The organism is Nitratifractor salsuginis DSM 16511 (genome assembly GCF_000186245.1).
Taxonomy (GTDB): Bacteria; Campylobacterota; Campylobacteria; order Campylobacterales; family Sulfurovaceae; genus Nitratifractor; species Nitratifractor salsuginis.
This window is the reverse complement of sequence record NC_014935.1, coordinates 1-225,090: the sequence shown is the minus strand read 5'-3', so window position 1 is coordinate 225,090 and position 225,090 is coordinate 1. Positions and strand designations below refer to the sequence as shown.

Below are 225,090 nucleotides of genomic sequence, written 5' to 3'. Positions count from 1 at the left end.
GACCATCGAATGGCTCGATCGCCAACTCGTCCCCTTTTCAAGAAAAGAGGTATCACAAAGTGATACCCACCAAAACTCCTCACTCCTCACTCCTCACTCCTCACTCAAAACGATTGCCCAGCGCCGCCTCGGCGGCGCCACCCACCCCAGAGCCTGCTTCGCCCAGGATTTCACCGGGCTCAAGATCCTCCAAACCCTCTACGACCGCTGTCTCGAAGCGGGCGTGAAGTTCATCCCCGATGCCTATCTGCTGGAACTGCTAAAGGAGGGGGATCGGATCACCGGTGCACTGATCCGCCACAACCGCAGCGGGAAGATCCAAGCCCTCCGCGCCCGATCGACCCTCCTAGCGGCCGGAGGCTATGGAGCGATCTATCACGGCTACACCACTGACGCCTATGGAGCCACAGGGGATGCCCTGGCGGCGGTGTTCAGAGCCAGCGGGGTGCTCGAAGATCTGGAGTTCGTGCAGTTTCATCCCACCGCGATGGCCCCCAGCGCCGTGCTCATCAGCGAAAGCGCCCGGGGAGCCGGGGCGATCCTGGTTACAGAAGACGGGAAGCGTTTCACCGACGAACTGGCCTCTAGGGATGTAGTAGCACGGGCAATCTTCGGGCAGATCGCTTCCGGCAAACACGTCTATCTCGACCTGCGACCCATCCCCGAAGCGACCCTGAGGGAGCTAATGCCCCAGGAACTGCGCCTCGCACAGCTCCACGCCGGGATCGATCCGCTCAAAGAGCCCATCCCCGTTATGCCCGCCGTCCACTACACGATGGGCGGGATCGCCGTGGATGAGCGGCTCAAAGTCAGGGGCCTGGAGGGGGTTTACGCCGCCGGGGAATGCGCCAGCGCCCGGGTCCACGGCGCCAATCGCTTGGGGGGCAACTCTCTGCTGGAGATCGTCGCCTTCGGCCGCCTGGCCGCCCGCAACGCCCTCAATGATGCCAAAGAACCCCGAGAAACAGATGCCGGAATTGCTATTGCCTCAGCGCAGAAGCGTATCCGGGAGATCCTGAACCGCCCGGCACGCTACAATCTCTACCAGAAGCAAAAGATCCTGGGCAAACGCCTCTACCACGACCTGGGCGTGGTGCGGGACCGGGAGCTGATGGAGGATGCCCTGGCATATCTGGAACTCCTCAAAGAGCGCCTCCCCGAAACCGGCCCGGGAGACCGCTCTATCGAAAACAATCAGGCCCTGGTGGATCTGCTGGAGTATGAAAACGGCCTCACCCTGGCCAAGGCCCTCACCCTAGCAGCCTTAAAACGCCAGGAGAGCCGGGGCGCCCATTACCGCAGCGACTTTCCGGAAGAGTCGCCGAAGTGGCAACGGCATATTCAGGTGCGGATGAAAGGAGGAGAACTTGATGTTTCATAGAAGCCGCAAGTCGCAAGCACGGGCCTACGGCCCTCAAGTCGCAAGATTTATAGAAAGTGCTGCTTTGCAGCACATACCACAATTCCTCATTCCTCATTCCTCATTCCTCATTTCCTCCACAGGGGGTGCCCGATGAAGCTCACTATTCAGAGATTCCAGGAGGGCCAAAGCCGCGACGAAGTTTTCGATATCGCCTCTTTGAAAGTGACAACCCTCCTCTCCGCCCTTTATGAGATCAAAGCCAAGCTCGACCCCACGCTGACCTTCTTGGCGGGATGCCGCAGCGGGGTCTGCGGCGCATGCGCCGTGCGGGTCAACGGCCGCGAAAAACTCGCCTGCTCCTATATTCCAAAAGACGGCGACCGCATCGAACCTTTGCAATACCACCCGGTTTTGCGGGATCTCAAAGTAGACAAAAGCAAAGCCCAGGAAACCCTCAAACCCATTCTCCCCCATCTCTCCCAACGCTCAACGCTCAACGCTCAGCACTCCGTTTCTCCGGAGGAAGAGGCGAAATACCGCCTCCAGACCGACTGCATCCTCTGTGACAGCTGCTACTCCGCCTGCCCCGTCTACGCCGTCAATCCCGACTTCCTCGGCCCCTTTGCCCTCACCCGCGCCTGGCGCCACCTCAGCGATACGCGCTGGCAGGAAAGCTCAACCTCTCAAATCTCAACGCTCAACGCTCAACGCTCAACGCTTTTGGAAAAAATCCAAAAGAACGGCATCTGGGACTGCACCCTCTGCGGCGAATGCACCGCCGTCTGCCCCCAGCACATCGATCCCAAAGGGGACATTATGCAGCTGCGTGGAGAGAGTCTCAAAGCGGGATACAACGATCCCAACTTCGCGGCGCAGAGCTTCGGCGGCCCCGATTTCGGAGGGGGCTTCGGTTTCGATCCTAACGGAGGGTTCTAAACTATTAATCCACCTTCATTGCCCCAACTTACATATTGAAGCTTTCACTCGATGGCGACAAAGGAGCACTCAACCCCGTAGGGGTACCTTTTAGCCGTCTCCTTTACCTTCGGCAAAAACTGAGCGTCGTGCGGAGCTATCGGGTGAAAGCACTGAACGGCTTTAAATTTAACGGCGAAACTTTTTGAAAAGAAAGTCAAAATCGAAGCTGAGGGGGCAGCGCAAATCGTTGAATTCGAAGCGCTCCGTATCACATTCCCCCATTTTGACAAACCGGAAATTATCATTTTTATAAATTCGTGCCATCAAAGCGTCGGGGTAGACCAGGACATAATATTTGACCCCTTCCTGCTCATAGATGGAGAATTTCAAGCCCTCGTCCCGCTTGGCGGTGGAGGGGCTGAGCACTTCGAAGATCAGCTCGGGAGTTTTGGAGATGAAATCGGGGTTCTCATCACCGCAGACAAGGGCCACATCAGGTTTGAGCACCGTTTGGCTGTCGATTTTCCAATCCGAATCGATCAAAGCTTCACACTCGGAGCATTTTTCCAATGAGGACTCGATTTGTGCGAAAATCATCCCCACCAACTTTTGATGGAGTTTGACAGGAGCGGGAGCCATCGCGTAGGGAACTCCGGCGATTAGTTCCCAATCCCCTTCCCACTTTTTGTAATCATCATAAGTGTAATTGGGGAGATGTTCGTAAAGTTTCAACGCTTCTAGGTTCATCGTTTTCCTCCACTTCTTCTGCCTCTATCTTAGCGAAATCTACCGCCCGACGGCAAAGGCGTAGAGCACCTTCTCTTTAGTCCCCAAAAACTCCTGAACTTCTTGATCATAATAGGCCCCGATCCCACTGGCGCCGATCCCCTGGGCCTCGGCGGCCAGGTAGAGACGCTGGCCGATCAGCCCCGCCTTTTGATAGAGAGGTTGGTAATTTCCCTCTCCTGTAATGAAAAAAGTCACCGCTCTCTCACACCCCAGGGTCTGCTCCAGGCAGAGATAGCCCGCCCTGCCAGAGAGGTCCCCCTCCCGAAGCAGCTTTTCGCCCAGCCAAAGGCCGGGCTTCATCCCCTCAACATTGTTGACCACCATATAAAGATGCAGGCTCTCGTCACAGTCGGAAGGCACCGGGGCCTCGGCCCAGTCAAGGATTCGGTGCAATTCCTCCAGGGTAATAGGCGTCCCCGTAAAAGCACGGATGGAGCGCCGCCGGTAGATCGCCTCAGCCAGGACATCGGGATCAAAAGGAGCCTTTGGTACTCTGCGCTGCTCTTGGCAGCCTTGGAGCCGGTCCGTTTCGCGGTAGCCCTGCTCGATCAGATCGTTGGGTTCAAAGGTCCCCGTGGGGTCCACGCTCCGCAGGGCAAACAAGGGAGCTTCCACCGTTTTCTCCGAAAAAGCAGCTTTGTCGAAGCAGGAGAGCATCCACTCCTCCCGCCCAAAACCGAAAAATTGGTTGAGCCCCTCACGATCGATGCGGTAGCGGATGGAATAATCCGTCCCTTCCACCTGGGCCGCCGCTTCGGCGCTGCCCAGCAGATGGCCCGCATCCAGCAAAACATAGCGGAAGGCCCGGTCGTGATACTTCCACGAAGAGCGCCAGTAAACCCCGCTGACACAGAGCAACAGCCCCTCCCGCCTGTGCCGATCCTCCAGATAGGCATCCAGCCCCTCCTCTTGACCAATCTCCGCTAGCAAGACCGCCGAAGAGCTCGCCACCTCCAGATGATAGATCCCGTCGGGAAAATCCTCCACACCCCGAGCCTGGAAATAGACTTCATTGGGATAGAGAGCTCCAGCGCTTGGGTTGCTGCGCAGGTAATACTCCACCCCGGGATAACTCTTCTTGGCGGTAATCCCGGCAACACGGTAGAGAAAACGTTTGAGCGGATTATCCTCCGTCAAAGAAACGCGAAGCAGCTCCGAAGAATAGCGCTTATAGGGGGAGGGCTGGGTGGACCAGTCCATGCTGTGGCCCGGCTTGCGGACCGAAAGCCAACTGTGCTCGGTCTTCTCGTGATAAACGTCGGCAAAGGGAAAGGGGGTGAAGGAGTGTTCAGGCATTACACGCCTTTGAAAAGAGTCTTTAGCGAATTACCGCCGAAATCGCCGCCAAAAGATCACCGATGTGGCTTTTTGCTCAGGCTCTGGGATCGGTGATATACCCTTCGATGGCACTGGCGGCGGCCACAGCGGAGTTGGCCAGGTAAATTTCGCTGGTGCGCGCACCCATCCGGCCCACAAAGTTGCGGTTGGTGGTGCTCACACACTTCTCTCCGTCACCCAGGATCCCCATATAACCGCCCAGGCAGGCACCGCAGGTGGGGTTGGAAACCACGGCCCCCGCCTCGATGAGGGTGTCGATGAGCCCCTCTTTCTCCGCCTGCATAAAGATCCGCTGGGTCGCAGGGGTGACGATCATCCGGGTATGGCGGGCGACCCGCTTGCCCCTGACGATCTCGGCGGCGATGCGCAGGTCTTCCAGGCGGCCGTTGGTGCAGGAGCCGATCATCACCTGATCGATCTTGATCCTGTCCGCCACCGCCTGCTCGACGGGCTTGCCGTTGCTGGGGAGGAAGGGGTAGGCGATGACGGGAGAGAGCTTCTCCACATCGATAGTGATGCTCTGGCAATACTCGGCGTCGGGATCGGAGGTGTGGATTTTAGGCTCGGCACGCAGGCCGCCATTGACCTTCTTGCGCTCTTCCAGATACTCCAGGGTGATGTCGTCTACGGCGATGATGCCGTTCTTGGCTCCCGCTTCGATGGCCATATTGCAGATGCTGAAGCGGTCGTCCATACTCAGATATTTCAGCGTGTCGCCGGTGAACTCCAGAGCCTTGTATAGCGCGCCGTCGACACCCAGGATGCGGATCACTTCCAGGATGATATCCTTGCCGTAGATATGGGGACCGGGCTTGCCCACCAGCTCCACTTTGATGGTCTCGGGGACTTTGAACCAGTTGCCCCCGGTGATGATGGCGAAGCTGATGTCGGTGCTTCCCATTCCGGTGCTGAAGGCTCCCAGCGCCCCGTGGGTACAGGTGTGGCTGTCGGCACCGATGATCACGTCGCCGGGGACCACCAGCCCTTTTTCGGGCAGCAGGGCATGCTCGATCCCCATATCCTTCTCATCGAAGAAGTATTTGAGGTTATGTTTGAGGGCGAAATCCCGGCTGATCTTCGCCTGGTTGGCACTGGCGATATCCTTGGCGGGGATGTAGTGGTCCATCACGATGGCGAATCCGTCGGGATTGGCCAGCTCTTTGGCGCCGCTCTCTTCGAAGGCGCGGATGGAGATGGGGGTGGTGATGTCGTTTCCGATGACCATATCGATATCGACACGGACGATCTCACCGGCCTTGACCGGCCGGCCGGCGTGTTCGGAAAAGATCTTTTCGCTAATAGTCTGTCCCATAAAATATCCTTGAAATGCCGCGGCTTTTTCTGAAGGCGGCACGAATTATTTTTCCGCGATTATATCGAATCTTTCGAGTGGGTAGTGGGTTGTGGGTTGTTTGACACAAGGTGTCAATCTTGTCAAGTGAAAAAGCTTTTTGACAAATTTGCTGAAAAAAACATTATCAAGTAAACGTGAACCCAAATTTTTTACTCTTCTCTACGCACTACCCACTACACACTACCCACTTTTTCTGTGCTAAAATCCCCCTATGACACACGCCCAACTCAAAGCGATCGCCCAATACCTCAACCGCCATCACCACATCAAAAAAGCCCGGCGCAGCAGTAATAACACCATCGAGCTCAACCTGGGAGAGAAGGAGAGCCTCTTTTTCGATATGACCCGGGGGCGCTCCACCGTCTATCTGGGGCCTTCCCGCCGCCCGGCCCAGGATTACAACGCCCCCTTCGATACCCTGCTCCATCAGCTCCTCTCCCAGAGCCGAATCCTCTCGGCCGATGTGCCAAAAGGGGAGCGGATCTTGCGCATCACCGTTCAGCCCCGCAGCCATTACAAGAGCCGGCAGGTAATCCTGCAGCTGGAATTCACCGGACGGCACAGCAATGCCATCCTCCTCGACGAACACGGAGTGGTCCTGGAAGCCCTCCACCATATCGACGCCGCCCAATCCTACCGGGTGGTCAAACCCGGCGTCGAGCTAGCCCCGCTGCCGCCCCGCCCCACCTCGAAAGAAGAACCTGCCTTCGATGAAGATCTCATCGCCTGGCTGCGGGAGAATTACCGGCGACTCACCGAAGAGCAGCTGAAGGTCCTGCGAAAGCAAAAACGCCAGCAGATCGAAAAGAAACGGAACAAAACCCTCCGACTCCTTCATCAACTCCCCGACGAGGAGAGCCTGAAAAAAGAGGCAGATGAGTTCGAGAAAATGGGCAATATCATCCTGGCCAATCTCCACACCATCCGCCCCTACGACCGGGAATTAAAAACCTACGATTTCGACGGGAATCCCGTCACGATCCCTCTACCCGAAGGGGTCGCCCGCAACCGCCTGGGAGAATACTATTTCAATAAAGCCCGCCGCGCCCGCACCAAAGCGGAACATATCCATCTGGAGCGGGAGAACCTGGAGGGGAAACTGCGCTTCTACGATAATATCCTCCAGGCGATCGATGAAGCCAAAGAACCCTACGAGCTGGAACTGCTGGTCCCCAAACAGGGCCGTGCCCGCCGCAAAAAGGAGAAACTGCGCGACGGAGAACTCTACTGGATCGAAGGCTACAAGGTCTATGTGGGCCGCAACGCCCGGGAGAACCAGAAGCTCCTGGAGCTGGCCCGCTCCAACGACCTCTGGATGCACGTGCGCGACCTGCCCGGCAGCCACGTCATCATCCGCACCGACAAGCAGAACCTCCCCGAATCGGTGCTGCATTCCGCCGCCAAACTCTGCGTGGATTTCACCACCCCCAACCCCGGCAACTACGCTGTGGACTACACTCGCAGAAAATTCGTCAAGATCCAGGAGGGCAGCAGCGTCGAATACGACAAATACAAAACGATCCCCGTCCTCAAAGAGGGCGTAGAGATCCGGGAATAGGGCTCATTTTTCCTGAAAAGTACGATAGAGGGCATAGGCTTCCCACAAAGCCAGAGGCCAAAAGAGAAAAAAAATAAGCAACAGATTGAAGAGATTGAAAAAGAGCCGACTGCGTTTGGGATAATGCTCCAGCTCCTCTGCCGCCAGAAGAGGGACGAAGATCGTCAGAAACCCTAAAAGGAAAAAGGCAAAAAGCCCGCCGAGAATGGCCGAGCCTGTCCCGGAGCCCGGAGCGTCGGTACTCATAACCGCGACAAGAATCGTCCCGAAAAGCGTCGGGAAAACCCCCAGTATCGCCTGCACCCGATAAGTCGTCACCAGCCATCGCAGATACTTATCATTGAGCCGTTTCACGACTTCTTTCCGCTTACAGTCCGCAGATAGAAGTATCCTACGATCCCCGAAAATAGCGACCCCAGCAGGATCCCCAGCCGCTCATCAGCGAGATCGGGACAGGCATCTTTCGAACACTCAAAGGCCAGAGATCCGATGAAAAGGCTCATCGTAAACCCGATCCCTCCCAGGATCGCCACGCCGTAGAGCATTTTCCAATCCACATCCTCGGGCAGCCGCCCCAACCCCAGTCGGATCGCCAGCCAGCTGAAGAGGAAAATTCCGATCTGCTTTCCCAGGAAAAGCCCGCTGATAATCCCCAGAGTGACACTGTCGACAAAATCCCTGAGGGCGATGCCGGCGAAATCGATCCCCGTATTGACAAAGGCGAAGAGAGGCAGGATCACGTGGTTGACCGGAACGTGCAGAGAATGTTCCAGGGCTTCAAAGCTTTTGCGATTGTTCTTGAAAGGGATAAAAAGCCCCAGGATCACTCCGGCCAGGGTCGCGTGAACTCCCGACTTGAGGGTCGCTGTCCACATCACGATCCCGATGAGCACATAGGCGGCGTTGTTGGTCACCCCCCGCCGGTTCATCCACCATAAAATCGCGATGGTAAGCCCCACCACCCCCAGGGCCAGATAGGAGAGTCCCGATGTGTAGAAGAGGGCGATGATGACGATCGCCCCCAAGTCGTCGATGATCGCCAATGTGAGGAGAAAAAGTTTCAGCGTCGCCGGCACCCGCTTGCCCAGGAGCGAGAGGATCCCCAGGGCAAAGGCGATGTCGGTGGCCGAAGGGATCGCCCAGCCCTTCATCGCCGCTTCGTTCCCCCAGTTGAAGAGGGAATAGAAGAGCGCCGGCATCAGCATCCCGCCCACAGCCGCCAGGGCGGGGACCGCCACCTTTCTGGGGTCTTTGAGCTCTCCGTCGAGGAGCTCCCGCTTGATCTCCAATCCCACCATAAAGAAGAAGATTGCCATCAGCCCGTCGTTGATCCAGAGCAGCAGAGGCTTGGCGATGCTCAGATGCCCGATCACCACCGCCACCGGGATATTGAGGAAAGCGTCGTAATAGGATTTGAAGGGGGAGTTGGCCACAGCCATCGCCGCCAGGGTCATCAGCATCAGCAGAATTCCGGTCGAAGACTCTTTGCGGAAAAAGGCCAGCAGATTGTTTTGAATCATCGCTATCACTCCCACGGGCCGAATTATTCTCGGCTTGGATATAATTGCGTCATATTACCCAAAAGCGAGATATCTATGGCTGCACCCGACGAACACTCCCAACGCTGGAAGACCGCCCTCATCCTCCTGGGGCTGATCGCCCTGGTCGGATTCATCGACAATACGTTCCTTACCTGGCTTTTCCTGGGAGTCGTCTATGCTTTGGCCCTCCCCGAGGCGATGCGCCTTTTCCGCACGGCGGAGAGCACCCTCTATCTCTACGCCGGCGGACTCTGGCTCCTGGGCCTTTTCTACCCCCATCCCACTGACCTCATCTTCGGCGCCGCGGCGATCTTCGGCAGCCTTTTAGCCTACAACAAACGGCTGGAGATCCGCGCCTTCTTCCCCCTGCTCTATCCGACGGCGGGGATGCTCTTTCTCTGGATGCTCTACCGTGACTTCGGAATGATCTCTCTGTTCTGGATCCTCATCATCGTCGCCCTGACCGACGTGGGAGCCTACTACACTGGCCGAAAACTGGGCAAAACCCCCTTCTCCCCCACTTCGCCCAAAAAGACTCTGGAGGGGGTCTTCGGCGGCATCGCCGCGGGTACCCTGGGCGGGGCGCTGCTGATGATGGGCCACAAAGGGATCCTCCTCTCCGCGATCCTCATCGCCCTGCTCACCGCCACCGCCTCGGTCTTCGGTGACCTTTTTGAAAGCTACCTCAAACGGGAAGCCAGCGTCAAGGACAGCGGCGATATCCTCCCCGGCCACGGCGGCATCCTCGACCGGATCGACGGCTACCTCTTCGCCTCGATTGCCCTCTATATTCTGCTGAAAATGACGGGAGCGTGAAAATGATGGAGAATGGAGAATGGAGAATGGAGAATTTTTTTAAGTCCGAAAGAGATACCCCCTGTTTATTCTCAATTCTCAATTCTCAATTCTCAATTCTGGGCCATAAAAATTCCAAAGGATTTTTATGGTCCTGCTAGGTTCCACCGGCTCCATCGGCGTCAACACCCTCGAGATCTGCCGCCGTTTCCATCTGCCGGTAGAGGCGCTGGTGGCGGGGAACAATCTGGAGCTGCTGCAAGAGCAGATCGACGAATTTCAGCCCGAGCTGGTGGCCATCGCCGATCCGGCGCGAATCGAAGAGGTCCGCCATCCAAGGGTCTACGGAGGTCAGGAAGGAATCCTGCGTCTGCTCGAAGAGAGCGCTTCACCCAAGGTAGTCAACGCCCTGGTAGGCACCGCGGGTCTGCGCCCCACCCTCAAGGCCCAGGAGCTGGGGCGCGAGTTGGCCCTGGCCAACAAGGAATCCCTGGTCATCGCCGGCGCCTTTCTCGACCGCAGCCGGATCTTCCCCATCGATTCGGAGCACTTCGGCCTCTGGTATCTCCAAAACAGCCGGAGTGTGAGGCGCCTCCTCCTCACCGCCAGCGGGGGCGCCTTTCGCGACTGGGAACCCGAAGCGATCCGCCGGGCCGCCTTCGCCGACGCGCTGAAGCACCCCAACTGGTCCATGGGCGACAAGATCACCATCGACAGCGCCTCGATGGCCAACAAACTCTTCGAACTTCTCGAAGCCCGCTGGCTCTTCGACAACAGCGCCGTCGACGCCCTCATCGAGCGCCGCTCCATCGTTCACGCCCTCGTCGAATTCGCCGACGGCTCCACCACCGCCCACCTGGCCGGTGTGGATATGAAGCTCCCCATCGCTTACGCCCTGGAGTGCCCCATGAAAGAGCCGATTTTGGAGCCGGTAGACCTGCTGGGCATCGGCCCCATCGCCTTCGAAGCGATCGACACTGAACGCTACCCCCTCTGGCAGCTCAAAGAGCCCCTTTTGGCCCAGCCGAAACTCGGCGTCGTCCTCAACGCCGCCAACGAAGCCGCGATGGAAGGCTTCCGCCGGGGGGATTACCCCTTCGGCGTGATGGTGGACCGGATCGTCGACACTTTCCACTGTTTCGAAGAGGAAGAGCCAAAGACTCTGGAAGAGGTCTTCGCGCTGGACCGGAAAGTCAGGGAGTATTGTTATGGTCTTTAAAATTGTTTGTGCTACGTGCCACGTGCTACGTATTACGAAAAAAAGCGTTGCAACGCAACGCCTACCAAAATTTCTCATTTCTATTTTCTATTTTCTCATTCACTTCGGTTCCTCACTCCTCACTCCTCACTCCTCACTAAGTAAGAGGAGCTTCCAATGAAGCTCCTGTTACTCCACGGCTGGGGCGGCTCCGACTGGCCCCATTGGCAAGCCTGGCTCGCTTCGGAGGTGGCCAAAGATTACGGCACCGTCAGCTTCCCTCTCATCCAGCATCCCCATTACCCCCGCCTCAATCGCTGGCGGAAGGAAGTGCTTCATCATCTGGAGGATTTCCGCCCCGATACGGTGGTTTGCCACTCCCTGGCCAATACCCTCTGGTTCCACCTGGCCCACCGCGAAGAGATTCCTTACCCCGTCGAACGGCTCTTCCTCGTGGCGATGCCCAGCCTCAATACCCGGCTGGAGACCATCAGCACCTTCTACCCCTGCCCCCTGCCTGAACAGCTCTACGCCAAAGAGATCCAGCTCATCGTCAGCGACAACGACCCCTACATCACCGTCGAAGAGGCCGAGCAGATCGCCGAGCATTACGCCATCCCCCTGACCGTCCTGCCCGGCGCCGGACACATCAACGCCGAAAGCGGCTACGGCGAATGGGCCTGGATATTAGAACAAATTAAGAATGAGGAATGAGGAATGAGGAATTTAGGGGTCGCCTCCGGCGACGGATTTAAAAAAAGGGCGTTGCAAGGCAACGCAAACCATAACCATTCACTATTCACCATTCACCATTCACCCGATACTCAGGAGCCAATATGCTCCTGAGTATCGAATCGAGCTGCGACGACAGCTCCATCGCCCTGACCGAGATCGAGAGCCGCCGGCTGGTCCTGCACAAAAAGATTTCCCAGGAGGCCGAACACGCCCGATACGGCGGGGTGGTCCCTGAGCTGGCGAGCCGTCTGCACGCCGTGGACCTGCCCCGGCTCCTCGAAAGCGCCCGGCCCTATTTCAATGACATTAAAGCCGTTGCCGTCACCAACGAACCGGGTCTGGCGGTCACACTCAACGAAGGGGTGATGATGGCCAAAGCCTTCGCCGCCTTCCAAAAACTCCCCCTCGTTCCGGTCCATCACCTCAAGGGGCACATCTACTCCCTCTTCATCGAAAAGCCCACCCGGCTCCCGATGATCGTGATCCTCGTCAGCGGCGGACATACGATGATCCTGCGGGTCAAGGGGCTCGAGGATATGGAGATCCTGGCGACGAGCCTGGATGACAGTGTGGGAGAGAGCTACGACAAGGTGGCCAAAATGATGGGCCTGGGCTATCCCGGAGGCCCCATCATCGAAGCGCTGGCGCGTGAGGGCGACGAAAACCGATTCGAGCTCCCCGTACCCCTGCGCAACTCCCCGCTGATCGCCTTCAGCCTCTCGGGACTCAAAAACGCCGTCCGCCTGGTGATCCAGGAGCTCGGAGGTCCCGAAGGGATGAGCGAACAGGACCGTAGGGATTTGGCCGCCTCCTTCCAAAAGGCCCTTATCGCCCACCTCATCCAAAAGAGCCGCAAACTCCTCGCCAAAGAAGCGATCCCCGATGTCGCCCTCGTGGGCGGGGCCAGTGCCAATCTGGCCATCCGGGGAGCCGTAGAAGCCCTCTGCGCCCAATACGGTAAGCGCATTCACACCGCGCCTTTGGAGTTCTGCTCCGACAATGCTGCCATGATCGGCCGCTACGGCCTCGATGCCCTGGCCGCCGGGCTCACCGTCGCCCCCGAGGATCTGCGGGTCAACCCCAGCCGCAAACTCAAAGCGGGAATGAAACTGTGACCGATACGACTGCCTATCTGCACTGGAATACCGATCCGATCCTGCTCCATTTGGGGCCTTTGCAGCTTCATTGGTACGGCCTGCTCTTTGTGGCGGGCCTTCTGCTGGGTTTCCAGGTGATGCAGCGTATCTTCAAGCGTGAGGGGAAAGACCCGGAGCTGCTCGACCCCCTCTTGGTCTATCTGATCGTGGGGATCGTCGTAGGCGCCCGACTCGCCCACTGCCTCATCTACGAGCCCGACTATTACCTGAGTCATCCTCTGGAGATCCTGGCTGTCTGGAAAGGGGGCCTGGCCAGCCACGGCGGGGTATTGGGGGCCATCCTCGCTCTTTGGCTCTACTGCCGCAAATACCGCTTGCCCTTCCTCTGGCTCTTCGCCCGCCTGGCAGTGCCCCTCTTTTTGCTGGCGGGCTTCATCCGCATCGGCAACTTTTTCAACTCCGAGATCCTGGGACGGGCCGCTTCGCTCCCCTGGGCTGTCGTTTTCGAACGCTACGACCAGCACCCCCGTCATCCGGTGATGCTCTATGAGGCTCTGGGCTACTTCGCCATCTTCGGCATCGGCTGCTGGCTCTACCGCCGCTGGGATCCGGAAAAGTTCACCTGGCTCTACCCCGGTATCGCCCTGATTTTGGGCTTCTCCCTCCGCTTCGTGCTGGAGGTCTTCAAAATGCGCCAGGCCGACTATGCCACCGGAGCGCTACTGATGGGCCAGTGGCTCTCACTGCCTTTTATCCTCCTAGGAGTGGCGGTGCTCCTCTGGGGCTACCAAAATTACCGTAAGAGCCGGGAATGATCCTCCAATCCTTTCTCGAAGGTTTCCTCCTCGGCCTGGGCGCCGCCGTACCTCTGGGACCCATCAATGTGCTGATCATGAGCAGCGCCCTGCGCCACTACGGTTCGGCGGTCACCCTGGGGGCGGGGGCGATGAGCGCCGACATCAGCTACCTCGTTTTGATCCTCTTCGGACTCTTCCACTTTATGGAGAATCCCGCTATCACCCTCGCGATGGGGCTCGCCGGATCGGGCTTTTTGCTCTATCTAGCCTGGCTCATTTTCAAAGGGCGCAACGAACCGGTCCATCTCCAGCAAGTGAGGGAGATCTCCCTTTTCAAAAGTTGGCTTAAAGGCTACACGCTGACCCTGCTCAACCCCTACACCGTCATCTTCTGGCTCAGCGTCTCCACCTACATCGCCGCCAAAAAGCTCGACCCTATCGCCACCGTCGCGGGACTTTTCAGCGCCATCGTGCTCTGGATCACCCTCATGCCCCTGGCGATCCACAAGAGCAAACACCTCTTCAGCCAAAAGATCGCCACCCTCTTCTCCATCGCCAGCGCCACCATCCTCACCTTCTTCGCCATCGGAATGCTCGTCAAAATTTTATGATCCGTGCTAAGAAAAAGCGCTGCAAAGCAGCGCATACCAAAATTTCTCATTTCTATCTTCTATATTTCTCATTCCAAATTGCAACCTACCTCCCTTGACAAAAAGAGACGCTCCTGTTATTATCATCGAGGAATGGAAAAGAATTCTCCATTCTCAATTTCCCATTCTCCATTTCTTTATGGGGTTGACTTGGTTTCGACTGGAGCAGTCGGGGCCGTGTGCATGTCGGAGCGGGCTACTCCGTGATCAAGCCCAAACGCGAAATAAACGCAAACAACACAGATTATCGCCCCGCTTACGCTCACGCAGCGTAAGTCATAACCCTTTTTAGGGGCCGTCTCACCGGCGACGTCATCTTAGCCGGGTTCGAGGCGTCGACAACCGATGACTATATCGGCGGCCTGCCTAAGCCGTCGATGAACCTTTTAGGCTGGTCCTGCGCAGCTCTGGGTGTCGAGCGAGGCAGGATGAGATACTATCGACACCGACTAAGCATGTAGAGTCACGGTCTTGGCTGTTTCAGGACAGGGGTTCGATTCCCCTCAACTCCACCAATACCTCATTTATACTAATCCAGGCAAGCCTAATAACCTTCCAATAAACGGGCGTTATCTCCTCATCATAAGTCTACACTGATATAATCCGATATACGCAAATATATAATTTTTAGGGGCTATTTTGGGGGCCTTTATTGAAAGAGCCCCTAAAACCAATCTGAAAAGGCCCCTAAAATTCAGGGGGTAGCGATGGCACGACGTACAGCGCCTTTGACGGCCACAGAGATCAAGGCGGCGAAACCGAGAGAAAAGCCTTACAAGCTCTTTGACGGCGGCGGCCTATACCTGCTGGTAAGTGGCAGTGGCGGAAAACTCTGGTATCAGAAATATCGTTTCAATGGAAAAGAGAAAAAAATAGCATTGGGGGCCTATCCTGCCGTTTCACTCAGATCCGCCAGAGTGAAACGCGAAGAGATCAAAAAGATGATAGCCAATGGAGTGGACCCATCCGAAGAGAGAAAAGCGAAAAAAGCCCGCTCCCGACAAGATGAGGCCAAAAGGGAGAATACCTTTTACAACATCAGTCAGAAATGGCTTGAAGACTACAGACGCCATGTAAGCGAAAACTACCATACCCGCCTGGGCCGGGCCTTGAAAAACTACATTTATCCCACCATCAAAGAGCAGCCAATCGATGAGGTCACCCGGCTTGATGTCATAGCCATATTGGAGGAACTCAAGAATAGAGAGCTATATGAAACGGCCCGACGCACTGCTATGCTGCTTAACAAAGTGTTCAAATACGCCGTCACCCACGAATACACCCCACATAACATCATTACAGACATTGAGATCAAAGAGATATTGGGCAAAAAGGTAAAGCGGCACTATCCTACCATCACCAAAGAGAAGGATATCAGAGGGCTGCTGGCAGCCATCGATGGCTATACCGGTGACTACTTTACCCGGATGGCTCTGAAAGTGCTACCCTATGTGTTTGTACGCAGCTACAACATCCGGCACATGGAATGGTCAGAGATCGATTTTGAGGCCAAAGAGTGGATTATCCCGGCACATAAGATGAAGACAAAAACCTCCTTTGTCCTGCCGCTACCTCATCAGGTTGTTACTCTGCTGGAAGAGGTGAGGGAGAACAGTCTTAGCAACCGATACGTTTTTCCAAGCTTCAGAAGCGATGGCAAACCGCTGAGCGACAATACTCTCATATCAGCACTCAGGCGCATGGGCTACAGTAAAGATGAGTTTGTACCTCATAGTTTCCGGGCGATGTTTTCAACTATAGCCTACGAATATGCAAACAAAAGAGACGGCCACGGCTACACCGGAGAGGTTATCGAGGCGTGCTTAGCGCATAAGGAGCCAAACGCTATCAAAGATTCCTATAACCGGGCGAGCTACAAAGAACCTATGCGGGGATTGATGCAATGGTACGCTGATTATCTGGATGGGGTCAGATATGAAAAATGAACCATTCTACAAAACCATGGAAAAACAGCTCTTCTCAGATCTGTCTTGGTTCCCACCTGAAGAAACCGAGCATCTGGAAGAGCTTATATACTGCTTCTACGTTCACGGTGACTTTATGGATGATATCCCACCAAATGATAGATATGCTGTTATCTCGAAGATATTGATATGGGTTGAAGGCTTGTGGCTAAATGATTTCAAGAGGGAGATGAAGGAGACCAGAAACCCTAAAAGACCCGTTGAAAAAATCGATAGCTACTTAAAGACAATACGACAGATGAAAAAAATTCTTGAAGATGAATATATGACAGGAGATATGATCAACATCAGACCCATGTGTATATCCGGAATTAGACATTCAGCTAAAAATTCTAGAAAAGAATTTTACAATCACCTAAAAGAATTAGAGAAAGACCTTGAAGAGCGAGAATTCAGACACTTCGATGAAGATTCATTTTTTCAGGAGAAGCTGACTACAAAAAAACATCTTGATGATATTCTCAGTTCTATCATCGAAAAATACAGCCTGAAAAAAGCGAAAAGGAAAAAGAAAGATCTCATAGACTGTATCCCGCTGCCATCTTTTTAAAATCCTAACCGCGTCGAAAAATAGAAACATACTCAGTACAAATTTGCCCTATTCCCCTGCCATACTGTCCACATAAAAACATACCAATAAAGGATTAGGGCATGGAAGAACTCCGAAACTCAAAACCTACCGAGAATCTGCAAGACCTCCAAAACTTCAGACCAGCTGAGGCGGCACGCTTTCTCAGAATATCTTTATCGCAACTTTGGAACCTCATCAAAGCCGGAAAGATAAGGACAGTGAAGCTTTCGAAACAGGTAACCATTATCCGAAGAGCGGAGCTTGAGACATTCCTGGACAAAGCGACCCGTACGGTCCAGCCATGAGCCGACAGATGAGCATCGAACTATATGAGCATCAGGGCCGAATCTCTTCCGCTCTACGGGATCGGCTAAGGTCCCGACGGCTGGCAATCCTGCACGCCCCGGAACGGTCTGGGAAGACATTAGCGGTTATTGACGCTATCGAGGGGCTGAATGGGGTCCGGCGCGTGCTCTGGATCACGAAAAAGGCGGCCATAGGCGGGATTGAGGGCGATCTGGAGAAGTATGGAACCCGGAAGGCCTATACCGTTGTCAATTACGAGCGGCTACACAAGGTTGAGGGGGATTTTGACCTCATCGTTATCGATGAATTCCACTATGCGATTAGTAGCTATCCGAAGAGTCCGGCCAAAGCGAAGATCATCCGGGAACGTTGGGGGGAGCTTCCGGCGGTCCTGATTAGTGCCACACCGGCGCCGGAGAGTGCTTCCCAGTGGTTTCACCCGCTCTGGATCTTCGCTGCTCACCCCTTTAGTGCTTTCACAAATTTCTATCAGTGGGCGCGGGTATTTGTATGGAAGAGGCAGCGCCAGATCATGGGACGGATCATCAACGATTACAGCCAGGCGAAGAGTGAAAAGGTTATGGATCAAATCCGCCCCTATTTGCTCCAGATTACTCGGGATGAGCTGGGCTTCCGCTACCGCCCGAAGGTCGTTCCCCACTATGTGACGCTGAGCCCCCGGACTCAGGCGCTCATCGAGATGCTCAAGCGCGACAGGGTGCTCAGGCTGCCGGGTGGTGTCGTATTTGCGGCCGATACCCCCATAGGGTTGGTCAACGGCTGTTATCAGCTTGAATGTGGGTGTCTAAAGGTCGGTTTGGACTACCACGACACGGGGGAACGGGAAATGGCTGAATACATCAAAAAACGATGGGGCGACAGTGAGGATGTAGCGATTATGTGCCGTTGGGTCGGACAGCGTCGGATTTTCGAGCGGGAGTTCAAAAAGGCGATGATCCTCAGCTCCCACGCCCATGCCGAAGGGGTGGAGCTTTCACATATTGAGCACCTCATCGTGGCCAGTCTGGATTATTCGACAGCACGCTTTCAGCAGCGCAACGCACGGCAGGCATCGAAGCAGAGGAAGAGCCCGATAAACGTTCACATTCTTTTAAGCCGGGGGAATGTTTCGGAGGCCGTTTATCAGGCAGTCGCACTCAAGCACATGGATTTCAAAGCCCGGATGTTCACCGGACAGTGGACAGGCTGATGCGATGGAGGAAATACACACAGAGCATTATATCAAAGTCCCCAGTGCGATCCTGGATGATCCGACGCTTACACCGGCAGAATTTCGGATCATTATGCACATAGTGAGGCAGACAATCGGATTTCAAAAACGGAGTGACGGGATCAGTTACAGCCAATTTTCAGAGGCCACGGGGATGAGTCGCCGGACAGTTATAGAGACCATCAAGACCCTCCAAAGGAAAAGGATGATTTCCGTTCATCATCAAAAGAAGTCAAGCGGTGCCGCAACATTCAACCGTTACGCATTGGGAAGCTATTGGAATTTCGCGAAAAACGAAGGGGTTGGGTGTAGTGCAAAATCTGCACGGGGTGGTGCAAAATCTGCACCCACAATATTAGAACTTCAACAAATTGATGATGATGGGGGAGTTTACACGGATTTCGACGATCCGACCTCTCAAGCGATTCGATACGCGAAAGAGAATTTTGAGATGTTCATCGAATTTTTGCTGAATAAGAGGAAGGGAAGCGTAGGAGTCAAACCGGTTGAGGATTTAGGCAGGTATCGGATCTCGGTAAGGAGAGGATTGGATCGTAGGGATGATTTGACTATCGATAATGCCTATCGATTTTTCAGAATGAGAATGGAGCGGGATAAATGACTGAGCAGAAGATCCAGAAACGCATTCTGAGATTCCTGAAAGATATTGGCGCCTATCCGGCAAAGATCGTCACAGGTAACCGGGCGGGAATCCCGGACATCCTGGCTTGTGTGAATGGGCGTTTCGTTGCCATCGAAGTGAAGGTGCCGGGAAAAGAGGCGACAAAGCTCCAGGATCTTCACCTGCAAAGGATCAAAGAGGCGGGCGGGGTTGCCTTCGTAGCTCATGGAGCCGATGAGGTCCGGGAAGCGCTGATGAAAGCCGGGTTGATTTGAGGGCGTCACGGCGCCTTCAGACCCATCCGGCCGGTGGAGAAAATACACAAAGGATCATAATGGAAAATCCAAGACGAATGACAAATGAGGAGTATCACGCGGCAGACGGGATCAGCTCAAGCGATTTCAGGCTGCTGGAGGTTTCGCCGCTGCACTATCTCAACCGGGAGCGCTTTCGACTGGAGGGAAGCCAATTCGATTTCGGAACGCTGCTGCACGCGATGGTTTTGGAGCCCGAGACCCTGGAAGACCAATACGCGGAAGAGGGCTTCGAGGGGTGCCGCCTCAATAAGAACAGCAAGGCCTACAAAGAGGCTAAGGCCGCTTTTGAAGAGGAGTGCCGGGGGAAGAGCATCGTTTCGGCATCCGACTGGGAAACAGCGCAACACATGGCGGAGAACGTCCGAGCCATTGCCGGGGGGATTCTCCAGGGCGGAATGGCGGAAGCCAGCTTTTTTGTCAGAGATGATGAGTTTGGGGTGACGCGCAAATGCCGCCCGGACTACTACCTCCAGGCCGCCGGCGTCGTTGTCGATCTGAAAACGACCCGAAGCACCGACCCCCACGAGTTCGAGCGGGCGATTTATGACTATCGTTATCACCGACAGGCCGCCTGGTATCTGGACGCCCTGGAACTGGCGGGGTTCCCTGCTGAGAGATTCATCATCGTTGCCGTAGAGAAGAACGCCCCGCACCTGGCCAGAGTCTTCGAGATTCAGGCCGACGCCATCGAAGCCGGGCGGGAAAACTATCGACAGCACCTTCAAGCGCTCAAAGAGTTTCGCGAAACCGGCCGCGCCAACGTAGTCGAGCCCATTTCACTCCCGGCGTGGTATTGGAGACAGCAGGAAGCGGCCACAGCATAGCCCAGCATTGCCGTGAAACGCTCAAAAGAGATTTGGGGCTACTCAGGTATCCCCCATAAGAAAAAAACGCTCAGAAACGAAAGGAAGCGATTATGACAAAACAACTACCCGCAAAGGAAAAAGAGCTTCGGAGCCTGCTGGTCCCCCGGGTAAAGATGATCGAAAGCCTGATGGGAGACCCGAACCGGGCCAAAAAGTTCAGCGCCACGCTGCTGGCAGCCGGACTAAATCCCAACCTGGCACGCTGCACGCCCCAAAGTATCATCGAGGCAGGAATAGCCGCCGCTGTGCTGCAACTTCTACCCGATCCGAATTTGGGGCAGGCCTATCTTGTCCCTTACAAAACAAAGACCGGGGCGACAGTCTGCCAGCTTCAAATTGGCTATAGAGGTTTTATCACGATGCTGGAGCGTATCGGCTGGCATCTGAAAGCCTATGCCGTTTACTCTGTCGATGATTTTTCTTTCGAGGTTGACGGTTGGGATGAGCGCCTGCACTTCAAGCCGAACTTTGACGAGCGGCAGACTGATCCCGCCTGGACTTTCGCCAATCTGGTAAAGGTGGTGACCGTGGTCAAGTCACGGGACGGGGAGCTCTTCTACCAGGTTATGCCGAAGCAGGAGATCGAAAAGATCCGCTTGAAGAGCCAGACCCAGAAAGATCCACGCAAACCGTCGGGCATCTGGTGGGAATGGTATGAACAGATGGCCATCAAGAGCGCTATCAAACGTCACATCAAGCGCCTGCCCCTCGGGGATCAGGACGTAACCGTAGCGCTGGGGGTTGACGATGTGGCAGAGAAGGGCGCCGTCCCGGACTATGAGCGCTTCAACAAGGAAGGCGTAGTGATCGAAGCCGACGTGTCTCCCGAACCGAAGCAAGCAGAGCAGCGGGACATCGATGCGCTGCTGATCCAGGGACAGACAGCACCGGACCCTTGGAGCGAGGGGGAAGCATCGAATGAGAGAGAGGAGCCGGAAGAGACGCCGGACCCGAGCGCCCAGCTGGTGGCGGAGCTGATCCGGCGGCGGGTGAAGCGGTCGGCAGCGCTGAAATACGTCAAGGCCAATGAGAACAGTATGGAGGCTTTGCTGGAGGATCCCGGCGCCCTGGACGCAATAGCGGAAGAGCTGAGGGCCGGGTAAGCCTGGGACCCCCAGGCGATGTTTAAGGTTTTGATTTTCTTTTTGTAGAGAATCTACATTATGTTAACCACTCGATCAATTAGAGGGGGTTATTATCAATTAGATAAGCCCTTTTTGGCAGATGTGAATAACTTTCCTTAAATCGATAAAATTTGGGGCTATTTTGGAAGTTTTGTTATCGTTATGTGAATAACTCAACGAGATTCCGGGGGAGTTTGGCGGCTCACCCCCTATTCTTAAACGAGATAATTAAATGCTCAATATAATAATATAAAATAGTGTCGATTATCATATTGATAATAATGACTTGACATTGTAAGCGGAAGGCTGTAAAATGAGGCTGAGGGGTTGAAGGCATCAGCCACGTACCCCATCAGACATTAACGGGAGGTTGATATCACAAAGCCAGACAAGGAAATAGCCGAAGAGATCGGTGTCGGCCCCGTGACGCTCAGCCGGTGGAAGAAAACCCGGCCGCGACTGTATCGACGGATCAAACAAAGTTATCGATGTGAAGCGGTCCTGGAAGAGTTGGGCGTTACGTTTGAAAAGATCAAAGAGGTGATCGAGGCGTACAAAGCCGAAGATTCAGAGTGAAGCAGGCCGGGGACGTGTGGAAGCGGCCCGACCTCATCAAACCAAAGAAGGAATGACAAATGAATAATAGCAAAAACAACGGGAATGAAGTGGCTGTACTGCTGCGTCATGATGTGCTTAATGAGATTGAAAAGGCAGTGTTCTCCATCGATGGGATGGCCAAGGCCATCAGGCGATTGGCCGGCGACGGTGAGGGGCTGGATGATGAAATGAGTTTAGCGCTTCAGCATCTGGCGGAAGCTGTAGAGGAGAAGGCAAAGGTAATACAGTCCCTAACGATCGATGAAAAAGCAGAGTTTGTGAATGTTCCCCAAGTCTAAACAATCACTTTATGTAGGAGTGGGTCCTTCTGGGGATGAAGGAGCGTGCGGGGCTCGCGAACCCCGGAAAATGGACAGTTTTCTATCTGCAAAATTGCTTAAACTTTCTTAGCTATCACGCCACTCACGTAGTGAGTGAAAATTACCGAAATACGGAGGTTTTACTATGCCTGAATACCTAACGGCACGCGAAGTAGTCGGTCGCTTGAAAATGGGCAAGGTCGCCAGCTTCACCGAGAGCTATTTTTCCCAGTTGGTCAGAGACGGAGCAATACCATATCACCGGAAGCCTGGTAAAAAGAGGCGGCTTTTTATCTTCGATGAGGTCAAAGAAGCTTTGGAGGGGATCCGCGATCCTTCCCGTGATCCGCAAAGGAAGGCAAATGCCAAACGACGGGAAAGATCCAGTTTCGACATTCAGCTAAATGAAGTACTCAACCGGATCAATGCGAAGAGCCGGGAGTTACAGCCGGAATGTTTTGACCTCACAAACCTGGAAGACGAGGATCCCGAAGAGTTTCACCGGGAGCTGGAACGCATTAACGGCGCCAATATGACTTTACGTGACGCGACTTATGAGCTATGCCAGGAGTTTGCTGGCAGTCCGGCGGTGGCGCTGGCAGTTGTGGAAAAGCTGGAAGGTTTTGTTATCGACGGTAAAGAGATAGCGGACGCTTTCGGGGTTTGTATGGCGGAAGCGTCAGAAAAGCCCCTTTAGGTTTCGTTGAAGCAAAAGATTTTAGGGGCCTTTTTAGGGGCTTTATTATAATGAGCTGCCAAAAATACCCATAATTAGGTTATGTTCGATTCCCCTCAACCCACCATTTTTTCAAAAACTACACGTCGAAAAACATCGACCATAATTCTTTATAACCCGCAGACATTATGCAACATCCCTATAGCTTCGTTCCGTTTCGATCATTCATATTCCAAAACCGCATTACCCGACTCGATAACACCTGGTGTTCTTGCCTATGGGAGAAAGTCTTTCTCTCCGACTTCGACAATCTCGGGTTTAGAGCATTTCCCGGCTATCCGAGGAATACTTCGAGTAGAAGACGGTAAAGATATTCCGGATCGATGGGGGTGGGGATGATGTAGGGGATGCCGGCTTCACGGGCTTCTGCCTGACGTTTTCTCTCCGTAGGCTCCAGCAGAGTCATCAAGATTTTGTCCGTACACTCTTTGGGGCAGATTTCGAGTACGCTTTTCCAAGGGTCCTCTGACAGGTGGCCGCTGACTATCACCAGATCGACCGAGGGTAAAAAGATCGAAAGATACTCGGTATTTTCAGTCTGGGTCATCTCGATTTCCGTATCTTCCATCATCCCTTTGAGAAGCATCCAGTCACTATCCTTCTCTCCGATGAAAAGAATCTTTTTCCTGCCAACGAGGAAGGAGAGATTCTCTTTGAGGATGCCCAGGCTCTCCTGTGTCTCCTCCAGTCTGACCTCTGCGAAGAGGTCCAGGATCACTTCAAAGATCTTCTCCTGGGTAAACGGTTTGTTGAGGAATGCCTCGATAAAAGGGAGCAGCTCACCGGAGACTTTTTCCTCCCGGGCCTGATCTTCGGAGAGGACAACCAGTTTGGCCTCTTTCTTTGCGGAAATGATCTGCTGAACGAGATCCCTTTCGGGAAAGTCGCCGGGATCGAAAAAGACTACATCGTAATTTTGACGGTCCAACTCCCGTAACACAGCTTCTGCACTTTTCGCTATCGTTAGAGGAAAATGAAAATAACCCAACATGTGGTTCAACGCCTCGGCGACACTGTTATTGCCCACAGCGATGAGAATGCGTTTGTTCATCCATTCAGAGGAAGGGAGGCGATAGCTGCGCCGCTCCTCCTGACGAACGGGGACCGAAAAGCGTAGTAGCATCCCTTCGTTCTCTTGTTCTTTGGGGACTTCGAGATCGCCGCCCATCAATTCGATCCACTGCTCTGCCTGGCGAAAGTCAGTGCCAGATTCCAAATGTTTCCGGAATGAAGCAAAATCAAATGGACCTTCGTGGGCTTTTCCAAAGAACTCGAAATAGAGGATCTTCTCTTTCTCTTTACCGGGAACAGGGGTCAGTGACGCGCGAAGCACGAGTTCTCCTACACCGTCGTCATCGATCATCATCCCCGTTAGACTGTGCAATACTTTCCCCAGCAGGATCGGATCCCCGTAGAGTTGTGCCGGGACGGAATTGTCCACATCGAAGATCAGAGAGAATTTTTCTACAGTATTTTTGCGTTCAAGATAATCCGCCAACTGCTCGAAAAGGTTATTGATGTTGAAATTCCTCGGTCGGCTTTTTTCCTTATCGTTGGTCAACGAAAGTGTCTCGGTATGGTTTTTCATCTCCATAGAGAGACGCTCGAGATACCCCAAAAGCCTCTGCAGCGAAGCTATATATTTTTTTTCTCTTTCACTCAATCCCGTTTGAATCATTTGCGCCGAAAGCGAAGTCAACTTGTCCGAGACCTCTTTGAGCTCTCTGGATTCCCGCGAAAAGAACCCCTGGAGACTTTCACATTGTTCTCTCAGCTCAATACACCCCTCACGCCCAGAGGGTTGCTGTTGCCGGCAAGCCTGCAACTCCTTTTGTAGCCGTTTCTGATCTTTTAGCGCTAGGATACTGCCGATAAGGGGCTTGAGGTGGATCCGCACCGCCTCCCGATCCCAGGGGACCGGCAGAGCATAGTGGATCCCCAGGGGCAGCAAGCTTCCGAGCTCCGCTTCTTTTCCCCGATCATAGAGCCAAAGCAGCGGAGGAGGCGTCGGGCCGGCTGAGATCTTCCCGAGGACCCGGCGCAGAAGCGCGTTATCCGGGCAGGCATGCGCATCGAGGATCAGCAGCACCATCTTATCCTTCCCATTCAGCACTTCCCAAAGCGCCTCTTCGCTCTCAAAACTCTGGAACGACTGAAAAACCCTGCCAAAAAACCCTCGGATATCTTCTGAAATCGGTCCCAGAGACTTGGGCCGATAACAGAGAACGTCAATCTCTATAGCACGAACTTTTTTAGGTATCTTCTTCTCATTATTTTGGTTCATTGGGTTTACTCATACTCAGGGTTTTTCTGATCCTATTTTGGGATAGTATACTGCTTTTACCTCTGCGGGAAGCAACTTTTTTAGACATCGGATGGATCACGGTGCAGAAGGAGCCATTACTTCAGCACTTCCCCGCAGATGATGCTCTCTTCGAGGACGGTGATTTCGCGCACGATCCCGTTTTTATCGGTCCTGAGCGCCAATTCACAATAGTCGGGATAGCTGTCGTCCCTCCCCAGGGCAGCGGCGATCAGGTTCCCGTAGTCGGAGCGCCAATAGTGCATCACCGATCCGTCTGAGAGCCTCACATCCCGGTAGGAGGGGCCGTTGTCCACTTCGAATTTCATATAGCGTTTGTTGAGATAGAGACTCTTGCCGACCCGTCGGGGGGCGGCAGGGCCGGGAGTGCAGGCTGTCAGCAACAGAACCAACGGCAACACACAACCCAAAACTTTTTTCGACATAACAAACCTCCCTTCCATCAATCAACCACCCTGCGAGGGATCGTGGGCATCAGTGCCGTCGTCATCTCATAGCAGATCGTCCCGAAATGGCGGGCGGCACGGCGGGCATCTTCCATGACACAGATTCGATCGGCTTCCCCTTCGACGGAGATAAAATCCATCGACACCCGCCCGAGGATTGCTTTGCCCTCAGCTGTCCGATAGGGCTCCGATGCCCTCCCCCTCGGCCAGCCGTCGCCATACCCCAGGTCGTAGGTCGAGACCGGCATTTCTCTGTCGGCGGTAAATTCGCCGCCGTAGCCGATCCGGGCTCCCTCTTGAAGCCTGCGGGTCGAAGCGCGCCGGGCCCAAAGCGAGAGGACCGGTTTGAGTTCGACCCCTTCGAAGCCCTTTGGGAGGGTATTGTAGCCGTAGATGGCGATCCCGACCCGGGCGATATCCTCGTCGAAGTTTCGGCAGCGCAGGAGCGCCGCGGAGTTGTGGGAGTGGAAACGGGTCTCGGAGAATCCGGCGTCGATGACACGCTTTTTCACCTCGTCGAAGCGTTTTTTCTGCCAAAAATATTCGCTGGTCAGCTCGTCGGCACTGCGGTAATGGGTTATGACGCCGAAGAGTCGGAGCTTGCGCTTGCGGATGATCTCCAAAGCCTCCTCCAAACGCTCCGGTTCGATTCCGTTGCGGTGCATCCCCGTATCGACTTTGAGCTCGATCAAAACCCCGGGCTCGATCCAGCGCAGCAGCCCGATCTCCGAGACGGCGTAGGAGCAGCGTGAAGAGGGGCGCGGGCTATCGCCAAGCACCAGGATATGATCGAAGAGATCTGAAATCTGATCCGCTTCATCGTTGGTGACGACCACCGCTTCCCGAATCCCGTAATCCCGGCTCAGCTCCCCCATCAGGCGCAAACCGTGGCCGTAGGCATTGTCCTTGAGGACGACGGCGAGCCGATCTTTGCTCCCTGCCTTCAGAGCCAATTGGTTAAGATTGTGATAGAAATTCCCTCGATCGATCAGAATATAAGCCATAAGAGATTGTATCCAATTCGAGAAAAAGAGAAGGAGTGAAATATGTTTATGCCCAAGGGCGAGGAAGCGAGCTTCTGGTGGCTCACCCTGGGAAAGGTAGCCGCCGGGATCATCACCCTCTTGGTCCTCTTTTTCCTCATCAAAGAGCTGATCAAAATGGTCAAAGAGAGCAACGAAGGAAAATGCAGTGACAAGTGTGATCTGGACTAGACAACGCCGGTGGCGTTCTTCCTGTGTTGCGTGTTACGTACTGCGTGTTACGACACTCAATGCTCAACACTCAACGCTCAACCCTCTAAGCCTGCGCCGGGAGCCTCGTTATGACTAGACTCAAAGCCGAGTGGGAAGATCAAAAAGTCGTGCTGCTGGCCTTCCCCCACGAAGCAACTGACTGGGCGAGAGAAGGAGACCTGCAGAAGAGTTACGCCCCCTTCGTGCGCATCGCGCAGGCCGTCGCCTACACCCAGACCGTTTACATCCTCTGTAAAGAGCGTCAAGCCGTAAACGATCTCTTCTGCTCCACCAACAATATGGTCTTCATCGAAGCGGATTACAACGACACCTGGATCCGGGATTACGGGCCTTTGAGCGCGGAAGACGCGTCGGGGAATCCTCTGCTGCTCGATTTTATCTTCGACGGTTGGGGCGGCAAATTCGAAGCCGCTCTTGACAATCGTGTCAACCGGTTTTTACACGGCAAAGGCTACTTCGGCACCACGCCTATGAAATCTTTTGATTTTGTCCTGGAGGGGGGCTCCATCGAGACCGACAGCGCAGGGACCATCCTCACCACTTCCCGCTGCCTTTGCAACCCCAACCGCAACGGCGGCCTGAGCAAAGAGGCGGTCGAAAAGCGTTTACGGGAATACCTGGGGGCCCGGAGGGTGCTCTGGCTCGATCATGGTTATCTGGCGGGGGACGATACCGACAGCCATATCGACACCCTGGCCCGTTTCGTCGATCCGGAGACCATCGCCTACGTCCGCTGTGACGACCCCGAAGACGAGCACTTCAAAGCGCTTCGGAAAATGGAAGAACAACTCAGGAGTTTCCGCACGCCCGAGGGCAAACCCTACCGACTGATCCCCCTGCCTATGGCGCCGGTGTGCACCGATGAGGCGGGACGGAGGCTTCCGGCCACCTACGCCAACTTCCTCATCACCAACCGGGCTCTTCTCTACCCGACCTACGAAGCACGCGAGCTCGACCGCCGGGCCGGAGCGATCTTTAAAGAGCTCTTTCCCGGTCGCGAAGTCATACCCATCCCCTGCAAGCGTCTCATCACACAGGGGGGCAGCCTCCACTGCTCCACGATGCAGGTGGCTTTTTGAAGCGGCTAAACACTTTTCGCCAGAGTTTCCGGAAGATCCCGACAGAGCGTACACTAGGGTTGTTTGTCTGCCTCTGTGCCCTTCTATCCGGCCTGCACGCGGAAAGTTCCGAAACCCTCTACACCACGGTCAACCGCCAGCGAACCCTCGCGGAACTACCCGAACTCCACCGCCAACCCATACTTGAGAAGGCGGCACGGGCCCACAGTGCGTATATGGCTCAAAACCGCATCCTCACCATCCGAGAGAGCAGCGATCGGCCCGGCTATACCGGCGAATGGCCTCCCGACCGGGCCGTGGCGGCAGGCTACCGGACGAGGATGCTTTTCGAGAGCGTCTCGGCCTCTTCCCGCTGGACTCCGGAGCAGGACCGTCTCTTCGCCTCCATCTATCGTCGTTTCGGATTTCTAAATATGGAAAAGGATGAGATCGGTATCGGTGTTGAAAAAGGCTATTCCACCTATGATCTGGGAACGAGTACGATCAATCGACTCTGCCAAAGACCTTCCTACACAGGCCCGAAACCTTATGTGACGGGAATCTGTAACAACCCGAATAAGCGAATCAAAAAATCGGATCTTGACCGGGCCCGCAATGACCTTAGACGATCGGCCCCTTCCCTTGTCCTCTGGCCCCCACGCGACAGCCGGGAAACTCCTCCCGCCCTCTACGACGAACTTCCCGACCCCCTCCCCGACGATGCGGTCAGCGGCCTTCCCATCTCTGTAGCGTTCAACAGCCTTGATTTCGATACACCTCCGCAAAAGGTGAAGATGACCCTGAAAGACAGAGAGGGAGAGGCTCTGGAGGCTCTGGGCTCTCTGACGGCGGAGAATGACCCTGCCCACAAACTCACACCCTATCAGTTCGCCCTTATGCCGAAACAACGCCTGGAGTGGGGGCGAAACTACTATGCCGAGCTTCGCTACCACTACCGGGGCAGGGTCTATCATAAAACCTGGTGCTTCTCCACCCGATCCCTCAAAGATGTCGCCGAAAGATACTACCGCTACGAAGAGGGGGATGAGACAGAGTTGAGCCTGCTGCCCGGAAAACGGTATGCCATCTATATCGTGCCTGAGAATACAGAGGATCTTCCCGGCAAAGTGCGATGGGACACCCACGCGAATATCGATCTCAGGATGATCGATCCCCATACATTGCTGGTGACGCTATCGGGGGAGCTCGACGAGCAGGCTCAGCTCATCTTCGCCAACGGTCTGAAGCTCAATCTCATCGTCGCCTCGGGGGACAACGCCCAGGCTCCGGACGACGAGAACTGCTTCGATGACCCGGCTCTCGATCCGGGCATCCTCTCGGTCGGGCTGAGAGCGTATGGCAATAAGCCCCTTGCCGATGAAGCCCCGGATGAATCCAATGCTTCCCGGGAGGGAAACGATACGAGCCGATCCAAACTCCAGAAGTCAGGGGCACTGCAAGAGAATAGAGCCTGGGATATCACAGAGAAGCAGCGCAGGGAAGAAAACAGCGCCAGGGACAGCAACGAGAGCAATAAAACCCTACTGCGACCCAGCGTCCTCCGAGCGGAAGGAGAGAAATCGGGAACCAAAGGCCCTTTCCACCCGTCGGAGTCGGAGGCATACTCTTTCTTCACCTCCCCCCTTTTCCTGGGCACGGTGCTGATGATCCTCTTCTACCCGATCCTGAGGTTTCTGATACGCCGAAGCTCCTAGCACGGGCTCTCGATAATGGTGAAGGGTTTGCCTGGATACATACAAACAGACTGAGACCTACTGACGGGCACCGAAATCCTGGGTCCAGTAGTTGATATAGTGGGTACCGGCCTTTTTCCGGTGGGACATCCCCACCTCTTTGAACTCGGGATTCATCAGATTGGCGCAGTGTCCGGGGCTGTTCAGCCAGGCTTGAACCGCCTTTTCCGCCGTATCCATATTCGTCCCTGCCGCGATGTTTTCCCCCACTCTATGCCAGTCGGAATAGCCGTTGTTTTCGATCCGATCGACGACGGTGCTGTGATCGAGCCCCAAAACCTGGGCCGTATAGTCGCTCTCCGTCCCCGAACCGTCGTGGGAGAAGGTATCGCTTTCGCTCATATCGTAGCTGTGCTCATCCGCCGCCCGATAGAGGGCATCATTCCATTGCAGAGCTGGTGCGGGGTCTTTGACCCCTTCGCTTCCGCAATCCTGTTGCTGAGCCCGCGCGTCATTGATCGCCTTGAGGTAAGCCTTCTTCTGCGAATCACTGATCGGTTGCGCCTCGAAAGAATCGGGGTTATGGACTTCGGAATGCCCATCGTTATCCTTCGTGACAGATACGCCTCCACCTCCGCCGCCGCACCCCGCAAGCAAAAGCCCTGCCGCCAGGAGGCCCATCCATCCCATTCGCCCATACCGCATCAAGACACCCCTTTCCCCTCTCACCCTTACCGGGCTCAGAGAAGATAAAATATAATGATAAAATCATAGCCACTTTGCATTACCCCTCTCGAGGGTGGAAAGGAGAATCGTGCGCTGCTCATTGATCCAGCAAAGCTATACCGGTGACAAAGCCTCGATGCAGGCCAAAACACGCGAAGCGGTCCTGCGTGCCGCCGGGGAAGGAGCCGAGCTCGTGGTGCTCCAGGAGCTCCACCAGAGCGAATACTTCTGCCAGTGCGAAGATCCCCGCTTTTTCGACTATGCCCGATCCTTCGAAGAGGACCTGCGCTACTGGAGCGGTGTGGCCCGGGAGGCCGGGGTGGTCCTGGTGACCTCGCTTTTCGAAGAGCGGGCACCGGGGATCTACCACAACACCGCCGTAGTCTTCGAAAAAGACGGGAGCATCGCCGGCAAATACCGCAAGATGCATATCCCCGACGACCCAGGCTTCTATGAGAAGTTCTACTTTACCCCCGGGGATCTGGGCTTCGAGCCGATTGATACCTCCGTAGGACGCCTGGGCGTACTGGTCTGCTGGGATCAGTGGTACCCCGAAGCGGCGAGGATCATGACCCTCAAAGGGGCCCAGCTGCTCCTCTATCCTACCGCCATCGGCTACCTGGAGTGCCCGAGCGATCGACGGGACGAGCTTTGTGAAAAGGAGAACACCCCCGAGGAGCGCCGCAAAATGCGTGAAGCCTGGATCGCCGTGCAGCGGGGCCACGCCGTGGCCAACGGGGTGCCGGTGCTGGCGGTCAATCGGGTCGGCAAAGAGAAAGACCCCTCGGGAGTCCTGGAGGGGATCCGCTTCTGGGGACACAGCTTCGCCTTCGGCCCCCAGGGGGAGCCCCTGGCTATGGCGGGAGAAGAGGAAGAGACGCTCACTCTCGATCTAGATCTCGACGCGAGCGCGGAGGTGCGAAAGATCTGGCCCTTTCTCAGGGACCGGCGCATCGAGAGCTACGAAGATCTGCTCCAGCGCTACTGCCTCCCTTGATCTGCATCAAGAGGAAAAAACTCAATTAAGATAAAATCAGTCCGAATTAACAAAAGGAGTATGTATGGCACTGGAGATCAGCCCGGTAAAAAAAGGGGAGAAGGTCCGCTTCAAAAACCCCGGCAAACGCTTCTACGACGCCATCGGCGGCGAAGAGGGGATGCGCAAACTGATGTACAACTTCTACGACAAGATCTATGAGAGCGACATCGCCCACTTCTTCCCCCAGGATGAGGAGGAGTTCCAGAAGGTCAAGGAGAAGAACAGCAAATTCTTCATCCAGATCTGCGGCGGCCCGAAGATTTATGAGGATGAAGCCAAGGGAATGAATCTCAACGAATATATGATCCGAATCCACGACGACTTCTCCATTAACGAAAAAGCCCGCATCGAATGGCTCGGGACTATGCGCGAAGCCCTCGACGAGGTCAAAGATGTCGACGAGGAGATTAAAAAGGAGTTTTGGGACTATCTCGACCAGTTCTCCAAGCTCACCGTCAACAGCTTCAGTGACGGCAGCGAATACTACGCCAGCTACACCCAGGCTCAAGAGGAGAAATCGGCGAACTAAGCCTCCGAGCGCCGGGCAAACCACCAACAGAGGGCATAGAGCAGGCCCGGAGTCCGGGCGACACCCTCATCCTCCATCAAGCGGCGCGCCTCCTCAGGACTCAACTCCAACACTTCGATCTGCTCCTCCCCCGGGACTCCGCCGCCGGGGCCGATCCGCATCGACTCCTCCACCTCTACGTAATAGAGGGTCTGCCGGCTGCCGGCGAAGCCCACCGAAGTATAAAAAGAGGTGATCTTCTCCAGCGCTTCGGGACGTACACGAAAACCGCACTCCTCTTCTACCTCTTCGGCTGCTACCGCTTCGGGGGAGTACCCCTCCTTGTCCAGCAGGCCGGCGCAAAGCTCGATCGTCATCCCCTCTTTATTGTGAAGATAGACCGCCGGACGAAATTGACGCACCAGCACGAAACGCCCGTGCTCCCGATGCCAGATCAGGATCGCCACGCTGTCGCCCGCCTCGAGCACTTCCCAGCTTTTCGCTTCACCGTCCTGACGGTAGCGGGCCAGATGGGGATGGATGAACTTCCCCTCTTTCAGGGGCTCCAGATGAAAATCTTCGATGGTATGGGTCATAGTCTCTCTTTCAATTTTCGGCGCTTTTTGCCGCCTGGAAGACTGCGGCGGACTGCAGATCGGATGCGTTTTGATCCGCGGGGCGGCGCAGCATAGCCGGATCGACGGTGATGAAATTCCGCTCATAGTCTTCCCAGCTGAAGGCTCGGGGCGAAGCCTCGAGTGCCGCGAGCAGGCGCTTTTTGAGGGCCTTGGCCCCGGCGATCGGAACCCGTTTCGTCTTGATGACCGTATACTCCTTCATCCGGGTACGGTGGGTCGTGACTTTTCGGATGCGGGTGCTTCGGCCATTTTTACCCAGATATTTGAGGGGATCGACCGCCCGGCCGTTGTGGTAGAGCCCGAAGTGCAGGTGCGGGCCCGTGCTCCGGCCGGTGCTTCCCACCCGTCCGATCACCTGCCCCCGCTTAACGTAGCTGCCCCGATGCACCAGGAGTCGGCTCTGATGGGCATAGAGGGAGACGAATCCTCCAGCATGGGCGATCTTGACCACCTTCCCGTACCCCCGCATCCATCCGGCATAAACCACCCGCCCTTTATCTACGGCATGCAGAGGCGTCCCCCGTCTGGCACCGAAATCGACGCCCAGGTGGGGACGGTAGCGGTGCAGGATCGGGTGCCATCGCTTATAGGTGAATCGGGAAGTGATCCGGACCCTGTTTAGCGGCATTCTGAAGCGCTTCCCCTTCACCCGTTCCCGGACCGTTTTGGTGACAGTGTAGCTCTCCTTTTTACGTCCGGTCTGTTTGTACCGCACCTGCTTCTCCACATCCTGCCAGGCGTTTCCCTCTTCGTCGACGAAGATGAACTCTTTCTTCCCCCGGGTCTTCACGACGGCCCCCAGGATCTCCGGCTGACCCCAGGGTTTGCCCAGCCGGGATTTCTGCCGATAGGAGAAGGCGATGCGGTCCCCCGTCCTGAGGCGGCGAAAATCCACAGCACCCTTGTAGAGATTTTTGAGGAGAAAGCCCAGTCTCGGATTGTGGCTGAGGCGGTCGATGTCGCTGTAACAGTTGCGTTTGATCTCCACCGTGGGAGTGTCCTCGACTTTTCGATAGACGATGGGAATGATGTCGAAACGGTAGCGGCCGTTCTTGAGGTCCCGGCTCAGTTGGATCTGCATCTCTTCCCCGATGGGGATAAGCGCCTGCAGCAGCGTCTCGCCCTCCCGGAGCTCGTAAAAAGGCTCCCCCGCCTGGATCTCCGAAAGGTATTTGCTGTCCTCCGCTCCGATGGTGCTCAGCAGATCCTGGGAAATCCCGTTGCGCTGGAGATATTCGGAGAAGGTTTCCCCCTTTTGCCAAACCGCTTCCCGAACCTCAGCGCCCCAGGCAAGCAAAAACCCCACGAGCATCAACCAGACAAAGCGCAAAGAGACTCCTCGATTTTTCGCGCTATTATAGCCAAGCCTCTCCTATTACCTTAATTTCAATGGGGAGCAAGTATAATCTTTGATAAACTCCCTGAAACGGATACATAAAGGAACCCAGATGAAAAAAACAGTGAAATTGATCTCTCTTTTTCTCTTTCCCCTGATACTCAGTGCCGGCTTTTTCCCACCCACCGTCCATACCACAATCAAATCGGTCGAGGGAAACAAAGTCACCCTCGCCAAACCCCTGCCCGTCAACGGGATGAGCGGGATCGTCATGCACAATTTCGGTAAAGGGCTCAGCGCCATCACCGGAGTGCTGACCCAGGTCTCTCCCGGCGTAGCGACCGTCCGCAAAGGGGACCTGCTCGACCACAAAGGGCTCCCCACCCCCAAAAGCGTCGCCCGACCCGGCGACAAGGTCATCGGCGGCTACCTCTACAGCAATGTCCTGGTCCTGGCCCCCAACGCCCAGACCTACTCCAAGATCACCCGCAGCGGCGGACGTTTCTGGATCCACCCCGATCTCTACGCCGCCTTCCTCGCCCGCGAAGGGGACTCCGCCCCCACGCCCTCCAATCTGGCCAAATTTGCCAGAGAGGCTCAAGTAGGACTGGTCTACGTGGTCCAGAAGAACCGGGCGGTCCTCTTCGACCCCATCAGCGGCCACGTCGTGGGCAGCAAACCCTTCACCCCGGTCGGCACCGAGGCCAAATACCCCTTCTACACCCGCTTCAGCAAAGTCAGCGGCGGCTGGTTCGGCGGCAGCAGCAAAGGGGATTACTACAAAAGTGTAGGAGCCATCCAATGATCGATCCCAAACATATCGAGGCGCTCCGAGACATCGTGGGCGCGGAGAACGTCCACAGCGACAAAGCCCACCTGCGCGCCTACAGCTACGACGCCACGCGCACCCACTATGAGCCCGACGCCGTAATCTTCCCCCGCCACGAGGAAGACGTCAGCCGCATCCTGACCTACTGCAACCACCACAGGATCGCCATCGTCCCGAGGGGTGCGGGCAGCGGATTCACCGGCGGGGCCCTCCCCGTCAACGGCGGCATCGTCCTGGCGATGGAACGGCATATGAACAAGATCCTCGAGATCGATATGGAAAATATGCTGGCCGTCGTCCAGCCCGGCGTCATCAACAAGGAGCTCCAGCGCCACGTCGAGGAGCTGGGCCTCTTCTATCCCCCCGATCCCGCCAGCGAAGAGTACTCCACCCTCGGGGGCAACGTCAGCGAAAACGCCGGAGGGATGCGGGCAGCCAAATACGGTTTGACCAAAGATTACGTGATGGCTCTGCGGGCGGTGCGGGCCAACGGCGACATCATCCGCGCCGGCAAGCGCACCATCAAGGATGTGGCGGGCTACAACGTCGCCGGCATCCTTATCGCCAGCGAAGGGACCCTCGCCGTCATCACCGAAATCACCCTCAAGCTCATCCCCAAGCCCAAATATGTCAAATCCTATATGGGGATCTTCCCCGACGTGGAGGCGGCGATGAACGCCGTCTTCAAATCCCTGGCCGAGGGGGCCAACCCCGTGGCGATGGAGTTCCTCGACGCCCTGGTGGTCAAGGCGGTCAAAGAGAAGCTGGGCATCGAGCTTCCCGAAGAGGCGGGGGCCCTGCTCATCGGTGACGTGGACGGCAATGTCCCCGAAGAGGTCGCCTTCCAGCTGAAGGTCCTCGAAGAGTCCTTCCGCGCCAACGGCGCCCAGGAGTTCCGCGTAGCAGAGGACCCCGCCGAGCGGGAGAAGCTTTGGCAAGCCCGCCGGGGGGCTTCCCAATCCATTACCATCTACGGCAGCAAAAAGCTCAACGAAGATATCTCTGTCCCCCGCAGTATGCTCCCCAAAGCCCTCAAGGAGATCTACGCCATCGGAGAGAAATACGGCCTGGTGGTCCCCTGCTTCGGGCACGCCGGCGACGGAAACATCCACGTCAACGTGATGGTAGACGGCAACGACCCCGACGAGCTGGAGCGGGGCCACAAGGCGATCCGGGAAATCTTCCAACTCGTCGTGGACCTGGGCGGGACCCTCAGCGGCGAGCACGGTATCGGCCTCAGCAAAGCGGAGTTTATGGAGATCGCCTTCAGCCCCGCCGAACTCCAACTCTTCCGCGACATAAAAAAGGCCTTCGACCCCAACGGTATCCTCAACCCGGGGAAAATGGGCTTGTGAAGAGCCTGCTCTTCACAAAATGGAGAATGGAAAATTGAGAATTGAGAATTTTGCAGAAGTCTTCATAATCTTGTCATTTTCCATTTTCCATTCTCCATTCTCAATTCTTCATCAAAGGCGAAGCCTGCGATGAAGATCGGTGTTCTCTCCGACCCCCACCGCCGCAGCGATCTTCAGCAGGCGGCCATCGACACACTGCTGGAGCGGGGAGCGGAGTATCTGCTTCACGCCGGGGATCTCTGTATCGAAGAGAACCTCCGGCAGTTGGAAGCGGCCGGCGTCCCCTACGCCGCCGTCTTCGGTAACAACGACCGGGCCCTTCATTCCCTCTCCGACCGCTACCGCATCAAAGCCGAACCCTGGTATTTCAAGCTCCGAGATCTCAAAGTCAAAATGATGCATCTGCCCTACTACCTCAGCCCCGACACCGATCTGGTGATCTACGGCCACACCCACCGCTTCGCCGCCGAGATGAAAGGCAAAACCCTCTTTCTCAACCCCGGTGAAATCTGCGCCAGGGAAAAGCCCCTCAGCGAATGTGTACTCCTGGAACAGGAAGCGGAGCGCTGGATCGTCCATCGGCTCTACCGTGATCCCGGAGAAAAAGAGTGGCAGGAAGAGAGCATAGAGTTTAATGGAGAATTGGGAATGGAGAATTGAGAATGATTTTTTATTATATAGTGACCCAAAAACCTCTCTTTTCTCAACGCTCAACGCTCAGCGCTTAACACTCATTACACTATAATGTCGCCATGAACTCCAAAGAGATCTTCCTATGCGCCATCAACAATGTCCTCAGCGGCACCTGTAACGAGGATTGCAAATTCTGCACCCAGAGTGTGCGCTACAAGGCCGCCATCGATCGCTACACCTTCAAGGAGGAGGATCAAGTCCTCCAAGAAGCGAAAGAGGCTGCTGCCAACGGGGCCCTGGGCTACTGCCTGGTCACCGCCGGCAAGGGGCTCGATGACCGAAGCACCGAATACATCGCCCGTCTGGCCGACCGACTCAGCCGGGAGCTGCCCACCTTGCGGCTCATCGCCTGCAACGGCACCGCGACTTCCGAACAGCTCAGGCACCTCAAGGCCCACGGCATCTCGAGCTACAACCACAATCTCGAAACGAGCGAAGCCTACTACCCCGAGATATGCACCACCCACGGTTGGCAGGAGCGCTACGCCACCTGTGAAGCGGTCAAAAGTGCGGGGCTCTCTCTGTGCAGCGGCGGGATCTTCGGGATGGGTGAGAGCCAAGAGGACCGGGAGAGTCTCTTGCAAAGCATCCGAAGCCTCGATCCCGACTCGGTCCCCCTGAATTTCTACATCCCCAATCCGGCGCTACCGATCCCCGAGCGGACCATCGACCGGAAGGGCGGGCTGCGGGTGATCCGCCGTGCCCGGCAGCTTATGCCCGAGCTGCCTCTGCTGATGGTCGCCGGAGGACGGGAAGGGCTCTTCGGCGGAGCGGAGGGGGCAATGTTCGACGCCGGAGCCAACGCCATCGTCATCGGCAACTACCTTACCACCCCGGGCGAAGCCCCCGACCGGGACCGGCAAATGATCCGATCTCTGGGCTATCGGGTGGCTACGGAGTGTCATGGCTCCTGATATTCTCCTCCTGCTGGCCCTTTCGGTCCTGATCTGGATCTCCCCCTTCATCGCCAAAGCCCTTCGGATGCCCACCCCTCCCGTGGAGATCATCCTCGGGACCCTCCTGGCTTCGGCGGGACTGCTCTATGAAAACACCTATTTCCACCTTATCGCCGAAGTGGGCTTTCTCTATCTGATGTTCCTCGCCGGGATGGAGGTCAATCTCAAAGAGATCACCGGCAGCCCGCCCATCGTCATCAGGCAGGCGATCCTCTTCGTCGTGACTCTGGGGGTTTTGGCGGTCGCTACGGGGCTCCTCCTGAACTTCGCTCCCATCGTCACCGCCTCCCTGCCCCTGATCTCTATCGGGCTGCTCGCTTCACTGAGCAAAATCTACGGACGCAGCCAACCCTGGCTCAACCTCGCCATCATCGTCGGCGTCCTGGGAGAGATCGCCAGCATCGCCACACTGACCGTCCTGGATGCCGCCAGCACCGTGGGATTCGGCTGGGAACTTCTGCTCAAACTCTCCTATCTGCTCTTTTTCATCGCCGCGATCTATCTGGCCTATCGGTTTCTGCAGCTGCTTTTCTGGTGGTTCCCCGAACTCAAAAAGAAGCTTATGCCCAAAGAGGATACTTCCGATCAGGATATCCGCCTCTCGATGGCCCTCTTTTTCCTGATGATCTCGGTGATGATGATCCTTCATCTGGAGCTGGCCTTGGGCTCCTTCATCGCCGGGGTCGCCATCAGCGCCTTTTTCCATCACGAAAAGAGCCTGGAGGAGAAGATGTCCAGCCTCGGCTTCGGCTTTCTGGTGCCGATCTTTTTCATCCACGTGGGCGTCTCCTTCGACCTGGCCTCCATTCTCCTGCCGGGGGTCTTGAGCGGCGCCCTGCTCATTACCGGCCTGATGATCCTATTGCGCATCCTGGCGGCCTATCATCTGCGCCGGCTTTACGGCCCCCTCAACGCTTTGGGGGTCGCCTTTGCCCTTTCCATGCCCCTGACCCTGCTCATCGCGGTCGCCACCATCGGATTCAACAGCGGCAGCATCGACCGGATCACTTACGATCAGCTGATCCTGGCCAGCCTCTTTGAAGTGATCATCGCTATGTCCGCCGTCAAAATACTCAGCAAATATCGCGAAAAGAAAAAACAGGAAGCGTGGAAAAGAGAACGGAGCGGAGGCGTCACTCCCCCGTGATCTGGAGCAGTTCGAAATACTGTTTCTGAAGCTTTTGGTTCTCACTCTGAAGCCGATGCTTCTGCTGCAAAAGCTCCGCCTTCTCCCGGTAGAGCCCGTTGAGGACATCCAGGGAATTCTCACCGAAGAGCAACACCCCCACATAGAAGCCGAAGAGAAAGATCCCCACAATAATCAGCACCAGGCTGCGGATCGAAAAGCCGAACCATTCGGCCCGCTCCTTCTTCGGGGCGTTTACGGAAGCCATCGGGCTCAGAAGAGCTCTTCACCCAGGTATTCGAATTCGCCCAGCTCCTCTTCGATACGCAGCAGGCGGTTATATTTGGCGATCCGTTCGCTGCGGGCGGTGGAACCGGTCTTGATCTGTCCCGTGTTGAGGGCCACGGCGAAATCGGCGATGAAGGCATCTTCGCTCTCGCCGGAGCGGTGGCTCATAACGCAGCGGTAACCATGGCGCTGGGCCAGACGCACGGTCAGCATAGTTTCGCTGACGGTTCCGATCTGGTTGGGTTTGATGAGGATGGCGTTGGCGATGCCCCGCTTGATCCCTTCGGCCAGGATGTTGGCGTTGGTGACGAAAAGATCGTCGCCGACCAGCTGCACCTTGTCGGCTAGGCGCTCGGTGAGTTCCTTCCATCCTTCCCAGTCATCCTCGCTCAGACCATCCTCGATCGAGACGATGGGGTATTTCGCCAGCAGCGCTTCGTAATAGTCGATCATTTCGCTGCTGCTGAGTTCTCGGTTCTCGGATTTGAGCACATATTTGCCGTTTTCGCCCACCAGTTCGCTGGAGGCGACATCCAGGGCGATGGCGACCTCTTCACCCGGCTTGTAGCCGGCCTGTTCGATCGCCTGCATGATCACTTGGATGGGCTCTTCGTTGTTTTTCAGGTTGGGTGCGAAGCCTCCCTCATCCCCCAGAGAGGTGCTGTGCCCCATCTCGTGAAGGATCTTTTTGAGGGTGTGGTAAATTTCGCTGCTGGCTCTGAGGGCTTCGGAGAACTCTTCGAAGCCTTTGGGAACGATCATATACTCCTGGAAATCCACATCGTTGTCGGCATGCTCTCCACCGTTGATGATGTTGAGCATCGGCACGGGCATGACCACGGCGTTGGCCCCGCCCAGATAGCGGTAGAGGGGCACTTTGAGGGATTCGGCAGCGGCGCGCGCCACGGCCATGGAGACCCCCAACACGGCGTTGGCACCGAGATTGGAGTAGTTTTCCGTCCCGTCGAGCTCTTTCATTACCAGATCCACTTCGGCCTGGTTGAAAGGGCTCATTCCCACCAGAGCTTCGGCGATCTCGTTATTGACATGTTCACAAGCGATGAGCACCCCTTTGCCCAGATAACGCTTGGGATCGCCGTCTCTGAGCTCCAGCGCTTCTCTTTTTCCGGTACTCGCCCCGCTGGGGACGATGGCATCGGCGACGGTGCCGTCGCTCAGGCGGACCGTGGCACGGACGGTGGGATTGCCCCGGCTGTCGAGTACCTCATCGGCGGTGATATCTTCGATAAAGACCATAAAACTTCCTTTCTCGCTAGCAAAATTGGGATGATCTATTTTATCGCATCTAACGTGAAGCGTGGATAAAGTTTTTCGAAAGGGTGCAATGCGGAAAGGAAGGAAAAAGCAGGCGCAGCAACGGAAAAGTTCTCCCGGGAAAAGCGGAGAGGGTCCGGAGATCACTCCTCGGTGGAGGCGATCTCCTTCTCATCCATAGCCAGCCCTTCGCCGAAGCCCAGGGCCTCTTTGATCTTATGCTCGATCTCGGCACGCAGCTCGGGATTCTCTTTGAGGGTCTGCTTGGCGTTTTCTTTGCCCTGGCCGAGCTTCTGGGCTCCATAGCTGAACCAGGCTCCCGATTTGTCGATGATGTCCAGCTTGACGCCGTAGTCGATCAGCTCGCCCTCCTGGCTGATCCCCTCGCCGAACATAATGTCGAACTCCGCCTGGCGGAAGGGAGGGGCCACTTTGTTTTTGACCACCTTGGCCTTGACCCGGTTTCCGATCTGGCTCTCGCCTTGCTTGAGGGTAGCGATCCGGCGCACATCGATACGCACCGAAGCGTAGAACTTCAGCGCGTTTCCTCCCGTGGTCGTCTCGGGCGATCCGTAGCCCATGGTCCCGATCTTCATCCGGATCTGGTTGATGAAGATGACGGTGGTGTTCATCTTGTGGAGGATCCCGGTGAGTTTCCGCAGCGCCTGGCTCATCAGCCGCGCCTGGAGCCCCACGTGGGTATCTCCCATATCCCCTTCGATCTCGCTTTTCGGGGTCAGCGCCGCCACCGAGTCGATCACCACCAGATCGACCGCCCCGCTGCGGGCGATCGTCTCCAGGATATCCAGCGCCTGCTCTCCAAAGTCGGGCTGGCTCACCAGGAGGTTGTCGATATCCACACCCAGATTCTTGGCATAGAGTACATCCAGGGCATGCTCCGCGTCGATGAAGGCGCAAACCTTCCCTTCTTTTTGGGCCGAGGCGATGGTCTGCAGCGCCAGAGTGGTCTTACCCGAAGATTCGGGTCCGTAGATCTCCACGATCCGCCCCTGGGGCACCCCGCCGATCCCCAGGGCCATATCCAGGCCCAGTGAACCGGTACTGATCGCCGCGATCGGTTCGATCTCCTTGTCCCCGAGACGCATCAGGGTCCCTTTGCCGAAGGTCTTGTCGATCTGTTTGATCGCCATATCCAATGCTTTTTGTTTCTGAGGATCGATTGCCATACTCTTGTCCTTTTCTCTAAAAATCTCTCTTTGAATTATCGTGATTCTACCACCATCTCCCTGCGGATGGAATGAAAATGTCACAATGACATTTTTGGATAAAATATCCCAACTCAAGACACGGAGCCTCCATGACCGTCCAACTCGCCCACTCTCCCGATGCCGACGATATCTTTATGTATTACGCCATCCGTTTCGGCTGGGTCGATACCCTCGATTACCGATTCGAGAATGTCGGCCTCGATATCGAAACCCTCAACGAAGAGGCCCTCAAAGGGACCTACGACGTCAGCGCCATCAGCTTCGGGCTCTATCCTCTGATCCGCGCGGACTATGCCCTTTTGCGCACGGCAGTCAGTTTCGGTGAAGGCTACGGCCCCAAGCTCATCAAGCTCAAGGGCAAGCGGCTGAGGAGAAACTTTAAAGTAGCCCTCTCCGGACGCTACACCACCAACGCCATGCTGGTGCGGATCTTCTATCCCGAAGCGCGGCCGGTCTATATGAACTTCCTCGAAATCGAAGAGGCGGTCCTGGAGGGCAAAGTCGACGCCGGGGTACTGATCCACGAATCGATCCTCGATTTCGACCCCCGCCTGGAGGTGGCCAAAGAGGTTTGGGATATTTGGCAGGAGCTCGCAGGTGAAGAGCTGCCCCTGCCCCTGGGGGGAATGGCCCTGCGCCGCAGCCTCCCTCTCAACCGGGCCATCGAGATCGAAAAGATTCTCACCGAGGGGGTGTTGGTGGCCAACCGGCGCAAAGAGGAGCTCTGCCGCCTCCTCGAAGAGAAGAACCTGGTGCGCATCTCCGACGAGCTGCTGGAGCGCTACCTCAATATGTACGCCTCCGAAGAGAGCGCCGAACTCTCGCCCCTGCAGCTTCGTGCCCTCGACCGCCTCTTCGAAATCGGCCACGAGCACGGCCTCTACGACTGCCCCATCAAGGCCGAGGAGTACCTCATCCCCAGAGAGTACACAGAGGACCGAAATCTTTGAGAAGCACCGGCAATGTTCGTTAAATCCATCGACTTCTCCCGCTACTCCAGCATCAAGATCGGCCCGGCAGCAGAGGTATTGATGCTCGAAAAGGGAGAGGCCGTTCCCGCGGGGCGCTTCCTCGTCGGGGGCGCTAATAACCTGCTCATCTCCCCTACCCCGCCGCCCCTGATGATGCTCTCGAAAGATTTCGACTACTGCCGCATCGAGGAGGATTTTCTGGAGATCGGAGCCGCCACCCCCACCGGAAAGATCCTCAGCTTCGCCAAAAAGCACGACCTTGCCGGTTTCGAATTCGTCGCCAAGCTCCCCGGGACCCTGGGAGGGATGTTGGCGATGAATGCGGGGGTGAAAGAGTATGAGATCTTCCCTCTTCTCGATTCCGTGGAGATCGAAGGGCGCTGGATCCCCGCCGGGAAGATCGAGCACGGCTACCGCTACGCCAAACTCCCCGGCATCGCCACCGCCGCCCGTTTCCCTCTGCGGCAGGGTTACGACGAAACTCTACGCCGCTCCCTGCTCCGGCTTCGGGAGAATCAGCCCAAAGAGCCCAGCGCCGGCAGCGCCTTCAAAAACCCCCCGGGAGACTACGCCGGACGGCTTATCGAAGCGGTGGGTTTAAAGGGTTATCGACAGGGAGATATGGCTTGGAGCGAAATACACGCCAACTTTCTGGTCAATCTCGGTGGAGGGACTTTCGACGAAGCGACGGAGCTTATAAATCTGGCCAAGGAGCGGGTACGGGAGCGCTTCGGCATCGAGTTGGAAGAGGAGATAAAAATTCTTGACATTTCGGTCATTGGTCAATAGTCATTGGTCATTGGGAGGATTCAGTCGCAAGCACGGACCTCCGGCCCTCAAGTCCCAAGAATTTCGTGTTCTGTGCTATTGCCAAATTAGCCTTTTCCTCATTCAAAAATTCTCCATTCACCATTCTCAATCACTCGGTTCCTCACTCCTCATTCCTAATTCCTCATTCCCTAGTGGGTGTGCCTTCATATACTCCCGAAGCTTCCGGCTGCTCCCCAGCTGGGTGTAGATCTGGGTCGTCGCCATACTGGCATGCCCCAGCAGTTCGCTCACATCGCTGATCCGTGCTCCGTGATCGAGCAGATGAGTGGCAAAGGAATGGCGCAGCTGGTGGGGGGTGGCTTTGATCCCTCGGGAGCGGAAGAGTTTCTGGACCCGGTAACGTATCTGCGCCGCAGAGAGGGGGGCTTTCCCCTTCTCAAAGAGATAGACCCCCGCCGGATGAAGTGCTAGATAGTGATCCAGCATTTGAAGGACCGCTTGCGGGAGGGGCAATTGACGGGTCTTGCCCCCTTTGCCGTGGATCCGGATCCACTCCCGGTCGATCTGTTCCCTGCGAAGCCCCGCCAATTCCGAGATCCGCAGCCCCATCCCGTAGAGCAGCCCCAAAATGAGCCGTTCTGTCGGATCGGCAGCCTCCAGCACTTCACGGATATAGCGCTCTTCGATCGGTTTGGGAAGGGTCCGGGGGACTTTGACCGATTCATCGCCCTCCAGTAGGATCGATAGATTGCGCTGATCCTGAAGATAACGCACAAAAGATCGGACGGCACTGAGTTTTTTGGCGACGGTTCTTGGAGTGTTGGAAGCGATACGACGGCGCAGGGGCATAATATCCAGGATGAGCTGCTTCCCTTCCCGCTTCAAACGGTGGTACTGAAGCATTTGACGCAGGGGGAGTTCGTAGGTAGCTACCGTCCTCTCGCTGTAACCCCGGATACGAAAGAGGTAATCAAGAAAGTCGTCGACATACTCTTCCATAAGACGCTCCAGGAATCATCTATTAAGTGAAAAGACAAAAAAGTGCGGCAGAAGTTAACGTTACTTAAAAGATCGTCTTTTAGAAAGTAAAAGCCGAAGGCTCCCTCCATCCAAAATCCATCATCCAAAATCCAAAATCATTTACAAAGTTCTCCCTCGAGGGAACGGCGCATAGCCCGGGTGATCCGCACCGGCAGAATCTTCCCCAAAAGCTCTTCGCTCCCCTCCACGCTCACCAGCCGCCCGTCGGCGCTACGCCCGGCGACCCGGTTGCCCGGCCTCAGCTCTTCGAAATAGACTTCGTGAATACGCCCCTCCTGGGCCGCCATGATCTCGTCGGTGATCTCATCCTGCCGAGACTGGAGCCGCTTGAGCCGTTCGGCGGCCACCGTTTCGGGGATCTGGTCCTCATATTCGGCGGCGGCGGTCATAGGACGGGGAGAGTAGCGGAAGCTGAACATTTGATCGAAACGAACCTTCTCCACCACCTCCATCGTCTCGGCGAAATCCTCTTCGCTCTCTCCGGGAAAGCCCACGATGATGTCGGTGGAGATCGCCACCCCCGGCACCATCGCCCGGATCCGCTCACAGCGGTCGAGGAACCACTCCTTGGAATAGCCCCGCTTCATCCGCTTGAGCAGGCGGGTCGAACCGCTCTGCAGGGGGACGTGGATCTGGGGGCAGATCTTGGGGTTGGAGGCGAACTCTTCGAGGAAAGCGTCGTCCATATGGAGCGGATGGGGGGATTGGAAACGGATCCGCTCCAGCCCCTCGACGGCACTCACCCGCTTCAACAGCTCGGTGAAATTCCGTACCTCATCCTCTCCCGCGCTGAAACGCCGGCCGTAGTTGTTAACATTCTGGCCCAGGAGGATCACCTCTTTGGCCCCGGCCTGCACCGCCTTCTTTACTTCCTGAAGGATCAGGGAACTGGGGATGGAAATCTCGTCCCCACGGGTAGCGGGGACGATGCAGAAGGTGCACTTCTTGTCGCAGCCGATGGAGATGTTGACCATCGCTTTGAAGGGGTTGCTGCGGTACTCCCCGAAGGGGTAGGTGCTCTCGTCGTAGTCGGTGGAGACCTCTACGGCGTGCTTCTCGTTCAGGACCTTGGTGATTTTGGAGACGTTGCGGGCCCCGAGGACGAAATCCACATAAGGAGCCCGGCGGATGATCTCTTCACCCAGGTGGCTCGCCGTGCAACCGGCAACTCCGATCTTGGCTCCCTCTTTGCGCTGCTTTCGAAAACGGCCGATCTCCGAAAAGAGCTTGGCGACGGGCTTTTCGCGCACCGAACAGGTGTTGATGATGATCAGATCCGCCTCTTCCAGATTCTCGGTCAGATCATAATCCTCTTTCCGGGAGAGCTCCGCGATCATATGCTCGGTATCCCGGACGTTCATCGCACAGCCCAGGGTTTCGATATAGAGTTTTTTGCTCATTGGGGGAACGTTCACTGCTGAACGATGTGGACCTCGTAGATATACTCGTCCTCGTTGAGGCCGTATTTGACCTCCCGCATATAGACGTTGTATCCCTCCTCCTCGAAATGCTCGATCAGCGCTTTGAGATCTTTGTGGGAATTGTCCCGGTCGAAATAGAAAATCGATTTTTGCGGCAGCATCTCTTCGATTTTGCTCAATTCAACACTTTTCGGCTTGGCTTTGAGTGTCGTTCGTGCCAGTTTCAGTTTCATTGCGATCCCTTTCCCGCCGCATGCGGGGAGTTTTAAGTATTTATTTTGATTATACTTAATTTTGCGTAAAGCAACGGTTAAGACAGGATGGCATTCTTCAAAAAAGTTGGATATAATAACAATCTTCAAAGAATGAAAAACCTGCACGATCCGCAACTCTCAGCCGTCAATTTACCGATAGTCTCGTCAGTGCCGGAAGCAGAAGAATGACAGTAACAAAGGAAAAAAACCATGCAAAAGATTCTCTCCATTATCGAATCGATGGCCCACGAGAAGAACCTCTCGGTCGAAAGCGCCCTCGAAGCCTTCAAAGAGGCCCTGATCAACACCGCCAAACGCCTCGAAGGTGAAGAGGGTGAATATGAGGTCGAGATCGACCACGATACCCAGAGCTACCATATTTACAAAGTCCTCACCGTCGTCAACAACGACGATCCCCGCGCCCAGGAAGAGCCCGAAAAATATATCACCGTCGACGAGGCCAAAAGCTACGACGAAGAGATCGAACCCGGGGACAAGATCCGCAGCGAAATCCACCTGGAGGAGTACGGCCGGACCGCGGCGGCCAACCTCTTCCAGGAGCTGGAGTACCATATCCAGCGCCGGATCGAACAGGACCTCTTCGATAAATACAAAGCGAAGGTAGGCTCCATCATCATCGGGACCGTCAGCCGGGTCGACGATGCCGGCAACACCTACGTCGAGATCGGCGAACTCAAGGGGATCCTCTCCCAGCGCAACCGGATCAAGGGAGAGAGCTTCAAGACCGGAGATACCCTCAAAGCCCTCCTGCGCTTCGTCTCCATCGACCCCAAATACGGGATGCACCTGGAGCTCACCCGCACCGCTCCCAAATTCCTCGAAGAGCTGATGAAGCGGGAAGTCCCCGAGATCCAGGACGGGGCTGTAGAGATCATCTCCTCCGCACGGATCCCCGGTGAGCGGGCCAAGGTAGCGCTCAAAAGCGACCGCCCCGACATCGACCCCATCGGAGCAGCCGTAGGCCAACGGGGGGTTCGGATCAACGCCGTGAGCGAAGAGCTCTGCGGGGAAAACATCGACTGCATCGAGTACTCTCCCATCCCCGAGATTTATGTCACCCGCGCCCTCTCCCCCGCCATCGTCCAAAACGTGCGCATCGAGAACAACAACACCGCCGAGCAGAAGGCGATCGTCGACATCACCAGCGATCAGAAGGCCAAGGCGATCGGCAAAAGCGGGATCAATATCCGCCTCGCGTCTATGCTGACCAAGTACCAGATCGAGCTCAACGAGGTCGAAGGGATCGTCGAGCGGGCCCCCTCCGGCACCGAAGAGAAGACCAAGGACCTCTCGGCCCTGGAAAACCTCTTCAAATAGGCCCCCAGGCCCACCCTTGCCGATGAACGAAGCGACCCTCCTCAAAACCCTCCGCCTCCGCCGGGATACCTTCGAAGCCCTCGCGGCAATCGCCGAGGAGCAGAATCGGAACTTCGATTCCCTCTGCCAGGAAGCCCTGGATGCCTGGCTCCAGGCCTACACCGAAGCGCAGCTGCGCAAAGAGATGGAGGAGGAAGCCCAGGAGAGCACCCTGGGATACGATGAATTCTGGGACGGAGTGGAGCTGGATTGAGCCGCTTTCAGCGACGACGGTGGGGGTCGATAGCCAGCAGGACCAGATCAGCGATCATATTCCCCAGCAGGGTCAAAAAAGCCCCCACGACCAAAATCCCCATAATCACCGGATAATCCCTCGCCAGAGCGCTCTGATAAAAGAGCATCCCCATTCCGTCGATGGAGAAGATCTGCTCCAGGATGACACTCCCTCCCAACAGCCCCGGCAGCGAAAGCCCCAGGATCGTCACGATGAAGGGCATCAGATTGGGGTAAATGTAGCGGCGGACGATGATCCGATCCTCCAGGCCCCTCGCCCGGGCGAAAAAGATATAGTCGCTCTTGAGGATCTCCCGGGTCAGAGAGCGGATATAGAGCATCAACGAACCGAATCCCGTAAAGACGATCACCCCCACGGGTAAGACCAAGTGCCAGGCGATATCGAGCCAACGCTCCAGACCTTTTTTCGGCTCCAACCCTTCCAGCCCCGCCATAGGAAACCATCCCAGCTTGAGCCCGAAAATCAGGATCAGCAGCAGGGCCAGATAAAAGGAAGGGGTCGCATAGCTGAGCAACGCCAACTGCTTCATCCCCTTTTCATAATTGCCCCCTTTGAGCGCGGCACGAATTCCGTAGCGAAAGGCCAGGGCGAAAATGAAGAGCATCGCCGCCAGGTTGATCCCCAGCGTGATCCAGACCCTTGCTTTGATCTCGTCGATGACCCGGTTGCCGCTGGCGAAGGAGACCCCGAAGTCGAGATGGAGCATCGACCTCATCCAATCGAGATACTGGGTCAGCAGAGGTTTGTCCAGGCCGTAGACCGCCTTGAGATGGGCGATCGCTTCAGGGGTCATATTGGGGTTGAGTCCTCCGGCGGCGAAGAAGCTGTTGGGCGCCATATGGATCGCCCCGAAGGTGATCAGAGAGATCAGCCAGAGCATCCCCGCAAGGTAGAGGAGTTTTTTGAAAAAAAGAAGGAGAAACTTGCGGCTCATACCTGGGGCGGAGCCACGGGGATCATCAGGGCGTGAAACTTCTCGGGATCAAGGGAAGCGCTCCCGACCAGGACACCGTCTACATCAGGGATCTCGGCGATCCGGGCGATATTGGTGGGATTGACACTGCCGCCGTAGAGGATGGGGCGTTTGATCCGGCGGCGCAGCTCGGCGTGGGTCGCGGCGATCGCTTCCGGCTCGGCCGCCTGGCCCGTCCCGATAGCCCAGACCGGTTCATAGGCGACGATAAGCCGCTCATAGTCGATGTCGATATCGTCGAACTGTTCCCAGAGATATTCGGCCACCGCCTCGAAGCCCTGTTCCCGAACCTCTAGGGGCTCGCCCACGCAGTAGATGATCTGAAAACCGTGCTCCCGGTAAAAGGCGAACTTTTTGGCGATGAACTCCTGGTCCTCCCCCAGGATCTGCCGCCGCTCGCTGTGGCCGATCAGCACCGTATCAATCTCAAACTCATGCAGCTGACTCAGCCCGATCTCTCCGGTGTAGGCCCCCTCTTCGGCGGGATAGGCGTTCTGCGCGCCCACGGTGATCCACTCCCGGGAAGGCTGCAGGGCCGTCGCCGGAGGGAAAACCATCACTTTGAAGGGGTACTCCGCCCGCTCCAATAGAGCCTCCAGACGATCCAGATACTCTGTGGTACTTTGACGGGTATGGTGCATTTTGAAATTGGCTGCGAAAATCATTTTTTCTCCTTTAGGATTGCAGAGCGACGATACCGGGGAGCTCCTCCCCTTCGATGAGCTTCAGACTCGCTCCTCCTCCGGTGCTCACGAAGGTCATCTCGTCCACATCTCCGGCACGCGCCGCCACATCGGCGGTATCCCCTCCGCCGACGATGGTCGTGGCGTGGCTCTCGGCGATGTAGTGGGACATTTTGATGGACCCTTTGGCGAAGCGCTCCATCTCATAGACCCCCATCGGCCCGTTCCACATAATGGTGTGGGCATCGTTGAGCGCTTCCCGGAAGAGCCGGGTGCTTGCCGGCCCGATATCCAATCCCATCCACTCCGCCGGGATCTCCTGAGTCGGAAGGTATTTGACCGTAGCGGTTTCACTCATCTCCGGCGCCACGACCACATCGACGGGGAGGTAGAACTTCACACCGTTCTTCTTGGCCTTGTACATAATGGTCCGCGCTTCGTCTATCAGATCCTCCTCTACCAGGGATTTACCCACTTCATACCCCTGAGCCTTGAGGAAAGTAAAAGCCATCCCTCCGCCGACGACAAGTTTGTCGACTTTGCTGATGAGGCGGTTGAGGGCTTCGAGCTTTCCGGAGACCTTGCTTCCCCCGACCACGGCGACGAAGGGGCGGGAGGGGTTCTCCAGGACCTTGGCGAAGAAGTTGACCTCCTTGGCCAGGAGGAAGCCGGCCGCCTTGTGCTCTTTGTCGTAGAGAGAGGCGATGGCGTGGATCGACGCGTGTTTGCGGTGACAGGCTCCAAAGGCGTCGTTGACATAGAACTCCCCAAACTCCGAGAGCTTTTTGGCGAACTCGATGTCATCCTTCGTTTCACCGGGATCGAAGCGGAGGTTCTCCAGCAGCAGCACATCGCCCCCTTCCATTTGCCCAAAAAGCTCTTTGGCCCGGGGCGTGATGACCGCTCCGGCTTTGGAGTCGTCGAAATAGAGATGGTTTTTGATCTTCAAAAGAGCGTCGAGGCGCTTGTAGACAGGGAAGAGGGAAAAGCGCTCTTCGAATTTTCCGGGTTCCGGACGTTCGAAGTGGGACCCCAGGACCACCTTGCAATCCCGGTCCAGACAGTAGCGGATCGTCGGGAGCGCCGCGCGGATCCTCCGGTCGTCGGTAATGTTGCCGAACTCGTCGATGGGTACATTGAAATCACAACGAATAAAAACGGTGGATCCGTCGATCTCCAGGTCCTTGATGGTCTTGAGCATCGCCCCTCCCTCCTATAATGTTCAATTATGGTAAACTTCGGATTATTTTACTCTATCAGAGGTTATCTCTTGATTAACGGACCCCAAGAGGCGGCCCTCTTCGGGGGGAGCTTCGATCCCCCTCATCTCGGGCATCGCAAGATCATCGAAGACCTGATCTATGAGTTGAAAATCCCTCAGGTCATCGTCGTCCCCGCCTGGCTCAATCCCTTCAAGGAACATTCCCACGCCAGCCCTGAGCAGCGCCTGGAGTGGTGCCGACAGGTCTTCGATCTGCCGGGGGTCGTCGTCAGCGATTTCGAGATCCGACAGGGACGCCCCGTCTACACCGTCGAGACCTGGACCGCTCTGAAACGATCCTACCCTCTGAAGTATCTGGTGATCGGCAGCGACAATCTGCCGACACTCCGGGAGTGGAAAGATTTCGAAACCCTCGACAAAGAGGCGGTCTGGATCGTCGCCACCCGCGCGGGGAACACCCCCGATCTCTCCTTCCTCCGCCGGGCGATCCTCCTGCCGGTCGAAGTCCCGGTCAGCTCGACCCGGATCCGCCGGGGAGAGGGGCTGGAGTATGTAGACCCCAGGATCCGGGAAGAAGTGATCCAAACCTATCAACTCAAAAAGGAAAGAATGTGACCCTACAGGAACGTGTCGATCGTATCGTCAATCTACTTGACAGTAAAAAAGCGGAAGAGATCGAAGTTTTCGATCTGGGAAATGTGGATTATATCGCCAAGCAGGTGATCCTTGCCAACTCCCTGGGGGGCAAGCACACCCAGGCCCTCTTCGACAATATGAAAGAAGAGCTCAAGCCCCAGGGAGAGACCTTTTACGGCTCCGACGAGAGTGACGAATGGATCGTCGCCGACCTGGGGGAGATCATCGTCCATATCATGACCCCCAACTACCGCCAGCGCTACAGCCTCGAAGAGTTCCTCGACGAGCTCAAGAGCGGGAAACTGGGGGGCAAATAATCAAACCTTGGCCTAACGAAGGTCGAAACGATCCAGCTCCATTACTTTTTGCCACGCTTTGGCAAAATCTCGCACAAATTTACGGCCGTTGTCCCTCTGAGCGTAAAATTCCGACTGGGCACGTAGTTGTGAATTGGAGCCGAAGACCAGATCGACGCGGCTTGCGCGCCATCTGATCTCTTCGCTGCCCCGCTCCCGTCCTTCGAAGTGCTGTGCCTTCTCATCGATCGGCGTCCATTCGATGCCCATATCGAGCAGGTTGACGAAGAAGTCATTGCTTAGTACGCCGGGTCGGTCCGTCAGGATCCCCGTGTTCTCTTCGCCGTGACTGACTCCCAACGCACGCAAACCACCCACGAGTACCGTCATTTCGGGCACACTGAGAGTGAGCAACTGCGCTTTGTCGATCAGAAGCTCTTCGGTAGGCAGTTCACATCCACTGCGTATATAATTGCGGAAACCGTCGGCGACGGGTTCGAGATATCCGAAGGACTCCACATCGGTCTGTTCCTGCGTCGCGTCCCCTCGTCCGGGCGTAAATCCGACGGCAAGTTCCACGCCGCCAGCTCGGGCCGCCTCTTCTACGGCCGCCGTGCCACCAAGCACGATCATATCCGCCATCGAGATCGCTTTTTCGCCATGCTGCGCTTCATTGAATCGGTCAACAATCTCTTGCAGGACCTCCAACACCCGGCCCATTCTTTCAGGCTCGTTGACTTCCCACTGACTTTGTGGAAGCAGACGGATTCTCGCCCCGTTGGCACCTCCTCGCTTGTCCGAATTCCGATAGGTCGACGCCGAAGCCCAGGCCGTCGAAATCAGTTCGGAGATCCTCAGGCCCGAAGCAAGAATTTCGTTCTTGAGTTTCGCAATATCCGCATTGTCCACCAGCGCACATTTCGGCTTTGGAATGGGATCCTGCCAAATCAGATCCTCTTCGGGTACTTCCGGGCCCAGATAGCGGCTTTTTGGCCCCATATCCCGATGGATCAGCTTGAACCAGGCCCGGGCAAAGGCATCAGCGAAGGCTTTGGGATCTTCGTAGAAGCGTCTTGCAATCGGTCCATAGTCGGGATCCATCCGTAGGGCCAGATCGGTCGTCAGCATAATCGGTTTGTGCCGTTTGGCAGGGTCATGGGCATCGGGTACAAGCTCGACCGTGGCGGGATCGGTAGGCACCCACTGCCAGGCCCCTGCCGGGCTCTTCTCCAGATTCCAGTCGTAGGAGAAGAGCATCTCGAAAAAGCTGTTGTCCCATTGGGTAGGCGTCGGCGTCCAAGCCCCTTCCAGGCCGCTGGTGATCGTATCGGCCCCCTTTCCGCTCCGGTAACTGTTCTTCCATCCCAGCCCCTGCTCCTGCAGCGAAGCGGCTTCGGGTTCGGGTCCCAGATACTTTTCGGGATCGGCAGCGCCGTGGTTTTTGCCGAAGGTATGCCCACCGGCGATCAAGGCGACCGTCTCTTCGTCGTTCATCCCCATCCGCTTGAAGCTCTCCCGTATATCTTTGGCTGCTTCAAGGACGTTGGGTTCTCCGTTTGGTCCCTCGGGATTGACGTAGATGAGCCCCATCTGCACCGCTGCCAGAGGGTTTTCGAGCTTTCGTCCCTCTTTATGGCGTTCATCCCCCAACCATTGGGACTCAGGACCCCAGTAGATATCCTCTTCGGGTTCCCAGATATCCTCACGTCCGCCGCCGAAACCGAAGGTCTTGAATCCCATCGACTCCATCGCCACATTGCCTGCCAGCAGCATCAGATCGGCCCAGGAGATGGCGTTGCCGTATTTCTCTTTGATCGGCCAGAGTAGACGGCGTGCTTTGTCGAGATTGACATTGTCAGGCCAACTGTCGAGGGGTGCGAAGCGCTGGTTCCCCGTCGCACCGCCACCGCGCCCATCCATCACACGATAGGTTCCCGCGCTGTGCCACGCCATACGGATAAAAAGGGGACCGTAGTGCCCATAGTCAGCTGGCCACCACTTCTGGGAATCACGCATCAGTGTTTTGAGATCCTCTTTGAGGGCATCATAGTCCAGGGCATTGAACGCTTTGGCATAGTTGAAATCCTCGTCGATTGGTTTCAATGCCGGAGGGTTTTGCTGCAATATTTTCAGGTTGAGCTGATTGGGCCACCATTTGCGTATCATATTACCGCCCAGGGTAGTGTGCCTGAAATCTTCAGCCTCCACGGGGCATTGTTTTTCACGATTCATTTTTTCTCCTTTATCTCTTCTCGATTCTGGCTCCGGGAGAATCCCAGAGCCTTGTAATTATGAGCGCTTCTTGTGGCAGAACCACTAATCGAAGCACTCGAACTCTCCACCCTTCTTGCGACGTTCTGCCTCCTAGATATCGGTGGCAGGCGGGATAATCACTTCATCACCGATCCACTCATTTTCAGACCATCCTGCCGGGATCGCACCCGATCGCTCAGCCCGCGGTGATGTCGGGGCAACGCTTCTTGAAATACTCTTTGTCCGCCTTGCAGAGGGGGCATTGTGCGGGCGGGCGCTTGCCCCGATGCACGTGGCCGCAGACTTCGCAGATCCACTCTTCGTTCTTCTCACTGTCGAAGAAACCTTCCGCTTCCAGGGCCGCCTTGAGCTCCAGGTACTCCTTTTCGTGCTCCACTTCTACCTTGCCGATGGCCCGGAAAAGCCTTGCGATGGCTTCCAGCCCCTCCTCTTTGGCGATGGCGGCGAAGTTGGGATACATCTCTTCGTGCTCGTAGCGCTCCCCGTCTGCGGCATACTGGAGATTCTTCCGGGTCGTATCCAGCTCCACATCGTTCACCAGACGGTTGTAGGCTTTGAACTCCGCCATAGCATGGTACTTCTCATTGTCCGCCGCCTCCTGGAAGAAACGGGCGATCCGGTGGAGCCCCTCCTGCATCGCCACTTCGGCGAAAAACTCATATTTGTTCCGCGCCTGGGACTCTCCGGCGAAAGCTTTCATCAGATTGACCGCCGTCAGATTCTTGGTGGTACACTCCATCTCCTGCCCGCAGCAGACCAGTGTACCGCCGCCTACCTGCTGTACCTCGACCTCATTGCCGCATACCTCACATTTGTAACTCTCATACTGTCTCATTTTGTTTGGTTCCTTTTCTGTTTTTTGTATAAAGTGGGGCCGTCCCCACCTCAGGCCAATGTTCCCCGGATCTCTCGGACGAATTCGGTGATATCGTCATGGAGCGCCTGGAGATCCTCTTCATGCTCGACCTCATCGGCCAGAATCCGGCTGACGATGTCGTAGGTGACGATATCTTTCCCACGTGTCAATTCCGCCAGCTCGGAGTAGGTGCTGATGGCGCACTGCTCTCCCTTGATGGCATCCTCCAGGATCGCCACCACATCGAAATTACTCGGCTCTTCGTAGCCGCAGTTGGTATGAGTGAACCACTCTTTGGGATTGAGCAGCGGTGTCCCGCCTAATTGCAGTATTCTCTGCGCCACCATATCGGCGTGGCGGAGCTCATCGGCAGCGTGTTGCTGCAATTCGGCCACCGCCGCATCCTTCATAATCCCTTTGACCACCTTCTCTTCGATGTAATACTGATAATAGGCCAACCACTCATCGGCATAGGCTCTGTTGAGCAGCTCGATCACCGTATTGACTTCGATCCCCTTGATAATGGAATTTCCTCTGCGTGCCATTTTTTCTCCTTTTTCTTTATTGGATAAATTTTATCCATAAAGAATTATATGCTAAATACTCTTAAAGGAAAATTATTTTCCATAAAAATTTTCTTATAGTTCTGATAAGAGGGGATCTGTCGGAAATCTGATATCCGGATGAAAAGTGAAGAAAGAATTAAAGAGGTAGTGAGGCGGAGAGCCTCAGGATTCGTAGCGTGACCCTTCAAAGAAATTGAGCCCCACAAAGACCAGCAGGGTAAGCGCCGGCAGCCAATAGGCCCACCAGAGATAGCGTCCCTTGAGCAGATAGAAGATCAGAGCGAACCATCCTATGGCGATCAAAGTGAGGTGGGTGAGGTAGAGGGGGATCACCGTGCGCATCGTCATCCCCAGAATCGCCCAGCCGATGAGGAGCAGGAAGCTCCCCAGGGCGATGAGGCTTTTGCGCCAATCCCTGCGGAAGTAGTATTCCAGAGCGACGGCGCCGAGGGTCAAGAGGATCAGGAGATAGAGCCGGCCCATCAGAGGCGCTCCAGCACCTTGATCCCCAGGATCTCCAGGGCCAGCTTGAGGGTATCGGCCGTACTTTTGGCCAACTGCAGGCGGCTTTGGCGCAGCTCTTCGGGTACATCGCTGCGCAGGATCGGGTTGTTCTCGTAGAATTTCATAAAGAGGGTCGCCAGGTCGTAGAGGTAGCCCGTGATGTAATGGGGCATCGCCTCTCGGGCGGCGGCGCGGAGCACATCCTCCAACTGGAGCAATTTGAGCGCCAGACGCCTTTCCAGCTCGTCACCCAGCTGCACTTTCCCTTCGATCGTGCCGTCGTATTTGCGGAAGATGGAGCGGATCCGCGCATAGGCATATTGCTGATAGAGAGAAGTGTTGCCTTCCAGGGAGAGCATCCGGTCCCAGTCGAAGATGTAGTTGGATTCCCGATTGATGGAGAGGTCGGAGTATTTGACCGCCCCGATTCCTACGATCTCGGCGATCTTCTCCAGCTCCTCCTCGTCGTAGGCTTCCCGCTGGGTAATGGCCCCTTTGGCCCGCTCCACCGCTTCGTCGAGAAGGTCGATGAGCTTGACGGTCCCCCCGTCGCGGGTCTTGAAAGGCCGTCCGCTTTTATCCAGCATCATCCCGAAGGAGACGTGCTCGAGCCGCACATCTTCGGGGGCGTAGCCCGCCATCCGTGCCACGGCAAATACCTGTTTGAAGTGCCCCGCCTGGCGGGCATCGACGACATAGCTGATCCGCTTGGCCCCCAGTTCTTTGACCCGGAAACGGATCGCCGCCAGGTCGGTCGTGGCATAGAGGAAACCGCCGTCGCTTTTTTGGATAATCAGCGGGTTCTCCTCATCGTCGGTAAAGACCACCTTAGCCCCCCGGCTCTCTTTGAGCAGCCCTTTGGCCTGGAGGTCCTCCACGATCTTTTGGAGATCGTCGTTGTAACTGCTCTCGGCTTTGACATCTTCCCGGGTCAGGCGGACGTGGAGCTTGGAGTAGACCTCTTCGCAGTGGCCCAGGGATTTGTCGATGAAGTTCTCCCAGAGATGGAGGCACTTGACATCCCCTCCCTGGAGCTTGACCACATACTCCCGGGACTTGTCAGCGAAGGCCGCATCCTCATCGAAGCGCTTCTTGGCCGCTTTGTAAAACTCCTCCAGATCGTGGAGGCTCCCCTCGGCCCCCTCTCCCAGCTCTTCGAGGTAGGCGATGAGCATCCCGAACTGGGTCCCCCAGTCGCCGATATGGTTCTGGCGGATCACCTCATCGCCCAGAAAGGCGAAAAGATTGGCCAGGGAGTCGCCGATAATGGTCGAGCGCAGGTGCCCCACGTGCATCTGCTTGGCCATATTGGGGCTGGAGTAGTCCACCACCACCCGTTTGGGCTCACTCTGCCGCCCGACCCCCAGACGCTCGTCCCGCGCCGCCTCTTCCAGGCGCGCGGCAAGCCATTTGGGGCTAAGCGTCAGGTTGATGAAGCCCGGCCCGGCGATCTCTGCTTTGCTCAGGATCGGGTTCTCGGGGAGCGCTTCCACGATCTCCTGGGCGATCTGGCGGGGGTTTTTGCCCAGCTTCTTGGCCAGGGGCATGGCGCCGTTGAACTGATAGTCGCCGAATTCGGGCTTGCCCGCTTCGTTGACCTGCACCGTTTCGACGGGGATCTCTGCCTTGGCGCAGGCGTCGTGAATCAATTGGTTGAGTTGTGCTTTGATCTGCATTGTGAATCCGTTGTCGGGGATATTTGAATCGTGTGGCCCGCAGGCCGGAGGAAGGGGTCGACGCCCCGGTTCTTAAGCTTTTTGGCTCTCTTTGACTTCGGAGGCTTCACTCTGTGTGCCTGAAGCGCTCGCCTCTTTGTTCTCGATCTCTTTGGCCGGGGCTGACGCCTCTTCGTCCTCTTTGACCGCCTGTTTGAAATCTTTGATCCCTTTTCCCAGCCCTTTGGCCAGTTCGGGGATTTTCTTGCCGCCGAAGAGGAGTACGATGACTCCGACGACCAGGAGAAGTTCCCATCCGCTAGGCATACCCATGTTTTCTTCCTTTCATACGCACCGAAGCGCCTTGGTCTAATGTGGAGTAATTATACTGGAACTTTTTTAACCGGCCGTTAGCTACGGCTCCCCGAGGCGAGCCACGATTCACGGAAACGTCTCAGGGCCTCGTGCCCCGGCCGGAGTCTGGCCGCCTTGGCCACGGTGACGAACTCTTCCGTCGCCCGATCCAGATCGTCGTTGATGATGAGGAAGTCATACTCCTCCAAAGCCCGGATCTCCTCTTTGGCGTTCTCCAGGCGGCGGCGCACCGTCTCCGGATCGTCGGTACTGCGGCTCAGCAGGCGCCGCTCCAGCTCGGCGATCGTCGGCGGCGTGATAAAGGCGGAGGTGATCAGATCCCCCATCTTCGCCCGCGCCAGGCGATGCCCCTGCACATCGATATCGAAGATCACCAGTTTCCCCTCTTCGAGGGCTTCCCGGACCGGTTTGAGGGAAGTACCGTAGTAGTTGCCGTGGACCTGGGCATACTCCAGAAACTCCCCTGCCGCGATATCACGCTCAAAGCTCTCTTTGTCGGTGAAATAGTAGTCCACACCGTGCACCTCCCCCTCTCTCGGGGGTCGGGTGGTGGTGGAGATGGAGAAATAAAAATCACCGATCAGGGGCTCCGCCCGCTGAATGATCGTGCTTTTGCCTGCTCCGCTGGGACCCGAAAGGATCAAGATCGCTCCGCTCATCGCTCCTCCTCAGGAAATTCGATCGTCAAATGGATACGGCTGCCCTGAAGAAGCTGTCGCAGTTTTTTGACTTTGCAGCGCTCCAACAGGTCCAAAAACTCTTCGAAATCGTAGGAATCTCTCCGGCCCACCGTCTCTTCCGGCTCCGAAGAGGCCTCGCTCTCCATCTCCCCTTCCAGCAGACGTCGGATCCGGAGGATCTCCTCTCTGTCGAGAACTTCCGTCTCCGTTTCCTCTTCGATCCCGGCAAAACTGTTCAAAGGCACCTCTTCGTCGAACGCTTCAGCTTCCTCCTCCGTATGCAACACCGCCTCACGGATATCCTCGGGAAGGAAAGGTTTGGGGATGATCCGGTCATAGAACTCTTTTTCGGCGGGCTCCACCATCTCTCCCAGGAGGATCCGGCGGGAAGCCAGGAGATGCTCGAGCCCAAGGGCCCGAAGCTCCTCGGCATAGTGATCCTCTTCAAACACAAGATCGTAGCGGTCGTAACGGGGCAGGCTCCTCGGTTCGGGGATCTCCAGCTCCACGGCATCCAGCCCTCTGAGCCCGAGCTTCACCAATTCCTGCACGACACGGTTACGACTCAATAGCAATACCCGCATAGAGCTCCTTCTCGATTCGAAATAATAAAAACATATTATAACGTGCCGGGTCTAAAGGGAGTGCTTTCAATATTTTGAAAAGTTTGGGGAAGATAAAAAAGGGGTGGTACGCCCGTCAGGATTCGAACCTGAGACCTCCTGAACCGCAATCAGGTGCTCTATCCAGCTGAGCCACGGGCGCATATTTGAGAGCAGAATAATAGCGGGATTTAACTTAATAGAAACTAAATCCGGAGAAAAATCATCTTTTGAGCAGCAGGTCCATTGGTCCGAAAAGCTCCCAGGCTTTCTCATTGACGATGAACGTATGGTTGTAAGGGTGTTCCAAAGCGACCTGGGGCAATCCCCGGGCGCTCTTTAGCTTTTGGACTTCCCGGGCGTGGGCCCCAAAGAGGATCAGCGTGGGGCCATAGGCTTCAAACCCTTCCAAAAGTTTCTCGATAAACGCTCTCCATGCACGGATATGCCTGCGCGATTCCTCTTTGCTAGTAAAGAGCAAGGCCATATTGAGCAGCAAAACGCCGGAGCGTTCGAAGTTCTCCCGCAGCTCCCTCATCTGGGAGACCAGCAAAGTCTTATCCAATGCGGCGATCGCCTCCTGGGAAGTATCCCGAGGATCGAGGGAACCCCGTGCCACCAGGGCCATCTTGATAAAGTTTCTCAGACTGGTCGCCCGGTTGACCTCCCTGCTCAACCCGCGGGGAGAGAAGATCTCCCGGACCCTGCCGTCGATAAAGGCGTAACCGATCGCGCTCTCGGGGCGGGGGTATGGGTCTTGCCCAAAGAGGATATAACGCACCTCATTGGGCCTAAGCGTGGAGAACGCCGCCAAAAGCCGATCGCGGGGCGGAATATATCCCTCCCCCGCCGCCATCCACTCCAAATAGGAATCCTCCAGTGTCATCAAAGCAGGCAAGAGGATCGGCTCCCACTCCTCATCCACCCCGTTGAGGCGCAATAACTCTTGTAATTGGTGTATTGGTCTATTTGTGTATTTGTTATTGGTCATTGTGTTATGTACTAAAAGCCCTCTATTAAGCGATCATTTGCCACTCTACCGCCTGATTTTCTGTTGCTCATTACTCGGTTACTAGTTACTAGTTTCTAGTTACTCATCCAACTGCCACATCGAGCACGACTAATGCGAAGAAAACAAAACCGAGATATCCGTTGACCGTGAAAAAGGCCCGATCGATCTGGCTGAAATCCTTATGGACGAGGTAGTGCTCATATCCCAACATCAGTGCCGAAAAGAGTACCGCCGCCTGGGCCCAGATTCCCAGTCCGGCACTCAGGACAAAGGCTTCCCAGCATAAAACGGCGACAAGGTGAAAGAGTGCCGCCAGGAGAAGAGTCCCCCGAGCTCCCAGGCGTGCCGGGATCGAATGAAGACCATGCTCCCGGTCGAACTCCATATCCTGCAGACTGTAGAGCAGATCAAATCCGGCGACCCAGAAGGTCACCCCCGCCGCCAGCCAGAGGGACCAGACGGGAATGGCATCGCTCACCGCGATCGCCCCCGCGATGGGAGCCAGGCCCAGCGAAAGTCCCAGGACCAGATGGGCCAGGGCACTGAAGCGTTTGAAGAGGGTATAAGCCCCCAGAATAATCAGAATCGGGACCGAAAGTCTGAACGCCAGATCGTTGATGGCCCAGGCCACTGCGATGAAAGCGAGGGCATTGAGGAGAATAAATCCCAGCATCTCCCCGGTGCTGATCCGTCCGTCGACGGAGGGACGGCCTTTCGTCCGCGGGTTGAGGGCGTCGATGTCCCGGTCGAGATAGCGGTTGACCCCCATGGCAAAATTTCTTGCCGTCACCGCCGCCAGAATGCCCAGGAAAAAGAGGCGCCACCCGAACCATCCGTGAGCCGCCACCACCATCGCCACGAAAATAAAAGGGAGGGAAAAGACCGAATGCTGGAACATCACCAGTTCGGAGAGATCACGCAGCTTGCCCTTCAAGCCATTCTTTGCCGTTGTCATTTGGACGGAAATTTCCTTCGTTGGAGTTATCTTTATGAGAAAATAGACAAACGGTATCTTACAGTTATTTTACTGTTTTCCATAATATTTTATCTTCTTCGTTTTCGGCACTGTGAACTTTGACAAAACAGTCCAAAACGATGAAAAGAAGGTTGCGAACGGGATAATTCGTGCCCTCGACTCCCAGGACACACGACCGGATATCGATCGTCGGGGTCTCGGAGTGCATCGCTTTGGCCAATCTTTTCAGGAAATAGATTCCCCCATCCACCTGCGTCTCCTGGCAGAAGAGCACACAGATTTCCCTCCGGTCATCCAACTCGTAAAGCAGATCCGTTTTGCGCTTATGCTTTTTGAGGAATTGTCCCAAATTCTCCATTTCCGCTTCAAGGACAATGATCGAAAAACTGTTGAGCCTTCGGGCTGAGAGGAGATAATAAAAGAGTTCGAGAGGCGTCTTCCCCTTTTCATAGAGTGAGATCCCTAATTTCAGAATCTCTTCATCATAGAGACGGACCTGGGTATTGTCGTATTTTCTTGGCATTTTTCTCCCCTCTCTGTGGATATAAGCTATCGATTATAACATATTGGTTAGATTCTGATTTTCTGTCACTATGTTATGATTCCTTCATGAAAGATCCTTTGAAACAAATCGCGCTGATCGGCCCCACCGCGAGCGGGAAAAGCGCGCTCGCCCTCGAACTGGCGGAACGGTTTCACGGCTACATCCTCTCCATCGACTCCCTTGCTATCTACAAAGAGATCGATATCGCTTCGGCCAAACCGACACGGGAAGAGTTGGCGCGGGTTCCCCATTTCGGCATCGATTTGCTTCGCCCCGACGAACCCTTCGACGTGACACGCTTTATCGCTCTATACAAGCAGGCGGCCCGACAGGCGGCCCTGGAGTCGAAACCTCTGATCCTGGTCGGAGGAAGCAGCTTTTACCTCAAAGCGCTCATCGACGGGGTCAGTCCTTTGCCGGAAATCTCGGAAGAGACTTCTCAAACCGTAGATCGATTACTTCAAAATCTCTCCGACGCCTACCGTCTACTTCAGGAGAGAGCCCCGCACACCGCCGCACGCATCTCCCCGCAGGATCGGTACCGTATCGAGAAATCTCTCCTGATCCTCCTAGAGACAGATGAAGAACCTCTGGAGTATTTCAAACGAAACCCGCCCGTATCTCCTGTCAGTCTCCCTCTCCCCCTCTATGAAGTCTCCAGGGAGCGGAGTGAACTCAGGGAACGTATCGCTCTGCGCACTACACAGATGCTCGAAAAGGGACTGATCGACGAAGTCGCCCGGCTGGAATCTCACTACGGCAGAGCGCCTCAATCAATGAAGGCTATCGGAATCGCGGAGGTGCTGGATTACTTCGACGGGCGGCTGAACCGCTGCGAGCTCGCAGAAAAGATCACGACCAATACTGCGCGACTCGCCAAACGACAAAGCACCTTCAATCGGAGCCAGTTTGTCTACGTGAGACGGGATGTACCCGAAGCGCTTTACCGGGAGATTTCAGACTATTTCGGGAAAGAGAGTTGAGTTGAATGAAGAGTACCCCGGAGGGGTGAATCAGTAGCCGCTGACACTCACCATATAGGTGACGTAGTTCAGCAACGGCTGGATGATGAAGATCGAGAGTGTGGTCACCAGAGCCGCGATCCCCACGATAAGGACCAGAGGCTTCGATTTGTTGGCTCCGACGAGCTCATTGCCCGGGACGGTGGGTTTGAGGAACATATAGACGATCAGTTTCAGATAGTAGTAGGCGGCAATGGCGCTGTTGAGCGCCATAATGACTGCCAGCCAGATGTAGCCGGCATCGACCGTGGCGCTGATGACATAGAGTTTACCCCAGAAGAGGCTGAAGGGAGGAACGCCGGCCAGAGAAAGCATAAAGACCGCCATGATCACCGCCCCCATCGGCGCGGTATGGACCAGACCGGAAAACTTGATATAGGGGTGATGGAAGCGCTCGTGGTGGGAGGGGTGTTTCCGGCGGCTGATCCAGAGCATGGTAAAGGCCCCGAGGTTGGTGAAGAGGAAAAGGCCGTAGTAGAGGAAGATACTCGAATAGGCCTTCGTCGTATCCAGGGCCAGGGCCGCCATAACGAAACCGGCGTGGGAGATGGAGCTGTAAGCCAGCATCCGTTTAACATCTTCCTGGACCAGGGCCATCATATTGGAAAGGGTCATCGTCACGATCGCCAGGATGATGATCGTCCAACGAATCGCTTCGACACCCATATCGACGTAGAAACCGAAGACCCGCATTGCGACGACCATCATCGCCACCTTGGGCACGATGGACATATATCCCGCCATCGGGGCACTGGATCCCTCATAGACATCGGGGGTCCAGAGGTGGAAAGGCATCAGAGAGACTTTGAAGCCGATCGCCACCATCAGGAGGACTGCCCCACCGATGAGCGGCAGGAGGATCCCGGGCTCATCCATTCGGGCGGTAAAGACTTTGGCGATGCTGTAAAGCTCGACCGAACCGGTCAAACCGTAAAGGACGGCGGCTCCCATCACAAAGAACCCTGCCGCCATCGCCCCCATGGTGAAGTATTTGATCGCCGCTTCATGCGAGCCGGGAGTATTGTGCATAGCGATCAACGTATAGAGAGCCAGGGAGGCAGTTTCCAGGCCGATGAAGATCAGAATCAGGTTGTCACTGGCCACCATAAACTGGAAACCGGCCACCATAAAGAGGAAAAGGGCGAAAAACTCCGGATAGGAGAATTCATGGAAGCGCTTCGAAGTCAGGGCCAGAGGCAGGAAGAGCATCGAAGCGATGAGGATAAGCAGCTGCGATACCACAGAGATACCGTCCTGCAACATCACATTGAAAAAGCCCCGCTCGTTGATGCTCAGGCTCAATGTCGCACCGAAATCCACAAAGAGCACCAGGATCGCCAGCATCACGTAGAGTGACTTATGCAGATCTTTCTTGATCAGGTCGATGATCAGGATCAGCAGTGCCCCCACGACGGTGACAAGCATCGGTGAGAGTGTGATGAGATTCAGGGACGCCAGGTTGATTTGAATCGGCTGTACCATTATTTCGCCTCCTTGGTGCTTCGGCTAACGTGAATGATCTGTTTGGCTTCCGGAGTCTGAGCCTTCTGCTCCATAAAAGCGACCAATGCTTTGACGCTGTTGTCGATGGGGCCCAGAACCGGTTTGGGATAGACCCCCAACCAAATGATGATCGCGACCAGCGGAATCAGTGCGGTCAATTCGCGGGTATTGAGGTCTTTGAGTTTTTTATTCTCTTCTTTGGTCACCGGACCGAAAAAGCTCTTCTTGTAAAGAGAGAGCATATAGACTGCCCCGAGAATGATGGAGAACCCTCCCAGAAACGCCAGGATCGGAGAGACTCTGAAGAAACCGGCCAGGGAGAGGTACTCCCCGACAAATCCGATGGTCAGGGGAAGGCCGACGGAGGCCATCAGTGTGATACCATAGATCACCGCATATTTGGGCATCACGGAGGCCAGACCGCCGAACTCGCTCATCAGCTTGGTATGGCGCCGGTCATAGATCACGCCAACCAGAAGGAAGAGGGCTCCGGAGACGATCCCGTGAGAGAGCATCAAAAAGACCGAACCGGTGATTCCCTCAGGGTTCATAGCGAAAATCCCCAGAATAATCACTCCCATATGGGAAATGGAGGAGTAGGCGATCACCTGCTTCATATCCTTCTGGGCATAGGCAACCATCGCCGTATAGATGATCATGATCACCGCGATCACAGCGATCGGTGTGAGATAGAGTACCGATGCGTCAGGGAAGAGCGGCAAGGAGAAACGGACAAAACCGTAGGTTCCCATTTTCAGCAGCACCGCGGCCAGGATGACCGAACCGACGGTGGGGGCCTGTCCGTGAGCATAGGGCAGCCAGGTGTGGAAGGGGAACATTGGAACCTTGATCGCGAAACCGAGGAAGAAGGCCCAGAAGAGCCACTTCTGCACCGAAATAGGCAGGACCAGCGCGTACCAGTCGGTCAGCGAGAAGCTCCATACACCCGCTACCGAGTGATAGATGTAGGCGATGTAAAGCATCCCCACCAGCATGATCAGGGAGCCGGCGAAGGTATAGAGGAAGAACTTGATCGCCGCATAGAGGCGTTTTTCCCCACCCCAGGCACCGATGATATAGAGCATCGGTACCAGAGAGAATTCCCAGAAGAGGTAGAAGACAATCGCATCGAGGGAGAGGAAGACGCCGACCATCGCCACTTCCAGGAACAGCAGGGTGATGATCATGTTCTTGAGATCCTTGATCTCCCCGAGCGCGATGATCCCCAGCAGGGTGATCATCGCCGCCATAATGACGATGAAGAGGCTGATTCCATCGACCCCTACGTAGTAGTTGATCCCGAAATCGGGAACCAGCGGAATGAATTCGATGAACTGGAAGCCCGGATTGTTGCTGTCAAAAGCGAACCAGAGCCAGAGCGTCAGCAGAAATTCGATGGCCGCAACGGTGATCCCATAGACACGGATCGAATCTTTCTTGACGACAAAGCCAAGCATCGCCGCTACCAGCGGGAAGAAGATCAATACACTTAAAATATTTTCCATTTCCTTCGCTCCTTACTGATTCATAGCGACGAAGATCGCCAGGATCGCCAGCAGCAGTGCACCGGCCGCCATCCATTTGAGATAATCGGAAAGATTTCCGGTCTGGATCTTCCGAGCCCCGTCTCCTGACTCTTCGACCACACGGGCAATTCCGTCAACCGTCGCGTCGACAACCTGCATATCGATCTCTTTCCAAGCGATATCGGAGAGTTCCGCGTAGGGCTTGGTAAAGACTTTTTCATAGAGGATCGGAATGTAATACTGGTTGATCAAAACCCGATAGGGCAGGCTCTTTTCGATCTTCTCGTTGCGGCGCAGACGCTTGGAGTACATGACAAAGGCCAGAATGATCCCGCCGATGGCGATACTCAGAGTGACGACGGTCAAAATCCAAACCATCTCCTCGGTATGCTCACTCATCTCGTAAGCGGGGAGCAGATGGGTGACGAACTCCATAAATTGCTCTTTCCACCATCCGAAGATCACCGCGAGCAATCCCAGGGGGAACATGGCCCAGAGGACATAGTTCTGGACTTCATGGGGATGGAAACCGTATTTCTTGTAACGCTCATCGCTCCAGAAGGTCAGGAAGACAAGCCGGAAACTGTAGAAAGCGGTCAAACCGGCGGTAAACCAGAGAACGAACCAGATTCCGTAGGTGTGCTCGTTGAAAGCGGCCTCCAGGATCGTATCCTTGGAGAAGAAGCCGGCGAAAGGCCAAATCCCGGCGAGGGCCAGCGAGGCAACTCCCATATAGAGGTAGGTCCAACGCATCACTTTCTTCAGCCCGCCCATCTTGAAGATGTCCAGCTCATCGTTCATCGCGTGCATGACGTTTCCGGCTCCCAGGAAGAGGAGCGCTTTGAAGAAGGCATGGGCCGCAAGGTGGAAGAGGGCCACCCAGTAGGCGCCCAAGCCCGCAGCGGCGAACATATAACCCAACTGGGAAAGGGTCGAATAGGCGATGATCCGCTTCAGATCCCGGTTGACCAGCGCCATCGAAGCGGCAAAGATCGCCACAAAGGTACCCAAAACGGCGATGAAATAGCTCACCTCGGGAATCTGGCTGTAAAGGGGGAAGGAGCGGATCACCAGATAGACGCCGGCGGTAACCATCGTCGCCGCGTGGATCAATGCGGAAACCGGTGTGGGGCCCTCCATCGCATCCGCCAGCCAGGTGTGCAGAGGGAACTGTGCCGATTTACCCATCGCCCCGACGAAGAGCAGGGCCCCGATCAGGACCAGCAGCGAATGACTCATATGAGGTACGGCCGCGAAGACATCCTTATACTGGAGCGATCCGACGTTCCAGTAGATCAAGAAGATCCCCAACAGCATCCCCAGGTCCGCGATCCGGTTCATAATAAAGGCTTCGTTGGCCGCCCAGGAGGGGGAGATGGAGGGGTTGACATCCCGGGTGACATCGGGCTTGTGATACCAAAAGCCGATCAGGAGCCAGGAACAGACACCGACCCCTTCCCATCCGATGAAGAGTCCCAGGTAGTTGTCGCTCATCACCAGGACCAGCATCGAGAAGACAAAGGCGGAAAGATAGCTGAAGAAGCGGTTGAAACCCTTGTCATGCTCCATATAGCCGTTGGAATAGATATGAACGACCGTAGAGACCAGGGTCACCACCACCATCATCACCGCCGTCACCTGATCGACGGTGAAGCTGAAGGGAATCGACATATCGCCCGCTACGATCCAATCCATCAGTCGGACGTGAACGGCACCGAAAGAGTGGACATGCTTCAAAAGCAGGACCGAGGCGACAAAAGAGACAAACAGCAGCAGGGACGTCACAACTCCCGTCAGCAGGGTCTTGGGGCGCATTCCGAAAAGCGCCGCGAAGAGCGAGCCGACCAGCGGTGCAAAAAGTGCAATATAGACCAGTGTTTCCATCCCCTACCCCTTCAACATGGTGTAATCATCAAGATCGAGCGATCCGTACTTTTTATAAAGCAGGATCAGCAGACCGAGGCCTACCGCCACTTCACTCGCCGCGACGGCAATGATGAAAAAGGCGAACATTTGGCCGCTCAGGTCGTTCATAAAACTTGAGAGCGCTGCAAAGGCCACATTGGCGGCATTGAGCATGATCTCGGTGGCAAAAAAGAGCATCAGAAGATTTCTTCTCCGTATCACCCCGATCACGCCGATACTAAACAGTATCGCCGAGAGGATGAGATAGTCGCTCAATCCAATCATCGTTCATCCTTTTCATCACTGGTTTCCAATTTGCTGTCGTCGATTTTCGAAAGACTCCGCTCCATCTTTTTGCCGGCGAGGATAATCCCGGCGATCATCGCCACAAGGAGCATCACCGCGGCCACTTCAAAGGGCACGAGGTATTTGGTAAAGAGCACCAATCCGACCGCGTGGGGGTTGTCCATACCGTCCGCCGTGGGGAAGAGTGCCTGAATATTGTGTCCGATCTGCGGCGCGGCGAAGATGACGACCAGCATCACAGCCGTCAGTCCCCCGAGCAAAAAGACCAGGGCGGGATGGGAATGGCGTTCTTTGATCCTGCCGGTCGCATCGAAGAACATCATGGCAAAGGCGTACAGGGCCATCACCGCTCCGACATAGACGATGAGCTGGACCACGCCGAGGAAGTCCGCACCCAGGATGAAAAAGAGCCCGGAGATCAACACCATCCCGGCCGCGAGGGAGGTCATCGCATAGAGTATGTTCTGGCTCAGGACCGTGACCAGGAAGAGTGCCGTGATCAAAACGGCGAAAAAGTAAAAGGCAAAAGTTTCCATCATGACTCCTTAATAGGCCAGCGGTGTTTTTTTGATCTTCTCATCCGCATCGGGAGAGACGGCGCCGAATCCGGGATACTCTTTTTGATTGGCGAGTTGATCCAGCGGAGTGAGCATATCTTCGAAGAGGGCATATTCCGCCCGCTGCTCACTGGCGACTTCGTAGCGGCCCCCGTGAACGATCGCCAACTCGGGGCAAACCTCCGCACAGTATCCGCAGAAGATGCAGCGCCCGAAGTTGAGCGTATATTCGCTTACCTCTTTACGCTGATTCTCATCATAGCGGGTATCTATACGAATGCAGTTGGCGATACAGATCTTTTCGCAGAGCCCGCATCCGATGCAGCGGTAGTGTCCGCTCTCCAGCAGCCGCTTCATCTCGTGGATCGCACGATATCTCGGTGCGATGGGCAGCTTTTCGAAAGGATATTTGATCGTATGCATCTCCCCCATAAAGAGCGCTTTGATCATCTCCCGGAAGGTAACTTTGAGCCCGGTAAAGAGCTCCAGTTGGACGCTGCGGCGCACGACCCGTTTGAAGCGTCCCCATCCGCTCTCGGGAGTGGGCTCCAGGTCGAGCATTCGATAATTTTGTGTTCCGACATTGCGGTTTTTGAATTCTTCAAGACTCATGGCCACTCCTTAAAACATCATTACGAGACCGGTCAGGGTCACATTGATTACCGCCAAGGGCATCAGGACTTTCCAGCAGAGCCACATGAGCTGATCGGGCCGGACATGGGGCCAGGAGGCACGGACCCACAGCATCAGGAAGAAGAAAAAGCTCACCTTCAGGATGATCGCCAAACCTCCGGGGAGGAATCCCCAGCTGTTGAATCCGCCCAGGAAAATGAGGGAAGCAAGGAAGCCGATGGTGATCATGTTGGCATACTCACCGATAAAGAACATTCCCCAGCGCATTCCGCTGTACTCCGTCGCATAACCGGAGACCACTTCCGCCTCGTGCTCCAGAAGGTCGAAGGGGGTCCGGTTGGTCTCGGCAAAGCCGGCGATCAGGAAGAGGACAAAGGCCAGGGGCTGTTTCCAGATGAGCCAATCCCCCATTCCCCCGCTCTGATAATTGTTGAAATCGATCAGCGAGAGGGAGCCGACGATCATTACGGGAGCCAGAATCGAAAGGCCGGTGACCACTTCATAGCTCAAAAACTGAACCGCGGTCCGCGCCGCACCCAGCAGACCCCATTTGTTGTCCTGGGCCATACCGGCCAGGAGGGGTCCGTAGAGTCCTGCCGCCATCATTCCCAGGACGAAAAGCAGTCCGATATTGATGTCGGCAATGATGGGGCGGACGGTGACACCGAAAATCGTAAACTCCGGAAGCATCGGAACGGCGGCCAGCGCGATAAAGGCGGTGGCTGCTGTGATGATCGGCGCAATCATGAAGATGAGGCGATTGGACCCGCTGGGAATAAAGTCCTCTTTGGTGAAGAGCTTGATTCCGTCCGCAAGGATCTGCAAGAGGCCATAGGGTCCTACGTGTGTGGGCCCGAGCCGCCGCTGCATAAAGGCCAGGACCTTCCGCTCGATATAGGTACCGAATCCGGCCAGAGCGGAGATGATCGCCAGGACCAGGGCGGCCTTGATAATGGTTCCGATAATGTATCCATCCATGACTTACACCTTTTTCAGAGTTACGTTGGCATAGCGGTGATCGCCGAAGAGCGTATAGACATCCGCCGCCGCTTTGAAATCGGGGACCGCGACGATCGGTCCGCTCATCCGCTCATCTGCGACCACATCCAGGGTCAGAGCGCCCTTCTCGAAGACCGCCTCGACCCGCTCTCCCAGCTCTTCGGCCCGCTCCGGCGATGCATAGAGCGCGAAGGCTTCGAAGATCTGATGGGCCTTGTCGGTAAAGTCGTTGAACTGCCGCTGGGGATTGCACCGGTAGGCGACCTCCCCTTCGAGGACGGCCTCTTCGGAAGCCGGCTCCGCCTCAGCCTCGGCAGGCGCACTTTTCAGAGCGGTCAGGGCATATCCCCTGATCTCCGTCCCATCGTTGAGGAAACCGTCGCGCAGATCATCAAACGCGACCGCCTGGAAGCCTTTTTCTACGGGCAGTTCCATCGTCCAATCGACGGTCAGGCGTTTGCCGAGCCCCAGCGCGTTCATCAGGTCGTTGAGCTCGTATCCGCCATACTCCAGCGCGGCGTTGGTGGGGACCACACGCTTGTTCATCGTGGTCATCGTCCCCTCCTGCTGGTTCATCGCCGGCATATCCAGATCGCCGTCTCCCAGGGCACTGAGCCGGAAATCGCCGGGCTGGTTGTATCCGACGGTATAACCGGAAGCTTCATCATCCAGGTCGCAGATGAGAGCGACGCCCAGAGCGTTGGACTTGGGCGGGATCATCGCCAGCTTCATGCCGCAATACTTCTCCGCCAGGGCCGTCAGCTTCGCCAGATTCTCCCAGCGGGGATGGCCGTAGAGGTCCTCCCCCACGATCAGAGCGAAGGACTCTTTCTTCTTCATCATCTTTTCGAAAGATTCGGCGAAGGCGACAGGGTCAAGCCCCAGGCTCTCGGCCAAAAGGTTGTGGTCGTATTCGACCTCCTTTTCCACCATCTCGGGGACCTTCTTACTGACCTCTTTCTCTTCTCCGGTCTCTTCGTCCTTGACCTTCTCCTTCACCGTCTTCATCACCTTCTCTTTGACGGTGCGTTTGCGGGTCTCGTGGAAGGAGTCGAGATAGTCACGGATCGAGTCGGGAAGCTCCTCCCGCTTGGCGAAGAGGTCCAGGACCAGGTAAAGCGCCGCCTCTTCCTGACCCGGTTTGTGGGTGATGCACTCGACGCTTTTGCCGAAGGTAGGCACCAGGGTATCCCCCACCGGATGGAAATAGAGGCCCGCCCCTTTGTTCATCTTCTGAACGTTGTTGAAGGCGTAGCGGGCATTGGGGTTGTCGTTGCGCAGCGCGGCGCCGACGCTCATGACGAAGTCGCTCTCCTTCATAATCTCTTTATAGTCGGCACCGTAGAGACTTTGGCCGCTTGCTTTGGCATAGGCTTGGAGGAAACGCTGGAAAGGCCGTACTTCGGGGTTGTAGAGGCGAACCCCTTTCTCCTCCTTGAGGCGCTGAAGCATCAGGGCCTCTTCGTTGCTGATCATCGAGGGGAAGCGGATCGTTTCGGCTTTTTCGAGTGCCTTGACCGCCCGGTCGAAGGCTTCGGGATCTTTGCTCACATCACGGTTCTCGTAATCGTATCCGAAGCGCCCGGCCCCGCAGAGGGATTGGAAGTTCCACTCGTTCTTGACCCGGAAGATCATCTCTTCAGGATTGTCGATGGAGGTGAAGCGGGTCTCGTAATAGAGATGGCAGCCGCTGGAGCAGTGGGCGCAGGTCGCCGGGATACTCTTGAGCTCCCAGGGGTTGGCCTTGTAGACGAAGTCCCGCTCGGTCAGAGCCCCGACAGGACAGACCGCCGTACACTCTCCACAGTCGGAGCAGTTGGTATGCTCGGTGCCGTTGCTGGGAACGATGATCGACTTTTGGAGCTTGTTCCACATCGCGTAGGCATCTTTGGGCATCATCTCCTTGTACTCTTTGTCCACTTTGTCACCGCCACGGGGACCGGTCTTGAGGGCGCTATCGCCGATCATATCCTTACAGACCGTCACACAACGCTCACAGACGATACAGAGCGCCGCATCATAGTGGAGCACCGTCGACCAATTTTTCACTTCACGTTTGGTATCGGCGATGGCGTAGTGCTGGGAATCAACCCCCATCTCCAGGGTATAGTTCTGCAGCTCACACTCTCCGTGCTGGTCGCAGACCCCACACTGGAGGGGGTGGTTGACGTCGTAGACCTCCATAATCGCCCGGCGCTCTTCGAGGATCTCTTCAGTGGTGGTGACCACCTCCATCCCCTCTTTGGCCTTGGCGTTACAGGCGTAGACACGCTTCCCGTCGGCTTCCACCAGGCAGAGCCGGCAAGCCAGGGTGGGAGAACAGCGTGTCAAATAGCAGATGGCAGGGATGAAGATACCGTTGGCGCGCGCGGCATTGAGGACGTATTCCCCCTCCGTCGTCCGGCATTCCACCCCGTCGATCTTGATCGTAATCTCGTTTTTACTCATCGGCCTTCCCTGTCTTCTCTATTTTTACGGGACTGAATCTATAAGAGGATATCGCAAAGCTCCTTAGCCCCGTGTCGAATGTCGGGTTGATCGCGATCGTCCCCTTCATAGACGTATCAATCCGAAACACCCGCTCATATGTGATCCCATCCTGGACGAAGCGCACCCGGTCACCGTCGGAGAGCTTGGCGGCCATCGCGAACTGTGCCGAGCCTCTGAGAATCGCCTCCTCCCGCAACTGATGGGTCTTGGCGGTGAAGGGGGAAAAGTGCCGGTCGGGATTGCAGCGATAGAGGATCGTCCCGTCGTAACTCTCCAGCTCTTCGGGCTCTTCGGGCACAGGGAAAGGGACCTCCTCTTCCTGACGCTCCAGCAGATAACCGCGGAACTCCCTGCCCACGGCATCGAAGTAGTCAGGAAGATCGTCGAAAGCGATGGGCTGATACCCCTCCTCGGCAGGGAGCTCGGGGGTCAAGTCTATGACGTGCTCGAACGAACATCCCAACCTTCGGGCGATATCCGCCAACTCCCACCCCGCATAGGGCAGGGTCGGATGGGTGGGCACGACGCGGCCCTCCAGATTGGTCAGGGTCCCCTCCTGCTGGTTCATCGCCGGCAAATCCAGGTCCCCGTCGCCCAGCGCCGAGAGGACGAAGTCCCCGGGGGTATTGATGCCCACCGTGTACCCTTGCGCCTCGTCGGCCAAATCGTCGATCAGTGCGACCCCCAAAGTATTGGAAGCCGGGGGAATGACCAGCAGGCGGAAATCGCTGTAGCGTTCGATAGCTACCAAGAGCCGGGCGATGTTTTCGACCCGCGGATGGTTGTAGAGATCTTCCCCCACGATGAGGGTGAAGCCCCGCCGTTTCCAAAGCGCCATCTTGAGCTGATCGAGCTCCTCTTCCGAGACATTGCTCTCCGCGCTCAGGTACCCGATATCCAGATCATCCAGATAGGCCGTCAAATCCTCGGGCGCCCGGTCCCGGTCGACCAGCAGCGTAGCCAGCAGCGCGGCAACGCCCTCTTCGCTGCCGGGTTCATATTTGAGGTATTGGGTCACCTGGTTCTGCAGGCGCGGATCTTCCATCGGATGGCAGTAGATCACCTGGGCCTTTTCCCGGCGCCCGGCAGTCGCCACGGCGAACTTGACCATCGGAGCATCGTCGTAGAGGCGGGTTCCCAGGGTAATGATCGCCCGGCTCTTGCGAACCGTTTCGAGATTCGCCGAAGGGAGGGAGCGGCCGGAGGCTTCCCGATAGGCCCGCAGGAAGCGCTGGAAGCCCCTTGCTTCGTCGCAGACCAGTTTCGCCCCGGTCTTTTCGGCGATGCGCCGCAGTAACAGGGCCTCTTCGTTGCTGATGACCGAAGCGAAGCGAATCGTTTCCGCCTTTTTGAACGCTTCGACGGCTTGCTCGAGCTTTTGGGGATCTCGGCTCGCCTGGCGGTTTTCGAAATCATAGCCGAAACGCCCGGCCCCGCAGAGGGTGCTGAACTCGAAGTCGTTGGTCACCCGGTAAATCTTCGGCTCGGGATTGTCGATGGAAGTCTGCTTCACTTCGTAGGTCATTTGACATCCCGCGGAGCAGTGGGCGCAGCTGGCGGGGATCTTCTCCAGCTCCCAGGCGTTGGAGGTATATTTGAAATCGGTGCTCACCAGGGCCCCGACGGGACAGACCGCCATACATTCGCCGCACTGGGCGCAATCATCCAGATCCCGGGTCGCGACGATGGTCGATTTGTATCCCCCGGTCTCGATGGCCAGCGCGTCGTCCCCGATGATCTCGGTACAGGTGCGCACACACTTTTCGCACATAATGCAGAGGGAAGGATCGTAACTGATGAAGCCCCAGTTCTGCACCGGGCGATACTGATCCTTGGCGGCGAATTCCTGCTCTTTCACCCCGAATTCGAGGGTCTTGTTCTGCAGGTCGCACTCACCGCTCTTGTCGCAGACCCCGCACTCGAGGGGGTGGTTGACATCGTAGAGCTCCATAATCTTTTGGCGCTCCCGGAAGAGTTTCTCTCCCCCGGTACGGACCACGGCTCCATCGACCGCTTTTTCCATACAGGAGAGGATCATTCCCTCGACCCCTTCGACCTCCACCACGCACATCCGGCAGGAGCCGATGGGCTCGACCTTGCTCAGGTAGCACATGGTCGGGATGTAGATCCCGTTGTTCCGTGCTGCCTGGAGGATCGTCGTCCCCCACTTGGCCGTAATCTCTTTGCCGTCGATGGTCAGGGTAACCGTTTCGGGCATCTTTTTACGCTCACTCATTTCACACCGCCACCATCGAAATGTAGTAACAGCGCATACAGCGCTCCGCTTCGGCGATCGCCTGTTCACCCGTGAAGCCCAGGTTGACTTCCCGGTTGTTGTCCCGGCGCTCTTCGACGCTCAGCTTTTCACTCTCCTGGCGCGGGATACCGGGCATCCAGCCGGTGACCTTCTCGTTTTTGTCGTAGACTTTGAGTTTGTTGAGGTGATCCTCCATAATCTCCTGATCCGTCAGACTCACTTTGCCGTCATAGATATAGCGGCTGATCACCGAGGCGGCCCGTTTGGCCTGGCCCACGGCATTGACGATGGTCATCGGACCGTATTCGCAGTCTCCCGCGGCGAAGAGTCCCGGACGACTGGTCATATAATCCCGGCCGTTGGTGAGCAGGGTATTCCAGCTGGTGAGCTTGAGGTCCCACTCTTCTGGCAGGATGCTCAGATCGGCCGCTTGGGAAACCGCCGGGATGAGCCAGTCACATTCGATCTCGAAATCGGCCCCTTCGATCTTTTCCAGTTTGGGACGTCCGCCATCGGGGTTGGGCACCAATTCGTAACGGTTGCAGATCACCTTCTTGAGCTTGTTGTTCTCATCCACGATCCGCTCGATGGCGGCATGGAAGATAAATTCCACTCCCTCTTCGACCGCTTCGTGATACTCTTCGTAGGTGGTGTTGCGGATGATGGTCTTCTCATCCCTTCGGTAGAGCATAATGACCTTTTTGGCCCCCTCACGGATAGAACAACGCACGACGTCCATGGAGGTAAAGCCCCCTCCGACACAGACGACCGTCGAATCCTTGAGCTTCTTGGAAGCAGGTTCCCCGATGCCGTATTTGTTCCAGAGGTTGACCTGATCGAGCATTTGAATGGCCGGCCAGTACCCTTCCATATCCTCACGTTCGTTCTCGGCACGTACCTTTTTGGAGAGACGGGTTCCGAAGGCAAGCAAGACCGCGTCATATTCGGCATCCAGCTCTTTCAGCCGCTCGGCATCAACCCGATGATTGGTGTGGACATCGACCGCTTCGAGGGAGGTGACTAGTTCAATGTCTTTATTGTACTTATCAATGGGCATCCGGTATTCGGGAACCCCGACCGCCACTTCGCCTCCCAGGACGGGAAGCTCTTCGAAGATATCGACCTTGATCCCTTCCAGGCCGAGATAATAGGCCGCAGTCAACCCGGCAGGGCCTGCACCGACAATGGCGACCTTCTTGCCGTCGTTACGCAGAGGCTTGGGCTCCTGAGGATGGAGAAAGCCCAGGTGATGGTCCGTCTCGTAATCGGCGCCCAGTCGCTTGAGCTCCATAATGGAGATGGGCTCGTCCAGATTGGCCCGCCGGCAGGCATCTTCACAGGGATGAGGACAGACCCGGCCGCAGGTATGGGCCAGAGGCATAGTTTGGCGGGTCGCCTCCAGAGATTCGGTGAAGACCATATCCCGCACCCCCTCGATGTAGGCGGGAATATCAACATGGGAGGGGCACATGTCCGTACAGGGGGCCGTCACTTTCGCAATGTAATTGAGGTCATCCAGATCGTAATGGGGTGATTTACGCTGTTCGGCGATGCAGGTATCGAACTGCTCTTTGTAGTGCTCCATCAAATCCAGGATCGGCTTGGGAACCGTGCGGCCGATTTCACACTTGGAGGTGAGCATCATGGTCTGGGAGACTTCACGGAGGTGTTCCACATCGGCGAAGGAGCCTTCCCCCCGAGCGATCTTATCCAGGAGATCATAGAGGATGCGCCCGCCCCAACGGCCCGGAGCACAGCGGCCACAGGCTTCCGAATACTTCTGATAGGTCGCGGCATACTCCGTCGCCAGACGGACGGCGTCGATCTCCTCATCGAAGATCGCCACGCCGTCCCAACCGATAAAGGCTTTGGAGGGTTTCCCCTCATCGTAGTTTTCCGGGAGCTTGAATGCCGACTCTTCCCACTCTTCCCGGGATTTCCCTCGATTGTCGATGGATTCACCCCGCCAGGTGGAGAAAACGACCTTCGCCATCAGTCGCCCTTTCGCTTGACCACGATGGTCCAATCCACTTCATTGAACTTCAGTGAGTTCATCAGTTCGTGGCCATGCTCTTTGACGAGATCCGCACTCTTTTGAATGGGAGAAAAGTCTCCGACCTCGAAAAGAAAGATCCCCACTTCTTTGGGCTTGAGGTCGGTCTCGATCAATTCGATCATCCGGTCGTAGAAGTTGTCGTGAAGGTGTCGCAGGTCGTATCGTTTCATACTCGTTCCTTTTTCTGTTCGCTTCGTACCGTCTGATCTATCGGTCTACTTCACCGAAAACGATGTTGGTGCTTCCGATGATGGTAACCACATCGGGAATATAGGTGCCAGGCAGGATGTCCTGCAGGATGCCGGTATGGAAGAAGCTGGGTGCCCGTGCTTTCAGGCGGTAGGCATAGGGTTCACCTTCGCTGCGGATCCAGAAGCCCAGCTCCCCTTTGGGGGATTCGGTGGGGGCATAGACCGTTCCCTTGGGAGGCCGCATCCCCTGAGTCACCAGAACGAAATGCTGCATCAGAGCGTAGTTCTGGGTCATGATCTCCTCTTTGGGCGCGGAGATGTACTGGGGCGCATGGGCCATGAGCTGAGACTCGGTACCGGCGTACATTCCGATGAGTTGACGCAGGATCCGTACCGACTGTTTCATCTCTTCCATATAGAGCCGGTAGCGGCCGTAACTGTCGCAACGGTCGCTCACGGGAATATCGAAGTCGAGTTCCCCGTAGAGTTCATAGGGCTCCTCTTTGCGCACGTCATACTTGATACCCGATCCCCGGAGCATAACTCCGGTGCATCCCCACTCCAGCGCCTGCTCAGGGGTGACGATCCCCACATCCTCCAGGCGCATTTTCCAAATCCGGTTCTCTGTCAGCAGGTCTTCGTAGAGTTTGATCTGCTCGGGCAGGCGATCGATAAAGTCGGTCAACTTGGTCAGCCACCCTTCGGGAAGATCCAGGGGCACACCGCCGATACGCACCGCCGAATGGGTCAGGCGGGCACCGCAGTAATCCTCCATCAGATCCATCGCGTACTCCCGCTCCCGGAAAGCATAGAGGAAGATCGACATCGCTCCTACGTCCAGAGCGTGGGTCGCCAGGAAGAAGAGGTGGGAGATGATCCGGTTGAGTTCCAGAAGCATCGTCCGGATCACCTGGGCCCGCCGGGGAACTTCCAGGCCGATCAGCCGCTCTACCGCCAGGGCAAAAGCATAGTTGTTGGAGGTCGAAGCGATGTAATCCATCCGGTCGGTGGTGGGGAGAAACTCGTTGTAGATCATATTCTCCGCCATCTTTTCGATCCCCCGGTGGAGATAGCCGATATCGGGATGGGCTTTGACCACCTGCTCTCCCTGGAGTTCCAGGATCAATCTAAGCTGACCGTGGGCGGAGGGGTGCTGAGGACCGAAGTTGATCACCATCGTATTGTCGTCACGCTCGAAATTGAGGTTTTCGAAGAAGGGTCTGAGTTTGTTGGGCTGCTGCTGCATGACGGCTCCTACTTTCTTTTATCCAGGACTTTGTGGGGACCTTTGTTGTAATCCACCAAAAAGTCGCTGCTGTACTCGACGGGGGTTTCGGTGCTTTCCACACTCTCGGGATCGGCACCGAAAGGCACTTCGTGACCGAGACGAGAGAAACGCTGGGTGTCGTAGCGGTCGATCCGCGCCGGATCGCGCAATTCGGGCCCGACGATCTCGCGGTACTCTTTGCCGAAGATCTTGTCCACTTCGTACCAGCTGGCAAATTCGTCTCCCTGCAGAGGGTAGGTTTTGCGCAGAGGATGACCCTCCCAGTCGTCGGGCATGATGATCCGCTTGAGGTAGGGGTGGTTGTTGACCACGATGCCGAACATATCGTACATTTCCCGCTCGGCGAATTTGGCCATAGCGTAGAGTGGCACGATGCTCTCGATCGCCTGATCCTCTTTGATCCAGGTCAGGACACAGATCCGCTTGGCTTCATCGAGGTTGAGGAGCTGATAGAAGATTTCAAACTCCCCGTCCTGGGCCAGATAATCCACGGCACTCAGTTCGGAGCACATTCCGTAACCGCACTCCTCTTTGAGCGTCTTGAGGGTGGCGACGTTCTCTTCCGGACGGATATGGACGATCAGTTGGCCGATCTCGATGTAGGCATCCAGAACCTCAACTGAGGACTTGAGTTTCTCAAGCACCGTTGCGTAATGGCTTCCCTCTTCTACCGCTTGGCGGGGAACCCGGGGAGCGACCCAGAAGCGGTCGGTGTATTTCGCCTTTTTCTGCACATTGTCTTTGGGGGTATATTTTCTCATCAGACAAACCTCTGCAATTTGCGTTTTTTCATATCGGCCGGTTCACGGCGGATCTTCTTCTGCAGCATCATCATCGCATACTGCAGCGTCTCGGGACGGGGAGCACAGCCGGGCAGGTAGATATCCACGGGAATGATCCGGTCGACCCCCTGGACGGTGGCGTAGGTGTTGAACATCCCGCCAGTGTTGGCGCAGGAGCCCATGGAGATGACCCACTTGGGCTCCGCCATCTGGTCATAGAGGCGCCGGGCGAACTCGGCATGCTTTTTCGAAAGCGTTCCGGCCAGGATCATCACATCCGCCTGGCGGGGAGAAGCGCGGAAGATCACCCCCATCCGGTCGAAGTCGAAACGGCTGGCTCCCGAAGCCATCATCTCGATGGCGCAACAGGCCAGTCCGTAAGTCAGGGGCCAGAGGGAGTTGGAGCGTCCCCAGTTGAGGAGTTTGTCCACAGTGGTCAGTGCGACGGGCAAGCCTCCGGAGGAGGCGTAGTTTACTTGATGCTGTGCCATTCAAGGGCTCCTTTCTTCCAAGCGTAGATAAATCCGATTGCAAGCAGAACGATAAAGAGGATCATTTCGGTAAAGCCGAACCATCCCAGCAGTTTGAAATCGATCGCCCAGGGAAACATAAAGATGATCTCCACATCGAAGAGGATGAAGAGCAGTGCGATCAGATAGAACTGCACCGAGATCCGGTTGGGCTGCTTATCCGGCTCCGGGCCGCACTCGTAGATGGCAAGCTTGAGTTTCTCCGTATCGAGCCGCGCCAGCTTCCGGCTGACGTAGCGCGCCAGAAAGAGCGTCAGCGGAAACGCCACCAAAGTGATGACGAAGAGAACGAAGACACCGAAATAGGGATGATCGGTCACCAAATGTGTCATGGTCTTACCCTTTATTTGAATATGCTGTGCACAAGGTGCCTCATCTTAACAGAAAGTTATTTAAAGGGCCTTCATAGGCTCCTCCTCCCCTTTCAAAAGGCATTCAGGGTGTAACGATGGGAAACAGGACAAATGAATAATGAGGAACCGAGTAACCGAGTAATGAGTAACCGAGTAACTGAGAAACTAGTAACTAGTAATTTTTCTCCGCTGTGCAATACACCAAATATAGAATGATTAAGGGAAACTGACTAGACTCTTTTTTATGGAAATCAAAAAATTCTTCCAGGCACCGATCCGGGGTTATCAATTCGTCTCGAGGATGCTGCCCGCTTCCTGCCGCTACTATCCGACCTGCAGCGAATATGCCCGGTGGCAGTTCGAGTTCAACCGCCCCGACCGGGCCTTGCTGGCAAGCACCCTTCGGATCATGCGATGCAACCAGCTCTTTCCCGGGGGGATCGACTACCCCAAAGTCCCCTGGGCGCCTCCCCCGGCGACACAGTTGGCCAACCCCCTCTTCCCTCCGGGCCGGCCGCTTGCCCCGCTTCCCCGCCCTAATCCGTCTGATAGGCAAATCTCCATACAATATTGGATCCTTCCCCTCCAGGGAAAAACCCACCTCATCCTAAAGGCTTTTCATGACCGAACTTCTGTTGCATGAACCGCTCGATATGCATCTCCACCTGCGCGACGGAGAGATGTTGCGTACCGTCGCTCCGCTGAGTGCGCACAGTTTCAGCGGCGCTTTGATCATGCCCAACCTCATCCCTCCCATCACCGACGCCGAAAGCCTGCGCGCCTACCGGCAGCGGATCCTCGAAGCGATCGGCGATGAGATCTTCGAACCCTATATGACCCTCTTTTTCAAAGCGGAGTATGATCTGGACTTTCTCGCTCCCCTGGCCGAAGAGGTCACGGCGATCAAACTCTACCCCGCCGGGATCACCACCAACAGCGAAGGGGGCGTCAGCGGCTTCGACCTCGAAACCCTCAGCCCGGCCCTGGAAGCGATGAGCAAACTGGGGATCCCCCTCTGCATTCATGGAGAGAGCAGTGGATTCGTCATGGACCGGGAGAAGGAGTTTGTCCCCGTTTATGAAGCGTTGGCCGATGCCTTTCCCGATCTTGCGATCGTGATGGAGCACATCACTACCGCCGAAAGCCTGGAGGCGCTGGAGCGGCATCCCAACCTCTTCGCCACCATCACCCTCCACCACCTGCTCATCACCCTCGACGATGTCGCCGGGGGGATGCTCCAACCCCACCTTTTCTGCAAACCCATCGCCAAGCGGCCCGAGGATCGCGAAGCCCTGCTCCGAGCCGCCCTCGAAGCCCATCCCAAGGTGATGTTCGGCTCCGACAGCGCCCCCCACCCGCGTCACACCAAAGAGGCTCCCGGCTGCGCCGCAGGGGTCTTCACCGCCCCGATCGCCCTGCCGGTCCTGGCGGAGCTCTTCGCCCAGCACGACAAACTGGAGAATCTCCAGCATTTCGTCAGTAACAATGCTCAAAGAATCTACGATATCACCCCCCCGAAGAAGAAGGTCCGCCTCACCGACACTCCGATGAAAGTCCCGGAAAGATACGGCGAAGTGGTTCCTATGTTCGCCGGCGAAGAGATCGGATGGAGCATCGCGGAGGTGAGTGAGGAATGAGGAATTAGAAATTTTAGAAATTAGAAATTAGAAATTTAGGTAAGCGTTGCAAGGCAACGCCATTTTTCAATCCTTAGCTCTCAACGCTCAACGCTAAGAAAAAGGAGCCTTGTCTATGGAAAAGATCAGCGAATTCGAAAAGGGGCATCAATACTTTCGCACAGTGAAGTTCAAAAAGAACGAAGAGCGCTTCAAGAAGCTGGTGGAGGAGGGGCAGAACCCCAAAGCCCTTTTTATCGGCTGCAGTGACAGCCGGGTGATGCCGGCCATGATCACCGGCAGCGGGCCGGGAGACCTCTTTATCGTCCGAAACGTCGGCAACTTCGTTCCTCCCTTCTCCCCCGACAACGACTACCACGCTACGGCTGCGGCCATCGAATATGCCGTCAGCCACCTGGAGGTCAGCGACATCATCGTCTGCGGCCACAGCGACTGCGGCGCCATCAAAGCCTGTTTCGAGTCTCACCACCCCACAAAAGAGAACATTCACACGATCAAATGGCTACAACTCGGAGAACCCGCACGCGATCTGGCCCTCAAGGCCCTCGGAGACGACACTCTGGAGGCCCAGAGGGATTTCGCCGAAAAGGCTTCGGTGGTCTTTCAGCTGGAAAATCTTCTCAGCTACCCCCTCGTCAAAAAGCGGGTGGACGAAGGAAAACTCTTCCTGCACGGTTGGCACTATGACCTCTCCACGGGAAAGATCCACTATTTCGACGAGACCGATCTCGAATTCAAACCTCTGGGGGACTCATGATTTTTGACGACATTCAACAGACGATCGGACAAACCCCGCTGATCCGGCTCGCCTATCTTTCCAATAACGCGACGATCCTCGCCAAAGCCGAGTATTTCAACCCGGGCTCCTCCATCAAGGACCGGGTCGCCAAAAGTATGATCGACGGCGCGATGGAACGGGGGGAGCTCGATGCGGAGACGGTGGTGATCGAACCGACCAGCGGCAACACCGGGATCGGACTGGCCCTGGTCTGCGCCGTGCGGGGATTGCGGCTGATTTTGACCATGCCCGAGTCGATGAGCCTCGAGCGCCGGAAACTGCTGCGGCACCTGGGCGCGGAACTGGTCCTCACCCCAGCCGCCGAGGGGATGCAGGGCGCCATCGAAGAGGCCAGGCGCCTGGCGGCGAGCTTCGAAAAGAGCTTCATTCCCGACCAGTTCGCCAACCCCGACAACCCGGCTGCCCACGAACGGGGCACGGCTCAGGAAATCCTGGAGGCGACCGGCGGGGCTGTCAATATATTTGTCGCCGCCGTCGGGACCGGAGGGACCCTAAGCGGCAACGGGCGGGCGCTCAAAGCAGCCAACCCGAAGCTCCGGCTCGTCGCTGTGGAGCCGGCGGCTTCCCCCGCCATCAGCCGGGGCGAAGCGGGGCCGCATAAGATCCAGGGAATCGGCGCGGGGTTCGTCCCCGACAACCTGGATCTTGACCTGGTCGATGAGGTGTTGACCGTCACGGACGAAGAGGCGATCGCCTTTGCCAGAGAGGCGGCACGCAAGGCGGGGTTGCTGGTCGGCATCTCCTCCGGCGCCAACCTCGCCGCCGCCTATCGCCTGGCCCAACGCGAAGAGAACCGGGGCAAAACCATCGTCACCGTCCTACCCGATACGGCGGAACGCTACCTCTCGACGGAACTCTTCGAGTAGGCCAGCGACCGGAGAGCCGAGAGAATTACGAATTCACCTTTTTCTCACGCCTCTTTTTCTTCCTTTTTTCCGTCTCGCTCCGCTCCTTTTTCGAGGACTTCGAAAAACGGATCAGCTCGTCGGTGGTCTTCACAGACTCGGGGATATTTTCAAAAGATTTCATCAACACTTTGGAAGCGGCCAGAGCGTCGTTGTAGGCGCGGTGATGGGCCTGCATTCCCAGATCGAGGGATTCGTTGAGATAGGCCAGGCCGTAACGCTCGCTCTCGAAGGTGCGGCGGGCCAGGTCGATGGTGCAGAGCACCGGATTACCGATGGGGCCCAGGCCGAAGCGCTGGAAAGAGGCGTTGAGAAAACCGTGATCGAATCCGGCGTTATGGGCGGTGAAGACGGCGTCCCCCATAAAGTTGCGCAGCTGAGTCAGCGCCTCTTTGCGACTGGGGGCTTCCGCCAGATCCGTCGGCTCGATCCCGGTGAGTTTGATGATATGCTCAGGCAGGTAGGCGCAGGCGACGAAAGTCTCCAGCCGATCGATGATCTTGCCCTCTTTGAGCATCACCGCCCCGATCTCGATCACCTGGCTCCGGCCCGGTTTGGAGCCGTTGGTCTCGATATCGATGATGCAGTACTCCTGCATCTGCCAGGGGGTGAACATCGTCTTCAGGCGAAAGCCCCGCAGAGACTCCTCGATGGGGTATCCCGAAGCCTGGAGCAGGTAGTAGATGGTTTCACTATCCTCAAAAAGGGTCGCGTGCTTGCGGACAATACGGTCGAAGGCTTCATAGGAGATCTCTCCCCCCGCACGTCGGAAAGCCTGGGTCAACTCTTCAAAGACTTTTTGCACGCTCGATGAACCTCATCACTTTTTCGGGGTCTTTGCGCCCTTTGGCGGCTTCGGTCCCGCTGCTGACGTCGCAGCCATAGAAGCCGTAGCCCCTCAGCTCTTCCACATTATCCGGCGTCAACCCTCCGGCGATGATGATGCGCGAATTGTCCCGCCCCTCGAACCACTCCAGATTGAGCCGCTTGCCGCTGCCGCCGTAGGCTTCACAGTAAGCATCCACCAGGCGGTAGCGATCGGCGAAGCACTCCAAATCCTCCAGTCTCCTTGCCCGGACCACCGGCAAAACGGGAAAATCGACGGCATCGAGGAAGGCTTCATCCACATCGAAATGGATCTGCGCCAGCGTAATCCCTCCCATTTTCGCCATCCGTTCAATCTCTTCAGGAGTGTTCTCCACAAAGAGCCCGACCTTTTCGACGAAAGGGGGCAGCCGGTCGATGATCTCCCTAGCCGCTTCGGGAGTGATGTAGCGGGGGGATTTGGGATAAAAGACAAAGCCGAGCGCGTCCGCCCCCGCTTCGATGGAGCGCATCGCGTCGTTGTAATTGGTGATGCCGCAGATCTTAACTTTCACGAAAAGCCTTTTCGTGAAAGAATTAGAAAATAGAAAATAGAAAATAGAAATTGATGTGGGCATTGCTTTGCAATGCTATTTTTTAATCGTCGCCAACGGCGACCCCATAATTTCTCATTTCTCATTTCTATCTTCTCATTTCAAAGAGGCAATCGCCTCTTTGTACCCCTTCGGGTTCTTGAAGACATAGCTTCCCGCCACCACCACATCGACCCCTGCTTCTTTGAGAGCTCCGATGTTCTGGTCGCTCACCCCGCCGTCGACTTCAATGAGGCAATCGGGGTTGCGCTTTTCGATCAAATCTTTGAGGCGTTTGGCCCGTTCGACGACGTCGGGGATGAATTTCTGACCGCCAAAGCCCGGGTTGACGCTCATCAGCAGCACCATATCCAGATAGGGGAGCAGATACTCGGTCACTTCGGGCAGAGTGTGGGGGTTGAGCACCAGAGAGGGGCGGATCCCCAGATCCCGGATCTTGGTCGCCAGGCGGTTAGGATGGCGCTCCGATTCGAAGTGAAAGGAGATGAACTCCGGCTTGAGCGGGGCGAAGAGATCGACGAAGAAGTTGTTGTCCTCCACCATCAGGTGCACATCCAGCGGCTTGGTGCTGCTGCGAGCCACCCCCTCGACCACTACGGGGCCGATGGTCATATTGGGGACGAAGTGGCCGTCCATCACATCGACGTGGATCAGGTCCGCTCCCGCATCACAGACGGAACGGACCTCTTCGCCCAGATAGGCGAAATCGGCGGAGAGAATACTGGGTGCGACAAGCATCGTGACCTTTCTATGGAAAATTGGGTCAATTATAGCGTGAAAAGGGTGAGTTTTCTCCTCCGCTTCCCTCCTGATCCCGACCTGGTTTTTATAATGCGACTCAGGTAGCAATAGATATTTACTATCTATGATATTTTAGTTTCAGTTAAGAAAAAGGAGGAATCAATGAACTATAAACTCTCAAAAGAAGACAAGAAACTATTGATCGACATCGCCCGCAAAGCGATCGCCGAGGAACTCACCGGTAAAAAGCTCCTGGACCGGGAAGCGCTGGTGCGGGAACACCCCTGGCTCCTGGAGCCGGGAGCCGCCTTTGTGACCCTCAATGAGAATCATCAGCTCAGAGGCTGCATCGGCTCCATCGTCGCCCATCAACCCCTGATCGACGACCTGATCCACAACGCCAAAGCAGCCGCCTTCAGCGATCCGCGCTTCAGCCCTGTGCGGCCCGAGGAGTTCGACAAGCTCGACATCGAGATCTCGCTCCTCAGCCCGCCCCGGGAGCTGAGCTATACCGACATCGCGGACCTCAAGCAAAAGATCCGCCCCGGCATCGACGGCGTGATCCTGCGCCTGGGCAACTATCAGGCGACCTATCTGCCCAGCGTCTGGGAGCAACTGCCCGATTTCGATATGTTTTTCGCCACCCTCTGCCAAAAGGCGGGGCTGGCCCCCAACTGCCTGGAAGCCCACCCGGTGATCTACACTTACCAGGCCGAAAAAATCAAGGAGGATTGAGATGTTACCGATGGAAAAGAAGGTTACGCCGCCTGAAGAGAGAGGTTATTCCGGGTTCTACCACAAAGAGGGGGACCGGATCGTCTGTGAACTCTGCCGCCACTACTGCAAACTCAAAGAGGGCCAGGTCGGCATCTGCGGCGTCAACAAAAACGAAGGAGGACGGCTCAAAACCCTGGTCTACGGCAAAGTCTCGGCACTCAATATCGATCCCATCGAGAAGAAGCCTCTCTACCATTTCCTGCCGGCGAGTTTCGCCCTCTCCCTGGGAACGGTAGGGTGCAACTTCCAGTGCCCCTTCTGCCAGAATTGGCAAATCTCCCAGACCAAAGACCTCAGCGGCAGCTACGACGTCACGCCGGAGCAGATCGTCGCCCTGGCCCTGGAGAAGGGGTGCAAGAGCATCGCCTACACTTACAACGAACCGACGATCTTCTACCCCTTCGCCCGGGACGTCGCCCTGCTGGCCAAAGAGCACGGCATTAAGAATGTCTTCGTCAGCAACGGACTGGAGACGCCAGAGGTGATCGAGGATATGAAGGGGATCATCGACGGCTTCAACATCGATATCAAAGGCTTCAACCCCGAGTATTATAAAAAGACCCTCAAGGGATCGCTCGAAGGGGTGCTCGATACCCTCAAGCGCCTCAAAGAGGGGGGATTCTGGGTCGAGTGCACCACCCTTATCGTCCCGGGGGACAACGACAGCGACGAAGAGCTGGGCAAGATCGCCAACTTCATCGCCAAGGAGCTCGACCCCTATACGCCGTGGCATATCAGCGCCTTTCACCCGGACTATAAGGTGAACGACAAGCTGCCGACCCCGCTGGAGACCCTCAAACGGGCCGAACGCATCGGCAAGGAGGCGGGGCTAGCCTATATCTATATGGGCAATGTCCCCGAAGACGGCATCACCTATTGCCCCGGCTGCGGCCTGGAGTTGATCGTCCGGCGGGGATACCACGTGACGAAAAACATCCTGGAGAACGGCCACTGCCCGGCATGCCATCGGGCGATCGAGGGGGTATGGGCCTGAGAACAAAGGTTCTCAGGAATTGAGAATTGAAAATGGAGAATGGAGAATGAGAAGAAGGACTTTTATAAAATCCCTATTGCTTTTATTCTCTTCTTTGTCTCTATTCGGAAAGGAAACGACTGAAAAAAAAACGACTGAAAAAAAGGAGAAAGAAATGATAAGACTTGCAGGAAATATGGGGGCTTTCTACCCCGCCAATTGCAGCGAGATCGAAAAGATGATCGAACACTGGAACGGGATCCTCGATGAGGCGTTGACTGATAAGAGCGTTTTGGACGAAAAGCCGCGGGCGATCATTGTCCCCCACGCGGGCTATATCTACAGCGGTTTCACCGCCAACATCGCCCACCGGATCCTGGCCAACAGCCGGCCAAAACGGGTCGTGGTGATCGGCCCCAGCCACCACGTCTATTTCGAAGGGGTGAGCGCGAGTATGCAGGAGAGTTACCAGACCCCCTGCGGCAACCTCCCAATCGACAAGGCTTACATCGAAGAGCTGACCAAGGAGTATCCCCTGGAGTTCGTGCCGGAGGCCCATCACAAGGAGCACAGCACCGAAACCCAGATGCCCTTTATCCAACACTATGAACCCCAGGCGAAGGTGGTGGAGCTGATCTACGGCAAGATCGACTACCGGCAGCTGGTCCCGCTGATCGATACGATCCTCAGCGATCCGGAGAACGTCGTAGTCATCAGCTCCGACCTCAGCCACTTCTACACCCTCGAAGAGGCTAAGCAGCTCGACAACATCTGCCTGGCGGGCGTGGCCGAAGAGAGTGTGGAGATCCTGGAGAAAGGGTGCGAAGCCTGCGGCATCATCGGCATCAAAGCGATCGTGGAGGTCGCCAAAAAGCACGGCTGGAAAACCCAGCTCCTCGACTACCGCACTAGCGCCGACGCCAGCGGGGACACCAGCCGCGTCGTAGGCTATATGAGTGCCCTAATCCTTCCTTAAGGGATTTGGCAACACGTAAGTGATGTTCCCACTCCGGAGCCAAAGCTGAGAGAAGGGGGCATCGATATTTTTGAACACTTTGCAGCAAAGCAAGCGAAGAATCCTCTCTCTTCAAAGGGCACTTTCAAAGTGAAACAGCTTTTTCTCTTCCGGTTGAAGCCTTTTTAGCTCCCCTTAAGTGTTGATTCTGTAGAATCGCAAGACTTTTTCTAGGGTGGGAGCACTGCCCCCTGCATTTCCCTGAAAACAAAATATCGAAAAAAGGCTCAACGATGGCAAGAAGATGTCAGATTACCGGTAAAGGCCCCCTGGTCGGATACAACGTATCCCACGCCCATAACAAAACCAAGAAGCGTCAGCTTCCCAACCTGCGCACCGTGCGCATCACTCTCGAAGACGGTACCCGCAAGAAGATCAAGGTCGCCGCTTCCACCCTGCGCACTATGCGCAAAAAAGCCGCTCAGGCTCAAGCGGACATCGCCTAAGCGATTCCACCCCGCTCTTCCGATCCGAAGAGCCTTTCTACACTCCCCTCTTTTTCCCTGTTATAATTCCTTATCATTCTTCGACAGAGATCTCCGAAGAACACATTTGATCAATCGATCCAGGAGACTAGACGTATGTTTACCCTCTACTCACTCAAAAACGGCCTCGCCAATGTCCAGGGATTCTACTGCGACGGGATCAACTGCGGCCTGCGGCCCGATCCCTCTCAGGGAGATTTGGCTTTTATCCGCAGCGACCGGCTCTGCGACATTGCCGCCACCTACACCACCAACCGCTTCCAGGCGGCCCCCATCCGCCACGCCCTGAGACACTACGGCAAGCGTTTCCAGGGCAATTTCATCCTCGCCAATGCCAAGAACGCCAACGCAATGACCGGCGAAGCGGGCATTGCCGACATCGAAACGATCCTCGCTGCCCTGCCGGCGGAGGCCGAAGCCCAAAACCCGGTGATGAGCTCCACGGGGGTCATCGGCTACCGCCTCCCGGTTGACAAAATTGTCAAGGGACTCGACAAGCTCGATTGGCACGCCAAAAACTCCGATGCCACGGCCCGGGCCATTATGACCACCGACAGTTTCAAAAAGGAGCTCTGCTTCGAAGTGGAACTGGAGAACGACCAGAGCTTTCGCATCGCCGCTATCGCCAAAGGCGCAGGGATGATCAACCCGGCGATGGCCACGATGCTCTGCTTCATCGCCACCGATGCCGCCGTGCCGGCCGATGAGATGGAGGAGCTCCTCGAAGAGGCGGTGAGCCTCTCGTTTAACCGGATCAGCGTCGACGGCGACACTTCCACCAACGACACTGTCTACTTGATGGCCAACGGAGCCAGCGGAGCCTACGACCGGGAAGCCTTCGCCGAAGCTCTGCGCAAGATCACCTTCGAACTGGCGATGCTGATCCTCAAAGACGGAGAAGGAGCCAACAAAGTAGTCGCTTTCGAAGTCACCGGGGCCGCCAACGACGAGGAAGCCGCCATCGCCGCCACCAATCTGAGCAACTCCCTGCTGGTCAAAACCGCCCTCTTCGGCGAAGACCCAAACTGGGGCCGCATCGCCTCCACCATCGGCGCCAGCGGCATCGCCTGTGACGAAGAGAAACTGAGCATTTACTATGACGACCTGCTCATCTACAACAAGGACAACAGAGAACTCGACCCCGAGCGGGAGGAGAAGGCTTACAAAATTATGAAAAAAGACTCCTTCCGCATCCGCTGCGATTTGGGAATGGGCACGGGCAGCTTCACCTCCTACGGCTGCGACCTGAGCTACGAGTATGTGAAGATCAATGCGGAGTATAGAACGTAAAAATAACCGAGCAACCGAGTAACGGAGTAATGAGTAACCGAATAATTGAGAATTGTAAGGAATGCTGAACGACTGAGCTTGAAATCCTCTCAACGCTCAACGCTCAGCTCTCAACGCTTAACACATAACACCATTCAATCTTGCGACTTGAGGGCCGAAGGCCCGTGCCTGCGACTTGCGACTATATGCTACAATGGCGGAAAAATTTCATCTAGGCTACCTTATATATGAAAAATCTCATTATCGTCGAATCACCGGCCAAGGCACGGACCATCAGCAACTTCCTGGGCAAGGATTACAAAGTCGTCGCCTCCAAAGGACACATCCGGGATCTGCCCAAAAGCAGCTTCGGCATTACCGTCGAGGAGGGGAAATTCATCCCCAAATACACCGTCCCCAGAGAGGCTTCCCCCACGGTCAAAGAGCTCAAAAAGCTGGCCAAAGAGGCAGAGACCGTCTACATCGCGACCGATGAGGACCGCGAGGGAGAAGCGATCGGCTACCACATCGCCAAGGCCATCGGCAAGGACCCCGAAGAGCTGCCGAGGATTGTCTTCCACGAGATCACCAAGAGCGCCATCCAACACGCCCTGGAGAATCCCAGACGGATCGATATGCAGAGCGTCGATGCCCAGCAGACCCGGCGCCTGCTCGACCGGATCGTAGGCTACAAGCTCTCCCCCCTGCTGGCGAACAAGATCCAAAAGGGCCTCTCCGCCGGCCGGGTCCAGAGCGCGGCGCTCAAGATCGTCGTCGACCGGGAGCGGGAGATCAAAGCCTTCAAACCCGAAGAGTATTGGAGTATCAAGGGAATCTTCGACAAGACGGTCGATGCCGATATCTACAGCTTCGAGGGCAAAAAGATCGAGAAAATGACCCTCAAAAACGGCGAAGAGGCGAACAAGATCGTCGAATCGGCCAAGGAAGAATCCTTCAAGGTCGCCTCCATCGAAACCGCCCGGCGCAAGAGCAAAACCCCGCCCCCCTTTATGACTTCGACCCTCCAGCAGGCCGCTTCGACCCAGCTGGGTTTCTCCCCCAAAAAGACGATGATGGTCGCCCAGAAACTCTACGAAGGGGTCAAGACCCACAAAGGGACGATGGGGGTCATCACCTATATGCGGACCGACAGCCTCAACCTTGCCAAAGAGGCAGTGGCTGAAGCACGGGAATTCATCGAGAAGAACTTCGGAGAGAAGTATCTCCCCGCCAAACCCAAATTCTACGCCTCCAAAGCCAAGGGAGCCCAGGAAGCCCACGAGGCGATCCGCCCCACGATGACCGAATTCACCCCCAAGCTGGCCGCCAAGTACCTGGCTCCCGACGAGCTCAAACTCTACCGCCTCATCTACAACCGCTTCCTGGCGTGCCAAATGACCGAAGCGGAGTTTGAAACCCAGACCATCCTCTTTGCCGGAGAGAAATCGGTCTTCAAAGCCACCGGCCGCAAACTGATCTTCGACGGCTTTTACCGCATCACCGGCTACAATGAAAAAGATCGGCTCCTGCCTGAGCTCAAAGAGGAGCAGCCGGTCGAACTCACCGAGATCAAAGCCGAACAACACTTCACCGAGCCCCCCGCCCGCTACAACGAAGCGAGCCTCATCAAAAAGCTCGAATCTCTGGGTATCGGGCGCCCCAGCACCTATGCCCCCACCATCACGATCCTGCAGAACCGCAAATACATCGAGATCGAAAAGAAGCGGATCCACCCCACCGAGATCGCCTTCACCGTCATCGAAATGCTAGAAAAGCACTTCCCCGAGATCGTCGACAGCAACTTCACCGCCCGGATGGAAGAGACCCTCGACAAGATCGCCGAAGGCAAAGAGGATTGGCAAAAGGTACTCTGGGAATTTTATCAACCCTTCATCGAGAAGATTGCCGAAGGCAAAAAGAACATCCCCTCCCAAAAAATGGCCGAACCCATCGGCGAAAAATGCCCCGAGTGCGGTGCAGAACTGCTCAAACGCAAGGGGCGCTACGGGGAGTTCATCGCCTGCTCCAACTTCCCCAAATGCCGCTACAGCCGCAACATCGACGGCACCGAACCCGAAAAGCCGGAGGAGACCGACGAGATCTGCGACAAATGCGGCGCACCGATGGTGATCAAAAACTCCCGCCGGGGCAAATTCCTCGCCTGCAGCGCCTACCCCAAGTGCAAAAACGCCAAACCCCTCACCCCGCCCAAAGAGCTCGCCGTCCCCTGCCCCGAGTGCGGCGGCAAACTCATCGAACGCCAGGGCCGCCGCGGCACCTTCTACGGCTGCGCCAACTACCCCAAATGCAAATTCATCGCCAATTTCGAACCGGTGGACAAAAAATGCCCCGAATGCGGCTACCTGATGGGGGTCAAACACCTCAAAAGCGGCGATGTCTATGTCTGCTTCAAGTGCAAACACAAAGTTTCGGCGGAAGCCGAAACTTAATGAGGAATGAGCAATGAGGAATGAGGAACCGAAAAAGAACGATCCTCTTTCTGAAAAGAGCTTCCTCTTCTCTCTTCGTATTATCAAACTCAACCGTTTCTTACAGGATAAACATCGGGATTATGTCCTCTCAAAGCAGATTTTAAGAAGCGGAACTGCAATTGGTGCTTTGATTGCCGAAGGCAAATATGCCCAATCAAAAGCGGATTTTCTCAACAAACTCACTATCGCTTTAAAAGAAGCAAGCGAAACCGAATACTGGATTCGCATTCTGCACGCATCGCAATATATTGATGATACGATGTACCAAAGCATTTACAAAGATCTCGATGAAATCCTTCGCCTCCTGATATCCAGCACCAAAACGGTCAAAGGCTCTCAAAAATGAGATTGAAACTTTTCTATTTAAATAAAATGCATTGCGAAGCAATGCTCACCGACATTCCTCATTCCTCATTCCTCATTCCTCATTCCTCAGGGAGCTTATCCCTATGAAAAAAACATCCATTATAGAAGAGTACTATCTCTTCATCAAAGGCTTCTTTAAAGAGCTCTTCGACGAGCGTCTGGGCTTCTATGCGGCCAGTATGAGCTGGAGCACCCTCTTTTTCATCATCCCCTTTATGGTGATCCTCCTGGTGCTCTTTACCCATATGCCCATCTTCGACACCGCCTATGGCCGGCTCCACGAGCTGATCGCCGAGAATCTGGTCTCCTCCGACTCCAAAACCATTATGCGCTACATCGACCAGTTCGTCGCCAATGCCGACCGACTGGGCTATATCGGCATCGGCTATGTGATCATCGCGGCGATCCTCTTTTTCAAAGATTACGACTTCATCGTCAACGACATTTTCGAAACCCCTCAGCGCAGCGCCCTCAAAGCCTTTCGGACCTACTTTTTCCTGCTCCTTTTTCTGCCGATCATGTTGGGCAGCTCCTTCTGGCTCTCCCGGACCATCAAAGGCTACCTGGAAGCGGTCGGATGGGCAGGGACCCTCCACGTCTATTACATCTTTCCCTACCTCATCATCTGGCTGCTTTTCTACGTCGCCTATCAATTTTCGCCCCGGATCCACATCTCCCCCAGGGCGGCACTGGCGAGCTCTTTTATCTCTTCGCTCATCTGGTATCTCGCCAAGAGCGGCTTTCTTTTCTACATCCTCTACAACAAGACCTACACTAGTATCTACGGAGGACTCAGCACCCTGCTCTTCTTCTTTCTCTGGATCTACATCTCCTGGGCCATCTTTCTCTACGGCCTGCGCTTCTGCTATATTCTGGACAAAGAGGAAAAAGAGTAAGGTTCCCGTATTATAATTATCATAAGTTCAACAAAAGGATCCGGATGAAACATCTTGTCAAATTTATCCTGTTTTCGTTGCTCCTTCTTTCCCCTATCTGGGGAGCCTCCCCCCGTCTCCTAGTCTTCGCCGGCAGCGCTTCCAAGCCCCCGACCCAGGAGGCCGCCAAAGCCTTCACCGCCAAAACCGGCATCCCGGTGGACCTGGTCTTCGGCGGCTCGGGCTATGTGCTCAGCCAAATGAAGCTGAGCCGCCAAGGGGATCTCTACTTCCCCGGATCTTCGGACTATATGGAGATCGCCAAACGCCAGAAGCTCGTCGACCCCTCCACCGAAAAGATCGTGGTCTATCTCGTCCCCGCCATCAACGTGCAAAAGGGGAACCCAAAAAATATCCATTCTCTGAAGGATCTGACCCGTCCCGGGCTTCGGGTCGCTATCGCCAATCCCGACGGTGTCTGTGTGGGTGCCTATGCCGTGGAGATTCTGGAAAAGAACTTCACCCCCGAACAGAAAAAGGCCTTCCGCAAAAACCTGGTCAACTACACCGCCTCCTGCTCCAAAACCGCCAACGCCATCAGCCTCCACCAGGCCGACGCGGTGATCGGCTGGCGGGTCTTCGGCCACTGGAACCCCGACCGGATCGAAACGATCCCCCTCAAAAGCGATCAGCTCGTGCGCATCGGCTACATCCCCATCGCCATCTCCCGCTTCAGCAAACACCCCGAATTGGCCAAAAAATTCATCGATTTCCTCCTCTCTCCCCAGGGGCAGAAGATCTTCGCCAAATACCACTATTTCGCCTCACCCGAAGAGGCCTTCCGATGGATCGGAGCGAAGAAACCCGTCGGGGGAGAGTATAAGGTGCCCAAAGGGTGGATAGCCAAATAACCGGTTAACCGAGTAATGAGTAACCGAGTAACCGAATCGTTGGAGATTTAAAGTCAAAGGGAAAGAAAAACTCTCGTTGCTGGCCCAAACAGAGTGCTACAATATGTTTCAAAAAGAGAAGAGGGAAAATTATGACCACAATTCCTGCTAAACCTATTTTACTTTCATCATTCGGTTCCTCACTCCTCACTCCCCACTCCTCACTATCCGGTTATTCGATTACTCATTACTCGGTTGCTCGGTTACTCGGTTACTCGGTTACTCGGTTACTCGGTTACTAATTATTCCCTATGGATTTCCGAAAAAAGACGATCGTCGCCGCCCTCTTCGTCCTCCTGCTCTATGGAGGCTTGATCCTCAGTCTGGGGTATTTCCTCTCGCCAAAGAGCCTGCTCGAAACTTTGCGCTCCGAGCGTACCCTCTTTTCGATCCGTATCAGCCTGGAGGCGGCGACGCTGGCGACGCTGCTGGCGATGAGCCTGGCGATCCCCGCCGGCTATGCCCTCTCCCGCTATCGTTTCCGGGGGCGGGAGCTTATCGATACACTACTGGAGTTTCCGATGATCGTCTCTCCCGCCGCCCTGGGAGCGATGCTGCTGATCTTCTTCAACAACCCCGCCGGCGAATGGATCCAGGAGCACCTCATCACCTTCGTCTTCGCCTTCGCCGGAATCGTCTTGGCACAGTTCGTCACCATTTTGGGCGTCAGCGTCCGCCTGGTCAAGAGCGCCTTTGACGAAGTGCCGGAGGAGCTGGAGTCCACCGCACGCACATTGGGGGCCGCGCCGGGCTATGTGCTGCGCAGCGTCACCCTCCCGCTGGCAAGACGGGGGCTGGTGGCCGCCACGATCCTGAGCTGGGCCAAGGCCCTGGGGGAGTTTGGCGCCACCATCACCGTAGCCGGCACGATGGCCATGCGCACCGAGACCCTCCCCATCGCCATCTATTTGCGTCTCGAGAACGCCGATATCCGGGGAACCGCAGTACTGATCCTGATCCTGGTCGCTATCGGGCTGAGCGCCCTCTTCCTAACCCGGCGGCTGCTGAGCAGGAGCGGATTGTGATCCGCCTGGAGGGCGTGGAGGGCCAAGCCGGATCCTTCCATCTGGGGCCCATTGATCTGAGCCTTCCCGCGGGAGCGGCCCACGCCCTGCTGGGCCCCTCCGGAGCGGGGAAGAGCACCCTGCTTCGGATGATCCTCGGATTGGAGACACCCCAAAAAGGGCGCATTCTCTTCAAGGGAGAGGAGATTTCCCACCGTGCCGTCGAGGAGCGGGGCTTTGGCTACCTGCCCCAGCATCTGGCCCTCTTCCCCCACTTGAGTGTCGAAGAGAACTTGCGCTACGGGCTCAAAGCCCGCAAACGCTCCGGGGCCGGATATGAAACGCACCTGAAACACCTCATCGATGCCACCGGCATCGCTCCGCTGCTCGATCGCCGCCCCGAAACCCTCAGCGGCGGAGAGCGTCAGCGGGTCGCCCTGGTGCGGGCCCTGGCCCCCAAACCAGAGCTGCTGCTTCTGGATGAACCCTTCAGCGCCCTCGACCCCGCTCTGCGTCGGGAGCTTTGGCACCTGACTCGATCCCTCCAGGAGATCGACGGGACCGCCATGCTCATCATCACCCACGATATGCAGGAGGCTTTCGCCCTGGCCGATCGGCTCCACCTCATCATCGACGGGACCATTCGCCAGGAGGGGACACCCACCCAGCTTTGGGAACATCCCCACGATGCCCAGACCGCCCGCTATCTCGGGGTGCGGAATTTCTTGAAGATCGAATCCTGGGAGCCGGAAGATCGAATTGTCCGGGTAGCCGGCCTCTCCCACCCTCTATATTTCCACGAAACACCGCCAACTCAAGAACCCAGCCTCTGCGCCATCCGACCCGAATCGATCGAGATTACGGAGAATGAAGAGGGAAGCGATATCTTCACCCTCCCGGCGGAAGCCTTTTCCGAACCGGGAGGAACCCTCTGGAGAGCCCGATTGGGCAATGGAGAAATCCTGGAAGTGCGCGAGAGCCGTATGCGGACCCCGGGGGAGAAGAGAGAGCTGCATCTCCGCCTCCCTCCCGAAAAACTGCTTCTCTATCCTTAGAAGAGTGTCGGAGTTTTGGAGAATTTTTTGACCTGAAAGCTCCGGCGATGGATCGGGCAACACCCGAAACGCTCGATCGCTTCGAGATGCCGGGCGGTGCCGTAGCCTTTATGCTCTTCGAAGCCGTACTCGGGATATTCACGGGCCAGCGCCTCCATGATCCGATCCCGGGTCACCTTGGCCAGGATGCTGGCGGCGCTGACCTCTTTGACCTTGCCGTCGGCTTTGACCATCGTCGCGATCCCCGGCACCCCGTAGCGGCTGTTTCCATCGAAGAGGAAATGCACCCCCTCTCCTCCCAGGACTTCCACGATCTCCTCCAACGCCTTTCGCAGACACCGGGAGATTCCCCAGTCATCGATCCGCGATGCTTCGATGATGACCAGGTGATAACGGCTGCGCTCCACGATCCGCCCGTAGAGCTTTTCCCGCTCCTGGGCACTGAGCCTTTTGGAATCTTGCAATCCGTTGATCCGGCGCAGCAGGATCACCCCCGCTACTACCAGAGGACCCGCCAGAGGGCCCCTGCCCGCTTCGTCGATCCCGCAAAGGGTAAAGGCCTCTTCCTCCCCGTCCGTGAAAAGATTTCGCACTTTTTTTGAATGATTAACCACCGATTTACCCCCCGTTGGTTGACGGTTTAGAAGCCTATCCTATACTTACAGTGTAGGAAGATCGATGCGGGTCGATCTTCGGAAACTCCTTGTTTTTCTAGCTGAAAGAGATTTTCCTTGTTTTCCTCTCTTTCGTTTCCCTTTTTTATAGCAAAGTAAAGAGCCTCTCCGCCAAAAGGCGGGGTATTTTTTAATGAGTAACCGAGTAATGAGCAACCGAGTAACCGAATCTCTCGGCACTCTCTATCTTGCGACGTGAGGGGCGAAGCCCCGTGCTTGCGACTTGCGACTATCTCCCTCAATCGTCATAAAGCTGATGAACCGCTCCGACACTCTCCAAAAACTCTTTGACCTTCCCCTGACCCATCTTTCTCGCATAGTCGAGGGCGGTCATACCGTATTTGTCCACCGCGTTGATCTCCGCCCCCTCTTCCATCAGGTATCGGACCATCTCCACATCATTAAAAGCCGCCGCCAGCATCAAAGGGGTCATCCCGCTTTTTCTCCGGCTCTCACTGAGACTGATACCCGCCTCTTTGCAGCGCCGCACGATATCGTGACGCCGGTATTTGATGGCGATGTCGATGGCCCCCAGCCCCTCCCGGTTGGTGAAGTTAAGATCCAATCCGGCATCGAGGAGCAAATCCAGCGCCTCGGGGCTGATCCCGCGCATAATGACATAAAAAAGCAGAGGGATCTCATCGGGATCATCCAGACCGTACTCTTCTCCGATCGTCACTTCGCCGTTCAGATCGATCTCACCGCTTGCCAGGAGCTTGCGGATCTCGACCAGATTATCCCGTTCGATCGCCTCGAGAAGCTGCCGGGTCTTTCCCGAGGGGCTCATGCGCCGCCGCCGAAGGGGTTGAGCCCGCCGAACATCCCCATCGCCTGGGATTTTTTATTGTCCTCAACCATCTTGAGCACATCGTTGATGGTGCTGATCAGGAGGATCTGCAGGGACTCTTTGTCCTCGAGCAGGGAATCATCGATGGTGATATCCACGATCTCTCCCGCTCCATTGGCGCTGACCTGCACCATTCCGCCGCCCCCTTTGGCGGTGAGGATGGTCTCTTTGGATTTCTCCTGCAGCTCTTTGGCCTTCTCCTGGAGCTGCTCCATCATTTTGCCCATATTGCTCAGATCCAAACCTTCAAACATCCCTCTTCCTTTCTACTCCAGACCCTCGAAAGCCTGGGCGATCGTATTGTCGTCGTTGAGAATCACGATTTTGGGTTGGAAGCGATCGGCCTCCTCCTCATTCATCTGGGCATAGGCGATGATGATGATCTTGTCACCCTGATGGACCTTCCGGGCAGCAGCACCGTTGAGGCAGATCTCCCGCTTGCCCGCTTCTCCCGGGATGATGTAGGTAGAGAAGCGCTCACCGTTGTTGACATTGACGATGTCCACCTTCTGTCCCACCCGCATCCCGGCAGCCTCCAGAAGCTTGCGGTCGATGGTGATGGACCCCACATAGTTGAGGTTAGCGTCGGTGACGGTCGCACGATGGATCTTGCTGTGCAGCATCGTAATCTGCATTATGCCCCTTTTTCATTTGGAAAGTAAAAGAGAAATCTGTCAGGACAAACCTCTCTTTTACTTTCTATTATAACAAAAGGGGAGGCGTGTGCTCCCTCCCGCGACGACGCTTTCCCGTCCCAAGACTGCTTAGCGCACCATCTCGGCCGGAGCGACCGGCTCTCCCCAGAACTCTTCGGGGATCACATACTCTTCGACCACTTTGCCGCCGAGGATATGCTCTTCGATGATCCGGTCGATCTTCTCTTTGTTGAGGTTGACATACATCGTATGGCCGGGTTCGACCAGCATCACCGGGCCCTGCTGGCATCGGCCGAGGCATCCGGTCTGCACCGGCTGGACCGTCCCGATGATCCCTTTCATCATCAGCTGCTGGGCAAGGTATTGGAAGAGCTGCTGGCTCTCGGGGTCATCCTGGCGCACGCAGCTGGGCTTGGGCATCCCCGGAGGGGCACTCTGCTGGCACTTGAAGATGTAGTAGGCGGGTTGAGGCATACCGGGTGTGGTCATTTGGACTCCTTTAAATCTGAGTATTTTACTCTGGTTTCAAAGGAATTTTATCATAAAATACTGAGACATTGATCCGCATCATCTCCTCGGATGTAACACCGATGTTACAATAGTATCAATGATTAAAAGGATGAAAGAATGAACTATCCCGCTTTTTTTGACCGTGCACCCGCTTTCCGCCTCTACGATCCCCTCGGGGATTTTCTCGGAGCGTTTGAGGAGGGGATCGTGGAGATCCTCTATCTCGACTGCGTCAAGCTGGCCGGCCACTCCTGCCCGACGGTCGCCGGGGCTTTTCTGATGACCTACCGTGGGATCGAAGCCCTTTACGGGACCGAAGCACTCCCGACACGGAGCGAAATCCGCATCGAGCTCCGTGAAGCCAAGAGTGAGGGGGTGACCGGGGTCATCGGCAACGTAGCCGCCTTTATCTGCGGCGCCGGGGATGAAGGGGGCTTCACCGGGATCGGCGGCCGCTTCAATCGGCAGGGCCTTCTGCACTACGGTGTGGGAGATGTGGCGGGGGACCTGCGCCTGACCCGCCTGGATACGGGTGCCTCGGTCACCCTGCAGCTGGATACTTCGGTTGTCGGAGGCTCCCCCGAGATGATGCCCCTGATGCAAAAGTCTCTCAAAGGCGAAGCCCTCCCCGAAGAGCAGCAAAAGTTCAAAGAGCTCTGGCAAGCCAGGGTCGAAGCGATGCTCACCACTCCGGAACTCTGGGACAAAATCGCCCGGATCACCGAAACACGCTAAAGGAGGAGCCATGCAGATTTCCAACTATATGACCCATGAACATCGTGCCTGTGACACGATCTTCGCCGAAGCGGAAAAAGCCGTCGCGGCCGGAGACTGGGCCGAAGCGGAACAAAAACTCCTGCAGTTCGCCAACGAAACCCTCACCCACTTCAAAAAAGAGGAAGAGGAACTCTTCCCCGCCTTCGAAGCCAAAACCGGTTCGACCGAGGGCCCCACACAGGTCATGCGATTCGAACACGAGCAGGTACGCGGCCTGCTGGGCAAAATGGGCGAAGCGGTCGAAAAGCAGGAGCGTGACACTTATCTCTCTCTGGCGGAGTCGATGATGATCCTGCTCCAGCAGCACAATATGAAAGAGGAGCAGATGCTCTACGCCATGTGCGACCGGGTACTGCCGCCCGAAGACAAAGGGCAAATCATCGAGGCGATGGAGAAGGTCGAACTGTGAAACGGGAACTGCTCGATGCCCGCAGGATGGAGCACCCCGAGCCCCTGGAAAAAGCCATCGCCATATTGCGGGAGTTGGAACGGGGGCAATACCTCTATATGCTCCACCGCAAAGAGCCGGTGCCCCTGCTGGCCCTGGCCAAGGAGCACCGGCTCAACCATCTGAGCCGGTGCAGCGAAGAGGGGGTATGGCATATTCTCATCACCCCGGACAATTCGGCGGATTTGGAGAAGCTGCTGGATCCCGAACTCGACCGGGCCCTTGTGGCCGCAGAATCGCTTTCATAACCCATACGACGGATAGGAAGATGTGATGTTTCAAAACAGCGGGCTTTCTCTGGATCAGGCTCCACCCATCTCGGTGGTGCTACGCTTTTTCCTGGCCGGATCGCTCTGGGGGATCGCCGCAGGGTTCTGGCTCCTCACCCGGGGAGCCGAAGCCCTCGATCCCGCCGCTCCGACCGCGCTGATCCTGACCCATCTCTTTACCCTGGGCGTGATGCTCTCCTTTATGCTGGGGGCGCTCTTTCAAATGCTCCCGGTGCTCGCGGGGATCGCCTTTCACGATCCGGTGAAGCTGGCGCTGCGCAGCCAATGGCCGATCCTTTTCGGGACTGTTCTCCTGCTCGTCGCCTTCGGGACGATGTCGCCACCGCTCTATCTCCTGGCGATCCTGCTTTTGGGAGCGGGGTTGCTCCCCGTCTCCTGGCGAATGCTTCGCCGCCTCCTGGAGCTTCGCAGCCACTCTCCCTCTTCCCGAGGGATGGGCTTCGCCCTCTTCGATCTCCTGCTGCTCTTCGTGGTCGGCCTCTGGATGGTGGCGATCTTTGCCGGTTGGACCCAGAGGGGAGAGCTGGGCGCTCTGCGTCAAGCCCATCTGGGACTGGGGCTTTTCGGATGGATCGCCCTGCTGATCGTCTCAGTAAGCTTCCAGGTGATCGAAATGTTCTACGTCACCCCACCCTATCCCAAAGCCTACGCCCGGATACTCCCGGCACTCATCAGCGGGGTGCTGGTCCTCGAGCTGATCGCCGCACTCTACGCACCGGGACTGATCCCCTGGTGTGAAACTCTTGTCGCTTTGGGCTTGACGGTTCACGCCCTCTTGACACTCCGCCGTCTCTCCCAGCGGCAGCGCCCTTTGGCCGATGCCACGGTCTGGTTCTGGAGAATCGGAATGGCCTCCCTCGCCCTGGCGATGCTCCTGGTGCTTGTCGGCAATTTTACAGACCTGTCAACCCCGTTCAGGCAATCAAGCTATGTGCTTTACACCGCTTTTGCCCTGAGCGTAGTCTTCGCGATGGCCTACAAGATCGTCCCTTTTCTGACCTGGTTCCATCTCAATGCCCAGGGCTACTTCAACGCCCCGATGATGCACGAAGTGATCCACCCGCGCTATGCCATGCGCCATCTCGCCATTCACCTGAGCGCACTTTTCGTCGCCCTGGTCGCCCCCTGGTCAGTCGGGGAACTTTGGCAACTATCCGGAGCACTACTAACCCTCTCCTTCGCCTGGATAGCTCTGGCCATCTACCGCGCCTGGCACAAATATATGGAGGTTCAGGCAAGCGGGGAAAGGTTTGAATTTCCGAAGATGTAGCGAGGAGGATTGTAGTCTCAAATCGCAAGCACGGGGCTTCGCCCCTCACGTCGCAAGAATAGAGTCGTGCTACGTGCTATGTGTTACGTGTTACGAATAGATTTCTCGGTTACTCGGTTATCAAATCTATCGTCTTAGATAATCCCTCAAGATCCGGGCGTGATCAAAACAGAGCCTTTCGAAAGGGATCGACTCCAGAGTGTAAATATGAGCCTCTTTGGCATCATCTCCACCCCGGGGAAGCCCGGAAGCTTCACAGACAAAGACCGCGCTGGCGGTATGGAATCTCGGGTCCCGCTTCGGATCGGAATAGATACCCAGAAGACGACGGATCCTTACCTCCAGGCCCGTCTCCTCCCGCATCTCCCGCACGCAGGCATCCTCCACACGCTCCCCAATTTCCACGAAACCACCGGGAAGCGCCAGCCCTTTCGGCTCATTTTTACGCTCGATGAGAACAATGCCTTTCAGGACTTCTCCGTCGTAAATCTCGATGATACCGTCGGTGGCCAAAAATGGAGTTTGAATCATGACTCGTTCCTCAAAAATGAAATTTTCACATTCCAATTTACTAATTAACTTACTAATAAATCAATAGTTATTAGTAATGTCTCGATCCTCACAAAGCACCCATTTTGGGGACCTGTCGGATCCTTCATTGCAAATTTTTTCTAATTTATTTGATAATTCGTTGATTAAATTACTAATTTTCGTCCTCCTTTGCTTCTCATTCATATAATCCGGCAATTTATCTGTCAACAAATCATCAATATCCTTTCTCGTCAGAAAACCATGCTGTTGGATACCCTTAACGATCAGGTCAAAGTAATATTGTTTGTCCATTCCCCGATAACGTGTATATTTCGCTTTTTCGCCTGTCGCCTGTGCCACTTTGGCGGAAATATACAGATTGGGGACTCTCCCTTCTACCAGCCCGGCAGAACGCAGCTCTTTGATTGTCTCTCGATCTACCGGAAGTTTTTTAGCAATACGATCAAGGGCAATGACGGCTTCCAGAGTCAATGAGTTGTCACGGGCCAGTAATTCTGAATAACGCTCATCCAAAATTCGTCCATAGATAGTGACCTCTACACGTTCAGGCGAAATCCGATAGTCCGGCATAGGGAAATAACGCTGCTTCATTTTGGAAAAAATTCGACGAATGCCACTTCCGATCGTATCGATCATGTTTATTTCAACCATCGCCCTGGACAGAAAAGGATTGCGATACCTCTCAGGCGGGGCATCCTGCCGAATAACATTTTCCACGCTGCCGGGAATAAACGAACCCAGATTGGAAATCACCAATCTGTCGGGGAACTCAACCACATTGATCCGACCGCCCAGTTCATAATCCTGGTGAGCTATACAGTTATGCAATGCTTCATAAATAACCCACGGATCGTATTTTTGCACTTCTTCGGGAAAAAGTTTCGACTCGGACATATAGCGGATACGGTGATTTCTGATCTTCTCGTGGACCTTCCTCGCACTGAGCAGAATCGGTAACCCAAAATGCTCATATCCCTGTTCGACCCCCTCTTCATCTTTCAAAACCCAGCTAATCTGCGGGACTGCCGGAGCCAAAAGGTGGCTCGACTCCTCTTTTCCAAGCAGCAGCAATGCCGCCCGGGTCAATCGACCGCCGATCGCCAGTTTCGCTTTGTTGAGAAAGGTTGCATCATCCCACCCTTCTACTTCCAAAGCAAGTCCGGGATGTTTCGTTTTGTACTCTTCCCGTGCCACTGTAATCGCTTCTTGTGAAAGGTCATCGATGGATGCTTCTTCCACAATCGCCATACTCCAATCGTCCGCAATGCCCATCGGTTCAGCGAGAATAACCCGCTCCCGTTCCTGTGTCAGTCCGATGAGACTCTCTCCATTGCGCTGCCACGCCTTTTTATGCGCATAGACCGGTTTGCGGGGACAATGCCGCGGGACATGAAGCACCCAGACCTTTTTTTCTGTATCGGAAGTGATATATTCATCAACCGAAAGCCTCTCCGTACTCAGATTGGTGCAAAGTTCGCAGAGGCGCTGAGGGAGCCGTTGGGGAGTCAAATCGCTCGTATCGTCGATTCCCACGATTTGTGAGAGCCCGTCTTTGACGCCGATTAGCAAAATCCCCCCTTCCATATTGGCCAAGGCCGAAACATAACTGACTATATCTTTCCCCGCATTGTTGGCCAGCGCATGGCGCAGACGACTGAACTCTTTGTGCTCACATTTTTCGTCTTCCGTTCCGCAGAGCTGTTTTAGATAAGCCAGGAGTTCCGTTTCATTCATCCGCTATCTTCCTTCCTCTTGCAAACTACGTTCAACGATCCCGATCTCCTCATCGCTCAGCCCATACAGCTCATAAACCATCCGGTCGATCCGAGCTTCGAGCTCATCCGTGGCTTCGCCGGATTTTTTCTTTTCGATGATCTGATTGACCAATTTATCGAATACCTGCGTATCTTCCGGCACAAATAGAGGCACTTTCATAAATTGATTTTTGTCAATCTGCAACAGCTCTCCATTGTGTTTAAGTCGTTCCTGCATATAGAAATAGATCAATTTGGAGTTGAGTAGTGCTGCTATATATTTGAGATCCACCCGTTCTGATTTGATAAAGAAAAGGTTTCTGGAACCATAAAAAGACTCTTCAGTGTATGTAAAATTTCTTCCATGTGTGCGGGCGGCGAATGCAATTTTAGGACCTTTCATGAAGAAAGACTCATCCCTTTCTCTATGAAGAAAAAAATATGGTTTGTTAGGAGTTTTGTATTTTTCTTTTTTTTCTTTTAAAAGTGTCTTATTTTTCTCAAAGAAGGCCTTAATATTTGGGTAATCATCAATCGTTCCATAAAAATTTTTTGCGCTAATATAAAAAATATACTTCTCACTCGGTGGCGTATAGTATCTTTGTGTGTTGGTATGAAAGTTTCTCAAATAGGACTTTTCGTCACCAGAAAAGTTATCAAGCATGCCCTCATCAACGATAAAGGCTTTGTCCGGCCCACCTATGATGCCTTGAATGATCTCCTTTTTGGGCTCGAATTCAAAATTTTTATGTGCATCGATTTTATTCAGTATCTTTTCGTGAAGATCGGATGAAAATTTGAGATTCTCGTTTTCATTGAATACTCTTGGGATCTCTTTGATGCCATAGGCAACTTCTCCTTGATGATCTTGAGGTAACCCCTCATTCAAGATTGAAGCTATCCGTTCAAGGGGTAAGCTTTTTGTAAATTTTATAAAGTGTATTTGATGTTTTTCGACTTTATGTTTTTGCAATAAAAATATCATCGTCTGTTGACTGGCTTCTTCAAAAACCATATTGGGACCGAAATCAATGATATTCAATATCTCAGTATTGTCATAGATTTTACGGCGCATCTTCGAAGCCGCGCTACTCTCAAGCCACTGGTTTTTGGCGATAAAGCTGATATAACCATCATCACGAATCAAGTCAACCGCACGGCAGGCAAACAAATGCCATATATCCGTTTTCCCTTGATAACATTCGGTCTTATGAAGCCCTTCGAAAACTTTTTTATTTTCATCTTCAAGAATATAGGGTGGGTTCGCAAGTATCGCATCGAATCCCAAAAAGTTCCCCTCTTCATCCAAAACTTCGGGAAACTCGAAGCGCCACTCGAAAGCGTTTTCATAGATGCGTCCCGCACGGATCTCCTCGATCAGGGCATAGGCATCTTTGAGCTCTTTGAGCATCTCTTCGCGCTTTTCGATTCCTTCTGAGTCGATCTCATCGTCGAAGAGCCGCCCGTGCCGCCCAAAGTTGAAATCCAAAGCGTCCAACTGCATCTCTCGGCTCAACCCTTCGAACCCGAATTCCCTGACATACTCGTAGAGAAGCTTTTTATATCGCTTCGTCTGCTTCCACTGCTCCTGAAGCGTCAGGCCGAACATCGCTTTGATCTCTTCGATGACCTGCTGCATCTGCGCCTTGGTGGTCTCGAAGGCTCCTTCCTTGTATTCGCGCACCAGCGCCTTGTACTCTTCGATCTTGTGGCGGATATTGGGGATCGTGATCTCGTCGTGCAGGCCGTATCGGCTCACCAGCGAGTTGCCCACTTTGATATTGATATCGATATTGGGCATCGTCACCAATCGTCCGTTGCGGTCGTAATAGCTGTGTTTGAGCAGCTCGATCCAGAGACGCAGCCGCGCAATCTGCGCGGCGTTGGGGTTGATATCGACACCAAAGAGGGAGTTTTCGATAATCTTTTTCTTCTCTTCGAAAATGGCCTTCTGTATCCGCCCCTTTTCCCGGGAGTTACTTCGATACCCAAAGAGCTCCCCCTCATCATCCCTGATAATCAGCTCGTCGTTTTTCACCTCCAGCGTATAGTCTTTGATCCGCCGTCCCTCGGCATCGAAGAGAATACGCAGCCTGCTTTTGATCTCGAGAATCGTATTGAGTACGGAAACGAGGAAATGGCCGCTTCCCACCGCCGGATCGCAGATCGTCAAACTGTCGATAATCTCGTTGGCCTCTTTTTTGTCTTCGATCCTGTCGTCAAGCTCATCCAGATTCTTGCACGACCACCCCTTCAAACGGTTGAATTTCTCAATCACCGCTCTTTCGATCGTTTCGCGGGACATATACATTGTCACAAAGCTCGGTGTGTAGTAGCTTCCCTCACGATAACCGTTGAGCTTTTCGAAGATCAGCCCCAATACCGCGGCGTTGATGAGTGTCTTGTTCTGTGTGACAATCTCTTCGCCTCCTTCGCTTGCGAAATCGTAGGCATCGAGAAACTCGAAAAGATACTGAAGCATATCGGCAGTACCCTTTCTGCGCCTTCCGTCTGTATCTTTGAGCACCGTCTTCGGATAGTAGGGCAGTTCGCAGTGGTCTTCGAGGGTGGATATGTCGATATAGCGCTTCTCTACAGGCGAGATTTCAAAGAGTGACGAATTGAGAAAGGGAATCTGCGGATACTCTTTGTGACTCCTCTTCTCTTGTGGGCGAGCGAGAATATCGAAAAAGAAGATCTTCAGGCGGTCGAAGTCTTCGATAGTATGGATATTAAGAAATCTATAACGCTCTTCGCCGCCATTCCACCGTAGAAGCTGAGCCTCCAGAAGCTTCAAAAACAAAATCCGGTTGATCCAGATAATATTGAGCCGAAGCACAGTTTCAAAATCCGAGGGGTATCCGGCATATTTGAGATTGCGGGCCGTATTTTCATACAAAGAGGCCATTTGGGGATGCCGAGCCCGGGAGATAATCTTTTTGCCTTTCTCTTTGTGCTCTTCGAGCCCCATAATATAGAGCAATTCGTTGTAAAACTCTTTATTGAGGGTATTGGCGTCATTGGGATTGAAACTCTTTAAGAGCATCTCTTTGGAGAAGAGTTTATACAGAGCGGCGTTTTGCCTTTCGCTTCTCGGATCTCTCAAATCAAAGCAGGCCGCCTCGATCTCCTGATCCTCTACCAGATTCTTCTGCATAGAAATGATCTCTTCTGAAAGCATCTGATAGAAATCCTCCGTCCTGCTCCCCAAAAGAGAAGAATTTTCAACGCTTTTGAAAATCTTCCTTACCCTTTTGTTTTGCCAAAAAAGCCGCTCAAACTCTTTGGCATCGAAAACGAACCAGCGGTAAAAGTCTGTGATGACAATATGGTAAATAGCTCGATTACCCTGTGCCCGCTCCCGCATAAAATAGAGCACCGCCTCGTGAAAAGCTTTTCTGTTAATCTCTAAGGGGCTAATCATCCCGGAAGAACCGGGAGCCTTCGCTTCGATAATAACCGCAGGCTTATTCTCCTGGATCAAAGCCAAATCTATACCGCTTTGGCCCTTCTGCGAATAGCTCTGCGCCACATAACCCAGGGACTCGAAGAACGGTTTGAGCGCATTGGAAACAATATTGGGCTCGGACTGCTGAGCCGTCAACTGTTGTTTCGTTTTTTCCAGATAATTATGAAGAGCATTTTCAAACTTTTCAAGTTCAGAACTTGTAATAGTTTGTTTGGAGTAAAGCGGTGAGAGGTATTGACGAGGTTTGAGGCATTTGATTTTCAGCATAGAGGCTCCGCGTATTAATCTGAGTAGATTTTATCGCAGGCAAACCTACAGGAGCATTAGTGTAACCTAGCGTTGTGTCCCTTGCTTTTCAAGAATCTGTCGCACCACTTCCCTATCGTCGAAAGGGTGCTTGACCCCGGCGATCTCCTGGGTACTCTCATCCCCTTTGCCCAGGATCAAAAGGATCTCATCCTCCTGGAGCTCATCGATGGCACGTTCAATCGCTTCACGTCGATCCACGATGGCCCGGACGCCTTCTTTGCCTTTGAGGCCCTGGAGGATCTCGGCGATGATCGCTTCGGGATCTTCACTGCGGGGATTGTCACTGGTGACGTAGATTTTCTTGGCAAAACGCCCGGCCACGGCTCCCATCCGGGGGCGCTTGCCACGGTCCCGGTCTCCTCCCGCACCGAAGACAACGACTAGATCCTTATCCTTGAGACTGTCGAGGACCCGATACATCCCGTCGTCGGTATGGGCGAAATCGACGATGATCGTCGGCTTGGCACTTACGACTTCCATCCGACCGCTGACCCCGCCGAAATTCTCCACCACATCGCAGATCTCCGCCAAGGGCCGATCGGTCAGGAGTTTGACCGAGGCGATGGCCGCCAGGAGGTTGTAGAGGTTGAAAAGCCCCATCATATTTGAGAAAAAGGCTTCCTGCTCCTGCCGGAATTGAACGACCGCACTGATTCCATTCTGCAGGGAATAGGCCAGGACTTTGAAAGTGGCGGGCTCCTCTACACCGTAGGTGTAGGCATTCTTGGGATTGAAAGTAATGCTTTTGATCTCGTCTTTGTTCAGGAGTTTGAGGGAGTCGTCGGAAAAGAAAAGGCTTTTGACCCGGCGATACTCTTCGAGGGTCCCGTGGTAATCCAAATGATCCCGAGTGACATTGGTGTGGACCTTGAGGGCAAAATCCAATCCTTCGATCCGATCCTGGTCGATGGCGTGAGAGCTCACTTCCATCACGAAATATTCCGCTCCGGCCTCCTTGGCCCGTTTCATATTCCAGAGGGTCTCCAGGATCGAAGGGGTGGTCATATGCTTCTCTTCGATGGGACGATCGTCGACAAAGAGCCCTCGCGTCCCCTGCAGCGCCGCCGAATACCCCAGGTCGATCAGCAAAGAGTAGATCAGGGCCGTCGTGGTGGTTTTGCCGTTGGTGCCGGTGACACCGATCACCTTCATATCCTTCAGGCCCCAGCGATCGATCAACTCTTCCGGCGTCAGCGTTTTGATCTCGGCAGTGAGTTCACCGCGATAAGGGGCATTCTGTGCTGTCGCCAGAAGCGCCCGGCCTTCTTTCAATTCCCGGGTATTGTCGGTGATTTCACCAAACCCCTCCTCTTCGATAGGAACAATCACTGTTTTCCTTCTCTGACCAAATGATAGAGCCCATAGATCTCCTGATCCGGCCCGAAGCTCTCCGACAGAGAGTCGAGATAGCCCAGGGCCATCTCACGGTACCCCGCCTCGACGAGCCGCTTGATGAAGTCGATAAACTCTTCACGACTGCGGATCACGACTCGTGTGGAGAACATAATGTCTTCAAAAGCCTCTTTGAAGCTTCCCTTCTCTTCGATGAGTGAAAGGAAATCACTGTAGCGGATCCCCTCTTCCAGTGCGACCTCTTCCAGGGTGCCCAAAAGCTTCTCCTGGATCACGACACGCGTGGCGTAAATCGCCTGCATCAACTCGTCGATGAGCTTGTCGGCATCTTCGTTGGAATCTTTGATCGCCTGGTAGTAGTCGAAGAGCGCCTGGGCATCCTCATCGCTCTCCAGACCCATATCGCTCAAAAAGACTCCGATCCTGGCATCCTTGAGCTGCGGATAATCGGTCAGGAGCAGACTATAGATCTTCAATGCATTATCGTAATCGCTTTTTAAAAATTGTTCTTCGGCACGTTGCAATAATACTTGTTTGTTTGTCATTGTACCTCTCTTTTCACTATTAAATTATTGTAGCATAAGCTCATATTCATATAAGCATATTTATGGGGAAATAGATGGGACTTAAGTTGCATAAATGGAGGTAAAATTTGGAAATGTGGTACGCCCATGAGGATTCGAACCTCAGACCTTCGGAACCGGAATCCGACGCTCTATCCAGCTGAGCTATGGGCGCATCCGTGAAGCGAATGCCGGAATTTCTCCGGCATTATAGCAAAAATCAGACCAGTTCGATAATTGCCATTTCCGCAGCGTCACCGCGGCGGACACGGGTCTTGATGATCCGGGTGTAACCGCCCGGACGCTCTTTGTATTCGGGAGCGATCTCTTCGACCAGTTTCTTGGTGCTCTGCTTATCCTGAAGCTGAGCGAAGACCGCGCGGTGAGCGTTGAAGTCACCGGCAGATGCTTTGCTGATCAGCTTCTCGTAATATTTCCGCAGCTCTTTGGCTTTGGGCAGTGTGGTCTCGATACGTCCGTGCTCCGTCAGCGCGATGGCCAGGTTTTTCAGGAGGGCGGCACGATGCTGAGACTTGCGCCCCAGTTTGCGATATCCATGTCTATGTCTCATGGCTGTCCTTTTTTATTCTTTTAATTGTGCGATTTTCTTGGTCAAGGCCGCACGGGTCTCTTCGTCCATCTCATAATCGGGACCGAACCCATGCTCCGCCAGAACTTCCTGAATCTCATCCAGGGATTTCTTCCCCAGGTTTTTGATCTCTTTGAGCTCATTCTCACTCATGAGGACCAGCTCGCCGAGGTATTTGATCCCGGCGCGATCGAGGGAGTTGAAGCTCCGGGCACCGAGTCCCAAAGCGTCAACGGGAACCAGGAAAGGTTTGAGCTCGCTGTTTTCAGCGGAGTTTCCGCTGCTACGCTCCAGATCGAGGTTCATCACTTCACCGAAGACGGACATCTGCTTGTGCATCGTCTCCAGGGCGTTGGCGAAAGCCGCAACCGGCGAAATCTGCCCATCGGTCTCGATTTCGAAGACGATCTTTTCGTAGTCAGGGTTGTCTTCGACCAGAACGTTTTCGATCGCGTAATTCGCCTTTCTAACCGGAGTGAAAAAGGCATCCAGAGCGATCGCGTCCCCATCGACCTCCTCTTGAAGATCTTCGCTGGGAACATAACCGATCCCTTTGGCGATCTCCAGGGTGAAGGTGAGTTCTCCGTCTTCGTTGAGGGTAGCCAGAGGCTGGTCGGGGTTGACCACTTCGACCTGATCATTGTTGAGATCTCCGGCAACCACTTCTCTGGGACCCTTGAAACTGTAGCTGACTACAGCGCGGTCCAGGCCCTCTTTGATCTTGAAACGAATGTTCTTGAGATGAATGATGAAGACGGCGATGTCTTCATGCATTCCACGAATGGAATCGAACTCATGGGCCGCCCCTTCGATCTTGACCGAAATGGGAGCGTAACCGATCGAGCTTCCCAGCAAAAGCCGTCGAAGCGGGTGCGCCAGAGTGACGGCATATCCGCTTTCGAAGGGATAGGCTATCACCTGCGCCCGGGTATCGCTGATCTCGTTGATTTCTACCTCGCTGGGCAGAAAAGGCGCTGTTTTAATTTTTCTCATAAGCCAGCCTTTGCTATTTTTACTTGGAGTAAAGCTCGACGATCAAACGCTCTTCAACCGGGATAGAGATCTCTTCTCTTTCAGGAATACGGGTAAAGATTCCGAACAGCTTCTCTTTATCGACATCGACCCACTCGACGATACCGGTCTGGTTGGTGAGTTCGACGGAACGTTGGATCTGGGGGTTGTTTTTACTCTTCTCCCGGATCTCGATCTTCTGACCGGGTTTGACCCGGTAGGAAGGAATGTCGACTCGCTTGCCGTCGACCAGAACGTGACCGTGGTTGACCAGCTGGCGTGCAAAAGCACGGGTGGTCGCGAAGCCCATGCGGTAAACCACGTTGTCCAGACGCTGCTCGAGGAGCTGGATCAAAAGCTCACCGGTGTTTCCTTCGAGGCGGTTCGCCTCCTGGAAAATGGAACGGAACTGCTTTTCGCTGACTCCGTACATAAACTTGGCCTTCTGCTTCTCACGAAGCTGCAGACCGTATTCGCTGATCTTCGTGCGGCGCTGTCCGTGCTGTCCGGGAGGATAGGGACGCTTCTCCAGCGCACTCTTTCCGGCCAGGCGACGCTCGCCCTTCAGGCCGAGATCGACTCCAAGTCTTCGCTCCAGTTTTTCTCTGGGACCTCTATATCTTGCCATTGCTTTACCTTTTGACTTTATTCTTTTGTGTTAATCAGAAACGTGTGCTCTATCCGAACGGCCGATTAGACGCGGCGCTTTTTCGGAGGGCGGCATCCGTTATGAGGCAACGGCGTGATATCCTTGAACCAGATCACGCGGATTCCCTCGATCGCACCGACGGACTTGACAGCGGTATCCCGACCGGAACCGGGTCCCTGGACTTTGATCCCTACCTCTTTGATTCCGTACTCTTTGGCTTTGCTCATGGCATCTTCGACCGCCTGCTGCGCTGCATAGGGAGTCGATTTTTTGCTTCCCTTGAATCCAAGCGCACCGGCGCTGCTCCAGGTCAGGACATTTCCCATCTCGTCGGTTACGGTGATCACAGTGTTGTTAAACGTTGCTGCGATGTAGACAACACCCCGAGCGACACTCTTTTTAATTTTTTTCTTGGCCATACTCTACTGCTCCTTATGCTGAACCGACAGTTTTACGCTTGCCCTTGCGGGTCCGGGCGTTTGTCTTAGTCTTTTGTCCGCGTACCGGCAGACCTCTACGGTGACGAAGACCACGGTAGTTTCCGAGGTCCATCAGGGTTTTGATATCCATCATGACCTTCTTGCGAAGATCCCCTTCCACCATATAGTGTTCCTGGATCTCTTTACGGATGGTTGCCGCTTCGGCATCGGTCAGCTCGTAGACACGCTTGTCGTAGCTGATGCCGGTGGCATCCAGGATTTTGCGGGAACTGGTCAAGCCGATTCCGTAGATATAGGTCAGCGCATATTCCATACGCTTGTTTTTAGGCAAATCAACACCTGCGATACGTGCCATGCTTATCCTTGTCTCTGTTTATGCTTGGGATTTTTGCAAATCACTCTGACGACGCCTTTGCGCTTAATGATTTTGCAATCATCGCACATCTTTTTGACCGAGGGTCTAACCTTCATAGGGTTCTCCTGTTCTGTTTTGCACCTTGATGTCGCGTGGTCCGTTGAGAAACTCTACGAACCAACCCTTAGCGAAGCGGTGCCACCTCGATAAAGGTTCTTCACGCAGTCCCGACCGACTCTACAATAGTATATGCAGAATTTCGGGGGACGTGATTTTACCAAATTTATATTTTGATTTGACTTAAATTTCCCGAAAAGCCGGAAAGCCCTTCAGGACGGCAGAGAGGAGCTGCCTATTTGTAACGGAAGGTAATCCGCCCTTTGTCGAGGCTGTAGGGGGTCAGTTCTACCTTGACACGATCACCGGGTAGAATCTTGATGTAGTGCATCCGCATCTTGCCGGCGATATGACAGAGCACCACGTGCCCGTTGTCAAGTTCCACACGGAAGGTGGCATTGGGCAGGGCTTCGATCACTTTGCCGTCAATTTCGATTACATCATCTTTCGCCAAGTTTCGATCCTTTTTTTCTTGGTTTATCTGCCCTTCGGGCACACCTGATACCGCCGCAGCGGAGCCAGGTGTGACCGGGAGGAATCAGGGAAGGGTGAGAATCACCGCTTTCCCGTCCACGACCGCCACCTGATGTTCATAGTGGCTTCCGCGAAGTCCGTCTTCACTCACAACCGACCAGCCGTCTTCGAGAACCACCGGTTCGCCGCTTTGTTGACAAACCATCGGTTCCAGACAGAAGACCATCCCGTTTTTTATCTTGGGCCCCTGTTTGGGCTTTCCTTCAAGATAATTGAGAATGTTGGGCTCATCGTGGGGTGTGGTCCCGATCCCGTGTCCACAGTAGTTTCGCAGGGGCACGTAACCTCTGGAAGTGATACTCTCTTCCAGGATCGCACTGAGCTCTTTGAAGCGCATACCGGGCCGAATCGCGTCGATCGCTTCGTAAAGCGCTTCACGGGAGCAATCGATCAGACGCTGATCCTCTTCAGAGATTTTGCCGACGGGCATCGTGATGGCGGCATCGCCGTAATAGCCTTCCAGCTTCGTGCCGATATCCAGCCCGAGAATATCCCCTTCCTGGACCTTGTAGTCGGTGGGGATACCGTGGATAACGACTTCGTTGACGGAAGTGCAGACGGCGGCAGGGAAGCCGTAGAGCCCTTTGAACGAGGGTTCGGCTCCCTGCTTCCGCAGAAACTCTTCACCCAGGGCATCGATCTCTTTGAGACTCATACCGGGCTCGACAATCGATTCGAGGTATGCCAGGGTCTGTCCGACAATCGCCCCCGCACGGCGCAGCGTTTCGATCTCCCGGGGTTTACGAAGAGGAATCGCCATCAGAGACCTACGTTACCCAGGGTTTCGTACTGCGCCATGGTCCGCTGAGCTTCGATCTTACGCATGGTATCCAGGGCGACCTGCACGACGATCAGAACCGCCGTTCCTCCGAAATAGAAGGAGGCACCCAGTGCGTTGATCAAAATGAAAGGCACCGTCGAGATGATGGCCAGATAGAGCGAACCCCAAACGGTCAATTTACTGGCGACATCCATCAAGAAGGCGGCCGTCTGCTCTCCGGGGCGCACTCCAGGAATGAAGCCGCCCTGGCGTTTGAGGTTCTCGGCAATATCCTTGGCATTGAAGGCGATCGATGCATAGAAGAATGCAAAAAAGATGATCAAGATGAACATTAGGGCGTTAAACAGGAAGCCGCCGGGATGCAACAGATCCGCCACCATCGTCACCCACTTGTTGGTGCTCGCCTGAAGCAGGGTCAGGGGGAACATCAAAACCGCGCTGGCGAAGATGGGAGGAATGACACCCGAGAGGTTGACACGAATGGGGATGTAGTTCATCACCCGCTTGTGCTGATTCTGCATAATCGTCTTGCGCGAATAGCTGATGGGGATCCGACGCTCACCCAGTTCCACATAGATGATCACCAGAATGGTGGCAACCATAATCGCCAGAATCGCCAGAACCACCAGGAAGTTCATCGTACCGGAGTTGACGGCGGCGATGGTAGTCCCGATGGCGGCGGGAATACCGGAGACAATACCCGCAAAGATGATCAGCGAGATCCCGTTACCCACGCCCTTCTGAGTGATCTGTTCACCGAACCACATCAGCAGCATCGTTCCCGCCAACATCGAAAAGACCGCGAGAATCACGAAGTGAGTAGGATCAATCATGATCGCACTCTGTCCCCCGGCTCCCTTCATCGCCTGCAATCCCATAGAGACCCCGATCGCCTGGACTACGGTAATGAAGATGGTCCCGTAACGGATGATCTGCATATATTTCTGCATTCCGTCGCGCTCTTTCTTCATCTGTCCCAATGCGGGGAAGGTGGCGGCGAGCAGTTCCATAACAATGGCAGCAGTAATGTAGGGCATGATTCCGAGGGAGATGATGGACATACGGCGAATAGCGTTGCCGCTGAACATGTTGGCGAGGCCCAGGGCGTTGTTGGTGTTCTGATCGAAGAAGTGTTTGATCACTTCCAGGTCAACGCCCGGGATGGGGATGTATGCTAAAACTCGGTAAGCAAAAAGGAATCCAAGAGTAATCAGGATCTTCTGAGTCAAAGCATTTCCCATGATTACTTCCTGCTGGTAGTTACAGCATCATCCTTGATCTTGGCGGCGAGCTCTTTGGCTCCCGTGCCGATAAGTTTAACGCGTGTGACGTTTTTGCCCAGCTTATGGACACCACGGATCGTTTCGAGGGTGATCTCTTCGAGCTCGGCGATCGCTTTGATGCGGTCGACGTTGATCACGTAGGGCTTCTCCACTTTGGAGACGAAGCCCACTTTGGGCAGACGCTTATAAAGCGGCTGCTGTCCACCCTCGAATCCGCGCTTGCGGCTGTATCCGGTCCGGGACTTCTGTCCCTTTTGACCGCGTCCGGCAGTTTTTCCCGTACCGGAACCCTGACCGCGGCCGACGCGCTTCTTACTGTGTGTCGAGCCGGGGGCCGGCTGTAGATTGTGCAAACCCATAACTGCTCCTTAACCTTTGATTCTGGCCAACGCTTCGATCGTGCAGCGTACCAGGTTGTTGGGGTTATTCGACCCGATCGATTTGGCGATGATATCTTTGATGCCGGAGAGTTCGATGACGGGACGTGCCGCACCACCGGCGATGGCACCGGTACCTTCACTCGCCGGGCGCAGGACGATCCGGCTGGCATTGTACTTGTGCTCGATATCGTGAGCGATGGTCGTTCCCTTGATCCCCTTGATCTTCACCAGGTTCTTGAAGGCGTCATCGACGGCCTTTTTGATCGCATCGGGAACCTCTTTGGCTTTACCGTATCCGTATCCGATGGTCCCGTTACGGTCACCGACGACAACCAGGGCGGTAAAACGGAAACGGCGTCCACCTTTGACAACCTTGGTTACCCGTCCGATGTTGACGACAACCTCTTCGAAATCTTCTCTATTGATATTTTCCATATTACGCGTCCTTAAAACTTGATCCCGGCGTCGCGAAGCGCATCCGCGAAGGAAGCGACAACACCGTGATAGAGATATCCGTTACGATCGAAAACGATCTGCTCAATCTGCGCGGCCTTGAGTTTTTCGGCCAGATCCGCGGCGACTTTCTTGGCATCCTCTCTGGTAGCCTTCAGACCCAGTTTGCGTCCGTCGGCATAAGCGAGCGTATGCCCGCGGTCATCATCGATCGCCTGAGCGTAGAAGTGCTTGTTGGAGCGGAAAACCGTCACACGGGGCAACTCGGCCGTTCCATGGATCTTGCCGCGGACACGACGCTTGCGCTGTGTGTACATTTTATTCTTTTTTTTCTGAATACTTTTCAACATCTCAACGCTCCTTACTTACCTGCCGCTTTACCGGCTTTTCTGATGATCACTTCGTCGGTATACTTGACACCCTTGCCTTTGTAAGGCTCAGGCGGGCGGAATCCGCGGATCTCGGCAGCGACCTGTCCGACCTGCTGCTTGTCGGTTCCGCTGACAGTGATGATGTTCTTCTCCACCTTGATATCGATTCCCTCGGGAATCTCATAGTTGACGGGGTGGGAGAAGCCCAGCTGAAGCTCCAGAACCTTGCCGTTGACGTTGGCACGGTAACCGACTCCGTTGATCTCCAGGGACTTTTTGAATCCCTTGTCCAGGCCGATAACGATGTTGTTAAACAGAGAGCGGTAGGTTCCCCAGAAGGCGGAAGCCTCCTTGCTCTCATCCTTGCGGGTAAAGACAACTTCATTGTCTTTGACTTCAACATTCACACGGCCATGGGTCTCCAGGCGCTTTTCCAGGTTGCCTTTTTTGGCGACCAACTCGGTTCCTTCGACTTTGACTTCGATCCCGGAAGGGATGCTGACGGGTACTTTTCCTACGCGTGACATGCTATCCCTCCTTACCAGATGCTGCAGATGACTTCGCCACCGCGGCCCTGCTTGTAAGCTTCGTCATTGGGAAGCACGCCGGCGCTGGTGGATACGATCAGCGTTCCGTAACCGTTCTTGAAGCGCTTGATCTCCTCTTTGCTCTTGTAGATCCGACGACCGGGCTTGGAGATCTTTTTGATCTCGTTGATCACACTGTGACCGTTGTCATCGTACTTGAGCACTACTTTGATGGATTTTTTGTTGCCATCTTCCTCGACCGAATAACTCTCCAGATATCCCTTGTCTACCAGAATAGAAACGATTGCCTCAATCATCTTGGAGTGGAGAAGTTCGGTCGTCTCCAGCCGGCGTTGTGCAGCATTTCTTATTCGAGTAAGAGAATCTGCAATATTGTCTGTCATCATCTTTTACTCCTTCTTACCAGCTTGCTTTGCGCATGCCGGGGATCTGACCCTCTGAGGCCATCTTTCTCAAACAAATCCGGCAAATCCCGAAATCTCTGTAGACAGAGTGGGGACGGCCGCAGATGTTACAGCGGGTGTATGCCTGAACCGCAAACTTGGGCTTGCGCTTCTGCTTGGCGATCATCGATTTCTTAGCCATTACTTTCTTCCTTTCGCAAACGGCATGCCCAGCTTCTCCAGCAGGACAAATGCTTCTTTGTCATCGTCGGTGCTGGTGACGATGGTGATGTTCATCCCGTGGGTCTTCATGATCTGATCATAGACCACCTCGGGGAACATCAGCTGCTCGTCCAGACCGAAGTTGTAGTTACCGCGTCCGTCGAAGCCCTTGCGGGGAACACCCCGGAAGTCCTTCACCCGGGGAAGGGCGATGGAGATGAGCTTGTCGAGGAAGTTGTACATATTCTCACCGCGGAGGGTCACTTTGATTCCGCTGGGAGCGCCTTCACGGGCCTTGAATCCGGCGACGGATTTCTTGGCCAGGGTGATGACGGCATGCTGACCGGCGATCAGGCTGATGGTGTCGGCCATATTCTGGATCAGTTTGCTGTCCTTGCCCTCTTCACCGGCTCCGACGCTGATGACGATCTTCTCGAGCTTGGGAGTCTGCATGACATTCTTGATCTGCAGCTCTTCGCGAAGCTCGGGAACGATGGAGCGATATTTTTCTTTCATTCTGCTCATGATCAGCCCTCCACTTTCTTGACATTGGAGATATGGATGGGCATCTCTTTGTTGATGAAACCACCCTCTTTGTTCTCTTCGCTGGGCTTGACCGCTTTGCGTGCGATCTTGCATCCGGCAACGATGACGGCGTCTTTCTTGGGGAGAACTTTCAGAACCTCTCCCGTCTTGCCTTTGTCATCACCGGCGATGATCATGACCTGATCACCTTTTTTGATGTTGAATTTCTTTGCCATTACCATACCTCCGGCGCGAGCGATACGATTTTCATAAAGCCCGCATAACGTGTTTCACGGCTCACCGGCCCGAAGATACGGGTACCGATGGGCTCTTTTTTGTCATCGATGATTACGGCGGCGTTGTCGTCGAAACGAATCAGGGATCCGTTTTCACGCTGGATCTCTTTTTTGGTCCGAACGACAACCGCTTTGACCACCTTACCCTTCTTCACTTTACCGTTGGGAAGGGCTTTTTTGACCGAGGCGACGATGACGTCACCGACGCTGGCGTACCGGCGCTTGGAACCACCCAGCACTTTGATACACATGATCTCCTTGGCGCCGCTGTTGTCCGCGACGTTCAGGCGGGTAAAACTCTGAATCATTAGCCCTCTCCTCTCTCAACGATTTCGAGAAGACGGAACGCTTTGTTCTTGGAAAGGGGCCGGCACTCGATGGCGCTGACCGTATCTCCCACATTCGCTTCGTTCCGCTCGTCGTGAACCAGATATTTTTTGAAACGCTTGACTGTCTTGTGGTAGCGGGGGTGCAAAACCTTGCGCTCCACCAGGACCGTAGCGGTTTTATCACCGGCCTTTTTGATGACCGTTCCTGAAATTACTCTTTTCGGCATGCTACACCCTTTACTTGGATCTCGCGGCGTTGAGCGCCGTCATAATTCTGGCGACATCTTTTTTGGCCGCTCTCAGCTCACTGGTATTGGTCAGCTGCATCGTCTTGAGCTTCGCCCGGAGGGTGAAGACTTCCATTTTTTTCTCTCGGAGCATCGTTTCGAGTTCTTCGACACTCTTGTCCTGCAGATCAGTATATTTCATTGCTCTCTTCCCTTGAAATGATTTTCGTCTTGAAAGGAAGCTTGTGGCAGGCCAGGGTCAACGCTTCGCGAGCCAGGTCTTCCTGAACGCCCGCCATTTCGAAAATGATCCGGCCGGGTTTGATATTCATTACCCACTTTTCAACGGCTCCCTTACCTTTACCCATCCGGGTTTCCAGAGGCTTCTTGGTCAGAGGCTTGTCGGGGAAGACCCGGATCCAGGTTTTACCGGTACGGTTGACCCGGCGGGTCATCGCGATACGTGCCGCTTCGATCTGCCGGGAGTCGATCCGACCCGCTTCGGTGGCCTTGATGGCGAATTCACCGAATTCAATGCGGTTACCGCGGAAGGATTTACCGCGGTTGCGGCCCTTCTGCTGCTTTCTCCACTTGGTACGTTTGGGCATCAACATAATTATTCACCTCTTCTTCTGGGTTTGCGGCTCTTGCGCTCTTCTTTGGGCTCGGGCTGAATCCCTTTCTGAAGAACTTCACCTTTGAAGATCCAGACTTTGACGCCGATGTTTCCGTAGGTTGTCAGCGCTTCGGCAAAGCCGTAGTCGATCTTGGCCCGCAGGGTATGCAGGGGCACACGACCCTCGAGATACCACTCGGTCCGAGCCATTTCCGCACCGCCGAGACGGCCGGAGACTTGAACTTTGATTCCTTTGGCACCGGACTTCAGTGCCCCCTGAATCGCCTTTTTCATCGCACGGCGGAACGCGACCCGGCGCTCCAGCTGCGTCGCGATGTTTTCGGCGGCCAGCTGAGCGGAAGCCTGGGGGCGTTTCTCTTCTTTGATGTTGATCGCAACATCTTTGCCCAGCATCTTTTGCAGCTTGGCTTTGAGTTTTTCGATGTCGGCACCGCGCTTACCGATAATGATACCGGGGCGTGCAGTGACGATGGTGATACGGATCTTTTTGACGGTCCGTTCGATGATGATATTGCTCACTCCGGCGAAGAAGAGCTCCTTCTTCAGGAATTTGCGGATTTTGTGATCTTCCGCAACAAAGCTGGGAGCACGATCTTTGGCGGGATACCATCGAGACTCCCAGTTGCGGTTGATTCCCAGTCTGAGACCGATAGGATTGACTTTCTGACCCATAGTTACGCTTCCTTTCCGTTGACGATATTTTTGGCATCGGCTACTGACTCACGGAAATCGCCTTTGAAGCTATATTTCTCTTCCATCATGGCGATCTGCTCGTCGGTCATATTGGCGACATCTTCGTAGGTATGGATTCCCTCGTCGTTGAGCTTCTGCTGGTAGGCTTTGCCGATCCCTTTGATCTTGGTCAGATCGTCACCCTTCTTTTCCGTCGCCTCGGCAGCCTCTTTTGCGGCGGCTTTGGCGGCTGTTTCCGCGGGAGCTTCTTTTTTGCTCGCCTTCTTGGCGGGGGCCTTCTCTTTTTTGGGTGCTTCGGCGGCAGCGGCCTCCGCGACCTCTACATAGATGTGTGAAGTGGGCTTGAGAATACGCGTCGCGGTTCCCCGGGCGCGAGGACGCCAGCGCTTCATTACGGCTGCTTTGTCCACACGGCAATCGGTGATGATGACCTCTTCGGGCTCATAATCACCGTTGGCGACTGCGGAAGCGATCACTTTGGAGATGATTCCCGCCGCTTTGTTGGGCATGAACTCCAGAGCGGCCAGGGCCAGCTCGGCGTTCATTCCCTGAACTTCACGGGCAACCAGTCTCGCCTTGGTGGGGGAGACTCTTACATACTTGAGTACTGCTCTGCTCATGATCAACCTACCTTCTTCTGGACACTGCCTTTGTGTCCTCTGAATGTGCGGGTGGGGGCGAATTCACCCAGTTTGTAGCCCACGTGGTTCTCCGTGATATAGACGGGAACGAACTGACGTCCGTTGTGGACGTTGATGGTCAGGCCGATCATCTCGGGGAAGATGACCGAACGGCGAGACCAGGTTTTGATGGGTTTGTTGGAACCCTCTTCTTTTGCCTTGAGTACCTTTTTCATCAAATGATCGTCGATGAAAGGACCTTTTTTCAATGAACGTGCCATGCTTATCCCTTACTTTTTCTTCTTGCGTGAGATGATCAGCTTGTCGCTGGCCTTCTTCCGACGGGTCTTGTACCCCTTGGTGGGCATACCCCAGGGGGAGACGGGGTGGCGACCGGAGTTGGTTTTACCTTCACCACCACCGTGGGGGTGGTCGATGGGGTTCATCGCGGAACCGCGGGTCTGGGGGCGGATACCGCGGTGGCGGTTCCGACCGGCTTTACCGATGACCATGTTGGCGAAGTCTTCGTTGCCGATGGTACCCACCGTCGCCATACACTCACCCAGGATGTAGCGCATCTCTCCGGAAGGAAGCCGCAGGGAGACATATTTGCCGTCGCGGCCCATGATCTGAGCGTAACCGCCGGCGCTGCGGGCGATCTTGCCGCCCTGACCGGGATTCATCTCGATGTTGTGGACCAGGGTACCGACGGGGATGTTTTTCAGCTTCATCGCGTTGCCAGGTTTGATGTCCAGGCCCGCTTCGGCGGCCATGACGGTATCGCCGACCTTCACGCCTTTGGGCTGAAGGATGTAGCGCTTCTCCCCGTCGACGTAGTTGACCAGGCAGATCCGGCAGTTGCGGTAAGGATCGTACTCGACCGTCGCGATCCGTCCCTCGATACCGAACTTGTTCCGCTTGAAATCGATGATCCGGTAGAGCTTTTTCGCTCCGGCCTCTTTATGACGGGAAGTGATCCGGCCGTTGTTGTTGCGTCCCGCTTTGCGGGGGAGCTTCTTCAGCAGAGAGCGGACACTGGCCTTCGCCGTGATATCACTGCTGTCCAGGACCGTCATAAAACGACGGGAGGGGGTGGTTGGTTTGAATGATTTGATTGCCATCGCTATTCCCTTATACCGCTAAGCTTTCGATCTTGGCGTCTTCGGGGAGCTTGACATAAAACTTCTTGCTGTCGGCACGCTTGCCCTCGACTCCCTTGAAACGCTTCACCTTGCCGTTGACTCTCATCGAGTTGACTTTCAGAGGCTTGATTCCGAAATACTCTTTGAAAACCTCTTTCAGACCGTTCTTGGTCATGCGGGGGGTTGTCTGAACGACGATGACACCCTCTTCCTGCAGACCCAGAGTCTTTTCCGTATAGATAATTGCTTTGATATCAGTAATGTCTGCCATGGCTTAACTCTCTTTAATCAGTTTGTCCCAGACCGCTTTTTCCATCACGATGGCGTGATAGGCAGCTGCCAGGTATCCGTTGAGCTCATTCTCTTCGATGAGATAGCTCTCCTGAAGGTTGCGGAAAGCCAGGAAAGTCTTCTCATCGATCATCTCTTTGACCACCAGAAGATCCCGCTGACCGAAGCCATCGACAAAAGCTTTGGCGTCTTTGGTCTTGCCCGATTCGATCGCGACACTGTCGACAACGAAAAGTTTTTCGTTGGCCGCTTTCTCCGCCAACGCGTGCATCAGCGCCAGGCGCTTCTGCTTTTTGTTGACCTTCTGAGTGTAGTTGCGATCGGTCGTGGGACCGAAGACCACACCGCCGCCCCGGAAATGGGGAGCGCGGATGGAGCCCTGACGTGCACGACCGCCCCCCTTCTGCGCGAAGGGTTTCTTGCCGCCGCCGCTGACTGCGGACCGGTTCTTGGTCTGGGCAGTGTTGGCGCGCAGGTTGGCCGCATAGGCTTTGCAATAGAGGTAAAGGTTATGAGGATGTACCTCCAGGAACGCCTGGGGGAGATCCGTCGTTTTGATTACTGTTGCGTTACTCATTTGACAATCCTTACTACTCCACGGGCACCTTTGGGGCCGGGGACGGCTCCCTTGAGCACCAGGATGCCGTTCTCGGCATCGAAGGAGATCACTTCGTTTTTAACGGTGGTCTTGGCGTTACCATAGTGTCCGGGCATCTTCTGTCCGGGCTGAACGCGGCCGGGCCATTCGCACATACCGATGGAACCGGGAGCGCGGTGGAAACGGCTACCGTGTGCCCCGGGGCCTCCGGCGAAGTTATGACGCTTCATAACCCCGCTGAAGCCGCGTCCCTTGCTGTTGAAGGAACTCTTGACGACCTGGGCTTCGGCCAGGGGGGCGGTGCTGAGATCACCGGGCTCGGTCCCCTCGGCCACTTCCAGCGTCATAAATTTGTTGAATTCATTGCTGACGCTGTACTTCTTCTGCTGGCCTTCGATCGCTTTGTTGATCTTCTTGCCGCTGTTGTAGGCGACCAGGGCCTTTCCGTCTTCCCGTACTTCGCAGACCTTGGTCTCAACGACTTTCAGGAGAGTGACCGGAACACTGGGGACGTCGATCGTACGGCTCATGCCGATTTTTTCTACGATATATTCCATTCTTGACTCCTTACTTGTCCATAGACCGGATTTCGACTTCCACTTCGGGAGCCAGGTCCAGTTTCATCAGCGAATCGATGGTCTCGCTGGTGGCAGAGACGATATCGATCATCCGGGAATGAATGCGGATCTCGAACTGCTCACGGCTGTCCTTGTTGATGTGGGGCGAACGCAGCACGGTGTAGCGCTTGATCTTCGTGGGCATCGGAATGGGGCCACGAAGCTCGGCACCGGTGCGGCGGACGGCATCCACGATGGAGGCCACGGAGCGGTCGAGAACACGGTGATCGTAAGCTTTGAGCTTCAATCGGATTTTTTCCATTGTTTTCCTTCTCTAAAGAACTCGTCGGTTGCCCGACATAATTTTTTGGGATGCAGATTATACAGAAAGAGGCCTCTATTCCCCTTGATAATTGTGCTAAAAATGGTATGATTTACAAAAATATTTCCTTTTTGGAAGGAAAGTTATGGATATTCTCGACTATTTTTACGATCTCAAACCGGTTCCCAACCCTTTCTACCCCCGCAAACTCCAACTCCCCGAAGAGGGTTCCTTTTACCTTCACGGGCCGAGATCCTCCGGGAAAACCGCATTGATCCTCCATTGGCTGCAGGCCTTCACCCCGGAATCCTGGCTCTACCTCGATGCCCAGGACCCGGCCTTTGCGCTGGAGGATATCGATACCGCTCTCCTGGAGGGTTTTCTCAAAGAGGAGGGGATCTCCCTTCTGGTCATCGACCATTGGTATGAAGGTTTTCTCGAACGCCTTCCCCGAGTCTCCCGTCTGGTACTGGTCGGCCGTACCCCCTTGCCCCCTTCTCTCTCACTGCCCTCTTTTGAACTCTTTCCCCTCGACTATGAAGAGTTCCTCGGCTTCGACCGGAGTTCGGCACCCGTGCAGGCCTTCAACCGGTTCATCAAGCTCGGCACCCTCCCCCCGCTCGCACTCGAAACCCCGGCATCCGCCCTATTGAGGATGCGGGAATTTTTCTATGCGACATTCGACGATCAGGAGAGTCGGCTTCTGCTCATCCTCGCCCGCTTCCAGGGCCGACGGATCACCGCCCACCAGATCTACACGACCGCCCGGGAGTATTTCAGAATTTCCAAGGATTGGACCTATGCCACGTTGAAGCGTTTCGAAGAGGAAAAGCTGATCTACCTTCTGCCGGATCTGGAGAAGGGGCCGGGGAAAAAGCTTATCTTGTATGATTTTATCTTCACCCGTTACCTCAACAAGTACCAACCCTTTCCGGCCACCTTTGACGCGATGGTGGCCCTGGCCCTGCTCAAACACCAACGCCCCTTCGCCGTGGCGGGCTCGTTGGGATACCGTTTGGAAGATAGGAACGAGCTGATTCTCCCTTCTCCTTTTGAAGGGGAAGACCAGTTTTGGAAACGCGCCCAGCAGCTCTATCCCAAATTCGTAAAAACAGAGGTGGGAAAAGTCTGGGTCGTCACCGTCTCCAACCGATATAGATTCAGTCTCGGTACGATCGAGTTTGAAGCCATCCCCTTTTATGAATGGAGCATACTCAATGAATGAGGAATGAGGAATGAGGAATGAGGAATGAGGAATGAGGAATGAGGAATGAGGAATGAGGAATGAGGAATGAGGAATGAGGAATGAGGAATGAGGAATGAGGAATGAGGAATGAGGAATGAGGAATGAGGAATGAGGAATGAGGAATTTTGACATAGTAGTGATATTTGTCAAGAGGTTTATCGGTTTTATGTGGAAAAATTTTGGAGATATGGAGTCTTGAGAAGAACCTCTCCCCAGATGGCTGCGGCACACGGTGACGGAGGGTGGGCTGCTATGTTCCCATCCTGACCCGGTGTCCTCCGAAACCGTTGCACAGGTCTGGAAAGAGGCGGGAGCATTATAACAAAAAGGAAGAGGTGACGCAATATTGCTTTTTCAGATCTTTTCCGTTATAATGGCGCCCTCCTATTTAGAGGGGTGTCCGAGCGGTCGAAGGAGCACGCCTGGAACGCGTGTGTAGCGCAAGCTACCGTGGGTTCGAATCCCATCCCCTCTGCCATCAAAACAGACCTACAATATTTTCCTCCCAATCATTTCCAATACTGCACTTATCTTTCTTTTACAACTGATCTATATTGCGACAGAATACTTTTTCAAATAGCTAGATTTCGGTAAGAATCGGATCGGTTTTAATGAAGTGGGAACACTAAGATGGAAAAAGAACCCACCGCCCTGATGGCGGCAGGTTGGGGGTTTTAGTCTGCCAGGATCTCTTCGAGGGTGATGTAGTCACCGACCCGACCGGTCATCGGCTCGACGTCGGTATTGACAGGCAGAGTCTTTTTGCCGGGTCTCCAGCCTGCGGGGCAGACTTCACCGGTCTTGTAGGCATGCTGATGCGCCTGGATCTGGCGAATGAACTCTTTGACGTTCCGGCCGACCGGGGGAGCCTGAACCTCCTCAGCCACAATGACGCCATCGGGGTTGATCAGGAAGCGGCCCCGCAGTGCGATACCGGCATCTTCGATCAGGACGCCGAATTTGCGGCTCATATCGTGGGTGGGGTCAGCTGCGATGGTCATTTTGAGACCTTTGAGCAGAGGCTCGGTCTCGACGAAGCGCTTGTGGCTGAACTTGGTGTCGGTGGAGACCGCCAGGACTTCACAGCCCAGCTCTCCCTTGATGATATCGAGGTGAGCGTTCATCGCCGCGATCTCGGTGGGGCAGACGAAGGTAAAGTCTGCAGGATAGAAGCAGACGACTGTCCACTTGCCTTTATAATCTTCGCTGCTTACTTCGGTGTAATGTCCGGTCTCGGCATTGAAGGCTTCAGCCTTGAACTCGGGCATATTCTTCAGGACCAGAACTCCGGCCTGGCTTTGTACATTCTCTTCCATAGTAACCTCCTTGGTGGTTTGGGTTTGACCCTCTTGGGCTTGGGTGGGTTGATCACATGCCATTGCTGACTCCTTTGATCTCCTGTGCCTCAACTACTCTGACACATTTGAGATACGGAATGATAACACAGCGAACCCGTATTGTCAAGTATTTTTATGAGATAATAATTATTATCCTGACTAATGGCTCTTCTTGTGCTATAATCCCGGCGATTTTATAACAAGGAGTGTCAAAATGGCCGTTCCCGAAGATGTAGGATGCAAAAACGAAAATTGCATCAAATGGGCCCAGGAGTGCAAGCGTGCGAAGATATACAGAGAAGGCAAGGCTCGAGAGGTCAAGAGCTTTGGAGGCACCCCTGAAAAAGGTTGTGGGAAATTTCTTCCGATCGATAAGTAATTTTCATTGACTTTACAGCTATCTTTGGTTAGAATTGCACTCCTTTTTTCAGGAAACGGAGTGTAGCGCAGCCTGGTAGCGCACCTGCTTTGGGAGCAGGGGGTCGAAGGTTCGAATCCTTTCACTCCGACCATACACCTGTCTCCTGAAATGATGGTGGGTATAGCTCAGTTGGTTAGAGCGCCAGATTGTGGCTCTGGAGGTCGTGGGTTCGAGACCCATTACCCACCCCATCTTTCACAAGAGATCCCTATTTTAACCTTGAATATGCGCCAGTAGCTCAATTGGATAGAGCATCAGACTTCGGATCTGAGGGTTAGGGGTTCGACTCCTCTCTGGCGCACCACCCTTACTGTTTATGCGCTCGTAGCTCAGCTGGATAGAGCACTCGCCTTCTAAGCGAGCGGTCTCAGGTTCGAATCCTGACGGGCGTACCACCCCTTCTATGCGGACGTGGTGGAATTGGTAGACACGCCAGATTTAGGATCTGGTGCCTTCGGTGTGAGAGTTCGAGTCTCTCCGTCCGCACCATCCGGACAACTTCCCTCTAAAACATATCTCCCGAATGCTTTTTTGACCGATTATCCTCTTTTTTTGCCGGGACAGGAATCTGATCTTCGACGCTGGGGGCTACCGGTTTCATCGTCTTGAGATAGTTCCGGATATATTGAGGGGTTTTTTTGGTCACCCGGTAACCCGCTTTGCCCAGATCGTGATAGACATAGGGCAGATAATGCTCCCGGGTCACCACTACCTTGGTAACGGGGGTCGCCCATTTGAACATCGCCGAGGCTCCCTTTTCTCCCACGTGAATGCAGCCGTGGCTCATGGCGTTGGTATTCCCCATATGCAGGGCATGCCCCCGGTTGGTGAAGAAGAGTGAGAAATCCATATTGTTCACCCCTTTGGGGTCAGGGTGCTGTTTGGACATATGGTAGCGCTCTTTTCGCAGAACCGGGAAGATCCCCGAAGGGGTCTCGTGCCCCTTCGCCCCCGAAGAGATCGAAGCGGCCCACCAGACCACACCGTCTCCATCCACCGCATAGGCCGCACCGTCCGCCCCCTTCTCCCGGAGAGAGATGACGATAAAGTCTTTGCCTCTGAGATCCACGATCTTCTCTTTTCCCGCCTTGTCGATCACTTTGAATCGGGTTTTACCCAGGGGGATCACCCGCGTGCCGTCATTGGCTCCAAAAAGAAAAACCGTCATCACGACCATCCATCCCATTAAAATCCGTCTCATCGCTACTCCTCGGTTTTTGATGCCTCCATTATAATCCCTGCGACTGAAACCGACGATGTGTTACAATCTGCGAAAAAAGGAGAATCGCTATGGGAAAGAAAGGAATGGTGCTTTCATTCGCTGCACTCTTGGCCCTGGGCCTGAGCGGCTGTATGGGGTCAGCCCAGCCAAGCCCGGCCCCGACCGCCGATACCCAGAGCCCCGCCTATCAGAAAGGATACAGCGACGGTTGCGCCACTGCCCACGGGGAGTATCAAAAAGAGAGTGAACTCTTTCGGAATGACCGGAACTACTACGAGGGGTGGTTCGCCGGACGCAGCGGCTGCCAAAACGCCCAATAGACTTCAAAAGAGGGAAAGTCCCCTGGGCAAGCATATAGGGTGTGTTCCTGATCGACAGGGAAATACCTGCCGGAGCGACAATATCCCTGCTACTCCATCTCCAGACTCATCAGATACATATCCTCCCCGTCGAGCAGATTGGTCTCGAGGCTCCCGCACTCGGGACAGGCCATCACCAGCTCTTCCAGAGTAGACTCTTTTTGACACGCTCGACAATAGATGACCAAAGGCTGAATGTTCATCACGAACTCCGCCTCTTCGCAGATCGTCCCCTCCTTGAAGGTATCGAAAGCGGTCTGAAGGAGATCGGGCTCCACCCCGCTAAGTACGCCGATTTTCGTAACGACCTTGACGATCTTTTCGGCCCCGTGTTTGGCGGCGTGCTCTTCGCACTGATCGAGCAGTGCCTGGACTATGGAGTATTCGTGCATTGACTCTCCTCTCTTCTATGGCGTGCGATTCTATCAGGGGCCCGCGTCGGGCAGACCTTGTAGACAAAATCGTGGCGCAGGCGGTGAAAATCGCTCTCGGGGTCCCAAAACTCCGGGTGCATCCGCTTCAGCTCCGCCTCTTTGCAGGCATCGATGTGCTCACGGTCCCGCTCCAGACGCTCCCGTTTTTCATCCAAAAGATCGTAGTAGCGGTCCTCATCGGCAAGCAGTTCTCGGCACCAGATTTTAAGGGCTTCGTCATATCCCTCCGCTTCCAAAAGGGCATCGATCATCCCCAGCTCTTCGGCTCTTTTGGCGCTTACGGGAAGACAGGCTTCCAGGAGTTCTTTGGCTCTTTCCTCTCCCACCCGCTTGGACAGAGTGTAGCTGTGGTATTCGCTGCCGCTTAAGCCCATCGTTTTGTAGTGGGGATTGAGCACTACCCCTTCTCTGGCCACAGCAAAATCGCAGGCCAGGCCCAGGAAGACCCCGCCGGCCCCCGCATTGGCGCCGAAGCTCGCCACGGTGAGGATATCGTCGGAGAAGAGGATCGCCTCAATAAGATTGTTCATCGCGTTGATGTTGCTCCAACCGTCCTCCCCCTGCTTCTTGCTCTCTTCGAGGATCGTCAGGTGGATCCCGTTGCTGAAAAAGTTGGGCCCGCCGGTGAGTACCAGCAGATCCACCTCATCCCACAGAGTTTCGACAGCATATTTGAGACGAATGCACTGTTCGGCACTCATTGCCCCGTTGTAGAAATCGAAGCCCAGATAGCCAATGCGCCCCTCTTGGACGAAGGTGATCTCTTTGAAGGTCTCCAGCACCGGATCGACATAGAGGGGGATGCGCCGCTCTTTGATCCCTTTGAGCCGCTCTTTGAGTACATAGGTCGCCGGAAGTTTGAAGCGGTGAGGTTCTTTGAGGTGGCTGATCCATACCGCCCCATCGATCGTCCCCAGACAGACAGCTCCGTTGCGCTTGGCAAGGATCTCCTTGGGAGCGCCCCGAAGCTCCCCCTCTCTGTGGGCGCCGTAGAGATAGACCTCCAATCCCAGGAGTTCTTCTTTGACGCCGGGGTGATTGTCCGAAGCGTTGACCTTGCGAAGGATCGTCTCGGTATCTTCCCGCTCCCAGTCGATTGCCCGATCCCCCTGGCGGACGGGGGGATGCATCGGCGCCAAGACTCCCTGGGGCTGCGGTGTGAAATCGGGGTTTTCGAACTTATGAAGGAGCTCTTCGATGAGGTGCAGGGTCGTCACCCCCACTTCACGCCGATAGATACGCCCCTTGGTGCTCTCTTCGGGCATTACGAAAGTACCCGAGGCCCAAATGTCGCCCCCGTCCATCTCTTCGTTGGCTTGCAAAAGGGTCACTCCCCAGGAGCGCTCACAGCGCAGTACCGCCCAATCCAGGGAGCTGGGGCCCCGATCTCCCGGCGGTCCGGGATGCACGATAATGGTGGGAGTCTTTTGCCAGATCGTCTCGGGAACCTTTTGCATCAGATAGGGGCAGAGGATCAGATCCGGTTTCCAGAGCTTCACCGCCTCTTCCATCAAATCTTCACTGCGAGCAAACTCCACGCTCACCTCGTAGTCCAGATCCTCCAGGCGGCAAAAGACCTGCTGGCTCAGGGAGTTGAAGGCGGAGACAAGCAGAAGGACCCGCATACTCAGCAGATCCTCGGCAGCAGCTCCCCGGTGGGCCAGTCGAGGAAACGGCGGGTTCCCCAGGGGCTGTTGAGGACCACTTTGCCGGGGTAGTCTCCTTTGACTTCCCCGATCCTCATCGCTTCTTCCCCGCCGGGGAAGGCTTCGAGGATCTCCAGCGCCAGGGGCACATCGGCAGGATCCAGCGCCAGAACGAAGGTCCCCTCATTGGCCAAGAAGGCGGGTTCAAAGCCCAAAAGTTCACAGATCCCCCGTACTTCGTTGCTGACGGGGATCTCCTCTTCCTCCACTTCGATGCAGAGATTGTTGGCTTCGGCCCACTCGTTGAGCACCGCTGCCAGCCCTCCTCGGGTGGCGTCGCGCAGGGCGTGGGGTTTGATCCCCGCCTCCAGGAGGGAGGCCACCTGGGGCCAGAGGGAGGCGCAGTCACTCTCCAAAGCGCTCTCGAGCTCCATCCCCTCCCTGGCCGCGAAGATCGCCGCTCCGTGGCGTCCGATATCCCGGCTGACGACAATCGCGTCGCCTGGCTGAATTTGGCTGATGCCGATCCCCTCGCATCGGCGTTCCCCGATCCCGCTGGTGGTGATGAAGAGCCCATCCACGGTTCCGCGGGGCACCACCTTGGTATCGCCGCTGACGATAAGGGCGTCGTTGTGGGGCAGCTCCTTTTTGATCGATCGGACGATCTTCTCCAGCATGCGCAGCTCGAAGCCCTCTTCGATCACGACCGAAAGGGAAAGGTAACGCGGCTGCGCCCCCATCATCGCCAGATCGTTGCAGGTGCCGCAGACACTCAGCTTCCCGATATCCCCGCCGGGGAAAAAGAGGGGAGAGATGGTAAAGCTGTCGGTGGTGAAGGCGGGGCGTTCCAACGCTTCCAAAACCGCCGCATCTTCCCCGCGGTCGAGTATCTCGTTGCCCAGATGGCGCCAGAAGATCTCTTTGATCAGGGCGTGGTTCTCCGCGCCGCCGTTTCCCTGTGCCAGGGTAATTGTTTTTTTCATCGATCGCTCCGTCGTTGTAGAAGATCACCGTATTTGTAGTAGGCCGCACAGGCCCCCTCGCTGCTGACCATACAGCTGCCCAGGGGCTTGGAGGGGGTGCAGGCGGTGCCGAAGACTTGGCATTCGGTAGGCTCGGCCATCCCCCGTAGGATATCCCCGCAGATGCAGAGCTTGTGATCCTCGATCTCCTCCACCGGTAACTGTTCGCCGTAAACCTTCTCCGCATCCAGGTGGGCGTAAGCCTCTCTGAGCTTGAGGGCGCTGTGGGGGATATTTCCCAGGCCCCGCCATTTGAAGAGTTCTCTCTTCTCGAAAAATTTGTCGATCTGGCGCTGGGCGGAGAGGTTACCCTCCATCGTGACGCTTCGCCTGTATTGGATCTCCAGCTCGCAGCGCCCCTGGGTGAATTGACGCACCAGCATCAAGACCCCCTCCATCACATCTACCGGTTCGAAGCCGCTGACCACCACCGGCCGGCCGTAGCGCTCGGGGAACTCCCGGTAAATCTTGGCGCCGGCGATCACGCTGACGTGGCTGGGGCCGATGAAGGCGTCGATGCGGTTGTTGTAGCTGTCGATATGTTCGTCGCGGCTGTCGATCAATTCGCGCATCACCTCCGGCACGGTGACATGGTTGATATGATAAAGAAGGTTTGTCACTCCCAGCTTTTCCGCCCGATCGATCAGCGCCGCCGTCATCGGGGTGGTGGTCTCGAATCCGATGGCGAAGAAGATGACCCTTTTTTCGGGATTTTCCCGGGCGATCTTGAGGGCATCCAGCGGCGAATAGACAAAGCGCACATCCGCCCCCTGGCTGCGCGCCTGCTGCAAAGAGCCTTTGGAGCCGGGGACTTTGATCATATCCCCCAGGGTCACCAGGATCACATCAGGCTGCTGCGCCAGGATGTAGGCGTGGTCGATCCGCTCCTTGGGCATAATGCAGACCGGGCATCCCGGGCCGTGGATAAAGCGGATCTTCTCGGGCAATAGCTGCTTGAGCCCATACTTCATAATGGTGTGGGTATGGCCGCCGCAGACCTCCATAATGTTCACCGGTCGATCGAGTTTCTCCGCCTCCTGGGTGATCAGCTCCGCCAAAGCCTTGATGGTTTTGGGGTCCCGGAAGTCGTCATAGAGGTTTTTCAGTGTCAGGTTCAAGCGCTCCCTCCTCCCTCGCACTGATCCCCCTCCAGAATCGCCCTTTGGCGCTCCTCCTCGTCCATCAGGGCCAAAATCTCTTTGTAGGTTTCGATGGAGGCCAGGGCCTCCTCTTCGCTGATAATGTTCATCGCGAAACCGATGTGAATGAGGACATAATCGCCGATCTTGACCTCGTCTTCGATGAAATCGATCCCCACTTCACGCTGCACCCCCATCGTATCGACGACGGCGGTGGCTTTCTCTTTGTCGATCTTGACCACTTTACTGGGAATGGATAGACACATACCGCTCTCTCCTTAACGCATTTTGCGCTTGAATTCGATCCACTCGATCACCCGCTCGATTGTCTCTGGCTCCTTGATGTTAACCTCCAGAATATCGACACCCGGTTTAATCTTGCGCGCTTCGGCTTTTTCGTGCTCGATGTCATAATCGAAATAGGGCAGCAGATCGGTTTTGGTGATAAGCACCAGGTCGGCCTGGCGGAACATCACCGGATACTTCTCGATCTTGTCGCTCCCTTCGGGGACGCTGACCAGGACGATGTTGAGGTGGGTCCCCACATCGTAGCTGGCGGGGCAGACCAGATTGCCTACATTCTCCACGAAACAGACATCCAGCTCATCCAGAGGCATTTCGTGAAGCCCCTTGTGCACCATAAAGGCATCCAGATGGCACGCGCTTCCCGTGGTGATCTGATGGGCCGGAACCCCTTTGGCCCTCAGGCGGTCGGCGTCCCGGTTGGTCTCCAAATCCCCTTCGATCACACCGAACTTGAAGGGGGCCATTTCGGCCATCTTCTCTAGAAGCGTCGTTTTGCCGCTGCCCGGGGAACTCATCAGATTGATCCCTAGCACATTGTGGGCATCCAGATGGGCGCGGTTGTGGGCCGCTTCGTGGTCGTTTTTGTCCAGGATCTTCTGGATCACCGAAATGGTCTTGGCATCATTGAGCTGGGGATTGTGGTGCAGATGCTCGTGGGCCTTCTGATGCTCGTGTGAATGGTGCTCGTGATGATGTTCGTGATGTTCGTGTCCTGTGAGGGAACAGCCGCAGTCTTTACACATCGTTTACTCCTATAATAGATTTTTTCTTGAACATTTTCTATCCTTCGTGTAGATGATAATGGGAATGGATAAACCGTTTGTGGCGGTGTCGGTGCTTGTGGATGAGATTGGCTTTGACCAGCAAGTCATAATCTTTCAAAAGCGGCTCCATCGGCCCATCGTAGAGCAGTTGTCCCCCGGGAGCCAAGACCAAGGCCCGCTCACAGGTCTCGTAAGCGACACTCAAATCGTGGGTGGCCAGCACCAGTGTCGTCTGCCACTCCAGCAGCTGATCGATAAACCATCCGGTGGTGGCCGGGTCCATCGCCGCCGTCGGCTCATCCAGCAACAACAGATCCGGTCCGTAAACAAGAATGGCGGCGAGCATCACTTTCTGCTTCTCTCCGCCGCTGAGTTTGAGGGGATTGAGTCCGAGCAACTCTTCGAGGCCGAATTGTTCGGCGATCTCCTCCACACGCCGCTCGATATCGTCGTATCCGAATTCCCGCAGGGAAAAGGCGATTTCATCGAAGACCGTCGGGTTGAAAAGCATACTCTCCGGATTTTGGAACAAAATACCTATCTGGGAACGGATCGAGGCATCGATGCGCTTCTTGTCCATCTTTTTGTTTTGGAAAAAATATCGGCCCCCTTTGGGGAGATAGAGCCCGGCCAACAGACGCAAAAGCGTCGATTTTCCGCTGCCGTTGCACCCCAGAAGCGCCACCTTCTCTCCCGGCTCGATTCCAAAACTCAGGCTTTCGATCACCTGTCGCTCTTCGTAGGCAAAAGCCATCGACTCACACCGTATCAAAAAAGCCCCTCGCTTTCATCGCTAATGTCCGTTCTTTGGCATCACGCATCGCTTTGCTCAGGAAAAAGTCAAAAACGCGCAGAATGAACCCCTCTTCCTGCCGGCGAAGTTTACGCACGACACGGGCACGATAAGCCATCCGGAAATCTTCGAAACTCTTTTTATAGGTCGTCATATGAAAAAGGGTGATGGTCAAAAGATAGCTCAGATCGCGGCTGAAGGCGAAAAACTTGACCAGGTCGACACGCGAAAAGAACCAGAGCACGAAATAGCTGATGGCATAAACCTTCAGGTTGAAAAGCAGCAGATATCCCGCGAAGGGCACCCCTTTCAGTGATGCGACCAGGGCATAGCCGGCGGAGGTCACTCCGTTGAACCAGAAAATCCCCGCGAGGACCCGACGGTTGATTCGGAAAAAACTGTTGTGCGAAACTATCCACAAAAGAGCGATGAGTGCCGCCAGGACTCCGGCGTCGTTCAGGATCAAAAGGCCCAGCACCGCCGCCGGGAAAAAAAGCCTATCTCTCCACATCGTTGCGACGTTCCTTTCTGAGCATCCATCTTCCGATGAGCATCATCATCGCAAAGACCGCCACGGTCCCGACAATCGCCGAGAGATAATATCCTGCGGTTTGCCCCAGACCCGAAACACCATAATCCGAAAGAGGGGCATCGATCCCGCCGAAATGTCTCATCCCCTCCGGGACGAAACCCAAAATCTTTTTATAATAGTCCTTTTCCCACTCTCCCCAGGCCGACGCGTCGCTCAAAATGCCCAGGGGAACCGCCGCCGCCAAAAGCGAAATTACGAGGATGAGCCTTTGTTTCACGCCGCCTTCTCCCCGAGCTCTTTTTGGTGCAGATAGCGATAGACCAGCGCGGTGAAAATCCCTTCGGCCACTCCGAAAAACAGCATATGCGGTAGCACCAAAGCCGGAAAGGTCACCCGCAAAGAGAAGGGGAAATAGAGCGGCTGGGCCCCCTGATGCCAAAAGATAGGCTGGATTCCCAGCAAAAAGGCTGTCAGCACCGACGAGGCGACCAGTGCACTCCAGCCCGCCGCAAACGGGGCATAGGAGCGGTTTTTGAGCCAGGTAAACACATAATAGCCGACAAAGGAGCCCACAAAAGCCATCGAAAGAGCATTGGCGGCGAAGGTACTGATCCCTCCATCCCCAAAGAGCAGGGCCTGGATCAGCAAGACCAGGGAAACGGCCACGAAGGCGACCCAGGGAGAGAAGAGGATGGCGATTAACGCCGCACCGACCGCATGACCGCTGGTCCCTCCCGGGATCGGAATATTGAACATCATAATGATAAAACTGAGTGCCGCCAAAGCACCGATAAGCGGCAGCGTCTCTTCGTTGAGTTCCCGGCGGAGTCTCTTGAAGCCCGTGATCCACAACGGAACAGCCACCGCATAAGTCAGCACCACCGTTGCCGGAGAGAGATAGCCGTCGGGGATATGCATACTTCTCCTTTGCTGATTTGGTGAATGGTCATTCAGTTGCGATTTATTATAACGCGCTACGATAAAAGAAGGATGAAAAGTGAGCACTCCTCTATAGAAAACGGACCAAATATTTCTGAAGAATGCTTCTACTGCGGCTCAGCGTTGAACCGATTGGGCGACGGGCGCGTGCAGTGTAAAAAATGCCGAAAACGCTACGCCCCCGGGAAACTGAAGCGTCAATTGGCCCTGGCCCACGCCTTTTGCCGAGACCAAAGCGCCAAAGAGGCGGCCGAAAGGCTTGGGGTGAACTATCTCACCGCCCTCAATTTCTACCAGCGCCTTCGCCAACGCCTGCTTGGAGTGCTCGAAAGTGATTACGAAGCGGCCAGAGACCGGGTAAGCCAGTATGAAAAGACTCTCTACCTCGATCACAACAAACGCCGCGACAAGCGCCACATCTTTGAAGCGCAGAACTTCCTCACCTTCGCCTACGGAGAGCGGGTCTACAACATTCTGATGCCTTCACTGGAGCGCTACAAGCAGCCCCTGATCGACGACGGGCTCTATGAACAGTATTGGGAAGAGTTCTCCCGCTTTTTCATCTTTCACCGGATCGCGAAACTCGAAAGCCGGGAGAATACCATCGAAGCCTTCCGGCGCTATTTCGATCACTTTATGAAAAACTATCGGGGGATCAAACGGGAGAATTTCATCTACTACCTCAAAGAGGCGGAGTTCAAATTCAATTACGGCGAAGAATGTTTTGAAAAGCTTATGGAGTTGATGCGCCGCAGCCGCTAACCCCCCACCATACCTGCCCCAGGGCGATGGCCCCGTCATTGGGCGCAACCTGCCTCGGCAAAAGGACTTCGCGGTTCTTTAGCAGGGGCAAAACACGCTCCAGAAGCGTTTTGTTTTGAAAGACCCCGCCGGAGAGAATCACGGGAAGATCGGGGTAGCGCTCAGCGATCTTGACGATCGATTCCGCCAGGGCGTGAATGAAGGCGCTTGCCGAGACAGATTCTCCTCGAATCAGACGCTTCAGGAGCGGTTCCCAATCGATCTGGCCCTCCCTCAAAGTCAGAAGCTCTCCCGCGTCTCCCCTCATAGACTTCCGGGTCGCCTCGGCCTCCAGGCGCAATCCGCTCTCTCCTTCATAACCCAGATGTTGACAGAGCCCCGTCAGGGAAGCAAACACATCGAAGAGCCGCCCCATAGAACTGGCCAGGGGAGCGTTGGCCCCCCGTTTCCAGGCTTGGTGGAGCAGGCGGATCTCCCGGGGTTTGAAAGCGGCCACAGTAGGACTGTCAAGCGCCAGCACCTCCTCCAGACTCAAGAGTTCAAAAAGCATCGCCAGGGCGACACGCCGCGGCTCCCGGGTCGCCCTCTCGCCCCCCAGGAGGCGAAAGGGGCGCAGCGACGCCACCCGATCGAAACTCCCGGCATCACAAAGCAGCGCCTCCGCGCCCCAGATCGTCCCGTCGCTGCCGTATCCGGTGCCGTCCCAGACGATCGCCAGCGCCTTGCTGCGCCAATTGTGCTCCGCCATCACGGCCAGGGCGTGGGCGTAGTGGTGCTGGAGGCTGTGAAGCTCGACGGATGGATTCTTGGCTTTATAGCGCTCCGCCCATCGGCGGCTCTCGTAGCGCGGATGAAGATCGCAGAGGATGATCTGAGGCTTGAAATCGTAGAAACGCTCGAAGGTTTTTACGGTCCTGTCGAAATACTCCATCGCTTCAAGCGTTCCAAGATCCCCGATATGGGGGCTGAGAACGATCTTCGACTCAAAGGCCAAAGCCAGGGTGTTTTTCTGGTTGCCCCCTACGGCAAGCATCGGCTTGTCAATCGTTTTGTCAAGTTGGAGTGTCAAGGGGGCGATCCCCCGGGCCACCCGCAGCCACTGTACTCTGCCGGCGACGATCTGTGCCACGCTGTCGTCACAGGCATTGACAATCTCCCGGTTGTGGTCAAGCACGGCGTCGATCACCCCTCCCAGCTTTTCCCGAAGCTCTTTGCCCTCGCGGATGATCGGCTCATCGCTGAGGTTGGCACTGGTAGCGATCAGCGGAACATCCAGGAAGTCAAAGAATAGATGGTGCAGCGGGGTATAAGGAAGCATCAAGCCGATTCGGTCAATCCCCGGAGCGATCGGATCGTCGACGATAGCGGAGAGGTAAGGATCGGCCTTTTTCAGCAGAACGATCGGGCGCTCCTTGGAGCGAAGAAGCGCCTCCTCTCCGGCATCGATCTGCGCCAGAGAACGTGCCATCGCCAGATCTTTGACCATTACGGCGAAGGGTTTGGAGGGGCGGCGCTTGCGGCGGCGCAGAGCGGCAACCGCCTCGGCATTGCTCGCGTCGCAGACCAGATGGAATCCGCCCAATCCTTTGACGGCGACGATCTTCCCTTCCCGAATCATCTTGGCCGCTTTTTCAATTAAACTGCCCTGCTCTCCGTCCTCCACCTCCCATCTCCCCTTTTCCATCCCCGTTTTGCGCCAAAACTGCAAAACCGGCCCGCATTCCGGGCAGGCAATGGGCTGGGCGTGGTAGCGGCGGCTGGCAGGGTCTTCATACTCGGCGCGGCATTTGTCGCACATCGGGAATCGCGCCATCGAAGTATTGGGCCGGTCGTAGGGGACGGTGCGGATGATGGAGTAACGGGGGCCACAATCGGTACAGGTGATGAAGGGATGCCCGAAACGCCGATTGCAAGGGTCACGCATTTCCGCCAGGCAGGCGTCGCAAAGGGCGATGTCGGGGCTGACGGCCGTAGATTTGTCGGAGGAGGAGTGTGAGGAGAGGATCTCAAAGCTTTCATAGCCCGCAGCGGGAATTTCGTGCACTTCCATCCCGTCGATACGGGCCAGGGGAGGCAGCTCTGCGCTCAGAGCTTGCAAAAAGGCTTCGAGCGCCGCCGCTTCCCCTTCGATGACCGTCTCGACTCCCCGCTCATCGTTTCGGACGAAACCATTAAGGCCGTATCTTTTGGCCAGACGGTAGAGATAGGGGCGGAAACCAACCCCCTGGACGATCCCCCGGATGCGAAGGGTTTTGGCGATCTTTGCTCTCATAAAGTCAAAAAGAAGCCCTACCCATCCAGAGCGATCCGGGAAGAGAAATAAGGTTTGGAGATCTGGAACTTGCTCAGTATCCGGCTGAAGAGCACCGAATTCTCAAAGAGGTCCCCCATCAGCAAAAAGGTGTCGATCTTGAACTCCCGCTTGAGCTGCCCCAGGACCGAAACGGTCATATCCCCGAAGGCTTCAAAGATACTGTAGGCCAGATAATGGGGTTCGACCCCGGCGATCCGGAAGCTCATAATCGATCCCAGCATCGCCGCATAATCGAAGCCCTCCTCTTCGAAGTTCATATCGATCTTCAGTCCTCCGTTGCCGTGAAATTCCAGGGAGAGATCGCTCAGGGCTTCGAAGCTCCGCTCCTCGAGTCCCATCACGACACAGATCGCATCAAAAAGATCCCCTTCCATCGCTTCGGAGAGCGCGTGGGCCTCGTGGGGGAAGGTTTTGGTGAAATTCTCCAGCAGACGCCGCCGGGTATCGTCGTTCATCATAGTGTCGATCACTTCCCGCAGATCAAAAGCAGGAAAATCGATCACCTTTTTGGCTCCCTGATCGGTCAGGACCGGGAAGCTGATCCCGCGGCTGCGGCTCAGGTAGGCACCGATCGCCTGACTCGCTTCCGCCTCCTCGGCCACGTTGAGAAAGCGGTTGAGGGCCGGATCGGGATGCAAAGATTTCAGCGGTGCACTGATCCGGTTGTCCCGGACCATATGCAGATGCTCCTGTACCAGAACGACGAAGGGCTCGTTGGGGCGCTCGTTGAAAAAGAGGGTATTGATCCCGCTCTCTTTGGCATTGAGGGCCGCCAGGACGCTTTTGACATTGTAGGGGGCCTTGAGGCGCACGAACTTTTTGCCGGTGATCTCCCGAAGCTCCGGGTCGTTGATCGTCACTTTGAGGGTGGGCTTTTCGATGGAAAAGAGGGCTTTGATCTCCTCGTCGGTGACTAAAAAGAGCTCTCTTACCTTCTTCGCGTCACAGAGCAGCACCGTATCGTTGCCGTTGTAGTGGGGTGAGAAGCAGGTCGCATCCTGATCTTCGTAGCACTCTTCGTTGGCATAGTGGGTGCAGCAGACGGTATCGTCAAGATAACGCTCACTGGCGGGATCGGTGATCTCCTCCAGGCAAAGAGGACAGGGGGCGATGGGATAGGCGGGGGAACGGAAAGGACTCTGAGCCGCTTCCGCCTCCGCCCGCTCGGTCGTGATCTCACCCAAAAAGATCGAATGGGGCAGATACTTTTGGGTATAGGCGCTGAAGCGCTCCAGAGCCTTGGGGTCGCTCTCGTCGAGAGTGAGGCGGATCACCCCATTCTCCTGCTCCACACTCCCCTTCACACCGCTCTCATCGATCGCTTGTTGGAGGAAGCCGGCGAAATATTTATGTTCGATTTTATACTCTATCCTCTGGATAATAGCCATACTAAACCTTGAATTTGAAATTTTGGAGTGATTTTGTTGAAAGAGCTATTGGGGCACGCAGCGGGGCGCCGTGGGATTGGCGTAGCACTCGATCACCTCATCGAGACTCATCCCGGGCTTTTTGGGCCGATAGCCCACGCCGCTGCGCTCCAGCTCCGCCAATGCTTCGGTGACAAAAGCGGGGAAAGCCTCTTTAATCGTATCGCTCAAACCCGCTTTGACACTCAAAATATCCTCCGGGACGATCCCGATAATATGGACATCGCTCAGATTGCCGTTGAGTGCGGCGATCTCCAGCATTTCGACGATCTCCACTTCGTGGGCGGTCTGCTTGTAGCTCCCCAAGCCCAGAAGCTCTTCGCCGGGAATGTTGAAGAGGGCTCCCGGCCCCTCCTCTTTCATCGTAATGGTATCGAGGATGATCACCTTGTCATAGTCGGTGTAGTAGGTCATCAGCTGAAAACCCAACACCCCGCCGTCGACCAGCGTCACATCCCCGTCAAATTCATAATTTTCCTGAAGGAAGCGCTGGGCATAGACCCCGACCCCTTCGTCGCGGAAGATCACTGTCCCCGCACCGACAACTGCAATACGCAATAAAATCCTTTAAGCGATCAGAATTACTGATCTTCTTTGGCGAATTTGCTGCCGCCAAAGACGATGGCGATGTCGCCCTCCTGCCAGAAGATCGTGCGCCAAACCTCATAGTAGATATGGAAGAGCACCCAGACGATCACAAAATACATCGCCGCGTGGTGCCAATACCGCACATCCATATAGGTCCCGCCGGTAAAGGCCACCGTCCAATCGGTCGCCCAATGCAGCATCGCCGGCCACCAGTCACCGATACTGCTGTGTCCGCTCTCCAGACCGTGCACATAGAGCTGCAGGCCGCTGAAGAGCATCCACAAAAGCAGCAGGTGGAAAATGAAAAAGTAGACGGCATTGAAGCTGTCGGCGTGGGAAGAGTCGAACTTCTTGACCCGGTTGAAAGTGATCAGGTTCACAAAGACCATAACGAACTCGACAATGTTCTTCGGTGTCGGGAGCAATTTCAGGATCGGCTTCTCGAAGCGGCTGAAGAAGTAGAGGTAAAAGACCACTACGGAGCTCACATCGAAGATGATCGCCGCCATCAGATGCACCCATCGGTTCCACGCCATCACATACTTATCAACTGCCGGTTCGGCGATCAGGGTTTGATAGTAGGGGTGGCCGATATAAAGGCCCGTCACCACTGCCGCGACCATACAGATCGCCACGATCCAGTGGTTGATCCGCATTGCGGCAGTCATACGTTTGACTTTTCGATACCCTGTTTTCATAATCTGCCTCCTTTAGACGGAACAGCTGGTGCTGACCTTGAAGCTGCCGAGCTCCTTGCCCTTGGTATCGACAATATGGACCGCACAGGCGATACAGGGGTCGAAGCTGTGCACGGTCCGCAGGATCTCCAACGGTTGCTCGGGATCGGCCACCTTCGTACCGATGAGCGCCGCTTCATAGGCTCCCATACGCCCTTTGCCATCCCGGGGTGAAGCGTTCCAGGTAGAGGGGACGACCGCCTGATAATTCTCGATCTTTCCGTCTTTGATCTTGACCCAGTGGCCCAGGGCGCCGCGGGGAGCCTCTTCGAGGCCATACCCTTTGGCGTCTTTGCTCACGCTGTCGAAGTCAAACTCGGTCCAGGTGCTGTGGTCACCGGCAGCCACGTTGGCAGCCAATTCGTCGATCCACTCCATCATCACATCCGCCATCATCTCCGTCTCGATGGCCCGGGCGGCAGTGCGTCCAACGGTGGAGAAGAGGACGCTGGCCGGGGCCGCCTTGCCCAGTCCGAGCAAACCGCCCAGACGCTCCAGGAAGCCCATCACATAGCGGGTGATCCGTTCATCTTTGGCGGCGACACCGACCACCATCCTAGCCAGCGGCCCGACCTCGACACGCTGATCACCGTAAACCGGCGCTTTGATCCAGCTGTATTTTTCATCGGTCTTCAGATAGGCCATTCCGTCCGATTTTTTCGCGAGACCGGTGTAGTGGGGGTTGGTCGTTCCGTCAAACGGGTGCTGGGGCGCGGGGGCATCATACCAACTGTGGGTCACATCTTCGGTCACCTTGGCCTGATCGAAAGGATAGACCTTGCTCAGGTCCCCGTTGAGCACGACGCCGCTGGGGAAGAGCGTCTTGGCTTTGTAGAACTCATTGTCATCCAGGCGGAATCCGCCGTAAGCCATATAGTTCTTGAGCCCTCCGCCCGTTCCGTCCAGTGCTTCATCGGAGTAAACCGCTCCCGCCATCGCGATATCGGCCAGGTAGGCGTTTTTGACGAAGTTACGCGCTTTGCGAAGCAGCGATTTGAACTCCTCATTGCGGGCGGGATTGATGATATCCTGCACGCAGGTGACACCCCCGACGACGATGCTCTGGGGGTGAGGCATCTTTCCGCCGTAGATCGCCATCATCTTGGACATCTCCCGTTGCATATCCAGGGCTTCCAGGTAGTGGGCGACCCCGATCAGGTTCTGCTCCGGTGTGAGTTTGTAGTGCTTGTTACCCCAATAACCGTTGGCAAAGAGCCCCAGGCGCCCTTGCTTGACGAACTTCTGCAGGCGCTCCTGGACTTGGCGCAGCTCCCCTACTCCTGTTCCGTGGGGGGTATCGGTCCACTTGAGCGCTTCCTGGGACGCTTTGACCGGATCGGCTTTGAGGGCGCTGGTGATGTCGATCCAATCCAGGCCGTGCAGATGGTAGAAGTGAACGGTATGGTCGTGCAGGTAGAGTGCCCCTTGCATCAGGTTGCGCACCAGGCGGGCGTTTTTGGGGATCTTGACCCCAAAGGCATGCTCAACCCCTTCAATGGAGCGCTGATAGTGGGTTCCGGTACAGACACCGCAAATCCGCATCGCCAAAAGCCCGGCGTCTCTGGGGTCGCGTCCTTTGAGGATCGTTTCGATCCCCCGGAACATCGTGGAGCTGGCGTAGGCATCCTTGATGACATTGTTCTCGTCGATCACCGCTTCGATCCGAAGGTGCCCCTCGATCCGGGTGATAGGGTCTACAATAATATGTTTGCTGCTCATTATTACTTATCCTCCTCTTTTTTACCTGCAGTCGCACTGAGTGCCGCGTGAATGGCAATTCCCACACCCGCCGCGGTCAAAAGCCCCAGACCGAATTGGTCTACCGTCTTTTCAACTCCGCCGGTGGGCGCTTTGATATGGGCGTCGGCCATCGGGCGTTCAAAGGCGTACTTGTCCCAGAATTGGGGCTCGGAACAGCCGATACAACCGTGTCCTGCGCCGATGGGCCAGTTGGTGCCGCTGTTGTAGCGGACAACGGAACAGTTGTTGAAGGTCATCGGGCCTTTACACCCCATCTTGTAGAGGCACCAGTTGTTCTGGGCCCCCTCATCGCCCCACTCTTCGACAAACTCACCGGCGTCGAAGTGGGCCCGGCGTTCACAGTTGTCGTGGATCCGATATCCAAAGGCGAATTTGGGACGATTGAGATGATCCAGCTCTGGGATCTGCCCGGTCAGAACAAAATGGAGAATGGTTCCGGTAATGTTGGCCGGGTTGGCGGGGCAGGCGGGGATATTGATGATGGGCTTACCTCGCACGATATCCTGAACCCCTACAGCCCCGGTGGGATTGGGAGCCGCTGCCGGCACACCGCCGAAGGTGGCGCAGGTTCCTACCGCGACGACCGCTGCGGCATCTTTCGAGACTCTCATCAGATGCTCTTCAAAAGTCTCTCCTTTGGCCCCGATGGTACACCACTCTTTTCCGGTGCCCACAGGAATGGAGCCCTCGACGACACAGAGGTATTTCCCCTTGAAAGTTTCGATGGCTTCTTCCAGATGGGCTTCCGCCTGATGGCCCGCTGCCGCCATCAAGGTTTCATTGAACTCCAGGTCGATCGTCTCCAGGATCAGTTCATCGATCGTGGGAGAGTCGGAGCGCAGAATCGCTTCGGAGTTCCCGGCGCAATCCTGCAGCTCGATCCAGATGATCGGCACACGGTTCATCAGCTCCGCCGCTTCGGCCACTAGGGGCGTGAAGGAAGCGGGCAGCATCAGCATCGCCGTGATCGCACTGGCCCACTTCATAAAATCCCGACGGCTCAGGCCCTCGGCTTCAAGCACTTTCTGAATATCGACTTTGGTCGCTGCCGGCGATTCCCGGAGCTCCCGGAGTCGTTTTTCCATCGTCTCTTTGAGTTTGTTGTAATAGGCTTCACCCCGATTGGTGTTGACCCTTACCCCTTTGGCGCTGAACATCTTGGCCAATGCGTCTCGTCTGTCCATTTGATACCTCCGAGTGAATAATCATTCACTATTTTATGGGGCACCGATTGAAATATCCCTTAAATAAGGCTCACTTTTCTTAGTTTTCGAGACTTAAAGCGGGTTTTCGGGTTGCTATTTCATTGCTTTTTCTAGGAAATCAGTGATGAGTTTCTTCTTCATAGAGTCTCCAATACCCCGATGGATTTTCAATAAAGCTTTCATAGGAGAGAAGAGTCCACCATCCAAAGTATTGGTTGTATTGGCTATGCCAAGATGAGGATGGGTTTTATACGTGAAGAGATAAGGAAGATTGCGTTCAAGACTTCGATAGGCCGAGCGGAGTCGATCATGGGTGTAATGCCATCCACGTGGAGAATCGTCAGGGGTTTTTTCTTCATAGAAATCTTTGTGCCGTTGGAGCCAGGCTTCCAGCATATAGCGGAAACGGCAGGGGGTTGTCTGTCCAAGATAGGAAGCGATACGCTTGAGATCCCTAGAGGCTTGATAGGTAGGTCTGCGCGTCAGATAACGAGTGAGAATGGCTTGTTGATGGAAATGGCACATTTGAACCGGAAGGTCGGCAAAGAGCCCAAACAATCCCCGTCGGCCATCGACGGTGACGGCCTGGATGATAAAGCCCTGATCCAGAAGGCTTTGCCGAAGCATCGCATATTCATTGAGCGTCTCAGTCTGAATGAAACGATACGCTACCAGTTGGCCACTCAGGATATCTTTAGCTACAAGAACACCAAAGCCCTCTCCCCGTTTTCCGAAGAATGTCGCATCGATAACCAAAGTGACCGGTCTGGGATGTGGTGAAGTCTTTGGCGGTTCATAGCTATGAATCTGACGTTGAATCCACTCCCGATCCTTATGATAGGTCCGGGATAAGGCTTTGAGGGTTTGGTGCTCATAGAAGTAGGCAGTAAAGAGTCGTTTTCTGAGGCGGGAGGGACGTCTACGAGAAGAGAAGCTCTGCCGGCAACTTTGGCAAAAATAGCGCTGAATTCCTGCTCTTTTACCATTCTTTTTCGTCGCTTTTGAACCACAGATAGGGCACTTTTTTACAAGCCATCTGTAAAAAAGTCCTTTTTAGGCACCATATTACCGAAGGTTTAAAGGATTTTTAGCAACCCGAAAAACCGCTTTAGCTCGTTTTCGATAATTCTTTCTAATTCCTATTTATAAAACGGACCAGCTATTTCGTCGTACAGACGGAACAGACATCGAAGGCTTTGAAAACCAGCTCTGCCGGAGCATCCCGATGAAGCCCCATCAGGGCCTTTTGGGCCGGACAGGGATTTTCGCGGGTGCCGTTCCCCAGATTCCACTGGGTAGGGGTGGTGATCCGGTAGGCGGCGATCTTGCCCTCCCGGATGGAGATTTGATGCACCAGCGATCCTCTCGCCGCTTCGACAATGCCTGCGCCGTGCCCTTCAGCGGGGATCGGGCCCGGATCGATATAGGCCTCTTCGGAGAGATCGATGCTCCGACACAGGGTTTCGAGGTAGTCCAGGAGCCTGGGGATTTCGCAGATCCTGGCCAGAATACGGCTGAAGAGAGAATCTTTATAGCGGCGGTGGGCTTCACGGATCAGCGGGGTTTTCATCACCATCGCCCTGGCCAAAGGGCCTGTCTCGTAATATTGGTTTCGATAGTGCACCCGTCTTGCGGCACTCTTTTCGACCGCCTCTTCTTTGAGATAGCGTAGATCGATCGATTCTCTAATGCGGGTTCCGATCGATTTCCCCGGCTGAAAGAGGCCGCCGCCGAAGACGATGAAGCGATCCAGACTCTGTCCCAGCCTCTCATAGCCTCTATCCAAAATGGTCTGCATTGCACGGGGGAGATCCCCCTCTTTGGCGAGCATCACTTCGATCCGGTCACACCGAACGAAAGTGTCGAGATCCACATCGATAAGCGAGCGCCGGAAGAGCTCTTTGAGCCGATCGAGTCTTTGGGTGAATTCGAAAAGATCCACCGGAGTGATCTCTCCGCTGATCCCTCCCGGGATCGCATAGCTGTTGTGGGGGTACTGCCCCGCCATCAGGGCGATCATCTCCCCGGCCAGGCGGGAGGGCTCCAGCGCCCGCTCGATGGGGGCCTCGAGCCCCAAAAGGGGCAGAATCGTCAAATAGAACCATTTAAAGTGGTTCTGGATCAGTTCCAGGCTCAGGGTCATCTCCCGGATCGCCTTTGCCTTGTCGCTGAGCCGGATTTCATCATAGCAGGCTTCCAGCGCCCGCACCGTAGCGATCAGATGGGCGTGCCCGCAGATCCCGCAGACGCGCGGATTGATGCTCAGGGCATCCATCGGGTCCCGCCCGACGAGGATCTTTTCGATGTGGCGGCTGTTGGCGAAGCGTATCTGGGCAAAGGCGATCCGGTCCCCTTCATACTCATAAAGAACCTGCGCCTCCCCTTCGATCTTTTCGATCAATTCCAACCGTGTCCGTGTGCGCCCCATCACTCCTCCTCCATCAGCGGCTTGTAAAAGCGCTCGATACGGAAGGCTTTGGCGATGCCTGCCAGGGAGAGATAGGCCCGTCTGGGCACGCCTACGGGCAGGCGGGCGGGGATTCCCATATGTTTTTGGGTTGTCCACAAGCCCATCCGGGGAAAATCGGGTTCGGTGCACCCCATACAGGGTTGGCCGTTGCGGGTTTTGGAGTTGAGGCCGTTCCAGAGGATCTTGTTGCAGCTGCCGTGGGTAAAAGTCCCCTGACAACCGTGCTCGTAAAACATACACCCTTCCAGACTTCCGAAACGGTGCTCGTCGATCTTGTATTCGAAATACTCGTTGCGGGTGCAGCCGTTGTGAACCGTATAGGCGTAGTAGTATTTGGGACGGCGCAGCCTATCCAGGGGCAGAGTCTCTCCCGCTTTGAGCAGCGCCAGGGTCCCCACCAGCACTTCCGGCTGGATCGGGCATCCGGGCAGGTTGATACTTTTGGAGCGGAGCGCTTCGAAGGTCTCCGTCGGCTCCTCCCCGCGGAAGAAGAGGCCGCTGCGCCCCTCCTCTCCCTGGGCGAAAATACCGCCGAAAGCGGCACAGGTCCCCACCGTCACGATATGCCGCGCTTGCGCTCCGTAACGCTCCACTAGCGCTTTGAAGGGTTGACGATATTTGACAAGCTCCTCACTGAAGGTTCCCTCGACGATCAGAACCTCACACCCCTCGATCCCCTCTTCGATCTCCTTGAAGGTATAGCGGGAGGGCAAAAGGGGATGGTAGAGCCACTCGAAATCTTTTTGCCAATTCCGGAGGTTGGGGTAGTTGAGCAGCGAGTGGGCGTTGCCGTTGCAAGTGAGTGCGGAGAGCCAGAGCAGGCGCACTATTCCGCCTTGAGGGCGCGGTAGATATTGGTGGAGATCTCATCGACATAGGCTTCCAGCGGCTTGGGCAAGATCGCTTCACCCGCCAGGAAGACCATCCCTCCAAGATACCCCATAAAGAGCCCGAAGGCACTGAAGAAGTCCTGATTCCTCAGCTCTCCCCTGGCGACGCCGTCATCGAAAAAGATCATGATCTCCGTGACAAACTCGTTGACACAGATCATCCCCTCGCACCCTTCACGGAACACTTCCCGATTGGAGAGGTAGATTCGCAAAAAAAAGTCGATCATCTCCGGCTCCTTTTGCGCCGTTTCGAAATAGATCGTAACGATCTTCTCGATCTTTTCCCGGCTGGAAAGGTCACTCTCATTCACGACACGTATCTTGGCTCCCAGCTGCGCGGAGATATGGCGGATGATCGCCTGCGCCAGAAGCTCTTTGGAGCTGAAGTAGTTATAGAGGTTCCCCACACTCATCCCGATCGAGCGGGCGATATCGGGGATGGTCGTCGCGTAAAACCCCTTCCGGGCAAAGAGCTTGAGCGCTCCGGTGATGATCTCGAGCCGCCTCCGCTCCTTTTTCTCTCCGGGCTGCTTTTTTTTCACTTCCCCGTCCATATTTTTCCTTCACCTGTGTTCAACCCATTTTACAGAAAATGACACGACTTTTTAAGCATACCGATAAATGAATCGATCAAATCTTCGCCCCCAAACTCATACTGAAGATGGGCAGGAGCATCGCCATCACGATCACCCCGACGATTCCCCCGATCAGCAGCATCATCAGCGGCTCCATCAGGCTGAGGAGGATTTTGATCTTGTCTTCGTTCTCTTCGCTGTAAAGCTTGGAGACATTCCGCATGACAGAAGCCACTTCACTCGACTCTTCCCCCAAAGCCAGCGATTGGAGGAAATTTCTCTTGAGGGGGACACCTCCGGCGAGGTGCAGAGCGTTGGAGAGCTTATTCCCTTCGACCACCTTCTGAGTCGCCTTTTCGAACTTGGCTTTGAGCGCCTCGTTGCCGAAAGTCGTCCCGGCGAGCTGGACCGCCTGGGCATAGGAGACCCCGGAATCGAGCATCAGAGAAAGGATGTAGCTGAAACGGGCTAATTCGTGATTTTGAACCAGCGTACCGACAACGGGGAGTCGCAGCATCAATGCATCCATCGCATAGCGAAAAGGATCCCAGAGCCGGTAGAGGAGCTTCCAGCCTACCAGGAAGAGAATCAATCCGAGAAGAAGCGCGAGATAGTGGTGGGTGAAAAAATCGCTCAGCCCCAGGACAAAACGGGTAATCGCCGGCAGCTGCTGCCCCGTATCCTCGAAGATCCCGGTAATCTTCGGGACGACGAAGGTGATGAGAAAGCCGGTCATCCCTATGGCGACGACGAAGATAAAGAGGGGATAGGCCAGAGCGTTGAGGACCTGCTTGCGTATGCGGCTCTGTAGGGAGAAAAACTGCCCCATATTGGTCAAAACTTCGGAGACTTTGCCGCTCTCTCCCGCCACCCGAAGGCTCTGAAGGAAAAAATCCGGCAACTGGTAGACATTCTGCTCCGCCAGTGCCTTGTAGAGAGAATTCCCTTCATCGACCTTCCGGCGAACTTCTCCGAGAAAGGCGGCGTATCGCTTTTCGTCCCGGTGCTGACTCTCCATCAGCTTCAGAGCGGTCAGGATCGTCATCCCCGACCCCAGATAGCTCGAGAGTTCCCGGGAGAAATCACTGAGCTGTCCCATCGGCATTTGCCGGGAAAAGAGGGCTTTGAGCTTTTCCGATTCGGGTCGGGCCCGAAGCGATTGGAGGTAGATCCCCTCCTGTTTCAGCCAGGCTTTGGCCTCCTCTTCGGAATTGGCACTCAGCGTTCCGGCGACACGACGCCCTTCTTTGTCAATCCCTTTGTATTTATACTGCATAACCCGGGATCCTTATTGGCACCCGACACACTCCATACTGCGATCTTCGACTCCCTCATCGGCGGCAACCGCCTCGGGAGACTGGCTGCGGAGATAGTAGGTCGACTTGAGGCCGAATTTCCACGCCTCCATATAGATATCGTTGAGATAGCGGCCGCTGGCTTTGTCGAGGCGGATAAAGATATTGAGGCTCTGCCCCTGGTCGATCCATTTCTGCCGGATCGCACCGGCACGCACCAGAAGCCGCTGATCCAACTCATAGCAGGGCGTATAGTAGGCCCAGGTATCGGGATTGAGGTTGGGTACCACCACCGGGATCATTCCCGAGAGGTTCTCTTCGTACCATTTGCGCTTGTAGACCGGCTCGATCGCCTGGGTGGTCCCGGTGAGGATGGAGATGGAGCTGGTGGGCGCGATGGCCATCAGGTAGCCGTTGCGCATTCCGTCGTTCTTGACCTTCTCTCTCAGAGCTTCCCAATCGTGGGTATAGCCGAAGAGCCCTCCTCTATCCACCAGTTTACACGCTTCGGGATTGGCCTTGTCAATGGGGAAGATCCCCTTCGACCAGTCCGACCCTTCGAAATTGGGGTAGCACCCTTTCTCCAGGGCCAGGTCGCTGGAGGCTTTGATGGCGTAATAACTGACCGATTCCATCACCTCATCGATCTTGTGGAAATGCTCACTGCTTCCCCATTCGATCCCCGCCTCGGCCAGCATCTGCGCCTCACCCATCACTCCCAGGCCGATGGAGCGGGATTTTTCGTTGGTCTTTTTGACCTTGCCGAGGGGATAGAAGTTCAGATCGATCACGTTATCAAGCATCCGGATCGCCGTGGGGACGACCCGGGCGATATCTTCGGGGGTATTGATTTTGGATAGATTGACAGAAGCCAGGTTACAGACGGCGGTCTCTCCGTCGACCGGATCCTTCTCCACCATCCAGATCTTCTTACCATCCAGGGTGTCAAGAGCAGTGATCTTCTTGGCGGGCTTGGTGACACCGCTGTCAACCGTCACCATCTCCTCTTCCTCGAAATAGGTGACACTCTGATCTTCGAAGATGATCTTCATCCGGTAATGGTTGGGCGATGTGTTCTGGAAAATCTCCGTGCAGAGGTTGGAGCTGCGGATGACCCCGGCGTGGCGGTTGGGGTTGGCCCGGTTGGCGGCATCTTTGAAGCAGAGGAAGGGGTTGCCGGTCTCGAAATAGCTTCGCAGCACTTCCTTCCAGAGCTGCTTGGCGGAGACCACCTCTTTGGTGATGCTTTCATCCTGTTCCAGTTCCAGGTAGCGCTTCTCGAACTCCTCGCCGTAAAGATCGGTCAATTCCTTGACCTCATAGGGATCGAAGAGGGTCCAGATCCCATCCTCCTGAACCCGTTTCATAAAGAGATCGTTGATCCAGAGGGCGGGGAAGAGATCGTGGGCACGGCGCCGCTCTTCGCCGGAGTTTTTCTTCAGATCCAGGAAATCCCGCACATCGATGTGCCAGGGCTCGATATAGACGGCGATCGCCCCCTTGCGGGTTCCGAGCTGATCGACGGCGATCGCCACATCGTTGGCGATCTTGAGGAAGGGAACGATCCCTCCGGCGGCATGCTTGTGCCCGTCGATGTAGGAGCCCATCCCCCGCACCTGGGTCCAGTCCCAGCCGATCCCGCCGCCGAACTTACTCAGCAGCGCCATCTCTTTGTAACCGTCGAAGATCCCTTCGATATTGTCCGGAGTGGAACCGATATAGCAGGAGCTGAGCTGATGCCGGGTCGTCCGGGCATTGGAAAGCGTGGGGGTAGCGGCCATCACTTCGAACTTGCTCAGGATGTCGTAAAACTTCTTGGCCCAGGTCTGGCAGTCGAATTCATTCTGGGCCAGGAACATTGCCACCGCCATAAAGAGATGCTGAGGCAGTTCGATAGGTTGTCCCTGCCGGTCTTTGAGAAGGTAACGGTCGTAAAGCGTACGGATCCCCAGATAGGTAAACTGCAGGTCCCGCTCGGGCTTGATGTAATCGTTCAGATCGTCCAGGTCGTATTTCTCTTTGAGCCCCAGGAGGATGCGGCCCTCCTTCTCCCCACGGTCGAAATAGTCTCTGAGGTGAATATAACCTGTAAAGCCGGAGACCTTGTGATAGATGTCATAGAGGAAGAGTCTGGCGGCCACGAAGGTCCAGTTGGGCTGATCGATGTCAATCTTGTCAACGGCGGTTTTGATCAGGGTCAGCTGAATCTCTTCGGTGCTGATCATATCCCGGAACTGGAGCTTGGCATCCACCTCCAGCTCACTCTGGCTGACACCGTCGAGTCCCTCGACGGCCGCAGAGGTATATTTCTGGATTTTGGAGACGTCCAGGGGTTCGACTCTTCCATTACGCTTGACAACTTTGATCATAGTCTCTCCTGAAATTTTGGGTCTTTGCATTCGGCAGCGGGAAACAGTGGTTTCCCCTTGGCTTTACACTCACGGTATGCGGTATCCGGAGCAGCTTTTCGTACAAAGAGAAGTTCTAAAGTTTGATGATTTTACTCAAAATCTTGTTAAAAAATCGAGGAATTTGACAGGAAGTTTTGTTATATCTTTTTATGAAATCTAGCGGGCTTCAAGGTTGCCCACGGGATGGGGACCTTTAGGCATTTTCGCCAAAGACACGTTCAAAAATGCGGTCGACATTTTTGGTGTAATAACCGTAGTCGAAGGCTTCGCGGATCTGCTCTTCGCTCAGTTTGCTGCGCAGCTCCTCGTCGGCGAGGAGATATTGAAGGAAGAGGCTCTCCCCCTTCTCGTTGACAGGAGGCTTGCCCTGCTGCAAAGCTTCCCAGACTTTCATCGCGTTGCGCTGGACGATCTTGTAGGCCTGCTCCCGGCTGACCCCCGCTTTGGGAAGCTCCAAAAGAATACGTTGGGAGAAAACCAGTCCGCCGGTGAGATTGAGGTTTTTGAGCATATTCTCCGGCATCACCGTCAGGTTGGCAATGACACTGTTGAAGCGATGGAGCATAAAGTCGGAGGTGATGAAACTGTCAGGCAGCCAGAAACGCTCGGTAGAGCTGTGGGAGATATCCCGCTCGTGCCAGAGGGCTACATTCTCCATCGCGGGGATCACATAGGCTCGGATCATCCGCGCCAGGCCCGTGATGTTCTCGGTCAGGATCGGATTCCGTTTGTGGGGCATGGCAGAACTTCCCTTCTGCCCTTTGGCGAAATACTCTTCTGCCTCGTAAACTTCCGTCCGCTGCCAATGGCGCACCTGAACGGCAAACTTCTCGATGGAGCTCGCCAGCAGTGCCAAAGCGGAAGCCAGGCGGGCATAGCGGTCCCGCTGGATCACCTGGTTGCTCACCGGAGCCGGCTTGAGCCCCAGCTCTTTCATCGCGATCTCTTCTAGCTCCAGAGGCGCGTGGGCGAAGTTCCCCATCGCCCCGCTGATCTGGCCCACGGCGATCACCTCCATCGTCTGCTCCAGATTCTCCAGGTGGCGGCGCAGTTCGTCATACCAGACAGCCAGGACCAGACCGAAGGTGATGGGCTCCCCGTGGATTCCGTGGCTGCGGCCCACCATCAGAGTGTATTTATGCTCCATCGCCCGCTTCTTGACCGACTCCATCACCATTTTCACATCCTCGATGATGAGCTCCAGAGAATCGCGCATCTGAAGTGCTACGGCTGTATCAACGGTATCCGAACTGGTCATCCCGTAGTGGAACCAGCGACTCTCCTCTCCCAGGCTCTCGGCGACACTTGTGGTAAAGGCGATCAGGTCATGCCGGGTCTCCGCCTCGATCTCGTCGATCCGCTCTACGGAAAAGGTGGCGTTTTTTACGATCTTTTCCGCATCCTCATCAGGGATCAGACCCAGTTTGTTCCAAGCCTTGACCACCGCCTTTTCCACCTCGAGCCAGGCGGCATATCGCGCCTCCTGGGTCCACTTCTCTTTCATCTCTTTACGCGCATAGCGTTCGACCATTCTCGTTCCTTTGGAACGGGTGTATTGGTCTATTGGTGTATTGGTGTATTGGTATATTGGAGAAGAAAAATAATCAGCCCAATGCCCAATGCCCAATGCCCAATGCCCAATGCCCCTTTTTTTTGGCTAATATTTTACTCAAATCCCAGTGAAGGAGTCCTGATTGCCCTTTGTCCAACGCCGTTTTCATCTCGAGGAGGAGCAGCTCGCTTTTGTCTGGCTGATGCGCACCTTCGGCATCACCCAGGGCGAAGCCCAACGGATCATCGACCGGGGTCGACTCCTCTGCCGTGGGGAAACCCTCCCGGACAAATCGGCGCGAATCAGCGGAGAGGTGGAGGTGGTCTATTTCGAACCCCAAAGCCGGGGTAATGCCCCGATAGTCACGACCCCCGATTTCTACCTCTTCGACAAACCCAGCGGCGTCCTGGTCCATCCCAAGAAAATGACCACTCCCTACTCGATGCTCGACGAGGTACGCTTCCACGGCGGGCAGCATGCCAATGCCGTCCACCGAATCGACAAAGAGACCTCCGGCCTCCTCCTGGCCAGCCGGCACAAAGAGTCCGAGCGCTTTCTCAAAGGAGCCTTCGAGCGTAAAGCGATCCAAAAGAGCTACCGCGCCTGGGCTACAGGCCGGATCGAGGAACCCTTCAGTGTCGATGCGCCGATCATCCTCAATAACGACTACGGGCCGACAAAACACAAAGTTTTTATCCACCGTGAAGGGAAACGTGCCTACACCACCTTCCTCCCCATCCAGTACGACGAGCGACTCGACGCCACCCTCCTGGAATGCATCCCCCATACCGGACGGACCCACCAGATCCGCATCCATTTGTTTCACGTGAAACATCCTATACTCGGAGACCCCATCTACGGCCCAAGCTACGAGATAGCCGAAGCCTATCTTGAAGAGCGCCTAAGCTCTGAGCAGCGCCTCAAATACACCGGAGCCAGCCGCCTGATGCTCCACGCCTACTCCCTGGACTTTCACTACAAACAGCACTGGAAACTCTACAGCCCCGACGATTTCAGCCAAGCAAAAACAGAAATCGCCCTACCCCGGGAACGGGAATTCAATGTGACAAACGGATGGAAAGTTGAGAGTGAAAAACCAGACGAGGTATTGTCATAACCGAGTAACCGAGTAATGAGCAACCGAGCAACCGAAGGGAAAGCCTTGGAATTCACAGGAACGAAATAGGTTTAATCCAAGAGATTCCACATTGGGAGTTTTTGACTGACGTCAGTCCTTCGCCTTTTTTTCTTTCTTTGGGTTCGTTTCTTTTCTTCTTTGTGGCGGAACAAAGAAGAAAGAAAGGAACATAGAGAGGCGTGAATGGAAGATAAACGCCGAAGAAGCCTATACCCGAAGCACTAAATTCTCAACACTCAACGCTCAGCTCTCAACTCTCAACTCTTCTTATCATCACTCCGAACAGCAATAATAAAACCGACTACTCCGACGACAACTACCCCGCCGATCAAAATATAAAGAGCCAAATCCACCGGGGTCATCGTCCCACTCCTTCGCTAAGCTTTTGTTCCCTGAGTTGCCCGCAGGCCGCGGAGATATCCAGCCCCTTCGATTCCCTGATAGTACAGAGCACGCCCTTGCTGAGTAGATACTCTTGAAAACGCTTCATATCCTCAGGCTCGGGGCGCTCGAACTCCGTTCCCGGATACGGATTGAAGTAGATCAGATTGACCTTCGCCTTGAGTCCGTTGAGGAGCTTGACCAGTTTCTTGGCCGAAGCGATATCGTCGTTGACATGCTTGATGACAAGATATTCGAAGAGAACCTTCTTGCGTTGATTGACAGGGAAATTCCTCACCGCTTCGATGATCGAGGCAATATTGTATGCCTTGTTAATCGGCATCAACTTCTCCCGCAGTTCGTCATCCACCGCGTGCAGGCTGATCGCCAGATTGACACCCAGATCCATCCGCCCCAGTTTTTCGATCTTGGAGCTGAGGCCCGATGTCGAAATCGTTTGACGGTTGGGGGAGATGCTCATCCCGTCCATATCGGCGAAGATCTTGACAGCCTTGGCCACATTGTCCAGATTGTCAAGAGGCTCCCCCATCCCCATATAGACCAGATTGACACGGTGATTGGAGGGGATATTCTGATCTTTGTAAATCTCCAGCACCTGATCGACGATCTCTCCGGCACTGAGATTACGGATAAATCCCCCTTTGGCCGTGAGGCAAAAGGCGCACCCTACCTTACATCCTACCTGGGAAGAGATGCAAACGGTATAGCGGCGGTGGTGTTTGAGTGTGCCGTCTTCGTGATACTGAGCCTCTTTCATCAGCAGCAAAACCGCTTCGACGGTGTGCCCGTCATGGAGCCGGAAGAGATACTTGATACTCCCGTCGCGGCTCTCCTGTTTCGAAACCATCTCCAGGGGATGCAGTTCATATTTTTTTGCCAGCTCCTGGCGCATCGTTTTGGGAAGGTTGGCCATCTCCTCGAAACTGTCGGCGTGTTTGTGGTAGATCCAGTTGTAGATCTGTTTGGCTCTAAAGGCGGGCTGAATCTCCCGGCCCAGTTCCTCTTTGGTATAGTCGTGGATGATTCTTTTTTCGGAATCGTTGGTCGTCGATCGTTGGTCATTAGTCATTTTTTAAGACACCTTTGTCTCTGAGATAATTTTCGAGACGCTGCATCGCCTCTTTTTGATTTTTCAAAAAATCCTCGTGAGCATTCTCGTCGCAATAATTCGTGACGCAGAAAACTCCACCGGCCGGGATGTTGAACATTTTGGCCACCGCCAGGACAGAGAAAAACTCCATATTTTCCAACTCCAGCCGTTTGGCCAAAAACTTTTTCGCCATCTCTTTATCGGTCGTGATATAGTTGGAGGAGTTGACGATTGTTTCACGTGAAACATCCTGGGCGGCCGAAACCACATTGTTGATCGGAGTATATGCTGTCCCCATCAAGAGCGCCTGCTCCACATTGGCCGCCGTTTTGGATTCGACGATGTCGAAGATCCGATGCTTGCCGTAGCTGCCCGCCGTCCCGACGAAGACCAGGAACTCCGGAGCTTCCATACTCGCCAGGCGCGTCAGGTTCATCGCCGACTCCACCAAGCCCACCCCGATCGGCAGTGCGAAGTCGAAGCTTTCATTGTTGCCCGCACAGATGAACATCTCAGAGCCTCACGGGAATATCGCGGGATTTGAGATAGCGTTTGAGATCCATAATGTCGATCTCGCGAAAGTGGAAAATACTCGCCGCGAGAGCCGCATCGGCTTTGCCCACGGTAAAGGCCTCTTCGATATGCCGCATCGTTCCCGCTCCCCCACTGGCGATGATAGGGATGGGGGCCACTTCCCCGATCCGTTGGTTGAGTTCATTGTCGAATCCGGCCTTGGTGCCGTCGGCATCCATAGAGGTCACCAGCAATTCTCCGGCTCCCCGGTTGTAAGCCTCCTTCGCCCACTCGATCGCGTCGATGCCGGTATCTTTGCGCCCGCCGTGGGTGAAGATATTCCATTTCCCCTCCCCGACCCGTTTGGCATCGATGGCGACGACGATGCACTGGGAGCCGAAGCGCTTGGCCCCCTCTTCGATGAAGGCGGGGCGTTTGATCGCCGCTGAGTTGATACTGACTTTGTCGCATCCCGCATCCAAAAGTCGATAGATATCTTCCAACTCCCGGATCCCCCCGCCGACCGTCAAAGGAATGAAAACCTCTTTGGCGACCTGCCGAACCACTTCGACGATGGTCCCCCGCTCTTCGTGTGTGGCGGTGATATCGAGAAAGGTCAACTCGTCGGCCCCCTCCTCGTTGTAACGCCTCGCCACCTCTACCGGATCTCCGGCATCACGGAGGTTGACGAAATTGACCCCTTTGACCACCCGGCCGGCGTTGACATCGAGACATGGTATAATCCGTTTAGCGAAATAATCTTTGTGCATCGCTTTCTATCCATATAATATAATTTTTGAGAGTCCGATTATATCCAAAGTAGGGAAATTGGGCGATTGCCATTTAAGTAAAAAAGTGTATAATGAAAAATTATAGGCCAGACGCTTCCCAAATCGCTGACAAACGGTTCGGACAGAACTTTTTGGAAGATCGAAGCGTCGTGGAACAAATCATCCAATCGATGCCCGATGACGATCTGCCGGTGGTAGAGATCGGGCCTGGGTTAGGTGATTTAACCAAAGAGCTCGTCCGCGTCCGCCCTGTGACGGCGTTCGAGGTAGACAAACGGTTGTGTGACTACCTGGGGAAAAACTTTTCCCGGGAGATCGCCGACGGCCGGCTCCGACTGGAGTGCGGTGATGTCCTGGAGCGATGGAAAAACGGCAGCCTGATCGACCGGCCCTACCGGCTGGTGGCCAATCTGCCCTACTACATCGCCACCAACATCATTTTGAAAGCCCTGCGTGACCCCCATTGTCGATCCACACTCACAATGGTGCAAAAAGAGGTCGCCGAAAAGTTCGCAGCCCGGGAGGGTGATCGGAATTTCTCGGCTCTCTCGGTCCTGGCGGGGAGTGTCGGTGAGGCGCGAATACGCCTCCTGGTGCCTCCCTCCGCTTTCAATCCGCCCCCCAAAGTCGAATCCGCCGTTCTGGAGATCCGTAAAGAACACAACCTGACAGATGGGGGATTCGAAGCTTTTCTCAAAGCCGCGTTTAGGCAGCCGAGAAAGACCCTGATGAAAAACCTCTCTGCCGCCTACCCCAAATCGCTCCTCGAGCCCCTCTTCGAGGCGCTCAAGCTGGGCAAGACGCTACGACCCCATCAGGTCGGGACGACGCTTTATCATCGACTCTATCAAGCATTGACAAAGGAACCCGACCATGGAAAAGAATCAAAACCCATCAACGGAAAATCAGAACAAGAACAACTCCGGCAATAGAAGCCGGAGACGACCCAATCCCTTCCGCAACAACAAAAAAACGGAAGGCAAGAGTGCCGGGGCTGCGTCCGAGGCACCCCGCAAAGAGAACAACAATCAAGGCGAACGCAGCAACGGCGGCGAGAACAAAAGCCGCAACGAAGGCAACCGTCGCAACAACAATAACAACAGAAACCGCAATCAAAGCAACCGCAATCAGAACCAAAACCGTAGCAACGGCAACGGCGGCGGACGTGGACGGGGCAGTCGTCGTCCCAAGATCGACACCACCGTCCCCGCCGATATGAAAGCCGCCATCCTGGAGAACGAAAGAGTTCAGCAGGAGCGGATGAATCCCTGGAAACAGATCGATATGGGGGCCAAGGGCAAACTGCGCTTCACCCCCCTGGGCGGCCTGGGAGAGATCGGCGGGAACATCGCCGTACTCGAGACCGAGAAGGACGCCATCATCATCGACGTGGGAATGAGCTTCCCCGATGAAACGATGCACGGCGTCGATATCCTGGTGCCCGATTTCAGCTATCTGCATGCCATCAAAGACAAGATCCGCGCTATTGTCATCACCCACGCCCACGAAGACCACATCGGCGCGGTCCCCTATCTCTTCAAAGAGCTCAAGTTCCCCATCTACGGCACACCCCTCGCCCTGGCGATGATCGGGAACAAATTTGACGAACACGGCCTGCAGGCAGACAAGAAATACTTCCGCTACGTGGTCAAAAGAAAGATCTACGATATCGGAGAGTTCAAGATCGAGTGGATGCATATGACCCACTCCATCGTCGATTCATCCTCCCTGGCGATCCAGACCCCTATCGGCACCCTGATCCATACCGCCGACTTCAAGATCGACCATACCCCCATCGACGGGTATACCGCCGATCTGCACCGCTTCGCCCATTACGGTGCCCAGGGGGTCCTCTGCCTCTTCTCCGACTCCACCAACAGCCACAACCCCGGCTTCACCAAGAGCGAAGCGGTGGTGGGCAAGACCTTTGACAAGCTTTTCGAAATGGCCAAGGGACGGGTGATCATGTCCACCTTCTCCTCCAACGCCCACCGGATCTTCCAGGCGATCGAACGGGGTGTCAAACACGGTCGCAAGATCTGCGTCATCGGGCGTTCTATGGAGCGCAACATCGAGACGGTCCGCCGCCTGGGCTACATCGACGTGGACGACAAGCACTTCATTGAAGCCCACGAAGTCGGCAAATACAAAGACAGCGAAATCCTCGTCGTCACCACCGGAAGCCAGGGAGAGACGATGGCCGCCCTTTCGCGGATGGCCACCGACGAGCATCGGCATATCAAGCTCAAGCCCACCGATACCGTCATCATCTCCGCCAGCGCCATCCCCGGCAACGAGGCGAGCGTCTCCAAGCTGCTCAACCTCCTGCTCAAAGCCGGCGTGACCGTCCGTTACAAAGAGTGCAGCGACATTCACGTCTCCGGCCACGCTTCCCAGGAGGAACAGAAGCTCATTCTGCGCCTGGTCCAGCCCAAATTCTTCCTGCCCGTACACGGAGAATACAACCACATCGCCGCCCATGCCCGCACTGCGGCAAGCTGCGGCGTCGACGAGCGCAATATGCTGCTGATGAGCGACGGAGACCAGATCGAAATCACGACCAAATATATCAAAAAGGTCAAAACCGTCAAAACAGGCAAACGCTACATCGACAACCAGAACAACAAAGAGATCTACGCCGATGTCGTCGATGACCGCCAGAAACTCTCCACCGAAGGGGTCGTCAACATCGTGGCCAAGATCTCTACCCAGACCGGCCGGATGGTCGATCACCCCATCGTCACCTCCTACGGGCTGGTCCCCGACCGGGAGGACAAGCAGTTCGCCAAAGAGATCGAACAGCTCATCGAAAGCTACCTCGTCAACAACAAAGTCGATCCGACTGTGAGCAACAAAGTGATCGAAGACGACCTGCGCGGGGTCGTGCGCAAACACATCCTCAAGCGCTACAAAAAATACCCCATCATCATTCCTGCGGTCTTCCTGGTCTAAAAAGGGCCGGGGCCGTGGGCCCTTCCTGTGCTATAATCTCCCCTATGAATTCAAACCGTCCCGATACCCAATCCCTTGTCGAGAGTGCCCGTGAAACTTTGCAGATAGAGGCCCAAGCCCTTCTCTCTGCGACGGATCGGATCGATACCGCCTTTGTCGAAGCGGTGGAGAGCATTTATGCCCTCAAAGGGAAACTGATCGTCACCGGCATCGGAAAATCGGGGCTCGTAGGAGCCAAAATAGCCGCCACCCTCGCCAGTACAGGGACCTCGAGCTTTTTTCTCCATCCCAGTGAAGCTCTCCACGGCGATCTGGGGATGATCGGACCCGAAGACGGGGTGCTTGCCATCAGCTACAGCGGAGAAAGTGAAGAACTCTCCAATATTCTGCCCCATATCCGGCGCTTCGGGATCCCCCTGCTGGCGATGACCGCCGGCAAAAGCTCCACCCTGGCCCGCTATGCCGATACGGTCCTGGATATCTCGGTCGAGCGGGAAGCCTGCCCCCTGGGGGCGGCTCCTACCGCCAGCACCACCCTCACGATGGCTTTGGGGGATGCGCTGGCCGTCGCCCTGATGAAAAAACGCAACTTCAAAAAAGAGGATTTCGCTTCCTTTCACCCCGGCGGTTCCCTGGGAAGACGCCTCTTTGTCAAGGTGGCCGATCTGATGCGCCGGGAGGATTTGCCCATTGTCGAAGCCCAAACCCCGCTTAAAGAGGCGATCGTCACCATGAGCGAGGGGAAGCTGGGCAACGTGCTCATCACCCGTGAGGGGCGCCTGGAGGCGATTATGAGCGATGGAGACCTGAGACGGGCATTGATGCGCACGGATTTCGATATGGAACGTCCCGTTATCGACTACGCCACCCCCGGCCCCAAAGCGATCCGGGACACTTCCCTGCTCGCCAGCGACGCTCTGGCCCTCATCGAAGCGGCCAAAGTCCAACTCTTGCCGGTCCTGGACGAGGAAGATCGTATCCATGGGGTCATCCACCTGCACGACCTGGTCAGTGCCGGCATCAAATCGGAGAAAGTATGAAACAAAATGAAGAAGGCATGCGCCTCAATAAATATATATCCCACAATACCCCCTATTCCCGGCGGGATGCCGACAAACTAATCGAGGAGGGGCTTGTCACCGTCAACCGCCTTCCGGTCAAGGATTTCGGATACAAAGTCCGGCCCGAGGACAAAGTGGCCGTCCGAGGCAAGCTGATCCATCCCAGGAAACGGGGCGAAGTGACGATGGTAGTCTACAACAAGCCGCGGGGGGTCCTGGTCACCAAAAGGGACGACCGGGGGCGCACCACCATCTACCACAAACTCCCGGGGAAGTTCCGCCACTTCATCCCCGTAGGCCGGCTCGACTATGCCAGTGAAGGTTTGCTGCTCTTGACGGACAATCCCGAAGTGGCCGATGTCCTGATGGGGAGCAAACTGCCCCGGACCTACAATCTCAAAATCGACAAGCCCCTTACCCCCGAAATGGAAAAGGCGATGAAGGAGGGGCTTATCCTCGAGGATGCCCGGGAAGGGGGACACAAAGAGAGTGAAATCACCCGGATGGAGTTCGCCCCGTTTCTCGAGGTACAATACCGGGGGCAGAGCGGCAAAAACACCAAACTCCGCGTCACGATCGCCGAGGGGAAGAACCGGGAGCTCCGACGGTTTTTCGGGCACTTCGGCGCGAAAGTACTGGATCTGAAGCGAGTGGGATTCGGCTGGGTGGAGCTCAACAATCTCCCCGAGAACAAGACCCGTTATTTCACGAGACAGGAGTACGATACACTGCATCAATTTCTGAAGGAGGCGAGAAAGAATGACTAAAATCACCCTGGAAACCAGCTACAAAACCGAAATGATCGATATCACGGAGGCGGTGGCCCATGAGGTGATGCGTTTGGGGATCCGTGACGGACTCTGCACCGTCTTCACCCCCCATACCACGGCCTCCATTGTCCTGTTTGAAAAGACCGACCCCAAACTGAGACGGGATTTTCTCTCCTCGTTGAGTCGGATCGCTCCGGCGGATATGAACTATGAGAGCGACGACAATACCCCCGCGCATATCAAAGCAACCCTCTGCGGCCCGAGAATCGTCGTCCCCGTCAAAGATGCCCAGCTCTATCTGGGCCCCTGGCAGGCGATCTTCTTCTGCGAATTCGACGGCCCCAGAGAGAATCGGGAATATGTCGTCCAGGTGATTCAATAAACCTTATGTCTTTAGTCACCGGTCATTGGTTATGGGGAAAGCGTTTCACGACATCAGGTGAAAGGGCGATACGGTGCTTTCCCTTGCGCTGAAATACCGGCCCCAGACGCTCGATGAAATGGTCGGCCAGGAACATCTGCTCGCTCCCGAGGCCCCCTTTAGAAAGCTAGTCGAAAAAGATGCTCTCCCCCACTCCCTCTTTTTCGGTCCTCCTGGTTGCGGCAAAACCACCTTGACGAGAATCCTTGCTAAAAAACTCGACCGTCCTTTTCACGAATTCAACGCCACCACCCTCAAAATCGACGAACTGCGCCAACTCTTCAAAAAATATGCCAACGCCCTGCAAAAGCCCCTGGTTTTTATCGACGAAGTCCATCGCCTCAGCAAGACCCAGCAGGAGGTCCTGCTGCCCTATATGGAAGAGCAGCGGGCGCTGATCGTCGGGGCCTCCACCCAGAACCCCTACTACGCCCTCACCGCCGCCATCCGCTCACGGAGTCATCTCTTCGAGCTCAAAAGCCTCGATGAATCCGCGATGAGAACGATGCTGCGGCGCGTGCTCGAGCGGGAAGATATCGAAGTAACCCCCGAAGCCGAAACCTACCTCATCCACTCCAGCAGCGGGGATCTGCGGGCGATGCTGGGGCTCTTGGAGAGCGGGGCCGCGATCGAATCTCCCGTGACCCTGGAGACCCTGCGTTCCCTGCGTCCCCAGGCGATCCGCGCCGGTTCCGCCGAAGCCGACAGCCATTACGATCTGACCTCCGCCATGATCAAAAGCATCCGCGGCAGCGACGTGGATGCGGGGCTCTATTGGCTCGCCCGCCTCATCGAAGGGGGCGAACCGCCGGAATTCCTGGCCCGGCGCCTGGCGATCCTGGCGGCGGAAGACATCGGCAACGCCAACCCCAACGCCCTCAATCTCGCCGCCTCCACCCTGACGATTGTGGAGCATATCGGCTATCCCGAAGCTCGAATTCCCCTGGCCCAACTGGTGATCTACCTCACCTCCAGCCCCAAGTCCAACCGCGCCTACGCAGCGATCAACGATGCCCAAAAGGCCATCCGCAGCGGCGACCTCTTTCCAGTACCGGAAACGATCAAAACCCACAGCAAACGCTACCGCTATCCCCACGATTACGGTGGATGGGTGGAGCAGGAGTATCTCCCGGAACCGAGAAGCTTCTATAAAAGTGACGGGATCGGATTTGAACGGACTTTGAAGGAGTGGCGAGCCAAGATCAAAGGAAAGAAGAGAGAGTGAGACGGGGGGCCTCTCAAAGGTTTCGGATCAACTCTTTGGCTTTTTCGGCATCGATCTCTCCTGAGAGATATCGATTCGCCACATCATCAAGACGCTTGAGGAGTTGTCGGCGGAACTCCCCCTCCTCCACCTGGGTCATAATCGTCTCTTTCATCAGATTGAACTTTGGGAAAAGGGCCAAAGTCTGCTTCATCACCGGGCTCTCCCGCCAAATTTCCTTCGCTTTGGATGTCGGGACCTTCCCTACCGCCAGGATCCAATCACCCAGCGCATCTTTTTTATAATACTTGGCCAACTCTTTCGCCTTTCGGGCATCCTGGCTGAGTTGGGTCGTAGGATCATCTCCTTCAATTCCCGAAACGAAATGAAAAACGAAATAAGCAAATGCCATGCCTACCAAAAAGAGTATAATCAGGCCCTTCCCCATCCGCTATATCTCCTTCTTTTGTTTTATTTCCTTTGATTTATTGTCAAACCAAAATCTCAATGTAAAGAGTATAGCAGAGTTGGGTAAACATCTAAGCACTAGTAGAGAATTCGATAATAGCGAGCGGAGTATCTGTTTTTGAGTGAAATGGCCCGCAGCGTGATTGGGAGGGGAACCTCCTCGATCGGTAGAGGGTCACCGGCCCAGATGGTGCGCTCCTCTTTTCGGAGGATCTCCCGGGTCTTTGACTTTTTGATTCCCAGGTGATTCAGGAGCGTCAAAGCGTCCTTCTTCTCTCCCCGATATTTCAGTGATCCCCTATCCAGAAAAAGCGTATTGGCGAGTTCACTCTTCATCCGCCCTTCGAGATATTCAACCGCCGCGATGTTCTGCTGGCGGATGCGCATGATGCCCAGGACTACAATGCTTATGAGTACCACGGAGACGAGGACTTCGATCAGAGTAAAGGCTTTTTTCTCCATCAATAGTAATCCCAGCGGTTGTGCAGCAAATCACGGTCCCGGGTCCATCGGGCTACCGCATCCTCCAGAGAAGCGTAGCGCTCGACCTCCCCAAAATAGCTCGGGATGTAATAAAAAGCCCCCTCCGATCCGATGATGAGGCGTGAGGTATGGCCATCTTCAGCACTCCGAAAACGCAGGCAGACGGGGTGATCCTGATAGCGCCCATACTCCAACCGGTGCGGCTGCCCCTCGGCATCGACGATGTAGGCACTCAACGGCGGGAGCGCAAAGCCCGCTTCCGTAACCTCTCCTCCTTCCAAATAGAAGCAGCGGGTACAGTTGTCGATGCAGAAAAGCTCTCTGCTCCCCTTCACCCCTTTGAGGACCTTTTCTCTGAGTTGGGTGATTTTCGGCGGTCCTTCCCTGGAACCGGCCCGCTTGAAAACGCCGACGAGCAGCATCGCCATCACACCCATCAGCAGAATGACGATCAGGAGTTCCAGGAGGGTAAACGCCCTTTGATGTTGTCGATCGGGAAGGGTCACTTTTGGCATTGACTGTAGTAGATGTCGGCCCCTTCACCTTCGCCGCCCTCTTTGCGATCGGCCCCAAGGCTTATCAGATCGAATTTCTCTCCCTGCTTGACATAGACGAAAGGTTGACGCCAGGAGTCCTTGGGGAGTTTTTCGAGGTAGGGCTTGGAGGAGTAGTTGGGGTATTTGCTCGCATCGGGGTTTTTCATCAGAGCCTGCAACCCCTCTTCGGTATCGGGATAGGTGCCGTTGTCGAGCTTAAACATTTTGAGCGCCTGCGCCACACTGCTCATCTGGGTACAGACCAGATCTCGCTTCGCCTTTTCACCCGCTCCGATGAGGTTGGGAGCCACGAACGCCGCCAAAATACCGAGAATCAGAATGACCACCAACAGTTCCAAGAGACTGAACGCTTTTTTCATTACAAAAAATCCTTTGTTTCTTTATTACCTAGATTTTCTTGAATTCGCTTTGACGAGTCCTACAAAAATCTGCCTTGATTATGAACAAAATCATCACATCAAAGATTGAGATACTTACTTGGTTCGGTAATGATGCACTATAATATTATCGCAAAATTAAAAAAATCCAAGCCTCTATACGCAAAGGAAGTCCGAAACAGATGAAAGAAGCACGGCAGAGGAAGGGGGTGACCCTTCTCATTACCCTTTCCGTTATCGCCGCCATGCTGGCACTGATCGCCGTCCTCTTCGGCTACCTCCAGGAGGCACGGGACAAAGCCGACTCCCAGGCAGCCCTGATCCAGTCCGACCTGATCCGTGCCGATGTGCAAAACTTCCTGGAGAAATACCTGAAAGGCCACCCCACGAAAAGCGCGATGCGAAACCTGTATGCCAGTCCGGTCGTCATTATGGAAAAAGAGGGCAATTACAACCTCACAGCCCAATGCACCCCTCTTTTGGATCGTATCCCCCTCGTCTGGCTAGGAAGGAACGAAGACGGCAAGTATCAACGGTACTATCATCTGGCGCTTGGACTTTTCGAGCGGCTCGCCGAGCAGGCGGAGCTCAAAGAGCCGGAACGGCTCCTGGCAATGCTGGAGGCGGAATTGAGGGGTCGTCATCTCTCCTTGGGAGTTTCCGACGACCTGGATGCCCGCCCTTTCAGTATGACCCCCGCTCTCTTTCATAATCTGCTGGACGACTATCGGTTTTTGGCCGACGATCCGCATGTCTATCGAATCGAGTGGTCCAACTATTTCCTGATCCAAACCCCGGGCAAGGTACCCCAAAAGCTGGACAAAGATTTTCTCAATCCCCAAACCGTCGCCTACCTTTTCAATATCGATCCGGCCATCGTCAAAGAGGATTATCGCCTCGGGGACCTGGACAAGTTTCTACGCTCCATCGGTGAAGAGAGCAAGCGTTATGATTGGTTGATGGGAAAGCTGCCCCAAGCCAACGTTCATTGTGAACTCCTCTACAGTTTTAGAGAGGGACGCTATAATATCTCTTTTGATTACTCCAAACAAAGGATCCTCAATTTTGAGTTGGCAAAGTAGTGAGCGGCCGCTGATCCCCCTCTATCGCGGGATGCCGCCCCTTTCCCTTACCGAGAGCGTCTCCCGGGTCGATCTGATCATCGCCCCGGACCTCTATCTGCTGAAGTCGGAGCCTCTTCCCGTGCGCTTCGCTTATCAGGCCAAAAAGATCGCCCCTTCTCTGATGGAGGATCTGGGAGCCGGGCTCGGGTGGGTCTACGAAGTGCTCAAAGGTGAGGAGGGGTGGCAAATCTTTGCCTATGACCCCCGTCAGCTCCTGGAGACTGCCCAAAAAGCCGGGTTGAATGCCGAGAAGATAGGGAAACTCTATTTCGCCCAGCAGTTCAGCGATCAGCTCACGGCCCCGCTCCCGCTGAACGAGGAACTCGCCCTGGCCGATCTGGGAGGGACCGTAACCCTCCTGCCGCTCTCTCCGGGACATCGCCCAGAACAGAGCATCAGCGTAGAACAACTCAGACGTCCGAACAAAGGCTTCGGCCTACCCCTTGGAGGCCGCCACACTCTTCTGGGCCCGGTAGAGACAGGGATCCTCGCTACCGCCCTGCTGCTTTTGGCGATCGCCTGGACCCTGGAGGGGTGGCAGTATCATCGTGCCGCACAAGCGCTGCAGAAACCTCTCGAGCAGAGCCTCGCCGAGCATCCCACCCTCGCCAGCGGAATCACCCGACGCAATATTCTTCAACGTTATCGGGACTTAGACCGTCCCCAACGCAGACTCCGGGAAGCCTTGCATAGCATCGGCTCCCTGACAAGCAAAGACTCCCGACTCTCCTCTCTGGAGATCACCCCCCAGGGGTATGAAGCCAGGATCGACACATCGGCCCGCAAGCTTCCCACCCTCGTCAAGCTAGCGAAAGAGGCGGGGCTTTCCACTACGGTCAACGGGAAGACCCTCCTGGTAAAAGGAGAATGGAAATGATGCGCTTCCAAACCCGTGAACTCCTGCTTGGGGGTGCCCTGCTCCTGGCCCTGGCGGCCTTTTTCTATCGGCAGAGCGCGGCCCGCGACTACCGCGCCCTCCAGACGGAAACGAAGACAACCCTGGCTGAGATTCGGGAAGTTTCGGACCTCAAACATCTCTGGAGCAGCAAAGGGATACGCGCCAAGCTCAATCGGCTCAAAAGCGTGGTACCGGCCTCCTCGTTCACCCTCTTCTCCGTCGATCGGCACAAAGCCCATCTCAAAGCCGAGAAGCTCGACGGCCCCCACCTCAACAGGCTGATAAGCCGGATCGGGAGTCTGCCCGTAGAAATTCTCTCCCTGAAAGTCCAACGACGGGGTGAGCAGTACACAATGGAGTGCCGATGCAAATGGTAAAGCGTATTTTCCTCCTTATCATCGCTGTTTGGCTCATGCTGATTATCCTGGCCCCGAAAGAGCGGATCTACTATCTACTCGAACATCGGCTCTCCCAGTGGGGGATCGTCCTGAGTGGAGAGAAACTTCACTGGAAACCCTTCGGGCTCAAGATCACCGATGCCGAGCTCTACGCCCAGGGTATCAGAATAGGGAAGCTCCCTGAGGCCGATTTCTGGACCCTGCTCTTCTATAGCGAACTGGATACCGGCCCCTTTCTCCTCTCCCCCGATATTCAAAAGATCCTCGATCTCAAACTGAGCAAAGCCAGACTGGTCCATAAGCTGTGGCACCCTGAAACCGTTTTCATCGAAGCGGAAGGCAATTTCGGACACATCAGTGGGCGCATCGATCTGCAAAGCCGTAAGATTTCTCTTCGTCTGACAGCGCCCGGGGAACCGGGAGTTCTCAAACGATACTTCCGGAAAGACAAAAAGGGGTGGTACTATGAACGGACATTCTAAGTTTACCCCCCTAATCAGGATGGGGGCGATCCTCCTGCTGATCCTCGCCGCTGTCACATTGCTCTGGACCGTCGTCAGCACTCTCTTTCTGCCCCTCTCGGGGGTAGAAAAAGAACGTCGCAGGCTCGTCAAACCCCTTCCCCGCTCTTACCGGATCGCTTCTGACAAAGCACTGCGCAAACCCGTCGTCCACCCCAGACCCCAGCCGAGGGAATCGATCGGCAGCCTGACGCTCCAAGCTGTCTACAAAGGACCGCAGCGCAGCGTCGCCGTCATTGCAAAGGGGAACAAATCCTACGTGGTCCGACTGGGAGAAGAGCTCCTCGGTTATCGACTCAAAGAGGTGGGAGATCGCTATGCCGTTTTAGAAAAAAATGGACATACGTATCGGCTGGTGATCAAAGAGACGCCCCTGGGAAAAGCCACGGTCTCGGTTCCCGGCCCGGATGCCCAAGCGGAAGCGACATCCTCGGCAAAAGAGATACGTCGGGACGGGGATGTGACCATCGTACCCAAAACCCTCATTCACGATTACACCAAAAATGTCGATAAAATATGGAAAAACATTGGGATCGTCCCGCAAAAGAGAGGGAACAATATCGCAGGATTTCGTGTCCGCTTTGTCAAGAGAGGAAGCGTTTTCGAAAAGTTGGGCCTGCAGCGCGGGGATATCATCACCGCCATCAACGGAGAGCCGATCCAGGATTTGGGAACCGTCATGGAACTCTATCGCTCTTCCGACTCTCTCGATGAACTCAGTATCACTGTCAAACGAAAAAACAGCGAGGTAGAACTTAACTATGAAATTCAATAAACAACTTTTGATCACCACCCTGATCAGCTTCTCTCTTCTCTGGGGACAGGTAGAAACCAGCAATGGGGGAATTAAACTCAATATTCGCAACATGGGCGTTCAGCAATTTGTTGAAATGATCGGCAAAATCACCGGGAAGAACATTCTCATCAACGGATCCCTCAAGGGAAAGATCAACTTCATCGCCAATCATCCTATCAAAAAGGATTCCCTCTTCTCCCTGGCCAACTCGATCCTGGCGAGTAAAGGTTACGCTCTGATCGACCATGGGGATTTCATGGAGGTCGTCAAAGCCAGCGAAGCAGCAAGTATGGGGCTCAAGGTGGACAAAAGCGTTCAGGGAGAGACGATGAAAACAGTCCTTTTCCCCCTCAAAAGTAGTAATGCCGCTGTGATCCGGGCCAAGATCAGGCCGCTGCTCGGTCGAAATGCCAAAGCGGTCTCCTTCAAAGAGAACAACGTCCTGGCCATCACCGCCTATCCCAAGACACTTAAATCAATCAAGATGCTTATCGACTCGATTGAAACGGCTGGCCAGAAAGGTTCCATGGTCGTCAAGCTCAAACATGCTGGCGTTAAAGACGTTTACGCCAACGCCGCGAGTATGGCCAAACAGCTCTTCCCTCAGACTATTCCCAGTGAGAAGGTCGGAGTTTTCAAAGATGAGGCCAGCAACTCCATCATCCTCGTGGGTAATGAACGCAATGTAAAAAAAATGGCCGAATATATCCATCAATTGGATCGGGAAGGCCAGAGTGTCACCCAAAAGATGTACGTGATCCCCCTCAAAAACTCCAATGTGGAAGATATGGAGAAGATCCTGGGCAAACTGGTGGCCCAGATGAACAACATGAGTACCAAAAACGCACACAGAGGCAAAGGAGCCCCCCAAAAAGCGATGGTAGTCGCCGATGTCGAGCGTAACGCCCTCATCGTCCTCGCCACGGGAGAACAGTATCAAAACATTATGCAGGTCATCCACCGCATCGATGTGGAAAAACCCCAAGTCTTTATTAAAGCCCGTGTCGTGGAGATCAACAGTAAAAAAGCAAGAGCCATTGGAGCCAAATACGGGATCACGGGAGGATGGCTCACTTCTCACGGGCTCATTTCCGTCGGAGGCAATATGGGCGGTGAAGCGGTCAATATATCCCAAAGACTTATGTCCCTCGTCCAACAAAGCGATGACAATGCCTTTTCATTGAGCGATGTCAAATCCCTCTTTGCCCTCGGAATCAATATCGACCTTCTTCAGCAAGACGGTGCAGCCCACGTTTTGAGTGAACCCTCCATCCTCTGTACCAATAATATGGAATCGGAACTCTTTGTCGGAGAGACCCGGTCCATCCTCACCAGTTCCACCGCCGGTGACAACAAAAATGACCTCTCCCGCAACAATTATGAACGGGAAGATATCGGTCTGACCCTCAAAGTCAAACCGAGACTTTCCAGCAACAACAAAGTGGCCCTCAAAGTCGATGCCATCATCGAAGATGTGGATGACAGCAGCGGGTACAACAGCCCCACCCCCACGACAACCAAACGGACCATCACCACCAACGCCACCGTGCGCAACGGACAGACGGTCATTCTCGGAGGCCTGATAAAGAATCTTACAGGAGCAGCCCACAACAAAGTCCCCTTCTTCGGTGATATCCCCATTATCGGGCGTCTTTTCCGGGATGAGGGGACCGCTCAGCGCAAAGTCGATCTGGTCATTTACCTCACCCCCTATGTTGTGAGGAGAAGTTCTGATCTTACCCGCTTGCGCCACTTCCTAAGTAACCTGGAGTCGATCCAACATCGCTATAGCCGCTTCATTAGGGAACGGATGCGTCATCGGGGGAACACAGGATACAATCAAATGTTCGACAAAAACGCGGCGCAGCAGCAAAATATGCATCCGGGAAGTGCTGTCCCTCATCCTCAGGCGGGCACCGGTTCCCAAAACCCTCTAAGCATTCTCAACTCCAGACCCTGATGGAAGAGACAATGCGGATTCCCCAGCTAAAAGACCGAGACTTCGAACCTTGGTGGAGCGAAGAGATCGATCATAAAACCGCCCTGAAGCATCATCTCCTCTTTGCACTGATCGATGAGAAACCCGTGGCAATCCTCCACCCGGAGCATATGGCCGAGGGACTCAACCAATTGGCACGTCTGGGACTGAAGATTCCGGCCTATCAGACCGATAAAGAGAGTTTTGACCGCCTCAAAAACAAATTTCTCGAACTTCAAACCAGTAATGACTTCGAGGAGATGGAAACGGGTTCAGAGGAACTGATCGAAGCGGAGTCGGAGCTACTGGAGTTTATCCAGAACGCCCAGGATCTCCTCTCCAGCGAAGCCTCAGCGCCGGTCATCAAGCTGGTCAACTCCCTCTTTTTCCAAGCAATCAAGAAAGGAGCCAGCGACATCCATATCGAATCCCATGAGCGCAAGGGGGAAGTTCGCCTCCGAATCGACGGGGCTCTCAAAAAACACTTGGACCTAGATCGGCGGATCACCCAGCTCGTGATCAACCGGATCAAGGTCATCTCCAGCCTCGACATCTCCGAAAAGCGGACCCCCCAGGATGGACGCACCCAGGTGAGCATCTCCGGCAATACACTGGATGTGCGGGTCTCGGTGCTTCCCACCTATCATGGCGAACGGGTGGTTATGCGGATCTTGATGCAGAGCGAGCATATCCCCGGTCTCGAAGAGCTCGGCTTTGATCCGGAGCTCACCGAAGCCTTCAATCGGCTCCTGACCCACTCCCACGGGATGATCCTCGTCACCGGCCCCACCGGTTCGGGAAAATCGACGACCCTACACTCTTTTTTGCAAACCATTAACTCCCCCGATAAAAACCTCATCACCATCGAAGATCCCGTCGAGTATAACGCTGAAAACATCAACCAGATCCAGGTCAACGAAAAGGTGGGGCTGACTTTCGCCTCGGGGCTGCGCTCCATTTTGCGCCAGGACCCCGATGTGGTGATGGTAGGGGAGATCCGGGACCGGGAAACCGCCCAGATCGCCGTGCAGGCTTCTCTGACCGGGCACCTGATGCTCTCGACACTCCATACCAACGACGCCACCTCCGCCATCACCCGGCTTATGGATATGGGAATCGAGAGTTATCTCCTGGCTTCGACCCTCCTGGGGGTCCTGGCCCAGCGCCTGGCCCGACGCCTCTGCCCCCACTGCAAAGCTCCGACACGACTCGATCCGGCCCAGGCCCTCGAAGCGGGGCTCGATCCCGAAGGCCGGTATTACCGGGCGGTAGGCTGCAGCCAATGCGACTACACCGGATACCGGGGACGCCAAGCCGTCGGAGAACTCTTCCTCATCGACGATGAGGTCAAAAACATGATGGACAAAGGGCTCAACGACCACGAGATCCGTGAGCGGATGAAAGCGACCGGCATGCGGACCATCTCCGACCGGCTCCGGGAGATGGTCATCGAGGGGAGCACCAGCTATGAAGAGGCCCTGCGGGTAGGGCTGATGGACGGGTGAAATGACCCGACGCGGCGCCTTCACCCTCATCGAGGTGCTGATCTCCATTCTTCTGATCTCTCTGGTCCTGCTGGGGCTCTATCAAAGCCTGGATGTCCAACGCAGCTCCAACCGCAATCTCCACGAGCACCTCGTCAAAGCGATGAACCGGGATCGGGTCGTCATGGCCCTCTACCGGGACCTCCTCTCCAGTGACGGCAACCTCACGCTGGTCAAAGGAGAGTACGACCGTCTCTGCATCAACCGGACCGCCCATACCCTCTACGACCTTCCCAACCCCCGGGTCTGCTGGCTCGTTCTCAAGGAGGGAAGGGAACTGATCCGTGTGGAAGGGGGAGACTACCGCCTGCCTCTTCGAAGCGGTGATCACGTGGCGATCGACAGGGTGATGGGCCCGATGCGTCTCTTTGACATTACCCGGCGCAAAGGAGAGGTCCTGGTAGCTATGCAGGAAGAGGGGAAAGAGCCCTATGCCTTTTTGCTCCAGGGCCTTGTCGCCCCCAAAAAGCCGCCGAAGAAGAAACCAGCACCCAAAAACGGGAAGAGGCAAACCCCAAACCGTTAAGCCAAAGATCAGAAGGAGGAAAAGGATGAACAATCTCAAAAGTATCTACGAAAAGGCAGGGCTCTTCTATCTGGGCAAGGATGTCGACCCCGACTCTATGGAACCTACCGACATCTTGACCCTGCTCAAGAACAAAAACTTCACCACCCACGCCGCCATCATCGGGATGACCGGCAGCGGGAAGACCGGCCTGGGGATCGACCTGCTCGAAGAGGCCGCCATCGATAACATCCCCTCCATCGTCATCGACCCCAAAGGGGATATGGGGGATCTCTGCCTCACCGACCCCCAGTTCCGTCCCGAAAGTTTCCTACCCTGGGTCGAGGAGGAGGCCAAAAGCAAGGGTGAAGCCCCCGAAACCCTGGCACAAGAGACTGCCAAGACGTGGAAAGAAGGGATCGAGAGCTGGGGGCAGGACAGCGAGAGGGTCGCCCGATTCCAGGCGGTCCCCAAGCACATCTATACTCCTGGGAGCCAGGCCGGGATCCCCGTCAACATTGTCAGCTCCCTCGAAGCCCCTCCGGCGGAGATCCTCGAGGATGCCGACAGCCTCTCGGCCTATATCAAAAGCACCGTCAGCGGCCTGCTGGCCCTCTTGGGAATCGAAGCCGACCCGCTGGAGTCCAAGGAGTATATCCTCCTCTCCCAGGTCATTATGCACGCCTGGGGCACCGGAGAGAGCCTCAACCTCGAAGGGCTGATCGGACGCATCATCAACCCTTCCTTCAAAAAGATCGGCGTCCTCCCTCTGGAGAGTTTCTACCCCGAAAAGGAGCGTTTCGCCTTCGCCACACGCTTCAATGCCGTCATCGCCTCTCCCGGCTTCGTCAATTGGCTCAGCGGCGAAGCCCTCGATATGCAAAAGCTCCTCTACGACGGGGAGGGGAGGGCGAAGATCGCCATCTTCACCATTTCCCATCTCAGCGACGACGAGCGGATGTTCTTCGTCACGCTGCTACTGAATAAATACATCGCCTGGATGCGGCGCCAAAGCGGCTCGACCCGTCTGCGGACCCTGCTCTATATGGATGAGATCTACGGCTTTTTCCCGCCGGTGAAGAACCCGCCCTCCAAAGAGCCGATGATCACCCTGCTCAAGCAGGCCAGGGCCTACGGTGTCGGCATCGTCCTGAGCACCCAGAACCCCGTGGACCTCGACTACAAAGGCCTGGCCAATATCGGCACCTGGTTCATCGGGCGACTCCAGACCCGCCAGGACATCGACCGGGTCATCGACGGGCTGGGAGGCAAGGCCGACGAACAGATGAGCCGCGAAGCGATCGCCAAATACCTGGCCAACCTCCCCAAACGGACCTTCTTCCTCAAAAGCGCCCACCTCGAAGGGATCCGCCTCTTCACGACCCGCTGGGCGATGAGCTATCTCAAGGGCCCCTTGACTCGCAAGGAGATCTCCGCACTGATGCAGGCATACAAAGAAGAGAGTGAAACTTCGGTCAAACCGACTGCAGCCGCTCCCTCCACCGACGGTTACGGGCCCGCTCCAGTGCTCCCCACTTCGACCCCCCAGCACTTCGAGCCGGACCCTTCAGGCACGCTCCGCTTTTCCCCCTGGTTGGCGGCCCATTGCCGGGTGGAGTTCCACGACCAAAGCCGGGGCTTCGATCACACCCTCGCCGAAACCGACTGGCTCCGACTGGAACCGGAGATGAGCGCCCCGAACTGGGAGGAGAAGGAGAGCGAAGAGCTCCCCTTCGAGCGCTGGCCCGTCAAGGCACCCGCCCAGGGACGCTTCGCCCCTCTGCCGGGATTCATCAGCCAGGACCCCGGCCTCAAAAAGAGCGCCAGAGCCCTCCAAAATGAGCTCTATCAGACTCTCCGCCTGACCCTCTACCGCAACCGCCGGCTCAAAATGGAATCCAAACCGGGAGAGAGCCGTTCCGATTTCCTGGTCCGGGTCCGCGACCGGCTCGACGAACTCAAAGAGGAAGCGTTGGAGAAGCTCAAAGAGCGCTACGCCGCCAAGGAGGAGCGGCTCAAAGATCGCCTCCGGCGTACCCAGGAGCAGATCGAGAAGGAAAAAGCCGACCGCACCAGCTCCCTGATCAGTGTGGGCGCGTCGATCCTGGGGGCGCTCTTTGGGGGCAGGGGACCCTCGGCCAGCAAGATCGGCACCGCCATCAACCGCAGCGGACGGGTCCTCAAAGAGGGGGGTGATCTGAGCCGGGCCCAGCAGCGTTTCCAAGAGCTGCAGAACAAACTCGAGGATCTGGAAGCAGAACTCGAAGAGAAGATCGACGCCATCGACGAGGAGTATTCCCTGGAGAACTACCCCGTCGAGGAGTTCAGCCTCCGCCCCAAAAAGAGCGACATCCACATCGAAACCATCGCTCTCGTCTGGCGGCCCGAGCTGTAGGAGCGGTCGCCTCAGCACTCTCTCAGCGAGAGCGGGTATAATATCGTCCCATTTTCTATCTCTGTAGGAAATAAACATTTCAGAAAGGACCATCATGCCTAAGATGAAGAGCGTCAAGGGCGCCGTCAAACGCTTCAAGATCAAGAAGAGCGGCAAGATCAAGCGCGGAACCGCTTATCGCAGCCACATCTTGACCAAAGTAGACGGCAAGCACCATCGTCAGATGCGCAAGCCCAAATATGTCGACCAGGCCGATGCCAAAAACATCAAAGAGATGATCGTCGGCTAAGACGATCCCGCAAGCTCCCCCGATCAGGGGCAAGTTCGGGCAGAGAGAATGCCCGACACCGAAATTTAAAGAAAAATTTACGGTAAAGGAAAGCAACAATGAGAGTAAAGAACGGAATGACCCGCCATCGACGGCATAAAAAACTGCTGAAGCAGGCCCGCGGATTCTACAGCGGACGCCGCAAGCATTTCAGAAAGGCCAAGGAGCAGCTCGAGCGCTCTCTGGTCTATGCCTATAGAGACAGAAGACAGAAAAAACGTGACTTCCGCAAACTCTGGATCATCCGGATCAATGCGGCCGCACGTCTGAACGACATGAACTACTCCCGCTTTATGCACGGCTTGAAACTGGCCGGCATCGAGCTGGACCGCAAAGTACTTGCCGATATGGCGATGAACAACCCTGCGGCATTTAGCAAGGTTGCCGAAGCTTCCAAAGCAGCCCTGGCGAAGTAACCCTTCGACGAACCATCACCCGGCTCCTCAATGAAGAGGGGCGAGTGAACGGTTCACCTCTTCCGTCAAATCTTCCATAATTCCGAACCATTTCTCCATAAAATTTTTCGTTTTGTTCAAATCGATCTCCACTTTATCGTGGGAAACGGCTATCCCTAGATCGGGAATAGAGACACTCGAAGCATTTCCGGAATCAGGATGAGGAGCGATCTCCTGGCGGAGCTGGCAGCTCAGCTTGTTCAAAACTTCACGGGCTTTACCTGTATTGATGACAATGCGGCCCGGCTCCACCTCAATCCCCAAACTTTCCAGCCGATGGGCCGTTCCGGAGTAAGGGGTGCTCTTTGTCACAGAGGAGGGGGGAGGTGCGGCAGGGTAGGAAGCCCTGGGCATCAGAACGGCCCCTTCCTTTTTCACTCCACTCTCCGATGGCTGAGCGCTTTTGGCCCTCTCCTTTTCCGACGAACTATTCACACCACATCCCGTCAATAGAGATAAAAGCAAAATTCCGATCCAGGGTCTCATCACCATCTTTGCCACCTCCTTTGTCGATCACTCTTCAATTATATCCTGACCTTTCATCGATCGTCCCTTTTATCAATAATTAATCTATCGTTGCCCAATCGTTGTTTTTTCGCCGCTATCATTCTATTCGTATTATGCAAATACTCAACCGTTCAGTCCCGTCCCACCAGTCTAGCGGATTAAAACAGAGTTCCTATCCTGTTTGAAGGATTATCTGTGCTATACTTGGGAAGTAATATTTTTTAGTATTTATTCAAAATCAAGGGGACGCAAGATAAAAAAGGATTCACTGATGAATAGGATAATCGTTTCTCTTCTCTTGATGGGAGCCCTTCCCGCCTGGGTCAATGCCAGCCGGACCCCCACTTCTCTGCCCTTGGAAGGCAGACACTATACGATCCAAAGCGGTGACTCTCTATCGGGGATAGCCCATCGTTTCCATCTGCCTCTGCGCAGCTTGCTCGATGCCAACAACCTGGAGGCCGACAGCCTGATTCGTCCGGGGCAAAAACTCCTCATCCCCGCGACAGAGCCGCAGGACTCCACCCAAAAATCCGTCAAAAAAGTCGCCAAAAAAGAAAAAATACAAAAACCAAAACACAAAGCTCCACGGAAAACGGTCAAGAGCGAGGAGACGTACAAAGTCCAGGGAGGAGACACCCTCTCAACCATTGCTCAGGAGCACGGTCTTACGACCCGGGAACTTATGGAAGCAAACGGACTGAAGCGAGGAGCCCTGATCCGCATAGGCCAGACGCTTAAAATCCCCAAGGCATACAAGAGTGAGAAGAATAAGAAGAACGCTCCCAAAAGCACCGTTGCCAAAAAAGAGAAGCAAAAAAGACAAACGGTCCGCTATACCGTCCAATCCGGTGATACCTTATTCTCCATTGCCCGCAAATACCATACCCCGCTCGAAGACCTTATGAGCCTCAATGGCATCACTCCGACGGATATTATCCATCCCGGCCAAGAGCTCAAGATCCCCGGAGTCTCCTACCGGCCTCACCAAAAAGAGAAAAAAGCGAGCCTCGCAGAGAAAAAGCCGAAGGCGCAGCCCAAAGCCCAACTCCTGACCTATACGGTCAAACACGGAGACAACCTCTGGAAAATCGCCAAAAAACACAAAATCTCCATCGCTGAACTGCGCAAACTCAATCACTTGAAAAAGGGGACTCCGCTGCGCAGCGGGATGAAGCTCGTCATCAAAGCCGCTCCGGCTCCCGCACCGACCGTCAAAAAAGAGACCGTCTATTACACGGTCAAACACGGAGACAGCCTCTGGAAAATCGCCAAAAAACACAAAATCTCCATCGCTGAATTGCGCAAACTCAACCATCTCGGGAAGGGAACTCCGCTTCGCAGCGGAATGAAACTCGCCGTAGGGAGCCGGGAAGTCTCCACTGTCCACATCGCGACAAAGCATCCTTCGAGCAAAAAAAAGACAAAAGTAGCTGTCAAAAAGAAAAAGGTTAAAAAAACACACTTGGCAAAGAAAAGCCGTTTAAAAAGGAAGAGCGCCGATCGAAGAATCCATAATGCCCTAGCAGCACTCAACGGAAGCGGGGGAGGCTCTAAAGGCGGTGACTACAATGTCATCCGTATCGCCAAGCGCTACCTCGGCCGTCGCTACGTCTGGGGAGCCGAGGGGCCCAATACCTTCGACTGCTCCGGCTTCACCCAATATGTTATGAGAAAATCAAAAGGGGTTCGCCTTCCTCGGGTTTCAAGAAAACAGGCCTATTACGGAAAGTATGTCACCTATCGCAATCTCAAACCCGGGGATCTCATCTTCTTCGATACATCACACCGGCGGCGGGGTTATGTCAACCATGTAGGGATCTATATAGGCAACCACAAGTTCATTCACGCCAGCAGCGCGCGGCATCGCGTCGTCATCACCAGTTTCCTCAACCACCCCTTTTATCGGAACCGCTTCAAGTGGGGACGCCGGGTCGACTGATTCGGCTCTAAAAGAAAACGACTCAATCCACTTCTCATCTCTTCTATAATATAATCGAAGAGCCGAGACTCTTTCCACGGTATTCTCTCAAGAGATACTATTACCCCACTAGGTAATAAGTAAGCGTTGAAATAAAAATGTAGGGAAGGAAGAATAGGGGAGGGGAGTGCGGATCTACTCCGCTACGAGGACCGCTCCGCGGCTGGCATTGGTAACCAAGGCGCGATACTGGCGCAGCCAGCGGCTGGAGAGGGGCTTGACTTTGGGTGTGAACTCCTTGCGTCTCTTTTCGATCTCCTCGTCGCTCAGGCGGACTTCCAGGATATATTTATCCACATCCAGATGGATCTCATCACCATCCTTGAGCAGGCCGATCATTCCTCCTTCGGCCGCTTCGGGAGAGACGTGGCCGATACTGGCTCCCCGGGTCGCTCCACTGAAGCGTCCGTCGGTGATCAGCGCCACTTTGTCTCCCAATCCCATTCCCATAATGAGACTTGTCGGAGCGAGCATCTCCTGCATACCGGGGCCGCCCTTGGGCCCTTCGTAGCGGATGACTACGACGTGTCCCGGTTTGACCTTGCCCGAGGTGATCCCCTCGATCGCCTCCTGCTGACTGTCGAAACAGATCGCCTTGCCGGTGAAGCTCCGCTCCCCGACGATGCCGGCTGTCTTGATCACGGCTCCCTGCTCCGCCAGATTGCCGAAGAGGATCGCCAGGCCGCCTACCTCGGAGTAGGGGTTTTCGATGCTGTGGATGATTTCGCTGTCGAGGATCTTCGCATCGGCAATCCGCTCGAAGAGGGTCTCTCCCGTGACGGTCAAATTGTCTTGCAGTACGCTGTCTCGACGTCGTTTCATCTCGTGCATCACGGCCGAAACACCCCCGGCCTTGTTGATATCCTCCATATGCACCGTCGTCAGTGAGGGGGAGATTTTGGCGATATGGGCGACGTGTTTGCTGATCTCGTTGATATCGCCGATGTTGAAGTCCACCCCGGCTTCATCGGCGATGGCCAGCATATGCAACACGGTGTTGGAGCTTCCACCCATAGCCATATCCACGGCAAAGGCGTTGCGCACCGCTTTTTCGTTGAGGATGTTGCGGATCTTGAAACGCTCATATTCGCTCTGCTCGGCTTTGGCGATTTCGCAGATACGCCGGGCCGCTTTGCGGTAGAGCTCTTCCCGCTCGGGAGTGAGGGCCGGGATGGTTCCGTTGCCGGGCAGGGCGATCCCCATCGCCTCCATCAGGGTATTCATACTGTTGGCGGTAAACATTCCCGAGCAGCTGCCGCCGCCGGGGCAGGCGTTGCACTCCATCTCGATCAGCGTCTGCTCGTCGATCTCTCCGGCCTCATACTGTCCGACCCCTTCGAAGACTGTCGCCAGGTCGATGGGAGTTCCATCTTTCAAATGGCCCGCTGCCATAGGGCCCCCACTGACGAAGACGGTGGGGACATTGACCCGCAGGGCTCCCATGATCATCCCGGGAACGATCTTGTCACAGTTGGGGATGGCAATCATCGCGTCGAGCTTGTGGGCGTTCATCATCGTCTCCACAGCATTGGCGATGATCTCCCGGCTGGGTAGGGAGTAGAGCATTCCGTCATGCCCCATAGCGATCCCGTCGTCCACGCCAATGGTATTGAATTCGAAGGGGACACACCCCTGGGCGCGGATCTCCTCTTTGATGATCTGGGCGACCTTGTTGAGAAAGAAGTGCCCGGGGACCATATCGGTATAGGAGTTGGCAACCCCGATAAAGGGTTTGTCGAAATCCTCGTCTTTGAGCCCGATCGCCCGGAGCAGACTCCGGTGGGGGGCTCGGTCATAACCTTTTTTGATTTCGTCACTACGCATAAGCACGTCCTTTGGCATAAAATAATCGTTGTTGATTATACTCAGTATAGCTTTGACATTTCAGGAATCTCTGTTATAATTGCAGTCCGATTTTTGAGCGCGGGAGTAGCTCAGGGGTAGAGCACAACCTTGCCAAGGTTGGGGTCGCGGGTTCGAATCCCGTCTCCCGCTCCATAATCTGACAACGATCTTTCATAATAAAAATCGGACTTTTTATAGGAACCCCGGAGCCCGGATGGTGGAATTGGTAGACACAGGGGACTTAAAATCCCCCGGCCATTGCGGCTGTGCCGGTTCAAGTCCGGCTCCGGGCACCACGCTCTTTTGACGGCGCCATAGCCAAGTGGTAAGGCACGGGCCTGCAAAGCCCTGATCCCCGGTTCGAATCCGGGTGGCGCCTCCAAACACATTCCCTCATTATCCCTTTTAAGCCGATACGGGAGATGGCCGAGTGGTTGAAGGCACTGGTCTTGAAAACCAGCGTAGGGAAACCTACCGTGGGTTCGAATCCCACTCTCCCGGCCATAGCTTCACCATTATTCTACAAAACTCCTCATTTAATAGTATTTCATGGTCCATTCCCTTTTTTGTTACCGTCAGGATTTTTCTTTCTTTGATAAGATACTGTCGGATTAGGCCATTGGTGTGTTCAGTGAGTCACCTTTCCAAAGAATGGTAAAGGTTGGCGAAATAGAAACCGGCTCCAACTCTTCGGCAATCTCTTTATATAATAATTCTCTTTATATAATAATTCTCAAGGAAATCTTAAATATATAATATTGTTTCTGCAGGATTAAACTGCAATCTCGTATTTTTTTGTTGAAGAAAGGGATATCCAAAAACCCGGTTATCTCTTGCTTACTCCTGTATTCTAGAAAATTGCACTCATAGGCTGACTTGACGAAAAGTGCCATATTATAGTCGTTGGAACATCCATATAAATTGGAATAAATACAGACTTTTTCTTATAATAAACTAAGCTTAATTGTATTTTATATATTATTTATTGTAAAAAATTAATATAGGAGAATAAGGGTGAAAAACATAGGAACTGGGTTAATAAGATTCTTCTCTGTACATATCTTATTTATAATGTTGTCCATAACAGCTTATGCAGGTGTTAGCGGTACCGTATGGCGGGATTTGCCGCTTAACGGATCTACGACAAATGTTTATGGTGTGAAAGAAGCCAACGAATTGGGCGTTGCCGGTGTGACGGTGACGGCTTATCCTGGAGGGCAAAGTACGACAACCGCCGCAGATGGGACGTGGTCATTGCCGACAACAGGCGATGTTCGGATAGAATTTAGTGCTTGGCCAGATTATTTAGAAGAGTCTCCTTCATCTACTGTACAAAATTCTTCCGTTCGTTTTGCCAGGGATGGTGATACTGTCAATTTTGCACTACATGATCAGGCGGAATATTGTACGGTCAATCCAGACTTGGCTTCCGTATTGATAATCAACGGCGGTCTCGGAAGCAATAAAAAAAGTATTGTTACTTTCCCTTATGATAGTGAGGGCATTTTAACCGGAAGCGGTACGACATATAACGGAACACAAAGGGCAACCAACGTAGATGTGGGTTCTGTCTGGGGATTAGCCTATTCGCGCACTACTAATAAATTGTATTCGGCTACTTTTCTTAAGCGCCATGTTGCACTCAAAGGTAATTTAGGAGATATACGTATTACGGATCTCGACTCCAATACCACATCACTCTTTTATACTATACCCAATGCGGGAGATATTCCTAGCAATGATGAAAGAGGGGTTAATGTAGGTGACGGTGATCCAAGCCACGATAATGATGTTTTTTCCGATGTAGGGAAAAAAGGTTTGGGCGGGATTGATATTTCTCCTGATGAGAAGTATCTTTATGTTGTCAACCTGAATGACAAAAAATTATACACTATTGAGATAGACTCAGACAATGATCCTACAACTAATCCAAGCTCTTCCGATGTTAGTTCTGTCGCAATTCCGGATCCTGGATGTACTAATGGAGAGTGGAGACCTTTCGGATTAAGGTCTTATCACAATGAACTTTATATAGGCGGTATTTGTGATGCGAGCTCTGGAGGAGATGTTCAATACTCTTCTGATCTTAGGGCAGTCGTTTATCGTTATGACGGCACAAATTTTTCCTCTGTACTAGATTTTCCTCTTAATTACCATAAAGTATCTCTTTGGGATGAAACAGTAGATGAAAACAACCCTGCCTCTTATTGGCATCCATGGGTAAAGCCGGCAAGTAGTACGACCAATCATACAGAACCTTTATTGTCTGATATTGAATTTGATATAGATGGCTCGATGATCTTGGCTTTTTCAGATAGATTTGGACATCAGATAGGGCATAAAAACTATTGGGTTGATAGCGATGATACTTTATCTGAAGCTGTTGCAGGCGGTGATGTACTTAGAGCTTGTCTTGATAATGGAACCTATGTTCTGGAGAGCAATGGTGTCTGTGGCGGTGTCACCGGTGCGGGCGCAGGTCGTAATAGCGGGCCTGCTGACGGTGGTGATTACGGTGAATTTTATGATGACAGGTTTAGCAAAAACAGCGATACAAACGGACACAGTGAAACCTCAAACGGTGCCGTCGCTATATTAGCAGGTAGTGGACAGTTGGTGCTTAATTCCATGGATCCAGTTGATTGGGACGGAAGTGGATCTGATCAAGACTATTTTCGTGCCGGAGGTCCCGCATGGTTTAACAACTCCGGTCCGGATGTCGGGAAAAAGACACGTGGATACCATCTGTTTAGGCATCGAGATTACAATCAAGTAGGTTGGGCCAAAGGTGCAGGGCTTGGTGATATTGAGCTGTTGTGCCCCCCTGCTCCTATAGAAATCGGAAATCGTGTATGGTTAGACACCGATGCCGACGGTGTGCAGGATGCCGGCGAAGCTGGTATCAAGGATGTGACCGTAGAGCTTTTAGATGAAAATGGAAATGTTATCGCCACAGCGACAACGGACGAAAATGGTAGCTATATCTTTTCAAATGACCTTGCCGGAAGCAGTACAGAGAGTCATAAATATAACGTAACAGATCTTCACCCGAACAAAACCTATACCATTCGTATCCCTAATGTAAGTGGGGGAAACAAGCAGACTGCGCTTGGAGATTATTCTTTGACAAAAGCAAATACGGGAGAAGGGACAAATACAAATTTAAATGACAGTGACAGTGTAGCAAATGGCGACAATGCTGACGCTCAGGTTCTTCCGGCAGATATCCCGATATCAGGGGCCAATAATCATAGTTTTGATTTCGGTTTTTCATATAAGATGAGTATCGGCTCCTATGTATGGACAGATACAAACAGAGATGGTCTGCAGGGTTCCCAAGCAGATGAGCCCCCTCTAGAGGGAGCCGTTGTGACGCTGCTTGCCGATGATGGTAATGGTAACTTTACAGCGGTTCCCGGCAGAACCGTAACAACGGGCTCGGATGGACTCTACTATTTTGGAGGACTACCGGAAGGCAATTATAAAGTACAGGTCGCTCCACCGTCAGGACTGGTACCTAGTCCTATCCAAAACACAGCTGACAATGATGATACGGCCAATGATTCTAATATCAAAGAGCGTAATGAGACTACACATACATACACTTCCGGGATGTTTACACTGACAGAAAGCGCGGAAGTCATAGAAGCAGGTAATATGCCGGGAGATGATGCCGATAACAGTGATGACTCAAATGGAAATATGACCATAGACTTCGGGTTTGTGCCTGTAGTCAGTATCGGTTCAACAGTCTTTTATGACAATAACAACAATGGCTTACAAGATGCAGGCGAAGCTGCTATACCTGGAGTAACGGTAAATCTCTATCGCGATGCGGATGCGGATGGTCATCCTGACGGTGCCGCTATCAAAACAATGCAAACAGATGATGAAGGAAATTATTTCTTCGACAACCTTGAGCCCGGTCATTATGTAGTAGGTATTGTACCCCCGGCAGATGCGCCAACCTCAAGTAGCCCGGCGGTTACCGACACACACGATGACCAAAAGGATGGAGATGACAATGGTATACAGGGGGCTCCCGGAGAGGAGACATTCTCTCCTTCTATAGAGTTGCGGGCAGGGGATGAGCCAGTGAATGAACCCGCACAGGGTGGAGATCAAGAGACCGGGCCGGATGCCAACGGGGATATGACCGTAGACTTTGGATTTGTCCCCTTCGTAAGTGTAGGCTCACTGGTGTGGTATGATGCCAATAACAATGGGAAACAAGATGCCGGAGAATCGGGCATTAAAGGTGCCACAGTAGAGCTCCTGGATGCCAACGGCAATCCGGTAACCGTCGACGGCAATGGCGAGGCGATCACGCCCGTCACAACAGATTCCGACGGTAAATACTGCTTTTGTAATCTTCTTGAAGGCGATTATACGATCAAGGTAACCCCTCCGGCAGGCTACACACCCTCTACTACCCAGCAGGCCGATGCCAATACCGATACAGATGATGACTCCAATATCGCGACAGATAATGGGGATGGAAGTTATACCTCTGGTACCGTAGAGCTCCGATTTAAAGGAGAACCGGAGAATGAGACTTCCCCGATAGACGGCAGCGATACTGGGTGTGGTTGTCCCGTAGGAGACAAGAGCAGTAATGCCACCGTCGACTTCGGATTTTATATACCACAGGTCTCACTCGGTTCGGTCGTGTGGGTAGATACCAACGATAACGGTATCCAAGATGCCGATGAGACAGGAGTAGAGGGGGCAACCGTTCAGTTGCTGGATCAAGACGGCAATCCGGTAACCACCGATGCCAACGGCAATGCCATTGCCACAATCACAACGGCCGCAAGCGGTAATTACTATTTTGGAAACCTCCCGGAAGGCAACTATACGGTGAAGGTAACACCGCCGGCAGGATTCAGGCCCTCAACAACCCAGGTTGCCGATCCTAACAATGATGTAGCCGGTGATTCCAATATTGCCACCCGCAATTCAGACGGTTCCTACACATCCGGTGTGATAGAGTTGACGAACAATAGCGAGCCTGAAGGTGCAGCCGAAGTAAGCGCTCTCCCAAACAATGGGGATGATGCCGATGATGCCGCCACCCCCATAGATGATACGGCGGACAATAACGGCAATATGACCCTGGACTTTGGATTTGTCCCCTTCGTAAGTGTAGGCTCACTGGTGTGGTATGATGCCAATAACAATGGGAAACAAGATGCCGGAGAATCGGGCATCAAAGGTGCCACAGTAGAGCTCCTGGATGCCAACGGCAATCCGGTAACCGTCGACGGCAATGGCGAGGCGATCACGCCCGTCACAACAGATTCCGACGGTAAATACTGCTTTTGTAATCTTCTTGAAGGCGATTATACGATCAAGGTAACCCCTCCGGCAGGCTACACACCCTCTACTACCCAGCAGGCCGATGCCAATACCGATACAGATGATGACTCCAATATCGCGACAGATAATGGGGATGGAAGTTATACCTCTGGTACCGTAGAGCTCCGATTTAAAGGAGAACCGGAGAATGAGACTTCCCCGATAGACGGCAGCGATACTGGGTGTGGTTGTCCCGTAGGAGACAAGAGCAGTAATGCCACCGTCGACTTCGGATTTTATATACCTAATGTCCACATCGGAGACTTAGTCTGGATCGAAGACGACTATGATGGAGATGCGACCACCGGTACCATCACCTATCCTCCTGAAGGAACAGTAGTTACCGCGACAGCTTTAGATGGAAGTACCTATACCGGAGCCACCGATGCCAATGGCCATTACGATATAGAAGTACCCGCAAACGACACCTACATTGTTTCCGTAGGAACACCGGAGAATACTATGCCGACAGCAGGATCCGATGATAATAATGTACCTAATGACAATTCTGAGAACAACAAATCTCATAATGGCGCCGGTACCACCGTCACTGTGGGCATCACCGACAATCTGGCGGTGGACTTTGGGTTTAGCACAACAGCATCCATCGGGGATCTTTTCTGGATCGATGAGAATGCAAACGGTATTGTCGATGATGGAGAACAGGGATACAATGGTGTTATTGTCACCTTATTGGATGCCGACGGTAACGTACTGGAAACCCAAACAACACGTAACGGCCCGGATGGAAAGCCGGGATATTATCTCTTCGAAGGATTGAGGCCCGGAAAAGCATATCAGGTACATTTTGATTATTCAAATGTTTCGGAGTTAGACGGATATGTGTACAGTCCTATAAAAGGAGGAAACAATAGCAATAAAGCAGATTACAAAGGCTTTACTGTACCGGTAATACCGCAAGCAGGGGAATTGATCTTGACCGTAGATGCGGGGATCAATTGCGGCTGTACCAAGGTTGCGTCCGACAGCGGTGATGCCATGAATCTCTTGACTGCAATGATGATGATCCTAATGACCCTATCTGTAGGATGGTTGTTCCTCAAACATGAAGAAGATACTCTCATCAATCAAAAGGATACTTAACAAAAAGGCTCTATTCTGGCATTGTGCTAGTCTAGAGCCTTTTCTAGAAACTAAAAAATTTATTGCATAGATGTCAACTTGATCAACTAAGGGAAAAGGTTTGATTAGGAGATTTTCAAGGCCCATTCACACCGCACAGGAGAATAACAGCCCTGTTTAAACCCCGCAGCTACCCTCGACACTGAAACTGTTTTGATAACCGCACTCGGGACAGGTGTAGGTCACGAGCCTGGGGCCGCAGCCTCCTCCCCTTTGATCGCTCAAAACGATGCTTCTTTGGTGGCAGCGCGGGCAGAATCCCCGCTCGATCTTTTTCAGCTCGGAGTTTTTTTCACGCAGGTAAAGGGCGTAGGCCAGGACACTGCCCAGCCCTACGATGATGAGAAAAAGGAGCAGATAGATATCGATAGACGATCCTTTTTAGGCGCCGAAGCGCTCCAAGAGTTTCTCGGGCTTGAGCTTGGTCAAATCCTCGGGGATGTTGACATCCAGCTTCGTCTTGACATCGGGATCGATCCGATCCAGCAGCTCTTTGTTGTGTTCGGCGGGAAAGGCGAGGTGCCAGCGCTTGGGCTCGAGTTCGCGGATCGTCTTCATAATGAAGTCGGCGATCTCCTTGAGCACCCGGTGCTCGATCTCGAGTTGCAGATTGTGGGGTTCTCCGCTGACACCCGATCCGTGAGGAGCCTTGTATCGTCCTTCTTTATCCGTGACCTCCTCCGAAATCTTCCTGTGGGCATCCACAAAATCCGCTGCCCGAACCAACTCTGTGCGCAGGGCCTCAATCAGGGTCCCCTTGTTATGCTTGTGGCTGGTGTGGGCATCGTCTTTGGGATCGATGACGGTCTCTTCATAGACCCGATAAACCTTCACTTCTCCCAAATCTCCCACGACGATCAAACTTTCAAGCAACTCTTCTTTTTTCATTTCATTCTCCTTCTTTTATTTTTTTGATTATAACACGCCTTTACCCCTAAATATGGGCAATATAGGTTCCTTTCCTCTTTTTTTATCCGACATAGACTCTTGGGTTATAATTGGAATGATTTAAAATATGGGAGGAGCGATGATGCTTGAGCAAAATTCTCGATGGAGGATGATATTGGTTCTGAGTCTCATCATGTTGGGGCTGAGTGGATGCGCCTCTAAAACTCCGACCGGAGTAATATCCGATGCGTCCATAGGCGACGTGGCCGGCGCAATGCTCGGCAACTCAAAAAGCATGGAAGCGGCTACCTCAACCGGGACTGACGGCAGTACCGTCATTAGAAAATGCGTTGATGAACAGAAAAATCAATAAAGCATCGCCGATTTGTCAAGTAAGAATCTCGGCAGGGCTTTGTTTGCTCTGTTTAAATCCTTATAGGTAGACAGAAATGCAGGGATAAAGGTGACAATAATTGATCAGATAAATAAAAAAGAAATCAGATTTTGAAAGATTGCGGAGATGAAAGCTAATGGTGGCCCCAAGAGGACTTGAACCTCTGACCACCACCATGTCAAGGTGGTGCTCTACCAACTGAGCTATGGGACCGTTGGTGAAGGGTTGGAATTATAGAGTCTGATTCCTTAAAAAGAGATAAAAGATCTCTAACCCTTCCCAATGACCCGGCAGTGAAGAACCTCATCGAGAATCTGACGGGCCACCAGCTCGGAGGCATTGACGATGCAGTCGACCCCGAAACTGCGGATAATCTCCTCCTGACTGCGGTTGCGCACCGCCACCACCGTATGGACTTCGGGGGCGACCCGGCGCAGGGCATCGACCACCAGACGGGTCTTTTCGGCGTTCTCGATCGCCACGACGATCGCCCGGGCACGGGGAGCCCCCGCCTCTTTGAGGATGCGGTCGGAAGCGGCGTTGGCCAGAAGGATGGGTTCTTCCCGCTCTCTCGCCTCCTGAACCAGCCGGTAGTCGTGCTCTATGATGAGGTAGGGGATGGAGCGTTCTTTGAGCTCTGCGGCGACCTTACGCCCCAGAGGGCCGTAGCCCAGGATCAGGACGTGGTCGCGATAGCCCGCAGAGCTGATAGGAATATCCTCCTCCGGCTCCCGGGAGAAAAACCAATCGGCGATGCTCCGCAGATGATTGATCACGAAGGGGGTGACGATCATACTCAGCACCACCGTCACGATCAGGATCTGATCAAGTTCCGGCTCGATGAGCCGGTTTTGGGCAGCAATGGCGAAGATCGCCAGGGCGAACTCCCCCACCTGCATCAGGGCCAATGCGCTCTTGAGCGCCGTGCGGGGTTGCAGGAATCGGCCCAGCAGGAGATAGATCACCAGGGCCTTCGCCAGCATTACCCCCGCGAGGATCCCCGGGATGAGGAGCCAGTGACTCAGGATCGTCTCCGGCTCGATCTGCATCCCGATGGTGACGAAGAAGATCCCCAGGAAGATATCCCGAAAGCTCATCAGGTCCGCTTCGATCCGGTATTTGAAGCGGGTCTCCGCCAGGGTCATCCCCGCCAGGAAGGCCCCCAGAGAGTAGCTGAAGCCCAGGATATGGGCCAGATAGGAGACCCCCACCACGATCATCAACGCGGCGACAAGGAAGATCTCTTCCGAATCGGTCGAGAGGGTCCAGGCCAAAAAACGCTCCAGCACGAAACGCCCCAACACGAAGATGATCAGCAGCAGCACCGCCGCATCGATCGTCGTCCAGAGCAGCAGATCGGCGACGGAACGCCCCGTGGCGGTAAAGAGGGAGAGCATCAGGAGCAGGGGGATCACCGCAATATCCTGCATCAACAAAATCCCCAGCACCACCCGCCCGTAGCCGCTGTGGAGCTCGTTGCGCTCGGTGAGCATCTTGAGCACGATGGCGGTGGAGGAGAGGGCCAGGGAGAAGCCGATGATGATGGAGGCTTTGAGGTCCAGGCCCAGGATCTCATGGCAAAAAGCGCCAAAGAGGTTGCCCGTAACGATCATTTGCAATCCGCCGTAGAGGAAGACCTCTTTGCGCATCGCTTTGAGATGGCGCACGGAGAACTCCAGGCCGATGGTAAACATCAAAAAGACAATCCCAAACTCCGCCAATTGGTGGAGCCCCTCGTCGTGCCTGGCGTGGGTGAGGCCGAAGATTTGGCTGATGATGGCCCCGGAGATGATGTAGCCGATGACGGTGGGGATCTCGTAACGCTTAAAAAGGACATTGAGCAAGGTCGCGATGATGATGGTGGTGAGGATGATCGTCAGCAGATTGTCCATAGGCGATCCTTTATCGGGCAAGGGGTGATGAGCGTCAGATGAGCGTCAAGTGTTGAGCGCTGAGCGTTGAGAGAGTGTATTATTACCGCACCAAGTAATTGATTCCTCACTCAATCAGTTACTCATTACTCGGTTGCTCGGTTGCTCATTACTTGTCAAAGCATATAGTGGGGAATATCGAGGGTCAGCTCCGCGACGAAGGTTTTGTCCACCTTGCCGCCAAAGCGGTAGCGCCCCTCTTTGTACTCCAGATAGAGTTCGTCGCCACTGCGGGGGAAGACGATACAGAGGTCCCGAGCCTTGCCTTCTTCTCTGGCGCGAACGTAGCAGGCGGTCATCCCGGTACCGCAGGCGAGGGTTTCACCCTCGACTCCCCGCTCGTAGGTGCGCAGACGCAGCTCATCCTCGGCGACGGTGTAGATGTTGACGTTGGCGTCGTACTTCTCCCGGAGGCGGCGGGCCATCTCCAGGTCGAAGTTCTCCAGATCCTCCACCTCGGCGACCAGATGGGGAACCCCGGTATCGATGAGCCACCACTGCAGCCCCTCCTCTTCGATATCCCGTCGGAGAATCTTGGGCTCGAGCATATCGGTGACCACATAGAGGCCGTTGACCTCTGCGGTGATCACCCCCGCGCCAGTGAGAAACTCCGCACGGTCATTGACGCTGATTCCTTTTTCGACGGCATAGTGGGCCACCGCCCGGGTAGCGTTGCCGCACATCGTCGCTTCACTGCCGTCGCTGTTGTAAAACTCCCACTCGAAGTCATATTCGGCGTGAGGGATCAGCACGACCATCCCGTCGGCACCCACCCCTTTGTGGCGGTCACAGAGCAGCTTGGCCAACTCGTGGCGGTCCCGCTTCTGATTGTCGTGAAAGATGACGAAATCGTTGCCGTTGGCGTTATATTTGGTGACGAACATTGCAAACCTTCGGTTTTGTTGGTTTTGTTATTGGTATATTTGTGTATTGGTTATTGGTATTTCAGTGCAACGCAACACCAATAGATAAATGTACCAATACACCAATATACCAAAACGTTTCATTCAAACGTTTTGAGAATTCCCTCTTTGACCCGCTCACACTCTCTGGAGAGCTGCTTCAGGTCCCCGCTGTTGTCGATCACCCAGGTGGCCCGTTTACGCTTCTCTTCGATGTCGAGCTGGGCGTCAATGCGCCGCTTCGCCTCCTCTTCACTGAAGCCGTCCCGCTCCATCAGCCGTCGCAACTGAATCTCCTTTGGAGTATAGACGACAACGCTCTTTTCGATGGGATACTCCCCGCTCTCGAAAAAGAGGGGAATGTCGATAAGGTAAGGTTTGCCCAGACGCTCCTGCTCTTCACTCCGGCGCAGAATCTCTTCGCGGATGGGAGGGTGCAGGATCGCTTCCAGGGCTTTGCGCTCTTCGGGATGGGCGAAGATATGGGCTCCCAGCGCTTTGCGGTCTATTTTGCCCCCCTCGGTGAGGAATTCGGCCCCGAAGCGCTTCACCACCTCATCGGCATGGCGGTCGAGCATTTCGTGGGCGATGGCGTCGGCATCGATGACCCGGAAACCGTAGAGCTGGAGCAGGGCGGTCGCGGTGCTCTTACCCGTAGCAATCCCTCCGGTGAGGATGACGGCGTGCTCGTAAGCCATCAGCGCTTGATAATCCCCAGATATTCCCGATTGACGAAGGTCGGGGTCTGAAAGGCGGCGACGGCGATGTCGCTGTTGTAGTAGCGGAACCCGTCGGTCAGGTCCGCCCGCTGGAGGTTGATATCGGCCGTGGGGTGGTAGAAGCGGCTGGCCAGGACCAGGTAGCGGTTGGGGAGGATCCCGTCGCTCTGCAGCTCCCCCTCGTAGCGGTAGGGCATCACGATCCGGTAGATCGCCCCCAGGGTCTTGAGCTCCTCTTTGGAGCGCTCCGGCTGGGTGATGATGTCGCTCATCATCGCGCTGGCGAGCCCCTTCTCATCCAAAAGCTTGGTCAGTTCGATCCAAAACTCCCGGTCGGCGCCGAAACGGTCATCAGCCACGATGGCCACATCGAATTTCTTGGCCCCCAGTCCCCGGAGCGCTTCGGCCGCCCCGTGGGCGTCGATATGGATGATCTCTTCGAAGATCGAATATTTCCCCAATTCCGTGCGGATATTGTCGCAACCGCCCACGACCAGGATACGGCGGGGGTCGGCGTGGGTACAGACAGGGACGTGCACCAGCATCTCGTCCCGAATAAAGTGAAACTCTTTCATAGCTCTGCCTTTCTGCTCTGGAAGTTTGGGCGATTTTAACACAAAGAGTTCCCAGCCCCATTAAAACGGAGAAAAGATGATAGAATTTATCCTATTTGTTACCAAGGAGCCTCGATGTGTGACCGCGAAACCCTGACCCGATCGCTTTATTTCCGCCACGCCTGCAAACGCTTCGACCCGGAGCGCAAACTCCCCGAAGCAGACCTCCGCTTCATCCTCGAAGCCGCCCGGCTGGCCCCCTCAGCCTTTGGAATGGAGGCCTGGCGTTTTCTGGTCATCCGGGACCCGGAGCTCAAAGCCACGCTGCGCCCTGTCTGCTGGGACCAGCCCCAGATCACCGAATGCAGCGACCTGGTGGTGATCCTGGGGCAGATCGCTTCGGTGGCCGATCCCGAATATTACAGTGCGATGTTCCGGCGCCGGGGGCTGAGCGAAGAGGCGACCCGGGCCTATATCCGACGCTACGAAGAATATATCGGCAAACTCCACTCCATACAGGGCTGGGTGGCCAAACAGTGCTACATCGCCGCGGACCATATGATGGTCTACGCCTCCCTCATCGGGGTGGACAGCTGTCCCATCGAGGGATTTGAGCCGAGAAAAGTCGACAAGATCCTGGGCCTGGACCGCAAAAAAGAGCGCAGCGTCCTCCTCCTGCCCCTGGGGTATCGCCTCCAGGAGCCGCGTGAGAAGAAGCGCCGCCCCTTCGAAGAGGTCGTCACCTTTCTTTGATCCCGGTGCCGTTTTCCTCAGAGAGGAGGCGCTATACTTTTTCAAAAACTGATGTTACGCAATTGGTCATTAGTCATTGGTCAATGGGAAAAAGCAAAGCTTATCTATCGAAGTGAAGAGCTGGGGGCAGCGACTTTAGTCGCTGAAATCAGCCCAAGATTTCTAGAACTATGCGACTGAAGTCGCATCTCCTGCATCAATGAACGAGAAAAAAATGGTATGACTTTTGATATCAGTCAAAAAGGAGGAGCGGAATGTCAGCCGACGGCAAGCGCGTGGGGCTCTTTGTCCCCTGCTATATCGACGACTTCTACCCCAACGTGGCCCTCTCCACACTCGAAGTGCTGGAGGAGCACGGCTTTGCCGTAGAGTATCCAAGGCCCCAGCACTGCTGCGGCCAACCCCTGCTCAACAACGGCTTGAAGGAAGAGGCGAAAGATTTCGCCCAACATTTCGTGGACCTTTTTGAAGAGTACGACTATGTGGTCTCCCCCGCCGGCAGCTGCATTTCCACCGCCAAATTCCGTTACGAGGGCTTGATCAAAGCGCAAAGGTTGGCCGCCTTCACCCCCAAACTCTTCGAACTGTGCGAATTTCTCCACGATGTGGTAGGCGTAGAAAATCTAAAGCTCAAACATTCCTTTCCCCATAGAGTAGGCCTGCACAACAGTTGCCACGCCCTGCGGGAGCTTCAGCTCGCCTCTCCCAGCGAACGCAACATTCCCCACTTTTCCAAGATCGAAGCGGTGCTCAGCCAGGTTGAGGGGATCGAAATTGTCCGCCCCGACCGGGACGAGTGCTGCGGATTCGGCGGGACCTTCAGTCTCCAGGAACACGCGGTCTCCGCGGCGATGGGAAGGGACCGCATCGCCGATCATCGCGGCAAGGGGGTGAGCATTATGACCGGCGTGGACCGCTCCTGCCTGATGCATATGGAGGGCTTGGCCCGGCGGGACAAAACGCCGATGCGCTTCGTTCACGTCGCGGAGATTTTGGCGGGACGGACGGAGGTGAGCGATGGTTGATCATCCCCGCAACGCCGAAGCCTTCCTCGCCAATGCCGAGCGGGCCCGCTGGCACGACCAAGCCCTCTGGTTCGTGCGCCAGAAACGGGACCGGGCGATGCACAGCGTCCCCGAGTGGGAAGAGCTGCGCCAAGCTGCGGAGCAAATCAAAGCCCATACCCTGGAGCACCTGGGCCACTACCTGGAGCGTTTCGAATCCCAGGCCCAAACCAACGGGATCGAAGTCTACTGGGCCGAAGACGCCGCCGAAATGCGTGAAATCGTCACCCGGCTTCTGAAGGAGCAGGGGGCAAAGCGAGTCGTCAAGAGCAAGTCGATGCTCACCGAAGAGTGCGGGCTCAACCCCCACCTGGAAGCCAAAGGGATCGAAGTGACCGACACCGACCTGGGAGAGCGGATCGTCCAGCTGGCGAAGCAGCCCCCCAGCCACATCGTCCTCCCGGCCATCCACCTACGCAAGGAGGAGGTGGGCCGAATCTTCGCCGAGCATCTGGGCACCGACCCCTCCGAGACCGATCCCGAGCGCCTGACCCGGGCCGCCAGAACCCATCTGCGCCAAAAGTTCCTGAAAGCCGACGCCGCGATCACCGGGGTCAATTTCGCCCTCGCCGAAGAGGGGGGCATCGTAGTCTGCACCAACGAGGGCAACGCCGACCTGGGAACGGCCCTGCCCGATCTGCACATCGCCTGTATGGGGCTGGAGAAGGTGATCCCCTCCGCCCGGGAGCTGGGGGTCTTCACCCGCCTCCTGGCCCGCAGCGCCACGGGGCAGGCTGTTACCGCCTACACGTCTCATTTCCTCCGCCCCAAAGAAGGCGGCAGGCTCTGCGTCGTCATCGTGGACAACGGGCGCAGCGCGCTCCTGGATAAAAAAGCGGAAGCTCTGCTCTCCTGCATCCGCTGCGGCGCCTGTATGAACACGTGCCCCGTCTATCGGCGCAGCGGGGGGCACAGTTACCAAAGCGTCGTCCCCGGCCCCATCGGCTCGGCCCTGGCCGGGGAGAGAGACCCGGGCGAATACGCCACGCTGCCCTTCGCCTGCACCCTCTGCGCCTCCTGCGACGCGGTCTGCCCGGTCCGAATCGATCTACACGACCGGCTCTACGAGGAGAGAGAAGCGTGTGTGCAGGTCCCCGCCTTCGCCCCCAAGCGCCGGGGACTGCGGATCGCCGCCTTTTTCCTCGCCCGCCCCAAATGGCGCCGGGCCGCGGTGAGGGGACTGGGCCGGGCCCTGAAGTATCTGCCGAGAAGACTCATCTACAACCGATTCAACACCTGGGGCCTGGATCGGGAGCTGCCGCGTCCGGCTCCCAAATCCTTCCGGGAACTCTATGAGGAGCGACAGAGATGACAAGCCGGGAAAAAATCCTCCAACGATTGGCCAAGCGCCGACAGCCTCCCGTCAAAGGACCGGAGTGGAATGTCCCTGTCACCGAACCTGAAAATCTCGACGAAGCTTTCGAGAAAAACCTCCTGGCTGCCGGAGGGCATCTGACAAGGGTGGAAGATCCCGGAAAGCTCGAAGAGGCGATCCGATCCGCCTATCCCGATGCCAAAGAATTCCTCGATACCCGCCAAGCACCTTCCGGGCCGATCGACCCCCGAAAGGCGAGGGACTTAACGATCCTGCAGGGAAAACTGGGGGTAGCGGAGAACGGAGCCGTCTGGGTGGAATGGCCCGAAGCCTATCCTCGCTCCCTTCTGACCCTCTCGACGACGCTGGCGCTGATCCTGCCCCGCAAAAAGCTTGTAGCTACGATGCAGGAGGCTTACGCCGCTCTGGAGCTTGGCCGAGTCTCCTACGGGATCTTTCTCTCGGGCCCTTCCAAGACCGCCGATATCGAACAGGCCCTGGTCATCGGGGCCCACGGGGCGATGGAATTGCGGGTTTTTCTGGTGTGAGGAGTTATTTGCCGGCGGGCTGGGAAGCTTTGGCCTGAGCGGCCGGGGTGTTCGGCGTTTTCCGCTTGGGATTGTAGGCGTAGTGATCCATCTGATATTTATCGTAGTGATAGATATCTTTCCGGAAGTTTAGGTTGCCGTAATCGTCGACAAAAGCGGTGAGATAGACGATATCTACGGGAATTTCGTGGAGGAGGCTGATGGTCTCTTTTTCCCGGGTCCCCAGCTGCTCCATAATCCCTTCCACATCGATATTGCTGTTGTAGAGCGCCAGGACTTTCAAGAGTTCGCGAGGCTTCTGGATCCGCATACAGCCGTGGCTGAAGGCCCGGGTGCTGCGGAAAAAGAGCTTCTTGGAAGGGGTGTCGTGGATATAGACCGAGTATTTGTTGGGGAAGAGAAATTTGATCTTCCCCAGGGCATTGCGAGTGCCGGGCACCTGCATAAAGCGGTAGGGGATGGTCTTGTTGTTGCCGACGTATTGTGACCAGTTGATCGTGCCGGGATCGATCCGGGGGGAATCCTCGTCCCAGCCGGCGTGCAGTACCTTGCCCCGCCGTTCATAGTAGTAGGGATCTTTGACCAGGTGTTTGAGCATTTCGGAGCGGACGATACTCTCGGGGATCTTCCAGTAGGGATTGACCACGATGTATTTCATCGTATTGTGAAAAACGGGGGTGGGGTGATCGGGTTTGCCGGTGACCACCCGCATCGTATCGACCAGATGCTGACCTTCGTAGACGTAGAGGCGGAAGGCGGGGATGTTGAGCTCGATCCGCACGGGAGCCTCCTGGCGCCAGATCCATTTGATCCGGTCCAGATTGAGCCGCAGCATTGCGATTTTATACTGCACACTGGTATTGAGCCAGCGCCGGGTCTGGGCATCGATCACCGGCGTGCCGGGCAAACCGTGGCGGAGTTTGTAACGACGCATCGCTTTTTGGAGTGTCTCGTCGTAAATGTCCGAATCGAGAGAAGCCGAAGCGGGCAGATCTCCTTCGATGCGCAGATGTTGACGGATCAGAGGGATCGCCGGATGGCTCTGCCCGGGCTTGATCGCCTTGAAAGCGGGCAGGGGTTTCCACCCGCCTCGGTCGGCGATCTCCAGGTAACGCTCCAGAGCCTTTTTGAGCTTGGCATATTTGAAGCGTTTGGGCTCCGCCTTGGCGAAGGCGCTGCGCAGGTCTCCTGACATCGTCGCCTCTACCAGCAGCGAAGCGGGGGTCATTTTGGGCCGGTAATACTCCCAGCCCACTTTGATCTTGTACTTCTTGGTCAGCTCCGCCCGCTTGGCGTCGAAGGCTTTCCAATCGATCCCCCCGTAAAGCAGATAGTGCATATAGTTGAGATAGAGACGGCTCAGCGCCAGCTCCATATCGATCTTTTGCTCGAGGCTCGAAGGGCGGGCGTAGAGATCCTGAAGCTCCCGGCGGAGTTTTCGGGCATCTTTTCGCAAACCCAGAACCGGAGGAACGGTCCGGTCCTGCTCCACCCGATCGAGAAGGGTCTTGGCAAAGCCGGTGGGGCCTTTGGGGCCGATCCAGACCGGAGTGTAGAAGAGTTCTCGGTAGAGCTTGTCGGCTCCGGGGTAGTGTTTGACCCGTTTTTGCAACGCCGCGGTCGCCTGATCGACGAAGGCGCCCTCCCGTGACGTCTGGCCGAAATCGAGAGGTCCGGCATTCAGCAGAGAAGCTCCCAGGAATATAGTGAAGATCAAGAGATATTTTTTCATAAGAATCTAACCGTTCCAGCGAATTTGATAAGATATAGTATACAGGAACTTTGCTCAGGATCCGGAGCAGAATTCAGAGCTGGGAGAGGGGTTACTCCTTCTCCACCTCGATCTTCTCCGCCTCCTCTTTGCGCAGGGCGATCAGGGTTCCGTCCACATCGATCTCCATCGTTTGCCGGGCCAGGGAGCACCCCTTGACCTCCAGAGCCTCTCCGGGGATGATGCCGAAAGAGTGGAGGCGGTTTTTCAATTCGGGATCGGCGTTGATCCGTTTGATCACGGCCCGGTCTCCTTTGTGCAGTTCGGTAAGCAGCATAGTCATCGATCCTTTCAGACCATAAGTTTGACGAGATTATAGGTCAAAAAGCTAAAGATCCAGGCCACACCCGTCGTCCCCACGAAGAGATAGAAGAGATAGAGCCAGCTGCCGGTCTCCTGCTTGAAGACCGCCATCGCGGCAAAACAGGGGACATAGAGCATCACAAAGACGATAAAGGCCAGGGCCACAGGCAGGGTCACGTGCTTACGGAGCTGTTCCTGGAGCGCCTTGGCTCCTGTAGCGGCATTGTCGCCCAGGGAGTAAAGGACTCCCAGGGTCGAAACCACCACCTCTTTGGCCGCCAGCCCCGCCTCCAGAGCGACACTGAGCTTCCAGTCGAAGCCCAAGGGCGCGAAAAAGGGCTGGGTCGCCTTGCCGATCTTTCCCAGGTAGCTCTGAGCGAGGAGCTCTTCCTGGAGTTTGCCCTGCAAAGCGGCCTTTTGCTCCGGGGCCGCTTTTTCGATCTTGGCCTGGAACTGTTTCTCCAGCTCAGGGTTTTTGGGATAGTTGCTGGCGAACCAGATCAACACCGAAGCCGCCAGGATAAACGTCCCCGCCTTGCGGAGATAGTCCATCGACTGCCCCGCTACGACATGGTAGATCAGCTTGAGAGAAGGCCAGCGGTATTTGGGCATCTCCATAACGAAAGGGTCATCCTCCCCTTTGAAGACGAAGACCCGCAGAAACTTCGCCGCCATCAAGCCGAAAAGGGCTCCGGTGATGTAGATCAAAAAGAGGATATTGCCTGCGTGCTCGGCTCCGAAAAAGGCTCCGGCGAAGAGGACATAGACCGGGATCCGGGCGCTACAGCTGAAAAAGCCCAGGATAAAGAGGGTGATGAGCCGGTCGGTGCGGCTTTTGAGGGTCCGCGCAGCCATATAGGCGGGCACGGTACAGCCGAAACCCGTCACCAGAGGGACGAAACTCTTGCCGTGCAGGCCGAATTTGTGGAAAAAGCCGTCGAGCAGAAAGGAGACCCTCGCCATATAGCCGGTAGTCTCCAGCAGGGCAATCCCGAAGAAGAGGATGATGATATTGGGCAGGAAGCTCACCACGGCCCCGACCCCTCCGATGACCCCGTCGGCGATCACCGAAGCCAATTCGCCTTCACCCAGAAGTGCGTGGGTCTCGGCCGCCATCCAGTCAAATCCCGCCTGGATCCAATCCATCGGGATCGAACCGAGGGTGAAGGTGAGCTGAAAGAGCCCCCACATAAAAAAGAGGAAGATGGGAATCCCCAGATATTTGTTGATCAGGAGGTTGTCGATCTTCTGGGTGAGGTTCTTCGCCCGCATTGTCTGGGTGCTGATGACCTCCATCTTCGCCCCTTTGGCAAAGGCGAAGTGTTCGTCGGCGAAGATCTCCCGGATATCCTTTTTACCGGCGTGGAGATAGATATGATCCAGCGCTTCCCTCAGCAGAGGCAGAAGCTCGATCCAGATCGGCTCGTCGTGCATCTTTTTGTAGATCTCCGTATCCTCCTTGAGCAGGCGGATCGCCAAATGACGGTAAGGGATATCGCTCTGATAATGCTTCTCTTCGAAGAATTTCACCAGTCGGTCGATCTCCTCTTCGATGAAGTCACTGTAGACGATCTTCGCTTCCGTTTCAGGCTTTTTGTAGACTTCGACGATCGTCTTCTTCAGCTCTTCGATCCCCTCCTTGGTCTTGGCACTGACCGGGACGACTGGCACACCGAGGATGGTCGAGAGCTGTTGATGATCGATCTGGATCCCCTCTTGACGGGCTTCGTCGATCATATTGAGGGCCACCACCATCTTTTTGCCCAGTTCCAGCAGCTCCGCCGTCAGGAGCAGGTTGCGCTGCAAATGGGTCGCATCGACCACATTGACGATGAGGTCGTACTTCTCTTTGAGGAGATAATCCTTGGTGACCTTCTCCTCCATCGAATAGTCGTTGAGGGAGTAGGTCCCGGGCAGGTCGATGATGTCGATCTCGTACTCGGCACACCCTTGGGCATCACAAAAGGTCGTCTTCACCTCCGAGACATCCACCGTCACCCCGGCGAAGTTGCCCACGTGGAGCTTGGCGTGGGCGATGGCGTTGATCAGGGAACTCTTGCCCACATTGGGCTGTCCCACCAAAACGACTTTGATCTTCTCTTTCACCATTTTGAAAATTTCCTATTTAAGAATTTGTTTTGATATTCACTATCATTTTATGTGCCGTATTTTACAAGCTTTCTCTAAAAAAAATCTTAAGTTTTCACCATTTGCCAGGGAGTGGAAAGTCCTACGCTTTCAAATCTCAACATCAGAACGTTCTCTATTGTGAGTAGAAGAGAAGCCGAGCCGAAGGAGAGTAAACCGGATTCCCCCTCTATTGGCTTGACAAATTGATCTTACTCGAGATGAGGGAAAGGGGTCAGGTGGGCTCGATCTCCCTAAGGATCTCCACAGCCTTGTCGGCACGGAGGAGAAAAGCCTTCTCCTCTTTGTCAATGGCGGTGTCGCCGTTTTTGTAAAGCCTCTTGACTCTTTTGACAAAGGCTTTACGCTTTTTCTTTTTGTCGATCCCCTGGGTAGAGAGGAACTCCTCGAGGCTGATCCAGCCGGGCAACTCCTCCTCCGCCTCTTCGGGTTCCAAGATCTCTTCGAGCAATTCCGGAGCCTCCTCCCGGCTTATATGCTCGATCCGGGCGGCGTAGAGGGTTTTCATCTCACTGAAAGCCTCTTTGAGCAGCTCCACTTCGCTGCGCAGGGTCGAGGTGATCATCTGGTTGGTCTCTTTGAGGTCCCGGATGGTCTCTTTGAGGACGGAGATGGTCTCATCCTTGGCGGCGAGGAGTGCCGCTGCATCTCCCGCCGGTTCCCGGGTCTTCTGCCCGGCGGCCGGGGAGTCTGCCTCCTGGACGATATAGATCTTTCCCTCCACGCTTTTGGAGGGGAGCAATCCCTTTTTGATCTGGGCATAGACAGCCTGCCGGGAAATTCCCTTTTGTTTAGCGTAATCGGCGGGCTTGATCAATTTTTCCATAAAAGAGGCTCCTTGATTGACTTCTTTGTCAATCATAACATAGGGAGGGTGACAGGCCGCTTTGTATGGGCATTCTCCCCTTTTGGAATCTCGGAGGGTGTCAAGTAGCGTTCTATTTTTGTGTCCCGTCCAGGACCGGGACGAAGAGGCAGGGTTCGATCGCTTCGGAGCTGATACGGCCGTTGCGTTTGTAGTAACGGGTAATGATCTGCAGGCCCCCCTCGTTGACCGGGGCCAGGAGGATCCCCCCTTCGGCCAGCTGGTCGAAGAGGACCTGGGGCACCCTGTCGGCGGTGGCGGAGAAGAGGATCCGCTCATAGGGAGCGTACTCTTTCCATCCCCGCTGCCCGTCGTCGTAGCGGGTAAAGATATTGCTCATTCCCAGGGCTCGGAAACGCTCTCTCGCCTCCCGCAGCAACGGTTCGATCCGTTCGATGGTGAAGACCCGCCGAACGATCTGGGCAAGCACCGCCGCCTGGTAGCCGCTCCCGCAACCGATCTCCAGCACACTGTCGACCCCTTCGAGCTCCAGGTGCTGGGTCATCTTGGCCACCGTCAGGGGTGAGGAGATCCACTGCGCCTCCTGCATCGGGAGGGCATCCAGGGTATAGGAGAGATGCCGAAATCCCAGAGGGACGAAGGCTTCCCGGTCCACCTTCAGGAGCGCCTCACGCACCCAGGGCTCCAGGGGGAATTTGGCGTCGATATCCTCGACCATTTTTTTCAAGTGCAACGCATTGACCATAGGCAATCTTCAGATGGGAGTGTTCCCATATTTTTTAATAATAATTTTAGCCCTCTTTTTTGAAAAGGTGCTTAAAAGCCCGCTATATGGGGCACAATCGAAGTATATGAACAAATGTTCACACCAAAGCGGAGTTTCAATAGACCTTCAGATACCGGCGAAGCAGCCGCACATTTCTCAGATCAAGATCCCCCCGGATCCGCTCGGCCATATCTTCCAATATCAAACCCCCGTCAGGAGAAGCGACCAGACTCGATCGGGCCATATCTTCCCGGGCGCTGTTGGCCACCAGGACATAGCACTGATTCATCACCCCCAATGCCCGGGCCAAAATCTCCAGATGGCGTTTGCGGGGCAAGCCCCACTGAGCCGGCACCAAAATCACATCGCACCCCTCCAGTCGCCGCCAGAGCTCTTTGAAACGCAGCTCGAAGCAGATCAACAAGCCGTAGCGCACTCCTCCGATCTCGAAAGGGCGGATCTCTTCCAGGGCACCGGGGATCAGGTAGCGCTCCTCCTCTCCCAGGGGAAAGAGCCGATGCTTCGCCTGCCGATGGACGACCCGGTGACTATGTAGAACGATCGCTTCGTTGACATAACCGGCATCCCGCTTCACCAGCCGGGTAAAGGCGAGGATCTTCTCTCCCACCGCTTCGAGCAATAGCGCCTCCGCCTCTTCTCCAAAGGCGACCGCTTCCTCCAAATGCTCGTAGTCATAATCGGTCAGACAGACCTCCGGGGCGAGAATCAGATCCGAAGTCTCCTCCTCGAGCGCAGCGAGGATCTTTTCCAGATTACGCCGATAGGGGCGCAGATTGTCCAATTGCAGGAGGGTCACGTCAAGAGTTTTTTTCATCGAGGCACTTTCCGTATCGCTTGGGATTAATGGGAAAAGATTATACTATCTCCTGTAAATTTCCTCATCCCGGAGTGAATCGATGGCTTCTGACGAGATCGAAACCTTCCGCCGCCTGCTGGAGTCCCTGCAGCCCTATCCCCAGATGCAATTCCTCCTCTTCGCCGAGAAGTGGGGCGCTCCGGAAGAGGAACTGCTCGACTTTTGCCGGCAAGAAGGGCACTCGATCCAACTCTACGCTCTGGGGGATCTGGCACAAAGGGCTCCCGAAGCACCGGAGATCCGTCTCCGCCCCTACCGCGTAGATCAGCCCCGCTACAACCTCCAGGGCCGTCTCTACAACCACGCTTTCATCACCGCCATTCCCCCCGAAGAGCCCATAGCCTTCGCCAGGAAGGTTTACACCGGCCTGGTCAATGCCGGGAGCTTCTATCTTTTCTGCTCCCCGGCAGAGGCTCCCGGATGGCAGGAGGCGCTGGAAGCGGCCAACTATGTCGCCGGAAGCCTCATCGAGCTCAGCCCGCAGCGCTGCATCGTCTCCGCCCGAAAAATGCACGGCTGGGGCGGATAATATAATAATGAATAACCGAGCAACCGAGTAATGAGTAACCGAGGGAGCGGATGATGACCTCAAATTACTCCCGATGACCAATGACTAACACAAAGGAATTTTATGGCCAAACAGCGATTTCGTGATGTGAAACAGGGACGGATCCAAGCCCCCGCCGAGAAGAAAAAGCGCAAGGGTACGGAAGAATCTGCCCATCGACCGGCAACCCTCCGAGAGCGTTTCAAAGCCTTTATCACCGACAGCTTTATGATCCTGATGCCCCTGATGTATTTGGTTTTCTACCTCGTCTTCGGGGGGCGGGAGGGCTTCGCCCAGCACAAACTCCTGGGCTGGATTCTGATCCTGGTCCCCTATATCTTCATCAGCGCCCTCTTTATCGCCCGAAGCGGCCGGACCCCCGGGATGCGGGCCTATGAGTTGCGGGTCGTTCTCTGCCACAGCGGCGAAAATCCCTCCTTCGCCGTCGCACTCCTGCGGCAGCTCCTGGCGGTCTGGGACTTTTTCCTCTTTACCTGGATCTTGCAGTTTTTCCGCAAAGACCACCGCACCCTCCACGAGATCCTCAGCGGTACCTGCCTGATCCACGATCCCGTCCCCCCGAGGTCTGCGCATTGACCCTCTCCGATCGCAAACGGGCCGGCTGGCTCCTAGGGCTCTTCTATCTGGCCTATTTCGCCCTGCTGGGAGTCTATGTAATCTTCCTGCCCAAGATGCTGGTCCAAAGCGGCTACAGCGCTTCCCAGGTAGGGATGATCTTCGCCGCGTCACCCCTGATGCGCTTCCTCCTCCCCTTCCTCTTTCGGCGCCTCGGGAGCGTCGAGCGCCTCCACTATCTCGGAGCGCTGATCCTTGCCTTCCTCTCGGCACTCCTCTTTTTCGCCACCCTCCACAGTTTCACCGCCTTTTTCCTGGCCAACCTCCTCTACGGTGCCGCAATGGGGATCGTCCTACCCTATGTCGACACCATCGCCCTGCAGATCATCAGCAAAGAGCGCTACGGCCGAGTACGGCTCTGGGGTTCGATAGGCTTTATGGCCATCGCCCTCTGGCTGGGCCGGGTGCTGGAAACGCCGCTGCAGAGCCTCGTCTACCTGGCCGTTCTGGCCCTGGCGACTCTGCTCACCGGCTGGCTCCTGGCCCGCTACGACCGGAGCGAACATAAAGCGGGAACCTCTCATCCCGGAAATGCCGCCTCCTTCTCCCTGCGGCGCTACTGGGCCTTTTGGCTCAGCGCTTTTCTCCTGCAGGTGAGCTTCGGGGGCTTTTATAACTTTTTCACCATCTACGAGACTGCCCACGGGATCTCCCTGGAGATGACCAGCTGGCTCTGGAGCTTCGGGGTGCTCTGTGAGATCGCTATGCTCTTCTGGCAGGGGCCCCTGCTCAAAAACCGGGAGCTGCTGAGCCTCATCGAATTTGCCGTCGCCACCACCGTGCTGCGCTGGATGATCCTCTGGCTCTGGCCCGACTCCCTGGCCGCCGCCTTCGCTGCCCAGTCACTGCACGCGTTTAACTTCGCCCTCTACTACACCGCCGCCATCGCCTACGTCTTCGAGCTCTACACCCAGAAGAAGCTGGCCCAGCAGTTCTTTTTGGGGATGACCTTCGGGCTGGGGGGCTCAATAGGAGCGGTTTTGGCCGGATGGATCTACGAGTGGGACCCCGACCAGCTCTTCCTCTTCGAAGCCCTGGTAGCCCTGGCCGCCTGGGGAGCGATCCGGATCCACCGCCGACGAAAGGAACACAATGCCCCTGCCCGATGATGCCGTGATCCTCGCCGGCGGCCGCAGCAGCCGGATGGGGGAGGACAAAGCGCTGCTCCCCTTCGGAGAGTGTTCCACTTTGGCGGAGTATCAGTATCGCCGGCTTCAGGCTCTTTTCCCCAGGGTTTGGCTGAGCAGCAAAGAGGACAAATTCCCCTTCCAAGCCCCGATCATCGAAGACAGGGGGTCCGTCCACTCCCCCCTGGTGGCTCTGCGGAGCCTGCTGAGCCGGATCCCCGCCGAAGCGGCCTTCATCCTGGGCGTAGACCTGCCTTTTGTCGATGAACGGGTGATCGAAACCCTCAAAGCGCAATACAACCGCCATCCAAAAGCCGAAGCCGTCATCCCCCGCAGCCCGAGGGGCGTTGAACCCCTCTGCGGGATCTACACCACCGCCCTGCTGCCCCGCATCGAAGCCCATCTGGCCGCACAGAACCATAAACTTCAGGAGCTTTTGGCCTCGGAAGGGGTCATTGAAGTGCCTTTTGAAAGTGAAGAGCCCTTTTTGAATCTCAACCGGCCCGAAGACTACAAACGCGCTCTTGCGCTGATGGAAGATGAGAATGAGTAACCGAGCAACCGAGTAATGAGTAACCGAGTAACCGAATAGATGAGGAGTCGACAATTATAAAAAATTCGTAACACGTAACACAATCTCTCAGCTCTCAACACTCAACGCTCAACCCTCACTCCCCACAGCTCCGGCACTCCATAGAATCACCGATCATCTCCTTGGAGAAATCGAGGAATTTGTTGAAAAGATCGCTTCGGTATTTGTCTTTGTGGTAAATGGCGTAAAAGTGGCGGCGGCAGTCGAAATTCTTGATGGGAACCCTATAGAGGGTTCCTTCCTTGATCTCTTCGCTCACCGCCAGGGCCGAAACGCAGGTGAGGGCTTTGCCGCTCTGTAAAAGGCTCTTGATCGATTCGGTGTGGCCCAGCTCCATAAAGATATTGAGCCGCGGCACCTTCTCTTTGATGTAGTCGAGGAAGACCGCCCGGGTGCCGCTCCCTTCTTCTCTGAGCACCCAGCGCTCCTCGGCCAGCTCGTCGATGAACCACTCCCGGCCGGCGATCTCTTTGTTGGCGGTGACGACGATCAGCTCATCCTCGCCGATCACTTCCCGGATCAGGTCGGGGTCGCTCACTTCCCCCTCCACGAAGCCCATATCCAACTCCCCCTGCTTGACCATTTCGGCGATCTGCTGGGTATTTCCCTCCTTGAGCTGGACCCGCACTTCGGGATACTGCCCCATATAGCGGCAGGCGATGGGCGGGATGAGGTAATCGACAATAGTCGTGCTGGCCCCGACCCGGACGGTCCCTTTGTCCTCGGTGTTCTGGAACTCATACTCGATATCCTCCATCTTCCGATAGAGGGGTTCGACGGCTTGATGGAAATTGCGCCCAACCTCGTTGAGGATCAGCTTTTTGTTGAGCCGGTCGAAGAGGGGACGGCCAATGATGTTCTCCAACTCTTTGATGGACATCGAGACCGCGGACTGGCTCAGCCCCATCTGTTTGGCCACATTGGTCAAGTGGCCCAGTTCCACTACATTGAGGAAAATTTCGATCTGTCTCAGGGTCATTTTCATTGGGATTCTCTTTCATCGTGCTGAAGGAGATCAACACTTATTTTTATTTTTAATAATATCAGAAAAATATTATACTTTCGAAAATTTCATCAAAATTACTTAAGGATATTTCATGCCCTTCTCTCCCGAAAAAAGGAAAGGAACTCTTAGCGGCATCATCTTCGTCGCCCTGGTAGCCGCCTCGGCCACCTGGATCGCCGGCCTCGCCCCTGTCAAAGCCCTGGGGCTCTCTCCCCTGGTAGTCGGGATCGTCATCGGGATCTTCTATGCCAACACCCTGCACAACCGTTTTCCCCCCGCCTGGGAGAGCGGCATCACCTTCTCTGCCAAGAAGATTCTGCGCTTCGCCATCGTCTTCTACGGCTTTCGCATCACCTTCCAGCAGATCACTGACGTGGGGGTGGAGGGCTTTCTGGTTTCGCTGATTATGCTCACGAGCACCTTCATCCTGGGAAGCTGGCTGGGGATGAAGCGCTTCGGACTGGACCGGGACACTTCGATGCTCACCGCCAGCGGCGCCTCGGTCTGCGGGGCGGCGGCGGTACTGGCCACCGAACCGGTCCTCAAAGCCGAGGAGTACAAAGCCGCCATCGCCGTTTCGATGGTGGTCCTCTTCGGGACCATCTCGATGTTTCTCTATCCGCTGTTCTATACCGCACTCTTTCAGCACGCCCAAGGCTTTTTACACCTGAGCCCCTCCCAATACGGCATCTATGTGGGGGGCACGGTCCACGAAGTGGCCCAGGTGGTTGCCGCCGCGGGGATCAACGGCCCCGGGACGGAGATGGCCAACAACGCCGTCATCGTCAAAATGACCCGGGTGCTGCTCATCGCCCCGATGCTGATCCTCCTGGGGCTCTACCTCTCCCGCAAATCGGCCAAAAGCGGTGAAAAAGGTGCCGTAGTCAAGCTGGTCATCCCCTGGTTCGCCGTCTACTTCCTGGGCATGGCCGCCTTCAACTCCCTGCAGCTCCTGCCCGTAGCGATCGTCGGCTGGATCAACAGTGTCGACACCTTTTTGCTGACGATGGCGATGACGGCGCTGGGAATGGGGACCCGCTTCGCCAAATTCAAGGGCCTGGGCCTGGCTCCGCTTTATACGGCCCTGGGGATGTATGTTTGGCTGGTGATCGGGGGATTCGTAGTAGTGAAGGCAGTTACGGCGATTTTTTGATCTTTAATGGAATATGATTTTGGATTATAGATTTTGGATTTTGGATTGAAGAATTCGTAACACTTAACACGTAGCACGTAGCACAAAAAAATCTTGCGACTTGAGACTTAAAGCGGGTTTTCGGGTTGCTATTTCATTGCTTTTTCTAGGAAATCAGTGATGAGTTTCTTCTTCATAGAGTCTCCAATACCCCGATGGATTTTCAATAAAGCTTTCATAGGAGAGAAGAGTCCACCATCCAAAGTATTGGTTGTATTGGCTATGCCAAGATGAGGATGGGTTTTATGCGTGAAGAGATAAGGAAGATTGCGTTCAAGACTTCGATAGGCCGAGCGGGGTCGATCATGGGTGTAATGCCATCCACGTGGAGAATCGTCAGGGGTTTTCTCTTCATAGAAATCTTTGTGCCGTTGGAGCCAGGCTTCCAGCATATAGCGGAAACGGCAGGGGGTTGTCTGTCCAAGATAGGAAGCGATACGCTTGAGATCCCTAGAGGCTTGATAGGTAGGTCTGCGCGTCAGATAACGAGTGAGAATGGCTTGTTGATGGAAATGGCACATTTGAACCGGAAGGTCGGCAAAGAGCCCAAACAATCCCCGTCGGCCATCGACGGTGACGGCCTGGATGATAAAGCCCTGATCCAGAAGGCTTTGCCGAAGCATCGCATATTCATTGAGCGTCTCAGTCTGAATGAAACGATACGCTACCAGTTGGCCACTCAGGATATCTTTAGCTACAAGAACACCAAAGCCCTCTCCCCGTTTTCCGAAGAATGTCGCATCGATAACCAAAGTGACCGGTCTGGGATGTGGTGAAGTCTTTGGCGGTTCATAGCTATGAATCTGACGTTGAATCCACTCCCGATCCTTATGATAGGTCCGGGATAAGGCTTTGAGGGTTTGGTGCTCATAGAAGTAGGCAGTAAAGAGTCGTTTTCTGAGGCGGGAGGGACGTCTACGAGAAGAGAAGCTCTGCCGGCAACTTTGGCAAAAATAGCGCTGAATTCCTGCTCTTTTACCATTCTTTTTCGTCGCTTTTGAACCACAGATAGGGCACTTTTTTACAAGCCATCTGTAAAAAAGTCCTTTTTAGGCACCATATTACCGAAGGTTTAAAGGATTTTTAGCAACCCGAAAAACCGCTTTAGCTCCGACTTGAGGGGCAAAGCCCCGTACTTGCGACGTGCGACTACTTCCTCCTCCTCCGATAACTCAAAGCCTCCAGAAGCTCTTTGCGGCCGATCATTTCAAACCCCACCAGGTCGGCAAGGGTCCGAGCCACCTTTTTGAGGCTGACGATGGAACGTTGGGAGAGGGCGAAGCGTGTGATGGCCTGCTCCAGGACTTTCTGCGCCTCCTCATCCAGGACACAGTAGCGCTCCACCTCCGCCTCGTTGAGTTTGCCGTTGAGCCGCTCCTGCCCCCGCTCCTTCTGCCGGAGAAAAGCTTCGATCACCTGGCGGTGCATCGTCGCCGAATCGACACTCCCTCTATCGCCGGCTTCCACCTCCTGCATCGTCACAAACAAATCGATCCGATCGAGGAAGGGATCCGAGAGGCGGTTGCGGTAGCGTTTGATCTCCGCTTCGCTGCATCGGCAAACCCGACTCTGGGCCAGGAGATTGCCGCAGGGGCAGGGATTCATCGCTGCCACGAACATAAAATCGGCTTCATAGCTGACTTTGCTGTGGACCCGGGCGATATGGACCCGGCGATCCTGCAAAGGCTCTCGCAATGCCTCCAATACATTTTTGGAAAAGTGGGGCAATTCATCGAAAAAGAGCTGCCCGTGGTGGGCGAGAGCCACTTCCCCGATCTTTGCCGTATTGCTTCCTCCCCCGAAGATGGAAGCCGACGTCGCCGTATGATGGGGGGCCCGGTAGGGACGCCTGGGTTGGAAGTCGGGGATCTGTCCGTCGAGGAATTGATGCTTGGCGATGGCCAGGATCTCCTCTTCACTCACCGGAGGCAGGATATGACGCAGACGCTTGGCGATCATACTCTTGCCGCAGCCGGGGCTCCCCTCCATCAGGAAGTTGTGCATCCCCGCCGCCGCGACCAACGCCGCCCGCTTGGCCACCTCCTGCCCTTTGACTTCGGAAAAATCCTCGGGGTACTCCCGCAGATAGTAGTAGCTCTTCCCCCCAATTTGGAGCGATTCCCCTTCATAGGCACTCTCGGGCTTCTCCCCCTCCATCCCGGTACCTTTCATCAGGCCGATCGCCTCCTGGAGGGTCTCCACCGGCCAATACTCGATCCCGGGGATATGGGAGAGATACGCCATCGCCTCCCTGGGGACAACCGCCCGCCTGATCACCCCCTGCTGACGAAGGGAAAGGATCAATGGGAAAAGCTGCGAGCTGCTTTTGACCCGGCCGTCGAGGCCAAGTTCCCCGAAGACATAGAGATCCTCCTGGTCGATCGACTCTTTGTTGAGGGCGATCAGCAGAGCGATAGGTAGATCAAAATGAGTACCGGACTTGCGGTAGTCGCTCGGAGCAAGATTTACGGTTATCTTGAGCGGGGGGAAGACGAAGCCATTGGTGATGAGCGCCGCCTTGACCCGTTCCCTGGCCTCCTGAATATCGTTTCCGGCAAGGCCGACCACGCTGAAGCCTGGTAAACCCTTGGTGAAGGTGGCTTCCACGGTAATGGGACGCGCCGTCACTCCCTCGAGGGTCGCACTGGCGATGGTATTGATGGCGACACGCTCTTCGATCAGCTCTTCCGTTTGAACGGGGTTCTCACTCATACTTCTTCCTCGTTGGTATTGCGTTATTATCCACAGATTTGATCAGGATGCACTGAGAAATGGCAGAGTGAAAGATTTTCTATAAGAAAAAGAAGAGGCCCAAACGGGCTATTTTTTCCCACGTAGGCGTTTTTTCCACTCTTTTTCGAACTTTTTGCGTTTGAGGAGGGAGAGTTTCTCGATAAAGAGCCTGCCTTCGAGATGATCCATCTCGTGCTGCACAGCGATAGCGAGGAAGTCGTCATCTTCGAGGATGTGTTTTTCTCCGTAGCGGTCCTGATACTCGATGCGCACCGCCTTGTAGCGCTCCACCTCTTCGAAATAGCCCGGGACCGAGAGGCACCCCTCCTGATAGCGGGTCTTCCCTTCGGCATCCAAAATCACCGGGTTGATCACCTCCAGGGTATTCTCTTTGGGCTGCTGGACCCTGGGGTCCTCCGAATCGGTGTCCACGGGGACATTGATGATCAAAGCCCGCACGGGCACAGCCACCTGGATAGCGGCGAGGCCCACCCCGTTTTTGGCGATCATCGTTTCGTACATATCGTCCAGCAGGGTATGAAGCTCCTCGTCGAAACGCTCCACGGGCTGGGAGATCTCTTTGAGCCGTTTGTCGGGATAGACGACGATGTCACGAATCATACTCGATTACTCCACAAAACTTTTTGTCAAAACCTTATCGATGAGGCCATACTCCTGAGCCTCTTCAGCGCTCATAAAGTAGTCCCGCTCGGTATCTTTTTCGATCTTTTTGACGCTCTTGCCGGTCTTCTCGGCCAGGATCTTGTTGAGATAGGTCTTCATCCGCAGGATCTCTTTGGCCTGGATGGCGATATCGGTCGCCTGGCCCTGGGCACCGCCGAGGGGCTGATGGATCATAATGCGGGAGCTGGGCAGGGCGTAGCGCTTGCCTTCGGCTCCGCACGCCAGCAAAAAGGCCCCCATACTCGCCGCCTGGCCGATGCAGATGGTGCTGACATCGGGCTTGATGTAGTTCATCGTATCGTAGATGGAAAAGCCGCTGGTGATCACTCCGCCAGGGGAGTTGATGTAAAAGTAGATGTCTTTGTCGGGATCCTGGGCTTCGAGAAAGAGCAGCTGGGCTACGATGCTCGAAGCCACGGCGTCGTTGACTTCGCCGCTGAGCATAATGATCCGGTCTTTGAGGAGCCGGGAATAGATGTCGTAGCTGCGTTCACCGCGGCCGGTCTGTTCGATGACATAGGGGATATAGCTCATAGAAATACCTTTGATTCAGGAAGATTGAACGATTTGAGAAAGAGGCCGTCGCCCGCGAAGACAGCAACGGCGATTGGAGTGAGAATACTATTTCTTTCCGGCGTTGTCAAGGTCGAGCAGCTTGCCGAAGAGCTTGTCTTCGATCATCCCCATCTTGATGGCGGGGATGAGGTTGTTCTTCTGATAATACTTCAGAAGGGCTTCGGGATCCTGGCCCGCCATCAGCGCTTCGTAGTAGAGCACCTGGCTGACTTCCTGATCGCTCACATCCACATTCTCTTTCTTGGCCAGGGCATCGACGATGAAGGTCGCTTTGACACTGCGGGTCGCGTCGTCACGGACCGACTCGCGCAGCTCTTCGATCTTTTCGGCATTGCCCTGGATCGCTTCGAGCTCCTCTTTGGAGAGGCTCTGGGCCTTCTGGTTGGCCAGGTTGTCGATCTCCTGCTCTACGATGTTCTCGGGCAGATCGAATTCGAACGCCTCTACCAGCGCATCAAGCAGCTTGGGCTTGAGCTCTTCGTTGTAGAGCTTGTTGAGCTTCTCGGTGCGGATCTGCTCAGCCAGCTGCTCTTTGAGGCTCTCGAGAGTCGCATCCTCTTTTTTGGTGATCGCTTTGGCCAGCTCGTCGTCGATCTTGGGCTCGGCTTTCACCTTGATGTCTTTGAGGGTGATTTCGAACTCGGTCTCTTTGCCCGCCAGGTTGGGCGCCTGGTAATCCTCGGGGAAAGTAACCTTGATGCGCTTGGTCTCGCCCTTTTTCATCCCGATCATCTGCTCTTCGAAGCCGGGGATGAACTGTCCCGAACCGATCTGCAGTTCGAAATCCTGGGCGCTTCCCCCCTCGAAAGGCTCTCCGTCAAGATAGCCGGTGAAGTCGAAGACGGCGGTGTCACCCTCCTGCAGGGGGCGGTCCTCTTCCAGGCTGACCAGCGGAGCCACCTGCTCGGCCAGAGTCTTGAGGCGCTCTTCGATCTCCTCTTCGCTCACTTCGGGGACTTCATAGGAGGGAACGAGCTTCTCATACCCTTCCACATCCACCTGGGGACGGAGGCAGATCTGAATCTCCGCCTCGATCTTCTCGTCACCCTTCTCGTATTTTTTGAAGATGGGCTGCCCGATAATCTCGGCAGGCTCGATCCCCGCCTCGGCATAAGCCTGGTTGAGCATATCACGGATCGCTTCACCCTCGGCATCCTCCTGCAGCTTCTCGCCGTACATCTTTTTGACGATGTGCGCGGGGACCTTCCCCTTGCGGAAGCCGTCCACTTTCATCTGCTTGCCGGCCTCCTTGGCCAGTTTGTCCACTTTGGCTTCCACTTCGCTGGTAGGGATCTCCCCCTTGATGAGCACGTTGGCGTTATTGATCTTTTCGGTTTTGATTTCCACGGAATTGGTCCTTTGTCGGTAATAATAAATGGCAACGATTTTACCAAAAAGTAGCTAAAAGCCTCATCTGTGCTACAATCGCTCCAAATTCCACACTCCCGAGGCAGAAAAGATGAGTGACAAGAGCAAGAAGATCGAAGCGGCCGTTCGGACCATTCTGGAGAACCTGGGTGAAGATCCCGATCGTGAGGGGCTGCTCAAAACCCCCCACCGGGTGGCAAAGGCTCTGGAATTCCTCACCGAGGGATACCACAAAGACCCCGAAGAGATTTTGAAAAAGGCCCTCTTCACCAGCAGCAACGACGAGATGGTCCTGGTACGGGATATCGAATTCTACTCCCTGTGTGAGCACCATATGCTCCCCATCATCGGCCGGGCCCACGTCGCCTACATCCCCGACGGCAAAGTCGTCGGCCTCTCCAAGATCCCCAGAGTGGTCAACCTCTTCGCCCGGCGCTTGCAGATCCAGGAGCAGCTGACTGAGCAGATCGCCGACGCCATCAGCGACACCATCCACCCCAAAGGGGTCGCCGTGGTCATCCACGCCCGCCATATGTGTATGGAGATGCGCGGCGTCGAAAAGATCAACTCCACCACCGTCACCTCCGCCCTCAGAGGCCTCTTCAAAAAAGACATCCGTACCCGCAACGAATTCTACGACCTCATCAACGCCAACGTCCCTTCGAATTTCTGAGGGGAGCGTTGAGCGCTGAGCGCTGAGCGTTGAAAAATTGGTCACTAGTCATTAGCCATTGGTCATTGGGCCAGCTGAGATCGTGTTAAGTGCTACGTGCTAAGTGTTACGATTTTTTGACAGTTGCCGACTTCTCACTTATTCGGTTACTCACTGATGTTATGCAAAAGTAATATCATTGGTACAGGAGCAGCGACTTTAGTCGCATAGCTCTAAAGATCATAGGCTAATTTCAGCGACTAAAGTCGCTGCTCCAGCACTCTTGCCGATCAATACCCTTTAATTTCTCCCAATGACAAATGACTAATGACCAATGACATAACATCGGTTACTCGGTTACTCATTCTCCATCTTCCATTTTCAATCTTCCATCTCAGAAGAAAGTCTCTCTTTCTGCTATAATTGTCGAAACCTGACAATATGACTCAGCATTAAGGAGGCCCGAGCCTATGAACGTCTATCTCGACAACAACCGCCTCACCCCCGTCGACCCCCTGGTCAAGGCGGTGATGGAACCATTTTTGGATCAGCCCTACGGCGATCTGGCGGCGCTGCACGATTTCGGCGCATCTACCCGCAAAGCCTACAACGAAGCGGTAGAGAAGTGCTACGCCGGAGTCCACGCCCCCGACAAAGCGACCCTGGTCTTTACTTCCGGCGCCGCAGAAGCCAACAGCACCGTCTTTATGAGCACCTTTTTGCGCTTCATCCTCACCGGGCGCAAGAACAACATTATCCTCTCCGAACGCGAACCCCTGCCTACCTTAGAACTGGCCCGCTTTTTCGAAGAGCAGGGATGCCGGGTCAACTATCTGCCGGTCAACAGCGACGGCGTTATCGATCCTGAAACGCTGACTGATTACATCACCCCCCGCACCGCCCTGGTGAGCGTAAGCATGGTCGATGCCGAAAGCGGCGCCATCAACCCCGTGGAGGAGATCGCCGAGATCTGCCGGAAATACGATGTTCCTTTCCATACCGACGCCACCCAGGCCCTGGGGCGCATCCCCGTCGATTGGGAGCGGATCGAACCCGACTTTTTGAGCTTCTCCTCCGAGACCCTCCACGCCCCCGCCGGGGTGGGCGGCCTCTTCCTCAAAGAGGGAGTCGAGCTCCAGCCCATCATCCCCGGAGGGCGGATGAAAGCCGAGCGCTACCGCAGCGGCCCCTGGAACATCCCCGGCATTATCGGCATGGGCAAGGCGATGGAGATCGCTTCCGATGCCCTGGGCTTTGAGGTGGAGGATATGCGGGACCTGCGAGACAAGCTCGAAGAGGCCCTGCGCGCCCTGCCCGGCGTGGAGATCCTCGTCCCCTGGGCCCTGCGCACCCCGAATACGGTGCTGGCGGCTTTCAAAGGGGTCGAGAGCGAAGCGATGCTCTACGAGCTCAACCGGGAGAAGGTCGCCGCCTACTCGGCGACGGTCCACCCCTTCGGCGACTGGAAAGAGCGGGCCCTGACCGACGCTCTGGGCCTCGATCCGGCGCTGCGCCACTCCACCGTGGGCTTCGCCCTCAACCGCAACACTACTGAAGAGGAGATCGAGCACACCATCGAGACCGTCAAAAAGTCGCTGGAGTATCTGCGCGGATTTTCCACCCTAAACCCTACTGAGGAGCAGAAATGAGCAAGCAGGAAGTCTTGGCCAAGAGCCACTGGGAATCCTACCCCTTCAAGATCGAGATGCTCGCCGAAAAACCAAAAAACAACGGCCGGCTCAGCGAAGAGGATGCCGCCAAACTCCAAGGACGGCTCTTTACCCATACCTTCGGCCGTGTCGAAACCGGAATGCAGCTGCGCTGGTATTGGGTACTCGACGGCGAAGAGCGGATCATCGCCGCCCGCTATGAAATCTTCGGCTCCCCCGAATTGAGAGCCTCCGCCGATATGGCGGCTCTGCTCTGCCGGAACAAAAGCCTCGACGAGGTAGCGAAGATCAATTACAAGTCTCTGGAGTATTTCCTAAGAGACCATCCCTCCAATCCGGCCCTGCCTCCCGAGAAGCAGTACGAGATCCTCTTTGTCCTCGACTCACTCGCTTCGGCGGTAGCCGCCGCCAAAGGCGAAACGCCTGAAGATTCTCCCATCGTCTGTGAATGTGCCGGCGTCACCCAGGCTCAGATCGAAAAGGCAATCCGGGATTTCGATCTCGAGAGTGTCGATGCGATCACCGACTACACCCGTGCCGGGGCCTTCTGCAAAAGCTGCATCGCCCCGGGTAGGGGGATGAGCGACCGAAGCCTCTACCTTGTCGATCTGCTCAAAGAACTCCGCCAAAAGATGGAAGAGGAGAAAAAGGCCTCCGGCAACGCCCTGCCCGACAAACCCTTCAAAGAGATGAGCATCGAAGAGAAGAAAGCCGCCATCAATGCCGTGATCGATGAGCATATCCGGGCGATGCTGGTGATGGACGGAGGCGATATGGAGATCCTGGATGTGAAGGAGAACGGAGAACACACCGATCTCTACATCCGCTATCTGGGAGCCTGCAGCGGCTGCGCAAGTGCGAGCACCGGCACCCTCTTCGCCATTGAAGGGATCCTCAAGCAGAAGCTCGACCCCAACATCCGCGTCCTTCCCCTCTAAGCGGGAAGAGAGGAAAGAGGATTTTGGATGATGGATTTTGGATTTTGAATTGGAAAGATTCGTAGCACTCTGCACATAGTATACTCTCTCAACGCTCAGCTCTCAGTACTCAACGCTCAACATGCCCAATAACCAATAACTTCAACATTGATCTTTGTAAGAACTCAAGAAAGATATGATAAGAAATGATAAAAGTGTTGAAGGAACAGGAGAGAGTTAGAAAATTGTGTTATTTATCGGATTTTTTCAATCCAAAATCAAAAATCCATAATCCAAAATCTTCCAAGATGGCCCGATAGGGCCGCTTGGAATGGGCCTTACTTCCCGGCAGGGGGAGTGGGCTTGGGATAGAAGAGATCGGCGTTGAATTTGTAGGTCCAGGGCAGACCAGCATTCTTCCATCCGTTGACATTGCGGCGATGGGGCTTGGTCTTGCTCATATCACCCTCGACACCGGTGACGACCGTATAGGCTTTTTTGAAGCCGGCTTTGTAGAGCTTGCTTGCCGTCATACCGCTGCGGTCACCGGAGCGGCAGATGACGATAACGGGATCATTGCGTGTCAGTCCTTTGGCCTTGAGCTGCTCATCAAACTCGGCGACCAGGTTGGGGTTTTTCCAGCTGGCGAACTTCTTCTTGCCCTTCTTGGTCGTCACGAACTTGGAGTAGTCGATATATTTGAAGGGAATGTTTTTGTCGATCCCCTTGGCATAACCGACGAAGACCAGCTCCGCAGGCGTGCGGACATCAACAAAGAGGACATGCTTGGGATCCTTCTGGATCATGTCATAGGCCTCTTTGGGGGTCAGGTAGAGCTTCTGGGGGGTCTGCTTGGCTTTTTTGGCAGGCTCTTCCGCTGCATTGGCTGCTGTCACCATCAAGCCGGCAAAACCGAGGGCCATCAGGAATGAGATCAATTTTTTTGTCATTACGACTCCTTTTTAATTTATGGAATTGAATATTATCATATAAGATATTAAAAGATTATTAAATATTTTAATACTTCTTTCCGGCTCCCAATGAGTGAAGCGGGAGCTAATCCTCAGGTAACGTTGCGAAATTTGTCGATCAATAGCTGCAGAGTACTGCGCCCGTTGAAACGGTTTTCGTTGAGGGTATAGACCAGATCGATCCGATCGCCGGTCTCGGGGAGAGCGGAGCACCGGAACTGGATCGCCTCCTGACGAAAGGTTCCGTCACTCAAGAGGACTTTGAAGTGCTGCCCTTCACTGCCCAGGACCCTCAGCGATTCGACCGAAACCCCACGCGTAATGAATTTGGGCCGGGGGTTCCCCTCTCCATAGGGTTCGAAACGCTCCAGGAGCCGGTAGAGTTCCCAGCCGAGCAGATCGAATCCGATCTCCCCCAGGATCTCCGGATCGGCGAAGGATTCCCTGGGACATCGGCTCAGCGCCTCTTCCTGCAAACGCTGCTTCCAATGCCCGAGCTTCTCTTCACTCACCGAAAGCCCGACCGCGGCCGCGTGCCCTCCGAACTTCTCCATCAAAGATCGCTGGGTCGCCAGAAGTTCATAGAGATGGCAGGAGCCGAAACTCCGTCCGCTCCCTTTGTAGGAGGCGCCGGAACGGGTGAGCACCAGCGCCGGAACTTCAAAGCGACGGGCAATCCGCGCGGCGACGATCCCCAACACCCCCTCGTGCCACTCTTCGCCTATAGCGATGGCCAGGGGAGCCTCCGGATCGATCTGAGCCTGCGCCTCCTGAAAGATATTCTCTTCCATCCCTTTGCGCCGTTCGTTGAAGCCCTGAAGGCGCTCCAAAAGTTTATGAGCCTCCTGCGATGTCGGGGCGCAGAGAAAATCACAGGCAATGGAGGCATCCTCCATCCGGCCCGCGCTGTTGATCAGCGGTGCCAGACCGAAAGCGATATCCTCAGCCCTCAAACGCTCCTTGCCGTTGCGTTCCCTCCAGGCGACGATAAAGGGGCTGTGGCTCCGCTCCAGGAGGCGCAACCCCTGATGGACCATCGCCCGGTTGATATGCTGCAGAGGCATAATGTCGGCGATGATCGCCAGGGCCGTCAACTCCAAAAGCGCTTTCATATCGATGCCCGCCCCCAGCCGGCGGTTGAGGGCCGCACAGAGGTACCAGGCGATCTGCGCCCCGCAGACTTCCCGATGAGGGAAGCCGCAATCGGACTGCTTCTGATCGACAATGGCGTAGGCTTGCGGCGGGGTGTCGGGAACGATGTGGTGGTCGGTAATGATCAGATCGATCCCCGCCTCTTTGCAGAGCTTCGCCGCTTCATTCGCGGCGATCCCGTTATCGACGGTGAGAATCAGATCGGCATGCTCCAGGCGGGGAAAGAGGGTGGGCGAGAGCCCGTAGCCGTCCCGAAAACGGTTGGGGATGACCCACTCCAGGGGAACTCCCAACGCCTCGAAGAAACGCCGCATAATCGCCGTAGAGCTCACCCCGTCCACATCGTAATCGCCTACGAGGACGATCTTTTCACCCTTTTCGATCGCCTCGGCGATCCGCTCTACCGCCCGCTCCATATCTTTGAAAGCATAGGGGTCCGGAAGATCTTTTAGCGAAAGGAACGTATCGTCGAAACGCTCTCTCAGCAGCGCTTCGATCTGGGCAAGGGAATGGAGGCGGGGGTAGGGGAAATCCATCAGCTCCGCTGCTTGGAAGCTGCCTCAACAAAGGCGAGGATGGCGGGGTTGGGATGCTGAAGTCTGGAGGTGAACTCGGGGTGGAACTGGACACCGAGGAACCAGGGGTGCTCCCGCACTTCGACCGCTTCGATCAATCCCTGGGATTCACCGGTGACTTCCATCCCGGCCTTTTCCAGCTGCTCCCGATAGAGGGGGTTGGCTTCGTAGCGATGGCGGTGGCGTTCATAGATGGTACTGTTGCCATAGGCCTCCTCCAGCTTGGAGCCGGACTTGACGTCACAGCGGTACTCTCCCAGGCGCATCGTCCCCCCGAGAGGCGAGGTGGTCGTGCGTACCTGGCGGGTACCGCTGGCATCGATGAATTCATCGATGAGGTAGACGATGGGATGTTTGGTGCTCTCGTCGAACTCCAGGGAGTTGGCATCTTCCAGGCCCAGCACATTGCGGGCATATTCGATCATACTCAACTGCATCCCCAGGCAGATCCCCAGGAAGGGGATCTTCTGCTCTCTGGCGTAGCGGATCGCTTCGATCTTCCCTTCGACACCCCGCTGGCCAAACCCTCCGGCGACGAGGATTCCGTCGGCATTCTCCAGGTATTTCTCGGCCCCTTCCTCTTCGATCTTTTCACTGTCGACCCAGTCGATTTTTACCCGGCTGTCGAGATGGGCCCCGGCATGGATCAAGGCTTCGGTGAGGGACTTGTAAGACTCTTTGAGATCGAGATATTTCCCTACAAAGGCAATCCGCACCTCGTCGGAAGGGTTGAGGATATGCTGCACCAGGGAGTTCCACTCATCCATCCGGGGAGTCAGCTCACCCAGCTTCAGCTGCTCGGCAATGGGGGTGAGGATGTCCTGCCGCAGGAAATTGATGGGAACCTGATAGATAGTCGGGGCATCAATCGCTTCGATAACACTGTCGAGATCGACATCGCAGCTGTAGGCGATCTTTTTCTTCAGGTCCGTGGGGACAGGCTGTTCGGCACGCAAAATCAGCATATGGGGGGCAATCCCGATCCGCCGCAGCTCCTGGACGGAGTGTTGGGTCGGTTTGGTCTTGAGCTCACCCGCCGCTTTGATATAGGGCAGGAGGGTCACATGAATATTCATCACATTGCTGCGGCCCAATTCATGCTTCATCTGGCGGAAAGTCTCGAGGAAAGGGAGCCCTTCGATATCTCCGGTGGTACCGCCCAGCTCCACGATGAGGATGTCTTTCCCTTCACCGGCGCGGCGGATACCGTCTTTGATCTCGTCGACGATGTGGGGAACCACCTGGATCGTCTTGCCCAGATACTCCCCTTTGCGCTCTTTTTCGATGACCGACTTGTAAATCTGCCCGGTGGTGAAGTTGTTGGCCCGGGTCAGGGAGGTATCGAGGAAGCGCTCGTAGTGTCCCAGGTCCAGGTCGGTCTCGGCACCGTCTTTCGTGACGAAGACTTCTCCGTGCTCCAGAGGGGACATGGTCCCGGGGTCGACGTTGATGTAGGGGTCGAGTTTGAGCACACCGACACGGAGCCCAGAAGCTTTGAGGAGGGTTCCGATACTGGCCGCGGTAATCCCTTTACCCAGGGAGCTGAGCACACCTCCGGTAATGAAAATATATTTCGTCTCTTGTTGGGGCATAAATCTTTTCCTTCGCTTAGGCAATAATAGGCATGATGATCGTAATGAAATTCTCATCCCGGACCATGAAGGGGAGGGTCGAATCGTTCATTCCGATGGTGAATCGGTCATGATCCACCTGGGCGAGAAAATCGAGAAGATATCGGCTGTTGAGAGAGATTTCGAAGCGATCGGGGATTCCGGTATTGAGTTCGATCTCGGTTTTGGCTTCGACGTTGTCGTCGGAGAGGGCATTGAAGAGAATGGCGTCACTGAGGAAAGTGATCTTGATATCGTTGGCGATGGTGGTCACCAGACGGATCGCTTCGAGCATCTCTTTTTTGGGAAGTTCGATCTGATATTTGAGGCTCCGGGGAATGATCCGCTCATAGTCGGGGAACTTACCGTTGATGAGTCGGGTGAAAAAGAAATAGTCGTCGTTGGTGATGATCAGGGTCGTTTCGTCGTAATGGATTTCAATCTGGTCGAGGAAGAGTTTCTGGATCTCCAAAATCGCTTTTTTGGGGAGGATCAGAGCCAACTCCTCTTCCGAGTTGTTGGGGATGGTGGCAACGGCCAGCCGACGGGTATCGGTCCCCACCAGGTCGGTTTTGTCGTTTTTGATATTGATCAGGGCCCCGTTGAGCTCATATTTGGGGTTGTTGGTATCGATAGCGGGGGTGATTTTTTTGAGATTTCGGATGAGATTCATCGAATCGAGAGAGATTTTGGGTTTGCCGTCGATCTCGGGAAAGGAGGGGAAAGCTTCGGCATCGAAAATGGGGAGTTTGAATTTGGAATGCTGCTGTTTGATCATCAGCGCATTGTCGAGAAGTTCGAGAATGATCTCATCGTCACGGAGAATGCGGATGATATCGAGAAGCTTTTTCCCGTTGGCGGTAAAGGAACCGGGATGGTCGACTTCGAATTCCCGGGTGACGATCTGCAGTCCGATCTCATTGTCGGTTCCCCGGACGATACACCGGTCCGGCCCGGTTTCAAAATAGACATGGGAAGTGATCTGGCTGGCGTCTTTCTTCTCCAGAAAGGGTTGGAGATTGATGAGGATCGATTCGATGACCTGTTTTTGAGCCCTGATTTTCATGCGCTCCCCTTTTATATTTGAATAGAGTCGTAGTAGCAGTCTAAAGGGATGAAAAGGTGAATAACCTTAGCAGGAACCCATTTTTCGGGATCTCCGCTTCCCTCTTTTTTTCGGGACTTATTCCGATCTCTTCACGTGAAAAATTATATCTTTTTTTTATTCAATTTTCTTTGTGACGGTTCCGACCTTATGGGAGAGCTCGTCGAGGAGGACTTTGAAGTTTTCATCACTCTCGGCGATCTCGTTGATCTTGCGTAATGCGTGGCTGACGGCGGAGTGGTCTTTCATCCCGAAATAGAGGGCGATCTGCGGCATGGAGTTGGGGGTGAGGTTCCGGGCGAGGTAGATAACGATGCGTCGTGCATTGACGACGTTTTTGTTCCGTTTTTTGGAGCGGATATCGGAAGGTTTGACATTGAGCTCTTTGGAGACGATCTTGACGATATCGTCGATGCTGATGTTCTCCTGCTTCTCTTTGAGCTGGTCTTTGATGGCGTTGCGGGCGAACTCCAGGGTGATGGGCTGGTTGAGCATGGCGCTCATAGCGTTGAGGCGGATGAGGGTCCCTTCGATCTCCCGGATATTGTCTCCCATATGGGTGGCGATGTAATGGATGATCTCCTGATCCAGGCGGATTCCGTCGAGTTCGCACTTCTTTTGGATGATGGCGATCTTGGTCTCCAGCTCGGGGGGCTGGATGTCCGCCTGGAGCCCCCATTCGAAGCGGGTGCGCAGCCGCTCTTCGAGAAAAGCGATCTTTTTCGGGGGGCGGTCGGAGGTCATGACGATCTGTTTGCCGGCGTTGTGCAGTTCGTTGAAGGTATGGAAGAGCTCGTCCTGGGTCTTCTCTTTGCGGCTGAGGAATTGGATGTCGTCGATCAGGAGCAGGTCGCAGTTGCGGTAGTGTTCCCGGAATTTCTCCATCGTCTGGGATTGGAGGTGGGAGAGGAACTTGTTGAGAAAGTGCTCGAGAGTCGTGTAGATGACCTGATCGCCCTGTTGGAGCCGGTAGTTGCCGATGGCTTGGAGCAAGTGGGTCTTACCCAGGCCGACCCCTCCGTAGATAAAGAGGGGGTTGTAGAGTTTCCCGGGTTTTTCCGCCACGCTCAGTGCCGTGGTATAGGCGAATTGGTTGGAACTGCCGACGATGAAGCTCTCGAAGGTGAAAGAGGGGTTGAGCAGGGCGGTTGCGGTGCTTTTGTTCTCCGGGGATTTCCTGGGGGTGGCTTTGGGGGCCCGGCTTGTGCCTCCTACCTGGATCTCGATTTCGGGGCGGATGCCGCTTTCGATCTCGAAGAGGTGGGCCAGGGTATTGAGGTAGTTGCTGCGGATCCAGCGGGCGGCGAAGATATTGGGAGCCCGGAAGACTACACGGTCGACGCGGGAAGCCTCGTCATCGTAATGGAGATGGCGCAGATAGCGTTCATACTCTTCGGGAGGGATTTCCTTGCGGAGTTTTTGGATGATCTTTTCACCGAGATTCATAGAGGGCTTTTTCTCCTTGGGACACGGGGTGTGTAGAATAGTGAATAGTTGACAATGTTCAGATGTGAATATGTGAATAACTGAGGCGATTCTACCCAAGATGGGTTAAA

General features: G+C 55.1%; 236 protein-coding genes, 13 tRNA genes, 2 other RNA genes and 2 pseudogenes (1 of these 253 only partly in view). 104 read left to right on the top strand and 149 right to left on the bottom strand.

Features of this window, described 5'->3' with window-relative positions:
- Both NITSA_RS01235 and NITSA_RS01230 read left to right on the top strand, forming a co-directional pair.
- On the top strand, window positions 1-1,381 hold the 3' portion of the coding sequence (locus tag NITSA_RS01235) for an L-aspartate oxidase (protein WP_013553208.1). It extends 263 nt beyond the left edge of the window; only the last 1,381 of its 1,644 coding nucleotides appear in the window; its start codon lies beyond the left edge, outside the window; it ends in the stop codon at window positions 1,379-1,381.
- 132 nt (window positions 1,382-1,513) lie between these two features.
- Window positions 1,514-2,299 (top strand): succinate dehydrogenase/fumarate reductase iron-sulfur subunit, encoded by a 786-nt coding sequence (locus NITSA_RS01230; RefSeq protein ID WP_013553207.1) that lies wholly within the window; start codon window positions 1,514-1,516, stop codon window positions 2,297-2,299.
- A 168-nt stretch (window positions 2,300-2,467) separates the two neighbouring features.
- Here the strand turns inward: NITSA_RS01230 and NITSA_RS01225 are convergent, their stop codons facing one another.
- The 3 genes from NITSA_RS01225 to leuC all read right to left on the bottom strand — a co-directional run bounded on the left by NITSA_RS01225 (window position 2,468) and on the right by leuC (window position 5,720).
- Window positions 2,468-3,028: a Uma2 family endonuclease gene (locus NITSA_RS01225; RefSeq protein ID WP_013553206.1), complete on the bottom strand. Its 561-nt coding sequence runs from the start codon at window positions 3,026-3,028 to the stop codon at window positions 2,468-2,470.
- 39 nt (window positions 3,029-3,067) lie between these two features.
- Complete coding sequence (locus NITSA_RS01220) at window positions 3,068-4,366, bottom strand: SagB/ThcOx family dehydrogenase (protein ID WP_013553205.1); 1,299 nt, start codon at window positions 4,364-4,366, stop codon at window positions 3,068-3,070.
- A gap of 76 nt (window positions 4,367-4,442) precedes the next feature.
- Window positions 4,443-5,720, bottom strand: coding sequence for a 3-isopropylmalate dehydratase large subunit (leuC, locus tag NITSA_RS01215; protein ID WP_013553204.1), 1,278 nt, complete (start codon window positions 5,718-5,720; stop codon window positions 4,443-4,445).
- 253 nt (window positions 5,721-5,973) lie between these two features.
- Here leuC and NITSA_RS01210 point away from each other — a divergent pair, with 253 nt between their 5' ends.
- Window positions 5,974-7,320, top strand: coding sequence for an NFACT RNA binding domain-containing protein (locus NITSA_RS01210; protein WP_013553203.1), 1,347 nt, complete (start codon window positions 5,974-5,976; stop codon window positions 7,318-7,320).
- 3 nt (window positions 7,321-7,323) lie between these two features.
- Here the strand turns inward: NITSA_RS01210 and NITSA_RS01205 are convergent, their stop codons facing one another.
- Window positions 7,324-7,674: a hypothetical protein gene (locus NITSA_RS01205; protein ID WP_013553202.1), complete on the bottom strand. Its 351-nt coding sequence runs from the start codon at window positions 7,672-7,674 to the stop codon at window positions 7,324-7,326.
- Window positions 7,671-8,840 (bottom strand): Na+/H+ antiporter NhaA, encoded by a 1,170-nt coding sequence (gene nhaA / locus NITSA_RS01200; protein ID WP_013553201.1) that lies wholly within the window; start codon window positions 8,838-8,840, stop codon window positions 7,671-7,673. Before nhaA ends, NITSA_RS01205 begins: the two co-directional genes overlap by 4 nt.
- Before the next feature lie 75 nt (window positions 8,841-8,915).
- On the opposite strand from nhaA, the gene NITSA_RS01195 reads away from it, so the two are divergent.
- The 18 genes and pseudogenes from NITSA_RS01195 to NITSA_RS01120 all read left to right on the top strand — a co-directional run bounded on the left by NITSA_RS01195 (window position 8,916) and on the right by NITSA_RS01120 (window position 22,769).
- Entirely contained in the window at window positions 8,916-9,677 is a 762-nt protein-coding gene (locus NITSA_RS01195; RefSeq protein ID WP_013553200.1) for a phosphatidate cytidylyltransferase, read from the top strand.
- Window positions 9,678-9,804: 127 nt separating this feature from the next.
- Window positions 9,805-10,875, top strand: coding sequence for a 1-deoxy-D-xylulose-5-phosphate reductoisomerase (gene dxr, locus NITSA_RS01190; protein ID WP_013553199.1), 1,071 nt, complete (start codon window positions 9,805-9,807; stop codon window positions 10,873-10,875).
- A gap of 156 nt (window positions 10,876-11,031) precedes the next feature.
- The gene (locus tag NITSA_RS01185) at window positions 11,032-11,568 is read left to right on the top strand and encodes an RBBP9/YdeN family alpha/beta hydrolase (protein WP_013553198.1); all 537 of its coding nucleotides are present in this window, start codon (window positions 11,032-11,034) and stop codon (window positions 11,566-11,568) included.
- Between the two features lie 122 nt (window positions 11,569-11,690).
- Entirely contained in the window at window positions 11,691-12,704 is a 1,014-nt protein-coding gene (gene tsaD, locus NITSA_RS01180; RefSeq protein WP_013553197.1) for a tRNA (adenosine(37)-N6)-threonylcarbamoyltransferase complex transferase subunit TsaD, read from the top strand.
- Entirely contained in the window at window positions 12,701-13,501 is an 801-nt protein-coding gene (gene lgt, locus NITSA_RS01175) for a prolipoprotein diacylglyceryl transferase (protein WP_013553196.1), read from the top strand. Before tsaD ends, lgt begins: the two co-directional genes overlap by 4 nt.
- Window positions 13,498-14,094 (top strand): LysE family translocator, encoded by a 597-nt coding sequence (locus NITSA_RS01170; protein ID WP_013553195.1) that lies wholly within the window; start codon window positions 13,498-13,500, stop codon window positions 14,092-14,094. Before lgt ends, NITSA_RS01170 begins: the two co-directional genes overlap by 4 nt.
- Window positions 14,095-14,274: 180 nt before the next feature.
- Window positions 14,275-14,648: a transfer-messenger RNA gene (gene ssrA, locus NITSA_RS11020) on the top strand.
- A 192-nt stretch (window positions 14,649-14,840) separates the two neighbouring features.
- Complete coding sequence (locus tag NITSA_RS01165) at window positions 14,841-16,079, top strand: tyrosine-type recombinase/integrase (protein WP_013553194.1); 1,239 nt, start codon at window positions 14,841-14,843, stop codon at window positions 16,077-16,079.
- Complete coding sequence (locus tag NITSA_RS01160) at window positions 16,069-16,668, top strand: hypothetical protein (protein ID WP_013553193.1); 600 nt, start codon at window positions 16,069-16,071, stop codon at window positions 16,666-16,668. The genes NITSA_RS01165 and NITSA_RS01160 overlap by 11 nt, the downstream gene beginning before the upstream one ends.
- 101 nt (window positions 16,669-16,769) lie before the next feature.
- A complete protein-coding gene (locus NITSA_RS11750; protein ID WP_013553192.1) occupies window positions 16,770-16,994 on the top strand; it encodes a helix-turn-helix domain-containing protein in 225 nt (74 codons plus the stop codon).
- A gap of 8 nt (window positions 16,995-17,002) precedes the next feature.
- Window positions 17,003-18,205 (top strand): DEAD/DEAH box helicase, encoded by a 1,203-nt coding sequence (locus NITSA_RS01150; RefSeq protein ID WP_042203570.1) that lies wholly within the window; start codon window positions 17,003-17,005, stop codon window positions 18,203-18,205.
- Window positions 18,206-18,209: 4 nt separating this feature from the next.
- Window positions 18,210-18,848 (top strand): replication protein, encoded by a 639-nt coding sequence (locus tag NITSA_RS01145; protein WP_013553190.1) that lies wholly within the window; start codon window positions 18,210-18,212, stop codon window positions 18,846-18,848.
- Complete coding sequence (locus tag NITSA_RS01140; RefSeq protein WP_013553189.1) at window positions 18,845-19,123, top strand: VRR-NUC domain-containing protein; 279 nt, start codon at window positions 18,845-18,847, stop codon at window positions 19,121-19,123. The genes NITSA_RS01145 and NITSA_RS01140 overlap by 4 nt, the downstream gene beginning before the upstream one ends.
- Window positions 19,124-19,200: 77 nt before the next feature.
- Window positions 19,201-19,989, top strand: coding sequence for a PD-(D/E)XK nuclease-like domain-containing protein (locus NITSA_RS01135; protein ID WP_042203567.1), 789 nt, complete (start codon window positions 19,201-19,203; stop codon window positions 19,987-19,989).
- An 83-nt stretch (window positions 19,990-20,072) separates the two neighbouring features.
- Window positions 20,073-21,134, top strand: a pseudogene (locus NITSA_RS01130) (recombinase RecT); the annotation flags it as partial.
- 444 nt (window positions 21,135-21,578) lie between these two features.
- Entirely contained in the window at window positions 21,579-21,731 is a 153-nt protein-coding gene (locus tag NITSA_RS11360; RefSeq protein ID WP_169308518.1) for a hypothetical protein, read from the top strand.
- A 59-nt stretch (window positions 21,732-21,790) separates the two neighbouring features.
- Window positions 21,791-22,051, top strand: coding sequence for a hypothetical protein (locus NITSA_RS01125; RefSeq protein ID WP_013553186.1), 261 nt, complete (start codon window positions 21,791-21,793; stop codon window positions 22,049-22,051).
- A gap of 166 nt (window positions 22,052-22,217) precedes the next feature.
- Complete coding sequence (locus tag NITSA_RS01120) at window positions 22,218-22,769, top strand: hypothetical protein (RefSeq protein WP_013553185.1); 552 nt, start codon at window positions 22,218-22,220, stop codon at window positions 22,767-22,769.
- Between the two features lie 313 nt (window positions 22,770-23,082).
- Here NITSA_RS01120 and NITSA_RS01115 read toward each other — a convergent pair whose 3' ends face one another.
- The 3 genes from NITSA_RS01115 to NITSA_RS01105 all read right to left on the bottom strand — a co-directional run bounded on the left by NITSA_RS01115 (window position 23,083) and on the right by NITSA_RS01105 (window position 26,581).
- Complete coding sequence (locus NITSA_RS01115) at window positions 23,083-24,900, bottom strand: response regulator (protein WP_148224914.1); 1,818 nt, start codon at window positions 24,898-24,900, stop codon at window positions 23,083-23,085.
- 308 nt (window positions 24,901-25,208) lie between these two features.
- On the bottom strand, window positions 25,209-25,556 hold the full coding sequence (locus NITSA_RS01110) for a hypothetical protein (protein WP_013553183.1): 348 nt from the start codon (window positions 25,554-25,556) through the stop codon (window positions 25,209-25,211).
- A 17-nt stretch (window positions 25,557-25,573) separates the two neighbouring features.
- Entirely contained in the window at window positions 25,574-26,581 is a 1,008-nt protein-coding gene (locus NITSA_RS01105) for an alanine racemase (RefSeq protein WP_013553182.1), read from the bottom strand.
- A 42-nt stretch (window positions 26,582-26,623) separates the two neighbouring features.
- On the opposite strand from NITSA_RS01105, the gene NITSA_RS11355 reads away from it, so the two are divergent.
- The 3 genes from NITSA_RS11355 to NITSA_RS01095 all read left to right on the top strand — a co-directional run bounded on the left by NITSA_RS11355 (window position 26,624) and on the right by NITSA_RS01095 (window position 29,606).
- Window positions 26,624-26,791 carry a hypothetical protein gene (locus NITSA_RS11355; protein ID WP_013553181.1) on the top strand — a complete coding sequence of 56 codons (168 nt, stop codon included), beginning with the start codon at window positions 26,624-26,626 and terminating at the stop codon, window positions 26,789-26,791.
- Window positions 26,792-26,901: 110 nt separating this feature from the next.
- Window positions 26,902-27,912 (top strand): agmatine deiminase family protein, encoded by a 1,011-nt coding sequence (locus NITSA_RS01100; RefSeq protein WP_013553180.1) that lies wholly within the window; start codon window positions 26,902-26,904, stop codon window positions 27,910-27,912.
- A complete protein-coding gene (locus NITSA_RS01095; protein WP_013553179.1) occupies window positions 27,909-29,606 on the top strand; it encodes a CAP domain-containing protein in 1,698 nt (565 codons plus the stop codon). The genes NITSA_RS01100 and NITSA_RS01095 overlap by 4 nt, the downstream gene beginning before the upstream one ends.
- Window positions 29,607-29,663: 57 nt before the next feature.
- On the opposite strand, the gene NITSA_RS01090 is transcribed toward NITSA_RS01095, so the two are convergent.
- Complete coding sequence (locus NITSA_RS01090; RefSeq protein ID WP_013553178.1) at window positions 29,664-30,290, bottom strand: CAP domain-containing protein; 627 nt, start codon at window positions 30,288-30,290, stop codon at window positions 29,664-29,666.
- A 109-nt stretch (window positions 30,291-30,399) separates the two neighbouring features.
- Between NITSA_RS01090 and NITSA_RS01085 the strand changes: the two genes are divergently transcribed.
- Both NITSA_RS01085 and NITSA_RS01080 read left to right on the top strand, forming a co-directional pair.
- Entirely contained in the window at window positions 30,400-31,308 is a 909-nt protein-coding gene (locus NITSA_RS01085; protein WP_013553177.1) for a carbon-nitrogen hydrolase, read from the top strand.
- Between the two features lie 64 nt (window positions 31,309-31,372).
- Complete coding sequence (locus tag NITSA_RS01080) at window positions 31,373-31,879, top strand: globin domain-containing protein (RefSeq protein ID WP_013553176.1); 507 nt, start codon at window positions 31,373-31,375, stop codon at window positions 31,877-31,879.
- Here NITSA_RS01080 and NITSA_RS01075 read toward each other — a convergent pair.
- Window positions 31,876-32,454: an NUDIX domain-containing protein gene (locus NITSA_RS01075; RefSeq protein ID WP_013553175.1), complete on the bottom strand. Its 579-nt coding sequence runs from the start codon at window positions 32,452-32,454 to the stop codon at window positions 31,876-31,878. The two genes, NITSA_RS01080 and NITSA_RS01075, sit on opposite strands and share 4 nt — an antisense overlap.
- A 10-nt stretch (window positions 32,455-32,464) precedes the next feature.
- The gene (locus NITSA_RS01070) at window positions 32,465-33,826 is read right to left on the bottom strand and encodes a peptidoglycan DD-metalloendopeptidase family protein (RefSeq protein ID WP_013553174.1); all 1,362 of its coding nucleotides are present in this window, start codon (window positions 33,824-33,826) and stop codon (window positions 32,465-32,467) included.
- A 118-nt stretch (window positions 33,827-33,944) separates the two neighbouring features.
- Between NITSA_RS01070 and NITSA_RS01065 the strand changes: the two genes are divergently transcribed.
- The 5 genes from NITSA_RS01065 to NITSA_RS01045 all read left to right on the top strand — a co-directional run bounded on the left by NITSA_RS01065 (window position 33,945) and on the right by NITSA_RS01045 (window position 38,812).
- The gene (locus NITSA_RS01065) at window positions 33,945-34,637 is read left to right on the top strand and encodes a plasminogen-binding N-terminal domain-containing protein (protein ID WP_013553173.1); all 693 of its coding nucleotides are present in this window, start codon (window positions 33,945-33,947) and stop codon (window positions 34,635-34,637) included.
- Window positions 34,634-36,016 carry an FAD-binding oxidoreductase gene (locus NITSA_RS01060; protein WP_013553172.1) on the top strand — a complete coding sequence of 461 codons (1,383 nt, stop codon included), beginning with the start codon at window positions 34,634-34,636 and terminating at the stop codon, window positions 36,014-36,016. Before NITSA_RS01065 ends, NITSA_RS01060 begins: the two co-directional genes overlap by 4 nt.
- A gap of 129 nt (window positions 36,017-36,145) precedes the next feature.
- On the top strand, window positions 36,146-36,676 hold the full coding sequence (locus NITSA_RS01055) for a YfcE family phosphodiesterase (protein ID WP_013553171.1): 531 nt from the start codon (window positions 36,146-36,148) through the stop codon (window positions 36,674-36,676).
- A 92-nt stretch (window positions 36,677-36,768) separates the two neighbouring features.
- Window positions 36,769-37,623 (top strand): biotin synthase, encoded by an 855-nt coding sequence (locus tag NITSA_RS01050; RefSeq protein ID WP_013553170.1) that lies wholly within the window; start codon window positions 36,769-36,771, stop codon window positions 37,621-37,623.
- Complete coding sequence (locus tag NITSA_RS01045) at window positions 37,613-38,812, top strand: cation:proton antiporter (protein WP_013553169.1); 1,200 nt, start codon at window positions 37,613-37,615, stop codon at window positions 38,810-38,812. The genes NITSA_RS01050 and NITSA_RS01045 overlap by 11 nt, the downstream gene beginning before the upstream one ends.
- On the opposite strand, the gene NITSA_RS01040 is transcribed toward NITSA_RS01045, so the two are convergent.
- The 3 genes from NITSA_RS01040 to recA all read right to left on the bottom strand — a co-directional run bounded on the left by NITSA_RS01040 (window position 38,799) and on the right by recA (window position 41,541).
- Window positions 38,799-39,059, bottom strand: coding sequence for a hypothetical protein (locus NITSA_RS01040; protein WP_013553168.1), 261 nt, complete (start codon window positions 39,057-39,059; stop codon window positions 38,799-38,801). The genes NITSA_RS01045 and NITSA_RS01040 overlap by 14 nt on opposite strands.
- A gap of 5 nt (window positions 39,060-39,064) precedes the next feature.
- Window positions 39,065-40,336 carry a phosphopyruvate hydratase gene (gene eno / locus NITSA_RS01035; RefSeq protein WP_013553167.1) on the bottom strand — a complete coding sequence of 424 codons (1,272 nt, stop codon included), beginning with the start codon at window positions 40,334-40,336 and terminating at the stop codon, window positions 39,065-39,067.
- Window positions 40,337-40,497: 161 nt separating this feature from the next.
- Window positions 40,498-41,541 (bottom strand): recombinase RecA, encoded by a 1,044-nt coding sequence (recA, locus tag NITSA_RS01030; protein ID WP_013553166.1) that lies wholly within the window; start codon window positions 41,539-41,541, stop codon window positions 40,498-40,500.
- Between the two features lie 131 nt (window positions 41,542-41,672).
- Here recA and NITSA_RS01025 point away from each other — a divergent pair, with 131 nt between their 5' ends.
- The gene (locus NITSA_RS01025) at window positions 41,673-42,533 is read left to right on the top strand and encodes a menaquinone biosynthesis family protein (RefSeq protein WP_013553165.1); all 861 of its coding nucleotides are present in this window, start codon (window positions 41,673-41,675) and stop codon (window positions 42,531-42,533) included.
- Between the two features lie 12 nt (window positions 42,534-42,545).
- Complete coding sequence (locus NITSA_RS01020; protein WP_013553164.1) at window positions 42,546-43,343, top strand: UDP-N-acetylmuramate dehydrogenase; 798 nt, start codon at window positions 42,546-42,548, stop codon at window positions 43,341-43,343.
- A gap of 126 nt (window positions 43,344-43,469) precedes the next feature.
- Here NITSA_RS01020 and NITSA_RS01015 read toward each other — a convergent pair whose 3' ends face one another.
- From NITSA_RS01015 to NITSA_RS01005, 3 genes are all read right to left on the bottom strand, one after another.
- On the bottom strand, window positions 43,470-44,324 hold the full coding sequence (locus NITSA_RS01015) for a tyrosine-type recombinase/integrase (protein WP_013553163.1): 855 nt from the start codon (window positions 44,322-44,324) through the stop codon (window positions 43,470-43,472).
- Window positions 44,325-44,461: 137 nt separating this feature from the next.
- On the bottom strand, window positions 44,462-45,766 hold the full coding sequence (miaB, locus tag NITSA_RS01010) for a tRNA (N6-isopentenyl adenosine(37)-C2)-methylthiotransferase MiaB (RefSeq protein ID WP_013553162.1): 1,305 nt from the start codon (window positions 45,764-45,766) through the stop codon (window positions 44,462-44,464).
- Window positions 45,767-45,777: 11 nt separating this feature from the next.
- Window positions 45,778-46,020 (bottom strand): HP0268 family nuclease, encoded by a 243-nt coding sequence (locus tag NITSA_RS01005; RefSeq protein ID WP_013553161.1) that lies wholly within the window; start codon window positions 46,018-46,020, stop codon window positions 45,778-45,780.
- A 231-nt stretch (window positions 46,021-46,251) separates the two neighbouring features.
- Here NITSA_RS01005 and nusA point away from each other — a divergent pair, with 231 nt between their 5' ends.
- A complete protein-coding gene (gene nusA / locus NITSA_RS01000; RefSeq protein WP_013553160.1) occupies window positions 46,252-47,379 on the top strand; it encodes a transcription termination factor NusA in 1,128 nt (375 codons plus the stop codon).
- A gap of 22 nt (window positions 47,380-47,401) precedes the next feature.
- A complete protein-coding gene (locus NITSA_RS00995; protein WP_013553159.1) occupies window positions 47,402-47,632 on the top strand; it encodes a hypothetical protein in 231 nt (76 codons plus the stop codon).
- A gap of 7 nt (window positions 47,633-47,639) precedes the next feature.
- Here NITSA_RS00995 and NITSA_RS00990 read toward each other — a convergent pair whose 3' ends face one another.
- From NITSA_RS00990 to NITSA_RS00980, 3 genes are read right to left on the bottom strand one after another with little or no spacing between them, the layout of a single operon-like run.
- Window positions 47,640-48,608 carry an ABC transporter permease gene (locus NITSA_RS00990; RefSeq protein ID WP_013553158.1) on the bottom strand — a complete coding sequence of 323 codons (969 nt, stop codon included), beginning with the start codon at window positions 48,606-48,608 and terminating at the stop codon, window positions 47,640-47,642.
- Window positions 48,605-49,312, bottom strand: coding sequence for a triose-phosphate isomerase (locus NITSA_RS00985; RefSeq protein WP_013553157.1), 708 nt, complete (start codon window positions 49,310-49,312; stop codon window positions 48,605-48,607). The genes NITSA_RS00990 and NITSA_RS00985 overlap by 4 nt, the downstream gene beginning before the upstream one ends.
- Before the next feature lie 10 nt (window positions 49,313-49,322).
- Window positions 49,323-50,531 (bottom strand): phosphoglycerate kinase, encoded by a 1,209-nt coding sequence (locus NITSA_RS00980; protein WP_013553156.1) that lies wholly within the window; start codon window positions 50,529-50,531, stop codon window positions 49,323-49,325.
- 69 nt (window positions 50,532-50,600) lie between these two features.
- Here NITSA_RS00980 and nadD point away from each other — a divergent pair, with 69 nt between their 5' ends.
- On the top strand, window positions 50,601-51,167 hold the full coding sequence (gene nadD, locus NITSA_RS00975; protein WP_013553155.1) for a nicotinate (nicotinamide) nucleotide adenylyltransferase: 567 nt from the start codon (window positions 50,601-50,603) through the stop codon (window positions 51,165-51,167).
- Window positions 51,164-51,505: a ribosome silencing factor gene (gene rsfS, locus NITSA_RS00970; protein WP_013553154.1), complete on the top strand. Its 342-nt coding sequence runs from the start codon at window positions 51,164-51,166 to the stop codon at window positions 51,503-51,505. The genes nadD and rsfS overlap by 4 nt, the downstream gene beginning before the upstream one ends.
- Before the next feature lie 12 nt (window positions 51,506-51,517).
- Here rsfS and katG read toward each other — a convergent pair whose 3' ends face one another.
- From katG to NITSA_RS00910, 12 genes are all read right to left on the bottom strand, one after another.
- The gene (gene katG / locus NITSA_RS00965; protein WP_013553153.1) at window positions 51,518-53,716 is read right to left on the bottom strand and encodes a catalase/peroxidase HPI; all 2,199 of its coding nucleotides are present in this window, start codon (window positions 53,714-53,716) and stop codon (window positions 51,518-51,520) included.
- 217 nt (window positions 53,717-53,933) lie between these two features.
- Complete coding sequence (locus NITSA_RS00960; protein ID WP_013553152.1) at window positions 53,934-54,593, bottom strand: ferritin family protein; 660 nt, start codon at window positions 54,591-54,593, stop codon at window positions 53,934-53,936.
- A gap of 50 nt (window positions 54,594-54,643) precedes the next feature.
- A complete protein-coding gene (locus NITSA_RS00955) occupies window positions 54,644-55,159 on the bottom strand; it encodes a ferritin-like domain-containing protein (protein WP_013553151.1) in 516 nt (171 codons plus the stop codon).
- 183 nt (window positions 55,160-55,342) lie between these two features.
- Window positions 55,343-55,663: a hypothetical protein gene (locus tag NITSA_RS00950; RefSeq protein ID WP_013553150.1), complete on the bottom strand. Its 321-nt coding sequence runs from the start codon at window positions 55,661-55,663 to the stop codon at window positions 55,343-55,345.
- Window positions 55,663-57,360, bottom strand: a complete 1,698-nt coding sequence (gene argS, locus NITSA_RS00945) for an arginine--tRNA ligase (RefSeq protein ID WP_013553149.1) — start codon at window positions 57,358-57,360, stop codon at window positions 55,663-55,665. Before argS ends, NITSA_RS00950 begins: the two co-directional genes overlap by 1 nt.
- Before the next feature lie 72 nt (window positions 57,361-57,432).
- The gene (locus NITSA_RS00940; protein WP_013553148.1) at window positions 57,433-57,672 is read right to left on the bottom strand and encodes a twin-arginine translocase TatA/TatE family subunit; all 240 of its coding nucleotides are present in this window, start codon (window positions 57,670-57,672) and stop codon (window positions 57,433-57,435) included.
- Window positions 57,673-57,749: 77 nt separating this feature from the next.
- Entirely contained in the window at window positions 57,750-58,373 is a 624-nt protein-coding gene (gmk, locus tag NITSA_RS00935) for a guanylate kinase (protein ID WP_013553147.1), read from the bottom strand.
- Window positions 58,370-58,978 carry a hypothetical protein gene (locus NITSA_RS00930; protein ID WP_013553146.1) on the bottom strand — a complete coding sequence of 203 codons (609 nt, stop codon included), beginning with the start codon at window positions 58,976-58,978 and terminating at the stop codon, window positions 58,370-58,372. The genes gmk and NITSA_RS00930 overlap by 4 nt, the downstream gene beginning before the upstream one ends.
- 104 nt (window positions 58,979-59,082) lie before the next feature.
- A tRNA-Arg gene (locus NITSA_RS00925) sits at window positions 59,083-59,159 on the bottom strand.
- Between the two features lie 60 nt (window positions 59,160-59,219).
- Window positions 59,220-59,936 carry a uracil-DNA glycosylase family protein gene (locus NITSA_RS00920; protein ID WP_245526305.1) on the bottom strand — a complete coding sequence of 239 codons (717 nt, stop codon included), beginning with the start codon at window positions 59,934-59,936 and terminating at the stop codon, window positions 59,220-59,222.
- A 154-nt stretch (window positions 59,937-60,090) separates the two neighbouring features.
- Window positions 60,091-60,963 (bottom strand): menaquinone biosynthesis prenyltransferase MqnP, encoded by an 873-nt coding sequence (gene mqnP / locus NITSA_RS00915; RefSeq protein WP_013553144.1) that lies wholly within the window; start codon window positions 60,961-60,963, stop codon window positions 60,091-60,093.
- A gap of 64 nt (window positions 60,964-61,027) precedes the next feature.
- Window positions 61,028-61,507, bottom strand: a complete 480-nt coding sequence (locus NITSA_RS00910) for a hypothetical protein (protein WP_013553143.1) — start codon at window positions 61,505-61,507, stop codon at window positions 61,028-61,030.
- A gap of 86 nt (window positions 61,508-61,593) precedes the next feature.
- Here NITSA_RS00910 and miaA point away from each other — a divergent pair, with 86 nt between their 5' ends.
- Window positions 61,594-62,511, top strand: a complete 918-nt coding sequence (miaA, locus tag NITSA_RS00905; protein ID WP_013553142.1) for a tRNA (adenosine(37)-N6)-dimethylallyltransferase MiaA — start codon at window positions 61,594-61,596, stop codon at window positions 62,509-62,511.
- A gap of 30 nt (window positions 62,512-62,541) precedes the next feature.
- On the opposite strand, the gene nuoN is transcribed toward miaA, so the two are convergent.
- The 15 genes from nuoN to NITSA_RS00830 are packed head-to-tail and all read right to left on the bottom strand — an operon-like array spanning window position 62,542 to window position 79,905.
- Window positions 62,542-64,032: an NADH-quinone oxidoreductase subunit NuoN gene (gene nuoN, locus NITSA_RS00900; RefSeq protein WP_013553141.1), complete on the bottom strand. Its 1,491-nt coding sequence runs from the start codon at window positions 64,030-64,032 to the stop codon at window positions 62,542-62,544.
- Window positions 64,032-65,558: an NADH-quinone oxidoreductase subunit M gene (locus NITSA_RS00895; RefSeq protein ID WP_013553140.1), complete on the bottom strand. Its 1,527-nt coding sequence runs from the start codon at window positions 65,556-65,558 to the stop codon at window positions 64,032-64,034. The genes nuoN and NITSA_RS00895 overlap by 1 nt, the downstream gene beginning before the upstream one ends.
- A gap of 12 nt (window positions 65,559-65,570) precedes the next feature.
- Window positions 65,571-67,463: an NADH-quinone oxidoreductase subunit L gene (nuoL, locus tag NITSA_RS00890; protein WP_013553139.1), complete on the bottom strand. Its 1,893-nt coding sequence runs from the start codon at window positions 67,461-67,463 to the stop codon at window positions 65,571-65,573.
- Between the two features lie 3 nt (window positions 67,464-67,466).
- Window positions 67,467-67,769 carry an NADH-quinone oxidoreductase subunit NuoK gene (gene nuoK / locus NITSA_RS00885; RefSeq protein ID WP_013553138.1) on the bottom strand — a complete coding sequence of 101 codons (303 nt, stop codon included), beginning with the start codon at window positions 67,767-67,769 and terminating at the stop codon, window positions 67,467-67,469.
- Window positions 67,766-68,329 (bottom strand): NADH-quinone oxidoreductase subunit J, encoded by a 564-nt coding sequence (locus tag NITSA_RS00880; RefSeq protein ID WP_042203551.1) that lies wholly within the window; start codon window positions 68,327-68,329, stop codon window positions 67,766-67,768. Before NITSA_RS00880 ends, nuoK begins: the two co-directional genes overlap by 4 nt.
- Window positions 68,330-68,335: 6 nt before the next feature.
- Window positions 68,336-68,959, bottom strand: a complete 624-nt coding sequence (gene nuoI / locus NITSA_RS00875; RefSeq protein ID WP_013553136.1) for an NADH-quinone oxidoreductase subunit NuoI — start codon at window positions 68,957-68,959, stop codon at window positions 68,336-68,338.
- Between the two features lie 9 nt (window positions 68,960-68,968).
- A complete protein-coding gene (nuoH, locus tag NITSA_RS00870; protein WP_013553135.1) occupies window positions 68,969-69,958 on the bottom strand; it encodes an NADH-quinone oxidoreductase subunit NuoH in 990 nt (329 codons plus the stop codon).
- Between the two features lie 3 nt (window positions 69,959-69,961).
- Complete coding sequence (locus tag NITSA_RS00865; protein ID WP_013553134.1) at window positions 69,962-72,427, bottom strand: NADH-quinone oxidoreductase subunit G; 2,466 nt, start codon at window positions 72,425-72,427, stop codon at window positions 69,962-69,964.
- Window positions 72,420-74,705: a 2Fe-2S iron-sulfur cluster-binding protein gene (locus tag NITSA_RS00860; protein WP_013553133.1), complete on the bottom strand. Its 2,286-nt coding sequence runs from the start codon at window positions 74,703-74,705 to the stop codon at window positions 72,420-72,422. The genes NITSA_RS00865 and NITSA_RS00860 overlap by 8 nt, the downstream gene beginning before the upstream one ends.
- Window position 74,706: 1 nt before the next feature.
- Complete coding sequence (locus NITSA_RS00855; protein ID WP_013553132.1) at window positions 74,707-76,719, bottom strand: FAD-dependent oxidoreductase; 2,013 nt, start codon at window positions 76,717-76,719, stop codon at window positions 74,707-74,709.
- Window positions 76,719-76,952 carry an NADH-ubiquinone oxidoreductase subunit E family protein gene (locus NITSA_RS00850; protein WP_013553131.1) on the bottom strand — a complete coding sequence of 78 codons (234 nt, stop codon included), beginning with the start codon at window positions 76,950-76,952 and terminating at the stop codon, window positions 76,719-76,721. Before NITSA_RS00850 ends, NITSA_RS00855 begins: the two co-directional genes overlap by 1 nt.
- A 37-nt stretch (window positions 76,953-76,989) precedes the next feature.
- Entirely contained in the window at window positions 76,990-78,219 is a 1,230-nt protein-coding gene (gene nuoD / locus NITSA_RS00845; protein WP_013553130.1) for an NADH dehydrogenase (quinone) subunit D, read from the bottom strand.
- Between the two features lie 8 nt (window positions 78,220-78,227).
- Window positions 78,228-79,022 (bottom strand): NADH-quinone oxidoreductase subunit C, encoded by a 795-nt coding sequence (locus tag NITSA_RS00840; RefSeq protein ID WP_013553129.1) that lies wholly within the window; start codon window positions 79,020-79,022, stop codon window positions 78,228-78,230.
- On the bottom strand, window positions 79,022-79,534 hold the full coding sequence (locus NITSA_RS00835) for a NuoB/complex I 20 kDa subunit family protein (RefSeq protein WP_013553128.1): 513 nt from the start codon (window positions 79,532-79,534) through the stop codon (window positions 79,022-79,024). Before NITSA_RS00835 ends, NITSA_RS00840 begins: the two co-directional genes overlap by 1 nt.
- The gene (locus tag NITSA_RS00830; protein WP_013553127.1) at window positions 79,516-79,905 is read right to left on the bottom strand and encodes an NAD(P)H-quinone oxidoreductase subunit 3; all 390 of its coding nucleotides are present in this window, start codon (window positions 79,903-79,905) and stop codon (window positions 79,516-79,518) included. The genes NITSA_RS00835 and NITSA_RS00830 overlap by 19 nt, the downstream gene beginning before the upstream one ends.
- A gap of 265 nt (window positions 79,906-80,170) precedes the next feature.
- Between NITSA_RS00830 and yidD the strand changes: the two genes are divergently transcribed.
- The 4 genes from yidD to cysK all read left to right on the top strand — a co-directional run bounded on the left by yidD (window position 80,171) and on the right by cysK (window position 83,228).
- A complete protein-coding gene (gene yidD / locus NITSA_RS10735; RefSeq protein WP_013553126.1) occupies window positions 80,171-80,569 on the top strand; it encodes a membrane protein insertion efficiency factor YidD in 399 nt (132 codons plus the stop codon).
- Window positions 80,547-81,563 carry a dihydroorotase gene (gene pyrC, locus NITSA_RS00820; RefSeq protein WP_013553125.1) on the top strand — a complete coding sequence of 339 codons (1,017 nt, stop codon included), beginning with the start codon at window positions 80,547-80,549 and terminating at the stop codon, window positions 81,561-81,563. Before yidD ends, pyrC begins: the two co-directional genes overlap by 23 nt.
- Before the next feature lie 115 nt (window positions 81,564-81,678).
- On the top strand, window positions 81,679-82,320 hold the full coding sequence (locus tag NITSA_RS00815) for a carbonic anhydrase (protein WP_013553124.1): 642 nt from the start codon (window positions 81,679-81,681) through the stop codon (window positions 82,318-82,320).
- Entirely contained in the window at window positions 82,317-83,228 is a 912-nt protein-coding gene (cysK, locus tag NITSA_RS00810; protein ID WP_013553123.1) for a cysteine synthase A, read from the top strand. Before NITSA_RS00815 ends, cysK begins: the two co-directional genes overlap by 4 nt.
- 25 nt (window positions 83,229-83,253) lie before the next feature.
- Here the strand turns inward: cysK and NITSA_RS00805 are convergent, their stop codons facing one another.
- From NITSA_RS00805 to rpe, 3 genes are all read right to left on the bottom strand, one after another.
- Entirely contained in the window at window positions 83,254-84,072 is an 819-nt protein-coding gene (locus tag NITSA_RS00805) for a 3'-5' exonuclease (RefSeq protein WP_013553122.1), read from the bottom strand.
- Window positions 84,056-84,646 (bottom strand): phosphoribosylanthranilate isomerase, encoded by a 591-nt coding sequence (locus tag NITSA_RS00800; protein ID WP_013553121.1) that lies wholly within the window; start codon window positions 84,644-84,646, stop codon window positions 84,056-84,058. Before NITSA_RS00800 ends, NITSA_RS00805 begins: the two co-directional genes overlap by 17 nt.
- A 135-nt stretch (window positions 84,647-84,781) precedes the next feature.
- Window positions 84,782-85,423, bottom strand: a complete 642-nt coding sequence (gene rpe, locus NITSA_RS00795; protein WP_013553120.1) for a ribulose-phosphate 3-epimerase — start codon at window positions 85,421-85,423, stop codon at window positions 84,782-84,784.
- Between the two features lie 165 nt (window positions 85,424-85,588).
- Between rpe and amrA the strand changes: the two genes are divergently transcribed.
- The 11 genes from amrA (at window position 85,589) to NITSA_RS00740 (ending at window position 96,687) form a co-directional block, all read left to right on the top strand.
- Window positions 85,589-86,161, top strand: a complete 573-nt coding sequence (gene amrA / locus NITSA_RS00790; protein WP_013553119.1) for an AmmeMemoRadiSam system protein A — start codon at window positions 85,589-85,591, stop codon at window positions 86,159-86,161.
- Between the two features lies 1 nt (window position 86,162).
- On the top strand, window positions 86,163-87,197 hold the full coding sequence (amrS, locus tag NITSA_RS00785) for an AmmeMemoRadiSam system radical SAM enzyme (RefSeq protein ID WP_013553118.1): 1,035 nt from the start codon (window positions 86,163-86,165) through the stop codon (window positions 87,195-87,197).
- A 154-nt stretch (window positions 87,198-87,351) separates the two neighbouring features.
- Window positions 87,352-88,152: an AmmeMemoRadiSam system protein B gene (gene amrB, locus NITSA_RS00780; RefSeq protein WP_013553117.1), complete on the top strand. Its 801-nt coding sequence runs from the start codon at window positions 87,352-87,354 to the stop codon at window positions 88,150-88,152.
- A gap of 272 nt (window positions 88,153-88,424) precedes the next feature.
- Window positions 88,425-88,637: a 50S ribosomal protein L28 gene (gene rpmB, locus NITSA_RS00775; RefSeq protein ID WP_013553116.1), complete on the top strand. Its 213-nt coding sequence runs from the start codon at window positions 88,425-88,427 to the stop codon at window positions 88,635-88,637.
- A gap of 135 nt (window positions 88,638-88,772) precedes the next feature.
- Complete coding sequence (argJ, locus tag NITSA_RS00770; protein ID WP_013553115.1) at window positions 88,773-89,966, top strand: bifunctional glutamate N-acetyltransferase/amino-acid acetyltransferase ArgJ; 1,194 nt, start codon at window positions 88,773-88,775, stop codon at window positions 89,964-89,966.
- Window positions 89,967-90,193: 227 nt separating this feature from the next.
- Window positions 90,194-92,395 carry a type I DNA topoisomerase gene (gene topA, locus NITSA_RS00765; RefSeq protein WP_013553114.1) on the top strand — a complete coding sequence of 734 codons (2,202 nt, stop codon included), beginning with the start codon at window positions 90,194-90,196 and terminating at the stop codon, window positions 92,393-92,395.
- Between the two features lie 13 nt (window positions 92,396-92,408).
- Window positions 92,409-92,783 (top strand): four helix bundle protein, encoded by a 375-nt coding sequence (locus NITSA_RS00760; protein ID WP_013553113.1) that lies wholly within the window; start codon window positions 92,409-92,411, stop codon window positions 92,781-92,783.
- Between the two features lie 103 nt (window positions 92,784-92,886).
- Window positions 92,887-93,699, top strand: coding sequence for a YihY family inner membrane protein (locus NITSA_RS00755; RefSeq protein WP_013553112.1), 813 nt, complete (start codon window positions 92,887-92,889; stop codon window positions 93,697-93,699).
- Between the two features lie 44 nt (window positions 93,700-93,743).
- Window positions 93,744-94,589, top strand: coding sequence for a molybdate ABC transporter substrate-binding protein (modA, locus tag NITSA_RS00750; protein WP_013553111.1), 846 nt, complete (start codon window positions 93,744-93,746; stop codon window positions 94,587-94,589).
- 290 nt (window positions 94,590-94,879) lie between these two features.
- Complete coding sequence (locus NITSA_RS00745) at window positions 94,880-95,653, top strand: ABC transporter permease (protein ID WP_013553110.1); 774 nt, start codon at window positions 94,880-94,882, stop codon at window positions 95,651-95,653.
- Complete coding sequence (locus NITSA_RS00740; RefSeq protein ID WP_013553109.1) at window positions 95,650-96,687, top strand: ABC transporter ATP-binding protein; 1,038 nt, start codon at window positions 95,650-95,652, stop codon at window positions 96,685-96,687. Before NITSA_RS00745 ends, NITSA_RS00740 begins: the two co-directional genes overlap by 4 nt.
- Here the strand turns inward: NITSA_RS00740 and NITSA_RS00735 are convergent.
- The 5 genes from NITSA_RS00735 to NITSA_RS00715 form a co-directional block, all read right to left on the bottom strand.
- Window positions 96,684-97,280: a ribonuclease HII gene (locus tag NITSA_RS00735; RefSeq protein ID WP_042204029.1), complete on the bottom strand. Its 597-nt coding sequence runs from the start codon at window positions 97,278-97,280 to the stop codon at window positions 96,684-96,686. The genes NITSA_RS00740 and NITSA_RS00735 overlap by 4 nt on opposite strands.
- Window positions 97,281-97,599: 319 nt before the next feature.
- Window positions 97,600-98,148 carry an ankyrin repeat domain-containing protein gene (locus NITSA_RS00730; protein ID WP_013553107.1) on the bottom strand — a complete coding sequence of 183 codons (549 nt, stop codon included), beginning with the start codon at window positions 98,146-98,148 and terminating at the stop codon, window positions 97,600-97,602.
- The gene (locus tag NITSA_RS00725; RefSeq protein WP_013553106.1) at window positions 98,145-98,462 is read right to left on the bottom strand and encodes a YbaB/EbfC family nucleoid-associated protein; all 318 of its coding nucleotides are present in this window, start codon (window positions 98,460-98,462) and stop codon (window positions 98,145-98,147) included. Before NITSA_RS00725 ends, NITSA_RS00730 begins: the two co-directional genes overlap by 4 nt.
- 12 nt (window positions 98,463-98,474) lie before the next feature.
- Entirely contained in the window at window positions 98,475-98,843 is a 369-nt protein-coding gene (gene panD / locus NITSA_RS00720) for an aspartate 1-decarboxylase (RefSeq protein ID WP_013553105.1), read from the bottom strand.
- 129 nt (window positions 98,844-98,972) lie between these two features.
- Window positions 98,973-99,353: a (2Fe-2S) ferredoxin domain-containing protein gene (locus tag NITSA_RS00715; RefSeq protein ID WP_013553104.1), complete on the bottom strand. Its 381-nt coding sequence runs from the start codon at window positions 99,351-99,353 to the stop codon at window positions 98,973-98,975.
- 138 nt (window positions 99,354-99,491) lie between these two features.
- Here NITSA_RS00715 and NITSA_RS00710 point away from each other — a divergent pair, with 138 nt between their 5' ends.
- Genes NITSA_RS00710 through NITSA_RS00695 form a run of 4 tightly spaced genes read left to right on the top strand, consistent with a single transcriptional unit; the run spans window position 99,492 to window position 102,159 of the window.
- Window positions 99,492-100,109, top strand: a complete 618-nt coding sequence (locus tag NITSA_RS00710; RefSeq protein ID WP_013553103.1) for a hypothetical protein — start codon at window positions 99,492-99,494, stop codon at window positions 100,107-100,109.
- Window positions 100,110-100,119: 10 nt separating this feature from the next.
- Window positions 100,120-100,560: a hemerythrin domain-containing protein gene (locus tag NITSA_RS00705; RefSeq protein WP_013553102.1), complete on the top strand. Its 441-nt coding sequence runs from the start codon at window positions 100,120-100,122 to the stop codon at window positions 100,558-100,560.
- Window positions 100,557-100,847 (top strand): DUF2249 domain-containing protein, encoded by a 291-nt coding sequence (locus NITSA_RS00700; protein WP_013553101.1) that lies wholly within the window; start codon window positions 100,557-100,559, stop codon window positions 100,845-100,847. The genes NITSA_RS00705 and NITSA_RS00700 overlap by 4 nt, the downstream gene beginning before the upstream one ends.
- 25 nt (window positions 100,848-100,872) lie before the next feature.
- Window positions 100,873-102,159, top strand: coding sequence for a hypothetical protein (locus NITSA_RS00695; RefSeq protein ID WP_013553100.1), 1,287 nt, complete (start codon window positions 100,873-100,875; stop codon window positions 102,157-102,159).
- Window positions 102,160-102,285: 126 nt separating this feature from the next.
- On the opposite strand, the gene NITSA_RS00690 is transcribed toward NITSA_RS00695, so the two are convergent.
- The 36 genes and pseudogenes from NITSA_RS00690 to rpsJ all read right to left on the bottom strand — a co-directional run bounded on the left by NITSA_RS00690 (window position 102,286) and on the right by rpsJ (window position 124,512).
- Complete coding sequence (locus tag NITSA_RS00690) at window positions 102,286-102,690, bottom strand: NUDIX domain-containing protein (protein WP_013553099.1); 405 nt, start codon at window positions 102,688-102,690, stop codon at window positions 102,286-102,288.
- A 60-nt stretch (window positions 102,691-102,750) separates the two neighbouring features.
- The gene (locus NITSA_RS00685; protein ID WP_013553098.1) at window positions 102,751-104,445 is read right to left on the bottom strand and encodes an ATP-binding protein; all 1,695 of its coding nucleotides are present in this window, start codon (window positions 104,443-104,445) and stop codon (window positions 102,751-102,753) included.
- A gap of 3 nt (window positions 104,446-104,448) precedes the next feature.
- The gene (locus tag NITSA_RS00680) at window positions 104,449-108,201 is read right to left on the bottom strand and encodes a type IIG restriction enzyme/methyltransferase (protein WP_013553097.1); all 3,753 of its coding nucleotides are present in this window, start codon (window positions 108,199-108,201) and stop codon (window positions 104,449-104,451) included.
- A 66-nt stretch (window positions 108,202-108,267) separates the two neighbouring features.
- On the bottom strand, window positions 108,268-109,572 hold the full coding sequence (locus NITSA_RS00675) for a UDP-N-acetylmuramoyl-L-alanyl-D-glutamate--2,6-diaminopimelate ligase (protein WP_013553096.1): 1,305 nt from the start codon (window positions 109,570-109,572) through the stop codon (window positions 108,268-108,270).
- Window positions 109,569-110,141 (bottom strand): hypothetical protein, encoded by a 573-nt coding sequence (locus NITSA_RS00670; RefSeq protein ID WP_013553095.1) that lies wholly within the window; start codon window positions 110,139-110,141, stop codon window positions 109,569-109,571. Before NITSA_RS00670 ends, NITSA_RS00675 begins: the two co-directional genes overlap by 4 nt.
- A 116-nt stretch (window positions 110,142-110,257) precedes the next feature.
- Window positions 110,258-110,334 (bottom strand) — tRNA-Arg (locus NITSA_RS00665).
- 45 nt (window positions 110,335-110,379) lie between these two features.
- Window positions 110,380-110,730, bottom strand: a complete 351-nt coding sequence (rplQ, locus tag NITSA_RS00660) for a 50S ribosomal protein L17 (protein WP_013553094.1) — start codon at window positions 110,728-110,730, stop codon at window positions 110,380-110,382.
- Between the two features lie 12 nt (window positions 110,731-110,742).
- Window positions 110,743-111,741: a DNA-directed RNA polymerase subunit alpha gene (locus NITSA_RS00655; RefSeq protein WP_013553093.1), complete on the bottom strand. Its 999-nt coding sequence runs from the start codon at window positions 111,739-111,741 to the stop codon at window positions 110,743-110,745.
- A 19-nt stretch (window positions 111,742-111,760) separates the two neighbouring features.
- On the bottom strand, window positions 111,761-112,387 hold the full coding sequence (rpsD, locus tag NITSA_RS00650; RefSeq protein WP_013553092.1) for a 30S ribosomal protein S4: 627 nt from the start codon (window positions 112,385-112,387) through the stop codon (window positions 111,761-111,763).
- A gap of 65 nt (window positions 112,388-112,452) precedes the next feature.
- Window positions 112,453-112,827: a 30S ribosomal protein S11 gene (rpsK, locus tag NITSA_RS00645; RefSeq protein WP_013553091.1), complete on the bottom strand. Its 375-nt coding sequence runs from the start codon at window positions 112,825-112,827 to the stop codon at window positions 112,453-112,455.
- 13 nt (window positions 112,828-112,840) lie between these two features.
- The gene (gene rpsM / locus NITSA_RS00640; protein ID WP_013553090.1) at window positions 112,841-113,203 is read right to left on the bottom strand and encodes a 30S ribosomal protein S13; all 363 of its coding nucleotides are present in this window, start codon (window positions 113,201-113,203) and stop codon (window positions 112,841-112,843) included.
- Between the two features lie 2 nt (window positions 113,204-113,205).
- Window positions 113,206-113,319, bottom strand: coding sequence for a 50S ribosomal protein L36 (rpmJ, locus tag NITSA_RS00635; protein WP_013553089.1), 114 nt, complete (start codon window positions 113,317-113,319; stop codon window positions 113,206-113,208).
- Window positions 113,320-113,555: 236 nt separating this feature from the next.
- Window positions 113,556-113,774, bottom strand: coding sequence for a translation initiation factor IF-1 (gene infA, locus NITSA_RS00630; RefSeq protein WP_013553088.1), 219 nt, complete (start codon window positions 113,772-113,774; stop codon window positions 113,556-113,558).
- A gap of 84 nt (window positions 113,775-113,858) precedes the next feature.
- The gene (map, locus tag NITSA_RS00625; protein WP_013553087.1) at window positions 113,859-114,614 is read right to left on the bottom strand and encodes a type I methionyl aminopeptidase; all 756 of its coding nucleotides are present in this window, start codon (window positions 114,612-114,614) and stop codon (window positions 113,859-113,861) included.
- Window positions 114,614-115,876, bottom strand: a complete 1,263-nt coding sequence (gene secY / locus NITSA_RS00620; protein ID WP_013553086.1) for a preprotein translocase subunit SecY — start codon at window positions 115,874-115,876, stop codon at window positions 114,614-114,616. Before secY ends, map begins: the two co-directional genes overlap by 1 nt.
- A 2-nt stretch (window positions 115,877-115,878) precedes the next feature.
- Window positions 115,879-116,277 (bottom strand): 50S ribosomal protein L15, encoded by a 399-nt coding sequence (rplO, locus tag NITSA_RS00615; RefSeq protein WP_013553085.1) that lies wholly within the window; start codon window positions 116,275-116,277, stop codon window positions 115,879-115,881.
- Window positions 116,278-116,286: 9 nt separating this feature from the next.
- The gene (rpsE, locus tag NITSA_RS00610) at window positions 116,287-116,733 is read right to left on the bottom strand and encodes a 30S ribosomal protein S5 (protein WP_013553084.1); all 447 of its coding nucleotides are present in this window, start codon (window positions 116,731-116,733) and stop codon (window positions 116,287-116,289) included.
- An 11-nt stretch (window positions 116,734-116,744) separates the two neighbouring features.
- Window positions 116,745-117,101, bottom strand: coding sequence for a 50S ribosomal protein L18 (gene rplR, locus NITSA_RS00605; protein WP_013553083.1), 357 nt, complete (start codon window positions 117,099-117,101; stop codon window positions 116,745-116,747).
- Window positions 117,102-117,112: 11 nt separating this feature from the next.
- Window positions 117,113-117,649 carry a 50S ribosomal protein L6 gene (rplF, locus tag NITSA_RS00600; RefSeq protein ID WP_013553082.1) on the bottom strand — a complete coding sequence of 179 codons (537 nt, stop codon included), beginning with the start codon at window positions 117,647-117,649 and terminating at the stop codon, window positions 117,113-117,115.
- An 11-nt stretch (window positions 117,650-117,660) separates the two neighbouring features.
- Window positions 117,661-118,056 carry a 30S ribosomal protein S8 gene (rpsH, locus tag NITSA_RS00595; protein ID WP_013553081.1) on the bottom strand — a complete coding sequence of 132 codons (396 nt, stop codon included), beginning with the start codon at window positions 118,054-118,056 and terminating at the stop codon, window positions 117,661-117,663.
- Between the two features lie 13 nt (window positions 118,057-118,069).
- Window positions 118,070-118,255: a type Z 30S ribosomal protein S14 gene (locus NITSA_RS00590; protein WP_013553080.1), complete on the bottom strand. Its 186-nt coding sequence runs from the start codon at window positions 118,253-118,255 to the stop codon at window positions 118,070-118,072.
- On the bottom strand, window positions 118,255-118,800 hold the full coding sequence (rplE, locus tag NITSA_RS00585) for a 50S ribosomal protein L5 (RefSeq protein WP_013553079.1): 546 nt from the start codon (window positions 118,798-118,800) through the stop codon (window positions 118,255-118,257). The genes NITSA_RS00590 and rplE overlap by 1 nt, the downstream gene beginning before the upstream one ends.
- Window positions 118,801-118,802: 2 nt before the next feature.
- Window positions 118,803-119,036: a 50S ribosomal protein L24 gene (rplX, locus tag NITSA_RS00580; protein ID WP_013553078.1), complete on the bottom strand. Its 234-nt coding sequence runs from the start codon at window positions 119,034-119,036 to the stop codon at window positions 118,803-118,805.
- Entirely contained in the window at window positions 119,036-119,404 is a 369-nt protein-coding gene (rplN, locus tag NITSA_RS00575; protein WP_013553077.1) for a 50S ribosomal protein L14, read from the bottom strand. Before rplN ends, rplX begins: the two co-directional genes overlap by 1 nt.
- On the bottom strand, window positions 119,404-119,652 hold the full coding sequence (gene rpsQ / locus NITSA_RS00570; RefSeq protein WP_013553076.1) for a 30S ribosomal protein S17: 249 nt from the start codon (window positions 119,650-119,652) through the stop codon (window positions 119,404-119,406). The genes rplN and rpsQ overlap by 1 nt, the downstream gene beginning before the upstream one ends.
- 10 nt (window positions 119,653-119,662) lie before the next feature.
- Window positions 119,663-119,854 carry a 50S ribosomal protein L29 gene (gene rpmC / locus NITSA_RS00565; RefSeq protein ID WP_013553075.1) on the bottom strand — a complete coding sequence of 64 codons (192 nt, stop codon included), beginning with the start codon at window positions 119,852-119,854 and terminating at the stop codon, window positions 119,663-119,665.
- Window positions 119,841-120,266 carry a 50S ribosomal protein L16 gene (gene rplP / locus NITSA_RS00560; protein WP_013553074.1) on the bottom strand — a complete coding sequence of 142 codons (426 nt, stop codon included), beginning with the start codon at window positions 120,264-120,266 and terminating at the stop codon, window positions 119,841-119,843. The genes rpmC and rplP overlap by 14 nt, the downstream gene beginning before the upstream one ends.
- A 2-nt stretch (window positions 120,267-120,268) precedes the next feature.
- Window positions 120,269-120,961 carry a 30S ribosomal protein S3 gene (gene rpsC, locus NITSA_RS00555; protein WP_013553073.1) on the bottom strand — a complete coding sequence of 231 codons (693 nt, stop codon included), beginning with the start codon at window positions 120,959-120,961 and terminating at the stop codon, window positions 120,269-120,271.
- A 2-nt stretch (window positions 120,962-120,963) separates the two neighbouring features.
- A complete protein-coding gene (locus tag NITSA_RS11740) occupies window positions 120,964-121,155 on the bottom strand; it encodes a helix-hairpin-helix domain-containing protein (RefSeq protein ID WP_148224986.1) in 192 nt (63 codons plus the stop codon).
- 132 nt (window positions 121,156-121,287) lie between these two features.
- Window positions 121,288-121,602, bottom strand: a pseudogene (gene rplV / locus NITSA_RS00550) (50S ribosomal protein L22); the annotation flags it as partial.
- A 2-nt stretch (window positions 121,603-121,604) separates the two neighbouring features.
- Complete coding sequence (gene rpsS, locus NITSA_RS00545; protein ID WP_013553071.1) at window positions 121,605-121,883, bottom strand: 30S ribosomal protein S19; 279 nt, start codon at window positions 121,881-121,883, stop codon at window positions 121,605-121,607.
- Window positions 121,884-121,892: 9 nt separating this feature from the next.
- On the bottom strand, window positions 121,893-122,723 hold the full coding sequence (rplB, locus tag NITSA_RS00540) for a 50S ribosomal protein L2 (RefSeq protein WP_013553070.1): 831 nt from the start codon (window positions 122,721-122,723) through the stop codon (window positions 121,893-121,895).
- 10 nt (window positions 122,724-122,733) lie between these two features.
- Window positions 122,734-123,015, bottom strand: a complete 282-nt coding sequence (locus NITSA_RS00535; RefSeq protein WP_013553069.1) for a 50S ribosomal protein L23 — start codon at window positions 123,013-123,015, stop codon at window positions 122,734-122,736.
- Between the two features lie 3 nt (window positions 123,016-123,018).
- Window positions 123,019-123,612 (bottom strand): 50S ribosomal protein L4, encoded by a 594-nt coding sequence (gene rplD / locus NITSA_RS00530; RefSeq protein ID WP_013553068.1) that lies wholly within the window; start codon window positions 123,610-123,612, stop codon window positions 123,019-123,021.
- Window positions 123,609-124,190 carry a 50S ribosomal protein L3 gene (gene rplC, locus NITSA_RS00525; RefSeq protein WP_013553067.1) on the bottom strand — a complete coding sequence of 194 codons (582 nt, stop codon included), beginning with the start codon at window positions 124,188-124,190 and terminating at the stop codon, window positions 123,609-123,611. Before rplC ends, rplD begins: the two co-directional genes overlap by 4 nt.
- A gap of 10 nt (window positions 124,191-124,200) precedes the next feature.
- Window positions 124,201-124,512 carry a 30S ribosomal protein S10 gene (gene rpsJ / locus NITSA_RS00520; RefSeq protein WP_013553066.1) on the bottom strand — a complete coding sequence of 104 codons (312 nt, stop codon included), beginning with the start codon at window positions 124,510-124,512 and terminating at the stop codon, window positions 124,201-124,203.
- A 145-nt stretch (window positions 124,513-124,657) separates the two neighbouring features.
- On the opposite strand from rpsJ, the gene NITSA_RS00515 reads away from it, so the two are divergent.
- Complete coding sequence (locus NITSA_RS00515; protein WP_013553065.1) at window positions 124,658-125,737, top strand: ATP-binding protein; 1,080 nt, start codon at window positions 124,658-124,660, stop codon at window positions 125,735-125,737.
- Between the two features lie 227 nt (window positions 125,738-125,964).
- On the opposite strand, the gene ffs is transcribed toward NITSA_RS00515, so the two are convergent.
- Window positions 125,965-126,062: signal recognition particle sRNA small type (gene ffs, locus NITSA_RS11000), an RNA gene on the bottom strand.
- Between the two features lie 86 nt (window positions 126,063-126,148).
- Here ffs and NITSA_RS00510 point away from each other — a divergent pair.
- Window positions 126,149-126,236 (top strand) — tRNA-Ser (locus NITSA_RS00510).
- Between the two features lie 196 nt (window positions 126,237-126,432).
- Here the strand turns inward: NITSA_RS00510 and NITSA_RS00505 are convergent.
- On the bottom strand, window positions 126,433-127,137 hold the full coding sequence (locus tag NITSA_RS00505; RefSeq protein ID WP_013553064.1) for a peroxiredoxin: 705 nt from the start codon (window positions 127,135-127,137) through the stop codon (window positions 126,433-126,435).
- 172 nt (window positions 127,138-127,309) lie between these two features.
- Here NITSA_RS00505 and NITSA_RS11350 point away from each other — a divergent pair, with 172 nt between their 5' ends.
- The 6 genes from NITSA_RS11350 to NITSA_RS00480 all read left to right on the top strand — a co-directional run bounded on the left by NITSA_RS11350 (window position 127,310) and on the right by NITSA_RS00480 (window position 128,005).
- Window positions 127,310-127,474, top strand: coding sequence for a hypothetical protein (locus tag NITSA_RS11350; RefSeq protein WP_013553063.1), 165 nt, complete (start codon window positions 127,310-127,312; stop codon window positions 127,472-127,474).
- 56 nt (window positions 127,475-127,530) lie between these two features.
- A tRNA-Pro gene (locus tag NITSA_RS00500) sits at window positions 127,531-127,607 on the top strand.
- Window positions 127,608-127,630: 23 nt separating this feature from the next.
- Window positions 127,631-127,707 (top strand) — tRNA-His (locus NITSA_RS00495).
- A gap of 36 nt (window positions 127,708-127,743) precedes the next feature.
- Window positions 127,744-127,820: transfer RNA gene (locus NITSA_RS00490), tRNA-Arg, on the top strand.
- Between the two features lie 14 nt (window positions 127,821-127,834).
- Window positions 127,835-127,911: transfer RNA gene (locus tag NITSA_RS00485), tRNA-Arg, on the top strand.
- Window positions 127,912-127,921: 10 nt separating this feature from the next.
- Window positions 127,922-128,005: transfer RNA gene (locus tag NITSA_RS00480), tRNA-Leu, on the top strand.
- A gap of 16 nt (window positions 128,006-128,021) precedes the next feature.
- Here NITSA_RS00480 and NITSA_RS00475 read toward each other — a convergent pair.
- The gene (locus tag NITSA_RS00475; RefSeq protein ID WP_013553062.1) at window positions 128,022-128,717 is read right to left on the bottom strand and encodes a L,D-transpeptidase; all 696 of its coding nucleotides are present in this window, start codon (window positions 128,715-128,717) and stop codon (window positions 128,022-128,024) included.
- Between the two features lie 89 nt (window positions 128,718-128,806).
- Between NITSA_RS00475 and NITSA_RS00470 the strand changes: the two genes are divergently transcribed.
- Window positions 128,807-129,058, top strand: coding sequence for a hypothetical protein (locus NITSA_RS00470; protein ID WP_013553061.1), 252 nt, complete (start codon window positions 128,807-128,809; stop codon window positions 129,056-129,058).
- 89 nt (window positions 129,059-129,147) lie between these two features.
- On the opposite strand, the gene hypA is transcribed toward NITSA_RS00470, so the two are convergent.
- The 10 genes from hypA to cbiM are packed head-to-tail and all read right to left on the bottom strand — an operon-like array spanning window position 129,148 to window position 136,651.
- Window positions 129,148-129,489 (bottom strand): hydrogenase maturation nickel metallochaperone HypA, encoded by a 342-nt coding sequence (hypA, locus tag NITSA_RS00465; RefSeq protein WP_013553060.1) that lies wholly within the window; start codon window positions 129,487-129,489, stop codon window positions 129,148-129,150.
- A complete protein-coding gene (locus NITSA_RS00460) occupies window positions 129,471-131,156 on the bottom strand; it encodes a hydrogenase maturation protein (protein WP_013553059.1) in 1,686 nt (561 codons plus the stop codon). The genes hypA and NITSA_RS00460 overlap by 19 nt, the downstream gene beginning before the upstream one ends.
- Window positions 131,157-131,158: 2 nt before the next feature.
- Window positions 131,159-132,160: a hydrogenase expression/formation protein HypE gene (gene hypE, locus NITSA_RS00455; RefSeq protein ID WP_013553058.1), complete on the bottom strand. Its 1,002-nt coding sequence runs from the start codon at window positions 132,158-132,160 to the stop codon at window positions 131,159-131,161.
- Entirely contained in the window at window positions 132,157-133,317 is a 1,161-nt protein-coding gene (gene hypD, locus NITSA_RS00450; protein WP_013553057.1) for a hydrogenase formation protein HypD, read from the bottom strand. The genes hypE and hypD overlap by 4 nt, the downstream gene beginning before the upstream one ends.
- Window positions 133,314-133,604 (bottom strand): HypC/HybG/HupF family hydrogenase formation chaperone, encoded by a 291-nt coding sequence (locus tag NITSA_RS00445; protein ID WP_013553056.1) that lies wholly within the window; start codon window positions 133,602-133,604, stop codon window positions 133,314-133,316. Before NITSA_RS00445 ends, hypD begins: the two co-directional genes overlap by 4 nt.
- Window positions 133,605-133,616: 12 nt before the next feature.
- Window positions 133,617-134,387 (bottom strand): hydrogenase nickel incorporation protein HypB, encoded by a 771-nt coding sequence (gene hypB, locus NITSA_RS00440; protein ID WP_013553055.1) that lies wholly within the window; start codon window positions 134,385-134,387, stop codon window positions 133,617-133,619.
- A gap of 37 nt (window positions 134,388-134,424) precedes the next feature.
- Window positions 134,425-135,162, bottom strand: a complete 738-nt coding sequence (locus NITSA_RS00435) for an energy-coupling factor ABC transporter ATP-binding protein (protein WP_013553054.1) — start codon at window positions 135,160-135,162, stop codon at window positions 134,425-134,427.
- Between the two features lie 4 nt (window positions 135,163-135,166).
- Complete coding sequence (locus NITSA_RS00430; RefSeq protein WP_013553053.1) at window positions 135,167-135,712, bottom strand: hypothetical protein; 546 nt, start codon at window positions 135,710-135,712, stop codon at window positions 135,167-135,169.
- On the bottom strand, window positions 135,699-136,010 hold the full coding sequence (locus NITSA_RS00425) for a PDGLE domain-containing protein (RefSeq protein ID WP_013553052.1): 312 nt from the start codon (window positions 136,008-136,010) through the stop codon (window positions 135,699-135,701). Before NITSA_RS00425 ends, NITSA_RS00430 begins: the two co-directional genes overlap by 14 nt.
- Complete coding sequence (gene cbiM, locus NITSA_RS00420) at window positions 136,007-136,651, bottom strand: cobalt transporter CbiM (protein ID WP_013553051.1); 645 nt, start codon at window positions 136,649-136,651, stop codon at window positions 136,007-136,009. The genes NITSA_RS00425 and cbiM overlap by 4 nt, the downstream gene beginning before the upstream one ends.
- Window positions 136,652-136,795: 144 nt before the next feature.
- On the opposite strand from cbiM, the gene NITSA_RS00415 reads away from it, so the two are divergent.
- Window positions 136,796-137,434: a transposase gene (locus NITSA_RS00415; RefSeq protein WP_148224913.1), complete on the top strand. Its 639-nt coding sequence runs from the start codon at window positions 136,796-136,798 to the stop codon at window positions 137,432-137,434.
- Here NITSA_RS00415 and hypF read toward each other — a convergent pair.
- The 13 genes from hypF to purB all read right to left on the bottom strand — a co-directional run bounded on the left by hypF (window position 137,406) and on the right by purB (window position 154,638).
- On the bottom strand, window positions 137,406-139,706 hold the full coding sequence (gene hypF, locus NITSA_RS00410; protein ID WP_013553049.1) for a carbamoyltransferase HypF: 2,301 nt from the start codon (window positions 139,704-139,706) through the stop codon (window positions 137,406-137,408). The genes NITSA_RS00415 and hypF overlap by 29 nt on opposite strands.
- A 17-nt stretch (window positions 139,707-139,723) precedes the next feature.
- The gene (locus NITSA_RS00405; protein WP_013553048.1) at window positions 139,724-141,136 is read right to left on the bottom strand and encodes a Kae1-like domain-containing protein; all 1,413 of its coding nucleotides are present in this window, start codon (window positions 141,134-141,136) and stop codon (window positions 139,724-139,726) included.
- A gap of 45 nt (window positions 141,137-141,181) precedes the next feature.
- The gene (locus NITSA_RS00400) at window positions 141,182-141,733 is read right to left on the bottom strand and encodes a HyaD/HybD family hydrogenase maturation endopeptidase (protein WP_013553047.1); all 552 of its coding nucleotides are present in this window, start codon (window positions 141,731-141,733) and stop codon (window positions 141,182-141,184) included.
- 23 nt (window positions 141,734-141,756) lie between these two features.
- The gene (locus NITSA_RS00395; RefSeq protein ID WP_013553046.1) at window positions 141,757-142,461 is read right to left on the bottom strand and encodes a cytochrome b/b6 domain-containing protein; all 705 of its coding nucleotides are present in this window, start codon (window positions 142,459-142,461) and stop codon (window positions 141,757-141,759) included.
- A 12-nt stretch (window positions 142,462-142,473) separates the two neighbouring features.
- Window positions 142,474-144,219, bottom strand: a complete 1,746-nt coding sequence (locus tag NITSA_RS00390) for a nickel-dependent hydrogenase large subunit (protein ID WP_013553045.1) — start codon at window positions 144,217-144,219, stop codon at window positions 142,474-142,476.
- A 2-nt stretch (window positions 144,220-144,221) separates the two neighbouring features.
- Window positions 144,222-145,445: a hydrogenase small subunit gene (locus tag NITSA_RS00385; RefSeq protein ID WP_013553044.1), complete on the bottom strand. Its 1,224-nt coding sequence runs from the start codon at window positions 145,443-145,445 to the stop codon at window positions 144,222-144,224.
- Window positions 145,446-145,559: 114 nt separating this feature from the next.
- Window positions 145,560-146,480: an IS256 family transposase, variant Zn-binding type gene (locus tag NITSA_RS11015; RefSeq protein WP_083799710.1), complete on the bottom strand. Its 921-nt coding sequence runs from the start codon at window positions 146,478-146,480 to the stop codon at window positions 145,560-145,562.
- 145 nt (window positions 146,481-146,625) lie between these two features.
- Entirely contained in the window at window positions 146,626-147,894 is a 1,269-nt protein-coding gene (locus tag NITSA_RS00375; RefSeq protein ID WP_013553042.1) for a nickel-dependent hydrogenase large subunit, read from the bottom strand.
- Window positions 147,894-148,763, bottom strand: a complete 870-nt coding sequence (locus NITSA_RS00370; RefSeq protein ID WP_013553041.1) for an NADH-quinone oxidoreductase subunit B family protein — start codon at window positions 148,761-148,763, stop codon at window positions 147,894-147,896. Before NITSA_RS00370 ends, NITSA_RS00375 begins: the two co-directional genes overlap by 1 nt.
- Entirely contained in the window at window positions 148,763-149,368 is a 606-nt protein-coding gene (locus tag NITSA_RS00365; protein ID WP_245526304.1) for a TetR/AcrR family transcriptional regulator, read from the bottom strand. Before NITSA_RS00365 ends, NITSA_RS00370 begins: the two co-directional genes overlap by 1 nt.
- 88 nt (window positions 149,369-149,456) lie before the next feature.
- Window positions 149,457-150,677 carry a type II secretion system F family protein gene (locus NITSA_RS00360; RefSeq protein WP_013553039.1) on the bottom strand — a complete coding sequence of 407 codons (1,221 nt, stop codon included), beginning with the start codon at window positions 150,675-150,677 and terminating at the stop codon, window positions 149,457-149,459.
- 12 nt (window positions 150,678-150,689) lie between these two features.
- The gene (locus NITSA_RS00355; protein ID WP_013553038.1) at window positions 150,690-153,065 is read right to left on the bottom strand and encodes a ribonucleoside-diphosphate reductase subunit alpha; all 2,376 of its coding nucleotides are present in this window, start codon (window positions 153,063-153,065) and stop codon (window positions 150,690-150,692) included.
- A gap of 235 nt (window positions 153,066-153,300) precedes the next feature.
- Window positions 153,301-154,638 carry an adenylosuccinate lyase gene (gene purB, locus NITSA_RS00350; protein WP_013553037.1) on the bottom strand — a complete coding sequence of 446 codons (1,338 nt, stop codon included), beginning with the start codon at window positions 154,636-154,638 and terminating at the stop codon, window positions 153,301-153,303.
- Window positions 154,639-154,801: 163 nt separating this feature from the next.
- Between purB and NITSA_RS00345 the strand changes: the two genes are divergently transcribed.
- Window positions 154,802-155,776, top strand: coding sequence for an RluA family pseudouridine synthase (locus NITSA_RS00345; RefSeq protein ID WP_013553036.1), 975 nt, complete (start codon window positions 154,802-154,804; stop codon window positions 155,774-155,776).
- A gap of 379 nt (window positions 155,777-156,155) precedes the next feature.
- Here the strand turns inward: NITSA_RS00345 and rlmN are convergent, their stop codons facing one another.
- From rlmN to hisF, 3 genes are read right to left on the bottom strand one after another with little or no spacing between them, the layout of a single operon-like run.
- Window positions 156,156-157,268: a dual-specificity RNA methyltransferase RlmN gene (gene rlmN, locus NITSA_RS00340; RefSeq protein ID WP_013553034.1), complete on the bottom strand. Its 1,113-nt coding sequence runs from the start codon at window positions 157,266-157,268 to the stop codon at window positions 156,156-156,158.
- Entirely contained in the window at window positions 157,261-157,800 is a 540-nt protein-coding gene (locus tag NITSA_RS00335; RefSeq protein ID WP_013553033.1) for a 5'-methylthioadenosine/S-adenosylhomocysteine nucleosidase family protein, read from the bottom strand. Before NITSA_RS00335 ends, rlmN begins: the two co-directional genes overlap by 8 nt.
- Before the next feature lies 1 nt (window position 157,801).
- A complete protein-coding gene (gene hisF, locus NITSA_RS00330) occupies window positions 157,802-158,572 on the bottom strand; it encodes an imidazole glycerol phosphate synthase subunit HisF (protein WP_013553032.1) in 771 nt (256 codons plus the stop codon).
- A gap of 92 nt (window positions 158,573-158,664) precedes the next feature.
- On the opposite strand from hisF, the gene rsmA reads away from it, so the two are divergent.
- From rsmA to NITSA_RS00300, 6 genes are all read left to right on the top strand, one after another.
- On the top strand, window positions 158,665-159,525 hold the full coding sequence (gene rsmA, locus NITSA_RS00325; RefSeq protein WP_013553031.1) for a 16S rRNA (adenine(1518)-N(6)/adenine(1519)-N(6))-dimethyltransferase RsmA: 861 nt from the start codon (window positions 158,665-158,667) through the stop codon (window positions 159,523-159,525).
- Window positions 159,467-161,545: a ribonuclease J gene (locus tag NITSA_RS00320; RefSeq protein ID WP_013553030.1), complete on the top strand. Its 2,079-nt coding sequence runs from the start codon at window positions 159,467-159,469 to the stop codon at window positions 161,543-161,545. Before rsmA ends, NITSA_RS00320 begins: the two co-directional genes overlap by 59 nt.
- A gap of 44 nt (window positions 161,546-161,589) precedes the next feature.
- The gene (locus NITSA_RS00315) at window positions 161,590-162,585 is read left to right on the top strand and encodes a KpsF/GutQ family sugar-phosphate isomerase (protein WP_013553029.1); all 996 of its coding nucleotides are present in this window, start codon (window positions 161,590-161,592) and stop codon (window positions 162,583-162,585) included.
- The gene (locus NITSA_RS00310; RefSeq protein WP_013553028.1) at window positions 162,582-163,373 is read left to right on the top strand and encodes a pseudouridine synthase; all 792 of its coding nucleotides are present in this window, start codon (window positions 162,582-162,584) and stop codon (window positions 163,371-163,373) included. Before NITSA_RS00315 ends, NITSA_RS00310 begins: the two co-directional genes overlap by 4 nt.
- Window positions 163,366-163,758, top strand: a complete 393-nt coding sequence (locus NITSA_RS00305; RefSeq protein ID WP_013553027.1) for a secondary thiamine-phosphate synthase enzyme YjbQ — start codon at window positions 163,366-163,368, stop codon at window positions 163,756-163,758. Before NITSA_RS00310 ends, NITSA_RS00305 begins: the two co-directional genes overlap by 8 nt.
- A 73-nt stretch (window positions 163,759-163,831) precedes the next feature.
- Entirely contained in the window at window positions 163,832-165,022 is a 1,191-nt protein-coding gene (locus NITSA_RS00300; RefSeq protein WP_013553026.1) for a replication-associated recombination protein A, read from the top strand.
- Between the two features lie 13 nt (window positions 165,023-165,035).
- On the opposite strand, the gene NITSA_RS00295 is transcribed toward NITSA_RS00300, so the two are convergent.
- The 4 genes from NITSA_RS00295 to gspG all read right to left on the bottom strand — a co-directional run bounded on the left by NITSA_RS00295 (window position 165,036) and on the right by gspG (window position 166,868).
- Window positions 165,036-165,413 (bottom strand): hypothetical protein, encoded by a 378-nt coding sequence (locus tag NITSA_RS00295; RefSeq protein WP_148224912.1) that lies wholly within the window; start codon window positions 165,411-165,413, stop codon window positions 165,036-165,038.
- Between the two features lie 134 nt (window positions 165,414-165,547).
- Window positions 165,548-165,931: a prepilin-type N-terminal cleavage/methylation domain-containing protein gene (locus NITSA_RS00290; RefSeq protein ID WP_013553024.1), complete on the bottom strand. Its 384-nt coding sequence runs from the start codon at window positions 165,929-165,931 to the stop codon at window positions 165,548-165,550.
- Window positions 165,931-166,458 carry a prepilin-type N-terminal cleavage/methylation domain-containing protein gene (locus tag NITSA_RS00285; protein ID WP_013553023.1) on the bottom strand — a complete coding sequence of 176 codons (528 nt, stop codon included), beginning with the start codon at window positions 166,456-166,458 and terminating at the stop codon, window positions 165,931-165,933. Before NITSA_RS00285 ends, NITSA_RS00290 begins: the two co-directional genes overlap by 1 nt.
- Window positions 166,455-166,868: a type II secretion system major pseudopilin GspG gene (gene gspG / locus NITSA_RS00280; protein ID WP_013553022.1), complete on the bottom strand. Its 414-nt coding sequence runs from the start codon at window positions 166,866-166,868 to the stop codon at window positions 166,455-166,457. Before gspG ends, NITSA_RS00285 begins: the two co-directional genes overlap by 4 nt.
- A gap of 200 nt (window positions 166,869-167,068) precedes the next feature.
- Between gspG and NITSA_RS00275 the strand changes: the two genes are divergently transcribed.
- The 11 genes from NITSA_RS00275 to rplT all read left to right on the top strand — a co-directional run bounded on the left by NITSA_RS00275 (window position 167,069) and on the right by rplT (window position 177,789).
- The gene (locus tag NITSA_RS00275) at window positions 167,069-167,968 is read left to right on the top strand and encodes a pilus assembly FimT family protein (protein WP_013553021.1); all 900 of its coding nucleotides are present in this window, start codon (window positions 167,069-167,071) and stop codon (window positions 167,966-167,968) included.
- A complete protein-coding gene (locus NITSA_RS00270) occupies window positions 167,952-168,887 on the top strand; it encodes a hypothetical protein (RefSeq protein WP_013553020.1) in 936 nt (311 codons plus the stop codon). The genes NITSA_RS00275 and NITSA_RS00270 overlap by 17 nt, the downstream gene beginning before the upstream one ends.
- On the top strand, window positions 168,884-169,285 hold the full coding sequence (locus NITSA_RS00265) for a hypothetical protein (RefSeq protein ID WP_013553019.1): 402 nt from the start codon (window positions 168,884-168,886) through the stop codon (window positions 169,283-169,285). The genes NITSA_RS00270 and NITSA_RS00265 overlap by 4 nt, the downstream gene beginning before the upstream one ends.
- Window positions 169,273-169,788, top strand: a complete 516-nt coding sequence (locus NITSA_RS00260) for a hypothetical protein (RefSeq protein WP_013553018.1) — start codon at window positions 169,273-169,275, stop codon at window positions 169,786-169,788. Before NITSA_RS00265 ends, NITSA_RS00260 begins: the two co-directional genes overlap by 13 nt.
- Window positions 169,772-170,602, top strand: coding sequence for a PDZ domain-containing protein (locus tag NITSA_RS00255; protein ID WP_013553017.1), 831 nt, complete (start codon window positions 169,772-169,774; stop codon window positions 170,600-170,602). The genes NITSA_RS00260 and NITSA_RS00255 overlap by 17 nt, the downstream gene beginning before the upstream one ends.
- Window positions 170,589-172,583 carry a type II secretion system secretin GspD gene (gene gspD, locus NITSA_RS00250; protein ID WP_013553016.1) on the top strand — a complete coding sequence of 665 codons (1,995 nt, stop codon included), beginning with the start codon at window positions 170,589-170,591 and terminating at the stop codon, window positions 172,581-172,583. Before NITSA_RS00255 ends, gspD begins: the two co-directional genes overlap by 14 nt.
- Before the next feature lie 11 nt (window positions 172,584-172,594).
- Window positions 172,595-174,106: a GspE/PulE family protein gene (locus NITSA_RS00245; protein WP_042203531.1), complete on the top strand. Its 1,512-nt coding sequence runs from the start codon at window positions 172,595-172,597 to the stop codon at window positions 174,104-174,106.
- 1 nt (window position 174,107) lies between these two features.
- Window positions 174,108-174,671, top strand: coding sequence for a prepilin-type N-terminal cleavage/methylation domain-containing protein (locus NITSA_RS00240; protein WP_013553014.1), 564 nt, complete (start codon window positions 174,108-174,110; stop codon window positions 174,669-174,671).
- Between the two features lie 25 nt (window positions 174,672-174,696).
- Complete coding sequence (locus NITSA_RS00235) at window positions 174,697-177,045, top strand: ATP-binding protein (RefSeq protein WP_013553013.1); 2,349 nt, start codon at window positions 174,697-174,699, stop codon at window positions 177,043-177,045.
- Between the two features lie 94 nt (window positions 177,046-177,139).
- A complete protein-coding gene (rpmI, locus tag NITSA_RS00230) occupies window positions 177,140-177,334 on the top strand; it encodes a 50S ribosomal protein L35 (protein WP_013553012.1) in 195 nt (64 codons plus the stop codon).
- A gap of 98 nt (window positions 177,335-177,432) precedes the next feature.
- The gene (rplT, locus tag NITSA_RS00225) at window positions 177,433-177,789 is read left to right on the top strand and encodes a 50S ribosomal protein L20 (RefSeq protein WP_013553011.1); all 357 of its coding nucleotides are present in this window, start codon (window positions 177,433-177,435) and stop codon (window positions 177,787-177,789) included.
- A 27-nt stretch (window positions 177,790-177,816) separates the two neighbouring features.
- Here rplT and NITSA_RS00220 read toward each other — a convergent pair whose 3' ends face one another.
- Window positions 177,817-178,206, bottom strand: a complete 390-nt coding sequence (locus NITSA_RS00220; protein ID WP_042203530.1) for a hypothetical protein — start codon at window positions 178,204-178,206, stop codon at window positions 177,817-177,819.
- A gap of 400 nt (window positions 178,207-178,606) precedes the next feature.
- Between NITSA_RS00220 and NITSA_RS00215 the strand changes: the two genes are divergently transcribed.
- A complete protein-coding gene (locus tag NITSA_RS00215) occupies window positions 178,607-180,277 on the top strand; it encodes a C40 family peptidase (protein ID WP_013553009.1) in 1,671 nt (556 codons plus the stop codon).
- 174 nt (window positions 180,278-180,451) lie between these two features.
- Here NITSA_RS00215 and ilvD read toward each other — a convergent pair whose 3' ends face one another.
- Window positions 180,452-182,140, bottom strand: a complete 1,689-nt coding sequence (gene ilvD, locus NITSA_RS00210; RefSeq protein ID WP_013553008.1) for a dihydroxy-acid dehydratase — start codon at window positions 182,138-182,140, stop codon at window positions 180,452-180,454.
- A gap of 99 nt (window positions 182,141-182,239) precedes the next feature.
- Here ilvD and NITSA_RS00205 point away from each other — a divergent pair.
- From NITSA_RS00205 to NITSA_RS00185, 5 genes are all read left to right on the top strand, one after another.
- Window positions 182,240-182,314: transfer RNA gene (locus tag NITSA_RS00205), tRNA-Gly, on the top strand.
- A 55-nt stretch (window positions 182,315-182,369) separates the two neighbouring features.
- Window positions 182,370-182,457: transfer RNA gene (locus tag NITSA_RS00200), tRNA-Leu, on the top strand.
- A gap of 12 nt (window positions 182,458-182,469) precedes the next feature.
- Window positions 182,470-182,543, top strand: a tRNA-Cys gene (locus NITSA_RS00195).
- A gap of 34 nt (window positions 182,544-182,577) precedes the next feature.
- Window positions 182,578-182,665 (top strand) — tRNA-Ser (locus NITSA_RS00190).
- 510 nt (window positions 182,666-183,175) lie between these two features.
- Complete coding sequence (locus tag NITSA_RS00185; protein WP_013553007.1) at window positions 183,176-188,623, top strand: SdrD B-like domain-containing protein; 5,448 nt, start codon at window positions 183,176-183,178, stop codon at window positions 188,621-188,623.
- Between the two features lie 420 nt (window positions 188,624-189,043).
- Here NITSA_RS00185 and NITSA_RS00180 read toward each other — a convergent pair whose 3' ends face one another.
- Window positions 189,044-189,550: a host attachment protein gene (locus NITSA_RS00180; RefSeq protein ID WP_013553006.1), complete on the bottom strand. Its 507-nt coding sequence runs from the start codon at window positions 189,548-189,550 to the stop codon at window positions 189,044-189,046.
- A gap of 139 nt (window positions 189,551-189,689) precedes the next feature.
- Here NITSA_RS00180 and NITSA_RS00175 point away from each other — a divergent pair, with 139 nt between their 5' ends.
- Window positions 189,690-189,923, top strand: coding sequence for a hypothetical protein (locus NITSA_RS00175; RefSeq protein ID WP_148224911.1), 234 nt, complete (start codon window positions 189,690-189,692; stop codon window positions 189,921-189,923).
- Window positions 189,924-190,081: 158 nt separating this feature from the next.
- On the opposite strand, the gene NITSA_RS00170 is transcribed toward NITSA_RS00175, so the two are convergent.
- The 5 genes from NITSA_RS00170 to NITSA_RS00150 form a co-directional block, all read right to left on the bottom strand.
- Window positions 190,082-190,157 (bottom strand) — tRNA-Val (locus tag NITSA_RS00170).
- Window positions 190,158-190,213: 56 nt separating this feature from the next.
- A complete protein-coding gene (locus NITSA_RS00165) occupies window positions 190,214-191,836 on the bottom strand; it encodes a cation:proton antiporter (protein WP_013553004.1) in 1,623 nt (540 codons plus the stop codon).
- Window positions 191,837-191,991: 155 nt separating this feature from the next.
- Entirely contained in the window at window positions 191,992-192,759 is a 768-nt protein-coding gene (gene dapF, locus NITSA_RS00160; protein WP_013553003.1) for a diaminopimelate epimerase, read from the bottom strand.
- Window positions 192,760-192,878: 119 nt separating this feature from the next.
- Window positions 192,879-193,475, bottom strand: coding sequence for a dephospho-CoA kinase (gene coaE, locus NITSA_RS00155; protein WP_013553002.1), 597 nt, complete (start codon window positions 193,473-193,475; stop codon window positions 192,879-192,881).
- Entirely contained in the window at window positions 193,475-194,071 is a 597-nt protein-coding gene (locus NITSA_RS00150) for a spermine/spermidine synthase domain-containing protein (RefSeq protein WP_013553001.1), read from the bottom strand. The genes coaE and NITSA_RS00150 overlap by 1 nt, the downstream gene beginning before the upstream one ends.
- Before the next feature lie 114 nt (window positions 194,072-194,185).
- On the opposite strand from NITSA_RS00150, the gene NITSA_RS00145 reads away from it, so the two are divergent.
- The 4 genes from NITSA_RS00145 (at window position 194,186) to NITSA_RS00130 (ending at window position 197,730) form a co-directional block, all read left to right on the top strand.
- Window positions 194,186-194,803, top strand: a complete 618-nt coding sequence (locus NITSA_RS00145; RefSeq protein ID WP_013553000.1) for an NAD(P)H-dependent oxidoreductase — start codon at window positions 194,186-194,188, stop codon at window positions 194,801-194,803.
- A gap of 254 nt (window positions 194,804-195,057) precedes the next feature.
- The gene (locus tag NITSA_RS00140; protein ID WP_013552999.1) at window positions 195,058-195,828 is read left to right on the top strand and encodes a (Fe-S)-binding protein; all 771 of its coding nucleotides are present in this window, start codon (window positions 195,058-195,060) and stop codon (window positions 195,826-195,828) included.
- The gene (locus tag NITSA_RS00135; RefSeq protein ID WP_013552998.1) at window positions 195,821-197,179 is read left to right on the top strand and encodes a lactate utilization protein B; all 1,359 of its coding nucleotides are present in this window, start codon (window positions 195,821-195,823) and stop codon (window positions 197,177-197,179) included. Before NITSA_RS00140 ends, NITSA_RS00135 begins: the two co-directional genes overlap by 8 nt.
- Window positions 197,176-197,730 carry a LutC/YkgG family protein gene (locus NITSA_RS00130; RefSeq protein ID WP_013552997.1) on the top strand — a complete coding sequence of 185 codons (555 nt, stop codon included), beginning with the start codon at window positions 197,176-197,178 and terminating at the stop codon, window positions 197,728-197,730. Before NITSA_RS00135 ends, NITSA_RS00130 begins: the two co-directional genes overlap by 4 nt.
- Window positions 197,731-197,734: 4 nt before the next feature.
- On the opposite strand, the gene NITSA_RS00125 is transcribed toward NITSA_RS00130, so the two are convergent.
- The 6 genes from NITSA_RS00125 to NITSA_RS00100 all read right to left on the bottom strand — a co-directional run bounded on the left by NITSA_RS00125 (window position 197,735) and on the right by NITSA_RS00100 (window position 204,379).
- Entirely contained in the window at window positions 197,735-199,462 is a 1,728-nt protein-coding gene (locus NITSA_RS00125) for a L,D-transpeptidase family protein (RefSeq protein ID WP_013552996.1), read from the bottom strand.
- 91 nt (window positions 199,463-199,553) lie between these two features.
- The gene (locus NITSA_RS00120) at window positions 199,554-199,778 is read right to left on the bottom strand and encodes a FeoA family protein (RefSeq protein WP_013552995.1); all 225 of its coding nucleotides are present in this window, start codon (window positions 199,776-199,778) and stop codon (window positions 199,554-199,556) included.
- 14 nt (window positions 199,779-199,792) lie between these two features.
- A complete protein-coding gene (feoB, locus tag NITSA_RS00115; RefSeq protein WP_013552994.1) occupies window positions 199,793-201,913 on the bottom strand; it encodes a ferrous iron transport protein B in 2,121 nt (706 codons plus the stop codon).
- Window positions 201,914-202,166: 253 nt separating this feature from the next.
- On the bottom strand, window positions 202,167-202,778 hold the full coding sequence (locus NITSA_RS00110) for a DUF3972 domain-containing protein (RefSeq protein WP_013552993.1): 612 nt from the start codon (window positions 202,776-202,778) through the stop codon (window positions 202,167-202,169).
- Between the two features lie 112 nt (window positions 202,779-202,890).
- Window positions 202,891-203,523, bottom strand: coding sequence for a protein-L-isoaspartate(D-aspartate) O-methyltransferase (locus tag NITSA_RS00105; RefSeq protein ID WP_013552992.1), 633 nt, complete (start codon window positions 203,521-203,523; stop codon window positions 202,891-202,893).
- Window positions 203,524-203,659: 136 nt separating this feature from the next.
- Window positions 203,660-204,379 (bottom strand): nitrilase-related carbon-nitrogen hydrolase, encoded by a 720-nt coding sequence (locus tag NITSA_RS00100; protein WP_013552991.1) that lies wholly within the window; start codon window positions 204,377-204,379, stop codon window positions 203,660-203,662.
- Between the two features lie 82 nt (window positions 204,380-204,461).
- On the opposite strand from NITSA_RS00100, the gene NITSA_RS00095 reads away from it, so the two are divergent.
- The 4 genes from NITSA_RS00095 (at window position 204,462) to mobA (ending at window position 207,284) form a co-directional block, all read left to right on the top strand.
- Window positions 204,462-204,950, top strand: coding sequence for a hypothetical protein (locus tag NITSA_RS00095; RefSeq protein ID WP_013552990.1), 489 nt, complete (start codon window positions 204,462-204,464; stop codon window positions 204,948-204,950).
- Window positions 204,951-205,052: 102 nt separating this feature from the next.
- Window positions 205,053-205,565, top strand: a complete 513-nt coding sequence (locus tag NITSA_RS00090; RefSeq protein ID WP_013552989.1) for an RDD family protein — start codon at window positions 205,053-205,055, stop codon at window positions 205,563-205,565.
- A complete protein-coding gene (locus NITSA_RS00085) occupies window positions 205,463-206,713 on the top strand; it encodes an MFS transporter (RefSeq protein ID WP_342626805.1) in 1,251 nt (416 codons plus the stop codon). Before NITSA_RS00090 ends, NITSA_RS00085 begins: the two co-directional genes overlap by 103 nt.
- Window positions 206,697-207,284, top strand: a complete 588-nt coding sequence (mobA, locus tag NITSA_RS00080) for a molybdenum cofactor guanylyltransferase MobA (protein WP_013552987.1) — start codon at window positions 206,697-206,699, stop codon at window positions 207,282-207,284. The genes NITSA_RS00085 and mobA overlap by 17 nt, the downstream gene beginning before the upstream one ends.
- 115 nt (window positions 207,285-207,399) lie before the next feature.
- Here the strand turns inward: mobA and NITSA_RS00075 are convergent, their stop codons facing one another.
- Entirely contained in the window at window positions 207,400-208,308 is a 909-nt protein-coding gene (locus tag NITSA_RS00075; RefSeq protein ID WP_013552986.1) for a LysR family transcriptional regulator, read from the bottom strand.
- A gap of 112 nt (window positions 208,309-208,420) precedes the next feature.
- Between NITSA_RS00075 and NITSA_RS00070 the strand changes: the two genes are divergently transcribed.
- The gene (locus NITSA_RS00070) at window positions 208,421-209,482 is read left to right on the top strand and encodes a YeiH family protein (protein ID WP_013552985.1); all 1,062 of its coding nucleotides are present in this window, start codon (window positions 208,421-208,423) and stop codon (window positions 209,480-209,482) included.
- 128 nt (window positions 209,483-209,610) lie between these two features.
- Here the strand turns inward: NITSA_RS00070 and NITSA_RS11010 are convergent, their stop codons facing one another.
- The 5 genes from NITSA_RS11010 to tig all read right to left on the bottom strand — a co-directional run bounded on the left by NITSA_RS11010 (window position 209,611) and on the right by tig (window position 214,861).
- Window positions 209,611-210,531: an IS256 family transposase, variant Zn-binding type gene (locus NITSA_RS11010; RefSeq protein ID WP_083799708.1), complete on the bottom strand. Its 921-nt coding sequence runs from the start codon at window positions 210,529-210,531 to the stop codon at window positions 209,611-209,613.
- A gap of 139 nt (window positions 210,532-210,670) precedes the next feature.
- Window positions 210,671-212,233, bottom strand: a complete 1,563-nt coding sequence (locus tag NITSA_RS00060) for a YifB family Mg chelatase-like AAA ATPase (RefSeq protein ID WP_013552983.1) — start codon at window positions 212,231-212,233, stop codon at window positions 210,671-210,673.
- Window positions 212,234-212,341: 108 nt separating this feature from the next.
- Complete coding sequence (gene def / locus NITSA_RS00055; RefSeq protein WP_013552982.1) at window positions 212,342-212,875, bottom strand: peptide deformylase; 534 nt, start codon at window positions 212,873-212,875, stop codon at window positions 212,342-212,344.
- A 6-nt stretch (window positions 212,876-212,881) separates the two neighbouring features.
- On the bottom strand, window positions 212,882-213,472 hold the full coding sequence (gene clpP, locus NITSA_RS00050; protein WP_013552981.1) for an ATP-dependent Clp endopeptidase proteolytic subunit ClpP: 591 nt from the start codon (window positions 213,470-213,472) through the stop codon (window positions 212,882-212,884).
- A gap of 87 nt (window positions 213,473-213,559) precedes the next feature.
- Window positions 213,560-214,861: a trigger factor gene (tig, locus tag NITSA_RS00045; protein WP_013552980.1), complete on the bottom strand. Its 1,302-nt coding sequence runs from the start codon at window positions 214,859-214,861 to the stop codon at window positions 213,560-213,562.
- A 112-nt stretch (window positions 214,862-214,973) separates the two neighbouring features.
- Between tig and folE the strand changes: the two genes are divergently transcribed.
- From folE to NITSA_RS00030, 3 genes are all read left to right on the top strand, one after another.
- Window positions 214,974-215,555, top strand: coding sequence for a GTP cyclohydrolase I FolE (folE, locus tag NITSA_RS00040; protein ID WP_013552979.1), 582 nt, complete (start codon window positions 214,974-214,976; stop codon window positions 215,553-215,555).
- A 449-nt stretch (window positions 215,556-216,004) separates the two neighbouring features.
- A complete protein-coding gene (locus NITSA_RS00035) occupies window positions 216,005-217,183 on the top strand; it encodes a cysteine desulfurase family protein (protein WP_013552978.1) in 1,179 nt (392 codons plus the stop codon).
- Window positions 217,180-218,142 carry a NifU family protein gene (locus NITSA_RS00030; RefSeq protein ID WP_013552977.1) on the top strand — a complete coding sequence of 321 codons (963 nt, stop codon included), beginning with the start codon at window positions 217,180-217,182 and terminating at the stop codon, window positions 218,140-218,142. The genes NITSA_RS00035 and NITSA_RS00030 overlap by 4 nt, the downstream gene beginning before the upstream one ends.
- A 317-nt stretch (window positions 218,143-218,459) precedes the next feature.
- Here the strand turns inward: NITSA_RS00030 and NITSA_RS00025 are convergent, their stop codons facing one another.
- The 5 genes from NITSA_RS00025 to dnaA all read right to left on the bottom strand — a co-directional run bounded on the left by NITSA_RS00025 (window position 218,460) and on the right by dnaA (window position 224,980).
- Window positions 218,460-219,071, bottom strand: coding sequence for a rhodanese-like domain-containing protein (locus tag NITSA_RS00025; protein ID WP_013552976.1), 612 nt, complete (start codon window positions 219,069-219,071; stop codon window positions 218,460-218,462).
- Window positions 219,072-219,184: 113 nt separating this feature from the next.
- Window positions 219,185-220,780, bottom strand: a complete 1,596-nt coding sequence (recJ, locus tag NITSA_RS00020; protein ID WP_013552975.1) for a single-stranded-DNA-specific exonuclease RecJ — start codon at window positions 220,778-220,780, stop codon at window positions 219,185-219,187.
- Window positions 220,780-222,411, bottom strand: a complete 1,632-nt coding sequence (locus NITSA_RS00015) for a CTP synthase (protein WP_013552974.1) — start codon at window positions 222,409-222,411, stop codon at window positions 220,780-220,782. The genes recJ and NITSA_RS00015 overlap by 1 nt, the downstream gene beginning before the upstream one ends.
- A gap of 16 nt (window positions 222,412-222,427) precedes the next feature.
- Window positions 222,428-223,495, bottom strand: coding sequence for a DNA polymerase III subunit beta (gene dnaN / locus NITSA_RS00010; RefSeq protein WP_013552973.1), 1,068 nt, complete (start codon window positions 223,493-223,495; stop codon window positions 222,428-222,430).
- 156 nt (window positions 223,496-223,651) lie between these two features.
- On the bottom strand, window positions 223,652-224,980 hold the full coding sequence (gene dnaA, locus NITSA_RS00005; RefSeq protein WP_013552972.1) for a chromosomal replication initiator protein DnaA: 1,329 nt from the start codon (window positions 224,978-224,980) through the stop codon (window positions 223,652-223,654).
- Between the last annotated feature and the right edge of the window lie 110 nt (window positions 224,981-225,090).

Coding starts and splice junctions, on each gene's coding strand:
- rplT (WP_013553011.1), top strand. CDS start 177,433: ATGAGAGTAAAGAACGGAATGACCCGCCATCGACGGCATAAAAAACTG.
- NITSA_RS01005 (WP_013553161.1), bottom strand. CDS start 46,020: ATGAAACTGAAACTGGCACGAACGACACTCAAAGCCAAGCCGAAAAGT.
- gmk (WP_013553147.1), bottom strand. CDS start 58,373: ATGAGCGGAGCGATCTTGATCCTTTCGGGTCCCAGCGGAGCAGGCAAA.
- gspD (WP_013553016.1), top strand. CDS start 170,589: ATGAAATTCAATAAACAACTTTTGATCACCACCCTGATCAGCTTCTCT.
- dnaA (WP_013552972.1), bottom strand. CDS start 224,980: ATGAATCTCGGTGAAAAGATCATCCAAAAACTCCGCAAGGAAATCCCT.
- amrS (WP_013553118.1), top strand. CDS start 86,163: ATGTTACCGATGGAAAAGAAGGTTACGCCGCCTGAAGAGAGAGGTTAT.
- nuoL (WP_013553139.1), bottom strand. CDS start 67,463: ATGGAAACACTGGTCTATATTGCACTTTTTGCACCGCTGGTCGGCTCG.
- NITSA_RS00995 (WP_013553159.1), top strand. CDS start 47,402: ATGAACGAAGCGACCCTCCTCAAAACCCTCCGCCTCCGCCGGGATACC.
- NITSA_RS01125 (WP_013553186.1), top strand. CDS start 21,791: ATGAATAATAGCAAAAACAACGGGAATGAAGTGGCTGTACTGCTGCGT.
- clpP (WP_013552981.1), bottom strand. CDS start 213,472: ATGAGCTATATCCCCTATGTCATCGAACAGACCGGCCGCGGTGAACGC.
- NITSA_RS00075 (WP_013552986.1), bottom strand. CDS start 208,308: ATGAAAATGACCCTGAGACAGATCGAAATTTTCCTCAATGTAGTGGAA.
- ilvD (WP_013553008.1), bottom strand. CDS start 182,140: ATGCGTAGTGACGAAATCAAAAAAGGTTATGACCGAGCCCCCCACCGG.
- rplN (WP_013553077.1), bottom strand. CDS start 119,404: ATGATTCAGAGTTTTACCCGCCTGAACGTCGCGGACAACAGCGGCGCC.
- hisF (WP_013553032.1), bottom strand. CDS start 158,572: ATGCACAAAGATTATTTCGCTAAACGGATTATACCATGTCTCGATGTC.
- NITSA_RS01115 (WP_148224914.1), bottom strand. CDS start 24,900: ATGGTGCTGCTGATCCTCGATGCGCATGCCTGCCCGGATAACGCGCTT.
- rpsQ (WP_013553076.1), bottom strand. CDS start 119,652: ATGCCGAAAAGAGTAATTTCAGGAACGGTCATCAAAAAGGCCGGTGAT.
- NITSA_RS00395 (WP_013553046.1), bottom strand. CDS start 142,461: ATGAAAACAGGGTATCGAAAAGTCAAACGTATGACTGCCGCAATGCGG.
- rlmN (WP_013553034.1), bottom strand. CDS start 157,268: ATGACTAATGACCAACGATCGACGACCAACGATTCCGAAAAAAGAATC.
- def (WP_013552982.1), bottom strand. CDS start 212,875: ATGATTCGTGACATCGTCGTCTATCCCGACAAACGGCTCAAAGAGATC.
- rsmA (WP_013553031.1), top strand. CDS start 158,665: ATGAAAAATTATAGGCCAGACGCTTCCCAAATCGCTGACAAACGGTTC.
- NITSA_RS00670 (WP_013553095.1), bottom strand. CDS start 110,141: ATGACAAACAAACAAGTATTATTGCAACGTGCCGAAGAACAATTTTTA.
- katG (WP_013553153.1), bottom strand. CDS start 53,716: ATGAATCGTGAAAAACAATGCCCCGTGGAGGCTGAAGATTTCAGGCAC.
- rpsK (WP_013553091.1), bottom strand. CDS start 112,827: ATGGCCAAGAAAAAAATTAAAAAGAGTGTCGCTCGGGGTGTTGTCTAC.
- NITSA_RS00985 (WP_013553157.1), bottom strand. CDS start 49,312: ATGATTTTCGCAGCCAATTTCAAAATGCACCATACCCGTCAAAGTACC.
- NITSA_RS00505 (WP_013553064.1), bottom strand. CDS start 127,137: ATGGCATGTGATCAACCCACCCAAGCCCAAGAGGGTCAAACCCAAACC.
- folE (WP_013552979.1), top strand. CDS start 214,974: ATGAGTGACAAGAGCAAGAAGATCGAAGCGGCCGTTCGGACCATTCTG.
- gspG (WP_013553022.1), bottom strand. CDS start 166,868: ATGAAAAAAGCGTTCAGTCTCTTGGAACTGTTGGTGGTCATTCTGATT.
- NITSA_RS00360 (WP_013553039.1), bottom strand. CDS start 150,677: ATGCAGTATAAATACAAAGGGATTGACAAAGAAGGGCGTCGTGTCGCC.
- rpmJ (WP_013553089.1), bottom strand. CDS start 113,319: ATGAAGGTTAGACCCTCGGTCAAAAAGATGTGCGATGATTGCAAAATC.
- NITSA_RS00405 (WP_013553048.1), bottom strand. CDS start 141,136: ATGGCTATTATCCAGAGGATAGAGTATAAAATCGAACATAAATATTTC.
- NITSA_RS01195 (WP_013553200.1), top strand. CDS start 8,916: ATGGCTGCACCCGACGAACACTCCCAACGCTGGAAGACCGCCCTCATC.
- NITSA_RS00240 (WP_013553014.1), top strand. CDS start 174,108: ATGACCCGACGCGGCGCCTTCACCCTCATCGAGGTGCTGATCTCCATT.
- NITSA_RS00855 (WP_013553132.1), bottom strand. CDS start 76,719: ATGGCGAAGGTCGTTTTCTCCACCTGGCGGGGTGAATCCATCGACAAT.
- NITSA_RS00290 (WP_013553024.1), bottom strand. CDS start 165,931: ATGGAGAAAAAAGCCTTTACTCTGATCGAAGTCCTCGTCTCCGTGGTA.
- NITSA_RS01230 (WP_013553207.1), top strand. CDS start 1,514: ATGAAGCTCACTATTCAGAGATTCCAGGAGGGCCAAAGCCGCGACGAA.
- NITSA_RS01145 (WP_013553190.1), top strand. CDS start 18,210: ATGGAGGAAATACACACAGAGCATTATATCAAAGTCCCCAGTGCGATC.
- NITSA_RS00725 (WP_013553106.1), bottom strand. CDS start 98,462: ATGTTTGAAGGTTTGGATCTGAGCAATATGGGCAAAATGATGGAGCAG.
- rpsH (WP_013553081.1), bottom strand. CDS start 118,056: ATGATGACAGACAATATTGCAGATTCTCTTACTCGAATAAGAAATGCT.
- rpe (WP_013553120.1), bottom strand. CDS start 85,423: ATGCTTGTCGCACCCAGTATTCTCTCCGCCGATTTCGCCTATCTGGGC.
- NITSA_RS01080 (WP_013553176.1), top strand. CDS start 31,373: ATGGCACTGGAGATCAGCCCGGTAAAAAAAGGGGAGAAGGTCCGCTTC.
- feoB (WP_013552994.1), bottom strand. CDS start 201,913: ATGGTGAAAGAGAAGATCAAAGTCGTTTTGGTGGGACAGCCCAATGTG.
- cysK (WP_013553123.1), top strand. CDS start 82,317: ATGATTTTTGACGACATTCAACAGACGATCGGACAAACCCCGCTGATC.
- coaE (WP_013553002.1), bottom strand. CDS start 193,475: ATGGCTTACGAGCACGCCGTCATCCTCACCGGAGGGATTGCTACGGGT.
- NITSA_RS01045 (WP_013553169.1), top strand. CDS start 37,613: ATGGCTCCTGATATTCTCCTCCTGCTGGCCCTTTCGGTCCTGATCTGG.
- rplF (WP_013553082.1), bottom strand. CDS start 117,649: ATGTCACGCGTAGGAAAAGTACCCGTCAGCATCCCTTCCGGGATCGAA.
- NITSA_RS00255 (WP_013553017.1), top strand. CDS start 169,772: ATGAACGGACATTCTAAGTTTACCCCCCTAATCAGGATGGGGGCGATC.
- NITSA_RS00120 (WP_013552995.1), bottom strand. CDS start 199,778: ATGCTGCTTACCGAACTGCACAAAGGAGACCGGGCCGTGATCAAACGG.
- NITSA_RS00035 (WP_013552978.1), top strand. CDS start 216,005: ATGAACGTCTATCTCGACAACAACCGCCTCACCCCCGTCGACCCCCTG.
- NITSA_RS00110 (WP_013552993.1), bottom strand. CDS start 202,778: ATGGAAAAATTGATCAAGCCCGCCGATTACGCTAAACAAAAGGGAATT.
- NITSA_RS00940 (WP_013553148.1), bottom strand. CDS start 57,672: ATGGGTATGCCTAGCGGATGGGAACTTCTCCTGGTCGTCGGAGTCATC.
- NITSA_RS01015 (WP_013553163.1), bottom strand. CDS start 44,324: ATGGAAGAGTATGTCGACGACTTTCTTGATTACCTCTTTCGTATCCGG.
- NITSA_RS01185 (WP_013553198.1), top strand. CDS start 11,032: ATGAAGCTCCTGTTACTCCACGGCTGGGGCGGCTCCGACTGGCCCCAT.
- NITSA_RS01105 (WP_013553182.1), bottom strand. CDS start 26,581: ATGGCTTATATTCTGATCGATCGAGGGAATTTCTATCACAATCTTAAC.
- purB (WP_013553037.1), bottom strand. CDS start 154,638: ATGGTCGAACGCTATGCGCGTAAAGAGATGAAAGAGAAGTGGACCCAG.
- NITSA_RS00135 (WP_013552998.1), top strand. CDS start 195,821: ATGGTTGATCATCCCCGCAACGCCGAAGCCTTCCTCGCCAATGCCGAG.
- recA (WP_013553166.1), bottom strand. CDS start 41,541: ATGGCAATCGATCCTCAGAAACAAAAAGCATTGGATATGGCGATCAAA.
- NITSA_RS01065 (WP_013553173.1), top strand. CDS start 33,945: ATGAAAAAAACAGTGAAATTGATCTCTCTTTTTCTCTTTCCCCTGATA.
- NITSA_RS00310 (WP_013553028.1), top strand. CDS start 162,582: ATGAAACAAAATGAAGAAGGCATGCGCCTCAATAAATATATATCCCAC.
- NITSA_RS11750 (WP_013553192.1), top strand. CDS start 16,770: ATGGAAGAACTCCGAAACTCAAAACCTACCGAGAATCTGCAAGACCTC.
- NITSA_RS00755 (WP_013553112.1), top strand. CDS start 92,887: ATGAAAAAAACATCCATTATAGAAGAGTACTATCTCTTCATCAAAGGC.
- secY (WP_013553086.1), bottom strand. CDS start 115,876: ATGGGAAATGCTTTGACTCAGAAGATCCTGATTACTCTTGGATTCCTT.
- NITSA_RS00265 (WP_013553019.1), top strand. CDS start 168,884: ATGATGCGCTTCCAAACCCGTGAACTCCTGCTTGGGGGTGCCCTGCTC.
- yidD (WP_013553126.1), top strand. CDS start 80,171: ATGGAAATCAAAAAATTCTTCCAGGCACCGATCCGGGGTTATCAATTC.
- NITSA_RS00955 (WP_013553151.1), bottom strand. CDS start 55,159: ATGGCACGCAGAGGAAATTCCATTATCAAGGGGATCGAAGTCAATACG.
- NITSA_RS00680 (WP_013553097.1), bottom strand. CDS start 108,201: ATGCTGAAAATCAAATGCCTCAAACCTCGTCAATACCTCTCACCGCTT.
- hypB (WP_013553055.1), bottom strand. CDS start 134,387: ATGTGTAAAGACTGCGGCTGTTCCCTCACAGGACACGAACATCACGAA.
- NITSA_RS01110 (WP_013553183.1), bottom strand. CDS start 25,556: ATGTCGAAAAAAGTTTTGGGTTGTGTGTTGCCGTTGGTTCTGTTGCTG.
- tsaD (WP_013553197.1), top strand. CDS start 11,691: ATGCTCCTGAGTATCGAATCGAGCTGCGACGACAGCTCCATCGCCCTG.
- rplD (WP_013553068.1), bottom strand. CDS start 123,612: ATGAGTAACGCAACAGTAATCAAAACGACGGATCTCCCCCAGGCGTTC.
- NITSA_RS01075 (WP_013553175.1), bottom strand. CDS start 32,454: ATGACCCATACCATCGAAGATTTTCATCTGGAGCCCCTGAAAGAGGGG.
- rplQ (WP_013553094.1), bottom strand. CDS start 110,730: ATGAGACATAGACATGGATATCGCAAACTGGGGCGCAAGTCTCAGCAT.
- NITSA_RS00295 (WP_148224912.1), bottom strand. CDS start 165,413: ATGGCATTTGCTTATTTCGTTTTTCATTTCGTTTCGGGAATTGAAGGA.
- NITSA_RS00930 (WP_013553146.1), bottom strand. CDS start 58,978: ATGCGGGTATTGCTATTGAGTCGTAACCGTGTCGTGCAGGAATTGGTG.
- modA (WP_013553111.1), top strand. CDS start 93,744: ATGAAACATCTTGTCAAATTTATCCTGTTTTCGTTGCTCCTTCTTTCC.
- nuoK (WP_013553138.1), bottom strand. CDS start 67,769: ATGATTGGATTGAGCGACTATCTCATCCTCTCGGCGATACTGTTTAGT.
- rplR (WP_013553083.1), bottom strand. CDS start 117,101: ATGTTGAAAAGTATTCAGAAAAAAAAGAATAAAATGTACACACAGCGC.
- NITSA_RS11350 (WP_013553063.1), top strand. CDS start 127,310: ATGGCCGTTCCCGAAGATGTAGGATGCAAAAACGAAAATTGCATCAAA.
- rpsJ (WP_013553066.1), bottom strand. CDS start 124,512: ATGGAAAAAATCCGATTGAAGCTCAAAGCTTACGATCACCGTGTTCTC.
- nuoN (WP_013553141.1), bottom strand. CDS start 64,032: ATGGTACAGCCGATTCAAATCAACCTGGCGTCCCTGAATCTCATCACA.
- rpmI (WP_013553012.1), top strand. CDS start 177,140: ATGCCTAAGATGAAGAGCGTCAAGGGCGCCGTCAAACGCTTCAAGATC.
- NITSA_RS00715 (WP_013553104.1), bottom strand. CDS start 99,353: ATGACCACACCCGGTATGCCTCAACCCGCCTACTACATCTTCAAGTGC.
- NITSA_RS00695 (WP_013553100.1), top strand. CDS start 100,873: ATGTTTCAAAACAGCGGGCTTTCTCTGGATCAGGCTCCACCCATCTCG.
- hypE (WP_013553058.1), bottom strand. CDS start 132,160: ATGAAAAAAACAATTACCCTGGCACAGGGAAACGGCGGCGCGGAGAAC.
- NITSA_RS00470 (WP_013553061.1), top strand. CDS start 128,807: ATGGGAAAGAAAGGAATGGTGCTTTCATTCGCTGCACTCTTGGCCCTG.
- amrB (WP_013553117.1), top strand. CDS start 87,352: ATGATAAGACTTGCAGGAAATATGGGGGCTTTCTACCCCGCCAATTGC.
- nusA (WP_013553160.1), top strand. CDS start 46,252: ATGCAAAAGATTCTCTCCATTATCGAATCGATGGCCCACGAGAAGAAC.
- NITSA_RS00990 (WP_013553158.1), bottom strand. CDS start 48,608: ATGAGCCGCAAGTTTCTCCTTCTTTTTTTCAAAAAACTCCTCTACCTT.
- map (WP_013553087.1), bottom strand. CDS start 114,614: ATGGCGATTCCTCTTCGTAAACCCCGGGAGATCGAAACGCTGCGCCGT.
- pyrC (WP_013553125.1), top strand. CDS start 80,547: ATGACCGAACTTCTGTTGCATGAACCGCTCGATATGCATCTCCACCTG.
- NITSA_RS00130 (WP_013552997.1), top strand. CDS start 197,176: ATGACAAGCCGGGAAAAAATCCTCCAACGATTGGCCAAGCGCCGACAG.
- NITSA_RS00095 (WP_013552990.1), top strand. CDS start 204,462: ATGGCTTCTGACGAGATCGAAACCTTCCGCCGCCTGCTGGAGTCCCTG.
- hypF (WP_013553049.1), bottom strand. CDS start 139,706: ATGAGAGCAAAGATCGCCAAAACCCTTCGCATCCGGGGGATCGTCCAG.
- NITSA_RS00705 (WP_013553102.1), top strand. CDS start 100,120: ATGCAGATTTCCAACTATATGACCCATGAACATCGTGCCTGTGACACG.
- NITSA_RS00460 (WP_013553059.1), bottom strand. CDS start 131,156: ATGCGGGTCCTTCTGCTTGTCTCCGCCTTCAACTCCCTGAGCCAGCAG.
- mobA (WP_013552987.1), top strand. CDS start 206,697: ATGCCCCTGCCCGATGATGCCGTGATCCTCGCCGGCGGCCGCAGCAGC.
- nhaA (WP_013553201.1), bottom strand. CDS start 8,840: ATGATTCAAAACAATCTGCTGGCCTTTTTCCGCAAAGAGTCTTCGACC.
- NITSA_RS00745 (WP_013553110.1), top strand. CDS start 94,880: ATGGATTTCCGAAAAAAGACGATCGTCGCCGCCCTCTTCGTCCTCCTG.
- rplE (WP_013553079.1), bottom strand. CDS start 118,800: ATGAGCAGAATGAAAGAAAAATATCGCTCCATCGTTCCCGAGCTTCGC.
- NITSA_RS01225 (WP_013553206.1), bottom strand. CDS start 3,028: ATGAACCTAGAAGCGTTGAAACTTTACGAACATCTCCCCAATTACACT.
- NITSA_RS00835 (WP_013553128.1), bottom strand. CDS start 79,534: ATGGCACAGCATCAAGTAAACTACGCCTCCTCCGGAGGCTTGCCCGTC.
- argS (WP_013553149.1), bottom strand. CDS start 57,360: ATGCAGATCAAAGCACAACTCAACCAATTGATTCACGACGCCTGCGCC.
- NITSA_RS00980 (WP_013553156.1), bottom strand. CDS start 50,531: ATGCTCAAGACCATCAAGGACCTGGAGATCGACGGATCCACCGTTTTT.
- NITSA_RS00655 (WP_013553093.1), bottom strand. CDS start 111,741: ATGAGAAAAATTAAAACAGCGCCTTTTCTGCCCAGCGAGGTAGAAATC.
- NITSA_RS01020 (WP_013553164.1), top strand. CDS start 42,546: ATGTTCGTTAAATCCATCGACTTCTCCCGCTACTCCAGCATCAAGATC.
- NITSA_RS00910 (WP_013553143.1), bottom strand. CDS start 61,507: ATGCCAAGAAAATACGACAATACCCAGGTCCGTCTCTATGATGAAGAG.
- NITSA_RS00060 (WP_013552983.1), bottom strand. CDS start 212,233: ATGAGTGAGAACCCCGTTCAAACGGAAGAGCTGATCGAAGAGCGTGTC.
- NITSA_RS01050 (WP_013553170.1), top strand. CDS start 36,769: ATGAACTCCAAAGAGATCTTCCTATGCGCCATCAACAATGTCCTCAGC.
- NITSA_RS00125 (WP_013552996.1), bottom strand. CDS start 199,462: ATGAAAAAATATCTCTTGATCTTCACTATATTCCTGGGAGCTTCTCTG.
- recJ (WP_013552975.1), bottom strand. CDS start 220,780: ATGGATTTCCCCTACCCCCGCCTCCATTCCCTTGCCCAGATCGAAGCG.
- NITSA_RS01165 (WP_013553194.1), top strand. CDS start 14,841: ATGGCACGACGTACAGCGCCTTTGACGGCCACAGAGATCAAGGCGGCG.
- NITSA_RS00850 (WP_013553131.1), bottom strand. CDS start 76,952: ATGAAACGATACGACCTGCGACACCTTCACGACAACTTCTACGACCGG.
- NITSA_RS01210 (WP_013553203.1), top strand. CDS start 5,974: ATGACACACGCCCAACTCAAAGCGATCGCCCAATACCTCAACCGCCAT.
- dnaN (WP_013552973.1), bottom strand. CDS start 223,495: ATGAAAATCAGGGCTCAAAAACAGGTCATCGAATCGATCCTCATCAAT.
- NITSA_RS00860 (WP_013553133.1), bottom strand. CDS start 74,705: ATGAGTGAGCGTAAAAAGATGCCCGAAACGGTTACCCTGACCATCGAC.
- rpsC (WP_013553073.1), bottom strand. CDS start 120,961: ATGGGTCAGAAAGTCAATCCTATCGGTCTCAGACTGGGAATCAACCGC.
- NITSA_RS00375 (WP_013553042.1), bottom strand. CDS start 147,894: ATGGGGCGCACACGGACACGGTTGGAATTGATCGAAAAGATCGAAGGG.
- NITSA_RS00320 (WP_013553030.1), top strand. CDS start 159,467: ATGGAAAAGAATCAAAACCCATCAACGGAAAATCAGAACAAGAACAAC.
- NITSA_RS00865 (WP_013553134.1), bottom strand. CDS start 72,427: ATGAGTAAAAACGAGATTACGATCAAGATCGACGGGGTGGAATGCCGG.
- panD (WP_013553105.1), bottom strand. CDS start 98,843: ATGCAGATTACGATGCTGCACAGCAAGATCCATCGTGCGACCGTCACC.
- NITSA_RS00100 (WP_013552991.1), bottom strand. CDS start 204,379: ATGAAAAAAACTCTTGACGTGACCCTCCTGCAATTGGACAATCTGCGC.
- NITSA_RS00145 (WP_013553000.1), top strand. CDS start 194,186: ATGTGTGACCGCGAAACCCTGACCCGATCGCTTTATTTCCGCCACGCC.
- NITSA_RS00030 (WP_013552977.1), top strand. CDS start 217,180: ATGAGCAAGCAGGAAGTCTTGGCCAAGAGCCACTGGGAATCCTACCCC.
- NITSA_RS00880 (WP_042203551.1), bottom strand. CDS start 68,329: ATGATGGAAACTTTTGCCTTTTACTTTTTCGCCGTTTTGATCACGGCA.
- NITSA_RS00840 (WP_013553129.1), bottom strand. CDS start 79,022: ATGAGAAAATATACCCCCAAAGACAATGTGCAGAAAAAGGCGAAATAC.
- NITSA_RS00815 (WP_013553124.1), top strand. CDS start 81,679: ATGGAAAAGATCAGCGAATTCGAAAAGGGGCATCAATACTTTCGCACA.
- NITSA_RS00355 (WP_013553038.1), bottom strand. CDS start 153,065: ATGATCAAAGTTGTCAAGCGTAATGGAAGAGTCGAACCCCTGGACGTC.
- NITSA_RS01025 (WP_013553165.1), top strand. CDS start 41,673: ATGACCGTCCAACTCGCCCACTCTCCCGATGCCGACGATATCTTTATG.
- rplB (WP_013553070.1), bottom strand. CDS start 122,723: ATGGCAATCAAATCATTCAAACCAACCACCCCCTCCCGTCGTTTTATG.
- NITSA_RS00475 (WP_013553062.1), bottom strand. CDS start 128,717: ATGAGACGGATTTTAATGGGATGGATGGTCGTGATGACGGTTTTTCTT.
- NITSA_RS00685 (WP_013553098.1), bottom strand. CDS start 104,445: ATGAATGAAACGGAACTCCTGGCTTATCTAAAACAGCTCTGCGGAACG.
- dapF (WP_013553003.1), bottom strand. CDS start 192,759: ATGTTCGTCACCAAATATAACGCCAACGGCAACGATTTCGTCATCTTT.
- NITSA_RS01220 (WP_013553205.1), bottom strand. CDS start 4,366: ATGCCTGAACACTCCTTCACCCCCTTTCCCTTTGCCGACGTTTATCAC.
- NITSA_RS00430 (WP_013553053.1), bottom strand. CDS start 135,712: ATGTGGAGAGATAGGCTTTTTTTCCCGGCGGCGGTGCTGGGCCTTTTG.
- NITSA_RS00260 (WP_013553018.1), top strand. CDS start 169,273: ATGCAAATGGTAAAGCGTATTTTCCTCCTTATCATCGCTGTTTGGCTC.
- NITSA_RS00150 (WP_013553001.1), bottom strand. CDS start 194,071: ATGAAAGAGTTTCACTTTATTCGGGACGAGATGCTGGTGCACGTCCCT.
- rplC (WP_013553067.1), bottom strand. CDS start 124,190: ATGGAATATATCGTAGAAAAAATCGGCATGAGCCGTACGATCGACGTC.
- rpsS (WP_013553071.1), bottom strand. CDS start 121,883: ATGGCACGTTCATTGAAAAAAGGTCCTTTCATCGACGATCATTTGATG.
- NITSA_RS01055 (WP_013553171.1), top strand. CDS start 36,146: ATGAAGATCGGTGTTCTCTCCGACCCCCACCGCCGCAGCGATCTTCAG.
- NITSA_RS01160 (WP_013553193.1), top strand. CDS start 16,069: ATGAAAAATGAACCATTCTACAAAACCATGGAAAAACAGCTCTTCTCA.
- NITSA_RS00710 (WP_013553103.1), top strand. CDS start 99,492: ATGAACTATCCCGCTTTTTTTGACCGTGCACCCGCTTTCCGCCTCTAC.
- argJ (WP_013553115.1), top strand. CDS start 88,773: ATGTTTACCCTCTACTCACTCAAAAACGGCCTCGCCAATGTCCAGGGA.
- cbiM (WP_013553051.1), bottom strand. CDS start 136,651: ATGCATATCCCCGACGGCTATCTCTCTCCGGCAACGGTGGTGCTGACT.
- NITSA_RS00760 (WP_013553113.1), top strand. CDS start 92,409: ATGAGGAATGAGGAACCGAAAAAGAACGATCCTCTTTCTGAAAAGAGC.
- rpsE (WP_013553084.1), bottom strand. CDS start 116,733: ATGGAAAATATCAATAGAGAAGATTTCGAAGAGGTTGTCGTCAACATC.
- rplO (WP_013553085.1), bottom strand. CDS start 116,277: ATGGGTTTGCACAATCTACAGCCGGCCCCCGGCTCGACACACAGTAAG.
- NITSA_RS00385 (WP_013553044.1), bottom strand. CDS start 145,445: ATGGACAGACGAGACGCATTGGCCAAGATGTTCAGCGCCAAAGGGGTA.
- NITSA_RS00165 (WP_013553004.1), bottom strand. CDS start 191,836: ATGGACAATCTGCTGACGATCATCCTCACCACCATCATCATCGCGACC.
- rplP (WP_013553074.1), bottom strand. CDS start 120,266: ATGTTGATGCCCAAACGTACCAAGTGGAGAAAGCAGCAGAAGGGCCGC.
- NITSA_RS01150 (WP_042203570.1), top strand. CDS start 17,003: ATGAGCATCGAACTATATGAGCATCAGGGCCGAATCTCTTCCGCTCTA.
- NITSA_RS00315 (WP_013553029.1), top strand. CDS start 161,590: ATGAATTCAAACCGTCCCGATACCCAATCCCTTGTCGAGAGTGCCCGT.
- nuoD (WP_013553130.1), bottom strand. CDS start 78,219: ATGCAGCAGCAGCCCAACAAACTCAGACCCTTCTTCGAAAACCTCAAT.
- NITSA_RS00090 (WP_013552989.1), top strand. CDS start 205,053: ATGGCCAAACAGCGATTTCGTGATGTGAAACAGGGACGGATCCAAGCC.
- NITSA_RS01170 (WP_013553195.1), top strand. CDS start 13,498: ATGATCCTCCAATCCTTTCTCGAAGGTTTCCTCCTCGGCCTGGGCGCC.
- NITSA_RS00515 (WP_013553065.1), top strand. CDS start 124,658: ATGGATATTCTCGACTATTTTTACGATCTCAAACCGGTTCCCAACCCT.
- NITSA_RS00335 (WP_013553033.1), bottom strand. CDS start 157,800: ATGTTCATCTGTGCGGGCAACAATGAAAGCTTCGACTTCGCACTGCCG.
- NITSA_RS00305 (WP_013553027.1), top strand. CDS start 163,366: ATGACTAAAATCACCCTGGAAACCAGCTACAAAACCGAAATGATCGAT.
- NITSA_RS00830 (WP_013553127.1), bottom strand. CDS start 79,905: ATGACACATTTGGTGACCGATCATCCCTATTTCGGTGTCTTCGTTCTC.
- NITSA_RS01040 (WP_013553168.1), bottom strand. CDS start 39,059: ATGGCTTCCGTAAACGCCCCGAAGAAGGAGCGGGCCGAATGGTTCGGC.
- mqnP (WP_013553144.1), bottom strand. CDS start 60,963: ATGACAACGGCAAAGAATGGCTTGAAGGGCAAGCTGCGTGATCTCTCC.
- NITSA_RS11355 (WP_013553181.1), top strand. CDS start 26,624: ATGTTTATGCCCAAGGGCGAGGAAGCGAGCTTCTGGTGGCTCACCCTG.
- miaA (WP_013553142.1), top strand. CDS start 61,594: ATGAAAGATCCTTTGAAACAAATCGCGCTGATCGGCCCCACCGCGAGC.
- NITSA_RS00175 (WP_148224911.1), top strand. CDS start 189,690: ATGATGCTTGAGCAAAATTCTCGATGGAGGATGATATTGGTTCTGAGT.
- NITSA_RS01135 (WP_042203567.1), top strand. CDS start 19,201: ATGACAAATGAGGAGTATCACGCGGCAGACGGGATCAGCTCAAGCGAT.
- nuoH (WP_013553135.1), bottom strand. CDS start 69,958: ATGGATGGATACATTATCGGAACCATTATCAAGGCCGCCCTGGTCCTG.
- NITSA_RS00435 (WP_013553054.1), bottom strand. CDS start 135,162: ATGGCTTTTGCCTACGAAGAGCGACAGGTGATCGAAAGCCTGAGTTTT.
- dxr (WP_013553199.1), top strand. CDS start 9,805: ATGGTCCTGCTAGGTTCCACCGGCTCCATCGGCGTCAACACCCTCGAG.
- NITSA_RS00390 (WP_013553045.1), bottom strand. CDS start 144,219: ATGAGCAGCAAACATATTATTGTAGACCCTATCACCCGGATCGAGGGG.
- NITSA_RS00960 (WP_013553152.1), bottom strand. CDS start 54,593: ATGAGACAGTATGAGAGTTACAAATGTGAGGTATGCGGCAATGAGGTC.
- NITSA_RS00235 (WP_013553013.1), top strand. CDS start 174,697: ATGAACAATCTCAAAAGTATCTACGAAAAGGCAGGGCTCTTCTATCTG.
- leuC (WP_013553204.1), bottom strand. CDS start 5,720: ATGGGACAGACTATTAGCGAAAAGATCTTTTCCGAACACGCCGGCCGG.
- NITSA_RS00180 (WP_013553006.1), bottom strand. CDS start 189,550: ATGAAAAAAGAAGAGTTGCTTGAAAGTTTGATCGTCGTGGGAGATTTG.
- NITSA_RS00445 (WP_013553056.1), bottom strand. CDS start 133,604: ATGTGTCTATCCATTCCCAGTAAAGTGGTCAAGATCGACAAAGAGAAA.
- NITSA_RS00690 (WP_013553099.1), bottom strand. CDS start 102,690: ATGATTCAAACTCCATTTTTGGCCACCGACGGTATCATCGAGATTTAC.
- NITSA_RS01140 (WP_013553189.1), top strand. CDS start 18,845: ATGACTGAGCAGAAGATCCAGAAACGCATTCTGAGATTCCTGAAAGAT.
- NITSA_RS00895 (WP_013553140.1), bottom strand. CDS start 65,558: ATGGAAAATATTTTAAGTGTATTGATCTTCTTCCCGCTGGTAGCGGCG.
- NITSA_RS00070 (WP_013552985.1), top strand. CDS start 208,421: ATGCCCTTCTCTCCCGAAAAAAGGAAAGGAACTCTTAGCGGCATCATC.
- NITSA_RS00015 (WP_013552974.1), bottom strand. CDS start 222,411: ATGCCCCAACAAGAGACGAAATATATTTTCATTACCGGAGGTGTGCTC.
- rpsM (WP_013553090.1), bottom strand. CDS start 113,203: ATGGCACGTATCGCAGGTGTTGATTTGCCTAAAAACAAGCGTATGGAA.
- rplX (WP_013553078.1), bottom strand. CDS start 119,036: ATGGCAAAGAAATTCAACATCAAAAAAGGTGATCAGGTCATGATCATC.
- NITSA_RS00730 (WP_013553107.1), bottom strand. CDS start 98,148: ATGAGCCCCTCGGGAAAGACCCGGCAGCTTCTCGAGGCGATCGAACGG.
- nuoI (WP_013553136.1), bottom strand. CDS start 68,959: ATGAGTCTTGAAGAATTCAAAAACCGCAATGTCGGAACACAAAATTAT.
- NITSA_RS00025 (WP_013552976.1), bottom strand. CDS start 219,071: ATGACAAAAAAATTGATCTCATTCCTGATGGCCCTCGGTTTTGCCGGC.
- rpsD (WP_013553092.1), bottom strand. CDS start 112,387: ATGGCAAGATATAGAGGTCCCAGAGAAAAACTGGAGCGAAGACTTGGA.
- NITSA_RS00950 (WP_013553150.1), bottom strand. CDS start 55,663: ATGGGCCGGCTCTATCTCCTGATCCTCTTGACCCTCGGCGCCGTCGCT.
- NITSA_RS01060 (WP_013553172.1), top strand. CDS start 34,634: ATGATCGATCCCAAACATATCGAGGCGCTCCGAGACATCGTGGGCGCG.
- rpmC (WP_013553075.1), bottom strand. CDS start 119,854: ATGAAATATACTGATCTGCAGGACAAGAGTGTCGAAGAACTCGAAACG.
- NITSA_RS00275 (WP_013553021.1), top strand. CDS start 167,069: ATGAAAGAAGCACGGCAGAGGAAGGGGGTGACCCTTCTCATTACCCTT.
- eno (WP_013553167.1), bottom strand. CDS start 40,336: ATGGTCTTTATCGAAGATATCACCGCCGATGAGGTACTCGACAGCCGG.
- amrA (WP_013553119.1), top strand. CDS start 85,589: ATGAACTATAAACTCTCAAAAGAAGACAAGAAACTATTGATCGACATC.
- NITSA_RS00215 (WP_013553009.1), top strand. CDS start 178,607: ATGAATAGGATAATCGTTTCTCTTCTCTTGATGGGAGCCCTTCCCGCC.
- miaB (WP_013553162.1), bottom strand. CDS start 45,766: ATGAGCAAAAAACTCTATATCGAAACCCTGGGCTGTGCGATGAACGTC.
- NITSA_RS01120 (WP_013553185.1), top strand. CDS start 22,218: ATGCCTGAATACCTAACGGCACGCGAAGTAGTCGGTCGCTTGAAAATG.
- NITSA_RS00140 (WP_013552999.1), top strand. CDS start 195,058: ATGTCAGCCGACGGCAAGCGCGTGGGGCTCTTTGTCCCCTGCTATATC.
- NITSA_RS00105 (WP_013552992.1), bottom strand. CDS start 203,523: ATGGTCAATGCGTTGCACTTGAAAAAAATGGTCGAGGATATCGACGCC.
- NITSA_RS00590 (WP_013553080.1), bottom strand. CDS start 118,255: ATGGCTAAGAAATCGATGATCGCCAAGCAGAAGCGCAAGCCCAAGTTT.
- topA (WP_013553114.1), top strand. CDS start 90,194: ATGAAAAATCTCATTATCGTCGAATCACCGGCCAAGGCACGGACCATC.
- NITSA_RS01090 (WP_013553178.1), bottom strand. CDS start 30,290: ATGCGGTATGGGCGAATGGGATGGATGGGCCTCCTGGCGGCAGGGCTT.
- hypA (WP_013553060.1), bottom strand. CDS start 129,489: ATGCACGAATACTCCATAGTCCAGGCACTGCTCGATCAGTGCGAAGAG.
- NITSA_RS00245 (WP_042203531.1), top strand. CDS start 172,595: ATGCGGATTCCCCAGCTAAAAGACCGAGACTTCGAACCTTGGTGGAGC.
- NITSA_RS00535 (WP_013553069.1), bottom strand. CDS start 123,015: ATGGCAGACATTACTGATATCAAAGCAATTATCTATACGGAAAAGACT.
- NITSA_RS01100 (WP_013553180.1), top strand. CDS start 26,902: ATGACTAGACTCAAAGCCGAGTGGGAAGATCAAAAAGTCGTGCTGCTG.
- rpmB (WP_013553116.1), top strand. CDS start 88,425: ATGGCAAGAAGATGTCAGATTACCGGTAAAGGCCCCCTGGTCGGATAC.